The sequence below is a fragment of the Acetobacter malorum genome, from assembly GCF_001580615.1.
GTDB lineage: Bacteria > Pseudomonadota > Alphaproteobacteria > Acetobacterales > Acetobacteraceae > Acetobacter > Acetobacter malorum.
In genome coordinates, this window is sequence record NZ_LHZC01000053.1 from 1 (window position 1) to 197600 (window position 197600).

195 protein-coding genes, 6 tRNA genes and 3 CRISPR repeat arrays are annotated in these 197600 nt (G+C 53.1%); of the genes, 105 read left to right on the plus strand and 96 right to left on the minus strand.

The genetic code is table 11. The features are described from left to right. From AD930_RS10675 to AD930_RS10690, 4 genes are all read right to left on the minus strand, one after another. A partial coding sequence (locus AD930_RS10675) for an autotransporter-associated beta strand repeat-containing protein (RefSeq protein WP_208598602.1) occupies window positions 1–6558 on the minus strand: 6558 nt, incomplete at its 3' end. A gap of 97 nt (window positions 6559–6655) precedes the next feature. Then, window positions 6656–6871, minus strand: coding sequence for a hypothetical protein (locus tag AD930_RS10680; protein WP_061506211.1), 216 nt, complete (start codon window positions 6869–6871; stop codon window positions 6656–6658). A 156-nt stretch (window positions 6872–7027) separates the two neighbouring features. Then, entirely contained in the window at window positions 7028–7804 is a 777-nt protein-coding gene (locus tag AD930_RS10685) for a hypothetical protein (RefSeq protein ID WP_061506212.1), read from the minus strand. 131 nt (window positions 7805–7935) lie between these two features. Next, window positions 7936–9474 carry a DUF2491 family protein gene (locus AD930_RS10690; RefSeq protein ID WP_167375174.1) on the minus strand — a complete coding sequence of 513 codons (1539 nt, stop codon included), beginning with the start codon at window positions 9472–9474 and terminating at the stop codon, window positions 7936–7938. Between the two features lie 1265 nt (window positions 9475–10739). Here AD930_RS10690 and AD930_RS10700 point away from each other — a divergent pair. Continuing rightward, entirely contained in the window at window positions 10740–11147 is a 408-nt protein-coding gene (locus AD930_RS10700; RefSeq protein ID WP_167375175.1) for a metallophosphoesterase family protein, read from the plus strand. 87 nt (window positions 11148–11234) lie between these two features. Here the strand turns inward: AD930_RS10700 and AD930_RS10705 are convergent, their stop codons facing one another. The 10 genes from AD930_RS10705 to AD930_RS10750 form a co-directional block, all read right to left on the minus strand. Next, window positions 11235–11618 carry a hypothetical protein gene (locus AD930_RS10705; protein WP_156476985.1) on the minus strand — a complete coding sequence of 128 codons (384 nt, stop codon included), beginning with the start codon at window positions 11616–11618 and terminating at the stop codon, window positions 11235–11237. Window positions 11619–11631: 13 nt separating this feature from the next. Next, window positions 11632–12060, minus strand: coding sequence for a chemotaxis protein CheD (locus AD930_RS10710; RefSeq protein ID WP_244150568.1), 429 nt, complete (start codon window positions 12058–12060; stop codon window positions 11632–11634). Between the two features lie 134 nt (window positions 12061–12194). Beyond that, the gene (locus AD930_RS10715) at window positions 12195–12602 is read right to left on the minus strand and encodes a response regulator (RefSeq protein ID WP_061506218.1); all 408 of its coding nucleotides are present in this window, start codon (window positions 12600–12602) and stop codon (window positions 12195–12197) included. A 105-nt stretch (window positions 12603–12707) separates the two neighbouring features. Further along, the gene (locus AD930_RS10720) at window positions 12708–13757 is read right to left on the minus strand and encodes a protein-glutamate methylesterase/protein-glutamine glutaminase (RefSeq protein WP_061506219.1); all 1050 of its coding nucleotides are present in this window, start codon (window positions 13755–13757) and stop codon (window positions 12708–12710) included. Between the two features lie 4 nt (window positions 13758–13761). Next, window positions 13762–14589, minus strand: coding sequence for a CheR family methyltransferase (locus tag AD930_RS10725; protein ID WP_061506220.1), 828 nt, complete (start codon window positions 14587–14589; stop codon window positions 13762–13764). Window positions 14590–14598: 9 nt separating this feature from the next. Next, window positions 14599–15147 (minus strand): chemotaxis protein CheW, encoded by a 549-nt coding sequence (locus AD930_RS10730; RefSeq protein WP_157763166.1) that lies wholly within the window; start codon window positions 15145–15147, stop codon window positions 14599–14601. 40 nt (window positions 15148–15187) lie between these two features. Beyond that, window positions 15188–17383, minus strand: coding sequence for a chemotaxis protein CheA (locus tag AD930_RS10735; RefSeq protein ID WP_061506222.1), 2196 nt, complete (start codon window positions 17381–17383; stop codon window positions 15188–15190). 10 nt (window positions 17384–17393) lie between these two features. After that, window positions 17394–17825 carry a response regulator gene (locus AD930_RS10740; protein ID WP_082781839.1) on the minus strand — a complete coding sequence of 144 codons (432 nt, stop codon included), beginning with the start codon at window positions 17823–17825 and terminating at the stop codon, window positions 17394–17396. Between the two features lie 3 nt (window positions 17826–17828). Further along, window positions 17829–18098 carry an STAS domain-containing protein gene (locus AD930_RS10745; protein ID WP_061506224.1) on the minus strand — a complete coding sequence of 90 codons (270 nt, stop codon included), beginning with the start codon at window positions 18096–18098 and terminating at the stop codon, window positions 17829–17831. Continuing rightward, the gene (locus AD930_RS10750) at window positions 18098–19603 is read right to left on the minus strand and encodes a methyl-accepting chemotaxis protein (protein WP_061506225.1); all 1506 of its coding nucleotides are present in this window, start codon (window positions 19601–19603) and stop codon (window positions 18098–18100) included. The genes AD930_RS10745 and AD930_RS10750 overlap by 1 nt, the downstream gene beginning before the upstream one ends. A 158-nt stretch (window positions 19604–19761) precedes the next feature. On the opposite strand from AD930_RS10750, the gene AD930_RS10755 reads away from it, so the two are divergent. Both AD930_RS10755 and AD930_RS10760 read left to right on the plus strand, forming a co-directional pair. Then, a complete protein-coding gene (locus AD930_RS10755; RefSeq protein WP_156476987.1) occupies window positions 19762–20190 on the plus strand; it encodes a hypothetical protein in 429 nt (142 codons plus the stop codon). A gap of 83 nt (window positions 20191–20273) precedes the next feature. Beyond that, on the plus strand, window positions 20274–20843 hold the full coding sequence (locus AD930_RS10760) for a hypothetical protein (protein WP_061506227.1): 570 nt from the start codon (window positions 20274–20276) through the stop codon (window positions 20841–20843). 77 nt (window positions 20844–20920) lie between these two features. Here the strand turns inward: AD930_RS10760 and AD930_RS10765 are convergent, their stop codons facing one another. The 7 genes from AD930_RS10765 to AD930_RS10800 all read right to left on the minus strand — a co-directional run bounded on the left by AD930_RS10765 (window position 20921) and on the right by AD930_RS10800 (window position 26003). Next, a complete protein-coding gene (locus AD930_RS10765) occupies window positions 20921–21901 on the minus strand; it encodes a bifunctional heptose 7-phosphate kinase/heptose 1-phosphate adenyltransferase (protein ID WP_061506228.1) in 981 nt (326 codons plus the stop codon). A gap of 20 nt (window positions 21902–21921) precedes the next feature. Continuing rightward, a complete protein-coding gene (locus AD930_RS10770) occupies window positions 21922–22530 on the minus strand; it encodes a hypothetical protein (protein WP_061506229.1) in 609 nt (202 codons plus the stop codon). Window positions 22531–22857: 327 nt separating this feature from the next. Further along, a complete protein-coding gene (locus AD930_RS10780) occupies window positions 22858–23220 on the minus strand; it encodes a hypothetical protein (protein ID WP_061506231.1) in 363 nt (120 codons plus the stop codon). Further along, window positions 23217–23585 carry a hypothetical protein gene (locus tag AD930_RS10785; RefSeq protein WP_061506232.1) on the minus strand — a complete coding sequence of 123 codons (369 nt, stop codon included), beginning with the start codon at window positions 23583–23585 and terminating at the stop codon, window positions 23217–23219. The genes AD930_RS10780 and AD930_RS10785 overlap by 4 nt, the downstream gene beginning before the upstream one ends. Beyond that, on the minus strand, window positions 23578–23946 hold the full coding sequence (locus tag AD930_RS10790) for a hypothetical protein (RefSeq protein WP_061506233.1): 369 nt from the start codon (window positions 23944–23946) through the stop codon (window positions 23578–23580). The genes AD930_RS10785 and AD930_RS10790 overlap by 8 nt, the downstream gene beginning before the upstream one ends. Window positions 23947–24129: 183 nt before the next feature. Continuing rightward, window positions 24130–24741, minus strand: a complete 612-nt coding sequence (locus AD930_RS10795) for a hypothetical protein (RefSeq protein WP_061506234.1) — start codon at window positions 24739–24741, stop codon at window positions 24130–24132. Window positions 24742–24968: 227 nt separating this feature from the next. Then, entirely contained in the window at window positions 24969–26003 is a 1035-nt protein-coding gene (locus AD930_RS10800) for a DUF7007 domain-containing protein (protein WP_061506235.1), read from the minus strand. A gap of 348 nt (window positions 26004–26351) precedes the next feature. Between AD930_RS10800 and AD930_RS10805 the strand changes: the two genes are divergently transcribed. After that, window positions 26352–26831 carry a hypothetical protein gene (locus tag AD930_RS10805; protein ID WP_061506236.1) on the plus strand — a complete coding sequence of 160 codons (480 nt, stop codon included), beginning with the start codon at window positions 26352–26354 and terminating at the stop codon, window positions 26829–26831. 12 nt (window positions 26832–26843) lie between these two features. Here AD930_RS10805 and AD930_RS10810 read toward each other — a convergent pair whose 3' ends face one another. From AD930_RS10810 to AD930_RS10820, 3 genes are all read right to left on the minus strand, one after another. After that, entirely contained in the window at window positions 26844–27767 is a 924-nt protein-coding gene (locus AD930_RS10810) for a MotE family protein (RefSeq protein ID WP_156476988.1), read from the minus strand. A 62-nt stretch (window positions 27768–27829) separates the two neighbouring features. After that, the gene (locus AD930_RS10815) at window positions 27830–28216 is read right to left on the minus strand and encodes a hypothetical protein (RefSeq protein WP_061506238.1); all 387 of its coding nucleotides are present in this window, start codon (window positions 28214–28216) and stop codon (window positions 27830–27832) included. Window positions 28217–28311: 95 nt separating this feature from the next. Next, window positions 28312–29898 carry a sigma-70 family RNA polymerase sigma factor gene (locus tag AD930_RS10820; protein WP_061506239.1) on the minus strand — a complete coding sequence of 529 codons (1587 nt, stop codon included), beginning with the start codon at window positions 29896–29898 and terminating at the stop codon, window positions 28312–28314. A 318-nt stretch (window positions 29899–30216) separates the two neighbouring features. Between AD930_RS10820 and ssb the strand changes: the two genes are divergently transcribed. From ssb to AD930_RS10915, 16 genes are all read left to right on the plus strand, one after another. After that, complete coding sequence (gene ssb / locus AD930_RS10825) at window positions 30217–30723, plus strand: single-stranded DNA-binding protein (protein ID WP_061506240.1); 507 nt, start codon at window positions 30217–30219, stop codon at window positions 30721–30723. 685 nt (window positions 30724–31408) lie between these two features. After that, window positions 31409–32050, plus strand: a complete 642-nt coding sequence (locus tag AD930_RS10835) for a Spy/CpxP family protein refolding chaperone (protein WP_061506242.1) — start codon at window positions 31409–31411, stop codon at window positions 32048–32050. Window positions 32051–32172: 122 nt separating this feature from the next. Further along, entirely contained in the window at window positions 32173–32745 is a 573-nt protein-coding gene (locus tag AD930_RS10840) for a hypothetical protein (protein WP_061506243.1), read from the plus strand. Window positions 32746–33038: 293 nt separating this feature from the next. Then, on the plus strand, window positions 33039–33956 hold the full coding sequence (locus AD930_RS17855; RefSeq protein WP_061506244.1) for a TcpQ domain-containing protein: 918 nt from the start codon (window positions 33039–33041) through the stop codon (window positions 33954–33956). After that, complete coding sequence (locus AD930_RS10850) at window positions 33956–35746, plus strand: secretin N-terminal domain-containing protein (protein WP_061506245.1); 1791 nt, start codon at window positions 33956–33958, stop codon at window positions 35744–35746. Before AD930_RS17855 ends, AD930_RS10850 begins: the two co-directional genes overlap by 1 nt. A gap of 50 nt (window positions 35747–35796) precedes the next feature. Beyond that, window positions 35797–37326, plus strand: a complete 1530-nt coding sequence (pilO2, locus tag AD930_RS10855) for a type 4b pilus protein PilO2 (protein WP_061506246.1) — start codon at window positions 35797–35799, stop codon at window positions 37324–37326. A gap of 190 nt (window positions 37327–37516) precedes the next feature. Further along, a complete protein-coding gene (locus tag AD930_RS10860; protein ID WP_156476989.1) occupies window positions 37517–38395 on the plus strand; it encodes a hypothetical protein in 879 nt (292 codons plus the stop codon). Between the two features lie 27 nt (window positions 38396–38422). Further along, window positions 38423–40450: a GspE/PulE family protein gene (locus AD930_RS10870; protein WP_156476990.1), complete on the plus strand. Its 2028-nt coding sequence runs from the start codon at window positions 38423–38425 to the stop codon at window positions 40448–40450. Then, window positions 40447–41355 carry an ATPase, T2SS/T4P/T4SS family gene (locus AD930_RS10875; protein ID WP_061506250.1) on the plus strand — a complete coding sequence of 303 codons (909 nt, stop codon included), beginning with the start codon at window positions 40447–40449 and terminating at the stop codon, window positions 41353–41355. The genes AD930_RS10870 and AD930_RS10875 overlap by 4 nt, the downstream gene beginning before the upstream one ends. Before the next feature lie 23 nt (window positions 41356–41378). Next, window positions 41379–42482, plus strand: coding sequence for a type II secretion system F family protein (locus tag AD930_RS10880; RefSeq protein WP_061506251.1), 1104 nt, complete (start codon window positions 41379–41381; stop codon window positions 42480–42482). A gap of 262 nt (window positions 42483–42744) precedes the next feature. After that, window positions 42745–43371 carry a type 4 pilus major pilin gene (locus tag AD930_RS10885; RefSeq protein WP_167375176.1) on the plus strand — a complete coding sequence of 209 codons (627 nt, stop codon included), beginning with the start codon at window positions 42745–42747 and terminating at the stop codon, window positions 43369–43371. Window positions 43372–43428: 57 nt separating this feature from the next. Beyond that, window positions 43429–43932 carry a hypothetical protein gene (locus AD930_RS10890; RefSeq protein WP_156476991.1) on the plus strand — a complete coding sequence of 168 codons (504 nt, stop codon included), beginning with the start codon at window positions 43429–43431 and terminating at the stop codon, window positions 43930–43932. A 107-nt stretch (window positions 43933–44039) separates the two neighbouring features. Beyond that, window positions 44040–45044, plus strand: coding sequence for a hypothetical protein (locus AD930_RS10895; RefSeq protein WP_156476992.1), 1005 nt, complete (start codon window positions 44040–44042; stop codon window positions 45042–45044). 104 nt (window positions 45045–45148) lie between these two features. Beyond that, a CRISPR array of direct repeats spans window positions 45149–45426; the repeat unit is 29 nt; unit sequence GTGTTTCCCGCGTGTGCGGGGATGAACCG. A gap of 214 nt (window positions 45427–45640) precedes the next feature. After that, entirely contained in the window at window positions 45641–46549 is a 909-nt protein-coding gene (locus AD930_RS10900) for a hypothetical protein (RefSeq protein ID WP_156476993.1), read from the plus strand. Window positions 46550–47450: 901 nt separating this feature from the next. Beyond that, window positions 47451–47972, plus strand: coding sequence for a hypothetical protein (locus AD930_RS10905; protein WP_156476994.1), 522 nt, complete (start codon window positions 47451–47453; stop codon window positions 47970–47972). A 778-nt stretch (window positions 47973–48750) separates the two neighbouring features. Beyond that, on the plus strand, window positions 48751–49305 hold the full coding sequence (locus AD930_RS10915; protein WP_061506258.1) for a DUF2726 domain-containing protein: 555 nt from the start codon (window positions 48751–48753) through the stop codon (window positions 49303–49305). A 144-nt stretch (window positions 49306–49449) separates the two neighbouring features. Here AD930_RS10915 and AD930_RS10920 read toward each other — a convergent pair whose 3' ends face one another. The 4 genes from AD930_RS10920 to AD930_RS18110 all read right to left on the minus strand — a co-directional run bounded on the left by AD930_RS10920 (window position 49450) and on the right by AD930_RS18110 (window position 55720). Beyond that, window positions 49450–51873 carry a PilT/PilU family type 4a pilus ATPase gene (locus tag AD930_RS10920; RefSeq protein ID WP_167375177.1) on the minus strand — a complete coding sequence of 808 codons (2424 nt, stop codon included), beginning with the start codon at window positions 51871–51873 and terminating at the stop codon, window positions 49450–49452. 25 nt (window positions 51874–51898) lie between these two features. Then, window positions 51899–52921, minus strand: a complete 1023-nt coding sequence (locus tag AD930_RS10925; RefSeq protein ID WP_061506260.1) for a type IV secretory system conjugative DNA transfer family protein — start codon at window positions 52919–52921, stop codon at window positions 51899–51901. Beyond that, a complete protein-coding gene (locus AD930_RS10930; protein ID WP_061506261.1) occupies window positions 52918–53637 on the minus strand; it encodes a DotD/TraH family lipoprotein in 720 nt (239 codons plus the stop codon). The genes AD930_RS10925 and AD930_RS10930 overlap by 4 nt, the downstream gene beginning before the upstream one ends. Window positions 53638–55450: 1813 nt before the next feature. Beyond that, entirely contained in the window at window positions 55451–55720 is a 270-nt protein-coding gene (locus AD930_RS18110; protein ID WP_167375178.1) for a hypothetical protein, read from the minus strand. A 189-nt stretch (window positions 55721–55909) separates the two neighbouring features. On the opposite strand from AD930_RS18110, the gene AD930_RS10945 reads away from it, so the two are divergent. Both AD930_RS10945 and AD930_RS10950 read left to right on the plus strand, forming a co-directional pair. Beyond that, window positions 55910–57265, plus strand: coding sequence for a hypothetical protein (locus AD930_RS10945; protein WP_156476995.1), 1356 nt, complete (start codon window positions 55910–55912; stop codon window positions 57263–57265). A gap of 400 nt (window positions 57266–57665) precedes the next feature. After that, window positions 57666–58457: a hypothetical protein gene (locus AD930_RS10950; RefSeq protein WP_061506265.1), complete on the plus strand. Its 792-nt coding sequence runs from the start codon at window positions 57666–57668 to the stop codon at window positions 58455–58457. An 11-nt stretch (window positions 58458–58468) separates the two neighbouring features. On the opposite strand, the gene AD930_RS10955 is transcribed toward AD930_RS10950, so the two are convergent. After that, window positions 58469–59224, minus strand: a complete 756-nt coding sequence (locus tag AD930_RS10955; RefSeq protein WP_167375179.1) for a hypothetical protein — start codon at window positions 59222–59224, stop codon at window positions 58469–58471. A 354-nt stretch (window positions 59225–59578) separates the two neighbouring features. Here AD930_RS10955 and AD930_RS17860 point away from each other — a divergent pair, with 354 nt between their 5' ends. Beyond that, on the plus strand, window positions 59579–59824 hold the full coding sequence (locus AD930_RS17860; RefSeq protein ID WP_156476997.1) for a hypothetical protein: 246 nt from the start codon (window positions 59579–59581) through the stop codon (window positions 59822–59824). Between the two features lie 328 nt (window positions 59825–60152). Here AD930_RS17860 and AD930_RS10965 read toward each other — a convergent pair whose 3' ends face one another. Both AD930_RS10965 and AD930_RS10970 read right to left on the minus strand, forming a co-directional pair. Further along, window positions 60153–60581, minus strand: coding sequence for a hypothetical protein (locus tag AD930_RS10965; RefSeq protein WP_156476998.1), 429 nt, complete (start codon window positions 60579–60581; stop codon window positions 60153–60155). Between the two features lie 218 nt (window positions 60582–60799). Beyond that, window positions 60800–61690, minus strand: coding sequence for a nucleotidyl transferase AbiEii/AbiGii toxin family protein (locus AD930_RS10970; RefSeq protein WP_061506269.1), 891 nt, complete (start codon window positions 61688–61690; stop codon window positions 60800–60802). A 330-nt stretch (window positions 61691–62020) separates the two neighbouring features. Here AD930_RS10970 and AD930_RS10975 point away from each other — a divergent pair, with 330 nt between their 5' ends. The 11 genes from AD930_RS10975 (at window position 62021) to ligA (ending at window position 80733) form a co-directional block, all read left to right on the plus strand. Continuing rightward, on the plus strand, window positions 62021–63079 hold the full coding sequence (locus tag AD930_RS10975) for an SEL1-like repeat protein (RefSeq protein WP_156476999.1): 1059 nt from the start codon (window positions 62021–62023) through the stop codon (window positions 63077–63079). 385 nt (window positions 63080–63464) lie between these two features. Continuing rightward, entirely contained in the window at window positions 63465–64742 is a 1278-nt protein-coding gene (locus AD930_RS10985) for a hypothetical protein (RefSeq protein WP_156477000.1), read from the plus strand. Window positions 64743–65133: 391 nt separating this feature from the next. Then, window positions 65134–66324 (plus strand): ATP-grasp domain-containing protein, encoded by a 1191-nt coding sequence (locus AD930_RS10990; RefSeq protein ID WP_208598603.1) that lies wholly within the window; start codon window positions 65134–65136, stop codon window positions 66322–66324. 3 nt (window positions 66325–66327) lie between these two features. Next, window positions 66328–66756: a hypothetical protein gene (locus AD930_RS17865; protein WP_156477001.1), complete on the plus strand. Its 429-nt coding sequence runs from the start codon at window positions 66328–66330 to the stop codon at window positions 66754–66756. Between the two features lie 24 nt (window positions 66757–66780). Then, a complete protein-coding gene (locus AD930_RS10995) occupies window positions 66781–68601 on the plus strand; it encodes a hypothetical protein (RefSeq protein WP_061506274.1) in 1821 nt (606 codons plus the stop codon). 92 nt (window positions 68602–68693) lie between these two features. Continuing rightward, window positions 68694–69251: a hypothetical protein gene (locus AD930_RS11000; RefSeq protein WP_061506275.1), complete on the plus strand. Its 558-nt coding sequence runs from the start codon at window positions 68694–68696 to the stop codon at window positions 69249–69251. A gap of 78 nt (window positions 69252–69329) precedes the next feature. Beyond that, window positions 69330–69800, plus strand: coding sequence for a hypothetical protein (locus tag AD930_RS11005; RefSeq protein WP_061506276.1), 471 nt, complete (start codon window positions 69330–69332; stop codon window positions 69798–69800). 380 nt (window positions 69801–70180) lie between these two features. Next, entirely contained in the window at window positions 70181–72835 is a 2655-nt protein-coding gene (locus tag AD930_RS11010) for an ATP-binding protein (RefSeq protein WP_167375180.1), read from the plus strand. A gap of 989 nt (window positions 72836–73824) precedes the next feature. Beyond that, window positions 73825–76134 (plus strand): glycosyltransferase, encoded by a 2310-nt coding sequence (locus AD930_RS11020; RefSeq protein ID WP_156477002.1) that lies wholly within the window; start codon window positions 73825–73827, stop codon window positions 76132–76134. A gap of 102 nt (window positions 76135–76236) precedes the next feature. Next, window positions 76237–77130, plus strand: coding sequence for a hypothetical protein (locus AD930_RS11025; protein ID WP_061506280.1), 894 nt, complete (start codon window positions 76237–76239; stop codon window positions 77128–77130). 1578 nt (window positions 77131–78708) lie between these two features. Then, a complete protein-coding gene (gene ligA / locus AD930_RS11030; RefSeq protein WP_061506281.1) occupies window positions 78709–80733 on the plus strand; it encodes an NAD-dependent DNA ligase LigA in 2025 nt (674 codons plus the stop codon). Between the two features lie 246 nt (window positions 80734–80979). Further along, window positions 80980–81314: direct repeats of the CRISPR family, unit length 29 nt; unit sequence CGGCACATCCCCACACGCGTGGGAAACAC. Between the two features lie 922 nt (window positions 81315–82236). On the opposite strand, the gene AD930_RS11035 is transcribed toward ligA, so the two are convergent. Continuing rightward, window positions 82237–82620 (minus strand): beta barrel domain-containing protein, encoded by a 384-nt coding sequence (locus AD930_RS11035; protein WP_061506282.1) that lies wholly within the window; start codon window positions 82618–82620, stop codon window positions 82237–82239. A 66-nt stretch (window positions 82621–82686) separates the two neighbouring features. Further along, entirely contained in the window at window positions 82687–83061 is a 375-nt protein-coding gene (locus tag AD930_RS11040; RefSeq protein WP_061506283.1) for a beta barrel domain-containing protein, read from the minus strand. A 363-nt stretch (window positions 83062–83424) separates the two neighbouring features. Between AD930_RS11040 and AD930_RS11045 the strand changes: the two genes are divergently transcribed. The 6 genes from AD930_RS11045 (at window position 83425) to AD930_RS11070 (ending at window position 87840) form a co-directional block, all read left to right on the plus strand. Continuing rightward, window positions 83425–84063 carry a helix-turn-helix domain-containing protein gene (locus tag AD930_RS11045; protein ID WP_061506284.1) on the plus strand — a complete coding sequence of 213 codons (639 nt, stop codon included), beginning with the start codon at window positions 83425–83427 and terminating at the stop codon, window positions 84061–84063. Between the two features lie 95 nt (window positions 84064–84158). Continuing rightward, window positions 84159–84929: a hypothetical protein gene (locus AD930_RS11050; RefSeq protein ID WP_061506285.1), complete on the plus strand. Its 771-nt coding sequence runs from the start codon at window positions 84159–84161 to the stop codon at window positions 84927–84929. Window positions 84930–85038: 109 nt separating this feature from the next. Then, window positions 85039–85470: a hypothetical protein gene (locus tag AD930_RS11055; protein ID WP_061506286.1), complete on the plus strand. Its 432-nt coding sequence runs from the start codon at window positions 85039–85041 to the stop codon at window positions 85468–85470. Window positions 85471–85634: 164 nt separating this feature from the next. Next, complete coding sequence (locus AD930_RS11060) at window positions 85635–86276, plus strand: hypothetical protein (protein ID WP_156477004.1); 642 nt, start codon at window positions 85635–85637, stop codon at window positions 86274–86276. A 161-nt stretch (window positions 86277–86437) separates the two neighbouring features. Then, complete coding sequence (locus AD930_RS11065; protein ID WP_156477005.1) at window positions 86438–86896, plus strand: hypothetical protein; 459 nt, start codon at window positions 86438–86440, stop codon at window positions 86894–86896. Between the two features lie 95 nt (window positions 86897–86991). Continuing rightward, complete coding sequence (locus tag AD930_RS11070) at window positions 86992–87840, plus strand: hypothetical protein (protein WP_061506289.1); 849 nt, start codon at window positions 86992–86994, stop codon at window positions 87838–87840. A gap of 295 nt (window positions 87841–88135) precedes the next feature. Here the strand turns inward: AD930_RS11070 and AD930_RS11075 are convergent, their stop codons facing one another. Genes AD930_RS11075 through AD930_RS11105 form a run of 7 tightly spaced genes read right to left on the minus strand, consistent with a single transcriptional unit; the run spans window position 88136 to window position 91227 of the window. Next, on the minus strand, window positions 88136–88843 hold the full coding sequence (locus AD930_RS11075) for a hypothetical protein (RefSeq protein WP_061506290.1): 708 nt from the start codon (window positions 88841–88843) through the stop codon (window positions 88136–88138). A 6-nt stretch (window positions 88844–88849) separates the two neighbouring features. Beyond that, window positions 88850–89392 carry a hypothetical protein gene (locus tag AD930_RS11080; protein WP_061506291.1) on the minus strand — a complete coding sequence of 181 codons (543 nt, stop codon included), beginning with the start codon at window positions 89390–89392 and terminating at the stop codon, window positions 88850–88852. Further along, window positions 89385–89885 (minus strand): hypothetical protein, encoded by a 501-nt coding sequence (locus tag AD930_RS11085; protein ID WP_061506292.1) that lies wholly within the window; start codon window positions 89883–89885, stop codon window positions 89385–89387. The genes AD930_RS11080 and AD930_RS11085 overlap by 8 nt, the downstream gene beginning before the upstream one ends. Further along, window positions 89882–90364, minus strand: a complete 483-nt coding sequence (locus tag AD930_RS11090; RefSeq protein ID WP_061506293.1) for a hypothetical protein — start codon at window positions 90362–90364, stop codon at window positions 89882–89884. The genes AD930_RS11085 and AD930_RS11090 overlap by 4 nt, the downstream gene beginning before the upstream one ends. Window positions 90365–90407: 43 nt before the next feature. Next, window positions 90408–90698 (minus strand): hypothetical protein, encoded by a 291-nt coding sequence (locus tag AD930_RS11095; protein WP_061506294.1) that lies wholly within the window; start codon window positions 90696–90698, stop codon window positions 90408–90410. Beyond that, the gene (locus tag AD930_RS11100) at window positions 90695–90958 is read right to left on the minus strand and encodes a hypothetical protein (RefSeq protein WP_061506295.1); all 264 of its coding nucleotides are present in this window, start codon (window positions 90956–90958) and stop codon (window positions 90695–90697) included. The genes AD930_RS11095 and AD930_RS11100 overlap by 4 nt, the downstream gene beginning before the upstream one ends. Then, window positions 90955–91227: a hypothetical protein gene (locus AD930_RS11105; protein WP_061506296.1), complete on the minus strand. Its 273-nt coding sequence runs from the start codon at window positions 91225–91227 to the stop codon at window positions 90955–90957. Before AD930_RS11105 ends, AD930_RS11100 begins: the two co-directional genes overlap by 4 nt. A gap of 272 nt (window positions 91228–91499) precedes the next feature. Between AD930_RS11105 and AD930_RS17870 the strand changes: the two genes are divergently transcribed. The 3 genes from AD930_RS17870 to AD930_RS11115 all read left to right on the plus strand — a co-directional run bounded on the left by AD930_RS17870 (window position 91500) and on the right by AD930_RS11115 (window position 93094). Further along, window positions 91500–91679, plus strand: a complete 180-nt coding sequence (locus tag AD930_RS17870) for a hypothetical protein (RefSeq protein WP_156477006.1) — start codon at window positions 91500–91502, stop codon at window positions 91677–91679. A 48-nt stretch (window positions 91680–91727) separates the two neighbouring features. After that, window positions 91728–92606: a Mom family adenine methylcarbamoylation protein gene (locus AD930_RS11110; protein ID WP_156477007.1), complete on the plus strand. Its 879-nt coding sequence runs from the start codon at window positions 91728–91730 to the stop codon at window positions 92604–92606. Window positions 92607–92698: 92 nt separating this feature from the next. Next, window positions 92699–93094 carry a hypothetical protein gene (locus AD930_RS11115; protein WP_061506298.1) on the plus strand — a complete coding sequence of 132 codons (396 nt, stop codon included), beginning with the start codon at window positions 92699–92701 and terminating at the stop codon, window positions 93092–93094. Window positions 93095–93252: 158 nt separating this feature from the next. On the opposite strand, the gene cas6f is transcribed toward AD930_RS11115, so the two are convergent. From cas6f to cas1f, 6 genes are read right to left on the minus strand one after another with little or no spacing between them, the layout of a single operon-like run. After that, window positions 93253–93831 (minus strand): type I-F CRISPR-associated endoribonuclease Cas6/Csy4, encoded by a 579-nt coding sequence (gene cas6f, locus AD930_RS18520; protein ID WP_061506299.1) that lies wholly within the window; start codon window positions 93829–93831, stop codon window positions 93253–93255. Further along, a complete protein-coding gene (gene csy3, locus AD930_RS11125) occupies window positions 93831–94880 on the minus strand; it encodes a type I-F CRISPR-associated protein Csy3 (RefSeq protein WP_061506300.1) in 1050 nt (349 codons plus the stop codon). The genes cas6f and csy3 overlap by 1 nt, the downstream gene beginning before the upstream one ends. 50 nt (window positions 94881–94930) lie before the next feature. Next, on the minus strand, window positions 94931–95905 hold the full coding sequence (csy2, locus tag AD930_RS11130) for a type I-F CRISPR-associated protein Csy2 (protein WP_061506301.1): 975 nt from the start codon (window positions 95903–95905) through the stop codon (window positions 94931–94933). Then, window positions 95902–97191 (minus strand): type I-F CRISPR-associated protein Csy1, encoded by a 1290-nt coding sequence (csy1, locus tag AD930_RS11135; protein WP_061506302.1) that lies wholly within the window; start codon window positions 97189–97191, stop codon window positions 95902–95904. The genes csy2 and csy1 overlap by 4 nt, the downstream gene beginning before the upstream one ends. A 19-nt stretch (window positions 97192–97210) precedes the next feature. After that, window positions 97211–100588, minus strand: a complete 3378-nt coding sequence (gene cas3f, locus AD930_RS11140; RefSeq protein WP_061506303.1) for a type I-F CRISPR-associated helicase Cas3f — start codon at window positions 100586–100588, stop codon at window positions 97211–97213. Continuing rightward, window positions 100585–101565, minus strand: coding sequence for a type I-F CRISPR-associated endonuclease Cas1f (gene cas1f / locus AD930_RS11145; protein WP_061506304.1), 981 nt, complete (start codon window positions 101563–101565; stop codon window positions 100585–100587). The genes cas3f and cas1f overlap by 4 nt, the downstream gene beginning before the upstream one ends. A gap of 201 nt (window positions 101566–101766) precedes the next feature. Beyond that, window positions 101767–103178: a CRISPR direct-repeat array (repeat unit 28 nt; unit sequence CATCACCGCCGCATAGGCGGCTTAGAAA). A 241-nt stretch (window positions 103179–103419) separates the two neighbouring features. Here cas1f and AD930_RS11150 point away from each other — a divergent pair. From AD930_RS11150 to AD930_RS11180, 7 genes are all read left to right on the plus strand, one after another. Further along, window positions 103420–104361 carry a hypothetical protein gene (locus tag AD930_RS11150; RefSeq protein WP_156477008.1) on the plus strand — a complete coding sequence of 314 codons (942 nt, stop codon included), beginning with the start codon at window positions 103420–103422 and terminating at the stop codon, window positions 104359–104361. A gap of 1 nt (window position 104362) precedes the next feature. After that, window positions 104363–104662, plus strand: coding sequence for a hypothetical protein (locus AD930_RS11155; RefSeq protein WP_061506306.1), 300 nt, complete (start codon window positions 104363–104365; stop codon window positions 104660–104662). A 190-nt stretch (window positions 104663–104852) separates the two neighbouring features. After that, on the plus strand, window positions 104853–105434 hold the full coding sequence (locus tag AD930_RS11160) for a hypothetical protein (protein ID WP_156477009.1): 582 nt from the start codon (window positions 104853–104855) through the stop codon (window positions 105432–105434). A gap of 242 nt (window positions 105435–105676) precedes the next feature. Beyond that, complete coding sequence (locus AD930_RS11165; protein ID WP_061506308.1) at window positions 105677–106438, plus strand: hypothetical protein; 762 nt, start codon at window positions 105677–105679, stop codon at window positions 106436–106438. Between the two features lie 46 nt (window positions 106439–106484). After that, the gene (locus AD930_RS11170) at window positions 106485–106718 is read left to right on the plus strand and encodes a hypothetical protein (protein ID WP_061506309.1); all 234 of its coding nucleotides are present in this window, start codon (window positions 106485–106487) and stop codon (window positions 106716–106718) included. Window positions 106719–106721: 3 nt separating this feature from the next. Then, on the plus strand, window positions 106722–106943 hold the full coding sequence (locus tag AD930_RS11175) for a helix-turn-helix domain-containing protein (protein WP_061506310.1): 222 nt from the start codon (window positions 106722–106724) through the stop codon (window positions 106941–106943). Window positions 106944–107014: 71 nt separating this feature from the next. Then, window positions 107015–107962, plus strand: a complete 948-nt coding sequence (locus AD930_RS11180) for a hypothetical protein (protein WP_061506311.1) — start codon at window positions 107015–107017, stop codon at window positions 107960–107962. A gap of 13 nt (window positions 107963–107975) precedes the next feature. On the opposite strand, the gene AD930_RS11185 is transcribed toward AD930_RS11180, so the two are convergent. Beyond that, complete coding sequence (locus tag AD930_RS11185; protein ID WP_156477010.1) at window positions 107976–108521, minus strand: hypothetical protein; 546 nt, start codon at window positions 108519–108521, stop codon at window positions 107976–107978. Between the two features lie 1316 nt (window positions 108522–109837). Here AD930_RS11185 and AD930_RS11200 point away from each other — a divergent pair. The 6 genes from AD930_RS11200 to AD930_RS11230 all read left to right on the plus strand — a co-directional run bounded on the left by AD930_RS11200 (window position 109838) and on the right by AD930_RS11230 (window position 115252). Then, window positions 109838–110404 (plus strand): hypothetical protein, encoded by a 567-nt coding sequence (locus AD930_RS11200; RefSeq protein ID WP_061506315.1) that lies wholly within the window; start codon window positions 109838–109840, stop codon window positions 110402–110404. A 38-nt stretch (window positions 110405–110442) separates the two neighbouring features. Then, window positions 110443–110871, plus strand: coding sequence for a hypothetical protein (locus AD930_RS11205; protein ID WP_061506316.1), 429 nt, complete (start codon window positions 110443–110445; stop codon window positions 110869–110871). 53 nt (window positions 110872–110924) lie between these two features. Next, the gene (locus AD930_RS11210) at window positions 110925–111521 is read left to right on the plus strand and encodes a hypothetical protein (protein WP_061506317.1); all 597 of its coding nucleotides are present in this window, start codon (window positions 110925–110927) and stop codon (window positions 111519–111521) included. 642 nt (window positions 111522–112163) lie between these two features. After that, window positions 112164–113834, plus strand: coding sequence for a class I SAM-dependent methyltransferase (locus AD930_RS11220; RefSeq protein ID WP_061506319.1), 1671 nt, complete (start codon window positions 112164–112166; stop codon window positions 113832–113834). Window positions 113835–113889: 55 nt separating this feature from the next. Next, window positions 113890–114828, plus strand: coding sequence for a hypothetical protein (locus AD930_RS11225; RefSeq protein ID WP_061506320.1), 939 nt, complete (start codon window positions 113890–113892; stop codon window positions 114826–114828). Window positions 114829–114832: 4 nt separating this feature from the next. After that, window positions 114833–115252, plus strand: coding sequence for an ATP-binding protein (locus AD930_RS11230; RefSeq protein ID WP_156477011.1), 420 nt, complete (start codon window positions 114833–114835; stop codon window positions 115250–115252). 734 nt (window positions 115253–115986) lie between these two features. Here the strand turns inward: AD930_RS11230 and acpP are convergent. Then, complete coding sequence (gene acpP / locus AD930_RS11235) at window positions 115987–116226, minus strand: acyl carrier protein (protein ID WP_061506418.1); 240 nt, start codon at window positions 116224–116226, stop codon at window positions 115987–115989. A gap of 232 nt (window positions 116227–116458) precedes the next feature. Between acpP and AD930_RS11240 the strand changes: the two genes are divergently transcribed. Further along, window positions 116459–117100: an NUDIX hydrolase gene (locus AD930_RS11240; protein WP_061506322.1), complete on the plus strand. Its 642-nt coding sequence runs from the start codon at window positions 116459–116461 to the stop codon at window positions 117098–117100. 291 nt (window positions 117101–117391) lie between these two features. Then, window positions 117392–117559 (plus strand): hypothetical protein, encoded by a 168-nt coding sequence (locus AD930_RS17875; RefSeq protein WP_156477012.1) that lies wholly within the window; start codon window positions 117392–117394, stop codon window positions 117557–117559. Between the two features lie 446 nt (window positions 117560–118005). On the opposite strand, the gene AD930_RS11245 is transcribed toward AD930_RS17875, so the two are convergent. From AD930_RS11245 to AD930_RS11255, 3 genes are all read right to left on the minus strand, one after another. Beyond that, window positions 118006–118257: an acyl carrier protein gene (locus tag AD930_RS11245; RefSeq protein WP_061506323.1), complete on the minus strand. Its 252-nt coding sequence runs from the start codon at window positions 118255–118257 to the stop codon at window positions 118006–118008. 943 nt (window positions 118258–119200) lie between these two features. Further along, the gene (locus AD930_RS11250; protein ID WP_167375181.1) at window positions 119201–119974 is read right to left on the minus strand and encodes a dUTP diphosphatase; all 774 of its coding nucleotides are present in this window, start codon (window positions 119972–119974) and stop codon (window positions 119201–119203) included. A gap of 132 nt (window positions 119975–120106) precedes the next feature. After that, complete coding sequence (locus tag AD930_RS11255) at window positions 120107–120817, minus strand: hypothetical protein (protein ID WP_061506325.1); 711 nt, start codon at window positions 120815–120817, stop codon at window positions 120107–120109. Between the two features lie 428 nt (window positions 120818–121245). Here AD930_RS11255 and AD930_RS11260 point away from each other — a divergent pair, with 428 nt between their 5' ends. From AD930_RS11260 to AD930_RS11270, 3 genes are all read left to right on the plus strand, one after another. Further along, window positions 121246–121866, plus strand: coding sequence for a hypothetical protein (locus AD930_RS11260; protein WP_156477013.1), 621 nt, complete (start codon window positions 121246–121248; stop codon window positions 121864–121866). Window positions 121867–122426: 560 nt separating this feature from the next. Then, window positions 122427–123500, plus strand: a complete 1074-nt coding sequence (locus tag AD930_RS11265; RefSeq protein WP_061506327.1) for an ATP-binding protein — start codon at window positions 122427–122429, stop codon at window positions 123498–123500. Beyond that, a complete protein-coding gene (locus AD930_RS11270) occupies window positions 123497–124123 on the plus strand; it encodes a hypothetical protein (protein ID WP_061506328.1) in 627 nt (208 codons plus the stop codon). Before AD930_RS11265 ends, AD930_RS11270 begins: the two co-directional genes overlap by 4 nt. Window positions 124124–124146: 23 nt before the next feature. Here AD930_RS11270 and AD930_RS11275 read toward each other — a convergent pair whose 3' ends face one another. Then, entirely contained in the window at window positions 124147–124557 is a 411-nt protein-coding gene (locus tag AD930_RS11275; protein WP_167375182.1) for a hypothetical protein, read from the minus strand. A 327-nt stretch (window positions 124558–124884) separates the two neighbouring features. Here AD930_RS11275 and AD930_RS11280 point away from each other — a divergent pair, with 327 nt between their 5' ends. From AD930_RS11280 to AD930_RS11295, 3 genes are all read left to right on the plus strand, one after another. Then, window positions 124885–125913 carry a hypothetical protein gene (locus AD930_RS11280; RefSeq protein WP_156477014.1) on the plus strand — a complete coding sequence of 343 codons (1029 nt, stop codon included), beginning with the start codon at window positions 124885–124887 and terminating at the stop codon, window positions 125911–125913. A gap of 45 nt (window positions 125914–125958) precedes the next feature. Next, window positions 125959–126477 (plus strand): ClpXP protease specificity-enhancing factor SspB, encoded by a 519-nt coding sequence (locus tag AD930_RS11285; protein WP_082781847.1) that lies wholly within the window; start codon window positions 125959–125961, stop codon window positions 126475–126477. A gap of 279 nt (window positions 126478–126756) precedes the next feature. Then, a complete protein-coding gene (locus tag AD930_RS11295; protein ID WP_061506333.1) occupies window positions 126757–127041 on the plus strand; it encodes a hypothetical protein in 285 nt (94 codons plus the stop codon). Here AD930_RS11295 and AD930_RS11300 read toward each other — a convergent pair. After that, window positions 127038–127364 (minus strand): hypothetical protein, encoded by a 327-nt coding sequence (locus tag AD930_RS11300; RefSeq protein ID WP_061506334.1) that lies wholly within the window; start codon window positions 127362–127364, stop codon window positions 127038–127040. The genes AD930_RS11295 and AD930_RS11300 overlap by 4 nt on opposite strands. Before the next feature lie 221 nt (window positions 127365–127585). On the opposite strand from AD930_RS11300, the gene AD930_RS18120 reads away from it, so the two are divergent. Together AD930_RS18120 and AD930_RS11310 are read left to right on the plus strand one after the other, a co-directional pair. Next, window positions 127586–128479, plus strand: a complete 894-nt coding sequence (locus AD930_RS18120) for a hypothetical protein (RefSeq protein ID WP_061506335.1) — start codon at window positions 127586–127588, stop codon at window positions 128477–128479. Then, window positions 128451–128891, plus strand: a complete 441-nt coding sequence (locus AD930_RS11310) for a ClpXP protease specificity-enhancing factor SspB (protein WP_167375183.1) — start codon at window positions 128451–128453, stop codon at window positions 128889–128891. The genes AD930_RS18120 and AD930_RS11310 overlap by 29 nt, the downstream gene beginning before the upstream one ends. Window positions 128892–128899: 8 nt before the next feature. Here AD930_RS11310 and AD930_RS11315 read toward each other — a convergent pair whose 3' ends face one another. Together AD930_RS11315 and AD930_RS17880 are read right to left on the minus strand one after the other, a co-directional pair. After that, a complete protein-coding gene (locus tag AD930_RS11315; protein ID WP_061506337.1) occupies window positions 128900–129187 on the minus strand; it encodes a hypothetical protein in 288 nt (95 codons plus the stop codon). A 46-nt stretch (window positions 129188–129233) separates the two neighbouring features. Further along, window positions 129234–129620 (minus strand): hypothetical protein, encoded by a 387-nt coding sequence (locus tag AD930_RS17880; RefSeq protein WP_156477015.1) that lies wholly within the window; start codon window positions 129618–129620, stop codon window positions 129234–129236. A gap of 346 nt (window positions 129621–129966) precedes the next feature. Between AD930_RS17880 and AD930_RS11330 the strand changes: the two genes are divergently transcribed. The 3 genes from AD930_RS11330 (at window position 129967) to AD930_RS11340 (ending at window position 132359) form a co-directional block, all read left to right on the plus strand. Beyond that, entirely contained in the window at window positions 129967–130908 is a 942-nt protein-coding gene (locus AD930_RS11330) for a hypothetical protein (protein WP_061506340.1), read from the plus strand. A 141-nt stretch (window positions 130909–131049) separates the two neighbouring features. Next, window positions 131050–131973, plus strand: coding sequence for a hypothetical protein (locus AD930_RS11335; RefSeq protein WP_061506341.1), 924 nt, complete (start codon window positions 131050–131052; stop codon window positions 131971–131973). Continuing rightward, window positions 131970–132359 (plus strand): hypothetical protein, encoded by a 390-nt coding sequence (locus AD930_RS11340; RefSeq protein WP_061506342.1) that lies wholly within the window; start codon window positions 131970–131972, stop codon window positions 132357–132359. Before AD930_RS11335 ends, AD930_RS11340 begins: the two co-directional genes overlap by 4 nt. Before the next feature lie 310 nt (window positions 132360–132669). Here the strand turns inward: AD930_RS11340 and AD930_RS11345 are convergent, their stop codons facing one another. The 5 genes from AD930_RS11345 to AD930_RS11365 form a co-directional block, all read right to left on the minus strand. Then, a complete protein-coding gene (locus AD930_RS11345) occupies window positions 132670–133041 on the minus strand; it encodes a hypothetical protein (RefSeq protein ID WP_061506343.1) in 372 nt (123 codons plus the stop codon). A 4-nt stretch (window positions 133042–133045) separates the two neighbouring features. Next, entirely contained in the window at window positions 133046–133345 is a 300-nt protein-coding gene (locus AD930_RS11350) for a hypothetical protein (protein WP_061506344.1), read from the minus strand. Between the two features lie 90 nt (window positions 133346–133435). After that, window positions 133436–133708, minus strand: coding sequence for a hypothetical protein (locus AD930_RS11355; protein WP_061506345.1), 273 nt, complete (start codon window positions 133706–133708; stop codon window positions 133436–133438). 122 nt (window positions 133709–133830) lie between these two features. Beyond that, complete coding sequence (locus AD930_RS11360; protein WP_061506346.1) at window positions 133831–134313, minus strand: SPFH domain-containing protein; 483 nt, start codon at window positions 134311–134313, stop codon at window positions 133831–133833. Window positions 134314–134426: 113 nt separating this feature from the next. Beyond that, the gene (locus tag AD930_RS11365) at window positions 134427–134666 is read right to left on the minus strand and encodes a hypothetical protein (protein ID WP_061506347.1); all 240 of its coding nucleotides are present in this window, start codon (window positions 134664–134666) and stop codon (window positions 134427–134429) included. Between the two features lie 470 nt (window positions 134667–135136). On the opposite strand from AD930_RS11365, the gene AD930_RS11370 reads away from it, so the two are divergent. Further along, window positions 135137–135739 carry a hypothetical protein gene (locus AD930_RS11370; protein ID WP_061506348.1) on the plus strand — a complete coding sequence of 201 codons (603 nt, stop codon included), beginning with the start codon at window positions 135137–135139 and terminating at the stop codon, window positions 135737–135739. A 26-nt stretch (window positions 135740–135765) separates the two neighbouring features. Then, window positions 135766–136419 (plus strand): 3'-5' exonuclease, encoded by a 654-nt coding sequence (locus tag AD930_RS11375; RefSeq protein ID WP_061506349.1) that lies wholly within the window; start codon window positions 135766–135768, stop codon window positions 136417–136419. Between the two features lie 136 nt (window positions 136420–136555). Here the strand turns inward: AD930_RS11375 and AD930_RS11380 are convergent, their stop codons facing one another. From AD930_RS11380 to AD930_RS11420, 9 genes are all read right to left on the minus strand, one after another. Further along, a complete protein-coding gene (locus AD930_RS11380; RefSeq protein ID WP_264821036.1) occupies window positions 136556–138184 on the minus strand; it encodes a shufflon system plasmid conjugative transfer pilus tip adhesin PilV in 1629 nt (542 codons plus the stop codon). A gap of 6 nt (window positions 138185–138190) precedes the next feature. Continuing rightward, window positions 138191–138556 carry a hypothetical protein gene (locus AD930_RS11385; RefSeq protein ID WP_156477016.1) on the minus strand — a complete coding sequence of 122 codons (366 nt, stop codon included), beginning with the start codon at window positions 138554–138556 and terminating at the stop codon, window positions 138191–138193. 307 nt (window positions 138557–138863) lie between these two features. Then, window positions 138864–139481, minus strand: coding sequence for a hypothetical protein (locus AD930_RS11390; protein WP_061506352.1), 618 nt, complete (start codon window positions 139479–139481; stop codon window positions 138864–138866). Further along, window positions 139474–139668, minus strand: coding sequence for a hypothetical protein (locus tag AD930_RS11395; protein ID WP_061506353.1), 195 nt, complete (start codon window positions 139666–139668; stop codon window positions 139474–139476). Before AD930_RS11395 ends, AD930_RS11390 begins: the two co-directional genes overlap by 8 nt. After that, window positions 139661–140053, minus strand: coding sequence for a hypothetical protein (locus AD930_RS11400; RefSeq protein WP_061506354.1), 393 nt, complete (start codon window positions 140051–140053; stop codon window positions 139661–139663). Before AD930_RS11400 ends, AD930_RS11395 begins: the two co-directional genes overlap by 8 nt. Before the next feature lie 335 nt (window positions 140054–140388). After that, window positions 140389–140640 (minus strand): hypothetical protein, encoded by a 252-nt coding sequence (locus AD930_RS11405; RefSeq protein WP_061506355.1) that lies wholly within the window; start codon window positions 140638–140640, stop codon window positions 140389–140391. Next, window positions 140637–140822 (minus strand): hypothetical protein, encoded by a 186-nt coding sequence (locus tag AD930_RS11410; RefSeq protein WP_061506356.1) that lies wholly within the window; start codon window positions 140820–140822, stop codon window positions 140637–140639. The genes AD930_RS11405 and AD930_RS11410 overlap by 4 nt, the downstream gene beginning before the upstream one ends. Continuing rightward, window positions 140815–141129 (minus strand): hypothetical protein, encoded by a 315-nt coding sequence (locus AD930_RS11415; protein WP_156477018.1) that lies wholly within the window; start codon window positions 141127–141129, stop codon window positions 140815–140817. The genes AD930_RS11410 and AD930_RS11415 overlap by 8 nt, the downstream gene beginning before the upstream one ends. 22 nt (window positions 141130–141151) lie before the next feature. After that, window positions 141152–141538 (minus strand): hypothetical protein, encoded by a 387-nt coding sequence (locus AD930_RS11420; RefSeq protein ID WP_061506358.1) that lies wholly within the window; start codon window positions 141536–141538, stop codon window positions 141152–141154. A gap of 400 nt (window positions 141539–141938) precedes the next feature. Between AD930_RS11420 and AD930_RS11425 the strand changes: the two genes are divergently transcribed. Further along, on the plus strand, window positions 141939–145262 hold the full coding sequence (locus AD930_RS11425; RefSeq protein WP_061506359.1) for an AAA family ATPase: 3324 nt from the start codon (window positions 141939–141941) through the stop codon (window positions 145260–145262). A gap of 24 nt (window positions 145263–145286) precedes the next feature. On the opposite strand, the gene AD930_RS11430 is transcribed toward AD930_RS11425, so the two are convergent. Beyond that, on the minus strand, window positions 145287–145661 hold the full coding sequence (locus tag AD930_RS11430; protein ID WP_208598604.1) for a ubiquitin family protein: 375 nt from the start codon (window positions 145659–145661) through the stop codon (window positions 145287–145289). Between the two features lie 96 nt (window positions 145662–145757). On the opposite strand from AD930_RS11430, the gene AD930_RS11435 reads away from it, so the two are divergent. The 5 genes from AD930_RS11435 to AD930_RS11460 all read left to right on the plus strand — a co-directional run bounded on the left by AD930_RS11435 (window position 145758) and on the right by AD930_RS11460 (window position 148208). Then, window positions 145758–146042, plus strand: a complete 285-nt coding sequence (locus AD930_RS11435) for a hypothetical protein (RefSeq protein ID WP_061506361.1) — start codon at window positions 145758–145760, stop codon at window positions 146040–146042. 76 nt (window positions 146043–146118) lie between these two features. Continuing rightward, window positions 146119–146195 (plus strand) — tRNA-Met (locus tag AD930_RS11440). Window positions 146196–146367: 172 nt separating this feature from the next. Further along, a tRNA-Gln gene (locus AD930_RS11445) sits at window positions 146368–146443 on the plus strand. An 11-nt stretch (window positions 146444–146454) separates the two neighbouring features. Further along, a tRNA-Met gene (locus AD930_RS11450) sits at window positions 146455–146531 on the plus strand. A 519-nt stretch (window positions 146532–147050) separates the two neighbouring features. Further along, window positions 147051–148208 carry a DNA cytosine methyltransferase gene (locus AD930_RS11460; RefSeq protein WP_061506362.1) on the plus strand — a complete coding sequence of 386 codons (1158 nt, stop codon included), beginning with the start codon at window positions 147051–147053 and terminating at the stop codon, window positions 148206–148208. On the opposite strand, the gene AD930_RS11465 is transcribed toward AD930_RS11460, so the two are convergent. Further along, a complete protein-coding gene (locus AD930_RS11465; RefSeq protein ID WP_061506363.1) occupies window positions 148197–148502 on the minus strand; it encodes a type I restriction-modification system subunit M N-terminal domain-containing protein in 306 nt (101 codons plus the stop codon). The genes AD930_RS11460 and AD930_RS11465 overlap by 12 nt on opposite strands. Before the next feature lie 505 nt (window positions 148503–149007). Here AD930_RS11465 and AD930_RS11470 point away from each other — a divergent pair. The 3 genes from AD930_RS11470 (at window position 149008) to AD930_RS11480 (ending at window position 151422) form a co-directional block, all read left to right on the plus strand. After that, a tRNA-Leu gene (locus AD930_RS11470) sits at window positions 149008–149093 on the plus strand. Between the two features lie 129 nt (window positions 149094–149222). Further along, window positions 149223–150320, plus strand: coding sequence for a DNA cytosine methyltransferase (locus AD930_RS11475; RefSeq protein WP_061506364.1), 1098 nt, complete (start codon window positions 149223–149225; stop codon window positions 150318–150320). 13 nt (window positions 150321–150333) lie between these two features. Then, entirely contained in the window at window positions 150334–151422 is a 1089-nt protein-coding gene (locus AD930_RS11480) for a DNA cytosine methyltransferase (RefSeq protein WP_082781857.1), read from the plus strand. Window positions 151423–151748: 326 nt separating this feature from the next. Here AD930_RS11480 and cas6e read toward each other — a convergent pair whose 3' ends face one another. Genes cas6e through casA form a run of 5 tightly spaced genes read right to left on the minus strand, consistent with a single transcriptional unit; the run spans window position 151749 to window position 156159 of the window. Beyond that, complete coding sequence (cas6e, locus tag AD930_RS11485) at window positions 151749–152411, minus strand: type I-E CRISPR-associated protein Cas6/Cse3/CasE (RefSeq protein ID WP_082781852.1); 663 nt, start codon at window positions 152409–152411, stop codon at window positions 151749–151751. A 1-nt stretch (window position 152412) separates the two neighbouring features. Then, window positions 152413–153081: a type I-E CRISPR-associated protein Cas5/CasD gene (cas5e, locus tag AD930_RS11490; RefSeq protein ID WP_061506366.1), complete on the minus strand. Its 669-nt coding sequence runs from the start codon at window positions 153079–153081 to the stop codon at window positions 152413–152415. Beyond that, window positions 153081–154148 (minus strand): type I-E CRISPR-associated protein Cas7/Cse4/CasC, encoded by a 1068-nt coding sequence (gene cas7e, locus AD930_RS11495; protein WP_061506367.1) that lies wholly within the window; start codon window positions 154146–154148, stop codon window positions 153081–153083. The genes cas5e and cas7e overlap by 1 nt, the downstream gene beginning before the upstream one ends. Window positions 154149–154153: 5 nt before the next feature. Next, entirely contained in the window at window positions 154154–154663 is a 510-nt protein-coding gene (gene casB, locus AD930_RS11500) for a type I-E CRISPR-associated protein Cse2/CasB (protein ID WP_061506368.1), read from the minus strand. Continuing rightward, entirely contained in the window at window positions 154660–156159 is a 1500-nt protein-coding gene (gene casA, locus AD930_RS11505) for a type I-E CRISPR-associated protein Cse1/CasA (protein ID WP_167375184.1), read from the minus strand. The genes casB and casA overlap by 4 nt, the downstream gene beginning before the upstream one ends. 230 nt (window positions 156160–156389) lie before the next feature. Here casA and AD930_RS11510 point away from each other — a divergent pair, with 230 nt between their 5' ends. Genes AD930_RS11510 through AD930_RS11520 form a run of 3 tightly spaced genes read left to right on the plus strand, consistent with a single transcriptional unit; the run spans window position 156390 to window position 158119 of the window. Next, a complete protein-coding gene (locus tag AD930_RS11510; RefSeq protein WP_061506370.1) occupies window positions 156390–156701 on the plus strand; it encodes a hypothetical protein in 312 nt (103 codons plus the stop codon). A 2-nt stretch (window positions 156702–156703) separates the two neighbouring features. After that, a complete protein-coding gene (locus tag AD930_RS11515; RefSeq protein ID WP_061506371.1) occupies window positions 156704–157339 on the plus strand; it encodes a hypothetical protein in 636 nt (211 codons plus the stop codon). A 15-nt stretch (window positions 157340–157354) separates the two neighbouring features. Beyond that, entirely contained in the window at window positions 157355–158119 is a 765-nt protein-coding gene (locus AD930_RS11520; protein WP_061506372.1) for an ATP-grasp domain-containing protein, read from the plus strand. Between the two features lie 6 nt (window positions 158120–158125). On the opposite strand, the gene AD930_RS11525 is transcribed toward AD930_RS11520, so the two are convergent. Beyond that, window positions 158126–158512 (minus strand): hypothetical protein, encoded by a 387-nt coding sequence (locus AD930_RS11525; RefSeq protein WP_061506373.1) that lies wholly within the window; start codon window positions 158510–158512, stop codon window positions 158126–158128. Between the two features lie 108 nt (window positions 158513–158620). On the opposite strand from AD930_RS11525, the gene AD930_RS11530 reads away from it, so the two are divergent. After that, window positions 158621–159673: a hypothetical protein gene (locus AD930_RS11530; protein WP_061506374.1), complete on the plus strand. Its 1053-nt coding sequence runs from the start codon at window positions 158621–158623 to the stop codon at window positions 159671–159673. Window positions 159674–160747: 1074 nt separating this feature from the next. Here the strand turns inward: AD930_RS11530 and AD930_RS11545 are convergent. The 5 genes from AD930_RS11545 to AD930_RS11565 all read right to left on the minus strand — a co-directional run bounded on the left by AD930_RS11545 (window position 160748) and on the right by AD930_RS11565 (window position 164391). Next, window positions 160748–161095, minus strand: coding sequence for a hypothetical protein (locus AD930_RS11545; RefSeq protein WP_156477020.1), 348 nt, complete (start codon window positions 161093–161095; stop codon window positions 160748–160750). Window positions 161096–161399: 304 nt separating this feature from the next. Beyond that, window positions 161400–161576: a hypothetical protein gene (locus tag AD930_RS17885; protein ID WP_156477022.1), complete on the minus strand. Its 177-nt coding sequence runs from the start codon at window positions 161574–161576 to the stop codon at window positions 161400–161402. A gap of 17 nt (window positions 161577–161593) precedes the next feature. Further along, on the minus strand, window positions 161594–162802 hold the full coding sequence (locus tag AD930_RS11555; protein WP_082781854.1) for a site-specific DNA-methyltransferase: 1209 nt from the start codon (window positions 162800–162802) through the stop codon (window positions 161594–161596). A 341-nt stretch (window positions 162803–163143) separates the two neighbouring features. Next, entirely contained in the window at window positions 163144–163752 is a 609-nt protein-coding gene (locus tag AD930_RS11560; RefSeq protein ID WP_061506380.1) for a hypothetical protein, read from the minus strand. Between the two features lie 69 nt (window positions 163753–163821). Continuing rightward, window positions 163822–164391 (minus strand): hypothetical protein, encoded by a 570-nt coding sequence (locus AD930_RS11565; protein ID WP_156477023.1) that lies wholly within the window; start codon window positions 164389–164391, stop codon window positions 163822–163824. Window positions 164392–164561: 170 nt separating this feature from the next. On the opposite strand from AD930_RS11565, the gene AD930_RS11570 reads away from it, so the two are divergent. The 4 genes from AD930_RS11570 to AD930_RS11585 all read left to right on the plus strand — a co-directional run bounded on the left by AD930_RS11570 (window position 164562) and on the right by AD930_RS11585 (window position 166971). After that, a complete protein-coding gene (locus tag AD930_RS11570; protein WP_156477025.1) occupies window positions 164562–165569 on the plus strand; it encodes a hypothetical protein in 1008 nt (335 codons plus the stop codon). Between the two features lie 93 nt (window positions 165570–165662). After that, window positions 165663–165739, plus strand: a tRNA-Arg gene (locus AD930_RS11575). 118 nt (window positions 165740–165857) lie between these two features. After that, window positions 165858–165934: transfer RNA gene (locus AD930_RS11580), tRNA-Arg, on the plus strand. A 299-nt stretch (window positions 165935–166233) separates the two neighbouring features. Then, a complete protein-coding gene (locus AD930_RS11585; RefSeq protein ID WP_156477027.1) occupies window positions 166234–166971 on the plus strand; it encodes a hypothetical protein in 738 nt (245 codons plus the stop codon). 246 nt (window positions 166972–167217) lie between these two features. Here the strand turns inward: AD930_RS11585 and AD930_RS11590 are convergent, their stop codons facing one another. Then, on the minus strand, window positions 167218–167715 hold the full coding sequence (locus tag AD930_RS11590) for a hypothetical protein (RefSeq protein WP_156477029.1): 498 nt from the start codon (window positions 167713–167715) through the stop codon (window positions 167218–167220). A gap of 276 nt (window positions 167716–167991) precedes the next feature. Between AD930_RS11590 and AD930_RS11595 the strand changes: the two genes are divergently transcribed. Next, window positions 167992–168480 carry a hypothetical protein gene (locus tag AD930_RS11595; RefSeq protein WP_156477031.1) on the plus strand — a complete coding sequence of 163 codons (489 nt, stop codon included), beginning with the start codon at window positions 167992–167994 and terminating at the stop codon, window positions 168478–168480. Between the two features lie 792 nt (window positions 168481–169272). On the opposite strand, the gene AD930_RS11610 is transcribed toward AD930_RS11595, so the two are convergent. After that, window positions 169273–169827 (minus strand): hypothetical protein, encoded by a 555-nt coding sequence (locus AD930_RS11610; protein WP_156477033.1) that lies wholly within the window; start codon window positions 169825–169827, stop codon window positions 169273–169275. Between the two features lie 104 nt (window positions 169828–169931). Here AD930_RS11610 and AD930_RS11615 point away from each other — a divergent pair, with 104 nt between their 5' ends. The 3 genes from AD930_RS11615 (at window position 169932) to AD930_RS11625 (ending at window position 172544) form a co-directional block, all read left to right on the plus strand. Next, the gene (locus AD930_RS11615; protein ID WP_061506389.1) at window positions 169932–171092 is read left to right on the plus strand and encodes a hypothetical protein; all 1161 of its coding nucleotides are present in this window, start codon (window positions 169932–169934) and stop codon (window positions 171090–171092) included. Window positions 171093–171222: 130 nt separating this feature from the next. Continuing rightward, window positions 171223–172140 carry a hypothetical protein gene (locus AD930_RS11620; RefSeq protein ID WP_061506390.1) on the plus strand — a complete coding sequence of 306 codons (918 nt, stop codon included), beginning with the start codon at window positions 171223–171225 and terminating at the stop codon, window positions 172138–172140. Window positions 172141–172238: 98 nt separating this feature from the next. Then, complete coding sequence (locus AD930_RS11625; protein WP_061506391.1) at window positions 172239–172544, plus strand: hypothetical protein; 306 nt, start codon at window positions 172239–172241, stop codon at window positions 172542–172544. Window positions 172545–172674: 130 nt separating this feature from the next. Here AD930_RS11625 and AD930_RS11630 read toward each other — a convergent pair whose 3' ends face one another. Further along, window positions 172675–173037 carry a hypothetical protein gene (locus AD930_RS11630; protein ID WP_061506392.1) on the minus strand — a complete coding sequence of 121 codons (363 nt, stop codon included), beginning with the start codon at window positions 173035–173037 and terminating at the stop codon, window positions 172675–172677. A 156-nt stretch (window positions 173038–173193) separates the two neighbouring features. On the opposite strand from AD930_RS11630, the gene AD930_RS11635 reads away from it, so the two are divergent. The 3 genes from AD930_RS11635 (at window position 173194) to AD930_RS17890 (ending at window position 176162) form a co-directional block, all read left to right on the plus strand. Next, the gene (locus tag AD930_RS11635; RefSeq protein WP_061506393.1) at window positions 173194–173880 is read left to right on the plus strand and encodes a hypothetical protein; all 687 of its coding nucleotides are present in this window, start codon (window positions 173194–173196) and stop codon (window positions 173878–173880) included. An 87-nt stretch (window positions 173881–173967) separates the two neighbouring features. Further along, window positions 173968–175248 (plus strand): hypothetical protein, encoded by a 1281-nt coding sequence (locus AD930_RS11640; protein ID WP_061506394.1) that lies wholly within the window; start codon window positions 173968–173970, stop codon window positions 175246–175248. After that, the gene (locus AD930_RS17890) at window positions 175245–176162 is read left to right on the plus strand and encodes a hypothetical protein (RefSeq protein WP_156477036.1); all 918 of its coding nucleotides are present in this window, start codon (window positions 175245–175247) and stop codon (window positions 176160–176162) included. Before AD930_RS11640 ends, AD930_RS17890 begins: the two co-directional genes overlap by 4 nt. A 194-nt stretch (window positions 176163–176356) precedes the next feature. Here the strand turns inward: AD930_RS17890 and AD930_RS11650 are convergent, their stop codons facing one another. Next, window positions 176357–176554, minus strand: coding sequence for a hypothetical protein (locus AD930_RS11650; RefSeq protein ID WP_061506396.1), 198 nt, complete (start codon window positions 176552–176554; stop codon window positions 176357–176359). 107 nt (window positions 176555–176661) lie between these two features. Here AD930_RS11650 and AD930_RS11655 point away from each other — a divergent pair, with 107 nt between their 5' ends. Both AD930_RS11655 and AD930_RS17895 read left to right on the plus strand, forming a co-directional pair. Then, entirely contained in the window at window positions 176662–177024 is a 363-nt protein-coding gene (locus tag AD930_RS11655; RefSeq protein ID WP_061506397.1) for a hypothetical protein, read from the plus strand. A 90-nt stretch (window positions 177025–177114) separates the two neighbouring features. Further along, on the plus strand, window positions 177115–177393 hold the full coding sequence (locus tag AD930_RS17895; RefSeq protein WP_156477038.1) for a hypothetical protein: 279 nt from the start codon (window positions 177115–177117) through the stop codon (window positions 177391–177393). A 29-nt stretch (window positions 177394–177422) separates the two neighbouring features. Here the strand turns inward: AD930_RS17895 and AD930_RS18195 are convergent, their stop codons facing one another. The 3 genes from AD930_RS18195 to AD930_RS11675 form a co-directional block, all read right to left on the minus strand. After that, window positions 177423–177992 carry a hypothetical protein gene (locus AD930_RS18195; RefSeq protein ID WP_061506399.1) on the minus strand — a complete coding sequence of 190 codons (570 nt, stop codon included), beginning with the start codon at window positions 177990–177992 and terminating at the stop codon, window positions 177423–177425. A gap of 124 nt (window positions 177993–178116) precedes the next feature. Then, window positions 178117–178650: a hypothetical protein gene (locus tag AD930_RS11670; RefSeq protein ID WP_156477040.1), complete on the minus strand. Its 534-nt coding sequence runs from the start codon at window positions 178648–178650 to the stop codon at window positions 178117–178119. Then, window positions 178647–179057 (minus strand): hypothetical protein, encoded by a 411-nt coding sequence (locus tag AD930_RS11675; RefSeq protein ID WP_061506401.1) that lies wholly within the window; start codon window positions 179055–179057, stop codon window positions 178647–178649. Before AD930_RS11675 ends, AD930_RS11670 begins: the two co-directional genes overlap by 4 nt. Before the next feature lie 1179 nt (window positions 179058–180236). On the opposite strand from AD930_RS11675, the gene AD930_RS11685 reads away from it, so the two are divergent. Beyond that, window positions 180237–181172 (plus strand): replication protein RepA, encoded by a 936-nt coding sequence (locus AD930_RS11685; protein ID WP_061506403.1) that lies wholly within the window; start codon window positions 180237–180239, stop codon window positions 181170–181172. 382 nt (window positions 181173–181554) lie between these two features. Here the strand turns inward: AD930_RS11685 and AD930_RS11690 are convergent, their stop codons facing one another. From AD930_RS11690 to AD930_RS11705, 4 genes are all read right to left on the minus strand, one after another. Next, window positions 181555–182202, minus strand: a complete 648-nt coding sequence (locus AD930_RS11690) for a hypothetical protein (RefSeq protein ID WP_156477043.1) — start codon at window positions 182200–182202, stop codon at window positions 181555–181557. Window positions 182203–182432: 230 nt separating this feature from the next. Next, entirely contained in the window at window positions 182433–183041 is a 609-nt protein-coding gene (locus AD930_RS11695; protein WP_156477045.1) for a hypothetical protein, read from the minus strand. Window positions 183042–183239: 198 nt separating this feature from the next. Next, window positions 183240–183566 (minus strand): hypothetical protein, encoded by a 327-nt coding sequence (locus tag AD930_RS11700; protein WP_061506406.1) that lies wholly within the window; start codon window positions 183564–183566, stop codon window positions 183240–183242. Between the two features lie 69 nt (window positions 183567–183635). Further along, complete coding sequence (locus AD930_RS11705) at window positions 183636–185558, minus strand: ribonucleoside-diphosphate reductase subunit alpha (RefSeq protein WP_244150569.1); 1923 nt, start codon at window positions 185556–185558, stop codon at window positions 183636–183638. Window positions 185559–185796: 238 nt separating this feature from the next. On the opposite strand from AD930_RS11705, the gene AD930_RS11710 reads away from it, so the two are divergent. After that, complete coding sequence (locus AD930_RS11710) at window positions 185797–186570, plus strand: hypothetical protein (protein ID WP_061506407.1); 774 nt, start codon at window positions 185797–185799, stop codon at window positions 186568–186570. Between the two features lie 705 nt (window positions 186571–187275). Here AD930_RS11710 and icmT read toward each other — a convergent pair. Further along, complete coding sequence (gene icmT / locus AD930_RS11720) at window positions 187276–187680, minus strand: IcmT/TraK family protein (protein ID WP_061506409.1); 405 nt, start codon at window positions 187678–187680, stop codon at window positions 187276–187278. Window positions 187681–187864: 184 nt separating this feature from the next. Here icmT and AD930_RS11725 point away from each other — a divergent pair, with 184 nt between their 5' ends. The 4 genes from AD930_RS11725 to AD930_RS11740 all read left to right on the plus strand — a co-directional run bounded on the left by AD930_RS11725 (window position 187865) and on the right by AD930_RS11740 (window position 193101). Further along, entirely contained in the window at window positions 187865–190348 is a 2484-nt protein-coding gene (locus AD930_RS11725; RefSeq protein WP_061506410.1) for a DNA topoisomerase, read from the plus strand. Between the two features lie 7 nt (window positions 190349–190355). After that, window positions 190356–190619, plus strand: a complete 264-nt coding sequence (locus tag AD930_RS11730; RefSeq protein WP_061506411.1) for a hypothetical protein — start codon at window positions 190356–190358, stop codon at window positions 190617–190619. A 202-nt stretch (window positions 190620–190821) separates the two neighbouring features. Further along, window positions 190822–192684 carry a Hint domain-containing protein gene (locus AD930_RS11735; RefSeq protein ID WP_156477049.1) on the plus strand — a complete coding sequence of 621 codons (1863 nt, stop codon included), beginning with the start codon at window positions 190822–190824 and terminating at the stop codon, window positions 192682–192684. 18 nt (window positions 192685–192702) lie between these two features. Next, on the plus strand, window positions 192703–193101 hold the full coding sequence (locus tag AD930_RS11740; protein WP_156477051.1) for a hypothetical protein: 399 nt from the start codon (window positions 192703–192705) through the stop codon (window positions 193099–193101). An 89-nt stretch (window positions 193102–193190) separates the two neighbouring features. On the opposite strand, the gene AD930_RS11745 is transcribed toward AD930_RS11740, so the two are convergent. Together AD930_RS11745 and AD930_RS11750 are read right to left on the minus strand one after the other, a co-directional pair. Next, complete coding sequence (locus AD930_RS11745; protein WP_156477052.1) at window positions 193191–193535, minus strand: hypothetical protein; 345 nt, start codon at window positions 193533–193535, stop codon at window positions 193191–193193. 45 nt (window positions 193536–193580) lie between these two features. After that, window positions 193581–194285: a hypothetical protein gene (locus tag AD930_RS11750; RefSeq protein ID WP_061506415.1), complete on the minus strand. Its 705-nt coding sequence runs from the start codon at window positions 194283–194285 to the stop codon at window positions 193581–193583. A 187-nt stretch (window positions 194286–194472) separates the two neighbouring features. On the opposite strand from AD930_RS11750, the gene AD930_RS11755 reads away from it, so the two are divergent. After that, window positions 194473–195483, plus strand: coding sequence for a thioredoxin fold domain-containing protein (locus AD930_RS11755; RefSeq protein ID WP_167375185.1), 1011 nt, complete (start codon window positions 194473–194475; stop codon window positions 195481–195483). A 162-nt stretch (window positions 195484–195645) separates the two neighbouring features. Beyond that, window positions 195646–197433, plus strand: coding sequence for a hypothetical protein (locus AD930_RS11760; RefSeq protein WP_061506417.1), 1788 nt, complete (start codon window positions 195646–195648; stop codon window positions 197431–197433). Window positions 197434–197600: the final 167 nt, after the last annotated feature.

The window sequence follows — 197600 nt, forward strand, 5'->3', positions numbered from 1 at the left end:
ATCCTCGGATCCGGACAGGCTCCCGCCGTAGTCGAACAGGCGATACACGCCCGCAGGCAGCGCCGTGCCGGTGGATGGATCAGCCGTGATGTTCAGCGTTCCGCCCAGATGCAGATCGCCACCGATCTCAACCAGATCGTTCTGCGCGCCACCGGTAACCCCCGGCTGGCCAAGATCGTATTGCGTGGTGGCCCCGTCGGCCAGCGTCAGGCTGCCGCCAATGGTCAGCGTGCCCGCCCCGGCATCGCCCGGCGTCAGGGTCGCGCCGGACTGCACCGTCACAGAGCCGCCGACCGTCCCGGTCCCGCCCAGCGCCGCGCCGCCGTCCACTGTCAGCGCCCCGGTGGCCGCACTGCTGTCGCCGTCCACCCGCAGCGTGCCCGCCGCCACCTCGGTTGTCCCCGTGTAGCTGTTCGTGCCCGTCAGGCTCAGTGTGCCTGTGCCCGTCTTGACCAGATCCCCCGGCGTGCCGCCATCGGCAATCGCGCCGCTGACCGTATCGGACTGCGCGCCATCGACCTCGAAGGTCGGATCGCCGTTCAGGATAAACTGGTTCGCCAGGGTCAGACCGTCTGCCGCGAAGGCCACTTCCGTGCCCTCGGCCATCGTCACAGCGCCAGTGCCAAACGCCGTGTCCGTGCCAGCACCCAGCCCGCCCTGATTGATCGTCGTTCCGCCAGAGTAGTCGTTGTCTCCGCTCATCGTAATGAGACCAGAGCCACCTTTAATGACGGCGCCAGCACCAAGTGCGGCATTATTGTCGGTAATTACATTTGATACCGATCCGTCGGAAATCTGCTCCAGATCCAGGGTGGCGCCCGCAAGACCGACAACACCACTCCCCAAACCGCCAGAGTTCGCAACAACTGCGACCCCTTCACCTTCAGCGATAAAAGACATCCCGTAAGGATTATTTTCGCCTGTTAACAGGTTTGGCCCATCAATCTTTCCTGACACACCGAGAAAACCAACCGCTCCATTTCCGTGTAACGAAGCCGATAATGTTGCAAACGTGGGAGATTGATAGCCGTCAATAAGTAACAGCCCGTCATTATGTATGAAGGATTTTTTGTCTGTAAATGCTGTATCTTTTTCCGATATGTCTGAGGAAATCAAAGTCCCCCCAACGGCAATATCCGTCCCACCGGTCCAGCCTTTCGTGCCAACTAGGGTCTGCTGCCCCTCAATCGTCAGAGCGCCGCCTCCGGTCATCCCCCCTTCAAATTCGCCGTTTCCATCTGGCCCTTTCAGGGTCAAAGAGGAGCCTGCAGAAAGCAATACTTTACCATCTCCATACAAGCCATTGCCCGTCACCGCCCCCTCTAAGGTAAGGAGGCCACTGCCCTCAGCTACGATCTGAAGCTGGTCGGACTGGACTCCATCAAGGGTTTCCGCGCCACCAGTAACATCCAGTTCTCCAGGACCATCCACCTTACCTGAAAACGTCCCTGCGGCGTTGCTGAGGACTAAGCCGCTACCGCCAAAATTCACCGTTCCTGCCCCTGATAGGCTCGCAGCCCATACTGGCCTTGATGATATGTCCAGTGTCGCACTATCGGCAACGGCCAGTGACATACCTTCCATCCTAGTATCCACGTCTAGTGCGAGGGTTCCCGTAGCGACTGATATCAATCCTGCGCCTGTTTCTGCCCCGGTCAATGTCACCTTGCCGACGCCAGTCTTGCTGATCATTCCAGTGCCGGAGAAGGAGTTTCCGATAGTCTCATCCCCTGAAACTGCCAGGACTAGAGTCGCATCGTTCTGGACCGCGCCAGTGCCAAGTGCGGCAGGATTTGTCACTTCAAGCGTGCCGGACTGGATATCCGTGCCACCCGTATATGTGTCCGTGCCGGTCAGAATCAGTGTGCCGGCCCCTGCCTTGATCAAATGACCCGGCGTGCCGCCATCGGTAATCGCGCCGCTAACCGTATCTGACTGCGTACCATCAACCTCAAATGTCGGATCGCCGTTGAGAACAAACTGGTTCGCCAGTGTCAGACCATCTTCCGCAAAAGAGACCTTGGTGCCGGCGTCCATGGTCACGGTGCCAGTGCCGAAGGCCGAATTGCTGCCAGCGCCCAGTCCACCCTGACGGATCTCAGTTCCACCGCTGTAGGAATTGGCTCCAGTTAAGGTGGCCAGCCCAGAACCAAGTTTTACCAAATTTCCTGTATCATCAGGATCGCTCTGTGACAGTCCGTCTTCTATTACATTAGATGCGATTGCATCACTATTCTGATTAAGATCAAACTCAGACCCAAGGAGTAGTAATGCTCCAGTTCCCAATCCAGATGCACTAGCGCGTAATTTTCCATAGTCTACTTCTACGGAAACTCCGTTCCCATTTGGATTGTTGTTGCCGGTTAAAGTGTTAGCACCGGAAATTACTGTTTCCCCACCATTTATTAGGAGGATTCCGTCTCCAGAAAGCGGAGCTTCTAATGTGGTTGAAATATTATTTGCATCGAAATCGTTGGAAATAATTAGTTCGCCATCAACATGTACAGAGCTGGTCCCGGACAATGTTGCGGAATGTTCGCCATCATCTTGAACCTCCAAATAAGCATACCTATCAATAGTAGTTTCTCCAGTATAAGTAAGGGGTTGCGACGAGCTTACTCTATTATTTTGGCTCTTTGTGCCTGAGCCTATTTCTATCCCGCCGGGTCCTGCTATGGGGTTGGCGCCGAAGAAAGATGTAAACTGCCCTTTCTCCCCAGAAGATAAGACCAGTTTTCCATTAAGAGTTAGGTCTCCATAAATGCTCATTTTGCCGACAGATGCCCCTAACGGGGAAACTATCAAGTCAGCACCGAATTGGGACCCAAACATTCCCTGCACGGTCGCCCCGTCAAGGGTCTCTTGTCCCGTGTAAACATTGACGAAGCCGGCCCCGGTAACTTTGCCAGAAAATGAGCCTGATGCTGTAACCAGCCAAGCGCCATTCGAGCCGACATTCAGGACACCACCGCCATTCAAGGAATGGATGTAATCAGAGCCACTCGGCACGCTGGAAACGTCAAGTGTCGCCCCCGCGCCCACGTTGACAGACGAACTGTAAGAAACCCTTCCCGTTGACGCTAAAGTTAATGTCCCTGCCTGTATATCTGTGACGCCAGTGTAGGTATTCGCACCTGACAACTGCAGCGTCCCCGTGCCGGTTTTCACCAGATCTCCGGGACTTTCTCCATCTGCAATTATGCCGCTGATAGTATCCGTCTGGGCACCATCAACATCAAAAGTCGGGTCGCCGTTCAGGGTGAAATTGTTTGACAGTGACAGTCCGTCTGCATCGAAGGACACCGCCGTGCCCTCCGCCATCTCAACCGCTCCAGTTCCGAAGGAGGTGTTGTTTCCAACCCCTACATTACCGGCGCTAATTTCTGTGCCCCCTGTATAGGTATTGGCGCCCGACAGGAATAGAGCTCCCCCACCGGTCTTAACGAGTTTACCGGCCCCACTCCCATCCACAATAGCGCCAGCAATGGTATCTGTTACGCCCGACGCAACATCGAAAATGTCACTGCCATTAAGATTGAACCCATTCGACAGTGACAGGCCATCGGTAGCGAAGGACATCTCTGTCCCATCTGCCATGGTGATTGCCCCGGTACCGAAAGCCTGGTTATTTGAAGGGGACAGTCCGCCAGAATTAATGAATGTGCCACCGCCATAGGTATTGGCTGCGGAGAGTGTAATTAGACCAGCACCGTCTTTCTGGACAACACCAGATGCGTCGCCGTTTCCTGCAATCAAATTAGAAATTGTAGCGTCAGAAGTCTGGTTAATATCTAAGATTCCAGATCCGAATAGATCAACTTCACCAGAACCGAGACCCGTAGAAGTCGTTTCTAGCGATATGCCGGCAGAAACCGCAAGTGATACTCCCCCATAATTTGCCCCGGTCAGGGTGTTGGGACCAAATATTTTAGCATTGCCATATACAAGAATTATTTCACCGTCACCGGAGATCGGGGCCGAAATTACCGTTTCATGTGATCTATCCGCGTTATTAAAGAACAGTATACGCCCGTCATTTACAATGTCGGATGTATGTCCCAAATTGGCCGCGTATTCGTCAGAGTCATAAGAACGAAAGAAAACATCTTTCCCAACTAGGGTTTTTCCAGTGTAAGTATTATTTCCACCTAATATAAACCCACCATAGGCCACTGATATGCCGCCACCTCCAGAGATAGAGCTATCTATATATGAAGAAGCACCAGAATAAAGATTGGTCTCTAAATTTCCATTTAATACGAGACGATTTTCATGACCGCCATCTAAATCTTCCACCTGTCCAATCTTCGCGCCATTTGCGCCAATGACCACCTGTGTCGTCACGCCCGAGATATCTACGGAGGACCCAGTTAATTTTGCACCATCAAAAGTTTCAGTTCCTGAGAGTATAGTGAGTTTGGGTGATGTTGACGTGCCGGAAAAGGTTCCGGAAGCATTGGACAGTGACAGTGCGGTTCCAGCTAGATTACCAGCCCCAGAAAGACTCTGGATGGAGTGCCATGTTTCGATATCGAGAGTGGCAGAACTACCGACATTCACATCTGAACTGGCTGCGATAGAGCCCGAGGACCCGCTAATAACCAGCGTTCCGCCTTGAATGTCGGTCTTTCCCGTATAGGTGTTCTCCCCAGTTAGGGTCAGCGTGCCTGTGCCGGTTTTCACCAGATCGCTTGACATGCCGCCGTCTGTAATCGCACCACTGACCGTGTCGGACTGCGCACCGTCGACCTTAAATGTCTGATCACCATTCAGAACGAAATTATTCGCCAGTGTCAGGTTATCAGCAGCGAATGACACCAGAGTGCCATCGGCCATTGTTACTGTGCCCGTGCCAAATGCAGTGTCTGTCCCAGCAGCCAGCCCGCCCTGATTGATTGTTGTGCCGCCAGAATAAGCATTCTCTCCGGTTAACGTAAGAAGGCCGGCTCCATCTTTTATGAGCGCCCCTGCATAGCCGTCAGCATAATCGGAGATGGCATTCGCAACCGATGCATCGGTTGCCTGATTAAGATCGAGTGTAGCCTGCCCAAGCTCTACAGGCCCTTTTCCTAGCCCCTCTGATCCAGTCTTGACTGTTGATAGCACAGCAAGAAGGGATACGCCTCCGGCATTGGCACCCGTTAATGAGTTTGCACTATCGATCACGAATGTGCCGGTTGAAAGAAAAAGAGCCCCCGCCCCGTCTATCGGGGCAGATAAAGTCGAAATATGGGATGAGTTCTCAGAATTGCTGTATATGAGAGTACCGTCATTATGGAGCGCCGAAGTCCCGGATAGATTGGCTGCGTGGTCTGCGGTGTCCTCAATCTGAACGACAGTGTTCGCAGATATAGTTGTTGAGCCACCCCATGAATTGACGCTGCTTAGAAGAACTAGCCCCTGGTTGAAATCAATAGACCCGTCGCCTGAAATATTGCCCGAAAAATTTCCATTGCCTGAAATAGACAGGTTAGATCCGGAAGCCAGAATGATTTTCCCGCTTCCCAGCAACCCACCTGCGGTAACACTTCCCTGGATGTTTAACTGACCATTCTCCTCAGTATCTGCTGAAACCCCGTTCAGGTTGGCTCCATCCAGTGTCTCCTCCCCCTGCTCCACAACCAAGAGGGGCCGTGAAGCTCCGAGCATCGTGCCTGAGAAGGTATCGGAGGCAGAATTCAGAGTGAAGGCATTAGTGCCGATATTAACCATCCCTCCACCACCCAAGCTTCTGATAGCAGTGGGGGCGGCTGTTACATCGAGCGTTGCCCCTGTAGCGACATTCACGGCTGCGTTTGCCGGGTCAGCATTGGAACCGATTTCTAGGACCCCGGCATCAACGGCTATTGTGCCGGTACCGGTATCGGCACCTGTCAGTGAAAGGGTGCCAGAACCGGTTTTATTGATCGTTCCGGAACCAGAAATGTCATTAGAGAACATACTGCCGTCAGGCAGATTCAGGGTCAAGGTGTCATCATTCTGAACAGCACCACTCCCAAGCGCTGTGCTGTTTCTAATCTCAAGCCTTCCAGCCTGGATATCTGTCCCACCAGTATAAGTGTTAGCCGCAGTGAGGAGTAATCTCCCACCGCCCGTTAGAACCAGCTCAGAACCACCAGAGACAAGACTATCGTCGATAATGTTGTCTATCTCAACAACACCTCCATACTGTTGAGTGCTTATCGTTAGTTGACTATTTGAAGCGTAAAGTGGGTCGCCATCGAAATTATAACTGCCGTAACCGGTAATGTCTAAAGTATTAACAGCAACTTCTCCGGGGCCATCATCAATGTGGAGGGTCGCATCATCCCCTCTGTCAAATATAGCATCCCACCCAGCTTCCCATCCATCTGTGCCGAATATCTGCGTATCTGATTTCGACCACAGGGCGTTCGTAGTGCTCCAGGTCGAATTATCTGAAGCAGAGAAAGCATTTGGGTTATAAATACGACTATCCGCTTTTGCCTCTTGAGAAATAACGGGGTAAATGGCGCAACCTACCGACGTGAAAACCGTAAACATCTCCAAGCGGCGACGGAAGGAATTGCGAATACCCAAGATCTTCACTTTCTGGAAAAAATTCTATGAACTTTAAGGAAAAACTAGCCTTGAGCAATGCTTACCGCAAGGTGAGATTGCACACTACACTCCTCACCTATGCATCTTTCAGGCCATTTATTTTTTCAAGCTCCCTTTGCGCATTAATAATCCTAGCAAGAATCATCACGTTATGAATAAGGAGCGAGAGACATTGCTTTTTGGTAAGGCCATTTTTCTCCATATCACCGACCCATATGAGCATTCTTTCTCCTTGCTCATCCAAAAGCTTTTGAGGCGTTTTTCCATCAAACTCCTTCTGAAAGTCCATCATTGCCCGTATGGGGTCTTGCCCCTCCTTAGACCGGGAAAATAGGCACGATCTTACGTCTTGCCATAGCCTTCGCATCATCACACTCCACCAAAAGGCAACGGCGGACATTACTGCCCGCCGTCGTAGTTCCATAAAGATTGCCGCCGTGCGCCAGCCTTACTTGTCGAGCTGAAGGCTGGCGAGACGCTCTGCCATGGTCATTTGTGAACGAGGCTTTTGGCCGCTTGCCTCTGCCATAGCGGCAGCCACATCAGGGTCGGACGTCGCCATGGACGCGGCTGGTCGCAATGCTTCGGCCTTCTCATTTGAGACCTGGGTGCTGATCTCAGCCTTATCGGCTGCTCTGGTGAGGGCGCTCACTCCAAACCCGCTCGTGCCGGAACTCGAACCAAGGGCGATGGCATCAGCCTTTTCGCGGGCGATCTGCTCCTGCTCGCGGGCCAAATCCAGCCGATCCATGGCCTGCCGGCCCTGGGCCTGAATTGTTTTGAATTTATTAAGCGCTTCCGAAACGATGGTTTCGTAGGCGTCCAGGACATCCTTTTTGGCTGTGGTCGTTGCGGCCAGATCCTGCACCCTCGCCTTTTTGGCCGCCAGCTCTGCCTCGAAAAGATCGACCTTATCGGAGAGACGCTTCTTTTCCGTGGGATCAGACGCCTCTTCTGCCTTCTTGCCAAGGACCGCCAGCCCGCTCAGTTCTTTCTCATATGCATCTGTGGCAGCGCTGGACAAGGCTTCGGCATCCCCATAAGCCTTGCGGGCCTGGGCGCACTTTGTCAGAACATTAGTGTAATGGCTCTCTGCAGTCTTGATGTCTGCCTCAGTAGCGCTTTTGGGGTCGAGTGTCGCAAGGAAAGATGCGCCAACATCTACCAGCTTGGTAGCCTGGATAGCTGCGAAGGCGCTTGTGAAGCGTAAAGCGGATTTAGACATGAGTTCTCCGGTAGGTTTTGACATGCACGGCCGCACATCAGGCTGAAATCTGAGAAATCTTGAATCAGATCCCAACCAGAAATGCGGGAGGCAAGGCCTTCTATAAGTGAGAAGGCCTGCCGAGGCGCTGTTTAGGGCAAGTTCAAAGAGGCCACAGAAAGCGGAACGCCACCCAGGATCTGCAGGAACATGATATCTTCACCACCCCCTTCGCCGTCGTGACGGGAACTGGCTCTGATCATCATATATTCGATGGCGGGATAGCCGTCCGAATATCCAGTATTCCTTTCGTAAAGAGTATACCGATGCGTCCATGTCACAAACGATTTCTCCCCCGTTGAAAGCATGGTTTCAATATGTTCACGTTCTTCGACAGGTTCAAGGCGCCGTTCGTCCTGAGGAAGAATTGAGCGCGTCCATTTCTTGTCCCCATGCTCAATATCCGGCTGACCCATCAGGCCATCATCATGGTTCAGCCAAGCGTCCCATTCGGGGGCCGTATTGGTATATTGCGGCGATACCACGGTAAAGAACATGGCATCGACGATCTGACCTTTCGTCTGAGGGTCGAAGCTGATGCGCACGTGATCCGACTGATCATGATTGGTATAGAGGGCCGCCATATCTTCCGACCCGGAGAACACTCCGATCGCGGTGATTGACGTCTGCCCGACTACGTCTGGTTCAAAATCCATCTCAGGCTGATCTGACGCAGGATCACTGGATGTCGCCATGGCCGGGATCGTGATGCCGGCACCGATCAGAATTGTCGGCAAAGACGGGATGGGAGCCTTAGGCCCCTCTGGCGCAGAATTCCCGTTTTCTTCTGACAGCTTGTTCCTGATCGCGCCGGTTACAGAGGAAACGCCCGATTTCCGCTTGATCGCGCGAATAAACATCCATGCGAGGATGCAGATAGCCAAAAACAGTAAAAGAAACAGCCCCCAGTGATGACGCTGAGCTTCGTCTTCCTGATCGCCAGAAGAAGATTCACTCTGAGATTGTAGCGTCGGAGGTGGCGGTGCCTGAATGGAAGAGGATTGATGATTAAGGACTGGAACTGCCGGCTGCTGAGCAGGAGCAGGAGCAGGAGCAGGAGCAGGAGAGCGCGGCGCATCGTCATGATAGTAGGGGTAATCTGGCCGAGGGTGAGACGCAGATTCCATCATAGCACCTGCGGCCATGCCGGAAAAATAGCTGCTGCTGTTATCGTTATGGTCGTGAACGACAACGACCCGATCTCTTCGCTCCGGAACGCTGGAGGCGCCACTATCCCCATGAGTGCCGCCAGATGTCGCTTCCATTGCGGGGGCGGGAGCAGGAATGGGAGCATCATCATAATGCTTTGGTGGTGACGGAGGGGCTGAAGAATGAGCGGAAGCCTCGGATGAAGAGGCGGCCGCTAACCCTCCCCCCATTGCGGCGCCTGCCGCGATTTTTGCCCCATTCGAGCGTGACATGGCGCGGAAGGCCTGCGCCGAAGCCGCTTCATTCATCTTCTGAATGGTGCGGGACGGAGAGGGTTTGGAGATGGTCGGCGTAAACACGCGAGACGACCGCGATGACGAGAATGAAGAGCTTGAAGAGTGACTGCCGCTACTTGACGCACGTGCATGAGCATCATCGTTCAGCACTACAGTCGAGAGGGAAGCAACTCCCGCACACAGCATCAGGGTGCGGAACATCCTGAGGGAATTATTTTTTAGACAGATCACGTCAGCACTCCGGGAGTTCGTAATTCAGGAAACGAGACAATTCCTTGATTTGGGTTTTCCACCCTTCCACTGAGGTCGATGGGATACGCATGACACGTCCCTGAGACGCCTTGCGGAGCCATTCAAAGCACCTTCCTGAGGAACCTGAGGTTCGAGCAGGCGAGATTTTCGCGTCCCGAGACGCAGGAGTGTCGATCCAAAGTGCAATGCAGCGGCCGCTGTCGTAGGGGAAATCCTGATCGAAGCAATAATCGCTCGGAACGGCCACGGCACACCCTCCCAGGCAGGCTGCATTCCCCTTCTCTACTGCTCTGATAAAGCCTGAAGAAAGAAAATCAGACGCCGAGCCGCACGTTGGGAAGCCAAGGCTGAAAAGCTTCGACATCAGACTCTGAATGGCCTCCGGACGCGATCCGCCGACAAGGACAACTGGATCTGCCATGCGCGGCTTGGGGGTTAGTACCGGAGAGGATCGATCAAAGCTCGGACCAGACGAACGCTCTCCCGAATACGACTTTTTCTTCCGGAACGACCGGTCACGATCAGAAGCAGATTTAGCTTCATTACCGAAGAGCTTTCCTCCCTCCACGACGCCATGCATTTGAGCGCCATGCACATCAGATGAATCCGCTCGGGGCTTTGCATCGTAACGCTTCCTGGAGAAGTCTCGCTTCTTTTGAGCGGGTCTGTCGCTCCCCCCACCCATTATATCCTGGAACATACGTTCCTGAGATTCCGCGGAGCTCAGATCCTGAGAGCCTCCACCTTCCCTCCGGTTGCTTTTCCAGCGCGATGGCTTCTTTCTTGTTGGGTGTCGACTTCTCATCATACGGCGCACAAAGGCCTTTCAAAAACTTGGCGTAGATCTTCCCAAACCAGGCGAAAGCGCAGGTGCTTTCGACTGACCAGATTGACGTCCAAGGGAAGAAAATCCCCGAAAATCGATTAATTTTATTTCCTATCAAGGATAAATGCAACGCCAAGGATAGTCCGCATCACAAAAAACACTGCATTCAACTAGCATGCCCTCTGGACGCTCAAGCTCAATCGCGTCAAACTGTGTGGAACGATTTGCACCTTCCCACAGCTTGAGAGTTTCCATGCGATACCTAGCCTCAGCGGATCATCATCTTTTCCATGAACGCATGATAGAACACTCAAGGCGTCCGTTCAAAACCCTCTCGGAAATGCACGAAAAGCTAATCCGGAAATGGAACAATGTGGTCCAAAATGATGACCACGTAATTCATGTGGGGGATCTGATTTTAGGATCAGACGTGTCCATCCTGGCGGAACTGAACGGACATATTCACGTCTGCACTGGAAACCACGATACGCACTCGACGATGAACAAGGCCCTGCGTGCCGGCTATATCGCTTCAGTGCAATCATACATGGGGTGCTATATCTCCGGGAAAATGTATCACTTCCAGCACTTCCCGACTGACGAATGGCCGTATAAAAATAAGGGGGCAATTCTCGTCCACGGCCACATGCACAATCGTCACCCCCCAACAGAGAACAGCATCGATGTTGGGGTTGATACACCATGGGCGAATTTCGCACCCATTTTCGTGGAACGCATTCCATCCCTGCTTCAGAAGTATGGACCTAAAGCCAGCCAGTGACGCACCATCCCCGCCTCAGAGGGGAACGTATCTTAATTTGGCCTATGCGTGGGCACATCCCCGATGCGTCCGGGGGGGGTATCGGCGTCAGAAGAAATCGATGACGCCGTTATGGCGCGGCGGCGCGGCGGAGGGCCTGTCGTAGATCTTCAGGACGACATCCGAAAGCGTAACGCCCGCCACCAGATCTCTCACGGGCATCCGCATCGGGTCGGCCATGGTCAAGGCCGCCCCCATAATGGACTTTACGGCAGCTACCGTTTGAGTGCCGACATCCATCCCCTGCAGGTTTGTGACCGCCTCTTCTGGCAATTCCTGGCTGTAGGAAGAAGAAGCAAAAGCCTCCTGAGCCTTGAGCAACTGGGCATGGGCTTCGGCCAGGATGCCTTCGAGCCGGAGGGATAGCGTCTGGAAGTCAATGACCTCTTCACCCTCATTCTCAGATACGACCGACCCCATTTTTTCGTTCACCTTGATCGCCCTTCTAAAAAAGCTCGACAGACGGAGTATGAGATTTCCAGTTCCGTTCAATCTCGCGCTCTTGCTTTTGATACGCTTCTTCCTGCTTGCCAACTGCAAGCAGACAGTCTGTGACCAAACTCTGCCTGGCATCCCCTGTGCATGGCCAGAACCTGATCCTCCGAGCCTGATTGCCGCCAAAGCTGAAGGATACGCATTCAAGTCCTTCAGTCTTGAGGTAGCGCTTAACGAACGCCACGTTCTCGGCTCCGACGTCAGACATGGATGCCAGCACGGCCGCGCCACCGAATGCTTTGCACTTCAGGTTATGCCTTTTCCCGCCAGCTTTAAGAATGCCGTTCAGAAGCCTTTCCATGGCATTGATCCCAAAACGGAAGGCTGTGTCACCATCCGTTCCGGATTTCTCGCCTCCAGGAAGAAGGAAATGGTTCATTCCTCCAACCCCGACGGCACTATCGAACATGCAAACGGAAATGCAGGACCCAAGGACAGTTCCGAAGACTATCTCCGGGTCCGAGGAAATCGCAACTTCACCCTGTAAGACTGTCGTGATCTTTAGAGACGTTCTCACCTGATGGTACCGAACACCTTTTCAAGGACTTCTCTCAGCTTTGCAACGGTGTACGGCTTAGCGATAAAATTATTCACGCGCGCATCGATGCATTCCTGGACGAGGGAATTGCTTGCCTCACCAGTCAGCATCACAAATGCGGTTTTCTGGGTTCTGGCATCACCTCTGACCGCCTTGAGCAGTTCCAGACCATTCATTTCCGGCATGTTGTAGTCGGAAATAACCAGATGCACTGGCTGCTTGGCTGCGACCTGCTCCTTGAGGTATTCCAACGCCGATTTCCCGTCCGGCCTCTGCGCAATATGTACGAACTTAAGTTCTTGCAAATTGCTGGCCAGAGTCTGACGTATTGATTGCTGATCATCAACGATCAGGGCGCGGATTTGTGACGCTGCTACTGCCATAGTCTTTACCTTTCTGCCTTTCGACAAGGCCTTTCCAAGCCCCGGCTGTAAGTGTAGCTACCCCCCATCACAAGATGAAGGATTACTAGATATTTCTGTTGAGAATTAACGGAGATTCATTGCCACAGAAGGGATTTGGGCCAGACCTACGATATGGTCAGCGGCCCCTATGGCGGCGGCGGCGCGGGGCATCCCGTAGACAACGCAGGAAGCCTGATCCTGCGCGATAGTCCTGCATCCGGTCTGGCGCATTTTGAGTAGTCCCTCAGCACCATCCCTCCCCATCCCCGTCAGAATGATACCGAGGGCATTGCGGCCGACTGAGGACGCCACAGACTCAAACAGAACGTCCACAGATGGAGAGTGCCCACCCACAGGCGGCCCCGACTTCAGATTGGTTATACAGAGCCCCCCTGCGATAGAGACCGTGCAATGCCGCCCACCTCCGGGGGCAATCCTCACCATACCCGGCGCAAGCGTCTCCCCGTCTTTAGCCTCTGCGATAGAAAGTGCGGGTATGGCCGCGTCCAGCCGGGACGCGAAACTGGCGGTGAACAGGGCTGGCATGTGCTGGCAAACGACAATAGGGGGAGAAGTGCCAGGGAGGCTGCTCAGGATACTCTCAAGTGCTTCCACCCCACCTGTGGAGGATCCAATTGCTACTACGCTGAAATTTGTCTGCCATGATGATCCGGACATCTGATGTCTGACCTGATGTGCCGCCGCCGAGGCTGCTACACAGGCCCCGTTGCGACGGCCGGGTGTCGAACGGGCAGCCTCACGAACCAGAGGAGCCAGCCCGGCAAACTGATCTGCACCAAGGGAAGACTGAGGCTTCGGGTAGCAGTCGAAAGCCCCCATCTGCAATGCTTTGATCGCAGTATTCGCCCCCCTGGTGGTAAGGCTTGAAACCATCACGACCGGGATCGGGCGCAGGCGCATGATTTTGTCAAGAAACTGAAGCCCGTTCATGCCGGGCATTTCCACGTCCAGCGTGATAACGTCAGGAGTGTCCTTGATGATAAGGTCACGGGCCTGCAAAGGATCTTCAGCCTCTCCAGTGACTTCCAGGTCAGAGTGCTGTTCCAGCGACCTCCGGATCAGAGCGCGAATGGTTTTGGAATCATCGACGATCAGGACTTTTATACGTCTCATCGGTTCACCTTATTTTCCGGTAAATTGTAGAAGAGACAGGCTCCAGTCCGCAGGACAAAGGATCGCCGATACGCTCCGAATGTCCGACATAGATGAACCCACCCGGATTGAGGCGGCTAGAGAGCCTCTCCCATAGTCGCGCCTTCGTCTTTGCATCGAAGTAAATCACGACGTTCCTGCAAAAAATTGCGTCAAACGCCCCTCTGAACGGCCACTCGCCATTAAGATTCATGGGGTTGAAGGTAGGAAGTGCGCGAATGTCACCTGAAAAAACGAGATGGTCATCAGAAGCAGGGAGGAGCCATTTCTTTTTCAGGGCTTCGGGAATGCCGTCAGTGTCTTGCCGCCTGTAAGAGCCAGACCGGGCGATCTTCACCATATCGGCGTTTATATCGGTCCCAAGGATCTTCACGTCGTATTGTGAAGCATCTAGGATGACATTCATGACCGACATCGCCATGGTCCACCCCTCTTGCCCGGAGGAACAGGCAGATGACCACACCCGGAAACGCTTTCCTTTGCGAATTGCGCCAGCAGCCGGGGCGATGACCTCAGCTTGCAGGTGATCAAAGTGCACCTTTTCCCGGAAAAAATTTGTGACGTTGGTTGTTATTGCGAAGACGAGCTTGGTCAGGATCTCGCTTCCTCCGGGTGACTCTGCGAGATTGAGGAGTTCGGCATAACTCTTACAGCCGTTCTCCCTCACAATCCGAGCAAGTCTGGACTCAACCAGGTCTCTTTTTGTGTCTTGAAGCCAAATGCCCGCCTCACGCATGGCGATATTCTGGACGCGCCGGAAGTCGGCATCCGAGTATAAAAGATTGTCTTCCATCTGAGTTTCTCAGAACTCCATGGATGACAGGCCGGCCGGCTTGCCCTTGACCTGGGCCGCAATGGCAGCCAGGTCAAGGACGCCGATCATTTCAGCTGCAGATTTCCCATCTTCACCCCCGAGCATGACAAGCCCGCTCAGGTCTGATTTGCCACCATCTGCGCTTATCGGCTGTACGGTCCGCGCAGCCATATCGAAGATCCTGACGACCTTATCGATCAACAGGCCAAAGACAATGATTTCCTGAGCATCATTAGGATCTGGGGTTTCCGCAATCACCACGTAACGATGGTCGAGATCCGGAGTAGGCTCAACATCCAGATACGTCCCCAGGTTCACGACAGGAATGATGTTCCCCCGAAGGTTTATGGCCCCCTCTACATAGCGCGGGCTATGCGGGATTGTCGTCGGCCGCTCGTATTCGATGATCGTACTGACCTGGAGGATGGGCACGCAATACTGGGACAGCCCGACTGCAAGGATAATCCCCTGCTCACTCCCGTTGAGAGAAATATCATTATCAGACTGCTCGGGATTAGAAGGGGGCAACTCGCTCATTTTCAGGACCTTATACATTTTATCAGCGCTATGAACGGAATCAGGCCGCGCGCTTTTTAGACGCCGGGTTAGAGCGCGTGTCGAGACGGCGCGTCACAGTCGACACGATCGATGGCACATCAATGATCAAGGCCACACTGCCATCACCAAGGATAGTCGCTGCAGAGACACCGGCCACATCTTTGTAGTTTTTATCGAGGCTCTTGATAACAACCTGTGCCTGCTGGTGAATGCTGTCGACCACGATGGCAGCCTTAGCGCCGGATTCATTCTCCACGACGAGAATATCCTTCCCCAGAAGGTCATAACCGGCCAGGCCTGCCGGATCATGGAGACCCAGTTCATCCCCAAGGACCACAAGAGGGAGGAAATCCCCTCGGAGGGCTACTGCCATCCCGCCGTTTGGTAATCTGTTAATCCGCGTTTCCGGATAGATTTTCATCGTTTCGACTGTCGAGGCCAGCGGGACCACCATGCGGTTACCGCGACATTCAACGAACATGCCATCCATGACCGCCAGGGTCAGTGGAAGGCTAAGATCAAAGGTTGTTCCCACGCCTTCCTCACTCTTAATCGAAACTCTGCCGCCCAGGGCCTGGATCGCCTGCTTCACCACGTCCATCCCCACGCCACGCCCAGAAAGATCAGAAATGGTCGCAGCCGTGGAAAATCCGGGCGCAAAAATAAGCTCGTTGATCTCATCGTCGCTCAGGGCTGCATCCAACGAGACGATGCCCTTCTCTTTGGCAATCTGCAGAACTCTTTGTTTATTGATCCCGCCGCCATCGTCCTTGATCGAAATCACAATGCGGCCAGATCGATGGCCAGCAGAGAGAATGATTTTTCCTTCTTTCGGCTTGCCATTGGCCAGCCTTTTTTCGGTGCTTTCGACGCCATGATCTACAGCGTTACGAAGCATATGCGTCAAGGGATCGGTGAGCTGCTCAACAATGGTGCGATCGACTTCGGTGTTCTCGCCTTCCAACTCCAGAATGATGCTTTTCTTCGCGATCTGGCTGGCCTCGCGAACCACCCGCTGCATTCTCTGGAAAACGCTTTTGACGGGCTGAGCTCTTAACCCCATCACTGAGTCCTGAATATCTCTCGTGAGGCTCTTAATCCCACCGAGGCACTGCTTGACTTCATCCTCTCGCGCCTGCCCATGGGGCATTGAGCACGCCGCTTCCATCGAAGACATGGCGATTACCATCTCTCCTACGAGATCCATCAAGCCATCGATACGTGGGAGATCCACGCGAATAGTAGCGTCCTGAGGTCTGCGCGGCGCGCGAGCCTTCTGCGCCTCCCGGACAGGAATGGGCGTGACTGATGCTGGGGCGGGCGGCGGAGGCGCAGGTTTGGCTGGTTCATTCTGGACTGTAGGCGCTTCCTCAGTCGCAGCACTCTCTTCGCCTGCGGGCGGCGCCCCGCCACCTTCTGGCCCATCACCACCAATACGGGAGATTGTCATCTCGCAGGCATCCCCGGTCCAGTCGAACACCTCCGTTATAGCTTCATCTGTCACGGAGCCTGGCAGAGTTACACTCCAGGAGAGATAAGACTTCTCAACATCAAGATCGGCCAATGGTGGCAGAGCGCTCTTGTCACATTCCACTAGGAAAACTTCATCTTCCGCGTTGAGTGCCTTCAGAGCTGAAAGGATGTTTCTCGGGTCGTCAGCGCGCCGGTACAGATCATCAAGGGGACGAAAACCAACAATGACCAACCCACTACTGTCTGGGGTGAGTTCCAGATCATCCTCTAAGTCGAACCCCTCAAAGGCCATGGGCGTGAAATCAGCCGGAGCAGGACTGGCACCGATCTCTGAGGGGCCGCTTCCACCGCCCATTTCAATGACCGACAACAAGCTCTTCTCATGATTTGCAATACGATCGTCCGGGACATGCTCCCCGCTACCGTCGGCCTCACTCACCAGGTCGCTGAGCACGTCCATGGATTGGATGAAGGTCCGCACGATCTCGGAGGTTGGCTCGACAGTCTTTGAACGAAGACAATCCAGCGCACTCTCAAAAGTATGGGCGAACCGGACCAGACGCTCCAGCCCGAAGGAAGCCGCACCCCCTTTGATGGAATGAACCGCACGGAAAACTGCGTTCACTGTTTCAGGATCATAATCGCCGCTATCAAGACTGGACAGGCCACTCTCAAGAACCGGCAACTGCTCCTGACATTCCTGGAAGAAGATCTGAAGGATTTCGTCGTTGACTGATGCCATGTCAGTTACCTCAAGCGGTCACGCGCCGGATGGCGCCAATCAAAGACTGGGGATTGAATGGCTTCACGATCCACCCAGTCGCGCCCGCCTCTCTGGCTCTTTTCTTCTTTTCCGGATCGACCTCGGTCGTCAGGCAGATCATCGGAATACGCCGGAAACGATCGTCCTTCCTTACGGCTTCAATGAACCCGAAGCCATCCATCCTGGGCATATTGATATCGGTGATAATAGCCGAGGGGATGCTCTTGGTTGCTTCCAGAACATGCAGTCCGTCGACGCCATCTTCCCCCTGGATCACTTCATACCCAGCCGCTTCCAGTGTATTTCGCAGCATCATCTGCATAGTTCTGGAATCGTCCACGGTCAGGACACAAGTCTTCGGAGCGTCGGCTGCTGTCGGCGAGGCAGATACCCCACCTTGAACGGTTGCGCTATCAGGCATCTTTTATGCCTCCCCAGTTGCAGGAGAAGCAGGAGCAAGTATCTCCTGAACTCCAAATAACGATAAGAACTCTTCGGCCTTTGTCGACGGATTGATAATTTTTGCCTTGCTGGCCAATATGACCTGCAGGCAGAGACCACCAAGGGTCTCAACCTCAGAAGCATCGAGAAGGACTTCGCGCCCTCCGACACCCTCTCTCACAATCATGTCTCGCAGGCCGGACGCAGCGTCCCCGACAAGTTGAGCGGGCAATTTAATGGTGCCGCCAGACATCAAAATTCCTTCCATTCCGGGTCATCCTCGGACGTTGTGGGGAGCACTCGCCCGGCCTGTTCAACGACACCGCGATGCTCTGTCATCGTTGCGCGGTCGTTCTTTTTGGCTGGCTGCTCGACCGCTAAACCAGGAATGGCTTTCATGAATTCACGTGGAATGCTGAAGTTGCTCAGTGTCCTGCGGAGTTGCTGAGCAGTTTGGGTTAATTGATGGCTGACTGCCGTTGATTCTTCGACCATTGCAGCATTCTGCTGCGTCATCCCATCCATACCGACGATGGACGAGGACACCGCCTGCAAGCTTTCAGCCTGGCTGTTGGTCGAAGTCGCGACCGTATCGATCCGTCCTGCGACGTCATCTGTGGTCTCACGAACATCACGCAACAGGTCCGCTGTGAGCTTCACTGTATCCACGCCGACCTGGACCTGAATGGAGGAACTTGCCAGCTTCTTCTCAATGTCCCCTGCAGCATCAGAGGACTGCGTTGCCAGGGCCTTAACCTCACGGGCAACAACCGAGAACCCGCGACCCGCATCACCTGCGCGGGCGGCTTCAATGCTGGCGTTGAAGGATAGGAGTTCCGTACGTGCAGCAATATCTTTCACAAGGCTGATAATGCTGGAGATATCCGTCGAAGTGGACTGGATAGCCGTCATGGCTTCCGTGACCCTGTCCATCCCTTCAGAAGCGTCTTTTACCTTTCCAAGAGCACCCTTTGCCCCGGCGCTAACCTTCGTGCAGGACGCGGCCGTCGCCAGAACCCCTTTTGAAACCTCTGTGACGGAAGCGGAGATGCTTGTGAGGCTGCTCGCCTGCTTCTCTGTACGGGAAGCCAGATCGTCAGAAGCCGTAGAGATCTCTCTCGACCCTTCCGCAATCATAGTGGCACTAGCCAGAACCTGCCCAAGAGCTCCCCCCAGCTTGTCCAGGGAAGAATTGAAAGCCACTTGCAGGGGTTTGAACTCATCAGAGAATCTCTGCCCACGTATCCTTATGGAAAGATCCCCAGAAGCAAGCTTCCGCAGGGCATCGCCCACTTCACTGACAGCCTCATGACTTTCGCGGTCCCTTGCCTCCAGCTTCTCCTTGGATTCCTTTTCTCTGAGCGCGGCAGCCGCGGATCTTTTCTCAGCCTCTTTCTGCTCACGGTTGCTGTCAGCAAAGGCCACAAGATTTTTAGCCAGACGGCCCGCGCAATCCTCATTTTCGATATAGGGAACTTCCTCGAAAGTCTCCCCTCGCCTCAGCCTTTCTCCCAGATCAGCAATTTTCTCCAGGGGAGCAACTACCAGCTTGATGATCCCCCACCATGAGAACTGCACAATGATCTGCCCGACCAGCAACGCCGCAATATTGATGGCGAACATGTGACCAATCTTCTCATGAAGAAGGTAACCGGACACCTCAATGACAAGTTGGGCGATAAGGTATATCTGTAGCGTGAGCATGGCCGCTCGGATTTTGGTCCGGGCAGGAGCCACTGTGGTAAGCCAATTAAGCATCTGGAGAAGTATCCTTCTACACCCTGCGGCTGCATATGTTGATCGGACAGGCTGTAAGCCTGAAGCACCACAAGGTTAGTGAACGGATTTCACCTAATGAAGACAAAAGATGTAAGAGGATTTACTACTTAAATTTATCCTTTAAAGTATTGAGGAAAATGGAAAACATCTTTCCATACCCATCACTCGCAAGGAATGTTAAGACATTTTCCGGAGCAGAAGAGACGAGTTTCGGCATGAGAAAAACTATCACAGGCACTTCCTCAAACATCATTTCATCAGAAACGTCCATTGCATTGGGGATCATTAGGCCGATCCCCAATGCAGGGAATCAATGGAAGATGAGTGACGGAAATGGCGTTGTCACAGTTTCATTCGATGACAAGGATAACGGTGACTTTCTCACCTCACTACGCACTTCCTTAGCATCAGGCTGCGCGCCGATTGCCAAGGAGGGAGATATCCTGCTTTGCATAGCCCGACAGACACAGCACATCGATACCGACAAAACCCCGCACACTTTGACCAAAACAATCGCCATCACCAAGGTGACCGCAATCAGCAAGCGCATGATCCTGGGAAAATAAATCTTTACGAAATATTTTGAGAGTCCCTTGCATCATACTGTCCTATTATCCGTTGGTAATATTTCGTCAGAGGACCGTTCAGGATGCCTTCCGCTCCGACCCCAATCGCAGCTTCCTCAGAAGCATTTAAAGACGTGTTTCGCCGCAACGCCGGCATCAGTCTCGATGACCTGATGTCCGCTCATCCGCGAGTGAACCTCATAGCACAACGTGTAGACCGCATTGCGCCTGAGTTGTCCGACGATGTCTTTCAGCAGGTCGCTCAGCAGATCATGTCTATTTCAGGCCTGAAGCCAGACAACAAGCCGCATAATGATTACCGTCTGGCTCTTCTGCAGTATGCCGCAGCGGACCCGCGCTGGCACATAGGGAACGGAGGGGTGATCCTCTCTTCTAACCGCGAGCATGATTTTGAGATGGATGTCATCGCCCATCGGGATGGGTATGCGTTCGCAGCCTCAAGAGACAACCAGCCACTGGAAATGGTGCACGCGATTGACATTGGTGAGGCCGTCAAGGGCGTTCGCACCATTCACCTGCAGCAGAGGCTGGAAATAAAGCCTCACCCCACCGCGCCAGCACTTGAGATTTCTGATGATCCGGAGATGGAAGTGCCGGAGGTTTCTGAGGACTACGACCCCCCGTCCCCCTAAAGGCTTGCCTAGAGGGGTGCAGGGCTTTGGTGACTTGTCGCCTCTCCGCCTGAAGTCGCGTAACCTTCTGAGGGCGCTTACGCCGCGGCCTCTCGTTTGATGATCTCTGCCTCTGTGACAATAGAGGTCCCTGGTTTGCTGACGGCTATTTCCGCCGCAACTTCAGCGTGCCGACAGGCAGCCTCCAGATCCAGGCCTCTGGCCAGCCCTGCTGCGACCGCCGCAACGACCGTATCTCCAGCCCCGGACACATCTGAGACCGACACCGGCCGGGACGTGATGAGCATCGTTTTCAAACCATTCTCTTTGTCACAAAGCAGCATGCCCTTCTCAGATCTCGTCAACAGAACCGAGCATTCGTATCGTTCTGCAACGTCCTGCGCGACAGTGCTCGCCTCTTCATTGCTCCCAACACTTTTTCCTGTGGCCAACTGGATTTCCGCGACATTGGGCGTGATCAACGTCGCCCCTTTATAGGCACGAAAATCCTTACGTTTGGGGTCGACGATGACGGGGATGCCATCTTCACCACAAAACCGGGCGTTTTCAACGGCCTTCCTGACCAGATCCTCTGTCACCACGCCTTTAGCGTAATCAGAAAAAACAACCGCGTCGAAAGGGTGGCCGCCAATACTTTCGGGCCTTAGCATTTTCCGGACCAGTCTTAAAAACGTATGGGCATGATGCTCCCACACATCCGACGCTATTTCCCGATCAACCCGTGCGACCTGATGCGCCCCAGCCATAATCCTCGTTTTTGAAGTCGTTGGTCGCTGCGAGTCAGCCTCGATATTGCTGGTATCAATATGGGGAGAAAGAAGCAAAGACAGCAGGAGCTCCCCCTCCGCATCTTCACCGATCACACCAACCAGCGTCACATCACATCCCATGGCGACAAGGTTAAGAGCGACGTTGGCAGCCCCACCAGGTCGATCCTCATTACTCTGATAAAGTATGACCGGCACGGGCGCCTCCGGAGAAAGCCTTGATGCTGTGCCCGTGATGTATCGATCCAGCATCAGGTCGCCAATGACCAAAACGGAAGGTCTTTTGTCCACGGCTTTGTCCTTCTATGGGGCTACGTCAGAACAGAAGAAAGTGTCATTCGGGCGATCTGAAGGTAGATCGGCCATTCTAGGATTTTTTCCCAATCACTTAGCTCCCAATTCGGACGATTACCAAAGCGGTTTATGCACAATGCAATCGCGGCCTTCTCGACCATCCACTTCCGGTTCGGGTCAACGGGGTTTTGTGACTGAATATCCTTTTCCACCTGTAGGAATATGGTGTTCAGCAAACAAGCAGCCCGGCTACCGTTAAGCATCGATCCCGCGAGATTGATGTCCCCTTGGAGGTTCAGTGCATCGTCCCCTCCAAGTAGATATGCCTCGCATATAGCTTCGCAAATGTCGGCAGAGAACTTGAAATCACGAGCACGGAGCCGGTTTAAACCCGAAGCGTCAAGGCAAGCGCAACGATATGAATAAAGAGAGGCAATTTTATCTGAAGGATAAGCTTCCCCTTTTTGGGACGTCCATATGCAGGAGGCTGCGTCCCAGTGCATTACTTCTGGCTTCTCAGCGCCCACTTCTTTTCTGAAGAGGAGATGTTCACCTGAATCGTCTGGGAAAAGCGGGAAGCCTACCTTCTCCCCGTTCGGCCAGTCCGCCGGGAAAACCTCACTCATCGTTCATCCTCCTCTGGGTTTTTGTGCCCAATGTAGACAATATGACGTACCCAGCCCTTTTTGTAGGTATCCTCAAGGATAGTATCGAGGGTGTGTCCATCCAGCACCTCGAACAAGGCGGTAGACATAGATTGCTCTGCCAGCGTTCGAGCAAGGCTCCTCTTGCAACGAATTAACTGCGAGGCGGAGAGTTTGAAACCCCCGTAACCCGATCTGTCGAAATCGGAGGATGTCGCTTCAACTCTCCCCTCCGGCGAAATAAGCATCACCACGACCCCGCACACGCCAGGCGGCCCCTCGGCATAAGCGGTGGTATCTGCTTTCCGGTTAAACACTCTCACGCCCCTCTGTCTCAAGCTGAACTGAATTTTCCAGGGCATCCACCTCGCTGTCGGCGTCTTCTTCCGTGAGGATCATCACATCAGGAAGGGAGACTATGGCGAGGGTGTTTCCTTCGACATTTTTCCTGAGCTGGCGGAGTGTCCGATAGCGTCTGGCATCGCGCCCGTCTATCGTTTCTGCAACACGCCCTGCGCAAGCCGTCTCAGCCTGAATATGCTCTTCCACGGCTTTGTCGCGGATTTCATCATACAGTCTGGTCGCCGCGGCCCATGCCGCCTCAGGACCTCTTACACCTTTGACCAAAGTTCTCTGAAGTTCAGTTTCGATCTCTTCGCGGGATCTGGTCATGCGACTGCACCATCTGGAAGTCGCTCTGTTCCCGGCAGGAAATATAAGCGATGCATGCAAAAATCTCCTCCATAGTAGCTGGTGCTGTTCACCATGTTTTTCCTTTCCAGCGCGCTCAGACAGGTGCTGACAACCCCGACCGGCTTTGTGCCGTCCAGATGCAGCTTAACGGCCATAGCACTGACTGGCTCACCAGCAGAATGAACCATGCATTTTGTCAGCGCAGAAAGGACCTTGGATTGCAGGTCCGTCGCCCCTCCCTGCGCCTTAGGTTTGCTCTTGCGGGCAGACGCGTGCGCATTGCCAGCGCTCACACCTTCAGGCGCATCGCCACCATGGAAAGGAAGAGAGGGCTGCTCAGGCATCGCCCTTCTCGCTGCTTTCGCCCATCTGCTCCAGAGGCTTCTTCACCTTAGGCGCCAGCAACTCCAGCCTTCGGATTTCGTCATCCTTCATAGCAATGATGGCGAGATGATCCTCATGATAGACAAGCAGGCTTTCCGTCTCCCCGTCCTGCAGCGGGTCGCTACGCTCAAGGGAAGAGAGTCGCACACCATCAGGACCGGTAATTTCCCGTGCTACAGGCGGAGCCTCTTCAGAAAGGGGACCTTGCCGACGGATCTTGGCGTTACCGTCCGGATGTTGTGACAAGACCTCCGCTTGCACCATCAGGCGGCACATAGCTTCCTGATGTTCCGCGAAGCGTCTGTCGTCGATGACACTCATTAGGGAATTCCTTATGAAGTTCAATTTTTGTAAAAAGCTTCTCGGGATTAAAAGACAAATCCTCCCCCGCGAGCTTAAGAGACTGACCAGCTAAACTTCATGGCAAGGTTATGCCGGCGATTGAGCGATCAGAACATACCACGCTATGGATTGGTGTGGCCGTACCTTTTCCCCTGCTGCCATCTATTCGTCGGTTTCTGGTAGAGATTCATACAGCTTTGGCAGCCCGGCGACTTCCTGAGGAAGCACATCCTCAGGCTGAGTATGCCTGCAGGTAAATCCACAATCGTTAATGGCACCATCAATTTCCAGAACCCATTCATTGGTGCTGGGCCGAAAGAAGATTGCTGCATCAACGGGAAAATATTTCTGTTCCAAATCCGGTTTTCGCGGCAAACCGTCACGCACCTTGCGTTGCAGTCTGAGGATCTCGCTGTCCTTCTCAGCAATAGTGGCGCGAAGATCATCTTGTGCGGAGAGAAGACTTAAGGAATCCCATTCCTTGAGAGCGATAATTGCAAGATGATCCTCCTGTCGGACAAGAAGACTCTCACTCTCACCGTCCGCCAGTAGTTCACAATGTTCGAGAGGTGAGCACCGCACGCCTCCAGGCCCGGTGATTTCTCGCGCCACAGGCCGCGCCTGATCGAACTCGACAGGCATCCCGATCTCTTGAACACCCTTCACCAAACCTTCATTAGTGAGAGCCGAAGCCATGATGTGGCGCCTTAAAGTCATGACCGCATCATTCACAAGAGGCCATTTTAAGAAATAACCGGCAATCTTCCCAGACATGGTAAACCTCACTCATATGCGCCTCAAGGCGCATTGATATTCCCCGCCTTGAAGGACGCGGTTTTGTGGCGCATTTGGTGAGGCATAATTCTACTATATGCCAATCAAAATCAAGGATAACGTAGGCTTATGCAAATCTCACAAGATTAATCGTCACCGCCAATGCCCTGACGGGGGCAGAGGCTGGTAAATGCGATGCACCTTTTCACATACGGGATAACAACCCTTCAAGAAGAAGGCGAGACGCCTGTATCCGCGGCTGGCGCTTTAGGAATTTCCTGATATTTGTCGGGATCTACGACAAACGCAGCCATCCTGCGGCCTGAGACTTCATCCACGAAACCCTTTTCGTATTCCTCAGTGGGAATAAGGAAAATTCTGCCTTCCGCATTTGGATTGCCGCCTTCCGTGGCCCCCACTTTCACCATATCCCCGTGCCCGCGAAATGCACAAACTTCAATCAGATCGTTCTTATGTCTGCTGTAGAAGTTTTGTCTGTCTTTGGCCAGAGATTGACCCGGCCGCAACTCGGTCTGATGGAACTCTTCCCATGCGCGAGGAGCAAAATCCCGAATATTTTTCTCAGCTTCGACGACTTTGTTAGGAGGGAATACCGAAGGATAGACGACGGCCACATAAGCCCAATCTTGGATATCGCCATACCCGCCATTAGGAATTTTAAATTCTTCTGGCATCCTGTCCTGGAACTCGCCACGAAGAATATAGCCGCCCCCGTTTATCGTCACCAATCGAACAATTTGCGACTCAGGGTCACTGCCTGAAAGCAATACGGTCGCTTCATTGACACGTCCACCCCAGGGCCATCTTATCGACTTCGCAGTTTTTTTGTCCATGGGAGTGCCGCGCAGTTGCGGGTGAGAAAGGATATAGGACTGGTCGCCCAACCTTTCCCCCATTTCGCGCACCACATTTTCCTGGCTATCATCTACCCACAGGATGTATTCCTGCCCCAGAGGCTTCAGATCACCGTTCGCGTCGGAATGAGCCATAGACTCAATCCGATACTGGCCAATTTCCCCCTTGTGATAAGAAATGACGGCCAGCTTTCGCGTTCCCCGACCATCGAGCAGATCTCCAATGGCGTAGAGAACAGGCGCACCGTCGATGCTTATCCCTGAGTCCTCGACGGTCAAAGGTATGATGAAACCTTCCTTATAAAGGCGAGAGTCTTGCTCAGAAACGAAATCGCTGAAACTGGTTTCGTTGTGAATGTCAGCCACTTCTTCTTGTGCCATCATCATTTATTCTGTCCGTCAAAATCTATCGTTCCCGCCATACTAATTAAATACACTACAATGCACCAGCGGCGATCTTTTCTTCCATTTGCCACACATCTGCACTGCCCCACAAAGTTTTTTTGATCAGCGCCACATCATCTTTCGGGGAAGGATAGATACGTAGATATTATAGCAATGGACCTGACATTTTCCTTGCTAATCGGCAGCAAAGATAGCCAAATATGATCCACCTCCCTGCATATCGCTCCACTTGATCCACAAAGGCCATACGCAAGGTCTACCGGCTGGTCGCGGCGCATGCCGTGAAAGACAATTGTTTGAGAAAGGAAGACGTCCAGGCGTCTTTAACGCATGAATTCTATCTGCAAAAAAGTCCTCACTGAATACGATAAAATTAGCGCCGTGCAACTAGCCGCCGCCCTGTTAATTCCGAGCATTATGGTCACGTATGTAATCGCCGCCCGAGACAGTGATAAAAGACTTCAAGGCTACAACAGCCTTGCGGACGCTATCCTGGGGCAGTCCGAAGGGCTTCCTCCAGACCACGAGTTCCAAACGTCGCTTCCATCGGGAGTTGAGGTGAGAATTTCCAAGGGGAGCGATAGTGCCAAAATCCTGTTCCCGAAGGTCACGAGGAACCAATGCGATGAAGTGGTCGCCATTCAGGATAGGATTGCTCAGAATGCGAATGTCAGGTCCCTGCACTATCCAACCACATGGTCGATAGTCGTTCACTCTGGTGGGTTGCGGCAAGGGAACGTGAGGGAAAAGGAATGTCTCAACGATTTTAATACGGCAGACATTTCCTTTTCCGAGAAACCTCAGAAGTGAGTTCCCCTACCCTCACTGCCTGGAGGCTTTGAGGGTAGCATCATCCCATCCGTTCCCGCCATCCTCGGGTTTTTCGGAGGTTGAGGTGCCTGGATCTGGTTTTGCCGGACCGTTCCCGAGATTTCGATCAGTGGAAATAAGGATCGGAGCTGGCGGAGCGTCTTTTAACGGAGATAGGTGCCTTGTCCCGGCGATATACTGAGATAGGATATTGGCCCGGTCGGGATCCATTCCTCCGATTACCTTGGAGACCTTTAGCGGAGCCATTCGCGAGGCCACAGGAACCATAACGTGCATATCCAGCACGTTGAAGACCGCAGCCGCGTCGCGTGGCGGCATCTGCTCGTAAACTCTGGCCAGGCGATCGTATTCGCCATCCATTGCTTTGCGCTGAGCTTCTTTCTTCGCAGTAAGCTCTGATACACCATCACTCAGGGTCTGTATCTGCTGCCCCAGAGAGTTCTGCTCCTGATCGATAACCTGTCTCGCGGCGTCCATCGCCTTTTGACGAACCCCCATCTGAGACTGGCGATCAGCAATATCCCCCATTAACGACTGCTTTGCAGACATTACACGAGGGTCGATATCGCTGATGCTTTCATCGACCTTAACAGAGCCGAGCGACTTGTAGAGCTTATCATCTGCAGAAGCTGCCGAGGTGTCGGTTGGCTTGGTGTCCGCCCCTTTTTCCTGCCAGCCCTGACTATCGTTCAGTTTCTGCCGGGCCGTTTTATTCTCTATCGCAGCCGCCACAGCCACTGGCGTTGACTTGTCCGATGCGCCGGTGTTGGCCTCAGCGGAGGTCTGGGGACGATCTGGGGCCGGGGTGTCCCCAAATTTAGCAGCAAGTGAGTGCAGGTTCAGAGCAAGCAGAACCGTCATAAGGCTTGAAGATAAATGCACTGCTTTACTCAATGACAGGCCGCTTAACATCACGGTCTAGAACTTCCAGTTTGGGGAGAGACTGATTTTTTGATAACACCCGGCGGCGCACAAGGCTATGCCTTGGTAGCAGATTGTTTTCGGGGTGGCATGGTGAAGGTCACCTTGCCATAGAGCTTGGCAATGGCAGAAATCTTAAGACCCTCTGCATTTGGCACTTCAATTTCGCAATCACTTACTTCGGCGGTGTCAGATATAAAAATCTGATCGGCCTTAACAACGGCTTTCTCAAGAAGGCCTTCAACCACCACCACTGAGGCAGTCAGTGTGCCGGATGCTGCCCCTCCCGGATGGATGTTAATATCTGACGCTTCAATGGTGGAGTTCGTAACAACCCCCTCAATTTTAACGGCAAGAGGAGCTTTCAAGACCATGTCGGGGGTATAAGAGCCTTGACCGATAATGACGCTCGGCTTCTTGGGCTTTTGATCAGTCTGGGACATTAGCGGGTATCCTTCGGATGCAAGGTCAGCGCGGGGCTTATGACAAATGAAGCCAACGATTAATCAAATATCAACCACAAAAGACACAAGGTCTGTCAAAGCAGTTGAGGCATGGCCTTTTTCATGGCTTTCATGCGCCGCGGATGTTTTAATTTTGTGATCGCGGCAACTTCGATCTGCCTTACGCGTTCTCTCGTTACCCCCAGACGCAGCCCGATATCTTCAAGTGTGGCCTCATCGGAACCACCCAGGCCAAAGCGGAGCGTAATCACCAATCGCTCACGTTCGTTTAGAGTGCTGACAGCGGAAAGAACGGCATTCGCCCCCTCCTGCTGCATAAGGCTGTTGATCGGACAGACGGCCTTATCATCCGTGAAATATCTGACGTTGGAGTTGTTGTTATCCGGCGTCCTTTTTTCAGGGTCAAGATCATCGATGCTTTCGTAACACTCCACCGCTGACAACGCATCTTTCACGCGCATTTCTGAGAACCCGGTGAGCTCAGAAAGTTCAGATTCTGTCGGATCTCGATCCATCCCTGCCCTGAAATCTGCAGCAGCCCTAAGAAGCGTTCTTTTCACTTCCTGAATATGCGACGGTATCCGGATTGTCTTTCCCAGCTCGGCGGTTCCTCGCGAGATACCCTGCCTTATCCACCAAATAGCATATGTGCAGAACGCATATCCGAGCCTGTAGTCAAATTTTTCTACAGCCCTCATCAGTCCAATATTGCCCTCCTGGATCAGATCCGAAAGACTCATTCCGCTTGAAGCGCGTCTGCGAGCTATTTTAACGACAAGGAGGAGATTGGCCTGGATCATCCTGTCACGCATTTCCGTATAACGGATCATGCTCAGGGAAATGTCTCTGTGGGCTTTTAGGAGATTTCTTGGAGAGAGAGAGGCGGAGGTCGCCGCCTTTTTCATGGCAGCCTGCGTTTGCCTTAACTGGGACAGGGGGAAGGACTCAACGTCCTCAGGTTTGACCCCCACGGCCATTAGCATTTCTGGCCTGGACCAGTTATCTGCGCACTCCCTTCCTCTCCAATGAGGCTTTAGAGCAACTCCGGAAATTCCGGCCTTTCTCATAATGGCAAGAAATTTTCGCTCTTCATCCCTGAACCATCGCTCAGCATGGGCGATGAGATCAGCAAAACGCTCAAAGAGAGACCAGGCGATCTGGAGTTCGATTATTACATTCTCGATCTCTTCCGGCTTGATTTTTGAGCGCCTGCTTTTCTGGCCATCCAGCCAGGCCGAAAATAGCCTTAAGGCGCACATTCCAGCATATGATTGGTCTGAATCGCCGGATGTTCTGGCGCGTAGGTCCGGGATGGTGGACTTGGCTTTCTTAATGATTTTCTGGGCGTGGAAGGCTGGGAGATTGACGTCAACTAGATTACGTATGTGGGTCGTGCCTGCCTCGACTTCTGCGACAAGGCTATTCACGAACCCCTGCAGTGTCGGTAATCGACAAGAAGCCGTCATTACTTCAAGCCTGCTTTCAGCCATTTTTTTGCCGACTTCGCTTTCTTCCTCGCGCGTCAGGCGTTTGTGCTTCCTGACGTCAGCAAAATAGCCATCCAGAACATCCGGACTTACAGGAGATTTGATATTCGCATTACCGACTGATCGGGATATATTCGCATTGAAGAATGCACCTGAGCTCGAATTCCCCGTCATCACGCAAGAAACCTCTAAAACACAGTCGTTTTTAGGTTATAAGACGCCCAGAAAATATTCCTTGCAAAGACACGGTCAGCAAAGACTATTTACAAGGCAACTCATCAGTTCGTGAAAGGCTTTAACAATTTATTTCAGTGAAGACCATACAAAGCGTGTTGCAAAAAAGCCACATTCTATTCATAATTAAATCCAGTTCAATTAATCCTTAATATATCAATTACATTCTTTAACTTCCGTTTGACATTTTTTTTGCTTCAGTCCAAAATAACCATACATTCCAACAAAGACTAAACGTCCTAGGGCAAGGAAAAATCTATGGCCGGCAGCGTCAACAAAGTCATTCTGGTCGGCAATCTGGGGAAAGACCCAGAGGTTCGGACCAGTCAGAGCGGACAGAAGATTGTATCGTTTTCTGTTGCGACCAGCGACACATGGAATGACCGGGCCAGTGGGGAGCGTCGTGAGCGCACCGAATGGCACCGCGTCGTTATCTTCAATGACAGACTAGCTGATGTCGCCGAACGCTTCTTGCGTAAAGGGCGTAAGGTCTATCTGGAGGGAGCACTTCAGACGCGTAAATGGACCGACCAGTCCGGGCAGGAACGCTACACAACCGAAGTGATCGTCGAACGGTTCCGCGGCGAGCTGGTTCTCCTTGATGCCCGTGGCAACCAGGAAGGTGGCGAAGCCCCTTCAGGCGACGGCTCTCGCAGTGATTCCTACGCTGGCGGCGGAGGCTACGGCGGTGCGCCCGCTGGTGGAAATGCCGGAGGGTGGGATTCCCCCGGAAACAGCGATGTTGACGACGAGATCCCTTTTTGAGTGCCGTCCTAAATTTGCTCTAACATGTGTGGTGGATGTCCTTTGGCGTCCACCACAACTGTTTTCTCATAATCACTTTTAGAGCGTCTTTGCGGGTGGCCTCAAAAACCAAAACGAATGTAGTGCAGAGCGTGGAGGAGCCTTCTCAGGACTCCCCCCTACCCATCCCGCATGCGATACAGTCACTGCTTCATGTAGAGATTGGCCAGATAGAGGGACGCTATACGATTGATCCTTGCTGCGGGGATGGCGACATTCCTATGGAGCTACACAATCACGGCCTGAAGAGCGTTCACGGATCGGACGAGCAGAGCACCTGGCCAGATGTTCTTTCCATCTCCGATTACCGCTCCACCATTTCCATGTGGAAGCCGTCCCTCATTATAAGCGCGCCCTCGGCAGGAATAGACTTTGCCGATCTGATTTCATGCGCCTGGGATGCGAATGTTGAGGCTCTCTACCTCCTTCTCCCCCTTTCCTGCCTAAGCGCGCGGCGCTGCTTTAACGCACTGAGATTGTCTCGCCTATGGCTATTCAGGCCTGTAGCGCAAGACGACCCAGCCAGAAACGACAGTAACCATCCACCCATCGATTATGGATGGTTTGTCTTTGAAAGGGATTATAACGCACAGACATGGTCTTGCGGATATCTTCCCTTCCCTGAAAACCCAAAGAGAAAGACAATATGCAGAAACTCCTGAAAATCGCATGCGCAACCGTCGTCATCACTGCAGCGCATGCGCTTTCTCCCATGTCTGCGGCCCTCGCCTCAGCACCGGCTCCTACCCATGACATCCCTGCCCTCTCAGCCAAAATTGGCCACAAGGCCACGCCACGCGCAGCCCAGTCAGATCAGACGGGTTCCAATGCGACGGCACAGCCGGAGGTTGTTAAAATCCCGATGCTTGAGGGCATCACGCTCACACAAGACCAGAAAGACGCAGTCCGCAACATTGTAACGGACCTGCGCGGCCGCATGGTTGGAGTAAACGAGCGTAGCGACAAGCTTCGCAAAGAACTCAATGCGACTGTTAATTCATCCGGCAAGATTGACGTTGACCGCCTGATGACCCTGATGAAGCAGGAGCAGGAACTGCGGAGCACCGTCGAGCTTGCGCAGGCCAAGACCATGGCACAGATCCACAATCTGCTTTCGCCTGCTCAGATCACCCAGGGGATCAAAACGCGTCAGGAAATCGCCAAACTGTCTGCACAGATCAGGGCGCTGGAGAATGGACAGCAGCCTTCCACTGCTACAAATGATGTCACACCTTCACCTTCGCAGACAGTTCCGGGCGTCGGAACTGTCGAAACCCATAAGCCCTGACCACTAACGCGGCTGCCAGCCCCCATGCTGGCAGCCATGTTATGCAAAAATTCCTATTCCAAATAACTAAAAAAAGTGCGAAGATATTCCTTGTAATTAGTTTTCTAGGGATATCAATTTCAATGAAATTCGCTACCATTTTTGCTACCGCAGGCATTACGCTTTGCACTATCGCTTCTGGCCCGGCCTTCGCTGGAACAGACCCATTTGCGGCTCCTGCCCCCGTAAGCAAGTCTGGCCCGGTCTTCGCCTCGACAGTCAAAACCCGCTTCGGCCTGGTTCAGACCAGCGACTACGGCTCCTCAACGCCACCGAACCGCCTTTTCCTGAACGGCAAGGAAAGCTCCCCCTCCGCAGTCGGAAACAATCATCTGATTGCAATCTCAGCTTTCGAGAATGGCGACCATGACGACGTGGTCCTGAAATCTGTGGGCGGCTCCGGTTGTCCGACCCTGTATTCTGTGGCGACCGTTGATTCCTCAGGAGCGCATCCGACCGCATTCTTCGGATCTTGCGCCGATGCGAGCCATATCTCTCTTTCTGCAGCCGCTCACAAGATCGTCCTGAAAATGCCGGTCTTCAAAAACGGTCAGAACCTGAAATCATCCACCACTTTTGAGGTGGGTGACGGCAAAATCCTCCGTGACGGCAAACCCGTTAACGCAGCCTGCCCCGGAAACGTCTGCGCTGGCTGATCCTTTGCGACGCCCGCCAATAGGGCGTCGCTTTCCCCGCTATGGAGCGGGAAGATATCCTTTCAACAGGATAGACTGGGTCTTGCACCCCACAGGCTTTGTTCCTGAAATGCACGTTTTCTCTCCAGATCTGGCCACTCTTTCTCGGAAAATAGCCTTGCCGGGAAATTGATATTTCGCTCTGCCTTGTTTTGTCCTTGATTTTGGTCTTCCGGAACGGAATCTTTCCTAAAAGTCATCGGCTCTAAAAACAGGCAAGGCGGACGTCTCGAATGGGGATAAGAAAAAGGGTTTTGGCGACCAGATTCCTGGCGGGGGTCGCTATTGTGCCGGGCATTTTTCTTGTGCCACCCCACGCCTATGCCGGTGGCATTGTAATCGTTCAGAAAAGCGCTGAGACAGTCAAAGCTGGCAAGTCCGTGCCGATCTATAACGCAATCAAAGAAATCGCTCCTCCCGAATACAGCGTCGTTATGGGCGAGGGGATTAGTCCGGACGAAAAAGTCTCTTGGCCTGCAGGCGGCGACTGGATGGAAACCCTCAATAAGCTGCACGCTGACAGCGGCGCGACATACGGTGTGACACCCCATGGGCATGATCTGCTGCTCCGCAACCTAGATGTTGCGGCAGATACTCCCGCAGGATCGTCTCAGCCAGGCGGCGGTCCGATTGTTATCGGCTCCCGGTCTCCCGTCACTTCTCCGGGCGTCACATTCCTGACCGCTCCCCGGCCGGCTCCCCCGTCGCCTCCAATTCCGTCCCCTCCTCCGATTGCCGCTCCCGCTACCCCGCCGGCTCCATCTACCCCTGCCCCTCCTCCTGCCAATACGACACTCCCTTCCGCTGCAAATCGGGGGGCGCCACCTCCGTCCGTCCGTCTACCAAACCAGGCCACGACCCCAATCAACGAAGATATGGAAGAAGCCTCCTCTGGTCAGGTGTGGCACGCTACCGGTGGGAAATACCTCTCAGATATTATCGAAGACTGGGCGGAAAAAGCCGGGTGGCAGGTCGTTTATGACACCCGCATGCTCTACGAGGTCAGCGCAGACAGTGATTTCGAGGGAAGCTTCCCGCACGCTGCATGGACGATGATCCACCAGATGCAGCAGCAGATAAAGATGGCCGGGGCGGAAAAACCATTCCCCGACATCTATTTCTGGAAGAACAGAACCGCCGTGATCGTCACGCACAGAGGGCTTCAGGACTAATGCTTTCACGCCATAAAAAGAACCCGGTTTCCCTGGCCGTCCTGCTGTGCTGCGCCACACTCCTTCAGGGTTGCTCAGGGGTGACGACTGTCGAGCAAGGCAACCGCGCTTCGACCGCCATGCTCAAAGACGGTACTGGCATCATCCAGAACGCCCTCCGGGGGGCAGATGACGATTCCGAGGCATCTCACTTTATGCAGGGGGCCTATGTAGGAACAAAGGTTGTCCGGTCAGAGCACGGCGTGCCTCTGCCACGGCGGTGGATGAAGCCCGACGCCCTGAAGATCAACCATCCCGCCCCGATGCCTCTCTATCAGATTGGCGCCTTGATTACAGAGAAGACGCATATCCCTGTATCGTTTGCCCCCGAAATTATGGACATGGCGCAGGGGGTCGTCGGCAAAGGCGGCAGCGGCTCCAGTGGTGGCGGCGGTAGTGGCACTAGCATGTCCCCTCCCTCAAGCGGCGGTGACATGAACTCTATGCTCCAGGGCATGAACATGAGCGGAGGGGCTGATTTCATCAGTGAGCCTCGGCCCTCCCCCGTGACGGAGGCGATCCACAACTATGTGGGCGACCTGAACAATTTTCTGAACGCACGGGCGTCACACTTCGCAGTCTCGTGGGAATACGATGAAGGTCAGATCCGGTTTTATCGGATGGTCACCCGCACCTTCACCGTCCACGCTTTGCCTGATGCGACGGACCTAACCAACAGCATGAACGCGGGCGGCTCATCGTCTTCCGGTGGCTCTACAGGCGGATCGAACAGCACAACATCCGGCACTTTAACTTCCAAAGCGTCTCTGGCTGTCTGGAAGGAAATCACGGACACCCTGAATTCCATCGTAACTTCTTACGGCCGCGTCTCCCCGACGGTAAGCACGGGGACGATTACAGTCTCAGCGCCGCCCTCAGTCATGACGCAGGTAGAGACTTATCTGGAGGGGCAGAATGCTCGCTTGAGTAAGCAGGTCGGCGTGGCCCTCGAAATGATGACGCTGACATTCACGGACTCTGACGACACCAACTTCAACCTCAAAGGCATCCTCAACAAGGCCTCTGAATATGGCCTGACTTATGCCTCACCTACGTCTGCTATGGTGCAGGGCATCAGCTCTTTCACTGTGGCGATGAAAAATCCGAACTCTCAGTTCAGCGCCAGCGAAGCTATAGCCTCTGCCGTACGGTCATCTGCACGCGTCCGGACCAGCACCCTCGGGACTGTTCTCACACTCAATGGCATGGCGGCACCACTTCAGGTGGCTCATACACAGGGCTATGTGAAAGACACACAAGTTTCTGACAGCACAACGTCTTCCAACGACCTTAGTGGCACGCAGCGCACCCAGGTGAACGTTGATGAACTGACAACCGGCTTCTCGATGATGGTTCTGCCCCGCATCACGGGCGACGGCGACCATGTTTTACTACAGTTCTCGACGAACGTGTCAGAGCGCACGGGTTCCGACAACTACGGCTTCGATGACTACACCACGGCAGACAAGACGGTTTCGCTGATGTTGAAAGATGTGGATTACAAAGACAGCGTCAACCAGGTCCGCATCCCCTCCGGTAACACTGAGGTCATGGCCGGCTTCATGCAGGATAGTAACAACACATCCTCCAGCGGCGTTGGCAGTTCCAACTTCCTCGGACTGGGTGGCAGCCAGGTCGGCAAGCATACGAAGACACTGTATCTGGTTCTGATCACGCCGGTCATCTTTTCGGATGCCCCAAAGACAATCTCGTCCGATGACCGTGGTGAGGCATCCTCGATTACAAACTGACACCGCCCCCTATTAGCATAATCGGAGGGGTAGCAAAGTAAGGCGGGCAAATGGCTGACCACTACAGTATGGGCGACGGACATCTTGATATCGGAGGGCGAGAGTTCGCCATCGGCCTCACATGGGGACTCATACAGAGGGCCCGTGCCAAAGAGACAGCCCGCAAAATGGCTCAGGACAGTGGACACGACCTGTTCTGCCTAAACACATCGCTTGAAGATGGAGCTTCAGCGCAATGTGGCTTGGGGTCTACGGGAAATGGACAGAAATCCAAGATGCCTCCTCTGGCTACATCCATCCTTCAGAAAGTAGGCTCCCTAAACCTTCTTGTCTGCATTCGCACCGACCGCAACGATGACGAATTCTATCTCGTTGCCATTCAGGGTGGCGCGATCCTCTCGGGCTATGACGGTATTGTTGAAGGTCAACAGGCGGCACGTAAAACGCTGGACAATCTGCTGTCAGCCGACAGCGTGTGGGACGACGTTTTCATTTCCGATGAGTTCGACGACGGGTCTGTTAACACGCTCACCCATGGCGAGGAAACGGAGATAACCGTAACTACGCTTATTGACCTTATTAGTGGAGAAAAGCGGTTCCGGATCACCTTGCAGGGAGCCAATGGGTCCGGTGTTCAAAACTACATTCTTCTAGGTCTGATAGGCTGCGTCATCTTGGGCGCCATCTACAGCGTTTATCACCGGCACGTTGAAGCGGAGAGGAAAGCGCGAGAACTGCAGGAAATGCGCAACCGGCAAAAACTTCATAAGAAGGTCGGCATTATCATCCCCCTCCCCGTATTTCCATGGGAAGGTATTGTGCATGGTATTTACCCAATTGATGCATGCATTCAGGCTATAAAGCAGACACCGATAATCCTTGCTGGCTGGGAGACAAAAAATGTCACCTGTCAGCCCGTAGAAAATAGTGATCCTACAGACAATAAATGGGAAATCGCATCCACCATTTCGAGAACATACGGGAAAATTTCGTGGCTGAGCTATCAGTTTAATCGGACTGGAGTGCACTTTTCGATCCATGAGTCCGGCAAGAACATTGTGGCAAGCAGGCCAGTCTCGTTCCAGTTCCCCAAGGCCAATGTAATGGGTCATAACGTGGCGACGTCTGATACCGTCTCAGTTAGGCGCTACCTCATAGAGAATGTACAGGAGAAGGGTGTAGGCTTAACGCAGGACACCATCGTAGGAACAACATTCAGGAAACCGGGCCTTCACGGGAAAGCTGACAAGTTCAGTATCGAGAAGCATGTCTCTTTTTCCTTCAATACTGCTCTTGATCCGGTAACATTATATCCATACTTGGCAGCCCTACCCGCCCTCAGGGCAGAAGAGGTTATCTTTGACCCTGAAAAGTGGGAATGGCGCGTCTCAGGTACGGCTTATGAAAGGCTACCCATCCCGACTGTTGTGGGGGTGACATTCCGTCAGGAAACCCTGGCAGAGCATAAGGCTAAGTTTGCTGCTGAAGTGCAGCCGGAAGACGAGAAAAACAAGCAAGGCGCGAGGACCCCTCCCGCGCCTATGGGAAATAAGGCGCGCGAGGCACGTGATGCACCATAAGAGATCTGCTCCGGTTCGGAAGGCTTCACTGGCTATCCTCGTGACGGGAGTCCTTGGTGTCCTAGGCTCCCACTCCGCCGTTGCCATACCCGCGGCAGTGGCTCCACAGGGGCCTGTCTCAGGCGGCCAGATTTCTGAGGCAGTTCCTTTTGCCACAGCGCGCCCTAACGCTGGCGTGCCTTTCGGAAGCATGATGACGGCCGAGGGCAAGAACGGCCGCACAGTCGCGGCCCCACCCCCGGATTTGCCACTGGCCAGCGAGCCGATGTCGCAGGAAGATGGCCGGGTTCAGGCGACTTTCGACCGGATGAACGATCAGATCTCGGATCGGCTTAAAGGGCTCGCAATAGGCAACGGTAATCTCAAGCCTGCCAAGATCACCAACAAGGAGGCCGGGATAGTCGACCAGCTTTCTGACGAAGAGGTGCAGATCAAGCTTCTCGATGCGCGCAACCGCCACCTGGCTGCCGCCATCAAGGCATGGTCAACTGCTTATGATCCTCACAAAGAGCAGATCGCGGCCAATGAAAAAATCGAGCAGAAAGGCAAAGACGGCACTAAATCCGCCACCGGAAATTCATCAGGAGCGACGGAACGCGGAACCTCCAACTCTGAAATGGAGCAGTTGCGTGAAGAAATTGAAAGCATGAAGGCTCAATCCCAGAAGGCTGACCCGCCACAAAAGCCGCCGCAGGATCCATATCCGGTCGTGACCGAAACCAGTGCGGACTTCAATGGGCGAATGACTGCCGACATCCTAGTGCCCTACGAAGGAGCGCTGGACAACGTCGGCGTCGGGGACGTGGTCCAGGAAGGCGTGACTATCGCCAGCATCAGCGAAAAGGTCGTTACAGTGAAAGACGCACGCACCGGGCATATTGTCCCACTGAGTTGGGGTAATCAGGTCCCAAAAACTCGCCCCAAAGTGGAAGACGAGAAACCTGCCTCAAAAGATGGTCGTTCGACCGGCAACCAGCAAAGCAGTGCGCGCCGAGCAGGTCCGGTTTTTAACTTTACCCCTCCGAAAATGCCCCCACCCCCGGTGTCAGCTCCTGCGCTCCAACGCTGATGGGACCTATCCAAAGGTAGCTCTCACGTGGCTGTCAAAAAGCATAAGAAGAAAACGAATGCGAGCGGAGGAGGTCTACTTAAGTGGCTGACCACTGACACCTCCGTCTCCAAGAAGAATAGCCCCAGACCAGTCCCAAGCTCCAGGAAGGATGGGAGACGGAAATCATCTTCGCTGAGCTTTGCCAAGATAATTGCCTGGCTGACGACAGACACGAAGCACCAGGCCAAAAACGCCAAAAATCCATTATCCCGCGACATGCGTCCTTTGGGGGCAGGCTCCTCCAGCATGCCCGCTCGTACAGGCGAGAAACTTCTTCTTCAGAAGTTTGAAAGTCAAAGAGACGTCGACTCTTTTGTCGATGAAATCAAGGAAGAGGCGCGGATAGTTGTTACCGGCCTGGGATCGCCAATACCGGGATTGAATGAGAAGCACCGTGAAATGGCTGCTTTCGTCCTTTTGTCAGGAGAAGAGGATAGAGAGGGAGCGCCGGGGCAATTTGTCCACCCGGAGAAGAAGCGCCTGGACCCGGTGGTGGCCGAGGCCAAAGACCTGATCCAAAAGGCTGGCTATATAGTCAACGGAGACGTCTCAGTCCCGCTCAAGGCGATCCCAGAGATTAACAATCTTGGCACCTCATATTTTCTGGGCCAATCCGGCGGTCAGAATATGACCGGCGAGGAAGTCAACAGCATCCAGAAGAAGTTGTTTTCGATCTATACGAGTGCAGCCCGAGCCGGTGCGTCTGATATCCATATTGATACACTCCCAGAAGGGTGCGCGATCAATTTTAGGATCTATGGACAGATCAGAAACTATTCACACGAGACCTTTGCTGTAGGGCAGCAATTATGTCACGTCGCAGCGATACTCGCGACGGAGGGAGACCCACATTATGAGCCAGGTAAGTTTCAAGACAAGAACATGCGCCCTGGGGAGTATACGCTCCCCCACGGCATACAAAGCCTGCGCCTTCATTGGAACCCCGGCTCCAATGGCGCGAGGCAATGCGTAATACGTCTGAATAAAGAACCTCGCCGCATTCGTCCCGAAGACAAGCCTTTCCTGAAGGCCGGCTTCACTCCTGATCATGACGACGCATTCGCGCGCTTCCGGCAAAAGAAATCTGGCCTGCTGATCCTGTCCGGTCCCACGGGGAGTGGCAAAACCACCACTCTCACGATGAATGCGACGATCCTGTATTTCGAGAGAGAGACCAGGATCGCAATCAACACGCTCGAAGATCCCGTTGAGCAGCCGATCCTCGGTGCGTTCCAGACATCTGTTCCCAGCTCGGAATACAGAGTTGGTCTTAAAGCAATGGTGCGCTCGGATCCCGACGTGATTATCGTTTCCGAAATGCGCGATCAGGAATCCTCTGATCAGGCTATCCACGCATCGCGTACAGGGCATCTCATGATGTCCACCACACACTGTGACCATGCAATCACCATACCCTCTCGAATCATGGATATGGGCGTCGACAAAATGAACGCTCTGGACGCATCCATCATGAAGATGTGGGTCTCACAGAGGCTTGTTGGCGTGCTCTGCCCTCATTGCAGCATTCCTTACACGGAGGGCGTCAAGAAAGGCTTGCGGTCACAGTTTGAATGCGAAAGCGTTCAGAACATTATCCCAGAGGAGTATTTTCCCAACCTCCGCATGATCAACCCGGTTATGTCCGAGAAAATGCTCGGGTGCGGGAAAAAGGGGTGTCGCTACGGCCAGTCCGGGGCCACGATTATCGCTGAAGTCATCGAGCCAGATAAAACCTTCATCAAATATCTGCGCGACATGGAGACTGAAAAAGCGGAGCAGTATTGGCTAGATGAACTCGGGGGCATGCTTCTTGAGGAACATGCCATGCTTAAAACGGCCTTTGGGATCATAGATCCTCAAGAACTTCTCGGCGTTTCAGAAAATCCCGGCGCGCTGAAAAAGGATAGGATACTTACCCTACTCAAAGACAAAGGTGAGAAATGGTTTGGATCTGTAATTTCAAAGGATAAACTTGAGGAAGGATCTACCAGAGAGAAAGCCTCCAAATCATGACGGCCACCAACAATACAGCAATTGTCACTTCTTCTGACGAAATAGCCATCCCTCCATATGCTGCTGTCGGATCTTTTCCGGGCCACCATCCATTGATCCAAGCAGGCTTCACTCAGGATCAGGTCAAGGAGTTCTATGCCTGGCGGCAAGAGGGCAGAAAGAGCCTTCTCATTGTGTCAGGGCCGACAGGGAATGGCCTGACAACGACATTGAGAATGACCTCCGACATAATCCTGGCTTACAACTCGGTCGTGATTTCTGAAATTCGCGACAAAAAGAGTGCTGAACTAGCGATTAGCGCTGCAGCCGATTTCAAGACTATGGGCGCAATGCATGGCGAAAATGCAATGAGCATTCCGGGGCGTCTTGCGGGAATGGGGATCGATAGAAGGGATGCCCTTAGCCCCCACGTCATGGGTCTTTGGGTCTCTCAAAGAGTGGCTACCAAACTCTGCCCTCACTGCAGCATTTCTTACGAAGAGGCCGTAAAAACAGGGAAGCGGTCTGAAACCGAATACAAAATAATAGAAAATATTATCCCTGAAGAGTACCTCCATCGCATCCGCATCCTCAATTCAGGCTCTACCCTTTCCCAAAACGGCTGCGGCAATGACGGGTGCCGTTACGGAGCGACAGGAAGAGACCTTATCGCGGAGGTGATAAAGCCTGACGGCAGGTTCCTAAGCCTTCTGCGCGATAATGAGACAAAGGGAGCAACGACTTACTGGCTAAATCAGCTTGGCGGCATGCTCATTGCGGAACATGCGGCGCTGAAAGTAGCATTCGGGATTATTGACCCGCGGGATCTTCTGGGAGTGCTGGAGAATTCGCGCCCCCTGCAGAAAGAGCGCATCCTCCATCTTCTCAAAACCAAAGGTGAGAAATGGTTTGGATCTGATGCCTGACAATCAGGAAAAGAACAAACATTATGAGCTTTAGCGACATCCTTGCGCTGGCCGGCATTGACCCTCAGAGATTGCTTTTGCAGGTCAATAAACTGAGGTTCACTGCCACCAATCGGATTAAGATGTATGACATGCTGGAAAACCTTGCCGATCAGGGGGATTCTATCAGTGACGCATTAAAGCTGATTTATGAGGTCGCCTCAGAAGATGGTAAGAAGCCAAATGCTTTACTGGCATACATTGCCAGGGACTGGCGCGACAAAGTCGAAAAAACAATCCCATTATCTGATGCCGTTGCTGAGTGGGTTCCTGCACGCGAACGCATGGCAATCGCCGCCAGCGGCAAAACCGGGCAAATAGCTCAATCTCTTCGTGATGTAATTTTCGTTATGGATGGGGAAATCCAGATCAAAACCGCTATCAAAGAAGCAGCAAAAGAGCCAATTATTTCAGTGATTATGTCGCTAGGTCTTTATTACGTATTTTCTTCAAGGGTTATCCCCCAGTTCGCACTAATCCTTCCTCCGGATAAATGGTCTGGTGTCCCCTATGCGGCCCTGTGGATGAGTCAGAACCTGATTGCCACATTAGTGCCCATTATATCGGTAGTCATCGGAGGTATAATTGCCATTGCCTATTCCATACCGAGATGGACCGGTCGCACTAGAGTGTTTTTTGACAGATTACCCCCATGGTCAGTTTACCGAATTCTGATGGGGGGAAGTTTTCTACTGACAATCTCCTCTCTGCGTCGTTCCGGGATGCCTGAAAAACAAATCCTTCAAATGATGACAAAGGGGGCGTCTCCGTGGCTTATTGAACGCCTTCTAGCCACCCGACACATACTTGGATCAGGTGGTAAAACCATGGGGGACGCTCTCTATGAAACAGGGCTGGAGTTCCCATCTAAAGAGACAACTATCATATTGAGGGCTTACTCAAAAAATCCTTCAACATTCGATAAAAAACTGGAAATCGTAGGCCGGAAATGGCTGATATCAGGCGTCGGCAGGACAAAGCAAATCATTGCCACCGTTAACGTCATCACCCAAATCATGTTCTATGGTGTTCTTGTATTCTTCGGCAGCGCCCTTTCCTTGCTTGAGATGCAACTAGCGGGTAAATAATCTTTGTATATTAACGACACATTAACGACGGCAGCTTTAATAGCCTGTCGATTACTTTTTTATTGGAAACTGCCCCTTTCGCTTTCTAACCTTGTGTTCACAGGAGAGTAGAGGCCCCCAGCAGTCCGCGATAATTGGCCCCAGCAATCCTAATTCCATCTCGCCCTCAGACTAAGAGGCAGTTATCCATACCGAGGATTGAAATATGCCGACATCGCAGCCACATTCCCTCCATTGCCATCTGGAGGCACCAGCCGGAGCCGTGACGCTTCCGAAGGAGGTGGGGAAACCCTCCGCGCACATGAACTTACCGTGGGTGGCGAGAATAACTCCCAAGAGGAAAAAAGACGAAGCTGGCTTTACGCCACTTCAGATCTCTGCCGGCCTGATTGTTCTGGCAATCTTGGTGGCACTCGCTGTCAACCAGATCAACAACATGTTTACGCGCCAGAAAGTGGATTCAACGCTCACGCTGCTGGCGGAAATCAACCAGAGTGCGGCTGACCTTTGCCCCAATGGCAACTACGGCGGCAGCGGGAATGGTTGTGATATCGATATCGGGGCAATTGCCAAGGACGGTATCGCTCCTGCTTATACCAACCAGGACAAGACCGAGATCATCGATCCGTTCAACGGCCAGGTTACGATTGCTGCGGCAACGACAGAGCAATCCAACGATTCCCTGAGCATCACTATGCCTGGTGTTTCACAGAGCGCATGTGAATCCCTTGCCACCAAGCCTGTCGGCGATGGAACAATCTCTGTTACTGTCAACGGCACCGCAGGCGCGCAGGCGCAGATGACAGCTCAAGAGGCGGAGGCCGCTTGCGCCTCGACCGGTGGTGCTCAAAGCTACAACTTCATCTACATCACCAAGCCCGGCAACTAAGCCGGGCACCCCCTCGCCTGATCCCGTCTTATGTATATCGTCTTCATCATTCTCTTTATGACGTTGCTGACATACAATGCCATGCCGATGCATGGTTCTGACGCAGAGGAGCAGGCGAGGCAAAGGGCGGCCGTTGTCGCCCTCCAGATGGAGCACTATCACAGCCTGGCTCTCCAGAAATGCTGGCCCACTGGAACCGACGCACATCCCATAGCCAACAAATGTGCCGTAGGGATAGTCACTCCCGATCCGATTGAGATGGGCCAGACAATCAGCTACGAGACGACCTTCACCAGCGTAACAGATGGCCAGTGGATGGTGACCTACTGGACGCCCGACCAGATCGACATGGATTATCCTGTGAATATGGCAGGCCTCGTCGCCAATGACATAAAAAACAACACATGGGATACAGTCCACGCTGGCATCTATAATGCCGAAACCCAAAGGTTCGGAAGCGTTCCAGGCGCGCAGCCCCTCCCACTTGCGGCCAACTTCGGCGGGATAGAAATTCCGGACGGGTCTGTGGTGCAGGAAACGGAAATTGATTATCGCTATTAATCCTTAATCACTGCTCGGCATTTATCCTTCAGAGTGAAATTTCCGCCCTAGAAATCATTCCTTTTTGGATTATAAGAATTCAAAACGAAGCAAAGGCACCTATGACTATGGACACATTTTCTAAATTGAGCCTTCGCAAGGCCATTGCGGGGACGCGAGATTTGGAAAATGACTGGCGGCTTTGGACACACAAGAACGGTCGGGCTTTCGCGATAGAATGGAGTGGAATACCCGATCTCTATTACGTCACAGAAAGCACGCCACTTTCTCGCATAGCTATCGAAACCAGATCTAAAGACGGGACGATTATCGTCCATTTCGTCGAAGACCCATCCCTTCATGCTCGCTTCATTTCAGCCCCCAACGATCTATCGGCGATCATTCGCAAGGTGCATGGCGAAGGTGCAGATGCAGTCAGACATCCACCGGCAACCGACCTGAGGCGCCTGCGCGCATTATCGGAAGTCGAGGCGGTTGAAGCCATCTCTGATTGCATCGCTGTAAACCAGCGCTTCATTCCCCCTCTTCTCATGCTTGACCTGAGCCATCAGCGCATGAGCGCGCTCGCGCAGGAAGAGAACAACTCGACAACGAAATGCGACGGAAGCGACTCAATGTCGGGCCAGTCCCAGTCCGTCCCATGGCTGTTTCGGGGGCTTGGCGATAAGAATGGTCCACTTCAGAAGCCCGTCCGTGATCTCATACTGGCCCATCTTAATGCGCCGTCAGAAGAAACATGGGACGCTGTCGCTCGCCAGACTATCTCAAGGACGATACGTTTCCACTCACCCTGGTCCACATGGACACAAATAAGACCTGAAGAGGCACAGCGCTGCCTTGTGGAAGATTCCGGCTGGGAGAAATATCCTGACAAAGACACCTTCCTTGCCATCCTGGATCACGCAAGAGCCGCTGAAGCCTCGTTCGAGAGATCCTGCTCCACCACTCCTGAAGATGTGCTCCGGTCAACTATCCGCCGAGAGAACCTCATAAGGGGCCAGATCGGAATGCCTGAGCTTCAGCCGGACGAAATCGAAGCCGCCATGGGAGATCCCTCCGCGTGGCTGGCAGGCGATCAGAAAGAGAATGAGTTTCCAAGGAAAATCTGCTGAGGCCCGATCTATTCAGACTGGACATCACCTCAAGAATCCCTTAAAAATCTGGTAGTTTCTTTGACATCAAAAAAAACATTTTGAAACAATAGTTTCCAGAAAGAGTGTTTCCCGCGTGTGCGGGGATGAACCGTCGGTCTGCTAGCCACCTCAGAGCCTCAGGGTGTGTTTCCCGCGTGTGCGGGGATGAACCGCTAGCCTAGGAATCGTAACAAAAGCGGCTGAAGTGTTTCCCGCGTGTGCGGGGATGAACCGAGCCGCTCCGACAGAATGCGGCCCAACCGGTCGTGTTTCCCGCGTGTGCGGGGATGAACCGCCAGCCTTGGGAAGATATGCTGCGAGGCTCGGGTGTTGTGTTTCCCGCGTGTGCGGGGATGAACCCGAAATCAAACTGAATTTCGCATCTCTTCTTAATTTGTGGTTCTCAAATCCTATCGGTTCCGAACATTTATTGACATTGAGAAGAGCGGACGGCATTCCTTGGATAAAGGGGCCTCCTGAACCTGTCGCCGGGTTAAACAGGCATATCGAAACCTAATCCTCTCCAAGCGTCATTCCATGATGCGTGTAATCGGCGATCGCAATGAATGGGCTTGATGATTGTGAGATCTTTCTCCTCGCATGACGTGTCCGATGCCATTCGTGGCATTCGTAACGACTTCAGCACGCTCATTAAGCAGCAATATCCTGATCGCTCTGTGAAGCTGTGTCATATCGCTGAAGCGGTCGCGGCGTCCTTCGGGTTCAACACCTATCAGGGGTTGAAAACAGCAGTTGCATCAGGCGCATGGCCCAAACCTAAAACATGCCTTTTGGTTGATCCGTATGCTGCGCCAGTTCGGTTCGCTACCCGTTTGAAGGCATTGCAGCCGGATGGGTGTGACGACCCGGAGGTCCTCATGCGTCTGTATTCCCGTGCGACTTGCTGGTTGTCAGATGACCGACTGATCCTGAATGGCTTGCCGGCCGCGTCGCGCATGAGGGAAGAAAGAGACTATATCGTCCGGACCATCGCCAACCTGGCCGATCTTGACGATCAGATGTGGCGCGGCCGGGGTGTAACCTTGCTTAATGCGATCGTGTCCGGGTTGTTGTGGATCGCGATCTATCGTTATGACCCCATCACCCCGGAAAAACTCGAACGAGCTTTGACATGGGAGGGAGCCACCGCCCTTCTTCGTGCCCTGCGCGATCCTCTCCAATCCGCGAGGTTAGGAGGTTCCACAGCAGTGCTTGCACAGGAATTGCAGATGGCCCTGGTAGCCGAAAAGCATTCTTTCCGCGTCTGGCGCAAATGCTTTGATATGGCCATAATGCGTCTGCGCGTGATGGGATGGGAGGCTGTTGTGTTCGCGTCGCCTGCGAAGGATATCGCTTTCTGGACGAATGAATTCGCCAAGGTATGTGGCTCTAGCCTTTACCCTTCTGCATATAGCATTTTCCTTGAGGAACGTTACACGCGCCTAGATAAATTTGAGAGCACTCATTCTCGGGGGGATGGCTAATCGGCTTTCGTTGGATATAAACCAAATCAAGACTATCCCGACGTCTGGTCAGAAAGAATGTTCCCCGCGTGTGCGGGGATGGGCCACTTGAATTTGTTGCCGCGATAGTGTCTATCACGTGTTCCCCGCACGTACGGGGGTGAACCGGTTATTCGCCGAGATTTGAGATCTGTGTTCCCCGCGTATGCGGGGATCAACCATGGCGTAAGGAAGTCTGTAAGGGCACTAACCAGCGTTCCCCGCGCATAGGGGGGATGGGCCTAAAGGCTTTGTAGGAGCACATTTAGCTAAAGTGCGTTCCCCCGCGCGGGGATCAACCATGGAGTGAGGAAGTCTGTAAGGGCACTAATCAGTGTTCCCCACGTGTGCGGGGATGAGCCAAAAATCAAACTGACTTTATCCCCGGTTTTAATGGGGATGGGCCAGTGGTGCGTCCTATACGTTCCCCGTGCGGTCGGGGCGCAGAGCAAGCATTGTTTCCTCACTTACGCATTTGAGCGCACATGGGGATGATCCGGCCGCAGGGCGTAATTCTTTTTCTTCCCCGTGTGTGCGGGGATGGACCGTTAGCCAAAAGTCGCCTAATGGTTCCGAAACGCCCTCTTGGCATTGTTTTCCCCGTTTATCCGGGGATCAACCGCTGGCACGATACTGATGTTCGCCTCTTCGGAGGGGATGCCTCCATGGCAGGTCCATTCAAGAAAGATCTCCCTTCACCGGGGATGGCCGCAAAGGTCTGCTACCAAGGATTATTTCCCCTCTTATGGCGTTGAGGCCGTTGGGGATTTGCCTCAAGAATACGTGCTGGCTATACGTTATACGTTCCTCATGATTTGGGGATCAGTGAGAAAATTTCGCCCCTTCCCGAGTAAATGCCATCATATGAAAACAGGAATTTAAAATGGCTCGTAAACGGAAAAGAATGTGGGCTTCTCCCGCGCCCGCCAATCCTGCAGTGCTGGAGAAGACCAGCCCGGATGCCTCGGCAGAAGAATTTTCTCTTCGCACTGGGGAAAAGGTGTCTTTATTTTGGCGCCATCGTAAATCGCCCAAAGGTCTGGACGAAAGCATCATCACTTACAGTGCTTCCGGGCAAAACAAGGCGCTGCGCCTGGCGCATCACTCAGTCTCCAAGGCAACCAGACAGATTTTTTCCCTTGAGTTCCCCCCACAATCTACAGGGCTTAACAGATCTATCAGCATGCGCATCGCCTATCAGGAGACCTCGGCCGATCACGCGCAAATTCAGGCTGGCCCATATACGATTGCGCTGAACCCCTCGGAGGGCACAGTACTGCACGTGAAGAATGCCAATGCACATTCACGCCTGGCCACGCCTGATATCAATCCTCCTGATGGAGAAGGAGGCCTCCTGGCTGCCATCTGCAAGGCCGTGTTAGCGCGCCCCCACTCATTCTTCTGAGGCAGGCGTGCCCTCTCTGACACTGTTCGCTATCCCCCTGAGAGTTGTTCCTTATGCGATTACTGCTCACAGGCCAGACCTGGTTCTGTCCGTCATGCCCAGGGATGAGACTGAGGAGCCTTTTCCACAGCTTCCGCCGCTTACCAGACATCATTGGTGCGAAATCCACGACTGCCACTTTGCTGAAGCTGACCTATCACCCTTAGCGCGCCGCCGTACCGTATCGGCCTTTAGGGATGAGTATGGCTCAAGCACCCCTCACCTGATCACCGGGCGAAAGACCTGGCTACTCCTTAGGGAGATAGACCGTCTGATTGAAGAGGGGCAGCAGTCGTCTAAAACCCTGATTGCGCACTGTCACGGAGGGGTCAGCAGGTCCCAGGCCGCTGCCTACCTAACGCTATGCAAAATCTTGGGGCCGGGGCAGGAAGAGAGAGCCATTGATGCTCTGATGTCCGCAAACCATTACGCTCTACCCAACCCCATGCTTGTCTGGCAGGCGGATCGTTTGATGAAACGCGGAGGAGCAATGGTCGCCGCCCTGCAAAGGAGCAAAGATTACCCCAGCAGATCTCAAGCTGCAGGCCTGACAATAGATCTGAAATCGCAATCAATATCGGTAGACGACTTTTTCATCTGAATTTATCCGCGCCCTCAACTATGCTTTTTCAACCAAAGTAATTTACTCTTCACTTTGACGCCTCCTGATCGTTAGCCTTGTTGCCGAGACAGCAAATATCTGTTTACCTACGGCGCAAGGTTAAAACGCAGAACGTCTATGCCTGGTTTTATACCCACCATCATTGGCACAGCGCATAATCTATCCCCCTTCCTGATCCTGCTCGCCTGCATTCTCGTCGTCGGGCTGCTTGTCCTAAAGACGTCGGGAAAGACTGGGCTCCTCACTCCGCATGCGAAGAAAAAGAAGAGACCTTTAGGAGTAGACGGTCTTATTTATGACGCGACCCCGCTAATGACGGACTGGGAGGTCAATTTCTTCCGTGAAGTCAAAGCCGTTTTATCAAGAGACCTTGAGTGCTTCACACAGGTCCGGTACGCAGATTTCATTCAGGTATCCGAGGACTACGACAGATACACTCGCTATAATGCGAATAAAAAGATTTTCGGGAAAAGTGCTGATTTCGTCATATACAACTCTCGAAAGCGCGCTGTAGTTCTCGTCTATGAACTCAATGACTCCACACACAACCGCCCGGACAGAATGGAAAGGGATGCTCTTATTTCATCTATCCTTGCCTCAGCGAATATTCCATTGATCCAGGTAAAGCCTTTTGAGGAGAGAGATATACGCAAAGACCTCCGCATGCGGTGAAACGAAACGCAATCGCCGCAAATTTTGCGGACTTCCGAGGCCCGTGTCTGCCGCAAGGTAGTTTAATTGAAGATAGCTTGAGATCTCTACTGCCGATAGGCAGCTCAAAAGCCGATAGAGGAAGGCAGATCCTTGTCTTAGCACCTACTGCCGAACAGGTAGTGCCTTATCGACCAGCTCCTGGACTTCCTCCGGCCAGTCGCTCTCCAGCATGGCCTCTGTAAGTGATATGACATCTGCAATCACCAGATCCGCCAGGGACTGCTCCATCGTCCACATTCCGGGGCTTTCTCGCATTGCGTCTCGGATCAGGTGGGTTTTCCCCTCTCTGATCAGATCCGTAATTTTCCCCTTGTTCAACATCAGCTCTGTTGCAAGCACGCGGCCTTCCCCATCCTTCCGTTTGACAAGCCTCTGGCTCAGCACACCTTTAAGATTGAGGGAGAGAGACAGGAGGACCATTTCCCGCTCCTGGTATGGGTACATGGCCACGATACGATTGATCGTCACATAGGCAGAGTTCGCATGCAGCGTTCCATAAACCGGATGACCGGTGTCCGACGCGACCAGCGCCTGCCTCATCACCATAATTTCCCGAATTTCACCAATCAGCAGGGCATCTGGGTTTTGCCGGAGGGCCGCGATCACTGCTGCTTCAAATGATTGCGTATCCCTCCCCACCTCCCTTTGGGTGATGATGCATTTGATAGGGTCGTGAACATATTCGATTGGGTTTTCTATGGTGATGATGTGTTCGCCATCAGCATGCCGGTTGCGCCAGTTTATCATGGCAGCAAGGGTGGTTGATTTCCCTGAGCCTGTTTCGCCGGTTACGAGGAAAATTCCACGACGCAACAAGGACATCACCTTCAGAATCTCTGGAAGTCGGTGGGATTCAAACGTCGGCATTTCAGCGTTGATCCGACGTATTGCCATCCCCGTGTGACCACGCTGCACGAACAGGTTAACGCGGAAGCGACCAATCCCTTCCAATTCCAAAGAACGACTAAACTCTTTCGTCTTAATAAAGCTGGCAAGGTCTTCCGCCAGCAATAGACCGCCCGCAATCCGGTCCATCGAGGCATCTGTCAGAATATGCCTGGACGCATTGTGTGTCCCCTTGTCTCCTTTGATCTTAGCCGGGAGGCCAACATTCATCAGGAGGTCGTCACCCTTTTCGACCTGCAGAGTTGCCAGAAAGCGGATCATGTCGGCATCGCCTAGTGTCCGACCGAGCTTCTTCTCACTTTCTATCTGACTTTCTATCTGAGCGGCGCGTTCAAGCCTCTCTAGAATGTCGGGAGCCGAAGCAAGCCTGACGATAGAAGTCTCATCACTGGTCCGCGCAGAAACAGCCTCGCATGTGTCCCAGGAGATTACTCCGGCAGCCATAGCCCTTCTGGCATCTTGCGCCATTGTCTGCCCAATGACACGTCCGCTCTTGAGCATTTCGCGGATGATCTGTGTCCATTCAGAGTAATCGGATGCGCATAAAATAGTTTTCACCCTGTCGTCGAAAACCATGTATTCGCGCACGGCGGTTACACCTCCACCGATCATGGGAACAAGCAACTGGCACGCAACGAGGTTGAGAGCTGCAAGAAGATCCAGCGCAATGCTGCGGCGACTTTCTTCGGGGAATTCCATCACGATACGACCGATCGTCTCGGAGACGCCAATAGTATGTACCGTAGATAGAACCAAGTGCCCGGTCTGCGCACCACGAAGCATGGCTTCCATAGTTACCCGGCCGCGGGCCTCAGTCACGTAGATCATAGATGGACCACGGCGGAGGGTATTGCCTACGGCTGAAGCCCAGATTTCGGCAGGGTCCGGGCGAGGACCATGCAGCGTAATATGCTTCCCAACTTCAGACTGGAAAACGTGGCTGTCTGGATATTCATTATCGGGATATACGGTCTCGATGGGCTGCGCGAGTTCTATGACTTTCTCATAAGCTCCTTCCTGTCGGCATCTCCAATCTATCAAGGAGGACGCCAGAACAGATTTGCCGGACCCCGTGGGACCGCAGATCAGGTTCAGCCCCTGCTGTGCCCGGAAATAGTCCTTCATTTCCTGCGGGACGTTTAACAGATCAAGCGGGATAGGCTTATCGGATATCACCCGGAGTGTGATCTGAAGGCCTGTGCCACCGGATCTTACATCCAGTCCGGCTGTCGCGTTGATCCTGAGATTAATGCGGGCTTTGCGATTGGGGCCGACCTTAATATTGTAGCCGAAATCGGTTGGAGAACCACCAGCCACCATACCGGCAGCGTTCTCCGCCTTATAGAAATAATTCAGTATCCCTGAGACCTCATCATGGCTCAGAATACGATCAGAGATAACCTGCCGTCGACCACCGACAAGCACCCACAAGCGCTTACCCGTCTCAATGTTTATGTCTTTAACTTTGTTCTGTATGCACCAGCTCAGCAGGTTATCAACAGCGTCCTGGATGAGGACATGAGGCATGTCAGGATATTGGCCGATATCCTCACCGCGGGAGAAGAAAGAGTTGGCAGTCTCCTCTTGTTTGACCGTCTCTAAATCCTTCTCCTCCGCCATGTCATCTAATCCTATACATCCAGTTTCACTGGGGCATGGCATCCGGCCATGCGTCTTTAGTCTGGTCAGGCAGGTTTTCCATGCTGACACGGCCGGGTGGCATGGCCGCAGCTTCTGGCGGTTCGGAAGACGGAATGGCCCTGTCCTGATCAGGGTGTCGAACATTCAGAAGTGAGGGAGAGGTGATCCGGTATGTGCGATCATTTTCACGCATATCCATCCCCGTGCCGGTAACGCCAAGGTCTCCCGTAGCCACCATAGGGGCGCTAACTTTGTTCTCTTCCAGTAGGACTTTGTATCGGACCATGCCCTTATAGTCGCGCTCAAGACGCGCCAGACTGACCTTGTAATTGACGAAGGCTAGATGCTGGCCATCGTCCCACCCTTGGTGGACATAGTCTTTCCAGAGAGAGCGCTCGGAATCATTCTTCGGGAGCAATTCGTCTGACGGTAACGTGGGTGCTTTTGTGGGAACATGCTGCCGAAGATAGCTCTCCCAGGTCGGAGATATTTTTGCCAGCCTGGCCGGTGAGAGTATCCTGTAATACCGGTCCGCCACACGTACTGAATTACCAGCATCCGCCTGTTCGAATGTGTCCTGGCTTTCGGAAATGACCGGTGGAAGAATGGCTACGCCGCCGGGCTGAATGACCACGAGTTTGTTGAAATCAAAAATGACAGACAGGCGGCCGGACTGGGAATCAAGCATCGCATTAATCTGCTGTGCCCCCCAGGTCTTCCCTATCCTTGAGCCGTAGGATATAGCCGCGTCTCGCATCGCTCCCATATGGAGTTGCTCTTTCTGTGTCATCTTGTCGGACGACCCGGCCCGCATGTTTTCGAGGTCTTTCAGGCTGGGTAATTGCAGAGGACGTTGATTGAGTTGTCCGGCCCGATAGGTGGGATTTACAGGGAGCGGCTCACCTGTCCTGTCAACACTAAGTATGTCTTCCGGATGATCTTGATCCTGTGCAAAGGCTTCGCTTGCAAGGACGCCAAACAGGCTAACCCCGCACGCCAAGGCAGAGATAAAATTCATCCGTTTCATTCAGATGCTCCAGTCGCTGAAACGAACCCCGCGGGAAGATTCCCGACGCTTACGGAAGCCGATTTTGTGCAATGGCAATTCGCATCCCGGAAACGGGCGACAGGCTTCTTTGCCGGCTTAGACACTCTCTTCGGAGCGCGCGCCGGATGAGATTTCTGATCAGAAATTTTCGCCGGAGAGGATCGCTCTGAGCGACGAATCGACTCATTCCGATACTCAATTCTTCTCTGAGTTGGATCCACAATCAGGGTCGCATACTGCTGAACCTGCAGCCCGACATCTTCGAGAACTTTGGCCACTGACATGTCCTGCATCTGAACCGTCACGATACCCGGAGCTTTCGCATCGCCTCCGGTTTCGATGAACCCATAACCGATGCTTTCAGCCAGCCTCTTAGCCACCTCAACACCGGGGCCCGTGAAATCAATCGTGGTTTTGGCCTGAAGTTCCGGAGGGAGGCCACTCTCGTCTATTGCAGAGGCCGGAGGGGGTGTTCTAGCGGCAGCGACCATGGCCATTTTTGTCTGCGCATCTTTCACGCGCATCGCCGCCTGAGCGAGCATTTGGTCAGCCTCTTCCCGTATTTCCGGAGAATAAGGAACGTCTATCGGGGAAGGTGCTCTATAGCTCTCATAGTGATCTCCGCAAGCCGATAGAGTCAGTGCCCCCGATACCAGCGCGCACATGGAGAAGAAGCGTTGCCGATAAAGCACCATAGGTTTTTCCTGATCAGAAATTCAGATTATTACCACAATCAAACAGGCCAGAACGTGGAAGTTCAAGGCTTAAATACCCAAGGGGTAATCTTTCCTTGAAGGACTTGCTGGCCTTCAAGGTTTAAGAAGTCTGATAATGGGCGATTTCGAGCAGTTTGCTCCTACATGTCACATTGTAAGACATACGCACTCACACCTCTGCAGGGGGAGAGAATTCAAGCTGTAGGCCCTCATTCAGTCCACGCCAGTCACCCGGCGCCCCCATCCGAGGCCCCAAGCACTGTACGACTTTGTACTACTTAGCGTCCGCCATGCGGGCGCAGATCAGATGGATGAAATAGTACGCATCAGAAGGAAGGAATGACCGCTTTACTACTCATACGAGCATAACTTTCCTTGCACCTTTGTACCACACGGTACGATATCGTCACAGCAAACACACCATTGCACGTTGGCGGTTTGTGGTGGGGCGCAGGGAGGGATCGACACGCTTCGCGCTGAGAAAATGGCATCTGGATGCTTGTCGTACAGTACCGCGTTGTACTCCATTCGACCCGAGGTGTTGGCACAACATCACAGACAACGAGGTAATGAGGCAACTACGGAACACAGTGCGACCAGGCACTGTCCCACTCTATTCGCTCCGCCAATGAAGGATCTGAGATCTCTCGTACTGTACGACTTTATACTGCCGTTGATGGTGAGCCATCACAAATGGGCGTATTTTGCCGAGTAGCCGTGATTTATCGCCAGTTTGGTGAAGCGACGAAGAAAACAGCGCAAAATGGGCGATTATCGACCCACGAGACCGGGAATGACGTCCCTCCCCGTTTCAAGGCGTTTCCAAATTCCGGGAAACGTTTCCAAAACGTGGATAAGTTATTGTTTCGGCTGTCTTTTTCTGGAAAATTTCCGACATTTCGGCGTGCATATATAGCGGCGGTTACAACCCCTCTGTCGATTGTCTAGTATTTCTGCCGAACTCTCCTCACGCAAACCAGAACACCCCTCCTGATATTCAGACCATGCGTTCCCGGAATTCAGCACATCCGTTTCCATTTGTCGGTAGTTATGGGGGGACAGACGTCCCCCCATACGGTGCCACACATATCTAGAAGCCAGAATGGCGACGTTCGTAGCCACACATAACTTCGGCAACACAGGTAAAATCCGGGGTCAAACAGGCCGGCCTCACCCACAGGGCGAGGGCGTCTGGTAACGCAGAAGAATCTGGAAACAGAGACAAACTTCGGTGACGAACGGCGCGCGCCACGGCTTACAGCCGGGGAAGAGCACGGCGAGACACCACCACCCCACACACAGTCGAGCCGGACAGGGAACACAGACAAATCCGGAACCAGAAAAAGATCCGGCTACAAACTCAAAATCGGCAACAAAACCAGGCCTCAGGCCTCAGACACCAAATCCCGCTCGACACCAGAAACATATGCGGCACCTGACGGCCCGCATCAGAGACGCAGAATGCGGCTCGCGGGCGGCCCGTCCCGCGCAGCGGGTCGCGGCCCTCAGGACCCACTCCTTAACTACGGCCAACCGACCGCGCCGGATACCGCGCGGCAACGCCGGAACCACAAGGGAGGCACCCCTGTACCATGGAGAGCCAGAGGAGCGTCACACAAGTCCCGAACCAAGCACGGGAGTATCCCACGGTCACAACCGAAAGAAAGCGCCCCCGCAACCTCACTAAAGTCCGGCACCAGAAAACAGCTCCGGAGACAAAAACAATCTTCGGGTCCAGAATCAGAACTTCGGCACCACTCCCCTCCCGTCCCGCGCAGCGGGCGGCCACTCCTCAATCCAGGCCAGCACGGCACGAAGTGTCGCGCGCCGAATATACCGCCCAACCCAACCAGCCGCGCAGCAAACGTGGGGGGGGCGGCCCCCACTCCTTAATCCGCCACCACACAGAGTGTGGCCCCAGAGAGAACTCTGGCAGCAAAACGCCCAATCCGGCGCCGAAGGATGCCTGTGGCAACAGAAAGTGGGTTTGTTTGTTTTTTGGTTTTTTTGGTTTTTTTATTTTTTCTTTTTTTGGTTTTTTTTGTTTTTTGAAATGGGCCACTCCTTAATAGTCGTGGTGGGGTGGCGGACTGCATCAATTCCGCCCCTACCACTCATAAGAGCATCTGTACAGGAAAAGATTTCTGCCCTACCTACCCTATTTCATGGATAATATTCCTTGGTAGGCGTTCCATGACAAAGATAATTGTCATACTATCTATCGGTTAACTCGTGAGCAGAAAGCCTTTTTATGATCATCGACCTTACTACCGCGTACGGCATCGCAAGACGCTATTCGCAGCGCGTAAGCGAAAGCTATCGTGACTGCCGAAGTCGCATTTTTTATTCCTCTCAATCGGCATTCCTTGAATCCTGTAACCTCTCGAAAGGCACGACAAGGAAACTGCCGGTTGGGATGATGAATGCACGCATCTCAAAACTGTTCACGAGCCTCCCAGATGATCCTTCCATCGAGAAGAAAACCGCTTTCAGGAAGAGTGGTATGTCCTCGACTAATTTCTCCGGGCTCTCCACCTGCGGTTTCTTAAGACGGGAGATTTTCCACATGGATTCTCCCGAGGTTTACAAGAGATCTACGCCACTCGTAATGGCGGCCGACCTGTTCCGCCACACCGGAGGCAATGCCTCTTATCGATCCATGAACAGTCACATCGTGATCGATCAGTATAGCCTTGCCAGATGGTTTTCCAGGCGCAGAAATGACGTCAAGGACATCGACTTCTGTCAGGCCGTACACCATGCCGCTCCACTGCTTTACGCGCTGCAGTCTGTCGCATTCAACGACCCCCTGCGTGGGCCGGATGGGGAGGTTATCCCCCGCCACGGTGAGGCGCAGCCTGAAGAAACCTGCAAACGAATGATCAGGCCCTGCGACTTCATCATCCCGGTACCGGGCGGAGTTCTTGCTGGTGGTTCAGAGATCGTCGCGACGACAGAAATTGGCGGTGAACTGGAGTGGGATATCCGACCAAAGAGAGATGTAAACGCATCCATGTCAATCTCACCGCGGGAGCCTTCTGTGCTCGCCCCGGCTATGCGCATAAGAACGTTTTTGTCCGAGGACATGCTCCCAGATCATCTGGTTGAGCTATGCCACAAGATTATCCCGTGGATGCACGGGATTGATGACGAAAAAACCAATCAGATCAGATCAGGCGACACGACAGTGGAGGTCGGAGGCCACTCCATCGCCGACCTCTACAATGAGATGAACAGCGAACTAAAGATCTGGCGCAGGCGCCTTCTTCAGAAGGGTCACTACAACATAAATTTTCTTGAAACGCAGGACAACTGGCAGCGCTATGTGGCCAAGAAAGAGGTTACGGATGAAAAAAGAATTGCCCGTCTGATCGGTATCCCGGAAGGGGATGTGAAGCTGCCGGAACTATTCCGACATGGGAAAGGGGCCAGCACTACGGACACCCCGGCCCTGTCTTACAGCTACGCACCTTTGGACGACATTCGGCACATCAGCGATGTTCACGCAGCAGATGAAATGGCAAGCGAGGCGTACAACGATCCGACCAATGCCCAACCGGATGAAGAGGTGCTTACCTCAGGAATCATTGCCCCTGTCATGGCATAGAATGAGTGCACGCAACTTCTGAAACAGTCGCAAGCTTCTTTTAGTCTGGATTTGCCACAAAAACTCCTTTAAACGGACCACGACTTCCAGACAGGAGTCGACTTTTTCAGAACGGATTCTGCATTTTGATATGGAGTCGTGAAGCTAAATTGGCAGTAAGGCAGCGACATTATGCCAACACCTTCCCTAGCCTCACTTTCTCCATTTTGGGAAAAAGTTACGCTGTACTTAAGGCGGAATTACGCGTAAATTCTCTCTCATAACAAGGCCATGTGGCCCACTACAGTAAGCTGAAGTTCCACATCTTCTGCGGTGGTCGCGACATTAAGCCATTCTGAAAAAAAAACCTTGATCGGAAAATCTCCGTTCAGACGTTCGTATGTAAAAAAGAAAGTGGAACATGATTATATTTTTGTGTGGGCAGAGCCGTAAAGCTTATGCACTCAGGGCTATGGAGGCCCCGGTAAAAACACGAGAGTTCGCACAGGCCTATGTCGAGGCCACCTCTTTGATTGGACTCGACCTGAGAATGGTTCTTGTGGTCGTAACCGGGTCGTGGATTTTCCCACATGCCGGAAGTCCGGGTCAGGAAAAACGATGCCTTATTACGGAGGATGATGGCGCAGGACGCAACGAATTGTATAGCGAATGCATTTCACGCCTCCCCCCTTCTCCGTCCGCCGCATCTGAGACAGTTGTCGTCCTGATCTCAGAGGCAAGTATCAACGATCTGCCAGGAGAAGACGTTAAACCAGCGGCTATGCTGAGCGCATGTTTTGACGTGGCTTCATGGTTCGTAGACACATTGCCACACGCAGAAGTTCCGAGTGAAACGGGCCTTACAAAACACCAGTATATGGCTTTCACCCTTGGTGTTTTCGCGGCCGTTCTGTCTTTCGGCCTGTCTCAGTATGGCATGTCAACCGCTGCAGACGCACGGCGGATGGAGGCCGCGATCACCGGCATCACCATCGAGAAGGTGGCCGAAATCTGGGCACATGAACAGAACCTGAGAGAACTTGCTCAGACCGAGATAATGAACGCCTACATGCAAAACAAACCAAATATGATCCGCCAGCTTTCAGGCGCCATACGGTCTGTCTCGGATCTACCTGAAGCCCATTCAAGTAAAGAGCCAGAAGGCGTCCTACTTCACGCCCTAACGCACTGCACAAGGCTGCTGCTGTTGTGATCTGACCCCTTTCAGATTTCGATCCCCATTACCTTAGCCAGCATCACCGGGTCGACGGCGTTAGCATTCCCTGATGGAATGCGACCATCGACCCGACATGAGCTTTTCTGGTTCTTTAGTGAGGGGGCCTTGCCTGAATTCACGCCTCTCCCCCTCACAATCCCTACAGGCAAAGCCGCAGCAGACATGGTGCGCGGGTTCGGGAAGGTCATACTCCAGGCGATGTCTCCGGGCTTGTTAAAGCGCAGCCAGAAATTCAGTCCCCTTGCGACGTTCTTCCACTGGGCCCTGACTGTTCCGGTCTTGTCCGATAACAGTTCTGGCGGCCTAAGGGTGCCGTTGACCTCAAAATATGTGATCACCGCGAGGGCGCTGGAATTGTTCGGGGGGATCTCTCCGGGCTTCAACCCTTTCCCATTGGCTAGGCTCTGGAGAGACCGTTTCACAGCATCGATGCAGGCGATGTCAGGCCGCCTGGTTTCCTCGGACTGTAGTGGCCTGGCGATGCCGGCAGTTGCCTCTGGGCAGGCAGAAATGATGGCTTGAAGGGCCTCAGCAGTTGTCGTCGCATGGGATACATCTGCGGTCAGCATCTTCTTCTCTTTGGTAGTGTTTCTGATCCTCCTGCCACTACCATCCATATCTCCCCAGATCAGATCAGCAATCACCATGTCACCATCAAAGGCTGTAACTGCGATTCTGAATGATCGAGTTTGCCCGGAGACTACCAGAGGCCTGGTTAATGTGGCGGCCTCGCCCCTGCGCATGCTTAGAGCTTTAAAATATTGCGAAACAATAGGAGGGCATCCCATCCCATTCTCTCCTTGCTTGTCGATTAATCCATATCAAAATGATTTCTCCTTGCCTCGTGTGGCAGTCAAAGAGAAGGGTCGACTCAGTTCATTGTTAAGCATACCCAACAAAAAATTAGTTCCAAATTATTTCTGAAAAAAGTGATCCGGCCCAATCGCCTTGAAATGGTTTTTCGAATTTTACACTAAGATTAATGAAAAAATGCCTTAGAGGAGCATCGGCTTATATGCCGCGTTTGCCATTTCGATTTGCTGGCTATATAATAAGGAATAAATCATAATTATCAGATAATTGGAGAGGAAAGAAAAATGACAGACCAGATTAAGAAGGCCCCACTGGCCAGCCTCACCGACACGCAGAGACTTGTTTATCATTGGGCAAAGCGCCTCAATTACCCCGGAACTCCTGAACTCATCAGGGAATCCCGGTATTTGTCAGAGCCTGCCTTGACCATGTCACGAGTAAGATCAACCTTGAATTCGCTTTCCAAAAAAGGTTTGGTTAAGGTAGTCCCTCAAAGCGATGATGTTGAACGCTGGCAAATTTGTCCTTAAAAGAGCCTCACGCCACTAAAGACTGAATGGATCTTCATACAAACAATGCGCGATAAGATAGCAAACGCTAAAAACGACGCCGTGATAATGGCTTCTGTCCCAGGGAGCGTAGGTCAACTGACTGAAGCTCTCAAGAACGCGCGTGTTGCTGAGAACATCCCTGAAGGGGATTATGTCAGAGACGCATACAATGCCATTCAAAGGCTGAAACGCGCTCGGAAAATCCGGTTCCATCATGGGAATGGTATCTGGCGGGAATATTTGAAAGGTTGATATTCTCCCCGCCCTGAAGGGCGGGGCTTTACGGCGCATCCGGTAAGCCCTCCTTTTATGGGGCCGGTGTGTCCAGCTCCCAATTTTCTGCCAGTTCGCACGCCTGAGAAAATTCCAAATCGAAATCTACGGACAACACACCACAGGCGTGACGTAAGTCCGACCACTCTTCTTGTGACAGGTTATCCCAGTCCAGATCGTCTGCATCCAAGCCACATCCGCCCCACCCTTCTCTTTTGACCATATCGGCCAAAGCCCAGGCCGGACGGAGCGCAGGCATCATGCCCCTCTCCGGGGGGATGGAAAGGCCCTCGCTAACCTCTCGCATCCATACTGCCGGCATGGGGAAAACATTATAAGGCGCAATCTTGTAGTGCGGACGCCGTTGGTGAACAGCAATGTCCGGGCGCTGCTGGATCTGCGTTGTCCATCCAGCCATCCTGAGAGGTTCGATCCCGATACAGATCGCCGTCGGCATCGCCATAAGCGTAGCCCGCCTCCAATCGACATGAGGATAGAAGAGGGTGTTTGCATAGACGTCGCTATGCCCCCCCAGCCCTTCGATTAGCCCCCGGCTTTTCCAGGCATGCAGATATTGAGACGCCAGCCTAGAGTCCCAGCCAAATCGCATAGTTAGATCGGAGCCTCGGAAAAAAGGAGGGAGCTGCTTCAACCGTTCGGTCGCTGATACGGTCTTCCTGCTCATAGGGATGGTCCATCATATTGATTTGCTTCCCTATCCAGGCGGCACGTGCGTTCCCGTACTAATTCCTGCATTACGTTGATCCCGTCTGACAGCGCCAACCGGGATTCTTCAATCATCTCGGCCGCAATCTCTTTCGACAAGGGCCAGGATCGAGGGAGCCATCTTTGAAGATCCCGGTAAATTGCATCCACATCTCCAGGCATTGAAGCAAAGCGACTTGAAGCCTTCTCCAGCCAATTTTCTGGGTCTTCAGACGGGTAGATATCTAATCTTGTTTCAAGGCTATCTTCTGAGACTTGTGAGGCCTGCCCTTGCTTCCTGATCCAGTACAAGTCGAAAACATCCCTCGCCTTCAAATGTCCCCTTGCGGCTACAGCAAAGACCTTATCAGCATAAATTTCATTGATGGACGCAACATTAACCTGCGCAGTAAGCCCCGCTGAAGGTCCATAACCAAGGCGAACTGGGGTGATTAGAGCATCAATATTTTCTAACGAACTCGAAGGGGCTTTCCATAGCTCCACCTTGACCTGTACGGTGCCCATCACGTCTGGCCGGCCAAGGTTAACAAGGAATGATAATGGATTTTTTTCGGTTTTAATCTTGGAAATTGTAAGGTCCATGTCTCGGGGCAATGCTCCGGAAACACTGAGACGCGACTTAACAGAAGATGCGATAGAATTCAGATTAAGATCTTCGTTGACCATGAAGTCTAGATCTTCACTGAACCGCGGGGATCCATAGGCTAGGTGGAGACTTGTTCCGCCCTGAAAAATCAGATCGCCCGGCCTCCAGCGGCGAGAAGAAACAAGAGCTTCCAGCGTCGCGACATGTAGTGTCTGCCTGAAGTTGAAGGCGTCCGTCGCACTCAGAACCGTTTTTGCCATGGGTATTCTCTCAGTTTTTTGCGCAAAGTTTATTAGCTTTTTTATAGAGAAACTTGACGCATATGAGAAGAGGCCGCCTTACATTGTGATGGCAAGAATGCAAAGTTTATTACCTGAAAAGCTAATAAACTTTACGCCGATCTCTGGGTAAGCTCATATATTTCAGTAACTTACCAAATCGGTCCATGGTGCCATTCATTCTCTGTCTATGCTGTGAGGGGGCATGCTTTTCATAGCACTTGAAGATCAGCTTTATCCTATTGATACCGCTGTCACGTGGCTAAGATTTACGAGAGGACATCTCATGTCAAAAACCGGACGGAGGGGCACGTGGGGAAAATACTCGACTTCTTATTTAAGTCTTCTCAAGCGCACACGGACCACGACTTTTCGTCGATTAGTGCTTCGGAGGCTTATAATGCGGGCCTCATGGGGGCTGCTGCCCGTCAAGCCACACGGGGGGATGCTCATGCAGCCGAGAAGCTCGGGCTTATTTTCCTTATGTCCGACGAGTTTCACTCCGCAGACTTCTGGCTTGATCGCGCCTCAAGAATGGGCCTCCCCTCCGCCCTCCGAAGGAGAGCAGAACTGCATCTGATGTTTTGCTCTCGCCCTGTGGAGCCAAATTTTATGGCCCGTGGCATGCCTTCCCTTGATATTGCTCTCTCTCTGGCTGATCAGGCGATACGGTCTGGCGTTGAAAAGAGCCTCACCCTCAAAGCTCGCATATTACAGGCCAGATCAGACCCGGCAGCCTTATCGGATAATGCTGAGTTCCTGGCCGCCTGCTTTGCAGCGGCCGCTGAGGAGAAGGATGATTGGGCGCGCATGATCATGATGATCGGATCTATGTCCGGCAATGTTATCTGCTTGCAAGGCAAAGATAAGCACGCGGCGGTCATGGGTTGGCTTGAGCATGGGGAACGTGGGCAGTTAACCAGCACCTATGCAGCAAAACTCTTTATGGGGAAATTCCTGGAGGGGGATTACATGGAATTGCTGCGTTTCTCGGCTTCGGAGGGCAATAGCGACGGTCTTTATCTTCTGGGAAAGCACCAGATGATCATCGAAAAAAACTGCGACGAGGGCGAGACGATGGTAAGGCGGTCCATACGTAAGGGAAATGTCGAGGCCATGGCCTTCCTGGCTGATTATAAAGCCTCCCACCCTGACATGGCCTCTCAGATGGAAGCCGACATCCTCTACAGAGACGCCTCCGAGAGAGGACACCTTGGCGCAAGAGCGATTATGGCAATCCGCGGACTTCAGGATCAAGCGCGAGGAATGTCCAAGGATCGTTGCCTAGAAATACTGAAGGATTGTTTCCTTAAGAATGTGCCTGCCGCCAGGTTGTTTGCTCAAAGGCACAAACTCTTTTTGCCCGCTTAATCATCCCTCATGATATTGCCAACGATGGGGGACAGGAGGAAGCAAAAAGACACGGCCAGGCTTAGGATCGACAAAGCCGTCTCAACAAACCTACCCTCCGCGACCTGATGAAACACGAAAGAGACAAGAAAGAGGGCCGCCGAAGCGTAAAAAATGGCGATCCCATTGTCGTCTAGCCAAGGCGCATATTTATTCTTGATGACGTCCGCGCAAGCTTCCTTCTGGTATTTCATAACTTCTGTCTGCGCGGCCTTCGCCTCCGCTGCCTCCGTGTCGATATATATTGAAGTATCAATCGCCTAGACGATATTATATTCATGATATTGATCGGACTGCCCCGTTCGCAAGGCCTGTTGTCACGACGTTCTGCTTTTTGGAGTTTTTTATGTCAGAAGAGGGAGTGAAGCTCAGTCACAAGTTCCACACACTTGGAGCCGAGATAGAGGATACAGCCTCAGCCCGATACCATGCGAAAGACGCCCTTCTTTCCTTGCCTGGCGCGATACGCCCAACGGAAGGATCGGTTCCGGCCCTCTCCTCCGACGCTTATGAACGGGCGACGGGCAAGAAGAAGTCCATAAATCCAGACACACTGGCCGACTATCGCCGTCGTATCCTGTCGAAGCTCGAAACCTACAAGCTAAACAGGGGCATATCGATCCATACCCCGCAGGAAGATCTTGATCCTGTCGATTTTACCTTGTGGCTCATGGCGGGAAAGAAAGAGATCGTCAGTGCTACGTGGCGCGTTTATCGCTGCGCTCTGCAATATTATCTGCAGGAATGGCACCACGAAAACACTGAAAAAGCCCAGCAGATTATTATGGGTGACATTCACAATCGTCTCCATGGCCGAACTGAAGGAACCAAAACGCGCAGCCGGAGAGACGGTGTCTCGAAAACATCGGCCAAATCACCCAAGAGGCTGCCTTTCAGGGATTATGAGGCCCTCATCAACTACCTGCGTAAGAGAAGCCGCTCTTACCTGGCTGCGTATACTGCCGACTTCCTCTCCGCTTCCTTACTGACCGCCCTCCGCCCCGATGAGTGGAAGATGACTGAGGTCTGTTTCACTCAGCCCCAACATGGGCAGGGCATGATAGAAAACAGATCAGGGCGTCCGGGCAAAGTCTGGCTTCTCGTGATGAATGCGAAAGCCACCAACAATCGTGCCAATGGGATCGTGAGAACCCTTGATCTGTCATCTTTCTCTGACGCGCAGATCGATCTGATCCACCGTGTTTCGAGTAAGGGCCGGGAGCAGCAGGAAAGAGGGCTTTTCACCGATTTCAAGAAGCGTCTGGCCAATACACTTGAATATGCTGTCAAAGTGCTGTGGACAAAGAGTGCTCAGGATACGGCCAGAAAGAGCGGGAAGAACTACAGCCTCTATTGCGCCCGACATCAGGCGATAGCTAACTGGAAGGTCTCAGGCCTCACCGAAACCGAGATTTCTGCTATGGCCGGCCATGGCAATACGGAGACTGCAGAGAGCAACTACGGGCGCCGTGCGGTTGGTTGGTCTGGTGGTAAACGCTACCCGCTCCCCAAGGGAGTGCCGGAAGAGATCGCGCTGGTCGAGAAGCGCATCAGCTACTATCAGGCAATGGAGATAAGCCGGAAGAGGAAGCATTCCCCCATTGCCCCGGCTCCCGGCATTTAGATTGCCCGGTCCCCGCCTAAGCGGGGAACCCATCACTATGAACGCTTCAGGCTAGGTCCATCCCCTCTCAGAGGGGAACCTATTCGCGGACGAAGGTTCGACAACGCGAATAACCGCACTTTTTTGGCTCTCTGGACCTAATGGCAAGAACTGCCTGATTTGTCCATGCTCTCCGACCACCGGCCAATTATAAGGCTGACAATCCTTTAGATTATGATAGGATAATCAAAGGAAAAAATCGCACACCGAGCTTGAGTTGATGACACAATCATTGCCCGCCACACATCCACGGTCAAATGAGGAAGGGAAGTTAATCCCTTGCTTCTTCAGACCGCGCTTTCCCCCGTCATGCGTTCCGGAAGTCCCAGAAGATCTTCCTCTGGACGTGATTGTGCGCTTTGAGGAGATGTTGAGGCGCTGGAAGGCGATCTTCACCGGCAAGCCTCAGGATTATGAGGCCTTTTCCTTCTCATATCCGGGTGATGAGCCGGCCGACTTTGAAGACTGGTGTGAGAACGCGGCCCTTCTGCTTGGCTTGCTTGACCTTGGCAGACCCGTACTTGTCGTGTCCTCCGCGCATGTCGAGATCAAAACCCTGCCATGGGGCGCAAGCCTCCCCATCTCAAGCCAGAGAAACAATATAGGTCAGCCTATCCTTGCCCTGAACGGGGCATCTGATGACATCCCGGATATCGATATCAACGGGACTTCATCACCAGGGCCGTCCATCATACTTGGTATGGGGATGAAGGCTGACGGTTCACTGATCCCCGGAGCCTGGCCCAAATCTCTGCCGGGCAAAGAGATCTTCACTCACAATGCCGAAACGGACCCAGCATCCAATTACTGGCGAAACCCGGCTTTTAAACGCCTTGCCGGGCGGGAGTTCGATATCGGAGCACCTGAGGATCAGGAGACCAATGAATACCCGGATGTGAAGCAGATCATCCGGAGCATGACCGACAAGCATGATCGTTACGTCACTAAGATCCTTACCTCGCACAAGCACTGGCCTCTCTGGTTCTCTCCGGCCATCCCGGCTGGCCAAAGGACTGAGAAGCAGATCGAGCATGAAATGTACGAGGCGTTCGATTACGAACTGGAACACCATGATCCGTTCGTTCTCGTTTCTGAGTATGTCGAAATGTTCTATGAATACCGGATCTTCTTTGTGGCCGGGAAAGTGGTTTGCGGCGCAGGATGTATCGAGAGCTTTTCACCACCGTGGAATGACGGCGAGGCTTTTGATCTGAAGGTGGAAAAGCATCGGAATGGCTCGGAGGTCGTCAAGCGTCCGGCCCTGATCAAGCGCTATGTGGACTTCGCGCAGAAGGCTATTGATGAATTCGGACGGCATGATCCCGCTTTCCTGCACGGTGTCATCGACCTTGCTCTGATGCGCCATACGGATAACGCCAGCACTAGCGCCAGACCACGGGTCGAAATCGGTGTCATCGAAGTCAACTCGGCGCGGTCAGCCGGGCAGTATGCCCTCCGGACAGACCTCTTTGTTAAGGCGCTCGCAGAGGCGATGGATGCTGAGGTTAATGGTGCTAAGTTTCCAGGCGAAAGGTCTGTATAAACCGTGATTGAAGCAATAAAAAAACCAGCAGATTCTCTTCTGAACCTACCGTTCCGCAAAAAGGCTGCAATATCTATTACTCTTTTACCTCTTTTCGCGATATTGGCTACATCCTTAGTGAAGATCACTGATTTTTCACTGAGTAATGCAAAGATAATTGAAGCAGTTTCAGAAACACATGCCGGAGAAGAAAAAAGGATAACTTTATTCCAGGACGGCAGCTTGCCCGTCTCTATAACTAAAAGAGGTGACGTCGTAAAAATAAACTTCCCAGATTTCACTAAAGAGTCCTGCTCAAGGGTCCGTTTCGCAGTCAGTCATTTAGTGGGAAAAACCCAAGTCATTTCTTCGTCAGTCCCTGATGACGAACAATGCAAAGGAAACTCTGCATTAAGCGCTTTTTTGGAGTTTCATCCTAACTCACCCTCCTGAAAATCGCTGTTTGAAAGCAAGTTCATGTCAGAAGAAAAAGATTCCGGCCCACCGGAGAATGCAGATAAGAGCCAAGAGGTCTCCGGCATTTACATCCCCTTCCCCGTTACAGATGAACAGGCGGCGCGCATGTACGGCGCATACTGCGCGTCAGAATTGGCATCTCGGGGCGAGGCGACGGAAGCCGCGCTTCGTGTAGCAGGGATCGAGATCACCCCTCCGCCCGAAGATCTCAAGACCGTAGCCTATGTCAATGCTCAGCGTCTGCGGTGGAAGCTCTCCACAGGCTCAAGCGTATGCCTGACGTTCAGCGCCGAACCCTGGCATGGCGGCGGGTCACAGGATCTCATTGACGGCATCGTTTTCTCCAAAGACCAAGAATCTGTTGTCCGGCATCTGAACGTCTGCCTGTCCGAGCAGGAGCGCGCCATCCTTGGTCTGACAGATCAGATCGCAGAAAAGGACCGGCGCATCGCAGAGTTGGAGGGGGAGATTGATCTCGCTCGGCAAAGCCCTGCCCCACCCCTTGAGACAGAGAGCGGAGAGCATGATGGAGATGGGGCCACATCAGCCCTGTCCGATACTCTCCGCGCCGCAGCAGGCAAGGCTGCTAATGACATCCGGCACGTCCAGTTCGTTACCAATGACGAACGCGGCCCGCGCCTGGATACGATCAAGCCTTCTTACTTTCGGTTTTCAGACCACCTAATCATGAGGGAGATCTGTGAAGATCTGGTGAGGTTTTCCTACTCATTGTCCAGGACTGCCGGCATGAGCGCCGAGGATGTCGTAAGGCTCACAGTCGGGCGGGTGTTCGACGGAGCCGAGGCAAAAATGGTCGAGGCAATTACTAAGGATGAGCCACGGCAAGTGGCCGCCAGGGATTTTCTATCTGCAAAAGAGATTCGTGAGATCGAATTCCTAAATGGGCTGAAGGACATCATCAAATCTGCCGTTCTTGCTGAAATGGACCATGATCAAATAACGGCAGAGCAAATCGCCGAGAAGCTGGGTTATGATCCTGAAAGACTATCAGAAATCCTGAACCCAGATCTCCACATCTCTTCTTTCGACTTGTTCGACGTCATGGACAGGCTTTCTTTGGTATGGGTTTTTTCTTCCCGACCAATGAAGGATGCTGATCGTCCCGGCGAGATCGCACTTTCGCAAATAGCGGATGAAAACCGAGCCATTGATCCGGCGCCTCCATCCGTGAACGTCAAGCGCCCCCTACAGAGCCGGGACGAACAAATCGAACAGCTCGCCAAGGCCATCCGGAGAATGTGGAGAAGCTCGGACACCTCAGCGAAAGACCTCGCCGCACAGCACATCGCCGAGGCGGAGCAACGCGTGGTCGAAGCCATCTCCGCAAAGATCGCAACAATCCCCGCAAAGCCGATGGGCGAGCACCAGGCGCTGGCCATCGCTATGGATTTGGCCACCACTCACATTCTCGAAGCAGAGGACCGCGGCCGGGAAGAGCGGAGCCTTTACCCTCACGCGCCTTTGATAAAAAAAACAGCCAGCGGGGATGGTGCGGAATGCAATCCCCGCGTGCTGGCGGCTGCGAAAGCCATGTGCCTCGCCTGTTACGGGGAGGATCTATGGGCGCGCATCCCAAATCAGGATGAATGGATACTCCGGGCGGCACTTGCCGTATCCGCAGCCGACGATGTCGAGTGGCAGCCTATCGAGATAGCGCCTGAAGAGGAATTCTGGGCACGGAATGGGAAGATCGTTTCTCTCGTAAAAAAGCACGCTACCCCGGAAGGAGTAGTCTTGGCCGGGTGGGGTCACAAACACCCGCCTACCGAATGGAGGGATGTGCCCCCACCCCGCTTCTAAACTCTCTCCCCGGCCCTTCCTGGGAGAGAGACGTAAGGCCTCTCTCCCAGGAAGTGGCCATTCATAAAAATCGAGACAAAAATGGAGCTGATGTGACTGAGACCTACCAGAGCATTCTCGCAAAGAAGATGGATGCAAAAGACATCGCCGAGATGCAAGATATAATCAGAAAAATCAAATTAAGATCAAACTTGCTTTTGACATTAGGGCTTATCTTTCTCGGGGCGTATGTTTTTACAATACTTCCTAATAAGCACCTCGTCATGATGGTGCCAGATCCTCTCGTTCCGGTTGTCCTGTTGGGAGGCCTACTTCCGTCATCACTCGTGATTGTTGCTGGAATGAATGGTATTCGAGATCCAGATAGTCTGAGAAAAAAAAGTGATCCGGATCTGACCCGGCGCTTTCGCTCAGCAGTGGAAACAGAGATCAAAGCAAAATCTATTGAGGCCTATACGCTTTTCATCCAATACCAAGTCCGAATGTCTCGGGAGCAAATGGCTTTAGAAAACTATTGTGTCATGGTTCTTCTTGCTAAGGAGATAATCCATGAAATTGAAGAGGACGCCCCGTTCGATCTTGTGAACTCAAACAATACGCCGCCCTACCTGATCCTCGAAAATTTCATGGCACACCACCCGACGAACTAGGGGCAGACCACCCTCGCCAGAAACCTTGTCGCAGCACGCGCGATGGCTCGATACAACTGACTACGAAAGGACTAGAACATGCTTTACCACCTCCACAGGACAAACCTGTCCGGAACGATCAAAGTCATGACGACGGCAATCGCCCAAAGCAACCCGTCTTTGCTGGCTGAGCTCATTCTTGCTGGACTTCCCGCCTCAGTCCGTCGCGCGCTAGGCAGATACAGCGCGGATGAAAACAAAATGCCCCAGGTGAGTGAATTCCAACTGAGCGAAGACAAGTCGAGTAATCCTGCGCGTGGAAGGATTTCGCCGGAGGTAGAGACCTACATCCGCGCCCGGTTAGAGCCAGACCTGGGTGCTGAAGGTGACCCCACAATCCATCTGAGCGTAGAAGGCATAATTGTCGCAAGCGTATGCGACGGCGACGTTTCAGCTATTATTCTTGTGCCTGCCGGATCGAGCTATGTTGTCCTGACAAACACGGACTCCAAAAAGGATACGACCTGGCATCACCAAAGTGACCAGACGATTTCCTGCCCACTCTACTGATCCTCCTGCTCTATTTGCGTCACAACAACATGCTGAAGACAATCCCCACACGTGTGAGGAACACTCTTGCACGTGCATTCCTGATGCCTTTCGTGCCGGATCATCCCCACATGCGTCGGGAAATATGCCTCTCAGCCTGAACCGTCGTTTCATCCCCTGCACACGGGGAACAATCGCGACAGGGTGTATCTGACTGTATACGGGCGGTTAATCCCATGCCTGGGGGAAATGCTCTTTAGGGCTAAGGTGCCATTTCCCATTCCAATGACCAGACCCAAACTTTATATTTTTATTGTCATTCAAAAGGACAGATGGGTCAACCTTCGTGCGCAATCAAAAAGCGGAGACGTGAGGTCTACTGCAAACAGAGGAATGTGACTTTGGGTAAGAAAACATCCACATCAGAAGAATTGCTCGAATTCACAGTGGATCCGGCAATCATCATGCATATCATTTACAACCAGGGAGGCAATGAGGCCAAAGCGCTCCTTGAGTTGGTGATGAACGGCATAGACGCTGGCGCCACGTCCATCCGCATAGATTTCACAGAACAAGGTTTTACCTGTCAGGACAATGGAAAAGGCTTTGTCACCCGCGAAGAAATAGAACTGCACTTCCAGAGGTTCGGCACTCCCCACATAGAGGGAGATGCGCGGTATGGTCGGTATCGCCTGGGCCGAGGGCAGATCATGGCGTTCGCCAGGACAAAATGGCTCACTCAGGATTGGGTTATGGAGGTGGATATTCCTCAGACTGGCCTGCTGTTTTCACTTTCTCAGACAAAGGACAAGTTCCCAGGCTGCCATATTACAGGCCACTGGTACGCCCGCAAAGAGGAATGGGAAAGAAACGAAATCCTTCGGGAACTCAAAAAACAACTTCGCTACCTCGATATGGAAATCGAGATTAACGGCGAAAAAGTCGGCAGAGAACAGTTCCAGGAACAATGGGACCATGAAGATGATCTGGCATACTACCGGATCGCTGATCGCTCCGGGGCGATGGATATCTTCAACATGGGCGTTTTCGTCAAGCATGACCCGTCAAGATTATGGGGTGCTGGCGGTGTCATACTGAGCAAGAAGGCCATCGCACTCAACACTTCGCGGACTGAGGTCATGCGCGAGCTTTGCCCAGTCTGGACGTCCATCTCGGAAATAATGGAAGGCCTGATCGAAAAGGACGAGAAAACCCGACGTAAGAATGTCTGGACCCTCGAACGGAAAGAACGCACCCTCACCAAAATCCTGGACGGGCATCCCGATGCGTTGCGACTATTCCGGGAAGCTCCCCTGATAACTCTTGTCGGAAACTCAAAAGCAATAAGTCTCGGCCACCTTCTATTTGGGAGGAAATTCCTCCCAATGACCCATAACATTCAATACAAATACCAGAAAATCACCATATGCCCATCAAGGTCGAGCATTCCTGACGCGGAGATGATAGCGTCAATGTTCCCAGATATGGCGGTGATCCACCCAACAACATTCTCAGAAGTGTTTGACTGCCATTCGACGGGTGACTTCCTAAGGACGATAGAATCTGCACAGACGGCAGTATGGCCAGACGGTTCCCTGATAGGTGACCTCTTCCATGAAAAATCCTACGCACTGAGACTAAGAAGCGATTATGCCGTCTACCCTCGACTGTTTGACGCGGGGGATCTCGCCCCGGCAGACTTTTCGACGCTGACCCAAGCCATCGATCGAAGAACACAGATATTAAAATCGAGCGATTGCCTCAAAGGCGAAGAGATGCGCGTCTGGGGCGCTTTCAAGCAGCATATCAAAAAATTCGCCCTCGCCGTCCGGCAGATGATGAACCCGGACAACGAAGATGATGTGGAAATCTTTTTGGGGCGCTCCCAAACGGCTGAAGCATGGACAGATGGTGGAAAGAGCATCTGCCTTTCCGTGGATCTCGTTAAAAAAATGTGCTCCAACCCAGTGCAGCATGCACAAAGACTGTTTCAGATCGTTGAGCATGAGTTAGTTCATAGTCATGGGGGCGTTGACCCCAGCCTGAACGCTGAGCACGATTTCAACTTCTACAAGCGTTTTCACGACACAACCATTGCAGCGGCTTCCCTCCGCCAAACGATGATCCGTAAGGGGCTTAAGGCCTACCGTTACACCCTGAATATGCGAAGGGAGAAGTTGGCGGACGATGGATGGTACAGGCGGACGTGCAGGTATAGGACAAAGCCAAAGACCTGCGACCGGGAAGTGGCCCTGTTCTACGACATCCTGGTCATGCGTATGGCCCTGATCGGGGATTATGATCTACCTCTGAACAAAGACGCACTGCGCGCAGATGAAGATATTGTCAGTATTATTGAGCAGCGCATCAGATCTGAAACACCCTCCGCCGCAGCTCCTAAATCCGCCGATGAAGTTCTTACAGAGGCTCTCCTTATTGCAGGAGTAAAATCCGGGGAAAACGCGAAGCGATATGAGGAGCGACAAAGAGCGGAGGCTCAAGATGAAGAAAGGATGCAAGAATATTACGAGAGCCTGGGGGTAGAAGAAGACCAGAGCAACAACGGGCTGATTGAAGACTGGGGGTATGCCAGAGAAGCGTTGAGATCGGTTTTCGATAAGCTTCTGAAAAAGCGGTGCCTCTCTTGGCTCGGCCAGGAGGTTATAACTGATCCCAAGGTAATGGCATTATGTGAATCAGCCGTATCACGTTGGCATGCGGAAGATTTAGCGGAAATGCGTAATCAGTATGGGAAGAATCTGACAGCGCAGCAAATGACCGAGCGACTATCGTTCTGGGCGGAGGTAACCCCAACTGTCGATAAAATCGCGCCTACAGATGATTTGACCTTGTGGGTCTTTGACCGGGATAAATATGAGGATGATCTCGAAAATTCCCTCTGTATCTTACGTGAAGAGTTCGGGCCGATACCCCCCTCCCTCTCGGCCGTGACCCGCGAAGCGCAAAGGATTATCGAGGCAGAGGATATCCCAGGGATCATGCAGCGGTATCTGCTCAGGATGGCCTCAGAGAAAGACCCCGGCTCAGATTTCTAGTATTCAGAAGTGAGTGAAACACGCCAATATTTCGCGAGTTTCACTCTGCTTGCCTAATCCCCATGCAGGTGGGGAACAATTCCCTTTGATCCGCAAATTCGCGGAGCGTTACAGTCCATCCCCACCGGTGCGGGGAATGCCCATTCGTAACATCGCGCCATGCTGTAACAGCCGGTTAATCCCCGTTTAGGCGGGAAACTCCCTAAAGAAGCGTTCTGAGAACTTCTAGACCAGGAAATCACCACTTAGTGGGGAGCGTGTTCTTGCAACCGTCATCCTGTTAGACGAGATCCACCCAAGTTTGGGAAGGACCGGCATGCAAAAACCAACGTGAGCGCCTCGACAGAGACGCCACTGCTCATGTAAAGGCAACACGCGGAGACGGAGACGCCGACCCTGCATTATGCAAGGTCGGCAGACCCTCACCATCGTCCTCTAAGAATATCCCCGCTTAGCGTCGGGGAAGGAAAGAGGTCGAGACTGCCAGTCCACATTTTCCAGGGGGCCCATCCCCGAGCCAGCGGGGAACATCTTTCACATCCGTATATGGTGGTGATCCATCCCCTCTGTTTAAGAACAAGAGAGGAAACTAAGGGCCATCGGAGAAGGTAGATCCCCCATCTCTGAGGGAGAGCGAATGCCGCAAAAGCCAGCCCATAGAAGTTCTCTTCCGCATGCGCTGGGCGCCAGGGAGGCCAGGAAAGAACCCCGCATGAGATAGCCTTCTTAATCGTTTTCGGACGAAACGGCTCGCTTTTAATCATTATTGAGCAGAAAACATTGTTTTTTCTCAAAACGAGCTGTTTTTAACAGCCTGAAAACCCTCCAGCAGCCCCCATACTGTCAAAGAACCATCAGCACGGATATTTCGCCGGGCCTCGTGAGGCTTTAGCACGAAGAACAAATTCAGCCAACATGTTATAGTTTTATCCTTGGCAGAAATTTTCCCAATGATATTATGGAGAAAATCGTTCTAAGGGGTCGTAAACGTGAAAGAAGGTTTCCCATTGTCTTTGATATGGAAAAGTGATGACATTGGCCTTAGCAATTTGCCTGCGTGGAGCTTTGAGACCCCTCCCCTTTCAATTCATTTGATCCCAAGCCTGAATCTTGGTGGCGCTGAAAAGATTGTTCTTGATCTCACAGCGCATCGAAGTCTGGCAGGCGGCCGCATCCACGTTTTTGTTCTGGATACGCGGAATTCGGACACTCATGAATTTGTTCCTGGCACGGGCGCGCAAGTCACCGTTTTTACTCAAAAAAGCTGGAATGAACGACTGAAGGAAGTAGCCCGGCTGGCAATAGCGCAGAATGTCCCCATCTATTGCCACCTGACATCCGCCTCGAACATGCTTTTCCTTCAAAGCCTCGGGGCAAAGACTATTCCCGTGATACACAATGAAGCCAAAGGGTGGCGGACAGATTACCGCCCAGTGCTCTGCTCTCCACTTACCCCATTCATCGCTGCGTGCTCGGCCCGTGTTGCTGAAGCGGTGCAAGCGGTCGGAACAACCCGGCCGGTCCGCATCATGCGCCACCTTCCCCTCATCCATGGCATGCTGAACCGGGAGGAGGCCAGAACTGCACTGAAGATCTCCCCGCACGTGCCGGCAATAGGGATGATCGGGCGACTGGATGCTCAGAAAAACTACATCCGGGCTGTAAGCATCCTTGCAGACCTCAGGAAAGAGACGCCTGACTGCATTCTCGTTATTATAGGCCCATGGAGCTTTGGAGATGGACCAAAGTGCAAGGATGCCATCACACGAACAGCTAAGAGGCTCGGATTGGAGGTCGGTATAGACATACTCCTCCTGGGTGGCCTCCCTAACGCATCGCGGTATCTGCCGGCTTTCGACGCGTTCCTCAACACGTCATTATGGGAAGGTCTCTCCATGGCCTGTATGGAGGCTGTAGTAGCGAAGGTTCCATGCATCGCGTCCCTCGTCGGCGGGCAGAAGGAACTGGGAAAAGACGTTACGCTGATCGACATTGCAGAGCCGAACAGGACCTGGGTTAGCGCGATCAAAAAGGTGCTTCCCACCTCAGAAGAAACTGGCACCCAGAAATCCAGAAATCTTCTCGGATACATCGGTGATGGATTGGCAGTTCAATGGCCGTGGGCATCTCATTTTTCTGCCATTGATGAATGCTCGCTGCGGAAAGATAAGGTGCTCTTCGTCACTCTGGATTTGAACGTCGGGGGCGCACAAAAATCTCTCTGCAACCTTATGCGGGAACTCCCACGGACAGGAATCTCTCCGATCCTGGCCGTCAACGGCAAAATCGGCGTGCCCTCTTACCTTTCAGGCCTCGATGATATCCCGGTCGTTCACCTTGCCGGCAGTGACGACAGCGGCCTGCGAGGAAGGATCAGCCGGATATGTTCTCTCCTTGATCGCTACAAGTGCGGCTCCCTGTGCTTCTGGAACGTCGACGCTTTGACCAAGTCAATGATCGCTAACATTCTGGCGCCTTCGCCCATTCGCGTGATCGATGTCAGTCCCGGCCCCATGCTCTATTCTGAATTGTCGGAAGAGTTCACAGGGGGAGACAATGGTACCAGCCTGTCCGCGTCATACTATCTGAATTCTCTGGACGCTATCGTGAACAAATATCACGTAGAGTCACCGGTCCAGATAAAAGGCCAAACATGGTCCATTCCAAACGGCGTGTATGTGCCAGATTGTCTGCGGCCGCCAGCGAAAATACAGACCAATCCCTTCAAGATCGCTGTTTGCGGCCGTCTGTCTCCGTCAAAATATCCCGAGCTTCTCCCAGACATCGCCCGCGAGCTTCAGACATTGGCCGGAGAGGGGCAGAAAGCACCCGAAATTCATGTTTATGGCGGTTTCCACAAGCATCACCCTCATTTGGCCCGGCGCTTCATCAGTGATGTGCTGGACGGCCAGAGCGTACCGGAAAATCTGTTCTTCCACGGCCCCACAGACTTTCCTCAGTTGGCTATCTCTGATGCTGGCTGCCTTCTCATGCTATCCAAGGATCAGGGCTGCCCGAACGCCTCTCTTGAGGCTCTGTCGTTGGGCATACCGGTAGTCGCCAATGCAACGGGTGGTGTGGGCGAACAGGTTATCACTGATGTGACAGGCACTCTTTTCCCTGAGGCTCCCCCTCCGCCAAAAGACATTGCGGCCGCGCTGTATCGCATTTGCACTGACAGCGAATTCAGATCCCGGCTGTCTGAGAACGCCATTCTCCTCACCAGGCAAAAGTTCTCTATGGAGAGCATGGCAACGAACTACGCCAATCTTTTCCTTTCGCTACAAGGATTATACTGAATATCTATCCTTGTTAGCTGACAAACCTTGCTGCTACACGGTTTCGCTACGCCTTTCTTTTGCGAAGCGGAACGCAAACAGATTATCGAAACAGGACACCCTATGATCAAAAGATTCTTTGACAAAATACTCGGAAGAACAGGGAAATCTGAGGCGCTCTTGCGCGTCACATCGCTTTCACTTTTTATCCCTGAGACGATGGACTGTGGAACCATCAAGATCCAGTCCGAGCTTGTTTCCGGTACTTTCCCGGCAAAGATTTCCTTCCATCCCGCCAAAATGGCAGCAATTCTTGCTGGCCATAAAAAGCCATCGATACTTTCTGGTATTTATGAAATCCGCAGCCTTGGCGATAATCCTGTTAACACGGGGCTTTTCCTATTCCCTCTTTCTGGACCCGCGGCTGTCTCAGCCAATACAACCGACACCCAGATCATGCTTATGCCCAAAGGGAATACCGAGCTTGCTGAGTATATCTCTGCTGTTTCGATCGAAATCCCAAATGTGCAGTTTTCCAGGATTGTCGAAAGCCTGGACACAACCTCCACGATTGAGGTCGTATCTGAGCTTAAAGAGAACTGCGAGCAAGACGCGCCCATCTCTTCCGCTGACACCATGGAGCAGAAAGAGGTGCCGGGTATTGCCATGGGGGCCAAGAAACAGGGAGACGACCGCAACAGCGCCCCTCCGCGCGCCGCTGTGAGGTCTGACGATGACTACACCCCAAACTCCCTGAATGATCCTCTCAATCCTTTGAATATGCTTAGTCCTCTCAGCCCATTCAGTCCTCTGAACCCGGCTAATCAAGCTATGGCAGACGATAGCTCGGACGGGGGATCTACCTATTCAGAAGGTGGCAACAGCGATTCAGGTGGATCATGCGGTGCCGATCAGTATGGCTCAGATCCTCTTGACGCTGGCAACCAGAGCGACAGCGGCTCATGCACGGGCAGCGGAACGGACTCCTGGGCACCCTCTGGCGGGGCTTACAACTGACCTCCACCCCCCTTCCTTTTGCTGGAAGGGGGGTATCCAGCTCTCCCGCCAGGAACATCCCCGCGCAAGCAGGGAACAAATGTTGACGTTCAGAACTGGTGTCATTGAAGGAGGTTCATCCCCACACATATGGGGAACACCGGTTTTAGTCCACGCATGTCCCGGTAGCAGTTCGGCTCATCCCCACACATAATATGGGGAGCGTTGGAAGAATTGCGCTATCTCAAGGTTCATCCCCACGCACATGGGGAACAAGAAAAGCAATTAAAACCCAAGGTATGTTGGTCAGTTCATCCCCACCCAACGGGGATCTGGCTCTTCCCTAAGAATGGTTAATCCCTGCGCTGCAGGGAACAATACGAGCGAGTGAAGCCTGTCTTGTGCCCGAGCAGCTTACAAGATGTTTGCCGCCTCCGCTAATTTCCCGCAGTCCGCGCCGCTACGCCCGCATTTGGGGCAATACACGTCTGAATCGTCGCAGCTCGCAGTGGGCTGATCTGTCCCGCATTCTTGAGAAGACCCAACCCATCCGCACCCATCGCATGAGGCAAGATAGTATGGCTCCTTGATTCTGAATGTCCGGCCATCCGACAAACGATAGCGATCCATGCTTTCCTCCCACCTCGTTCTGCCCTTCTATCGCAGGGAAACACCAATTTATCCGTCTGGATGATCCCGAATCTACCGGGAACTGAAAGTCGAAATCGTGACCAGTGGACGGTTTTTCAGTTCATCTCCTCAAGTGTGGAGAACGTAGTGCAACTTCACTCCGCTTTGCTTCTCAATGCGGATCATCCCCACGCATGGGAGGTAGTCGTAGCAAGGCAGAATTCTGGTCGGCTCATCCCCGCATGTAAGGGGACCTCTAACTTTTCGTGGACGTTCACAGATCGCAAACGGCTCATTCCAACATGCATGGAAAACACTGGTTTAAATTCGATATTATCTTCAATCTATGTGGTCCATCCCCACACCCGTGGGGAACACATGAAGACATTTCCATTGCTAAGAAGATTTTGCGGTTCATCCCCATTGCGGGGAACATGGCCCGGTTTATCCCTGTAGATTATCTAACGGCGGCTCATCCCCACACACGCGGGGAATACCGTGCCACCACGTCCCACAGCGTTCCAAAATCCGGCTCATCCCCACGCACGCGGGGAACACGAAGATTAATGAGGCCATATTTTTTTCATTTATGGTTCACCCCCACGCACGCGGGGAACACATGTCAATCACCTGTGGGTGTTTCCCATGCTCCGGTTCACCCCCACGCACGCGGGGAACACTCTTCTCGGAAGCCCTTGTTCTACATTGGTTATTCGGATTTCAAAGATGCTACCGATTTGATGGTCCGCTTTTTGTCGATCAAACGGCACGCTTAGTCAACCTCGACGCAAGGCGTATCTGAGAAATACATTGTCCCAACATGGTTTATTTGTCGTTACCACTGTTTTTAATGGATTGTATGTGATACATTATCTCTACAATATGAATTAGATAAAAGTCATATTCAGGCGTTATCCTTGCCCAGATTAACGGAGCAGATAGCCTGAGTTTTTTTGGAAGGTTAGCCCTATGAACTCTGATGCTCAGTCCCAGCTTTTCGATATCCCCGGCTCAGCCCCGGCAACGCGCGAAGAGATCGAGAGCGCCTATTACAACACCGGGCACCCCCTTCTGACAGACGAAGAATACGAACGCCTTCCGCCAGCCGAAACCGTCGGGCATGCACCGCCAGAAGGTCGTAAGACCGGTACGCACAAGGTGCCTATGCTTAGCCTTGAGAAGATCCACACTCGGGAAGAACTCGGTAAATTCATCCGCACCTGCATGACTGAAATGGAGGCGTCGGACGTCCCTCACCTCGACACTGATCTCAAGCAGGATGGACTGTCCTGTTCCATCACCTTTCGTGACGGGAAATTCTCGCATGCGATCACGCGCGGCGACGGAACTACGGGTGAAGATATCAGCGCCGCCGTGATCCGCCTCCCCTCCGTTCCCAAGCAAATCCCCGTATCGGGGGAGCGCACCATCAATGGCGAAATCTCTCTGGCACGGTCTCAGTTCGACAAGGTGAACGAAGAGCAGACAGCGGCAGGTGAGAAAACGTATTCCAATCCCCGCAATGCGGCCGCAGGAATTATTCGCGATTCCGACCATGGGCGCGCGGCGAGGTCCGGCGTGGAATTTATTGCCTGGGGTGTCCCAGATACGCAGGATTGGACAGCACCCACGCACTCCGCCGTTATGCGTGATGTCGCTTCCTACGGCTTCAAGACAGTCTCCGCGTCCCTCGACCTTCCTCACGCTGAATCTGTCGAAGAAGCAGTCGAGAAGATTTTTGGCTTTTTTGAATCGGTTCTGGCCAGACGCTCCACCCTTGACCATGAAATTGACGGGCTGGTCATTAAGCTGGCGCGGGCTGTTGATCGTGATGTCTTAGGCAGCCGCTCGCGCAGCCCCAAGTGGGCCGTATCTCTGAAGCCTGATGCTGAACGCGCCACGACAACACTTCTCGACATCAAGATCCAGGTTGGCTCCACCGGCGCACTCACCCCGGTCGCTTCTCTGGCGCCCGTCACCATCGGAGGGGTGACTATCACCAGCGCCTCTCTGCACAACGAAGACAAGATCGTCGCATTTGATCTGAGAATTGGCGACACGGTCATTGTTGAGCGCGCGAACGATGTCATCCCGAAGGTGGTCGGCCGTTCAGGGGATCATCCAGCATCCGCATCGACCCCTTACCTGTTCCCTAAAACCTGCCCCGCATGCGGAGCGCCAGCCATTCGGGATGCTGATGGCAAGGAGGCCGCTCATTTCTGCAGCGCTACTCTGACGTGCAGTGGCACGCGCAAGGCCCGCTTCACCCGCCTTGTTGGTCGGGATATTTTCGACATCGACACTCTTGGTGGTGGGACAATCACTCAGATCTGCGATCTCGATATGGTCAGCGTGCCAGCCGATCTCTTCACCCTCCCCCTCCGGATCTCCGATGCCGAAGGCATTTCCGGCTGGGGGCCGGGCAAACAGAAGAACCTGGAAGCCGCGATTGAGAAGAGCCGGAATGTTCCGCTTGATCGGTTTTTCGCCAGCCTGCTTATCCGCATGGTGGGTCGCACTGCCTCAAAGCATCTTGCGAACCACTATCGCAGCATCAAGGCCTTCCTTGACGATATCGAGAATATCGCCAGCAAAAACCCTGAGACCATCGACCAGCTTAAAGCACTTCCGGAATTTGGGGACACTCTTACCGGAAACATGAGCACATGGCTTTCCACACCTGACAATGTCAGCGCCATGCACAAGCTGCTGGAGCAGATCACGGTCCAGGACTTGCCGGAGGAGGTTGAAGGCAAACTGACAGGGGAAACCGTCGTTTTCACTGGGAAGCTGGTCAGCGGTTCCCGCCCGGATCTCCGCAAAAAAGCTGAGGCTCTGGGAGCAAAAACCTCAGACAGTCTGTCAAAGGCTACGACAATCCTTGTCTGTGGAGAAAATGCCGGCAGCAAAAAAGGGCAGGTCGAAAAATATATCAAGCAAGGGGTTGCCATCCGGATCATGAGCGAGGCGGATTGGGAGGTCTTCGCCTCCTAGTTGGACTGAGGCGTTTAATCCCCGCAAAAGCGGGGAACGTCAGCCGAGCTTCGCTAAGTCTGAGAGGCATCCCCACGCCCGTGGGGAACGCTACCAGACCTCCGGCTGAGTCTACTACCCAATACGGTTCATCCCCGCACGCGTGGGAAACACCCCAAAGCTGACCTGAAGCATATCGAAGACGGCGGTTCATCCCCACGCACGTGAGGAACACGAAATGCGAGAAGACGCTAGTTAAGCGGTTGCCGGTACATCCCCACTCGCGTGGGGAACACTGACAGACCGTCGTCTTGTTCGATAAGAAAACCGGCACATCCCCACACGCGTGGGAAACACGCCATCAAAGCGAATGACAGCAAGATCCAATTCGGCACATCCCCACACGCGTGGGAAACACTTCTTTTCCTAAACCGCGTAAGCCTCAAGTCGCGGCACATCCCCACACGCGTGGGAAACACAGTGTGGCCACCGCCGCCCCTCGTTTTTCCTCCGGCACATCCCCACACGCGTGGGAAACACCTATCCCAGAGTAACGATGAATAAACTCGCCCCGGCACATCCCCACACGCGTGGGAAACACTCTTCTCGGAAGTCGTTGTTCTACAATGATTATTCAAATTTCAAAGATTCTACCAAATTTTTCTATCGTTTTTGTCCTTTAAAATTCTAGGAACGTCAACCTCTGCACACGTGGGGAACGCATCGCTATCGGATGGAAATCAAGGGCTGCGCTCGGGCAATCCCCGCACAAGCAAGGAACTCACTGAAGCCCAATGCGCTTTCCATGGAGCATCCCCGCTTGAGCGGGGCGCAGACCTCCGAATGTCCAGCCCAGACGGCTCATCCTCACATACCTGAGGAACTGCGATTTCAGAGCTTCTGCGCCCGAATCATCACCACGCACGTGGGGAACACTTTTGAAGATCTTTTGTGGACCTTTTGAACGCCGGTTCATCCCCACGCACGTGGGGAACACTAAAGTTATCGTCCAAAAAATGAGATCCAATACGGTTCATCCCCACGCACGTGGGGAACACTCTTCGCGGAAGTCTCTGTTCTACAATGATTATTCAGATTTCAAAGATTCTACCAAATTGATCTATCGTTTTTGTCCTTCAAAATTCTGGCGACGTCAACCTCCGCACACACGGGGGAGCACATCGCGAGCAGCAAACACCCTGTGGCTCCAAGATCTGTCACAGAGAGGAAGGAGTGGAATATTCTTTGTGAGCCTCCCTGCTCTTCCAGACACGGGTCTGTCTTTCAGGAGGAAGGCTTTCGTGTCCATCCAAAACGCCAGTGGATGCGTCGGAGCGTAAATTGCGCCCATCATCCGGGTTGCGAAGCTTCAACCACTTGCGCCCGTTAGAGACGACACACATCGTGCCACCACGACCGCCGCGCCCCCTCAAATTGCTGACATATACCGTATCTCCCGCATTGAGAGACGACACGAAGTCACGATCAGGGCCAATCATATGAAGCTCTTTCACCGGACCGCAATCAGACGCTTTTGCGCTCAAGGCCAAGCGTCTTGGTCACAGATTTAATGTCAGACAAAGAAAAATTGGCAGGCGGCTCACGATGATCAATCAGAATCTGCCGCAACTCTTCCCAAGCCTTGGCTCGCTCAACATGAGCCATCCAAGTAGCTTCGTTTTCCCACAGTTGATCACTGTAACCGCAGTCACAATTCTCTTCTCCGGTTTCAACACAAAACTTGGAACCGCGCGAATTGTTGGGGACCGTCACTGTGATCCACTTCGGCCCGCGCGCGATGACGCGGCCAACCTGCCCAGACTTCCGACCTTGTGAGCCAGTGGTCACAACGAAAACCTCGTCTTCTTTTTTCAGCCGGCGAAGAAATTCGGTGTTCATGTTCGACATGGTCATAATCCTTGTTACTTAATATTCCATTATAATATCACGAACAAATTGAAATTAGAATATGTTTTATCCCCTACTTCCAAAAAGCTCGGCCATTTTTTCGATATTTTCCACAGAGAGACCTTCAGGATAATGAAAATGCGCATTCACTGCGTCTCGAAAGTCGCTCCAGACCTTCCTTTTGTGAACATCTGCCTGCCAGGCGGCCTCGTTTTCCCACAATTCGCGGCGATACCCACTGTCCACCTCCCCACATCCAGTGTGAATATCGAACCGCTCTTTGTGAGCATTTTGTGAGGTTGAGATTGTCAACCATTTAGGCCCACGCGAAACCACGAAGGCGGGTTTCCCGGATTTACGCCCCTTATAATCGGCCGAGACAAGGTAAACCTCATCTCCCTTTTTAAGATCGTTCAAAAAGGATACATTCCTGGTGGTCATTAGGCTTTCCTAGAAGAGAAATAGATTTGACCTTATTATAGATGGCACAAATCGAAATGGATAGAGTCTTTCTCACAATTCCTGGATATACACAGGGCGGCCCGCAAGGAAAGGCGCTTTTATCCCCTTTATATCATGAATAAGGAGTTAAGCCGCCCGAGATCACCTTTAAAACCGCCAGACGACAATGAAATCCGGCTCTTTTTTTTATACCCCTTTTGTTAAGAGTCTGAGCGATTTCCTCGAAGGCATTCTGCATGTCCTCTAGGACCCGCCCCCTCCCCCGGTTCCCAAGACCAATGAAAAGGTGCATGGATTAGAGCTACGTGAGATAAATAACGAGGCGCTGGAAAGGATATAATTATGCACAAGCCAAGTTCACTTTCCGCCTTTCGGTCCAGACTATCGTCCGCCATAGAGGCAAAGGACTGGCAGGGCGTAAATCGCGTTCGCCTCGCCATGAAGGGACGCGTGCTCGGGATGGTGCGCAACGGATGCGAAGAGGGGGAACTGCGCGCCTTCCAGAAAACTTTTACGGAAGCTTCCGAACGGATCGGGCTTGGATATCACCTGTCTCTCGAAGACGGACCTTTGCTTTGCGCACTGAAAATCGCGGTCGCGGCGGAGGATGCCGGAATGGCCAGTGAAGCGGCCTCACTCCCGCCAGTAACGCTGCGCGCCGCCAAGGGCGAAGTTATGGGCATCCTGAGCAGTGGCGTGCGTGATTGCTCTACAACAAGCCTTGCCAGGCTTACTGGACTGACCCTCCAGACGGTAGCAAGAGCCTTGGGCGCGCTGAGGGCAGAAGGCAAAATCGTGAGTAATCGCTTAGGCCGCCACGTCTACCACCGCGAAGTCGTTATAAGTGGCGCGACCTCCCTCTCCGCTCTCTTTAAAATGGACAAGTCGCGTCCTGAAGATTGGGGTGCGCGGCAATCTTTGTCAGATCTTCTGCCCCCTACCTGCTCACGGCTCGGCCATTTTAACCTTGCCGCCCAATAAATTACATTTCTTTTATATTTAGTCTGATTGTGATTTATGCCAAAAGGTGTATAGTTTTTTCATAATTTAATATATAACCTTCAAGGATTATCATCGTGGCCGCGAAAGCTAAAAAGACATATTTTTTCGTCCAGTGGGTTTCTCCGGAAAAGCTCGGAAAGCCTTCCGGGTCCATGTTTTCTACCCCGGCCACATTTGATTCTTCTCTTGAAGATGCCGAAGAACGCTTGAAGTTCGCTGCCTCCAAGAGCCTTGTTCCTGTTGACGGGTTCATCTACGAAGTGGCTCACCGGCGCGGCCTGAAAGTGACACCCCCAGGAGAGATTGGGAAGGTGGACAACAACGTGCTCGAATCTCTCCTTTATGAAGCGACCGCACACCTTCCGCGCACAGAATTGCCTCGCTACTCGGGCGAAAAACACACCATCACATCGAAGCCTGTAGCGGGCCTCTTGCTCTATATCGACATTGAGACCCCCCAGGCCTCCGTCGAAAATGACATCTTTGTTGTGCCTGCCCGCCTAGCGATGCAGGAGCCGGATAGTGTGTTCAACGCCTATGATGCCCTTGACACTTTACTCACAGCCCTCCCGGACAGTGCGAAAATCCGGGGCGACAAGGCCTATGAGGTCTTGATCATCAACCCCGAAGTCGAGAAACGGAATACATGGAAACGTGAAGGGGATCACCAAACCCCCTTCGTTTCCCTCAAGGATATGGTTGTCAATCCGTTCAATCGCACCGCCCGTTACGAGGCTCTTGATGAGTTTGTTGCGCTGACTGGCAAAAGCTTTGACATGCCCCCCACGGGGCGCTTTCTGGCTTATCAGGAGAAGGTGGCAGCTCTCCGGAAAAACGCAGCCTAATGGATGCCCCCGCATGTGCATGAGGCCCCAGCCCTGCCACCCGTATCTGGCAGGGCGATCCTCGCTTAAAGCAACTGACGCTACCATTTCACCATAGCGAAATCGCCCCATGAAAAATCTGGATTTCCACAGATTAATTCTCAACGCCGCCTTAGGATCTTCCCGCAAAGACGCTCAGATCGACACCTGCACAGTCTTCAGCGCAGCGTTGTATGACGTCCTGAGGGCTGCACGGTTACGGCCGGAGGTATACGACGCAACTCTCTATCAGGTGACGACCTACGGCAAGGGTGGAAGCCAGACGAACACGAAAACACTGTTCGTTCACTCTGTTCTGAGAATTCGCGGGAAATACTACGACAGCCTCGGTCTTTTTAACGAAGAGATCGTGAGAGGACGGATGAAAGTGCATAAAAACGTCCAGTCGCGATTAGATTTCCAGAAGTCTGTTCGCGACTACGATGAAATGGATTATTCGGAACTGCACGCCTTTCTGAGAAAGGCCTTGCAAAAGCAATTGTCCATCGAACTTGATAGATAATCAAAGCCGCCATAAGAATAAAATTGATCGTTCGACCGGTCCACACCCATCGATTTGAAACGAGCATATTCATGCGCAAAAGCACCGCAATTTTTACGGCACTCACCCTGATTTCTTCCGGAACAGTCATGGCGTTGGCATGCATGCCTCAGAGAGACGTACTGATGACGGTGCGCATCCATCTGACAGACGCGCAAAGGGCTGCGCGCATTCATCAGATAGCCGGGGGAGACGTCTCTCCTACGCTCTCAGACTACGTCCTGATGGAACAGGATGTTGATCGTGCCCGCGCAAAATACCCCAACGTTTCTACGAATAACTTGTTGTATTCAACGAATATCTACGTCGATGAGAGCAACCGTATCCCTTGTAACCTGAACTCCTCAGGAAACAGCTCGTGTGTGGAAATTCGTGGGAAATACTATCTGTCCGGCCTCCAGTCCGAATGGTTCGTCAAAGGAAAATTCCCCATGCGCGCCACATCCTGGGAAACACGCACTTTCCTCAAAAATGAGCAGGAGAAGAAGCGGATCTCGGGCAGCACCCGCCCATCTATCTTCTGGGGAATGTCTTCCACAAATTATGCGCTAAGTGTTGACTGCTCGTCTCCGACCTGCACGGTTCGGGAATCTCTCCCCACTTCTTCCGATACCGTCGCCTACAGCTTTCCTTACGTGCCGGCCGAATGGGGTGATGACCCGAGCACGATGAAGGAGATCCGCGCGCTCCCATCTTTCGCAAAAGCCGTTGCCAAAGCGGAGAAGGGAAACGGGAAGGCCAGATTCATCAGCAAAGAAGGCAATTAATCATGACGGACGTAAGGCGCAAAACCAAGCGGTCCAGCCTTTTCGGCCCTATCCATCTGGTACAGGACCGAGGATACAAAGATTCTTGCTGCTTTTGTGGGACGCAGACGGATAAGTGGAACACTGCACGAGACGTCCCCTGCTGCCCGGATTGCGCGGAAATGCATACAGCGGATCAGCTCCCTTCCAGGGTCGAGTGGCTTGACGAAAACACGTGGGACAAACTGGTGAACGGAGTGGAAGGTTCAGAGAATTTCGCCTTCTACCGCTTCAGGAACCGTAAGACCTTCTCGGAACTGCAGAAGGATAGAATTGACCTGCCGCCATACCAATACTCTCCCCGCTGGCAGGCACATCGGTTCTATCTGGAATGGCTGCGGGATCTGTCTGCCGGAGACCAGTTTTTTGCTCACTACGGGCTGAACGGGGAAAACTGTGCCATCTTCGAGATCTCTCGCACATCTACCAATCAGATCGTCGTAGGCAAAAAGAAGTGGAGCCGGAAGACAGGGCTTCTTATCGGGAACAATCATCCAATGTTCCGTATTCAGGAGATCACTGCTCAGAATCTCCGGAAGATCGCAGAGCAAAAGCTGCGAGAGACGGGGGCGTCAGACTGACTCTCCCGGAAGATCGGAAGTCACATCATCCCACGCGGGATGATCCTCAGACCTTTCATGGCTTCTGCCATGGGTGAATTGCAGTGGGATCGCTGATGAATAGTAGCATCACAAAGAAATATGAACTGACCGACGAAACCGTCACGACAGGCAACGGACGCACACTCCACCGGATCCGGGCGCTCATAGCGATGCCTGCAATCGGGGTCTCGGTCGGCGATCTTGGTGGGTTCGTCCAGCATGAGAAAAACCTCAGCCACGCCCGCAGCGCCTGGGTCTTTGATGATGCCCAGGTATTCGACAATGCCAGAGTATCTGGTAACGCCCAAATATTGGGGCATGCCAAAATTTGGGGTGACGCGCAGGTTTACCAGGGCGCCCATATTTGGGAGCAGGCGCGAATTTTCGGGAATGCTCATGTTTTCGGAAAGGCTCGCATTTCCGGATGGGCCGAGGTGTTCGGGCATGCTCAGATATACGAGAACGCCTGGCTGTATGGGCATGCTCAGGTGTTCGGAAAAGCCCTGGTGCTTGGATTTGCGAATGTCGTGGATGACGCAAGGGTGTTCGGCCACGCATGTGTATCAGACTATGCCAAGGTATCTGGGAGAGCAGTGACATCCGGTTATTCCAGATTGATCGGGCACACTCACATCACAGACAACGCGCGGGCCTTCTCTGCGACACACACCGGCTGTATCTCGGAATTACGTCCTGATATCGGACCTCTTTCCTATTCCCGGCAGGAAAACGGAAGAGCATCCGTCCATACCTACCTGTTTTCTGGCGATCTTGACAGTTTTGAAACGGAGGTGAAGCGGCTATACCAGGACAATCAGACGGGAAAAGAATTCTCCGCCCTGATCCACTTCATCCGCTTGCGCGCAGCGGGGTGGGATGCGGATCTGGTGAGGCAGAATGAGGCGTGGGCCGGCCATGTTTGACTGCCGATTCCCGGCAGATTAGAAAAGACGCCCGCCCGGAGCGAGTTTTCACTGCCTTGTGTGCAGTTTATCATAGACCTCATCCTGATGCTCCAGAACTGCCGGTCAGGCAGTTTCAGCAAGATATACAGCCACCTGAAGGAAACTGCCGGAAGGCAGCTCAGACGCCCATCAATTCCCACGGAATGACTGCCGCGCAGGCAGATACATCTTCCCGAACGGGAAGGCTCTTCCACCTAAAGCCCCGCAAATGAGGATTTCTTCCCGCTCGGGAAGAAGCTTCTGCCCACCAATGTCAGATCACGTGGGTGATAAGAGCCTTCACAGCATAGAAGATCCCCTTCCCAACCAGTGTCTCGACCTGTGTCGCGTCGCCCTGTCCGCCGTCTCCCGTAACATGGTAAAGCGGCAACCCCTGGTCGTGGACGAATGCAGAGATCCCTTCGGAGGGAAACGCACTCCGGTCAATGCGATAGACTACAGGCGACCCGGAAAAGCCGACATAGGCAACCTGTGGCGTATTGTCCCTTCCGTTCGTCACCCAGAGCGGCGCGTCGTGAGGATATTGCCTGACCTTGGCTTCATATCCTTTGAGCGTGATGTCCTCAGTGTCCGGCCCCACCACAGCGCGATTAAGATAGCAAAAATTGTTCTGATCCTTCAGGCAGATCTGAAGATCACCCATAGAGGCGGACAGAACCGTTTTCTCGACCCGATCGCCATTGCCCGGCGCGATATAAAACGACAACGATTTTGTCGCCACAGATCCCATCGACTCTTCGCCCGCGCCCTCGTGAGCCCTCCGATCATGCTCACCAATAATCAGCGCGTATTTTGAGAGGTCCGGAACAGGCCTTGCCGTGTGCGCGGACAGATGATTCATCACCAGCACCCCTGAGAGGAGTAAGCCAAGGGATAGGCCCACAAGAACCCGGCGATGACTGTATGCCGGGTCGAACACGCGCATTTCGCCATTTTTGTCTTTGTCGTCCATATTATCCATCAATATCTATCCTCTTAATCCTTTGGCGGGGGCATAGGACTTTTCATCGACCTCGGCGTTCGTGCATAAAACTGGAGAGGTCTGCCAATATCCGTTCTCAGACCGAGTGACCGTAACGGAGCAGTGCAAGGCTTTCCCGACGGTGGCCTGGAAGCGCTCCCCTCCGGATGTCCTTACGCGACCATCGATATGGATCAGGCTGTCTAAAGGCCCGTAAACTGTATTATCCGAAAGGGGGTTGTCATGATCCAGAAGAAGGTATCCAGACTGGTCCCCGAAGGAATACCAGTAAGTACGCCTTCCGCTTAAATCCCGCCCTTCGTCTGAGATAGTGAAGACTCTTTTCCCGATGACTGACAGGGCTATCTTCCCATATGCTTCATCATCAGAAGCCGGGCAATGGTAAGAATTGATTATTTTCATTGCCACACCTGGCAAGACGCAAGCGGAAACGGGGAGTAATGTGGCGCCAAGAACCAGCAGGTAGCCCCCCAAGCCTATCCTGGCCATCAGCGTTTCTTTCTGCCCTCCGGCCTGTCTATCACTCATAAGCCTTGGCCTTTTGCACAGCCTGCGGGTTCTCTATGTCCTTCCCTATTTGCGCGCATGATGGCGGCATATTCTGCCAGTAACCATGCTTCGTGCGCGAAACCGAGACCGTACAGCGCAGGCCCTTCCCTACGGCCAGTTTGTAGATGTCATCAGTCCCGGTTTTTTCATGGGAAATGACATGGATAAACCGGCCGGCAAGCTCTTGCCGCTCAGCATCGACGGCAGAAGCAGGGGGCGTGCTGAGGAAGGGGATGATATATCCGGTCTCTCCCCCAACATCGTAGCGACAAATTTTGTGACCATCAGGGATGCGCGCGTCACACTCTATGCTGACAAGGTCATGCCCCACGGCCATTGTCGCGAATTCGTCAGGCGAAAGATGTGAGTTCCCCATATAAACGGCCCAAAGGCACCCCCCTCCGAAAGCAATCCCCACTGCGGCCAGCAGGTAATGGATGCCCAACAGAAGGCAAAAATTCCCCCGCTTCATTTCTGACCTCCTTTGGGGACTGCTCCATCGCCCTTATCGGAGGCATTCTCGTCAGAGCATGGATCGAAAGACACAAGCCAAAACTCTGAATGAGTCTGGGGAATCAGCACGCGACAGTGAAGCGAGTTTCCCACTTTCATCACCAGTCTCTCTGCCCCTTCTTCCTGCTTTTGTTCTTCCAGAACAATCAGCCGCCTGGACAGGACATCTCGGATGCTCTCAGCGGAATCACGCCCAACCGTGAACACACCTTCCGTGCCAGCAACGACATACCCGTAATTTTCCTTGCCATCGGATGCCGGACCTTCATCCCTGATTTTCAGAAACCGCTCAGCGAGCGCAGAACGGGCGGCCGTCTCCGGAGTGAGGTTAGGGCTGGTGCAATAGGCGACAAAGGGGAACGAATAGACCCCGGATATGATCAGCGCCAAACCCGCAGCGGAATACTGGATTACGTTTCTCCGGCAATTTCCCATCATACCGCGCTCCTGTTCCAGTGCTGGCAGAGAAAAGAGGGCTGGGTCATTTATCAGTCCCCACCCACGCCTCTTCAACACCAGGGGGGAGGTCCCGGCCTCCCTCCTGCAGCCGCAAACCAGGCGGCATCTTCGCACGCACCTCTTCCCTGCTCTGCCCATGGATCAGGCAGTCTGTCGGAACAGGATGGGGGTGAGTAAGGACCATCCTGGCGCTCCACCGGCCAGCATTGTTCGGGTGGTAGACTTCCCAGACCGGCTTGCGGGCGGCCATAGCCTTCTGGTGCTTTACGTGATGTTCATTCGCAGCAATTTCTCGCGTTTGATGCTCTGTCATGATCTGGATGTGCCCACCGTCATTTTGTGCTTTTCAATCAGCATCGCGTCAGGGAGATCATAGTCGCCATCATGAGGCTTAATCTCGACGCATCGCTGCACCCAATCCCGGTGCTGGGTGTTGGGCAGACTTTCAAGGGCATGAATAAGAGTTTTTCCCGGCACAACAGATGCGGGCCGCCCACTGAGCCAATACAGAACGAACCGGCTTGGAGAAGCTGTTTTTGTCAGGCGGTCATTACGACATAATGCTTCACTCACGCCCAGGCCTCCTCAACATCTATCGGATCGCTGGGATAGCGCATGAGCTTGGTCAGACCTGAAGGGAGCTGCCTTCTCACTTCCTCCCGGCACCCTCCGTGAACGACGACATCTGTCGGTGCGGGTTCGGGATAGCGGAGGGAAAGCTTTGCGCGCCAGCCCTCGGTTTCGCTTGGCCTGTAGACCGTCCAAAGGGGCAAATAGTCTCGTAGATTGCGGTGGGCTTTACCGGCCTGGTCGCGCACATCAGCGTCCAGCGTATCTGACATCCATCTCCTCCGGAAGCTGGCGAGGGGCTGCCTCAACATGAAGCAAGCCAAAAAGGCGAAAGGATTATCAATAGTAAAAACCTTGCTGCATCAAGATTATTCTTGATGCTTGGCTAGGTTTTCCTTGCGAGGACAGACACGCGAATATCACCGCACAAGGCGGATATGCGTCAGTGCCATTATCTTTTTAAGTGTGCCCGATAACCGCAATGTGCTACATTAAGCGGATAAGGATACCGTTTTACAACTCATTGCCATCAAGGTCTTCTTTAATGAAACGTTCATGGAAGCCCCTTCCAAAATCATTAAAAAAAATAGCCCTGCTGGCTGCAATCTATGCAGTGCTTGGCACCATCCTGGCCATCGGCGTATCCGCCTCAGAGCGACATCAGATGTGTCCAAGTCAGGCCAAGGGGACGCTGGCCTGCCTCAATTATCTCCATTCCCCCTGAAACTATCTTTGCCTCTCTCATCAACCTCTCCTCCATGGCTCTTTCTCTATGCTCCAGTTGAACTTAAATCTTGTCACACAACGCCAGACGAACCGGAGGTCTTCCTACCTACCAATCCGTCCCTTCTTTGATCCTGAGCGCTACCACGTTGCGCAGATCCACAATGAGCGTATCGCCCGGCCCTTCATCCTTCAGCATCATTACTCGGGCACATTCCCGGCTGCCATCGCATCATTTGGCCTGTTCGAGACCAGAGAGGGCCGCCCAGCCGTGCTGGTGGGGGTAGTAGTGTTCGGCGTGCCTATGAGAACCCGGACTGACGTGGCCGGCCTGCTGCGCGACGGCGAGGCTCCGTGTGAGCTTGCCCGGCTCGTTTTGACAGACGCTGTGCTGAGCAATGCAGAGACGTTTTTCGTTAAGAGAGCGCTCCGGCTCCTCAATGACGCGAAGAAAACCGCAAATGGTGGCCCACGCCACCCGATCATCACAGCTTTCTCGGACCCGGTGCCCCGACAGGACGCTGCAGGCAATTCCTGCTTTCTGGGACACTACGGCTGCATCTATCAGGCATCGAACAGCTTCTACATGGGGCGTGGGAGTGCGCGTACGCTCTGGCTGGCGCCGAATGGGCAGAGTGTCGTCGCGCGTTCAATCAGCAAGATCGTCAATGGAGAGAGCGGTGCCGCTGGCGCGTATCAGCAGATCCTGAAGCTCGGTGCCCCAATGAAAACGGCCAACGAAAATCACAGGTCATGGATTGCCCGTCTGAAAGAGGATCGCTTCCTGCGTCCGCTCCGGCATCGCGGCAATCACCTCTACCTGTTCGGAAGCACAAAAGCCCATCGTCGGCATATTTCACAGAACGCTCAACTCGTGGACGCTCGCCCTAAGATGACCGATACTGCCGATTGCAAGGCAATCCGGTAAAAAGACGGCACCAAAAGGCTCTGGACAATCAACAAACCTTTCGGCTTAGTGACAGCCATCAAGAAGCTAAAAGCCAAAACTGAGCAAGAAGAATGAACAATTCACATCAAGGACAAAACACCCATCTGGTTAATCCGGTGGATTTGTCTCTTTCAAAATTCATCATGAACCGTGGGCGGGCGGTCGCTCTTTTCTCTGGCACTCCTTCACAGAAAACCATCGCTCTTGCGTTCCGCGGTGAAGAACTGCTCGACCCCCAGACGCACCAGCCCATGGCTGAAGCTCTGGAGTCCGGATTTTACGCGCTGGCAGAAGTGTTTGACACCCTCTCCTCACAGACAACGCGCGAGCACCGCTGGCTCTTCGCCGGACAAGTCGCCGACTATCCCGACATCATCCGGGAAGGCCTTGCTGCATTGCCGGAAGAGAAGCGCGAAACACAGCGAGAAAGTCTGCGATTTATTTTCTTTGATCGGCGGAAAGGCTAACCACCCGCCCTGAATGGCGGCGGGTGGCGCATCTGATAAAGGCAAGAATATCCGCCTATTCGGCGGTTGCGGTTCGGGTAACCCGCACCATAATATTTTCTAAGCCACTTCCCAGCGTCTCTCCCCATGTATCGCACGATTTCCGTGCCATCAAGGGGTCAGAACCATGGGACCGTAGCTTCCGAACTCAGTCCGTACCCAGAAAACGCGGCAGACACCGGAGCATCCAGAAGCGGGCCGTGTTTAATAAAAATCGGGTAAGACCTCGTGGATGTGCCCTTGCTACACACCGAGATCGACGGAAGTTTCAGACGCTTTTCGACACTATCAGGGATTAGCCGTTCCGCCTCCTGATCCGAAAGGCCATGTCTGCGCATCAGGCGTTTGCGCAGGCGTGGTGCACTTGATTTCGCGCGCCCCCGGCTCACGCATCGGTATTTAACCTGTTCTGGCACTGGCATAAGCCCAGATGAAAGCGTGTAGTCCTCCATCCGGAATAGCCATCCTCCATCAAGTAACCGACCGAGTGCATCCTTAGAGCCGTGGACGCGCAAGACATCGCCAACCGACATTAAGGTGTGATTTGGAAAACTCACCCCGACCTCAGAAGTCTGAAGACTAGCGATGGCGCCATGCAGCCGGTAGAAAGCACGCGACATGATGTCAGACACAGTGATTTCCTGATCCGGTGATAAACACCGGACCTGAATGAAGTGGCTCAACATGGAAGTGCTCATCAATCCGTGCTGCCGAATACGCCGCCTCGAATGATGCAGGCCATGACATAATGCTGGTCGCCTTCTGAGGGCACCTTGCCCTTAAGCATCCACCCGTCAAGGAGATTATAGAAATCACGCTTCAGTCGGGGCTGGCGAAAAGCCTTGCTCATGGTAGTCACTGCCCCGTACATCTCAGCCGCAATCGGCATGCCATCAGTATCGGGATACCACGTATCGACGGTGCGCAGCGCATTGCCAACTTTCTGCGAATGGAGTGCTGCGACAGCCCCTGATTTCGTCTCGACCGAATAGAGGGTCCGACCCTTGCTATTGCGTGTGCGCTCCATAATGAGTTCCTGGGATGGGAAAACCTCCAGCCCAGGTGCCATCCGCGCTTTGGAGACGACTTCAAGCAATGCAAGGCTTTTACCGGCAAGAGCGTCGGCGATGACCGCACCCAGGTCCATAATATCCTTGTTGCCACTCACACCCGACTCATTGAGGCGCAAGGAGAAGCTGTCGAACGTCCACGTCTTGACGGCCTTCCCGTCTTCGAGAAGGCGCACCGTTGTCTCAATGGCTTGCGCACTCAGGCGATTACGCCACAGAGCACGGGCGTTTGCGATATTCTCGGCGTATCGCAGGCCCAGGGTCCGGAAACCATCGCGAGCGATGTAATCAGCAACGACGCTCTGCACGCGCTCCCGATAAGCCGGTTCATTGCAGGCACACGGAACCCCCACATTCCCAATCACGCGCACACTGAAAGTAACCACCAGCGTATCGGCCCCCTCACCGTCGACTGGAAGCGTCGCCACATCAACAGTCTGGAGGTTCGGAGACTCAATCGCAGCGTCCAATTTCGCCGGATCCTCGTCCTTCTGCTTTTTGATGCGGTTGGAAATTGTGCCGCGCACGGCTTTTTCCCGCAGAAAAATCGGATCGCCATTGCCGGATGTGAACAGGGCATCTGACGGGTCAATCTTGCGCTCGAATGCGAGAACGGAGGGGTTGGTAATGGCGCTTTCTGGCTTGGCTTTATCGGTCGGCGGTGAGATTTGAGTCATCTGTCATGATCCTTTTGCAATAAAGTATATTGAGGAAATGAGCGGCGTCTCTAGGCCGCATTATTACGGCAGCGGTAGATCCCCGTTTCCGGGTCGTTCTCCACATGCCACAACAAACTGGAGGGAGATGACAGTCTGTGAGGACCAATCCATTCCCCTGTCGAGTAGAGCGCCTCAGCAAACTGGAATGGCACATCTGCCTGCCTTGCGCCCTCAACAGTTCCCGCGGGACTAACTGGGGTAAGACCGGCATAGCCGACTGTGATAGGCACCAGCCAGCCAGGAGATATCTCGCTCTCCCATTTGCCTTTTTCTGGATCGCCATCATGTTTGTCTGGCTGGTCTGGCGTCCATTTCCATTCACGACGACACACTGAAAGCCAGGCGTCCATCAGAGTGGCATCTGGTGAAGTGGTTCGGAGACGCTCCAGACGGGACGTCAGAACATCCTGCCGGTCGATCAGGGCAAACCCCGGCATAAGCCGATACCGCAGCCGCTGATAAGCAGGATCGTCCTCGTCGACCGGTGCATCGAATATCCAGGGCATGGGAGCGACTGCGTGGGTACCGTGAGGTGCCATAATGGAACCGCCAGCACAACGCATCTGACCAACAAGATCCCTGATTGTCTTTAGATCTTTGCTGAATGTCTCTGCATTTCCCGTACGCCAGCGTTGACATGTGACGCCGAAGACCAGAGAGATGTCGAGATGGATGCGCCCTTCCTCAATGATTGGGGCGGTGGAGCCATTTTTTGTGAGAGGGTTCCGGGTTAATCCGAAGACCTTCCGAAACCCTGATCCTCCAACCATCTCCTGATGATCGTGACACACCACACCGACTGACTCGAAGAAAACGTCCTCGATACCCGCCTGACACAATTTGCGCCCAAGCGCCCACATAAATCCCATGAACGCTGTGATCGATGGAAAGCCATGTGTCATCGGACTGGAAATGGCGTTGGCGTTCTGCACTCGCAGGCGAGGCAGAACCAGACAATGAGTAAATGACGGAGCCGTGCTCATGCCATACCTCCTGAAGCCAGACTGGGGATCTGCCATGAACTTTCTCGCAACAAAATCCGGCACCAATGGGCGAATTCTGTATCGCCCAGACCTAAAACACCGTACTGCTGCAGCGCCGCACTCAGCGCATTCGCAATGCGAGCACTCACCGCATCTTCCCACTGGCCGAGACGGCCAGCCTCAGAAGCATTCGCGCAAGCCATCGGATCAAGCCATGCCTTCTCTTCCATCGGCAGGCGACAATCAGCCGCTTCAGTCCATCCCGGCTTTTCGTAGGACCGAACCGATTCAGTAAACTCAGCGAGAGCCTGACACAGATCACCTTCAAAGACTGCGCGCTGCTTGCGCGTCTCAACCGTTGGCGGTGGATTTGTTTTCAGAAACTCTGCCAGTTCCTTGATGATATAATAGGTTCGCCGATGTTTGATGAAAGCCGGAATTGCGCTATCGCGTCGACGCAAATCGGGAACAGAGCGCCCGGCCCATTTGGGTGGCAATGACGAAAGGAGGTAACTAACGCCACGGCGGGCCGAATTGAGTGGAGAGACGTTCTGAGGGTTGGCCCCGCCTACGTGCCATTCGATGACGTCACGGTAAGAGATGCACGAATGCTCAGAGGGCCTGCCCTCCCGGCGAGCCTTCCTGGCCTCTTTGCTTTCCTCCGAAAAATTTGCTGATTGCACGGACGTATACAGTTCGTGCATCAGCGAACTGCATGCCAACGGCGCAATTACGATGAAGTCCTGGTCTTCTGCCGGATCATCCCCCTGTAGCCAGAAAACCTGTTTTATGAGGGCATCGACCCGAGGCGATTTGGGAGGCGACACAACGGACGAAAACCGCATCATCATTTCGTCGCCCGCCGCACTGGACGGCGCCAGCGCTTCCCTCAGGGCCGGATCATTCGCCAGGACGTAATCCAGCAGGCGCTTCCCATCTACACGAAGATTGAGGAAAGCGATTACATACAGAGCGGATGCATTTTTCGCTGAAGCATCCTCAGGAAAATCTGCCCCCATCGCGTTGCGCGCCACAACGTCACAGTGCGGCAGAGTGTCAGGCGGCGCGTAGAAGCTGTCGCACTGTGAGGATGAATGAGTAATCCGGGCGACGTGAGTTGCGAACTGGATTGCCTGAGCATCCTCGGCCGCTTTCTCAATCCACGCTTGATAGGCGTATCGCGGATCGCCCTCCGGAAGTTTTTTTGCCTCGCGTCGAGCTTCGATAAATTTCTTTATGGCCGCCCTGAATATCGCTGTTCTCTCAGATTGCGAGTACGTATTCATTTCACAATCAGCCCCCTTTTCATTCGCTCCTATACACGGTGAATCCGAGAATAGGTTGGTAGCGCCAGCCAAAATCAGAATTCGGAACACGGACTGACGTGAGCGCCACCTTTGCGGGGGAAACTATTCCAGAATTAATCTTGTGGTCAAGGCCATATAGTGGTGAGGGTTTCCAAGGATAAAGTCCGTCAATTTTCACATCGTGTCGAAGGCTCTTTTCCACAGGCACATACAAACTCTTACCCTTTTCCCCATCTTCTCGATAAAGGCGAAGAACCCCATCTTCATCGGGCAACAGAACGAGCGTCACCTCTTTCCCTGAGGACGCTCGAAAGGGCTGTTGCTGCGGAAGAACCCCCGTCAGAAGCGACTGCGGGAACTTCCACACGAGATAAGACATGAAGTTTGCCGGTCTGAATGCAGATGCAGACTGGTATCTCTGACGCCGAGATCTCGATGCGACTGGTTCTCTCACTTCCTCTGGAAGCATATTGCGCACCAGTGCAGATTGCTCCAGATCCGCAAGGCTTGTTGCGGAGCGCCATTCAGAGCGAGGTGGTGGATTAATCCTTGGGCGCGCGTCGATGTGCTTTAGAAAATCACTCTTCAGAAGATCTTGTGCATGATGGGTCGCAAGACGAAAATCGCCATGTTTCCCCTCAAAACCTGGACGGCAGTAGGCCGCTTCAGAGGGCTTTAGGATTGCTCGGATTGGCATATCCAGGATCGCTATGTTCGCCTCACTCGGAACCTGACGGCGGTGGCGCTGAATACGCCCAGCCAACTGAATTATCGAACGAACAGATGAAGGCTCCACAACCGCCCAATCAGCATCCCAGTCGCGGCCAACCTCACACACCGGCGATGCCAGCACGATAAAGAGATGACCTTTATCCGGATCAATGTCGATTGCATTGCGGATCTCTGGCTCTGAAAGAGCAGTATCCGGGTTCTTGCGGGTGAACGACCGGTCCAGCATATTCTCAATCGCAGCCCGGTGAGCCAATGGGAAACCCCCATGGTAAACGCAAAGATGAACGCGCACGCCAGGAAGTTGCTCAGCGCGAAACAGGATCTGAGCCACGTCAAAAATAGGCTCTACGTTGGCCATGCGCACCAGGCCGAAGCTCACCCGCTGTCCAGTGACAGGATCGACACCAGCGTGTCGCTCATGCATCGTTTGACAGGAAGCCAGGATCGTCTTTGCATAAGCATCCAACACGTCCTGGCGTTCGCCTCCCTCCGGAATGATCACCGGTACAGTTTCAGCGACCCGAAGAGCCGGTTGCTGTGCAAGCTCGGACGCTCGCGCAGCTACAAAAGCCCCATGCTGATCCCGAAAGGATGCAACGTCAGGCGGGGTATCCGATATACAAGAAAACTCGTCCACCCACAGGCACGTGACCCCTACCCCGCCATCTTCACCTAGCCCATGGTTTTCGTCATAACACCGTCTCCCTGTCCGGTATGCCTCGTACATCCCCTCGACCATTGCCGGAGGAAGTGTGGCAGAGGAAAGGATTACGCGCGCGCCAAGCAGTCCTGCGAGATGCATCATGCGCGTTAGCGCTGGCATATCATTGAGATCGTAATCATCTACTTCATCGAACACGATATCAGACGTCATTAGACGCAGGCTGGGGACGATGTGGCCTCCCCCACGTCGAGATTCCGTGGCAGGCGCAATATGGTCAACTGTGCAAACGACCACAGGCGTTGCCAGAAGTTTCTCGATCTTTCTGTCCCCGACAAGTCGACTGACAACCGGATGAGAGCCATCAACGCCTCCCTCCACAACATAACCGTCATCCAGGAGCGACTGCGTTGATTCAGATCCCGAAGCCGCCGCCTGGTCCGCGTAATGCTCGAACAGCGTCCTGCTGGCTACGCCACCAACAAGAATGGCGATATCATTCGGGCTAAGACCAACATCTCTGCGATAAACTTCACCTGTCTGCAATGTGAGTGCTCGCAGGCCCAGGGCGTAGGTCAATCTTAATCCGTCACGCTCGCTGGAAAGGGCGTTCATGATTTTGGCGTTTGCTATTGTTTTTCCGCAGCCAGTAGACGCCATGCACACAATGAAGGCCCCGCCTTTTTCCGCTCTGTCACGAAGAGTGCGCGCCTTGTCCACTGCAGCATCCTGCCATCTGAAGCTGTCTTCAGGCGAACGTCGCTGCAAGGCACGATGACGTTTAATGCTGGGGAGGAACTGCTTGACGGAAGGCAGTGCGTAGGCCACCTGTCCTGCCGCACGCGCGACACCAAGCAAATGATCAACAAGCGGCTCTTTCAGGCGCCCTTTACTATCTGTGTTGGCAAACAGGATAGCCTTCGATGCCTTTGCCACCTTTCCGGTGCGAGGCAGGCTGGAATGATGATGATCGGCCAGCATCAGACTAAGGCGCGCGAGATGCATTACATAAGCGTCCTGCGACACCCCCGCGCCGCTACCACCCGAGGCGCAATCCCGATCCAACAACTCCATCGCTTTGTGAGCAAGACGCCGTGCTGCAGCACTCCATTTTTTATCACAGACCGGCTGCGCCTCAGACAACCCGGCCATACTCCAGCATGCTTGTATGTCTTCCTGAGTGTCGCCATCGAATTCCTGGCTGTTCCAGGACGCTGTAATCTCAGAAAGCGGGTCTGCAAGGAAATCCAAAGGAAATGATGGAGATTTCTTCCCAAGCCACTCCTGCTTTCCATCGTTCATTACCGGGATCAGAGGTATTCTGTGATGTGATACCACAAGCCATGCCACTGCAGCAGCAAGCGGAGGGAGATGTGGGAACGGCATGGACCTTCCACTGTCAATGCCATCGCGCACAAAGAATTCCGGATCTGTCCATCGTCCGGTATGAGGCAGAGAATCCGCAAGACGTTCGAGCCAAATCCGGTCATTGTCTGCATCCCCTACAAACGCCGAGAGCATACGAACAGATACCCACTCATGACGATAAGGGCTCCTCTTGGGCACACTGGATCTCAGTTTTTCCTGGAACCCCACGCTCCCCTTGCCAAGATCGTGAAACAGTGCGGCCATTTGCGCCAAAAGAACGACTAAATCCTTAGATCGCCACATGGTTTCATCATCCGCTCTCAGAATATCGCGGACTGTTGTATTCGTCGGGACGTTTCCGGCCTCATCAAAGCGACTGCGATCGCCAACGAACCAAAGAACATCGGCGCCGCTTGCCCCCGTTAAATTATGACAAGCAACAGCAGTATTGCGTCTCGCTGATCTGCGAAGAAGGCCATGAAGAGTTTCCAAGCCCTGCTTGGTTATCCGCGTTTGCCACGTGCGGTCCCCTTTTCTCTGAGCGAACTGATCTAATATGCGTCGCGTTTCAGTGAGTGCACGCTTGTCACATTGGGAAATGAAAAGGACGTTCATGGATTTTGGATCGTAACCTTAAATTCCGATGATATGGCCTTGACGGCATCAATCATAAAGTCGAGAGCCTGATTTTTTATGAGGGTATCTGTGCAGGCGTTGCGGAACGCAGTTTCATCGTCTCCGCGCATGGCCGATATGAAGGCCTGCGGCATAATCAGAGCATCTTTTACAAGATCCGCCACATCGAACACCAGCCCACCTCGCCTTGTCTTGCCGTGAAGAACGGCGAAGCCATGTGGTATACCTAGAACCCACAATGCCGTTGCGCCAAGTCCGTAAGCTAAATAATTTCCATGGTCTAGGAATCTGTTCGCAGGATCACTCGCATCGCCATCGCGTGACCGGATAAAATTCCCATAACTAACTGCAGAAGCTGCCATGCGAAAAAGAGCCTTCGTTATCCTTGCTTCTTCTGTAAGCAAGGATTGAGTATCTGGCATAGCCTGAACTGCTCTTTTACTTTCACGAAGAAGTCCATCAAGAGCATCGCGATCTGGCCTGAAGCCGACCTTCTGCAAGCCTGGCGCTCTCCACGTCATGGCTATTTTATCATAACGCATAACCTGGAACGCTTTCGCCGCTTGCAAGCGGCGAACATCGTCAAACCAAAAAGACATCCACCCCTGAACATACTCAGTAGGACGGTATTCACTTTGTGGAGATAGCCAGTAGAAATCAGCCACACCAGACGTCCCGGCGAAAAGCGGCGTCCCACCACCGGCGCAGAACCCGATCATTACCCCTGCCTTCGCGAGTTCTCGAACGGCGGCTTGCGTTATCGAGGTTCCTGGCCCGAGGAGCAATGTTGTTGTGTTTGCAATCGGCACATTCCAATACAATCTTTTCTTGCCTGCATCCGTTACATACTCGACGCGACCGCCGTTCACGAGAAGACGGCAATATTCCAAATAATAAATGTTGGCGCGCTTAGAATGCAGGATGGTCTTGAGAGAAGAAGGAGAAATTTCATCCATGAGCTAAATATCCTACAAAGCCACTTAACCTTGGTGCTTACACGCTTTCGCGGCAAATCGTCTCGATTAAGATCTTTTTTTTTGACCCTAAAAAATATACAGTTAAAACAATAGGATATTAAACCTCTCCGAAAAAGGGTATGGAACAAGAAAAGAAGAAACTTTGGCGGATTTCAGCCACATCTGGCTAAAATCTCTCTACATCACCGCCGCATAGGCGGCTTAGAAAAGAACAGAAGCCGCAACAAAAGAGGCGGCGGACATCACCGCCGCATAGGCGGCTTAGAAAGGAGATGTCCGACTGATTCCCGCATCCGTCCGACATCACCGCCGCATAGGCGGCTTAGAAATTGCAGCGCTCATCGGAGAAAAGCTTCTGGCCCATCACCGCCGCATAGGCGGCTTAGAAAATACCTTCGGACACAACCACCACGGCACGGTTCATCACCGCCGCATAGGCGGCTTAGAAAGCTCAGCGTCTGTCCGTGGCCGATTTTGGTCTCATCACCGCCGCATAGGCGGCTTAGAAACTGACGTAGTCGAGACCCACTGCGACGAATTTCATCACCGCCGCATAGGCGGCTTAGAAATTTTAATCTCGGCCTGATAGGCTTTTTCCCCTGCATCACCGCCGCATAGGCGGCTTAGAAATCTGCCCACCACAGTCATACCGCCGTTCTCACCATCACCGCCGCATAGGCGGCTTAGAAACGTGGCGGAAGCGGTCATAAAAGCCGGCATTTCATCACCGCCGCATAGGCGGCTTAGAAAAGCCGAGAGGAAACGAGCGCAGCGTTCACGCCCATCACCGCCGCATAGGCGGCTTAGAAAAGCGACAACCGTTTAACCTCGGCATCGTAGGCCATCACCGCCGCATAGGCGGCTTAGAAAAGTTCTAACTATCCGCATGATCGAAACTATCGCATCACCGCCGCATAGGCGGCTTAGAAAAAGCGCAGCGGCATGGGCGTGGGTGAATGGCTCATCACCGCCGCATAGGCGGCTTAGAAACCATTCGTTATCCTTCTCTCAAGCCCCCATGGCATCACCGCCGCATAGGCGGCTTAGAAAAGCGAGAAGTTTTTCTCCGATTAGCGCAGCGACATCACCGCCGCATAGGCGGCTTAGAAAGGGATACATTCTCCAAAAACAGGAACACCCACCATCACCGCCGCATAGGCGACTTAGAAACAGAGTAGCCCACTAGACGGCTCTGTTGTGCGCATCACCGCCGCATAGGCGGCTTAGAAAAGCGCGGCTGGAGTTCTCGCTGCGCTTCAAGCCATCACCGCCGCATAGGCGGCTTAGAAACCTTATTTCTTGACGCTTACCCCTAAATCACACATCACCGCCGCGCAGGCGGCTTAGAAAAGCATGCTCTCTCCCGCACAGGCTAGAGCGTACATCACCGCCGCATAGGCGGCTTAGAAACAGCATTGGCCGGCTGGAAAGAAGCTCACCCAGCAGCACCGTCGCACAGGCGGCTTAGAAATTATTGATTTGGCAAACCAAGGAAAAGGTCTTCCATCACCGTCGCACAGGCGGATTAGAAATGCTCCTGCAGCGTCTCAAGGCGCTGACGTATCATCACCGCCGCATAGGCGGCTTAGAAAGAAAAGGCCAGTTTCCAGAGAAAGCGCGTCGCTACGCCGAAGAAAACCTTCCTACGGCATAGACAGATACAAACGAACAACATGTGCTTTCTGAATTTTTATTCTTGTATATCCCAGAAAATCAAAGACAGTCCGGTCAGCGGAGCAAAGCCTTATATCCCCTCTGTGAAAGACAGGCTTTTGCTGCGCATCCGATAATAATAAAATATAAGACATTTAATCATGACTATGGGTTTTGGTCGTGATAAGATCACCCAAGAAAAATCAATTTTCACTCGGATTAGAAATGACAATTTCATTTTCAGGCCAGTTTACTGCGCCGCCAGGGCCTTCAGGAGATAATCTCAAAACACTCGTGTGTGTGACCGTCGCACGCGCCTCTACCGCGTGGGCGCACAAAAGACTGGATCTCAGCCGCCTCTTCGGACGTCCAGCGAAGTGGCTCATTGAGAACTGCGAACCCCTGAAACACCGCTATCTTTCCGAATGGTCTAAGGGATATTTCTTTCCTATTGGAACTGCCCCATACGAAATCGCGGCCGCCACCCTCTCTGCTCTCCGCCCATCCGGCAAAGCGCAGGAAACAAAAGAAGGCACAGTCATCCACCCAGACGGTAATCTGTCTTTGACTAAAAATGGCGATGGGCACATCTGGATACCTTCCACTGGAGAATTAGAAGGGGAATGGGTGCGCATCTACTCGACCGAGAAAGCGACCCGGAACAGAACCCTTCTTAACAAATACGCAAACGGCAATCTGGTTCGGATCGGGGATTGCATCAAGCTGAAGCAGACCGCTGGCTGGCTCAACACTCTTGTAGCTCGCCCTCTCCGGGGGCAGATTATCCATGCAGCGAATGGCTCAGCTCTGATCCAGTGGGAGGGAGAAGAAAAGCAGCATTACCTGCTGGCCAGCATTTTCCCTTGTGAAGAACTTCTGCCTTTTGATGTCGTGGACACAAGCTTGCTCTCGCCAGCGCAGGTTCGGGTGTATGAAGGCATCGTCAGTGGAGAGTATTCGTTCGAGAAGCGCTGGCATAAAGAACGCCAGCTCATCATTCACGGTAAGACTGTGCCTCTCTCAATCCTTAATGCCCTCATGCACAAAAAACTTTTGCCGGATGACTTTGTCACGGAGGTATTCCGCTTCCCTGCGTCCGACGCAGCCAAGAGCGGAGCATGAAATGCATCGCGACATACCTCAGCACAAAACCGGTCCGGGCTTCATTTTGGAGGAAATCCTGATCGGGGCAGGTGCTCTCATGACCATTTTCGGCACACTGGGGGCTGCGCCGGTCTGCGCTATGGAAGCGACCTCCGTCGTCACCTCCCTGAACATCACGCCTCTGGATCCGCCCGAAACTCTGTTCCTATATGCCGGCCTCTTTCTTATCGTGGCGGGCGCCTTAATATCCGGAGCCGGATTTGTGATGACCTACCTTCCCACTGCGCTCGGCCCCAGACTGATTAGAGAACTGGATTGATAATGACACTGGATAATAAAAAACCTTTTGAGCCATCACCACTCCCCTTGGAAATGTTCATTCTGGCGGTCAAGGATATGGGCGTGGAACCCAGTTCGCAGACATCGCCCCCGATTGCATGCGGCACTTTACGCGGGTCAACTCCGACTTCAACATGCGCCGCATCGTGTGGTGGAGGGTGGGGATGCTGATGAATAAGCCAGAAGCAAAATCCGCACGACTGGACAAGAAGGCTGCTGTGGCGGAAATGAAGGCCAGCGCACCTGCTGTAGGCAGTGTTTGGAAGGCAGGTGACGGCCGCTTTTTGCGGGTAATCTCCGCCAAACTCTCCCCTTTCGCCAAGGGATACGGTCGTGCGCATATGCGCGTTCTTCCTCCTTTACGGCCAAGGCAGCGCACAGAAGCAAATATGGCCTTCTCACGTTTTGGATCATTCCTGACCCCCATTCCCTATGACAAGCTGGTCGAGCACGATCCCGGTCTCGGCGTTTATGATGCGATGCTTTTTCCCTTTATTTTCCGCTTCCTGAAAGGACGAAACCAAAAGGAAATGGCAGAAGAAGCCCAGAAAATGGGGGTCATTCTGCACTTCCATGCTGTTGGCGCTCCGGATGACGGCTCATATATCGGCAATACTGAACTTCGTGCGCTCACCCAAGAAGCTGAAGAGCCAGAGTGGAAGGAAGGCGGGATGTCTTGGATCGGTGCCTGGATGAACGAGGACAATGAAGTGACCAGTATCTACGCGCGGCCTGCTTCTCCGCTTGACTAAAAATCTATGCGAACACCGCCTTGCATTCGGACGCAGCTATCTTTGCGCCAGCCCTCCGTCTTACCCAATAAGCCCTAATCGCCCAGCCTTAATGGCGTCGAGTATTTCTGTTCCTGACTGGCGTGCGGACTAAGATTTCTATCCAGAAACGAAAAATGCTCAAGCATACAATTTCGAGTCTTTACATAATTACGCAATTTGCGTATAAACTATAGAAGGAAACGCGATTAAGAGATTTTGTGATGAAAACACCCACCCCAGATTTCAAGGCCAATTCCGTTGTCACCGTTAACTTCGACGGCGGGTCCAGCCTGACACTTATTGTCACTCAGGTTTCAAAGACCTCGGAGGGCGCAAGATTTTCCGGTTACGACCCCGTAAACGGCCATGACTATAAAAACATCGCTTACAACGCTGGGACAGCCAAGCACATCATAGTCAATCTTAAGGCTCAGGAAGCACTCCCCAAGCCCGGCACGTATGTCACCATAAATCAAGACGGCAAAACCATTCGCGGCGTGATCAAATCATTCCGTCGCGGAAAGTTTGACGTCCTTTATGAAGGCTTGGGGGCAACAGTCCCGGAGAAACGCGGACACATCACTGTTGCAGAGCACCCGTTCGATGACACTTCTGACAAAAACTCTGTCATGGCTGCATGGTCTGTGTCCAGCTATCGCGAGTTCTCCAGTCGCAGCAAAGAAACAGCGTGCTTCAACGCGAAGGTTGGCCGCGGTGGTAAGGTACTCCTTCATGTTGAAAATGACGGGAACGGGGGCTGCGACATGGTCACCCCCACGGGTCAAGGCACCCGCGCCGATATGGATCAGTTCCTTGAATCCTGCGCGCAATGGGCAGCAGACTACGGGGGCGAATATACGGCGCTGGAGCCTTACTCTCATTGGCTCGGATGGGAGCAGCTATATCGGCCATTCGGGCGCTCTGAAGCGGATTACTTCACAGAACTGAAAGAGTACGACGACGCGCTGCGCGCGGGCCTCTGATCTCATAACCCCGAACCCTTCTCCGCAGACAGCAAAGGATGCGAGCATGCCGGTATCAATCAAATCTCTGAACCCCGGTGAAGTTGTTTACAGCGTTACCAGACAGAAAATGGGGAATACCACGATCAGTCAAACTGTCGTGCACTCGGTGGTTATTGAGGCCGTCGATCTTCAGAAGGGCAAGGTCGTGGCCCGGTGGAACGGCAACCCGGCTAAATCCTTTTTCGCCCAGGACGGTAAGCTGCCGTGGCGGCGATCCAAGCCCAAGGAGAAGAAATAAGCCATGTCTCCGCAGAGACTTGCAATCTGCCTTGAGATCATGGGCTGGACGCTTCGCGTTCTGGCCCGAATGCTGAGGAAGAGCGAGGGCACAATTCGGCAGTGGAAGAATGGGTCTCTTCCTGTGCCGGAGGATGTGGCGGTATGGCTGGAAGGGCTGGTTGCATACATGGAAGCGAACCCTCCCCCTTCAACTGCAGATCTGAGGCGTAGAGCGACGTCCTGACTTCGGTGGGCGGACACTACGTACCATTCGTTCCGCCCATCCTGCCAGCCCGACTTTTAAACGAGGCCTGAATGCCTGATCCTGTCCCCGGCCTTCCACAATCTGCCCTGGCCGCTGAATTGGCGTTCGTGCCGGTATCATTCAACAGGACATCGGACAGGCATCCTACGCCCGGAGACCGCATCTCCCCCGATAGGTGGCTTAGGATCGCTCAGAAATATGGAGACAAGAGCCTCCACCGCCTGCCCCTCCGGATCGTGGGCAGGACCAGTTTCGAGCGCCTGTGCCGTGTGAAGGCATCATCAGTCTACATGATGGCCCCTGACGTCGAGAGGCTCTTCGAGAGTTCTCCCCCTCACCGGCTGATCGCCAAGATCATAAACAGCATCTGGCGGTGCTCTTACAGGTATCCGTCATGGAACGATATCGTTCACACATGGAATGGCCTGAGATCGTTCTCAATGGGGCTACGGGATTTCACGGTCACTGTTGACCACACGACCTCTTGCACCCCCCATGGGTGGGCCACCTATAGTGACACATATCTGGACGGGTGTCTGGCGTTCCTGATCCACTACAAGGGCCAGCACGTGCTGACTGTCAGCTTCTCGATTGCCAGCGGCCGCCGTCTTCTTCTCCGGCAGGTGCAGGCATGCTCTCCGTCTGGGAACCGTTGGCTCTACAAGCTCCCCTCCGGACATCTCGATTTCATCATCCAACGTATGCGTCAGGCATTCCCGAAGCTGACATTGCATATCGTCAGCGGGGAGGATCTGGTCAACAGAAGCCTCGCAAACTACCTGACCTCGCTAGAAAGAGAATCTCAGGCCCGGAAGCGTCATTATAGGGAAGAGTCTTTTGCCGCGATGCTGCGCGCATCAGAGAAGATCAAAACACTTAACAGGGACAAAGACAGGGTCGTCAGGTTCTATGGTACGGCGGCCAAAAGTGCTTCATCCGGCCGACCGGTGAAGATCCAGGGCCTGCGACACTACAGGCTTGAACACTCCCCTCCCTAAAGGCATACCTCTGCTAAATCTTGCCGTCACAGCCCAGAGACACACCATCTTCCCAAACATTCAAGCCGTTGATTAAGGTCTCACCTGTATTGACATGCGTAATCGCAATACGGTCCCCTACATGCAAATTTTTGAAGATGTCAGCCGGGATGTCAGTGCTACCATGTGAGCCATTCTTATTTGTGTAGTCCACATAACTTCTTTCAGTCATCTTTTGTTTATTAGGCCAGAAGTCATTTCTCTCGTCTGATTTCACCGCCCACAGCTTCGCCACATAAACGCATTCCGAAGATGGCCTTTGTTTTTGCTCGGCATTAAACGCCAGCACTTCTTTTTCAATTTTGGCACGATAGTGGTTAGGGTAAATAGTCCACACTAACGGTGCATAAATAGAAAGCATGGCCCAACCAAGGAGAAACAGTTTTCCTTTAGGCAATCTCGCAAGGGCGGTGCGCGGGACCAACCAATCATAAAGAACTGTGACCAAGAAAAGGAAGACGGCGATAATCATAAAATCATGATATCCACTTAGACTTCCATCGTGAGTGATCTTGAGCATTTCGTCAGTCCTGGGGGGCGTATCCTGGATGGCGGGCACATGCTCCAAGCGTGAAGATTGTGCCATTTCGCTGATGGTTTTCTGGAATATTTCGCCTCGGCACACTAGCCGCGTTTATGGAGACGATCCAGATCAAAAAGATAATCCTTATGATAGACCATTAACTCGTTGATATATCATGATTTAGTAACTGCAGCCTCAGATATTGCCGGTCAGGAACTAAATCCTTCTATTACAGACACTTAGATACAATCCGGGCATGGCGGCCGTACCGTGTCGAGTAACAGCGCTCTGAAATGTGCCGATTATACTGGTTTTTCACCTTGCCCCCTGTAACTCCGACGTGGATGGAGATATGATCATCCCATTGTATTAACCTCGCTGGGACAATCCATGTTTACCATTGTGGCTGTGTTATTTGGGCTTTTGGGAATTGGCCATCTTTTCATGGCAATTGTTTTTAAAAGACCCAGATACCTTTTGCGGGCAGCTTTTTTCCTTGCCGGGGCATTTTTTTCAATCTGGGCCTATGTTAATCCAGAATCCTTTCTTGCTTTTGTATCATCAATCACGAATTGGATTGATAAACATTAATGAGTTGTCTGTATGGAATTCTTGCCTGCAATGGGTCTTAATGGTTCGTCCAGAATACCTTTTCAATTGCCGGCGCAAGGTTAAAGCAAAACCCCGTCTCTCTTGTTCAACCGCCTTTAATGAGCAAATCTATGCATCCGATTATGACCTGTATTTCTGGAGCCTTGGGACTAAGTGGGGTTGCCTTTGGCACCTTTTCCATCATGCGCAAGGAGGAGGTTGATCCAATTCCTGTGGTATTCACCTTTCTCGGCGGATGTATCTATTTAGTGGTATTCTTTCGTGGCATTGGTGCTATTTAATCCAAAGCCAGGTTGATTTTTAAATCACTCATCATGATCTGGATTGATGGCCATTAATCTATCTTTTCCATCGGCTGGCAGATCATCTTGCTCAAAGCAGTGAGTCCCATGAGAATTAGAATAGGACGCCCCCATGGGTAAACGCTCCCGTCGCCGATCACATCACGTGAAATTCCCCCGGAGAAAGGTCCGAAGGAAAGCCATGCTGTTCTGCGAAAGGGCCGTGGAGGAATTCACGGAAGCGCATAATGTGCAGGCCTCAATCATGGTTCCATCGTGGGTCACTGATTTTCGCAGGACAGTCCCTCTTTGGATTTTTCGGAGACATATGCGCGTTTTTCGTCGCGGCGATCTTTATTGAGGTGTAAACTCTTTTGCAGTCACAGAGAGACTTTAATCCTAAAATTTTGAGAGAGACTCATGGCTAAAAATTTCGCTGTCGGAGACCTTGTTTCCTGGGTAAGCAGCGGCATCCGAAAAGAAGGCTTTGTCCTTCACGTCCTGCCGCCCGGCGCATTGCCGTCTGAATTTGGAGACTTCCCTTCAATCGAGAGCGCCAGCCCGCGGGATCACGAGACTTACATCGTTGCCGCAAAGAAAGGCTCGGAGACTGGGAAGCGAAAAGCCACGAACTACTGGCCTCGCACGTCCCTCCTGCAGCCCCTTGAGAAGCTCTCCGTCCGCCTTTGGGGAGTTGATCGCCCCACAATCGCAACCGACCCTGAAAGCGCCCCTGCGGAGTTTGGGCAGGGGCAACTTGTGAAGTGGGTGAGTAGTTACACCCCCAAGAAAGGCACCATCGTGAAGATTGTGCCGGCAGGCACGCTTCCTCACGAAATCGATCCTGCCTACTCCTGCGTTGAAAGCTCCGGAGGGCAGGCCCTGGCACGCGATCATCAAAGCTATGTGGTCCTCGGGGCCAGAACGGACGGAAAAGGCAAAGAGAAGCTTTATTGGCCGAGAACGGCCCTTCTGCGTTCCGCCTGAACACGCAAGCCGACCACACCACCCGGAGAGTAACACCCTTGAAGAACACTTACGCAGCTATCATCGCCGCCGCCGCCACCGTATGCTCCTGGGCCTGCGTGTCTGTGGCCATCACCAATTTCCAAATGAATGGCCGGCTTGGCAGTATGCAAACGGAACTGGAGCAGATCCACCAGGACATCAGCGAACTGGAAAGGCAGAAGCGTGATGCAGTGGAGCTCTCTTCCTTGGCAGGCCCCTCCTCTATCGATGTGGGTGCCAGCAACCACGCACTCCCCCCTAATGCAGAGGGGAATGAAGATCCTGTGAAGTCCTTTCTCATTCGCAAGAATGATCCTTCCCGCCACGAAACCGGTCTGATGCATACAGATCTCAGCGTTGAGGGGGTGCCTCCTGCTAAGCCAGGCGCAGGAGACAAGACCTCCGGGTGCGGGATCAACACGCCAATAAGCTGCAGGCAATGGTAGCCTTTCCCGACCCTTCGCGGCACGCGAACTAACTTGTGAGTGACCACCACACAATGACCGAAGAACATTTCCTGCAAGAAAAAGGCCGGGACAAAGAACTGGTTCTGCTTTCTGACGCACCGGCAGACAACAGTGCGGAAAGAGCATCAGGCATTCGCGACCATCTTGTTCTGATCCAGTCCCAGCATGAGGACTTCCCCGCTGCTGCTCGGGCGCTGGCCAATGCAAATGTGAAGGTGAGTGTCATCTTCGTTGGAAGGACGCCGGCCGAAGACCTGATTTACACCGACATACTCGCCCGGCCGCCGTCCTCACACGAAGGCGTTCTTTACGGGGATCTTCCGGATGATGCCCCTCTCAAAAGAAATCTCCAGAGCAGCGATCTGGAACGCTATAGACAGCAGCGCTCAGCCATCGATCAGTTTGATCCGGCCAGCGCAGAAATGTCCCTATTGCGACGAGCGGCCCTGCAGGAGTTTAAGCAAAGGGGAAGAGTGGTCGCGTTCGATGAGGAAACGCTCTCGGGCTGCATCCCTCCGTATGCTCCGCTTATCGTATCACCTGAACTGAGGACCCAGAGGAATTACACTCTCCCCTGGGAAAAGAAATCTGGTGGCAGCCGGGCACGCAAGCGCAAGAGACGATCTTAATCTGTCCAGCAGACAGCAGACGTGAGGGCGAAAGACCTTGACGATGAAGGGATGAAATGGTGCGCAATAAATTTTTCATGAATTGCAGGAAAACGGCGTACGAAATAGCTCTGTTTTCCATGGTTTCCTTCATTTTCTTCTTCGTGGAATTCAATCTTTTCGGCTTATTGCCATACTGGTTCCGGATTTGTTTGCAGCCCCTGTCTGTCGTATTGCTGGCGGCGACCTTGTTTCTTGTCTTCGCTTACTTCGGAGCCGATGACGCAGATTAGGAATATAGGAATAGCGCATCCCAATACCTGTCTGGTGAGGAGACGATCTGGCCGAAAGCATGATTTTGACATTCCATGATCAATAAAAATTGGAACGGGGAGCGCAAAGCTACCTCGACCCGTGGTGATTCCATGTTGCCTCAGAGAACCCTTCAGTTGGATGATTGCCGACTGGAGGGTTTTTTGCTGCCCGCAGTCCATCGCCATTTTCTGGCAAAGCCTCTCGTTCTTCCGAAGTATGACCCCACAGCCAATTTGCCTTGGATCACATCATGGATAAATGTAAATTACTAAAAAGTTATATTGCGCGTTTTTGTCCTTGGTGGTAGATTAGTCCTTAGAAATTACATTGATATTTCAGGGACAAATCATGTCAGGCTCAACAGGCGTTGCTCTTCCTCCAAACCTTTATGCTCTCCTTGAAGAGCGTAATAATTATCTTGCCCGGATGGAGGCCATGGCGTCAGAAATGACTGAGTCTGAAAACAGCTTCCTTTTCTCCATTTTTTCAGAAGGTGGCATCAAAAAAAATCAAGGGCGCTATGCCGTAAATGCTGCAGATTTCTTTGATGTTCCGGATGCCGCGAAGCGCCTTGACGCACGCATGTGGAAGCGTGCTGTCGATTTGTCACAGGTCATGGAATACATGCCGCTGGCAGAGCGGCGTAAGTGGAGCAGTGATATCCACGAATGCAAGACGCCGGAATTCACGGAAGAGCACGTTATTCCGACCCTGAAGGACTACATTGCGCGACGTTATGAAATGATTGCTCAGATGGTTGACGGCATCTTCAGCGGCCTTTCAGACGAGCATCTGACGAATGTGCCGCAAGGTTTCGGTCGGCGCATGATTTTGTCCGGCATTCAGGACCATAGCCTTGTGGGCAATGCAGGCCACATCCATGACCTTCGCCGGGTTATCGCAATGCTGTCAGAGCGCCCGGCGCCTTCTGAGCAAAGCTCCTTCACGACCCTGTCCAGAATTCCAAGGGATGGGAAATGGCATGATATGGATGGTCGGGCAATTCAAATTCGCCGGTATCTTAAAGGAACTGCGCACCTGCAGATCCATCCAGACATGGCCTGGCAACTCAATAAAATTCTGGCCACCCTTCATCCGAGCGCAATCCCGGCCAAATTCCGCACACAGTCAAAATCCAATACATCCGCCAAGACGAAAAAGGCTCCCACGCTGATTTTGCGCCCGATCCCGTTCGAGGTTCTGCAAATTCTCGCCAACTTACGTGACGTCAGAACGACACCATTCATCGCCAACTACGGCGAACGCATCATCCAGCCGGTCACGACCAACCGTAACAGCGTCGAACTGGAATCCTATTACACCAAAGATAGCGGCGTGACGGCAGAGGCCTGCTCCATCCTTGAGCGTATCGGTGGGACACGCAACCAAAAATCCCGCACAGTTTATGAGTTCAACTACCCTCCTAAGGACGTCATTAACGAAATCGTAATTTCAGGCGTTCTCCCTGATGAAAAGTCTCACCAGTTTTGCCCGACAGGAAAAGACATCGCAGAGAAAGCAGCCTCTCTGCTGGACGTTCATCCGGGTATGACGGTTCTTGAACCCTCCGCGGGCACAGGCAATCTGGTCGATGCGCTGGGCGGCTATCTTGACGATCTGAGCGCCGTCCAGTGTGTCGAGGTGAGCGAGTTGCATGGGAAGGTTCTGGAGAGCAAGGGCCTGAAGGCGGAGGTTGCAGACTTCATGAGCTGGGCGTCAAAGGCCCGGAACGCTCAGCGCACCTTCGACCGGGTAATCATGAACCCTCCGTTCTGCAATCGTCAGTGGCGTGATCATCTTGTCGAAGCCGCAACCCTTGTCGCGCCGGGCGGCCGCCTCGTGGCCATCCTGCCCAGTTCCGTAGAAAATGGGTGGGAGCGGATTAAGGAACTGAGCGGATGGAAGGTTTCCTTCTACCGGCAGGAAATGGCTGACTTCGGGTATGCCAACGTCTACACCACGATCATCACCCTCGACCATCCTGTTGCGGCTCCCATGCAGACGCCGATGGCTGCCTGATCCTCAAACGACGCTCGCCCCGGTCGTACGGGGGCGATAAATGAAAGACCACACTATGACCCAAAAACTTTTCCCGGAGATGGATCTGGAAACGCCCGGCGCAGTGGTTGCCCTGCATATCCTGGCCGGAATCGTCAAAAAATACCGGGATGAAGTGGATTATCAGCAGCGTGACAAGCTGGGGCTTATTCTTGTGAATGGACGGCCAGTTCCGAGCCTGTTCATTGAGCGGGTGTCCGGTGGCGTAGAGGGGCATTGCGCACGTGATTATCTGACCGAAATCGAAGCAGAACCTCCGTCCAGGCCTCGCGCTGTCTTCGACTTCCTTAAGCTTGTGGCTCCGGAGACAAGCTTCATCGCTTACGACGACATCCTCTCGTCCTACCAGACGACCTCGCGGGTAAAAGACGGATTTTATGGGAGCCGCACGGAATATGAGATCCTCTACCTTCCCCTGTCGATCTTTCTGGCAAAACTGGCCAAACATAACGTCGACGCCCTGAGTGCGTATGAGGTCATGTGCGCGCGCGGACAGATCAAATACAGCGGGCCAGCCATTGGACTTGACGATTTCACCGGTATTGTTCGCAATGCACTGGGAGAACTGAAGGCGAGAAGCCCTGCGGAATGGAGCAAGGACCGCAAAGGCCCTCCCGGCGCCGAGATCCAAGCCTGGAGTAATGCAGAATGGGTTGGTCGCGCGACTACGGAAACGGAGGGCGTCGCTTTCCTCAGAGGCCAGATTGCTGGCATTCTCTTTCCGACAGACAAGATATCCGAGATGCCGCTTGGCGATCTTTTCTGCGAGATTTTGAAGAAAACCCAGCCGACGCGGGATTACTCCGTCGATGGCGTTTCTGCGTTTGCGAAGCCAATGAACACGGTTCAGCCCTCCAAAGGCGGGGACATCAAGCAAGACTATCTTGATATCCAGACGCTGTATGTCGCGTTCTTGGGTCGGGATTGGGTGCCGGTTCCCACCCTGGAGTTTTAACCCGGTGAGTAATCTCCCGCAGCCCACAATTCATGTGGTTGTCGGGTTGCCGGGCAGCGGCAAGTCGGCCATGGCCCAGTCTATGGTTGAAGATCCGAAGCGAAAGCGTCCGGCCATCCTCGTGAACGAGCCAAAATTCACAGACGATATCCCGGCAGACTGGCCGGATGATATCGTTCTGGCAGACTCTCGGCTTTGCTGCCCCCTCTACCGGGCCAGCATGACCTCTTTCCTGGCAAGGGAGTTGCCTAAGCATGAAGTGCGGTGGATCTGGTTCAGGAATGAGCCGAACGCCTGTCGCGCGAACCTTGCTCTTCGCAACGCATCGGAGGCGGTCGTTAGGGACATCGACACCCTCAAGTGGGAATATGAGGTTCCTGAAGGCGTCGATGCTTTGCCAGTATGGAGACCAGACCAGCCTTGACACCATCTCCCGGACGGATGGGACCTTGCGGCGCATCTGGGTCGGCGTGTTTTCTGCACAATGTTTTTCGAGGATCTTGCTGCTTTTCCTCGCTGGACACTATCTCAGGAAGAGCCTAAAAATATGGTAGGATCTTTGAAATTAAAAAAGCATTTTGAAACGATCGTTTCCCGAAAGAGTGTTCCCCACGTGTGCGGGGATTAACCGGGACGAAAACAAGGGGCGGCAGCGGCTACACTGTGTTCCCCACGTGTGCGGGGATCAACCGGTGGAACGCAGGCCATGTACGGTCACGACCTTGCGCTACCCGCGTGTGCGGGGATGAACCGTTCAAAGTGCAAAACTTGCGGATAATATACCGGTGTACCCCACGGGAGTGGGGATGAACCGTCAGTCAGGCAAATCAACCGCACTCTATGCTGGTGTTCCCCGTCCGTCAGGCCGGGGATGAGCCGCAAATGCAAAAGCCGCAACGCTTTTGTTTGTGCTTCCCCTGCGTATTCGGTAATAAGCCGCATTCGCAGGAGGTAGTTGTCTAGGTTTAGACGTGTTCCCCGCGCGTGCGGGGATTAGCCGAGGCTGGATGGTTCCGGACCGGCTTACGCGCACTGTTCCCCGTGCGTCAGGTCGGGGATAAGCTCAAAGCGTGTTTGATGGAAAATCTCGACAAAAAAAGCCGCCCTCAAAGGGGGCGACTTTCGCTTGCGCAGGTCATGAATTTCGGAAGGAAGGCCTCAGGAGTTCCGGCGCGTTTCGATGTAGTCGATGACATTCTGAACGGTGGTCATTTTTTCGGCTGCGTCTTCAGGGATTTCGATGTTGAACGCCTCCTCAAACGCCATGACCATTTCGACGATGTCCAGGCTGTCAGCGTTCAGGTCTTCAACAAACCGGGATTCTGGCTTGACCTTATCCGTGTCAAAGCCAAGGTTCTCGCCTACAATTTTCCGAATTTTATCAGCAGTTTCGCTCATCATTACATCCAAACAGGTCTGAACGCCAATGGCGCCGACACTTGATAAGAAAAAAGCCCAAGGAGAGTTTATCGCCGCTCTCCCTACAGGAACCGGCTTTCGTTAGCATGGGGAAGACGAAGATGCCAAGGATAAGAAAGAAATTCGAATAAAAAGAAGGTTTCCGGCATGGATTTTACGCTTCTAACATCCTAATATTTTATGACAATCCATACGCCGACAGGCGCGAACGATGAGAGACGTGATGTATCCACATAAGTCCTTGCCTTGGCTTAAACTGCCCCATGAAGTCACCCTAATCATGTCGAGTAAGGAAACCTCCCCTCCTGAGCTCACGACGAGCTGCTTCGCATTGGTTTTTGATCGGAAAAGGCGTGGCATTTGGTTAGCTCAGAACCGCCGCCGCGGGCTAGAAATTCCCGGAGGGCACGTCGAGGCGGGAGAAACGCCTGAGAAAGCCGTCAGGAGGGAGAATTTTGAGGAATGTGGGATCACGATCAAAAACGTCGTTCCTGTAGCCCACCAGAAGATTACTTTGCTGGCGCCGCCTCCGGGAGAATGGAAGTACCCTGCTCCAGTCAGCTATATGCAGTTTTTCGTTGCCGAAATTGACTCGCAAATCCCCTTCAATGAGACAGATGAATGTCTGCCCCCGGTGTTCATGCCCTTCCCGCAGCATCCAGAGGGGAAAACATCAATTTTCCGCCGCGCATTCGAGCGTAAAGAGCAGAAGCTTTTGCGACAGTGGATCGAGAAGAAACATCGGGAAGGCAGCACTGACTGGTTTATTCTGAATCAAATCACAGACAATCTTGCCTTAGTGCCCGACTCAAACTCTATTTCCCTGAAACACGAAGAACACAGGGAAGTTTAATAATGGTCATCATACTCGTTCAAGGCCTCACGTGGGGAACCTCTGCTTTGTCCTTGTTCATGCTGAGTTTCTTTATGGCTCCCGCAGGGCAATATATTTTGACGCCCAGCTACAAGAGAAATGTAAAGTTAGTATGTGGGTTAGCTATCGCTCTAACCAGCGTCTGTTTGTACCACTACTGCACTCACAGGCTAGATGCCTATCCAAATCTTTCAGGTTCTCCTTCTCACGATCCTCGTGGATAGCGATACCTGCGCGCAGCGGTGGCAAATAAAGAAAAGGTAAGAAAATATGACTGTGATTGAGTTTTGGGTGGTGTTTGTGGCTTTGGCGTTAATCGCCGTAGCCATCTCCATCAGATTCAGGAAACACAAATATGCCGGACTGGCCGTTGCCGTGCTGTTAATCGCAGATCTTTGGCTTGTCATCGTGCAGGCCCCCCCAGTATTCCATGGGTGAATTCAAGCTTTACCCGCGGGAGGATAGGAATGCTCACCCCCCCATAGAGGCAGAAAGGCCTATATAATGGGAGAAGGATTATCAGCAATCTATAATATTGGCTCTGTCGATCTACTAATATCCGCGCTTCTACTTCCTCTTATGATGTATATAATCGCATCTGGCAAAGACGCTTACGGCTATCTGTTGATTGCAGCACTTCTTGCAGCAAATTATGTTCATTTTTCTACGAAAACCCCGGAGCATGCAGGACCACCTTCCTACGACCTCTGCCTCGAAGGTGACGCTTGTTCTGGTCCATGAATCTGCGACCAATTCACTAAAGCCGCTCCCACCTGAACATTGACATTCTCCCCGCCCTGAAGGACGGGGCATTACGGCACATCAGGTAAAATCCTGAGCTGCTACACGGCCGGCACGTCGGAACTTGCAGGCCCGAATGCGGGTTAGGGAGCCGTTTTTTGAACTATCAAGTCGATGACGTCCTGAACGGTTGACAGAGCAATGAGGACGCGCGCCGAATCAGCCAGGGTAATATCAATCCCAAAATGATCCTCCAGTGAGAATCCCAGATCGAGCAGCGCGTCGCTGTTCATGCCGAGATCATTTGAAAGCGATGATTCCCGAGAAATACTCTCTTCTTTTCTTGATGTTTCTTCGGCGATAATGCGCATAACCTGGCGGGCTACATCAATCATAATAAACAGTCCTTAGTCATATCATTCTCATGGATAGTTTACCTTTTCCACGGCTAGAGGAAAGGTCTAATGCTTATTGTTAATCGCAGATCTGCCTGATCGGCAGTGCATGATATCCTGAATTTTCTCGGATAAACCACCATTGCGGCGGTGACAGAGATTTGAACCATTCTCTACGTTAATCGGCCTGAGCGGCCGTCTGACCTGTCGCAAGAGCATCAGGTCCTGATATGGGGGATTGTCCATCGACTAATCTACCTGAGGCCCCAAAGCCTTCGGCAGTTACAGCGGAACGATCTCGCGTTCTTCCCTCTCTTTCCTTAGCCTTTCCAGAAGCGTCCTTTCAGCTTTATTGGCCGGCATTTGCAGAACGCAGCTTTTGAGCTCCTGCTCCAGCAAAAACCGGACAGACACTCTCTCCTCATTTTTCGGCATTGGCGCTCCAATCACTCAAGATACATAAAACCATTTCTGAATTTTGCGAAGTCACAAACATGGACTAATCATTCATTGCGCTCTAAAAGGTCAGCCACACGCTGAGAGCGTGCAAACACTGCCTCGCACGCAGATCAGACAATGTCCTTACCAATCGTCCTTAGCTCCACTGCCATCATCGCAGATTACCAAATATCGAACTTCACCTGAAACTGCCGGACAGGCAGCTCTAAAAAGCATGCGGCGTAAAATTTCTCACTGCCTTATCGACAGATAATCAAGTGTCGGGTTTCATTTTGCAAACTGCCCAAGGCAGTGGATGGCAACCAGCGAGTTCATAATACAAACTGCCTGACCGGCAGGAAGTAGCAAGCTACAGCGTGAGAAATCTTAAAAGCTGCCCATGGCAGTGGCGGATACCTATCACGGCGACAGAAAATAGCAACCAGGAGGCAGCCCCCCCGAAACTGGAGGGGGATGACATCATCCCCCTCCCCAAGCCTGCGCCTCAGGCCTTCCGTGTGTCGATCAGAACCTTGGACTGAGAGTCCCGCCACTTGCTGACGCCTGCACCGCCCTTAATCTCCGAATATTTTTCGGCCAGCGCATTATAGAACCCCTCCGTGGTATGCTCACATCCTGCGCCCAGGATCAGCTTTTCAAGGAAGTCGTTATCCTCTTCCCCCGGCGCCCATTCCTTGATGTAGCCACCATCCTTCACCTTGTAGCCATTATCATAACGGAAGAGGTTGAGAGAGGACTTGCCAGCATACCAGGCGTACAGGTCCGCATTAGTCTTGCCGCAAAGAACCGCCAGCTCCTGAATCACCACGCCCATATCCAGGAGATTCTGCTCGACACGGTAGTCACCAGTGGAGCGGCAGGCCATTTCCACGGAATTTTTGGCGGCAATCTCGATCAGAAGATCGATCATGTTGTTGATCAGATCTTTCCCAGAGCTATTCTTCTTGAGCCGCTGGATACTGTGCCCGGTCACTTCCGTCGCGGAGGCCCCGTCTTCCCAGCCCTTCTTGCCGGTCTGGAGGATCGCGCTCAGCCAGAAATGCTGAATATCGACAAGCTCCATAAAGGCGCGATTGATAAACGCTTCGTTGTTCCGCCACCACGTCCAGCCAACATGGTTCTGCATTTCTGCAGCTTCCTGGAAAATGGCGCGAGACCAGTTGTTATGGTTTTCGCGCCAGTCGACCCCATCATTCTTGTTGGCGCGTGCATTAAGCACGTCCTGAATTGGCGCGAAGGTTTGGAAATTGTGCGTCAAAAAGGCTTTTGCTTCCTGGAGCATTCTTGCAACCCTCAATGTTTGTTTGGGCGCCAACAATGCGACAAGTCGGAATTTTGGTAAACAAAAAAAGCGGATTATTCCTTGTGAATTCTACCTCGCCCTACCGGTTCATGGGCAAGGACAGTCATGCGGCGAAGGCGATGAGATGATTTCATACTCGTCCGGATAAAAGATCACCCCCGCCTTATCCATCCGATCAACAAGCTCCTGAGGGATCTGAATGCCATTGCACCCCTTAAGGTAGATCATATCGGCTTGTAACGAAGCGGGGAGTGCCTTCACATTGGTACACCCCTGCATGTAGAGGTAGCCTGCCTTTAAGTTCTCTGGCAGCTCGGTCAGCCCCGTGCACCCGTCGATTGCCAGTTTCCCATCCACTTCAAGGCCATCTGGAAGCGATCTCAGGGCGGTGCAATTCTCCAGAAACAAACTCCCCCCGCCTTTCAGGCGCATCCCTCCTGGCAGACCTTCAAGAGAGGTGCAGTTATTGAGATAAAGAACCCCTTCAAATGAGGCATAGGCGGGGTCTATGCTTTTGAGACTGGTGCAGTCCTCAGCCTCAACCTGAAAGATCATATCCCTGCTGGCCGGCAGATGCTCAAGACGGCTGCAACCGCTGACTGTCAGGCTCCCCGCGGCGCGCAGAACGGATGGTAAGCTGACAATCGTTCTTCGATCCTTGAGATTAAGGGATCCATTTCTGGGAAACGCCTTAGGAAAGGCTTTCTTAAGCTGCTCCATAGTCTCAAAGTGGATCTGGACGGACTTAGCAAGCCCCCTCGTGCGGGCGCTGGTTCGGGATGCCGTTTTCGTTTGCATGGCCACGTTGATCTCTCCGAGAGTATGTTTGTCTGTGATCGACTATCAGCCGGACATGCAAAGCACTAAGGAGAATTCGGTTTCATCCCCTCCGCATGAGGGGAACGCCCTTTAGAAGCCCCATACGCACGGACCATCCCCGCCTGGGCAGGGAATGCGCCTTTTCGCCTTGTCAGACAGCGCATATCTATCGGAACACCTTGCCTCCGGGGACTTGCGTCATCAGCAGGCATACGTCGAAAATCCCATGAAACAGGGAGCTTTTCCACCTCTAAGAGACACTACCGACGCCGTCAAACAAAAGATCCCGAGATTTCGCAATTTTATCCTTCTCCTGTCACCCGCATTTGCAGGAGAGCCGGAAATTTCTCCTTCTTCCTTGCAACAGTCCATCTTACAAACAACCCAACAATCAAAGGGACCCCACGATGACCCAACCAAATCTCACAGAGACCGCATCCCAGGCTTTAGGCTATTTGTGGGGATATCGTTTCGACACGCTAGACGCGTGGAAAGCCAAAAATGAAGGCGTGAAATTTGCACCGGCTGCTGTCAGAGACTGTTTGTCTCCGTCAGCCACAGGCAATTGTATCATGTGGAGCGCCCCTGAACTGATGCATGAAGTGTTCCGCGGGGAATCTCCCAAGGAGTGCGTCGAAGCGGCTATAACCAAAGGGATCTTGTCCTCCGAGGCCATCCCAATGATCCTTGGGATTGAGAGTGCTGCAGGCCAGAATGGCTTTGAGGCGCCAAACCCTCGCGCTCTGGCTGTGGCCACAAGACTTCTGAACAGCATCACCATTAACGATCACAATGAAGCTCTTCCTGAGGTTCAGGAACTCATTGACGAATTGGTTCTCGACAATGCTTCATCAGCCGGCATGTCAAGCGAGCAGGCATCTGTCCTGAACAACCAGGGCCTTCTTGCTCAGATCTCTTTTTTGGCGTCAATGGATCTTCGCGCCGACATGGCAAAGACCCGCAGTGTAGCCCGAGATATGGTTGCCGAAGCTCCTCCTTTGGAAGAGGAGTATCCCCTCTCCTGTTAAGTGCGCCTGTCATCCTCAGGATGCGTTAAACAGGGGGGGGGCGGCAAAAGTGGACAGAAGATTCCCTGCCCTCTATGGTCTATCGGGTTCTTTGAGGACAAGGCATACTTTGCAGCGCGGATACGTTCCCTGCATGTGCAGGGATTGACCGCTCCTTTCCGAATTGAGTTTCCATTCTTAAGAAGCGTTCCCCACCAACGTGGGGATTGACCGCCGCCAAGGTCGTGAATGCGCGGCAGACACAGGCTCCCTGCGCGTATGCGGGGATCGCCCGAGAATGGTGGTGGGGCTGGGGCCTTCCGCTTTCAGAATATTGCGAACGGAGAGAGTGCTTCGGCATCTACAGTGCCGTTGCACTCGCCCAATCGTTCCTATGTGATATCGTAGGCGGGAAATCCCCGCGTATCGGGGAACTTCAGACGGTCTAAACCTCACTATTGAGATCGTCAACTACAACTCAAATCGAGCGGCAGCCGAGGGTAGATCATGCGCGGATTTTCAAGAGTGAAAGTGTAATTTGTCCATGCTATAATCTAATCATTGTTTTCCAAGGATTAGTTATGCGCCTTTTACTGCGGGAAGATCTTGGCGGTACCCTCGCCAGGCTCAAACATTTGGCTGGCCTCGCCGATATCAAAATAACAAAGCCCCTCGTGTTTTTCAAAGGCCCCAATGGCTGTGGCAAAAGCGCTATTCTGGAGGGCATGCGCACTGCGACGCACCGGTTTGGCGTCCATTTCGGGGACGTCGTCAGATCTGCCGTGGAGCTGGGGGAGCCTCTGACGACAGCGTGGCATCAGGAAGGCTGGGACAAGGTGGATCTGGCCAAGCATGCGCTTCTTCGCAATTCATCCCGTTGGCCCAAACCTACTGAAATCCAGATTGATGACAGCGCTCCGGGTGCATTCGACACGCGCGCGCTGCAGTGGCGTGGGCAGGAGACCTTCTATTTCACATCGCGGCATGAATACGGAGCCGACAGCTTTGACCTGCCGCGCAGGCGCCAGATGAACGAAGACAATATGCGTTCACACGGTGAGAAGATGGCCGGCGAACTGAATTACGCCCTAGCCTGGGGCCTTGGTCTCATTGATACGCCTGAGCCAGAAAAGCGCTACGAGGGTGGCGATATTGCGACCGCCAAAAAGAATATTGCGGACTATCTTAAGGGAGCGCCGCAGACAAAGGAGCGATGGCTCTTTCTGGACGAGCCGGAAACCGGCGTGGACGATGCCCGGCTGGCAAACATTTTCTCTCTGCTGGCAGAGAATTGTAAGACCGGCCGTCTCCGGGCCTTCTGCGCCACACATTCTCCCATGATTGATGCTCTGGCCTCTCACCCCAAGGTGCAGATTATCGATATCAGAGATCTCATGGATAATCATTCTGCGCCCCCGGACCTCGCCGCCCCCGGCTTTACCAAGAAGCATGCCCGGCTGGCCCTCTCTGAAATCGAAGCGGACATGCAGGTCGCCCTCAAAACTCCTGAACACCATGGCCAGGGCCGGTTCACCATTCACCAACGGAGGTCCATCCCCCCTCGCCATACCGACATGGAGCCTTATGGCGGGAATAGTCGCAGCGGGAAGCGCGCATATACACCTCCCGCCAAAGCCGGGAGAAGCAAGCGTTGACTGCCCGCGAGCTCTGTGCGCTTGCCATCAACTGGCTCAAAGAGCGGTATCCGGACGCGATCATCGTCCCTGAGCTTTCCGTAGATGACTGGGGCGGCGCCAAGCTGGATCTGGGCGCAATCACTGGTGATCGCATCGTGGGCGTCGAGATTAAGGGCGAAGGCGACAGTGCGCGCCGCCTGCCCCTGCAGGGGGCTATTTATCCCAGGGTGGCAACGGAGATGTGGCTCCTGCCCGATCAAAGCCTCATGAGCGCCTGCCTCAAGGCGAGGCCTCCGGGCTGGGGGGTCTTACGCTTCGATGTCGAAACCCAGACTCTGTCTGAAGTCGAAGTCCATTCCGGCTCTCAGCGCATCCTGAACTACCTCTGCCCGGCCGCCCTTTGCGGTACGCTGTGGAGAGAGGAACTGATCCAGATCGTGAAGGCAGAAGAACTTGAGGTGAAGCATTTGCGCGTTCTGGACATGACGCGGGCCATTCTCGAAAATCTGCCCGTCACCAGAATTCATGCCCGGACGATTGAGTGCCTCCGGGGGCGGAAGTGGCGGCACGGTAAAACGGTCCACCTACCAGCGTCTGTCGCGCCGGCAAATTCAGGCGCCCCTCATTCTTCGGCAGGGTAGAGCCGAAAAATGAGGGAGTGTCCTCAATGCACTGCGGCGGAGGGCTGCGTGCCTTTGGAGATGACAATATCCAGCTTGGCTTCCTTGTCGCCCAATGGGGTGCAGGTGTAGGACAGGCCACCTTCCTTAGCCTGATGGCCCCAGGCTTTGTCCAGGTAGGAGGTGATAACGGCGCACGGCATCAGGGCTTTGCCAGAAAATCTGGTCTGATCCCCGCCCTCTACGACGCTCATCGTCTCTTGCAGAGGTGATGCGAATGAAACCAGATCCTCTTTCTGATCCGGCCCCGTATGAGTCAGGATTGCGAGAGGGTAAAACAGATGATCGGAAACGGCTGCCTTCATCTTTTCACCCGTGCTCATGCCTGGATGCTGATAGCTTTCCATCTGGAGTGCCGTTGAGATGCTGTACGCAAGTTCGACAGTGCGAGACACCTGTATATGTTTTATTGCGCCATCAACACGTGCCATGAAGTGCTCTGACGACTTCCTGACGAGGTGCGTCATACCGCCAAAGAGCGCGATAAGGACGCACGCAGTTACTACTGACGCATTGAAGGGTGACCTGAAAAAGTTTTTCAGCATGAATTTTAACCTTGGTTATGGCAAAAATCTCGGGATTTGAGACTTAAGCAAGGTATACTGATAGGCTATTTTTTAGTAAAATCGCAAGAGTCTGCAAAGATAGTTCCCGAACGGTGCAATTCCAAGGCGAATTTCCACATAGTTAGATATTGAATGGAAAGAGAAGATAATCAGATCATGAATTACGAACAGCGACTAGGCCTTGACGCTTCAACCATCACCAGCGCTCTAACCTTGGGAATGCAGCAGAGCCATTCCTCAGAGCTTCTGTCTGAATATCGGTCTGCTCAAAAAAGTCTCGCCGATTATCTGACGAAGCGCCCTCCGGTCGATCAGGAGGCCAAGGTCCGGTCGATGGCCGACCGCAGCAGGACCTTTCTCAAGGAACTCACGTCGTCTGACTTCATTGTTCCATGGCTTCTGATGCACACCACCTGCCGGCTTGTCACAGTCTCTGGGAAAACTACGGAATCCACAGTTGAAATTCCGTCTTGCGACATGAGCGTTGACAGCCTGAAGATTGTGACTATCGGCGGGATGAATGATGAGCGATTACGCCCCTCTTGCCGATCCCCCCGTATCTACGAAGGGCAAAGCGCAACCACCTCTACGTTCATTGAATGCAGCGCCTGGGGCGGGCGCCGCACTTACAGTGTACGTGGAGAATTCACCCATCTCATTAATTCAAATCTCATCCTTAACCATCGCAGCCATAATATGTTGGGCGGTTCTTTCCGAAAATACCACACCATGCTCTTGCCCGTGCATGGCGATCATCTGAGCTATCATCCCAAGGTCAAACGTATTGTTGATAGCTATCTGCAGGATGTCCCGTCTGAATTAATGCTCGAACTTGCCACCAACGACGAGCGTCGCCAAAAAGTTGAAAATCTTCAGGCAAGCCTGACGGCCAAACAAGATGCCATCTCTTGCCGGCTGGCTGGTTGCTGCGATTTTCTTGAGATCATGGAGACGCATCAGAGCCTCAGTAATATCTACAAGGAAGAGAAGGAAGCGATCCATTTTTTTCTTGGACGGCGTCTGAGTAATTTCGATCGCATCCCTCCTAAATACAGGCCGATCATCGAAACATTTTTCGATCTGTTGAACGGCGTGTTGGATGACGACGACAGGGCTTTGGTGTGGATTGGGATTTCACGGGGGATGTGGGAGATCCCCACGTCTCTTATTCGTCAGCAATGTTGAGAGCCTAGAGAACCGCCTTGCCGCTATTAAATAGGAGACCATGACATGACTACTAGCCTCCCGTTTCCAAAATGGGCACGAGAACAGCTTCTTTCCATCGTAAGGAAAGCTGTTGCACAAATGCAATCATCCCATCATAAGAATCTTATATTCATTACATTCAAGTCAGATTATCCCGGCGTACTAATTCCACAGTCATTAAGAGAGAAGGCATATGGATCTTGGCGTCTCAACTCAATATTTCTTTATGTAGGTAAACAAAAAAACGTCACAATAGACCCGGAACTCGATGCGATCACAGCAGAGATTAAAGTTCAGGCTGACTTTGTTGCAACCAAAATCATAATACCATTCAAGGCTATGACAGAATTTACTGACCACCGACAAAATATCAAAGTCGAACTCGGATATCCAGTAATAGAAGGTGCGGAAAGACATTATTTTAGAGGGGGATCACCATCAACGATAACCATTCCATTCTATAAAATGGTTATGAGTTTACCACATGAGCGAGAAGATATATCCCCACGTAACATTGTTCCATTCAACAATGCTACGACCTGATCACTGCATGTGGACATATTCTTAAGTTGACGCGAATCCCAATGGACAACCTCTCCTCCTCCAGTCACTCTGTGGCACAGCTAGACGACAGTGATGACAGCGCCAACCACCTAACCCGTGAGGTATTCCTTGATCTTGGCAAGGAGGTAGCTCACCGCATTAAAATGGACTTCCCCGAGGCGGTCGACGCCTGTTCGAGCACCTTTCTTCTGAGTGTCCGGAATAGTCTCTTCAACGAACTGATTTCGACACTCAAGCAGGCTGGGGAGGGGGTTGATAGTGTATATTAACATCCAGTATCCGGACGCCATCCGGATCGGAGGGGAAAGGCTCACCTCCGTTGAAGAGCAGGCGATCATGGAACAAGTCCAGGCTCTCGCAGGGCTAAATATTTTTGATCATGAAGCAACAGAGGCTTACTTGAAAAACCGGGTCAAAGCGCGCCGGAAGCGGCGCGTGCCAAAGGAAGCGTGGGTTGATCAGTATCTTAAAAGAAGAACCCTTGAGCGCAAAAGGAATGCAAAAGCCTCTAAACGCAAAAGCGTCTCAGGCGGACTGCGCTAGGTAGCAGGTTGGCCTCCCTCGATCCCTTCCCACATTTTTCTGATCGACTCTTCACTCCAGGCTCTCCAGAAAGAACAGCTTTCCTTGCGGTCGATACGGCCGGCATACACACAGTTTTCCCGAAGTCCATCGTCAATGACGCATCCGTCCGGCTTAGAGCCGGGTTGCATCGTTTCAATCTCGCAGAAGCACCCGAACTGCTGTCCCTGTGGAGGTGGGGGCGTGACCTTCCACCCGGCCGCCTCAAGGATATTCCGGGCTTCCCTGATTTTGGCTGGCAGATCTTCAGGTCCACTTTCCGTTGCTTTGGCGGGTTGCGTCATGACAAAGGCCTTCCAGACTGATCCTGAAGCCTCTTTTACAGCGTTTCCTCAGCCTGGACAGCACATTTCCGGACGCAAGGCCGCCCAATGTTAAGGGTGGGAAACGATCTTGCCGTTGTAGACAAGAACGATTGTCTTTGAACACGACCAATCCGATGGGTATTCATGGTGGAGATCGACCACCTCCGATCAGTGAGTGACCCAGCCAGCAGGAGAAGCAGATGGCATATGCGACTGATGCCACAGAAACATCAGCGGCGCCCACCAATTCCCTCCCGTGGCAGAGGAAGCTATCTGAAATTCTCAGAAATCTGACCCGCCTGCCAGCGCGCTGGGATGGATACGACGGGAAGCCCGTCACAGATCTTGCAGCGTCCCGTGCTCGGGAAATACTGGATACGGCACTGTGTGGTGTTCCCTCGCCACACTGTCCTTCCATCGTCCCGATGAGTGACGGCAGTGTGCAGCTCGAATGGCACAGAAACGGCTTAGACCTCGAACTAATCATTTACGGGGATTCTGGCTCTTTGGAGCTATGGCTCCGCTCTACCGAATGCTATCTGGAGGTTCCCTTTCCCCATCGTGGGGGTGTTCTTTATGGTGCTATCGCCAGAGAGATGTTCGTGAAGCTGGCAGCCATTGCCGCTGGGCAGGATATCACCTTGGACATCCCACAAGATCCCCCTCCCCGCCAGGCATGGCGTGAAACAATAAATTCCGCACTTCAAGACCTGACCTCCGCGGAGGTTGCGATAGATGGACAGCCGATGGATCCGGCTACGTCTCTTGCGGCCGAACGTGGTCGGGAGTTGCTGGAGAAGTCCCTGACGAACGTGCCATCACCTGTCTGCCCGGATATCGCCCTTCTGGCGCGCGGCGGCGTGCTGATTGAATGGCATCGGAATCATGTGGATCTGGAATTACGGATAGATGGCCCATCCGGCGCTCTCCGACTGGAGTTGCGAGCAGTCCAGTTTTACGGAGACGAAAGAGGCGGCGGATACCACAACCGAAGAGACGTGTGCGCCGGGACTCAGGCAGAAAAGACTTTCGTGGAATTTGCCCGGATTGCTGCAGGCCCACTCATTGCGTGCAACCAGCGACATGACGCTTAAGCTGACCGCTCCGACGGGGCTTCTTCCTTATCGGGATTGGGTGCGCAAAGAACTGCTTGATATCGCACGGAAAGCAATGGTGTCGATGCAGTCCTCTGGCAGTAGCCACCTGGTGTATGTGACCTTTGTGCCTGATTATCCCGGTGTGATCGTCCCCGAGTGCGTCAGAGAGGACTATCCGAGATCTGCGACGATCTTTCTCCGCATCGGCCGGAAAGAGAGGGTTTCTATCGACCTGCGCCATGACGCGCTCACTGCGGAGGTCATCTTCAAGGGTGGGCAGCCCTCGACGATAACCATCCCATTCAAGGCCATGACCGTATTCCTCGACCGCCAGCGGAATGTCAAAATCGACCTTGGCCAGCCGCCACAAGTCAAAAGAGGCAATGTCATCCCGCTCAGGAAGTGGTGAAAACGGAGCTACTGGCCCCTGTAACCCTCTACAATGACATTCAGTTCATGGGCGGACACGGACCAGGCCCGCAAGGTTGGGATCAGAGCCACATCGACGCAACAGGTGAAACGCCTGGCATTGCCGACCCTCTCCCCTGGGTCTTTGCGCATTGCCTCTACGGCCTTCACGCACTGATCAAGGCTATATGGGCGAAGGTCCGGGATGCCCCCATCCATAAGCCCGGCCTTAATCAGATAGGCATCGTTGAGCAGGTCATTGATGATCCGGTCTTCCGGAGAGGCCGGGGGCGTCACTTCCCTACTCCAATCGCACCGCGTCCGGTTCCAGCAGACGAAATCATTAGAGGCGCTTCCCTGTCATCGGATCAAAATTCCTTGGGCTCAGGGCCATAATCTCTTCGTCTGCCGGCACAACCGTTTCAACTGCGTAGGCCACAAGCACATCTGCCGCCCCCTCCGCTACGCGGGTGTAGAACCGAAACTTCCCGTCCTTCCAGTTCCAGTCATGCACCTTGTCCTCCAAAAAGACCGTTTGATTGTGAACCAGCAAATGCCCGCTCCCGACCAGACGGTCCTCATTGATGATAGTGCAAACCCGAACCGGGCATCGGGCCAGAGGGGTAGAAACCCGACCATTGACGGGAACATCCTTCAAAATCTCATAATCAATGGCGCGGAGGAATTTCCGGGCATTTAATGGCGCAGGCGAATGCGAAGAAGCGGTCATGTCAATTCCTTGAATTGGATTTATTTCTGTTATTACTTAGTGTTTTTATTATAAACCAGAATGCGCGCGATGGAAAGCGGAACAAACCGCGCCGAGGATGGTCCGCGTCAATATTTCGGCCCCCGGAAAGTGGTGCCCTCCGCCTCTCCTCCGACATGTCAGAAATCACGGGCCGACCCATACTCCATGAGGCGGGCTTGCTGGCGCAGTCCAAGGCCAAAGAACAAAGAAGCAGGAATTTTCGGATTTCATAATGGTTTGAGCATGGACTAATTACTCATATGTGCTACATTGGAAGGATAGAAAGACAGCTTACGCGGTTATTAGCGAAAGGATAAAACGCGATATGGTTCATCCGAAGAAGCCACTCCCCTCCGATCTTACGGCGAATGAAATCCTGGTCCTGATGGCCGTCTCGATGATCCTGCGCCATCGCTCATCAAGCGCGAAGACGGACGAAATTGCCTCCATGATTGAGGATAATTCGTCGTGGGTTCGCCGCCATGGGAAACGCCTGAACGACACATATCTTGTCCTGTCACCGAACGGTCACTGCTTTCCACTGTGGCAAGAGGCGAATACGCATCAAATGGTCGCATCTATCCTTGCGGACTACGAACCCCGTGAAGGCGATGATGCGCGATACAGCCACAATATCGCGGGTAAGCATCCACGCGGCAATATCCTTCTTCTGAAAAACGGTGACGTAAGAGTATGGTGTCCGCCGAGCCTTACCGAACGCTCTGCAGGCGGAGAGAAGATCCCTGCGCCATTCCAGGACCCTGATGCCAAGAAGAAGCCTCAGCACAATGGAAAATGGCTCCGCATCGGAAAGCGCACGCCCCTTTCATACGCCGTCCAGGACCCGTCTCTCTATGCAAACGGGAAAAAGCCCGCAGCCGGTGACGTCGTCAAACTGATCAAGTCCGCTTCGTGGCCTTACGCCTCGACAATTTGTCCGCGCCCCAAGCAAGGCAAGGTGATTGCCGCAGAAGCCGGAATGGTAATGATCGATTGGGATGAGGGAGCGAACCCTTTGACACTGCCATTTTCGGCGGTTGAAGCGCCATACCTTGTGCCCGAGGCAGATGCAGATACCAGTCTTTTGAGCGATCCTCAGCTTAAGGTGTTCAAGGCAATTCAGGAGGGTCGTTATGACATTCTGGAGCGGGGTGGCGCACGGAGGGTTGTTGTCGATGGAAGATCTGTCAACACAAGGACTCTTCAGGCAGTAGGGGAGGTCGGACAACTTCCCGGCGATATCCAATCCTTGCATATTAATGGCTAAGCCATGTAAGACGCATTCCGTCGGCCGTAGACAGAGCTTGCAGATGGAAAATTACGCTTATATAACTTACATAAATCGATACGAAGATGTATGGGTGCCTTTATTCACCCAAAGGCACCTTTAGATAAGAAGGCAGGACACATGGCTTACGCTTATTCTATTAGAAATATGATTTATTTTAATACCAACGAATATGAAACAGTCCTTATTATAGATGCCATCAGAGCCGTTTTGCAGAAGGATCCCCCTGAAAATACATGGATTGCTTTTCTGCGGCGCTATGTCGAACAGGGTGACGGACTTTCCGGCCTAGCCCTGGTGCACATGAATAATTTCCTTGCAAAAGATGGATGCAAAGGCAAGCAGGTCACTCTTCGTCCAACAAAAGTCCCCTACTGCGGACCTGACGCAAAAGGACGGCTTGCAGCCGATAGGCGTTTGATCTTCAAAACACTAACCGGGATGGAGATTAAGAAAAAATCCCTCTTTCTTCAAGAACAGAGGCGCGGAATGGGCGCGGAACCAGAGACGCCGGAATTCGATCCGACTTTCGACGATCAGGAGGCCCTGTTTAAAGAATATGCCGAACTGGTTAAGAGATTGTCTGGCCCAAAACCTATAACCCCTGCGGCAGTACGCGCTCCGCTGTCGACAACGTCTCCGCGGCAGCCGACTCTCTCTCTTTCCACTTCCAAGGCCTCCGCTCTACGGCTTCCAGATCCACTGGATCAACCCGAGATAAGCAGTGGGGGAGAGGCCACCCCTTTCGCTATCAAGCCTTCACCAGCAGAAAGCGTAGCCGAGGCCGCCTTCCCGCATCAGCCTGGCCACATCGAACAGGCGCAACCCTTCATTCCCGATGGAATGGGCTGGCCCACTTATGAAGAAGCAATTCCTCAGCCGGACTTTTCTGCTCCCAAAACCGCATCAGCCGACGCAAACCACTCCAATCTCTCTGCGGCTATCAGTTGGATGGAGAGCATCGCCAGCATGATCGGTAACAACGGACCCGTCCGAACTCATATCGATAACATGAAGCTCCTTCAAAAAAGTCTGGCAGCATGAGTCAACCTTTGCACTTGTTCGCGAATGAAATCGCCAAGGCCACTCCGGTACATCCGACACCTGCCGGTTACGCATTCCACTTCGACACTCCGGCCGATCCGAGAGATGAGACCGAAGTTCACCTGACGTTCAAGAACGCTGCCCCCTCTTTTCAGGACGATGGATTGCTCTGGGCAGACCTTCAGGCGATGAGTCCAGAAGGCGCGTCACTGGCTCCTTCTGACATCCCCAGTATCAGAGCCATCATGGCTGAGAATGGCATCAGCTTTGATGGTTGCTTCTCAGCATCTGTACACAACCCAGAGCATGCTGTGGCTCAGGCGGCGGCATTCCAAGCTGCCCTCCGGTGCATCAGGGCCATCCAGCGCAACGCCCTGCCCTCTTAAAACCTTGCCTTATGCCGTGGCCAGTGCGTAGGCCATCTGCAGCGAACCTGGCTTCAGGATCGCTGCAGCGAGGGTTCTAGTGCCGCGACCAAAAGAAAGCGCGTCAATTACCGTCAGTTCCAGTATTCTTTGTGAAAGCCTGTTCCTGAGCAAAAAGAATTTCGGTCGGAGATGTGTCCGCTTCCTTAAGATCCGAGATCATAGCCAGTAAGTCAGAATGTGACATTGAAGTTCCATTCACTAAATGATCGGTGATGCGGGCGATTTGATCTGGCCGGGTCTTGAACCCTGCAATATCCAGCCCGAAGCATTATTCGTCATTGGGAATACGCCCCTCTTTTTGCGCCTGCGCTTTGCAAGCATCTGAGCAGGTCTTGAGGACCTCATTCCCGTTGTCGATGTCCTGATAGCTTCCGTACCAGCCCCATCCGTCTTTCCATGGGCCTGCCTTGCTGCAAACAGAGCAGATGTGCTGCTTCGCCCGACCGTGTGTAACGACTTGACCGGGCAGCTTCGCAATCTCGCGCTGAAAGGCACCCGCATCGTTTTCAGGGACTTCAATCAGGCTCTCATCTTCAGTCTTTGAGAACCCCCGTCCTGCCTTTTTCCGCCATATGACGCGGTACCAGATCGTGGCAACGTGCGGTTGGGCGGCAGAAGAAGGGGCTTCGGCTCCGCTCATTGTCCTACTTGTCCAGCCAAGCGGCGTGAGCTTTTCGCCGGCCCAGAGCAAAGATCTCACGAGCCTGCTGCTCAAGCTTTCTTACATGCTCATTCCGCTCTTCGCGTGTGGTATATTTCTGACCCGCCCGACGACGGTTCGCCGCATTTGTGTAGGTCATCGCCAGCCCCAGCCCTTCGGGCGTCAGGGGGAACGCAGCTATTGAATTTGCACAGGAAACACCATCCACGGTGCAGGTGAATGCATTATCATCCCAAATGATTCCGAAAGGACCATCCTCCCAGATATAACGGCTCTCACTCACAAATTATCCAATCGGATCCTGAATTACAAAGATAGGGCAAAGGTTAAGGCTGAAGCTCATGAGAAGCTCCAGCCCTTTTCCAGCACGATATTAGCGAGAGACCGGACCAGTTGCGTTGCCAATAAATGGCAAAGGAGCCCCGCTGCTCAGATAGGTCGGCATGCTGCCGTCCCACTGCTCCAGAGCCTTTTCTTCAAGAAGTGCAGGCGTCAGAGAAGATGAAACGAGGGCATTGGCCTTGGCTTCGGCCTCAGCCATCATCAGCTTGGAGGCAGAACGTCCTTTTGCGTCTGCTACAGCCGCCTCTGCTTCGGCTGACGCCCGCACGACTTTCTGCTGTTCATTGATCTTGGTCTGCTGCAAGACGTATTCAGCCTGCAGAGAGGCCTGCTGCTGAACCTGCTTGTCTTCGATCGCGTGGCTGTAGGCCGGCGAGAACTGGAAATTCGAGGTGTTGATTGCTTCAATCGTGATCCGGTAGGGCTTCAGAGACGCAATGATAAGATCCTTGATCTTTTCATCGACCTCGTCACCAGTTCTTCGGCGTTGTAGTGGGCAGTGACTGCCTTCACATCGTTGGAAATCGCTGGTGCGATAACACGCTCTGTCAGCCGAGTGGCATTCCTGAACTTGGAGTAAAAGAACGGCACATCGGAAGGGTCAATGTGATAGGTCACGGCAACAGAAGTGTTAACGTCCTGAAGGTCGTGAGTGGCAGCCTTTTCATGCGTGACAGACGTCTGAGGCTGCGTCGAAACCCGTGACATGCTCTGGTAAAACGGAATAATGAAATGCAGCTTGCCAGGCTCAAGGGTCGTTTGCTGGACTGCGCCCCAATCCATCAGAACGCCTTCGTAGCCGGACTCTACGGTCTTCAGAGGCGATGCCCCCACCAGAGCCGCTAAAGCGACAACAGCAACCCCAGCAAAAGCGATGGTTTTGGGCGAAAAAGCACCAATTTTGATCATGCGTTCTCTCTTCGATTAAACCTTGGTCTTTCAATCTAAAAAATCAAAAGCCATTGCCAGTCTTACCTTCGAAACTGGCCTTATCAAAGATAAATTAACCTTGCGTATATCGCTTATTTTGCATTGGACGCATTGCGAAGCGCCTCCGCCCTCTTCGCAATGTATCGCTCGATTGCGTCCCAGCTCAGCCATAAGTGGTTCAACACCATTTCGGGATCGCGCTCGCCATACCCAGGACCATCTCTTTTCCTGGCTATCTCTTCCGGCAAAACCTGGCGGCCTTCCACGCTCATAATCTCAGCATAGAACGCCTCAAATCTCTGCCGTCTCCCAGGCCTCTTCTTCTCGGACAATGATGCCTCCGCAACACATCTATTGGCTTATGATTAATCATGGATTATTAAGGACACCAGTCAAAACACAACATTCGTCAGGAGGCGGGCATGTAGGTACGCCCGGAAATCAATCCGTGCGTCATGGAGAATATTCCCATGTCCCGCACCCATCATCACAGTGGAAAGTTTGGTAAACCTCGTGGCCTGCGCGTCTTTCCCGCAGGCAAGGATTTCAGAACTCCACATTGGCATACTCACCTTCATATCATTCGACCTGGAAGACGCTGCGACAAGGTTGTCGCCAGGATGATCGTTAAAGGTGAAGTTGGTCCTGAAGAAGCAATATTTCCTTACACCGGAACTAAGCGCCCTCACGATTACTTAGACTGATAAATCCTGGGGAATTTAAACGGTCGGCTATCCTGCCCCCTCTTAGGGCAGGATAAATCGGAACCATCAACCACCCACCTTCCGAAATTGGATACACCATGAAATTCAAAGATCTCGATCAAAATTTGCAGTCTCTTGCCCGCAAGATAAAGCGTGATTATTCCTGGCTTACTATCAATCAGTGCGCTGAAGTTATTGCCAGGACTGCTCTCGACGCTGATCCCGTGTCTATTTGCCTCCAGATCGGACCGAAAAACGGTCTGGCCGTTTGCGGCAAGAAGCATGATATCGACCCAGCAACTTATGAGAGCGAAAAGGAAGAACTTATTTCCGCGCTTGACGAGGTCGCTGAAACCCTCGTTGCGTCAGGGGTGTTCCGCGCGGATGCCGATATTCACACTCAACGCTTATTCCTCTTTTGCCGCAATTTTTTCGACTGGCAAACCGAGGCGCATGCCGCAATCGAAGAAATTGGAACCGGGGACAATGTGGTCCATATCCGGAAAGGAAATTATTGGCAGGCGCCTCAGAATGCCTTCAAGATTATCTCCGAACTGTACGCCTTATCCGTGGACAAGCCGGACATGAATGGGGATTCCATTTCCCAGAGGTTCAATATCCTGACGCTTTCGTTCATCGAAAAAAATCCGGATGAAGGATTCTTCCCAGTTTTTTTGGCGGTCGGCGATAAAATATCCTGATCGACGCCCACAGAAGAGGTTGTAACATGGACTCTCCACTCACGAGCCTGACCATGCCCATTAATCGCTGCGACCTGGTCCTAAAGGTCGCAAGGCCAAGTCGCACCCGCGATATCATTTTAGACATTGAAACTTTGGGCGATGTCGCAGAAAGCGTCGTCCTATCCATAGGGGCTGCATCTATCGATGTGATCGACGGTCGCTATGAGGTCTATTCGACATTCTACAGTGTTCTTCCGTTCGCTGAGCAATTCTCATTGGGCCGAGTGTCCACACCCGACACTATGAAAAAATTCTGGCCCACAGTCACAGATCGGCGGGCCTCCGAAGTTTTTATCGATTCAGCTCAAACACCCTTTGAATGCAGAGAAGTTCTCACATCCCTGTCTGAATGGATTCTTCAGGTGGCAGGAGAAGAGGCTATCGTACACGGATGTGGGCCATCATTCGACAATGCAATCATTCGCAACCTGTGCGACAACCTCAAAATGCCGTTGCCGTGGAAATTCCGAAATGAGGGGTGCCTGCGCACGGCACTGCGTAGTGTAGCAGGGGTCGAGCGTATCAAGTCCAAGATCCCCCACCACGCGCTGGAAGATGCAATAGCTGAAGCTCAGACGCTGTGTCTCATTCAGCATTCTCTCGGGCCAAATCCACCTGTCCGGTTCATTACGATTTGACGCAGTATTGATCTTGCTTGTTTGACATAATCCCCACCCTGAAGGACGAGGCTTAACGACGCGGCCGGTAATGACATTACCCGCTATTTAAAGGCATGGATTGTCCTGCGTAATTGAGAACAGAGGCGATTTTCGTCTAGTCGTCGTTAAGTCCTTTCATAATCAGGTCATGCCACTTCCCATCACCTGCGCAAAATGTAAGTTTACTTGAGACCGTGACACCTAGCGTTCCGATACCTGTGCTTTCTCCATATGCACTGCAGCTCACGCCAGTCAATCCGTCAGGTAGGGCATGGAGAGTTAGGCCATCAACATTGCCTTGACCCGCTACAAAAACAACATTACCAGTTCCATACAGATTGCCGTACAAATGGATATCCGCTCCCCTGCCATCGCTATCGGAATAATGCCCCAGTTCTCCGCTTGGCGCCCGACCCACCGTTAAGCCTCCTTGATACCACCCAGCACCACCCAAATGATCAGATCCCGGACCTTCAGATACTGCAGTGTTGCCATCATTGACCCAAATATCCCCATTTTGAAGAGAAAGTGTCGCTCGCGTCGAGGCGCCTGCAAAAGTACCAATGTTTACTGAATGATCAAGTTGACTGGTGCCCGCAGCATACAAGTTCCCTGTACTGCCACTTAAGGAGGCCGCTACATTCCCATTCGTGCCTGTAGCTAGTGTCCCGTTCTCTGCATAAACATCCGTTGTATGGACGCCACCTGCGTAGCCATCGGGATACCCTGTGTCTGGATCCATTCCATTGGTGCCTACGCGCCCAGAAAACTGAGCTGAGGCGAGTTGGGATCGCCCAGAAGGATGCAGATAGTAGTTCGTATTGTCTGTGTCATACACATACCTGGTCGTGACATTCCCGTCGAAATACGCCATCGCATCCACAGTAAGAGGTCTGCCCATGATATGGAGCTGATAGCCTCTGCCATACGGGGAAGTGTCTCCTACCACCGCCAGTCCTGGGGCAGCCTGGGACCAGGTAATAGGTCCGCCAGAAATCAGATCAAGCCCTGTCTGAGCAGTAATCTGCCCGATAAGATTAGAACCCCCGTCCACCTGAAAATTATCGCCTGGCCCCTCGATATGCAGCCCCCCGCCACTGACCCCGCCCCAGTAGCCGATCCAGCTCCCATTGTGATAGAACCCGCCTGTGTTGGCTATCGTAATCCCGCATCCGGGGACTGAGTAATTATCGTCATTACAGATCTGGGTTCCTCCAGAAATATAGAGATTATGGTCAGAGGGTACGGCGCGATTGTAACCCATTACAGCGGATCCGATCTGAAGTGGCCCGTTACTCACACCTGTTGTCGGATTGACATTGTCTATCTCATTGACCGCCCGCAGATTGTTCTGCGTCATATCAATGTCAGTGTGCATCGTATTGGCCTCATGCACCCCGATATCATTTCGATAGAGGAAATCTGCCAGTCCACCGGAGATTGTAAACTGGCCAGACGCCGCGACATGGCCAGGAGTTGGCGTCGCGTAATCCCCGGCAAGATCGCTGGCTGGGTAAGACCAGCCGCCTCCCACTCCACTGATAGTACCCGCCGGACGCGCTGAAGAGGCTCGGGAATAATACCCGCCGCCTGCTGCGCTCAGTTTCTGGCCTATGCGCCCAATATCGGCATCTTTAATTTTCGCGCCACCCGTGGTGTACACCATCATGTTGTAGCCTGATGGGTTACTCTCGTCTGCCCATACAGTCATTACGCTGTGCTGCCCATAGGGGTTTGTGTCCACAAAGCCCTATGGGATAAAGCCTTGGCCCTGGAGACTATCCTCTGGAATATCATCTCCGCTGGTAAGGCGAGCTGCTGGTATCTGATAAACGCCACCGGCATCCTGCACCAGATTCGCTAGGTTCTGAGTATTGCCTTTAACCCAGTTTTGAGCAGCCACGTAAATCTCGTTTAATTGGTCGGCCGCAGCATTGTCTTTCGACTTCTTGATCTGGAGGTTAACCTCTCCTCCAAGGGCGCCTGCCATTAAAGCCATAACAATTAAAGAAGCAGACACCTGCAATGGCGTGTAGCCAGCCTCATCCTTGAATGGAAAGCGTCTCTCGGACTGTCTTATTATTGAGAATAAACTCTGTTTTATGGTAAAAAGCACGGAGAGCACCACGCAGACAATAGGGTATTAATGAATAATACAGATCGCTCTTCCTATAATGAAGGAAATTAACGCACGCCATCTGTGAACCTACGGAATACGAGGTCTTTTTGTCTGTTAAGGGGGCTAATATCCCGCCTAAAATAGAGGAATAAGCTATCCATGCATCATGGGTAGATGCCCCTGTTACCGCAAGGTTTCTAAAGACCGTTCCGGGCGTTTTGAATCACCGTGAGACCAGAGCGCAGCAAATTAACCTTAACAATGGTCATCACGGTTAATTATGCATTCCCGCCTACCGTTGCCCTCAAAAAACATTCTTATCGTAAACTCGAACAACATAGTGAACCGCACCTTCTGCAAGGCATGATTGGCTCACGAGATTATCCTTGCCAGTCGCTTCCTGCACTTTAGCTTTCAGGACTTTCTCAACCGCCAAACGCTCGTCCGGGCTGGCGTCCTCAATGCTGAGAATGCCATTGCACTTGGTATCCAGAGCTGAAAGCTTCTGCTCGATCTGCTCGAAGCTGACGTTTGTGTCACTTTCGCTGCTGAGAGCGAGTTCCATGATATCTGACAGAACGTCCACTCCGCCATCGCCAGAAGACCGAGCGAAGTTCGAATACGCTTTACCACCTATATCGATGGCATATGTCCACCAGCACATGTCGCGCCCATAGCTGCGATAGGATAGGGCCTTCTTGTCCAGGAACGCTTCTGCAGCCTGCTGGAAGGCATGCGAGGGCATATCTAGCGTGCAGTCATCGCCGATCAGACTGCAATAGCTGCCCCCTCCGGGCATCCCCACCTTTCCTTCGGACATATCGCCTATGAAATCCCGGACCCGAATAAGGGTTCCGAAGGGGTCAAGAGGGACAATCCTATGGATGATCAGACTATTTTCATTCTCTGTTGTATCAGGCATTGCCCAGTCCTTTCTGAAGAATATCGTGCAAAAGAGTAGTCTTCCCGAGCGGAGGGGAAATCCTCCGTGGGTAGATCACACCAGACGGGCTGGTGAAGGTGACAATCGGATCTCCTTTTCTGCGTTTAATAATGCGAATGCTCCATGGCTCCCCCACCGGGAAATGCTGGGATTGTGAATCAGACATCTTCCTTGTCACCCTTCATGGCTTTTAAAGTTTCTTCACGCAGCTTCGCTTTCCGAGACAACTCGAATTGAAGTGAATCATAGATTTCGATACCAGGTTTTTGAGATGGGAAGCACTCAATCTGACCGAAAGCGGGGAACGCAAGAGCAAGGCCATTAGCTTCAAGAAATTCTCTGCGACGGTGTTCAGACCCAATATCGAACCCCTCACACGGGATCACCCATGACCATCCACCTCCTCCTGAGACACCCTCGACAGCACAAACTTCAGGCATGATCGCGGAAATCTCTGGGCATGATACCAGAAGATCGATGATCTTTGCAGCGGCACTTGATTGACGGTGCTTGTGGCGCGCAATTGGATTGCACTCCCGCTCAGACATCATTCTTCCTCATTGCCCGCGAATGTCGGGCTAACTCGCTTCTCAGGGACCAATCGACCTGAATGCCGGGCGTAGGCAACGGACTGCACTCAATCTGACCAAAAGCCGGGGATGATAGTGCCATTCCCACGCCCTCTCCGAAGTGACGGCGTGGATGATCAGAGCCAATGTCATAGTCCTCGCACTTAATCAGCCATGACCAGCCATCACCTCTTGAAGCACCTTCAACAGCACAAACTTCAGGCATGATCGCGGAAATCTCTGGGCATGAAGTCAGCAGTTCGACAATCTTCGCGGAAGCGCTTGATCGGCGGTGTCTGTGCCGAATGACTGGATCACTACTCTTCTCCACCATCATCGTCCTCGCTTTCACTTGCCGCCATCGTCACAAACCACGCCTTGTGAACTGCCGACGGCATCCGGTAGGTGTCGCCAGATTTTTCGATTAGCCCGGCGCTCATTAAAGCGTCACGAGTGGCGTCTTCCATCTCAGGCACATCCTCACCATAGCCGATGGCATCCAGGACATCCTGCTGCTCCCTCGGAAGACCATGGATGCGTCCTGGATGGCCGTCTTCTGCGTGGGTCATAACTCTCTCACGCAGTTATTGAGGGTCTGAGCCAGATATGCTGCGTCCCCGGCATTCATCACGTATTCTGGCCCACTGGCGCTAATTTGCACGCCGATGGCACCATCCCGTAGCCGTCGGACGCGCATTTCGGGGTAATCCGATGGTGCGGATTGGTCATCAACCTGATGCAGATCACGCATGTTCATCTTTCCGGCCGGAATAGTCATTCCCAGCATCAGAGCGCTGAATGAAATTTTGACCGAGTGAACCCTTCTCAACAAATTCAAGAATATAAAGCGGGGCGAAAACCATTGCTGCTATCGCTAGTAACGCAAGGGAGATGATTGTAATGAAATACGAAGCCTCATATTCCCACATCAGGTTACTTCTGTGATAGAGTAAATTCACATTAACAGCTCCCGCGATGCTGATCGCGCAGAGTCCAATCAAAATGATCTCTTTTGACCTACTTTTCTTCCCCTTGGAAACTGCAGGACCTACACTCATGACGGGCTCTCCTCTGCTCATGTCACTGCTTTGACATGAAAGTTTTCCATCTTTGATCGGGAATGTGGCCCCGTTCATTTTCCCAGATTTCTGCATCGAAAGTCCTTGTAACGAGCTTGGCATTCACCTGGATCTTGAACCATGGCCCACTGGCGCTCGTGCCCTGCTGAACAATCATGTAATTGCGGTGGCGCTGCACTTTGAGTTTCTGCGGCGCCCCGAAGTTTACGATCATGCCTGGGTGCAAAAGTGAGAAACCGTTCCCGGAATTATCTTTCTTCACCTCCTGCTGACCATCTGCCTGCAATGAAGGAAGAGTCACGACAGTAATCTTGCCTCCAGAGCGCTCAATGGCATCCCTGATGTCGATATCATTTGTCATCATATTTCCCATTGTTTGTTGGGACATTCTACCGCATCCCGCCGAGATTGTCTTTGCTGCATCCTGACTTTCTTGCGAAAACTTGCCTGATAGCCTTGCACGATTTATCCTTGCCTTGAGCATGGCTGGAAAACAGTGCGGGTCGCCCGCGAGAAGCGCCGACCAGGCGTCGATCCATCAACCTCCTGGGGCTATACCGGTGAGGAGACCGCGACCAACTCTAGGAACGCGGGCGAGCGGTGGAAACCCGCTCTACAATCCCCCGCAAAATCAAAGCATTGCGCCTGTCCCTTGCATGGTTATCCTGTATCTTGGAAGACCAAGGATAAAACCCGCCTGGCCAGAGGCATTTGCTTTGAAAGTCGTCGTCAAAAAGATCCTGTTTCCGAAGCTTGACGGACCTCCCACAGGAAAGCCTGAGAACTATATGTTCCTTGCTGACTACGTGGATGAGGCAGGATCAGTCGCGACCGCAAAGATTATGGTCCGTTCCGTGCCAGAGGTTGTTGTTGGCGGCTGCTATCAGCTCGATGGCGACTGGAAGCGCGGGCCGCGGGGGGATGAGTTCAACGCATGGTGCATGATCCCATGGGTTCCTGAGACCTATGCTTTAGGACAGATATTCCTTTCATCCCTCCTCCCTCCGGAACAGTGCGGCACATCCAATCTCACGCGGAGGTTCGGCGCACTCTGCCGGCAATATGGACAGGACGTTCTCTTACGCGCTCTGGCCACTCCCACGATCCTGCGTAGCCTCAGTGATGACCCGGACAGGTTCCAGGCCAATATCCTTCGGTTCTGGGAAAGTGCGACACGCGAAAGCCATATGGCGATCACCATGCACCGGGCTGGGTTTACAATCGGCGACCTGGATATGGTCTTCCGTGGCTGCGGCTATAAGGTGTCAGATCGTGTCGGCGGGGATCCTTACCAGCTCGTTTCAATTCCCGGCGTGGACGTGGCCAAGGCCGACATGCTGTTCAGACAGACTGGCGGCCACCCCTACGATCCTCGCCGCATCGCTGGCATCATCAGACGTTCTCTGATGGCGAGTGAGGGGCTGAGCGCATCGAATGAGGAAGGGGAGAAAACCGGCTTCATTCCGCACGTCGAATTTCCTGGGTCAACTGCTGTCGACGTAACCGACATTCTGACGTCTGGCATCCCACAGCCTCAGCGTGACGATCTGGTTAGTGGCATTGACCCCAAACTTGGCGTACGCCTTGACGCACTGCGCGATTTCCTGGCCAAACCGGAAGAGGCCCTGAAATATGGACTTCGCGTGAGGAAATCGAAAGACGGCCGAACCCTGGTCTCCCGCGAGGCCGTCTATCAGGTCGAGAACCGCCTGGCCCGAAATATCGGCCGCCTGCTTAACGCACCTCCGCTCCGTGACGAAGAGACGGTAAAGCGCACGTGTGCCGCGCTGTTCCAGCAGCCGGAGTTCCAGAGATTTGACCCGGTTCAGAGAACCGCCGTCGAAATGGCCTGTCATGAGCGCATCTCCATCATCACAGGCGGCCCTGGGACCGGGAAATCTACAATCCTCGAAGCGATCATTGCTGCGCGCGTTGCCATGGGAGCAGAGAAGCGGTCATTCCTCCTGGCCGCGCCGACGGCGACTGCCGCGCTGCGCATGACCGAAACCACCGGAATGGATGCAGCGACGATCCAGGCACTGCTGAAATACCGCGGGGACAGCGCGGATGGCATTCCGTGGTTCACGTTTAACCGATCGAACCCCCTGCCCTCCGGGTGCAACGTCTACATGGATGAAGGCTCCATGGCGGACGTCTTCATCGCCGACAGTCTCGTCGACGCCATCCCCTCCGATGCGTCTCTCCTAATTCTGGGAGATGACGGTCAGCTTCAGTCTGTCGGGGCGGGTGCGTTTCTGGAGAACTGCCTGAACACCAGGTCTGCAACGTATGGGTCGCGCGTGATCCCGGCCATCTGCCTGGAAAACACCTACCGCTCCAATCCGAACAGCAATCTGGCCCTGCAGGCGAAAGAAATCCGCCACGGGGGCGTTCCTGCGCTGACATCAAACGCATCTGGCGGCACCTCAATGCATGAGGTGACCTCCGAAAAGATTGCGCCGTTCGTGGTGCACGCCATGACGAAAGTCATGCCGTCCCTGGGGAATAAAGACCCCCTGATGGATGTCGCTATCCTCGGGCCACAAAACCCTGGTCTCGGTGGTCTTTGGGAAATCAACAAGGCAATGTCTACGGCCTTCAACCGCAACGGTGCGCCCATTCCCGGCTTGTCACTGCCCCGCTATGCAAGGGATATGCCCCTTCCGCGTATCGGTGATCGGGTCATGCGCCGCAAAAACGTCAAAGGGGACAAGCTGTGCGTAAACGGCAGCCGTGGGTTCATCACGCGTTACAACCCGGCTGAAAACGGTGAGGGGAAGTCCAAGGCGTCCGTCACGATCCGCTTTGACAACGGCGAAGAACGGGATGAGCCAATCAACTGGGACTGGGTGAAGCGGTTCGAGGTCGCTTATGCAATCACAATTCACAAGTCGCAGGGCCAGCAGTACCGCTACGTTCTTCTCATAACCACTCCTGAGCATTCAAACATGCTGGATAACTCGCTGGTCTACACAGGCTGGACGCGAGGGAAAGAAGGCGTGGCTGTTGTCGGGAGTTTCGACGCCTTTGCGAATGCCGTGCAACGCAGCAGAATAAACACGCGCCTGACCATGCTTCCAGATCTTCTGGCTGACATCATGCTTCCGAAGCACGATAAAGAGTTTCGGAATAGATGGTTCCACCGCCCTGATAGCGACAATCTTCCGAAGCCAGGCGGCCGGGAGCGGTGGTTCCAGACAAAATACGGGAACACGCGTGGTCATAACCTGAAAGACATTCCCGGACTGGCTGCCCAGGCATCTCAACCGCCCCTCCAGTCGCCGCCAGCCCGGTCGGCTCCTGGCAGCTATCCTGGCTATCGCCCCGGCGCACCCGCCACGGAAGGATATGCTCCACAGCCACCAGCGCAACAGTCTCCCCAGGCGCAGCCCGGTGGCTATGGCCGGGGTGCCCCGTCCGGCAATGCACCGGTAGCCCAGCCACCTGCGCAGGGTGCTCCCGCTCGGCCCGCTTACGGATACGGAGGGTATAAACCCGGTGCAGCACCGGCCGTGCGAGGCGCACAACCTTCGGCCAGCACCCCTCCTGCTGGATACAGGCCGACCGGCGAGACTTCACGCGCTCCGGAACCCGACCCAAGGAGTGCGGCGGCACCACGGCCTGCATTCGGTTACGGCGGCTACCGCCCTGGGGCGGCGCAGGCGGCTCCTGCGGTCCGTCCTGCACCTCCGCAACCCGCGAGCTCCGCGGCTCCGGCCCCTGTCAATCCCGGCCCCGCCGCGCAGCCAGCGCCATCATTCTCCTATGGAGGATATCGCCCCGGCGTCGGAGGGGCGCAGCAAACACCCGCACCCCCCGCGCCGGAGAGCGCTCCTGCTGCGCCTGCCAGACAGCCGTGTCTGTCGCCTGCGGGAGGCAATATGCGTCCATCGTTCGGCTACAGACCTGGGGCGGCAACCGCACGCGCAACACCCCCTGCCCCTCCGCCCCCTTCTCAGCCACAGAGGCCGCCTGGGGGTGGCTATAGTCCGTTTGGTGGGTGGAGACCTTCGGTGCCTTCTCCCGGAAATGGCTACCCGCAAACTGAAGCGGGCGCACAGGCTAATTACGAGCCAGCACCCGAGCCTGAAGAAGATTGCCCCTCCCCTTGATCTCCCTGCCGTCTACTTCAGGGTTCAGGGCAGGAGGACCTCATACTCAAAGGTGGAGCGGTCAGAGCAATCATCTTTCGCGTGGCAGGCTTTCTCGTCGTGATAGATCACCGTCCAGTCCGGCATTTCAGCCTTAAGGGCCTTCGCAATTTCCAGCCCCTCTCTCGCAAAACCTTCCAGATCAAATGCGGTGGCCGCCCGCATATTTTCAGGCAAGTAAAATTGAGAATGCTCGTAGGACTCAGTCCATTTCTTAAGCCTCTCTTTCAGCATATGAGATATGGGGAGGGCATCTTCGTCACCCTCACAACCATCTTTCTCCCACACACCTGAGGATGAATAATCGGCCATAACGCGGACCCACCTTTCGGTCCAACTTGCTTGATCCTGATCCACCAAGCCCAATCCTTCTCTCTGCTTTTGCTTTTTCAGTTGTACCAGCCCGCCGCTTCGGTTACAATGAAAGCAGAAAATACAAACTGGGATAATGGATAAATGAAAACACCAGAGCAGGCATATGAGGGTGAATGGGACTTCAACGGGAGCTGCGCTCCAGCCGAAGGCTCAGCCGGAATTTATGGCAAATTCCTTGGCCAGCAGACCTTCACTCTGGGCTGTTTCCAGTGGATCAAACGCAGTCGTGGCAATAAACTGAAGCAGGGGAAGGTCCAGAAGCGTATTAAAGGTTTCACCTCGAACCCGGATGAGGCTTACGAAAAGGCCCGGCAGTTTTGCGCCACAATGAATTCCGAGCAGATGGCAAAAAAAACGACGGAGTAGGATCAATCCTCTCTTGCCATCATTCGTCGCAAGGATTACACAGCGTCAAGCAAGGCCATTAAAACCTTGCGCGTGATGTGGGATGGAGCAGCCCGGTAGCTCGTTAGGCTCATAACCTAAAGGTCGCAGGTTCAAATCCTGCTCCCGCAACCAATGCGAAGTGCGTGTATGGAGTGATCTCCCAGAGCTCTCCTCCCTAACCACCAAGCATGCCGAGGACGGAAGGCGTATGCCGTGACTGTCGGGAGAGACGACACGGGGCCGTTGCGGAGTGTTGCGTCATGGGCGCAAACCGCAACGGCCTCATTTTTATTGGTTCGATTGGTGGGGTATAGCCAAGTTGGTAAGGCAGCGGATTTTGATTCCGCCATGCGGAGGTTCGAGTCCTCCTACCCCAGCCATTCTTGAAGATGCGCTGGTAGCTCAGTTGGTTAGAGCGGACCGCTCATAACGGTTTGGTCGTGGGTTCAAGTCCCTCCCGGCGCACCATCTTCCCCTCCCCCACAAAATCACTCCTTCGCCGCCCAGCATTTGACAAGGATTAAATGCTGTGACTTTATCCTTGTAGATCAGAGGCCAGAGCCTCGTTCTTTTTGGTTAAGCGAGCTTGGCGGAAAGGTAGACGCCGGAGACTTAAAATCTCCTGCCCGTAAGGGCGTGCTGGTTCGAGTCCCGCAGTACGCGCCGCCATAACTCATTGTTTTCGTTCATTATTCTGGATTTTCAGAAACACAGACCCCGCAAACTCTTACACAAGGTCTTACACAGGCTTTGGCGGGGGACGATGAACAAGGCAGAAACATGCTCCAATGCCGGGCAACAGGTTTCTATTTCAGAACGCGGGTTCCATCATACCTCATATGCCGGATAGCCACTATTTTATCCTTGTTCCATCAGCCCCGTTTGCAGGAGAGCCGTTCTTTCTTTGCCTCTATGCATGATTGCCGGTAAATGTGTAGGATTCATAGGGACTAATACCCTCATATAAGACCGGGATGAAGTGACGCTATGCGTGGGACAGTAATTGATCTCTTTTGTGGAGCCGGGGGGCTAAGTGAAGGCTTCCGACAGGCGGGCTTTAGGGTGCTTGCTGGCCAAGATATCGACATAAAGGCCGGAGAGACATTTGTCCGGACACATCCTGAAGCTATTTTTCTGGGCGGTCCGATCCAAGATGTAAGTGCAGAGACTCTACTCTTCCGCACAGGCCTGCGCCCCGTTGAACTTGATGTTCTGGTGGGAGGTCCTCCCTGCCAAGGATATTCCGTCTATAACCATCAAAGGGGAGTCCACGATCCCAGAGCCGGTCTATTTCGGGAATATCTGCGAATTGTTGCTGGTCTAAAACCTAAGTGGTTGGTGATGGAGAATGTATCCGGCATCACCAGTATCGCAAACGGTGCCATTGTCGAAGAAATACGACGTGGGATGGGTAAACTTGGTTATCGGGTAGAGATGCAAGTGCTTAAAGCGGAGTACTATGGGGTTCCGCAAGCACGCCGTCGAATGGTGTTTATAGCCACCCGGACGGATCAGCCAATTCGATTTCCTAAGCCAACACATGGTCCAGACCTATTGCCGTATGTAACCATATGGGATGCGATTTCTGATCTTCCTGTCCTCGAAAATGGCGAATCCGCCGACGGTCTCCGCTATCGGAGTAAACCGAAAAATATCTACCAGAGCACTCTGAGAGGAAAAGTTGTGCGGGTGGCCAATCATTCCGCTCCAAGACTGTCGGCTGTTAATGTACAACGGATGATGCACATTCCTGAAGGCGGATCATGGAGAGATATTCCGTTTGAACTACAGCCAGCCGGAATGAAAAGAGCGAAGAGAAGCGATCATACGAAACGGTATGGACGCCCAAGGAAGGATGATCTTTCCTGCACCATTTTGACCAAATGCGATCTTCATTGGGGTGCCTACATTCATCCTGAGCAGAACCGTAGTTTCACCGTAAGGGAGGCCTCCAGACTGCAATCATTCCCGGATACATTTGTATTTAGTGGAAACCGGACGGAGCAATTTGTTCAGGTAGGAAACGCGGTTCCTCCATTGATGGGGAAAGCAATCGCTGAAGCACTCCCCTTCGAAGCTACAACGAAACGCATCACAAAAACCAAAAAACCAGAAAAGTTTCCGGAGTTACGTTTATTTGCGTAAGCTGGCATTGATCGCCACATTGGCGAACAGATGGCTAGGGTAGATGAAATAGCCCTTGGTCTTGATAGCGTCTTCCTTGATGTCATCAGTGATGACATCATCGGATAGAGCCGCATAGTCATTGCTCTCGTCATCCGCCTCGATATATGCGGCGAAATTCTCGCTGATGAACCTATAGAAAAGCGTGCCAAGGACATACTGTTTGAAGTCCCATCCATCGACCGAGCCGCGCACATCGTTCGCGATGTCCCAGATTTTCCGTTGTAGCGCTGCTCGTTGTTCTTGGCCGGTCATCTCTTTTTGTCCTTCTTCGGACTGGCTTCACGCTCGATCCAGCCCTCAATATCCATGCGCCGAAACCGCTAGGTGTCACCACCCAGGAAGCCCGGTAGCTTGCTGTCGACCGCAAAGCGACAAGCGGTTTTTCTGTTGATACTGAGATAGTGGGCAACTTCATCAATTCTCATGATGTATGCTCCCATACAAAATACTTTCCCAAGATTATCATTTTTGGATTTTCTATGGAAAATTGCGCATTCCTACAAGACAGGAATGCCAAGCAAATTCAGAGTTCTGATGAGATCCCGATGACTTTATGCGGTCTGGGCAGTTGTATGTCCGACATGGGGTCGGAACAGGCAGCCCCTCACCGTTTTAAACGCTTTGGAAAGCCTCTTGTCGAGAAGTGACTTCTTCTCCCCCACATAATCGCTCCTAGCCGTCCAGCATTTGACAAGGATTAAACACTGTGACTTTATCCTTGCTGATCAAAGGCCAGAGCCTTGTTCTTTTTGGTTCAGCGAGCTTGGCGGAATGGTAGACGCCGGAGACTTAAAATCTCCTGCCCGTAAGGGCGTGCGGGTTCAAGTCCCGCAGTTCGCACCAAGGCAACTATTCTGAGAGGATAAAAAAATCCTTCCCATAGAAGGCGAATACGTTTCCCCTGCCCTGCGAACAGGCTTGAGAGAATACGGCTTCCAGCTTCCGCTCGACTTTGACTGGCGGGCTTAGGCTATGCTGATGCCAGTCATTGACCTGTTCGCGGGCGCAGGCGGCCTCAGCATCGGCGCAACCGATGCTGGTTGCGAGATGCGCGCCTGCGTCGAGATCGACGCTTCCGCCTGCCGGACGCTGCGTGCCAACGAGGCCTATCATAGAGCAGTGCTTGAGACCGATGTCGCGGCCATCACAGGGCTCGATCTGCGCCAGGCCGCCCACCTTGGCCCAAGAGATCCGCTAATTGTCGTGGGCGGTGCCCCCTGTCAGCCTTTTTCCAAGGCCGCCTATTGGATCGAGGACGGGGAAGAGTCGCGCTATCGCCGGGCGCGCGCGGCTGGCATCGCTATGGAGCGCCCGCCTGCCCCGACTGATGCACGTGCTGATGCGCGCAGAACGCTCGTCGAGGAATTCTGGCGGCTGATCTTTGAGACCAATGCCGACGGCTTCGTGTTCGAGAACGTCCCAAGCATCAAGCACCCGCGCAACTTGCCAGTGCTTGATGGCTTCCGCCGTGCGGCCGAGGCAGCCGGATACCAAGTTACACAGGTGACAGCGAACGCGGCAGAATATGGCGTAGCTCAGACGCGCGAGCGCGTGTTCCTGCTTGGTGCCAAGCGCGGCAGTCCAGTGGCCCCAGAGCCTAGCCACACGCTTAAGGGCGTGATTGGCCGCAAGCCGGCGATCACAGCGGGCGAGGCGCTTGAGGGCTTCGATCGCCCAGAGTTCTTCGAGCCGGAGGAACTCGTGACGGGCCGCTGGGCCGAGCATCTACGCACAGTGCCGCCCGGATGGAACTACAAGGCGCACACGGCTTGGGCCGGGCACCCCAATCCCAGCTTCGTGACCGAGACACGCTTCTGGAACTTCCTGCTCAAACTCTCCCCGGATCGCCCATCTTGGACAATCGCAGCTTCGCCCGGCCCCTGGACCGGACCTTTCCATTGGTCGAGCCGTCGGCTGCGCACTGTCGAAATGGCTGCGCTTCAAGGCTTTCCGCAAGGATACCGGCTGATCGGCAGCCGACGGGACAAGGTTCGCCAGATCGGCAATGCGGTGCCGCCGCCGCTTGCTCGGCGTATGGTCGAAGCAGTGCTCGCTACCGTCGACCGCTAGGATTGGGATCGACATGCGTAGCATCAGTTTGTTCAGCGGCTGCGGGGGTTTAGATATCGGGCTGCACGAAGCCGGGTTCCGCACAGCCCTTGCCTGCGATCTGGAGAGGCTCTGCGCAGAGACATGGCGGCGCAACATGCCGGGCACACCCTTCCTTGGCGGGCGGATCGGCACTTGGACACGCGCTGACGTCGTCGAGGCGATGGGCGGCAAGATCGGTGAGATCGACCTGATCGCAGGAGGGCCACCCTGCCCGCCTTTCTCGAAAAGCCGCTTCTACCGCACGGACAAGCCGCGCGCGCTCGATGATCCTAATGGCTGGGAAACGGTCGACGGTTACCTTCGCATGCTCGAATGGGTGCGCCCGCGAGGCTTCATCCTTGAGAATGTGAAGGGGCTCGCGTACAGGGTGCATTCCGACGCGCTCAAGACAATCATCGAGCGGGCGGAGAAGATCGGCTATAAGGTTTCGACCGGTGTACTCAATGCCGCAGACTTCGGCGTGCCGCAGATCCGCGAGCGCTGCTTTGTCGTGGGGGCGCTAGATAGACAGATTATACTGCCTACGCCAACCCATTCGCGCGATCCCAATACAGGCAGGCTTCCATGGGTCACAGCCGGCGAGGCGCTTGCTGATCTCGACACTGAAGAGAATGCCTGTGACGAAGGGCATTTCGCTGGCGGGCAGCATCATGACCTGCTTCGCCAGGTACCTCCGGGCGATAATTATCTCTACTTCACCGAAAAGCGCGGCCACCCCGCCCCTCAGTTCAAGTGGCGCGGTCGCTATTGGTCGTTCCTACTCAAGTTGAGTCCGGACATGCCATCGTGGACGATACAGGCGCGGCGATCAAACAACATGGGGCCGTTCCACTGGCGCAGCCGCATTCTCCGGATCAGCGAGATCAAGCGGCTGCAGACCTTCCCCGATGCGTTCGACCTTGCCGGTACGATCGAACAGCAATGGCGCCAAATTGGGAATGCAGTGCCGCCTATGCTTGCGGCAGCGGTGGGGCGGAGTGTCGCCGACGCTATCGGATGCCGCTCAGGTAAGTGTCACCATAATTCCGACTTCCTAATAAATTCGCCTCACGAGCTCTGATCTTCTATTGGCTTCTCGCCTCGTATGGGCTTAAAGCCTTTTGACGACAATTCGGGTCATCCCTGCTTGTGCGGGGAACATTTTGAGGACACTCCCCGATGTTTTCCTGTTGCGGCCCACCAACAAGGTCAACGGGGAACACGTGAGAGTAAACAGATCTTGGTTTTCTGTCGTCGGTCCATCCCCGCCTGCACGGGGAACATAAGGCCCTTTGTTTGCCGGTTTTGTTGGCCAGCGGTTCATCCCCCTAGCACGGCGGGAACACCATATGGATCAAAGGCCGTCAGCAAGCCCCCCCCGCATGCGGAAACGCTCTTCCTGAGAGGCTATTTCCTTATAAGCATGAGACCGCACCCGAAAGACTTGGCGCGACCAAATCCAAATGACACCTTCTGAATAAACTTTTCAGGGTCTGTGATTTTCAAACCACCTGAAAGATCAAGAATCCCAAATTTGGGAGCGTTCTTGGCCCGAACGGAGAACCTCTGCACGGTCTCTGCAGTATAAGCGTCCACACTGCACCCAAGCACCTCGAAACCGTGCCCCTCCCCCTGCCGCTTCAGCCAGGCTTCACCCTCTGCCTGAGCGATATCCATGCGACACAATGCCCGGTCTTCTTTAGGGATTGCGTATAGTGCATCCATAACAACGTCGGCGCGAATACGTCCGTTATCCCTGGACCGCGTAGCATTCGCCCGAAGCTTGAACATTATGCTGCTACCAGCCTGTAGCTTCGGAGAAAAAGGCTTGATCTTATGAGGCTCGAAAAGGTCGTTCTGCTGTGGGGGCCGATGGGACAGGACGGTGAATGCGCCTTCGCTCTCTTCACGCCAGATGAAGTCGCGTTCTCGGTCTTTGGTATCAGCAAACACCGACCACAGCAGATTATGCTGTGCGGATTTACGCTGACCGGCATTGGGGGATTGCCAAAACCCGGCCAGAGCACGCGCTGATGGTGAGGTCGAAAGTGTAAGACGACTGATAAACATTTCAGACCCCCACTGCGATGTTAACGTTGCGAAGGCCGACTTCGCGCGATGAAAAATGCCAGCGCTGGCGATCTACCGGGACATCATTGACGAACTCACCGCGCCCACCCTCTTCAACCAGGGTCCGTGCGAAAGCCGGAGTGCGCCATGCCGGAGCGGTTATCAGAGCAATAGCGTCTTCGGAGCTTTCCGCCACAACAACCTTGGCTCCTGGCGGTGCTGAAAGAGGGCAGCATTTCCGACCAAAATAAAGGGTGAAGAAAGGCTTGTTCAGTGCATTGGCAATTTCGTCCAGATTCTCGCCCCGCACAGCGACCCCATAAAAAACCCCGCCCCGGTAATCCCGAAGAGTGATCATCGTATTGAGGTTTCCTTCAGCTTCAATAAGAGCTTCCGGCCGGGAATTGGGGGCTTTCGACGCGACTGTCGGCACCGTCTGAACGGTATGAAAATCCCGCAGGGGAGATCCGGAGTCGAAAATAGCAACATCGATTTTGAGAGCGTCAAGGATGGAGAAATCTCCATCCCGACGAATTCCCAGGGCCGCCCCCATCATGCCGATAAGCCCGGAGCGTGTAGGGAACAAAAGTGTTCCCCGGCGCTCATGCCCAGCCAGTTCGCCCATGGATGCGAGTGAGGCGGCCAGACTGAATACGAGGAACTGTTCCATTAGCCCCCCCGAACAGCGGAGCCGACGAAGGCAACGATATCTTCGAGAGTGCCGCTCTGACCAACATGGAGAACGCAGGACTTGTCGCAGGATTTGCCATAGGCGGCTTCAATGTCCTCACGAGTTTTCTCAAGGGCCAGGACGGATTTCTCCATCAGGGGCTTTGCAGTTACTGCATCGAAGAATGCACCTGACAGGTCACGCGGCGCCTGCTCGCCGCATTCAGCCAGGATGTAGTGGGCGCGGGGATGGTTGGCAAAGGAGTTCTGCTTACCTGACGGAGTAACCTGAGACAGACCGCGGACCAGGGCTTCAATCCCTCGGGCGGCCAATTCTTTGTTGCCGTCCAGGTTTTTCTCAAGCAGGTCGAGGTTAACGCAAACATATTCATAGTAGACGCCGGAACCGAATTCAGCTTCCCCGATATGGCCGGCACCGGTCTCTCCAGCTTCCTGATTAAGATCGTCGACAGCGGAGAAATAGTCCTCTTCCGACTGCGCGCGATGCGTCGTGATAGCATGAGAGACCTGTACGGCGGCCTCGCGGTTATAGCCAGAATCATCTGCCAGCATACGACCAAACATAGCGATATCGATGGCACCATCTGCCCGGCGAAGAACAGTTTTCTTGAGTTCTTTGTCCGTCGGAAGAGGATCACCATTAGCCACTGCTTCAGCGAGTTGGGTTGCATAAGCCCACTCGTCCGGAGAAATAAACGCCAGCGTCGTAAGCACTTTGCCATCCCCGGAGCGGGGGGTGGATTCCAGCTTCCCGAAGACAGAAGCAACCTTTTCCGCTACCTGGCGGGCTTTTTCCTCGGTGGCACCCTGGGCCACAAGGTGTGCGGTCAGTTTTTCGGGCAGCCGTTTCGTACGGGTGCCCATATGTTCCGCCAGATCGAGCGCAAAGCGTGAGCAACCACGAAGAGCACGCTTAATGGACTGAGAGGACATACGCAGACGGGGGGCACCCCCGACCATAGCCTGTTTCGGGCGACCCTGATCGTCACGGTTTGGGTTGGACGGGCCAAAGCTGGTGAGGAGGTGGAACTGAACGAATTTTGTCATGACAATTAGCTTTCGATGTCTTTGGATGTGTCTGTTTCAGAGGTCGCATTGGAATGGCCGAAATAATCGAAGCACCAACGCGATTTTGTTTGCTCATTCCAATAAAGGATGTCGCCCGCAAGCTGGCGAACATTGCAGCGTCTCCCGGACGCAATGATCGCACGACGAATGTAATCAATGGCCGTGTCATCATCCGCTCGCATAAGGCGCTCGAACCGTGCGGGAGAAAGCTTTTTGTCTCCGGCACCAATGATGCTGGCAAGAGATCGTCCGTCATTCTCGCGAACTTCGGCCAGAATGGTCACCAGCCGATAGATAAGGTCCGAGCGGTACGGACCAAATCGGAGAGATTTGGCCAGGTCGTGCACTTCAGGCTCACACAGGACTTTCGTCTGTGAACCGCGACGCAAGCGTGCCCCAAGAGCACGGGCGCGAGATTTGGTGTCGCGCGGGTGGATGTTAGCCTTCCACCACTCAAGCGCGATTTCGGCCTTTGGTTTTTCATCTTTGCTCACGCTTTTGACGCCTTCTTTGACTTTTTGGTGACGGGTTCAGAAAGCCCCAGAGCTGAGAAAATCGCCTTCCCCGGCTTGCTGTAACCATTCAGCGCCATACTAAGGAAGCGGCGGGCAGTAACCACCGCCTCAACCCTGCCGGCCCTCCTGAGGCTGACGCCGGGCAGCCCAACCGCATCGAATTGCTTCAGGGCCTGCGCGCGAAGCACTTTCAGCCAGGATTCTTCGATATTGACGGGGTATGGAGTGTTCTGGGAACGGCTTCGATCAAGGATAAGAGCGAAGGACTCACGAAAACGAGCCTCTGTCTCAAGGTAGAATTCTGACTTCTGAACTGCTCTTGCCTCACCCGCGCCAAGAACGGGGCGCAAAGATGAAATCAGGGCATCAGCAACACCTCCCGCTGCGCTAACCAACGCAGTGAGGTCGCCAATTTCCTTATCCGAATAAGCGCTGAGCCTCTGCTGAGAAAAAACAAAATCCAGCGGCTTAGCATTATCTACAGCCCATCCGCCCACAATGACAGAACCACCGCCACCCCGCTCTGCCAGCCACACACGCAGGTTTAGTGCCAGCTCAGTCAGATCATTGTCTGTGCGACGGACAATCACACCCAGCCAGTTACGGTAGCCAAAGCGCCCGACAGTCGGGTGCTTGGGACGCCATTCCTCGTCTACCTTGAGACGATAATACGGACTCAAAGGGTGCTTCCACCCAGAATACTTTGTCCCGTAGTTCTTCTGAATGACGCCAATAACATGGGCACCATTGGAAACGAGGCGCAAACGCCTCGGCATTCCAAAAAACGCTTCCACGTCAAAATCCCGCCCCTTAGGCGGCAGACGAACCTGCCCCTTCTCTGACGTCTCGGTCGGGCGCATCCACGGAAGAGCTTCAATATCTGAAGGCTCTCCGCAAGGCACATTGGCCCACACAAGATCCCAGAGTTCACGCTCAGGATTCACGAGCGTGATAAGCGGGCCACCGCCACGCATTGACGTCCGGTTCCCCGCGCCACCAGAGGCAGCCTGAGACTGCAAGGTGTAGATCCCCATCGCCGCTTCAGCAAAAGGAAGGCGGTCATAGCGAAAGCGATGAACCATGACATCCGCATTATTGCGGATGGTCTGCGCACCTGCGCTATCAAGGAACAGAATATCCGGCGCCTTCTGATCTCCATCCAAAGGTTCAAGATCCTGCAAAAAGCGAGGCCCGTCCCCAAAGAGATTAAAAGCGCCCGCATAAGCCTCCAGCTTCGCACGCAATCGCTTGGGATCTGCAGCTCTCCGGGCATACCAGTCGGTTGCGTCGCGGGGAGGATCAGCGAGGAAAATCAGACCAATCAGAAACTCGTAGCAGGCAAGATTAAGGTCAGCACGAGGCCAATCAGGGCTCACAACACCCTTCTCGGCCATCTGCCATGGAGCGATAACCCGCCGCTCACCAGAGGCGCAGCGCACAGGTATCCATGGCGTTGTTATCAGGTTGAAGTTCAAAAGGCTTTCCCTCGGATGAACCGAAAAGTCGAGTGGAGTGTCATTCGATTTTCTTGTTGTTATTCCTTGCCATATATCGGCGAGAAGAATTAACGTCAACGCAGAAGATTGATTTTTCCAGGGTTAAATTTAAGTTTTATCCTTTAGACCAAATTAACCTTGTTCGCGAAAGGAAGCCTGTTACCCGTCTACTCGCATAAGCCTTCACCAACCGCGACAGAGCGAGCCAAATGCCTAAAAAGAACAAACGGAAAAATGCGAGCGTCCGAATAAATCGACAAAGGGCGCTAAAGCTGCTGGACATCGTTGACACGAGTATTCGATGGGCATCAGTTTCTATGGTCGATAAGGATCGCTATTACGCAGCAGGGAATGCTATGTGGTCATTAGCCTATATGATTTCCGGAGACCGATCACAGGCGGATCGTCTTGAGCGCAAAGCCCAGGAACACTATGCGCAGTATGTCAGCAGGCTCGAAGCCAACCACAAAGAGGAAGCGGATCAGCTTGCCTCAAGACAGAAAAACAACGAAGAGAAATAAAAGTGTCTGATGTGAAATTTGATTACTGTGAAGTAAAATTTTCGCCCCCCCCCGATTCCAATTTAGATTTATCGGGGAAGCATTCTCCTGATTCGATTAACGTCCGCCTCACTGAACACAGTTCCGCCGCCCTTGCTCGTTATGTCTCCCTTATGGATCACAGGCATATAGATGCTGAGGCAAGTATGTTAGAGATTTCTGGCCTAACGACAGGCAGCGTTCTTGCTGCATTGCCTGCCTCCGGAATTAAGATCGAACTCCTTCAGAAGTTGTCTTTAGATATCTCGCACGCCGCGCGATCCGGCCTGTTAATCGCACGCTTGATCCACGATAAGCCTAAAAAAGATTTCCGGATTTGTTTGAATCCTCGGCCCTTTGGACCACTAATCTTCACTTGCAGCCCCAGAAAAATTGACTTGCAGGCATTCCTGGGAATTGATCCAGAAATACCAGAATATGAATTCACTCTTCCTGCAGAGGATATTATTAGTCGGGTAGCCGCCGTACCTCTGAAATCGATGCAAGAAGCTCCGCGCTCTGCCCGACAAATGCTCGTGGCAGCCCTAGACGCGGCTTTCAGGTCCACTTACAGCACTGTCCATGGCGCACCGGCCTTAAAGATCGACATAACATCCTGAAGTGGAGCCTCAAACATGGATTTTGCTGTCCTATGGCAAGACTGTGTTGCCAAAGCACCTGAAACAGATTTTTTGACCCTTTGCCTGGATGAAGTGCCTCTGGAAAGCGCCGCCTTCCAAGACTTTCTCCCCATCCTCAGAAGGATGAGGCTAATCTTCCACGTATCGCTGCAGATGCGCCGCAAACTTGAAAATCTTGGCCTGCACCCAGAGATATCAGACTCACCATACCACTTCGATTTCAGCTTCCTCATGCAAGCCATGGCAAGCGTCGGACTGCCTCATAAACTACTAAATCAAAACGCGATCATTCTGCCCGCAGGCTGCATAACCTCGCATCCTTACGTGCCTGAGCGGCTCTTCATTAGACCTAATTCAGGCATGAAATCCTTCCCCGGACAAGTCATAAACAAGGCAGAATTTGCTGTTTTTCAGAACACTTATCGGGTCGACAACGCTGAGAACTGTGTGATCGCGCCCACAGCGCCCCTCCATAGCGAAACACGATGCTTTGCCATGCCAGGCGCCCGGAACCCGCTGCTGGGTCTTTCGCCTTACCAGCATGAAGATACCCCCGACCCGTCGGCGCAGCCTATTACAGATTCCGAAGCATCCGAGGCGATTAAGGCCATTTCTTCTTATCAGTTTTGGCCGGATGCCATTGTCGTTGATTTATGTCGGTCTGAAGGGAGTGTTCGTATTGTCGAGGTCAACTCAGTATCGACATCAGGAACATATCTTTGTGGAGGCATTACTAAAGAGATAGCTCGGAATTTATAGTGTAGATCACCGCGTTGACTTGGTCATGATCCCCCCTTCAAATTTAATCTCCTCAAGTTCTGAGTGAGACATTATGTCGATTATGAAGGCAGGAGAAGATGCCTTATGAGACGTCAAATTCGCTTTTGCAATCTCCCTCGTTTTATACCCGCGCCGCAACACTTTAACCCACGGGATACCGGGCGTATCAGGAACCAGAGCAGAGACTTCGCAAATAGCAAATTCTTCAAACTCCCCACAATTCGCGCCCAAGCGGATGCTCTCACCTTGCCCCACCCAGACGCGATCAAGAGAAAACGGGGCCTCTTGGAGAGAAGGGTCATGCCCATGGGTCATGTGTTTTAGATAATCGGCAATACCATGCTTCGGAATCACGTGTACCGTTGCAACCATCCAGACTGTTCCTTAAACACCATAAGATCGACTTTGCTCGTGATTACATCAGCTATTCAAGCAAGGCTACTTTGGCTTTTATGAAAACCTTGTAAGGAATGTTTTTCCTTGTCATTAAAGATTAACAATGGATTCAAGGTTAATTGCCATTCTCTGGATGACGTGGCGGATCTTTCCAACGACCTCCGAGAGCAAGCGGCGGCCGCGGCCCGGCTCGTCATCGCCAAAGAAGTGCTGCAACGCGCCGTAAGACTTGTCGATCAAAAAGTCCTTGCGCGCTGCCAACCCTATCCTACGCTAACATCTAAGGTGAGCGACGATGTCACCACTCTCGCAAAAGCTGCGCAGAACTGCCGACAGACACTTGCCCTCGTGGAGCAGGCGAGAAGCACGGCTCGCATCGATATGCCCTTTCAACTCACAGCTCTTCCTCAGATGCTCGATGATCTGATTGGCATTGCCTCAGGTCTCGTTATCGACACCCCCCTAAACGGAGCGGAATCATCACCTCTGAGGCATGCGATTTGCTCCACGAGCTCAGATATACTGGAAGCCTCCAGATCTCGACACAGGCTACCGGCACTGGATGTGGAAGCCGAACTGTGGGTCTTCAGGGAGGTCTGTCCAGCAGGCTGCAAATATTACGCCATCCTGCATGCCGACAATAGCGACCTTTTCAGTGCTCTTTCGAGCCACCCATCCCTAATCCCGATGCCCTACTGGAGCGGCTCTGACGCCCCAGACAATATCACCCGCGAGGATTGGCTTTCCAGAGGTGAACTCTGGAAGCGTCTGCTGGGACAAGCGGGAATCCCTGCTCAGAATTGCACTTCCTTCCAGATCTGCGGGGACTACGGCCTTTCTCTTTTTTCTGAGAATGGTGCCCTGTCAGAACCTGCGATACTCTCTTATCTTCCCGAGGTGGATGTGTCTGTGGAGGCGCGGGCCGAGTATTGGGCACGCCGGCAATGGAGTGATAGACGTTTCCGTGTTCTCACTGAGAACACGGACGCACAAACCCCGTTTTCTCTGGTTTCCCAGATAATAGACGAAGCCAAGAAGGCGGATGTATCTCTGGAAAAGAGTCAAATAGCTGCAGTGCTGCCAAAGATCACGGCAGATAGTTTGGCATCTTTGCCCCTTAAACCCACAACTCGCTAGGGTGTCATGCCCAAGTGGATAGCTTCTTCTGGCCCATTCGCTGCGGGATGTAGCTCAGCCAGAATATACTCCAGGGCGATAATATCGTCAGGCTCTCTCTCCATGTGCCTGATAATAGCTGCGGATCTTAATTCTATGTCGCTGATTTGCTTTCCGGTTCGAGGTTGGCTCATAGGGAGCCACGCCTCATCCCCGGTGGCCTCTCGCATTAGCCTGCAATAACGGTCGTAATCAGGTCGTTCTCCAACCCTTAAAACCGAGTTATCCGTCGCTATCCGTATCTCCTCAAATTCCTGAACTTCATTCGCTGAAAGATGGCGCTTCGCACGCAACTCATTTGCGCGATCCATTAGTTCTTGCGCCTCCAACGGCATTGTGGACAGGAATCCCTTCAGCTCCTCTCCCCATCCCCATTGCGGAGCCTCAAAGATGGCTTTTGGAGTTTCGCCCTTTGGAATAGCCTCGCATGGCGAGGGGTAAACAGTGTAGCAGTCACCCCCCCCTGAATGTGAATGCCTCCCCCCTCACCATTTTAGGGGCAGCCAAGGGAGAGGATGAAGACAGTAGACCGAAGATCAGGAATGTTTCATTGCCCGGCGCACATGGCATGGCGCATCTTTCGGCTATTACCTGGCCCACAAGAACACCCGACGGGATGTCTGATGCGTTCACAGGTCCGCGCCATACGGGTCTTAGCATCCATTGATGTATGTCTATGTTGCTTGTTTCCCCTTTGATAGAGGGGATCTTTCGGGTGATTTCCTCCGCGCTCCCAAACCGAACGAGACCCGCGTCATAATGATAGACAACATCAAATTGACTACGGTTCTCCATTTGCCCGGCCGGCTGCTGCAGAACCCCACAGGCAACGCTAAACCTTGCGTCCCTATCCACCGAGCCGCCCCTGTGAGATGCGTGCCTCTGTGTTGTTTGGTGCCCTGTCCAGTCTTGAACAAATAATTGCAGCCTCTTCATAGCGCTCTCCTTCGACAGCACACTGTAGGAGTTGAGCTTGCAAGTGACCATGGATTTCCAGAAGCGCCGAAACCACCACTCTTCAGTGCGGGCAGAAGGTCAAGAATCAACTATGCCGCACAACAAACGACCATCCAACCCTCTCTTTTCAATCTCATGCTGCGCATTTTGAAGGAAGTTCTGCCACCCTGGAAGCGCCGAGCGGGCGGGATAAAGGGTCCGCGATACGGTCACTATAGCATCTTCGCCCATTCGCGAAAAATCGAGTGATCCGAGAGCACGATCAATTCCGGGGAAGTCGCCTCCTGAAAGATGATCTCCCAAATCGATTATGAGGACCTTGATCTGGGAGAGATCGAGAGACCCGACCCCGCTTTCTGCTATGGCTTTCCATTCAGGCATCAAATCAACATTCTCATTCGCTTGCTGCTTTACAAAAAGAGGCATCAGGCATCTTCCACTCCGTTGGCTGAATGGAAGGCTGGCCATCCTCATTTTGATCCCAGCACAACCCATCACTCCAGCACGAGGGTTCCCTGTCGCCTGCAACATAGTGCCAGCCGCTTGTGTCCTCGCCATTCGCCGTCAGCAGTCCCCCGCGCCATAAGACCAGGTTCTTTTCGCCATACCCCGGTATCCTGACCTGGATTTTGGTTCCATCGCATGGCGCGGTCCCAATCGGCCTCCACCCATCGCTCATCCAGTCATCCCTTTGCATGCCCCTCAGACAGACGCTGTGCATGCACACCCCTCATGAATCAGAGGCGGAAGCAATCATCTTAAGGATCATGGACTTCATCATCCCTCCAGATGCGCTCCCGAATTGAGACATGGGAGGTAGGGCTTCAATCTCTTTGCGTAGGCGGGTGCGCTCGGCTTCGATCGCCGCTTTGATTTCAGATGCCGTATCTTGTTGATCTGATGCCATGTGTTCAAAAACTCCAGTTAACGGTTAAGAAAAACATCGAGCAGATCTTCATTCTCCTCTCTGTCGGGGAACTTATGGCGCGCTCCCGCCAGATATGAGAGAGAACTGTCGATACAGGCCCAATCCCGGTCCAAAGCTTCACAAGCTGCGGCCGTCGTCAATGACCCGGCCATAGGGTCCACCACAAAATCCCCCGGATCGGTCGCCAGTTTAACGCAATGCCGAGCCAAGGCCTCTGGCATAATTGCCGGATGTTGAGGAAGTCCCTCCGCCTTGAGCGCTTTACGGTAAGCTTTCGGCCCGGCACTGCCACCAGCAGAGAACAGCACCGGCGCGATAGACCCTCCGTTGTCGCGCGAAAAACCGGTCGCTGACATCCGATGGCCACCGGGCCGCAGCCCTCCTTTGTGATAAGTTTCTGTGGGCGGCTTTTTATAATCCTGAAGCACGTTGCGATTGTTCGCTTTGGCAAAAGGATTTTCCGAAATCCAGAGCACCGGCTCTACGGAGGGCTTAAGCCTGATGCGCTGCTGCGCAACCCACCGGAACGGCGAGGCAAGCCGCGACGTATTGTGCCAGTAGAGAGTATCGAGAACTCGGAAACGTGTCTCTGTCACAAGGCGCATGCGTAATTTGGTGAGATGCTCCTGCTTTACCGGCAGTCCGGGCGCGTATGTCTCTGCGACATTGAGCATCATCGATCCGGTCTCGGTCATCTTCGGCGCGAAACCATTGATCATGTCCATCATGAAGGCGACCCAGTTTTCTTCGTCCAGATCGCCATTCACATACTTCTTCATCGCTCCGGGATACGGAGGGCTGGTAAAAAGCAGATCAATCGCCCTGTCTTCAAAATGCCCGACAGCAGTTTCCAGCTTCCCCCAAAGTGCGTGGCCGTGAGGGGTTTCAAAGATCGTGACAAGAAGCCCCTCAGAGGCATTATTCAGACGGTCATGACCGATATCGGTCAGAGTCCACAGGCCGCGCTCCGGGGAGGAAATTAACCCTTTGCGGGTAGCCGTCTGACGCATCCATCGCACGTTACGCTCAAACACATTGTGCTGCTTACCTGTTCGATCAGCCTTCGTCTTCTGATTCCGTTCAGCATCGGTCAGTCCAAGTTCCCGTGCAATGTCATCATATACAATGGAAGGCCTTCCCTCCCCTCCGGCCTTAGCCAATGCGGAAATCAATGGGAGAAGAAGCTGTTTTCTTGTTACGGGCATAATAAACCATAAAATTCAGAATTATCTTTGCGGATTATAGGATAAATTGAACGGAAAGGATAGTTTTGAAACGGGTTATCTTTTTATCAATTCCGCTGGAAAGGCTGCCCCCACCGATCCCTTCATGAAATTTTCTCTTCAGACTTGCATGCGCTTGAGGCTAAAAACTTGCAGGCGTGGACGATCATCAGGGTCCAAGGCAGAGACACAGTCCCCTCTTCTTTGAACGCAGCCAGCCTGCAAGGCTAAGGGCCGAGGCGGCCAGAACTCGACCACCCCCCCTGATCAGGACGTTTCCCCTTAGGCTCCCTCTCAGGGCGGAGGTGTTGCCCTGAGCCTCGTTACGGTGCAGGGGATTCCGGTTCTGCCGATGGGGCCTTCTCAGGATCTTCTATCATATCTTCGAGGTCCCCAGGCTCAATCGTGTCGTCCTCACAGGACCACCCGCCACGAAACCAGCTCAGCACGTACCATTTGGTGCCATCACCTGGAACGGGTCGATCCAGTTGCACAGTGCGGTCATCAAATGTCTTAAAAACCTGGCCGCATTCAAGCTCATTCCGGCGCTCATACCAGTCCGGTCGGGGCGTTCCATTTCCCATTCCGTTCTGATCGAAAGACCAGACATCAGCTACGTCAGAAGTATCCGGCCGGAAGCGGATGCCGAAAGAGCCTTTCACTGTATCGCCATCGCCGTTGGGTAGGAACACCGTCCTGCCAAACTCATTGCCTCCGCTTTCCCATCCTGATGCACCTTCAGGGGCGACACCGAAGCGAAAATTATCGTACACCCAGTCTGCCGCGTCTTTCCTATCATCATCGAGATCAGGCAACACACCAATAGCAACGTAAGCATCCAGTGCTTCCTGAGTGTGCAGGCTTGAGGTTTTGCGCACGGCCTTCTCAATTTGCTCTTTGGTCATTGGCTTATGACCACCGCTATCGCTCATAACGAACCTCTCCTGTGTCTGGTTGTGCCGGGAATGATAGCGTGTTCGCGTGCAAGCCACCTCGGTCCTTCAGGCTTCAGACTTGCGCGTCGTATCCAAAACAGGAACAGACGTCGCAGGAAATCTCCCCACCAGCATCCTCAATATCATGTCCGGCATGCTATCCCCCTTTACGGTGCCAGCAGATCCTGTCGTGACAAGGATTACCTTGTAGCCATTCTTGATTAGGTCGATAGCCGCATCGGCCTGTTCGTGTGAATCAATATCATCAAGAATGAACAGATCTGGATCAGCTCTCTGGGAGATTTTGGCCGCCCTGGCCCACTCATCGGGGGAATTGGTCATTTGGAGAACAAGAGCCCAGTCCTCGCCTCCTTTCTCAGCCGCCTGAGCCAGTTCCTCCAGAATGTCTTTTCTGGAAACACTTGAAACCACATTGACGCTTATCCTGCGTTTGCGCGGCTTTCCCTTTTTGTTAGACACAGCCCACAACTCCGCCAGGCAAAATGCCATTGGCAGGCGGCCAGAGCCTTTCCTGCCCGTCACAATAAGAGGAGTTCCGACAGAGTTGAACGCTTGCGAAGCTTTCACAAAAGCCCTGTCAGCGCGCGTAAATGAAATGCCTGGCTTCTCTTCCACGATATGCCCTTCAGACCAGAAAGGGAGAACCTCTTCTAACCCTCTCACGGCGCTGCTAGTGAACCCGCCACAAGGGTAACAATCGAATATCCAAATTTTTAGGGTTTTTGTTGTTTGCAACGGAAAGCGCTATTGTTAGCCGCAGTCAAATCCAGTTTAAGGCCCGTCAAGTGGACAGTTTTTCTCGCCGGTCATTACATAAGACTATCTCTTTCGCCCAGAGCAGTGGCGAACTGTCCGAGATATGGCAGCACGCGAACTGCCGCTCGTTTGAAATCATGCCCGATGATGAGCGCCCTGGGATGGTCTATATCACCGAGATGCCTCCATACGACCGGTATGGCATCATTCTGACAACCGCAGCCGGTGAAAAGGATGACTATCGTGACCTCCCGGATGAAATCAGAGGGGCTTGGAAAGCCGATCCCAATGGCTACGAGCAGATCATCAGGAACAGGCTCTCAGACGCCGCATACAGCCTGAGAGCGTCGCACCCATTTCGCCACTATCTTTCAACACGTAGCCGCCCAATGACGCCAGAAGAGGCTGTCGACGCCATTTCAGAGGCATTCGACACGAACAGGGTGTATCAGCCTGCTATCATGCCGCTGAAGCTCAATTACGAAGATCTCCAGGCCGTGGCTGCGAAACGCAATGCCGCTTCAAAAGATCATGCAGAACAAACAATCTCTGAATATCAGGCATCCATATCTGAAGACATTCCCGCTCTTTTCCGAGGTCTCCGAAACCCTCTTGGACCACTTCCCAAGGACTGCAGGGATAAACTGCTTTCCTTCTACAACTCTCCGTCTTTGGAGAATTGGGATAATGTCGCACGCCTGATCATTTCCAGTGGGCGGCACAACACTCCCTGGGGCATCTGGACTTCTGTTGACCCTGCAGCGCCGCGCAGCCTCAACATGAATGGTGACTGGCCCAGAACGCCGGATCGGGACACGTTCATCAAAATCCTCGAAGTGGCGTCTACGGACCCCAAGCTGTCTGCCGCGGTAAAAACAGTCAGCGCTGACGACATCCTCAAGGAAAAACTGGCAGCCGAAAACGCATTGCGGAGCAACATGGGGCTTCCCGTTCTGACTGAGGTAGAGGTCGAGGAGGCGTTCGCAGAAACCGATCATGAGCCGGCCCCGGAAAACGATAGCGCCCCAACGCCTTAATTCCGAAAGCCAGTAATTACCAATACACAGATTTATCCTTGTTTTTTGTTTACGCGGAACGCGTCATGGATTATATGAATTGCGGTGCATTCACTGCCCTTAGCTCAGTTGGATAGAGCAACAGCCTTCTAAGCTGTGGGTCGCTGGTTCAAGTCCAGCAGGGCAGGCCACCTCTCACATTTGACGACCGGCACATTAAGATGCCCGAAAGATCAATTTTGCGGTTTACGGCCATTCGTTTTCTTTGTAGGTTTTGGTATTCCTTTGCATAGCAAAGGATAATCACCACTGCTCTTAGCTCAGCAGGATAGAGCAACGGCTTCCTAAGCCGTGGGTCACAGGTTCGAATCCTGTAGAGCAGGCCAACTTTCACAGCGTTTTGGGTTATGACGCATTTTGTCAGAAATGATTTGATCGCATAATGCAGAGACAGTCCTATGTCCCACCCCTCTTTTATGGAACAACGCCAGAACTCCTCTCTAATCAGATAAGAGAAGCATTAGCTGGCGGATCTCCAGACCAAAAACGAACGGACTTCAATGAGTTTCGGCGGCGGATGATGGAGGAAGTCTGCTCCTTCCCACCCACCAAAATGCCGTTACCAAAGCCATCCTCTGAACGAACGAGAGCGTCATTCTCAGCCATGACCAGGTGGATGGGAAAGATGATCAAGGCTGATACCGACAAGTGTAAGTTTTTGGACTTCATGATCGCAAAAGCGGTCGAAAAATGCGGGAATAAGCTTTTCTATCACAACTATCAACACATGATGGATGTGGTGATTAATTCCACCATTCTCACATGCATGTGGATCTCAGAGGGGCGACTGGGAGACTATGGCGCCAACGCCTCAGATGTCTTGCTCTCAATGGCTCTGGCCGCAGCCTTCCATGATACCGTCATGGAACACAGGTCCGCACCAGGACAATCAGAAGAACTGTCCGCACAATTCCTGAGAGAGACATACTCACTGTACCTGTGCCTGCGCCCCGATCTTGCCGCAAATAGGTTCTGCGCCGATCCGGTCGAAGTCGCTTACGGCCTGATCTCTTACACAGTCCCTAATATCCGGACTGAATTGCGCTCGCGCCTGGACGCCTTCCCGCTCCCCGTTTCGGATCAGGACAGTCGCCATCGACTTTCCTTGCAACTCGGAGCCATCCTCGCTGACGCTGACGTCATGGAATCCCTCTGCTTACCTTTTAAGAACGCCGTGGGGATCACCCGTAGGGTCAAAAAGGAGCTTTGGGACCATAATATTGACGCTGAACTGACGCTGAGGGGCTTCTACTCCAGCGTCACCCCGGAAGGGTTTATCTCTGAGCCGGGGCAGCACCTTCAGGAAATCTTCCGATACAACAGAGATCTATGCGTGAAACGCGATCTCATGCCCTATTCCTGACGGCCGCCCCCTGGCAATCGGGCCGAGCCAGGCCCGGTGTTCGCCCAATATGTGTTGCGCCGTATTCTGATAGATTTCAACTTGCCAGCATCTCGCAAGTCACACAGATGCTGGTGGATGATAAAATCCGCGTCATTTCCGGTAATTCCTAGAGATCTACCGAGTTCGGCAATATATTTTTCTGTAACTGGGAGTTTTTCTTCAAACTCCTTGAAGAGGCGACCCTCGAACTCTTTTCTGAGTTTCTCATTGTTTTTTAGAACTGATAACAATTTGAAGCATTCCACCGAACGATGTTGGTTTGTCTTTGAAAAAGTCTAGGTCTGGGCTTTCTTTTCTGAGAGTGCGCTCTAGAGAGTCCCAGTTCCTGGCCAGTTCTGGCCACGGGTCCGGAGCCTTGGCCATACGTAATTCCAGCTTATCCCTCCACTCAGGAATAAGGTCGAGGAGAAGGACGCAGCGCCTGAAATCAGAAGCGTCGGATGGGACAGCCAGACGGATATCCGGGATCTCCGACAGCATGTTGAAGAGGAATTTAGAAGAGCTTCCCTTCTCGCCAAACTCAAGCCACCAGTTTTTGCGCGATGTGAGGCCGGGCTCTCTTTCCCCCTGGAAATATGCGTCTCGGTCGGCTCGATCCTCCGAGAGAGTCCTCCCCTCGCCTAGCAGCACATTGTTCGTCTTGCATTTAGGGCACCGAATGGCCTTCATTCGGTCAAGTGCCACGCTAATCTCAACGTGCATTATACTCCATGCCTGGAACCTTACGTGACACTGTTCACGGCCGCATCGGAAATTATCGATCTGGATGCGCGGCACATCTGCTGGCTCCAAGCGGATTAAAGCCTTGGCAGATCCAGACGAAAAATTAGCAGTTCCCCGCGCCATGAAGTTCTCAGACCTTAATTGAAATTGGCTAATGAGCAGATGAGAGGTTATCTTTCTGCATCATGAATTGTTTTGGCGAGGCACACAACCATGCATAGGGCATGCATATTTATCCTTGCGAGCATCTTTGCGATGGTGCCAGTCACCGCCCTTGCGGCTACTCAACAAGAAGAACAGGCTCGCGCAGTCTACGCTGAACAGCAGTCTGTAAAAAATCTTCTTCAGATCGTAGCTCTCTCGGGCTATCTGGCGGGTGCGGAATCTCACTGCAATCTCCGACGATCCCTAACCATCAAAGCCTGCATGTCTCTGGTAGCCTCGCGCTGGTCCGATATTAGCGGCCCGCGCCTGACACACCCTGAAGATGCCACTGACCTCGCCAAAACTGCATGGGAAAAATCTTTGGATGATGGGCAGCGCACTATAACCAGTCAGAAAGCCTGTCCTGATATTGAGGAAAATGCAAATAAGCTGGAAATTCTCTCGCTGTGCAAATCAGTGCGCCAGCAAGCCGGGGAGCAACAGCAAACCACTCCACCAACTTCACAGCTCCCACACCAAGAGGAGGACACATCAGACCAGGGCAATCACGTCATAAATGAGGAGATGTCCATCCAATAGTCTTCCAACTGACTACTTTCGGAGTTTCTTCTCGTTTGGGTCAAACCCGAACTGACGGCACAACAGACTGGCCACCGTAGACCCGCAACAGATCCTGTCCTCAACGATTGACCCTCTTGCCCTCCGGCTTGTCGGCCGCGCAGATGCCACCACACCCCACAGAAGGCTCTCCGCTGTTTTATAGAATTTCACACCATCTGCTGCTACTGCGTCGACAGTGAGCTGCGTGTACGTCTCACGGCCTGACATCTGAAGCCAGTCCTGCAATTCCACACTCAAAACTACTGATACGTATGAAAATCTGGCAGCACAGTCCTCGGGTGAAGAGGTCTCCATAAGCCAGTGCCTTTTTTTACCAGACCAACGCCTCTGCACCAGAGCGCCTGTCAGCCGGTCATGGAGAATATGCGCTTCATCACGATCTGAGAAAGACGGCAAACCCGGAGCGCCAGCATGCGGCCATGAGACATCTGCGTCACAGTGCATGCTGGTGTTCATTTACAAGCATTCCAGGCATCAATAGCTTCCTGTCGGGTTTCCCTGACTGGACCCTCGGCCATGCACTTCTCGTTCAAACACATTACGAACAACCACGTCGCGTCTGTTGACACCGCCGTGTGATTTCCACGGGAGAAAGGACATGAGGCATCGATAGTGCCGCCCTTCTCGACAGCGTCCGCCTTGATAACACGCTCTTTGGCGGTCCCTCTGCGTTTCCGATTGCTGGTCATTTGAAATGCCTTAAATGAATTTATCCTTTGTATATAAAGAATATAATCACAACTTACAATGCTACCTTCCTCTTGACAGTCTTCTGGAAGCCCAACTCCGTTTCCTGCCGCATCTGTCATATTCTTCAGATAGCGAACTGAGGCCTACCCCCTTCCGCTTTGTTTGTTTTGGCCCTTGCTGCTCATCAATATCCTGATGCCCCCCATCGATATCCACAGTCACAGCTTCAAGGACTGGCCAGGCGCAGAAAATTGCGGACACGACTGTTTGTGCGTCTCTGCTGACCCCGGAGGTCGCGGGAAACTCGCCCGAAAGAGACTCAGACCCTCCGTAAACCTCAGGCTTTGTCCCAAGACAACCAATAAAGCCGGCACTGTTGAGTTCATAGACGTGATTTTGCCTTGCAATCGTGGCGTGAACGTCAGCAGATGAGAGCATGAGAAGCCTTATGATCGGCGTTTCCGCCTCATCATCATCGTCTTCAACACTGCGCCCCATAACAAATTTGACAGGCCCACAGGCACGTTCTTCTGCCCTGAACCAGGCCTCGCAGTCCGGATATTCACTTTGATTGCTCAGCCTGCGGGACAGACATACTTTTATCCTAACCTTCATTGTTCCCCTCTATTCCTTGTCCATGGCAGGTGGCATTTTACATCACAAGGTTAGTTTAGACAGTTTCTATTGAGAAGGACTTTCCTGATCGTTACTCTTTGACCATGAGCATAGAGACCAAAGAAACCAACGGTTCTCGCAGATTCACCATCTACCTGGACCAGAACAACCAGATCGACAGCGCCATCATACGGTGCATAGAAAAACTCGGCGAAGATATTGGCGTTCAGTCAATCTTACGCCGGGCGCTTATCGTTGGGATTGAAGCTCTCTCTGTCGGGGATGCTCCCATCCTTGCCAGTGACATCATGGCAGAAGCGGCTCAGACGATCAGCGATATGCACCGTAGCCTCGGCCTAGGCGAAAGGTCGGCACGGAAAAACCGCAGGCGGCGCAGCGTATCGGATGTCATTGCTGGCGCGCGGAGCCATGCGTTGGTTTCCCCGGAAACTCCGCCACAAGCTCCCTCATTCCCCTCCCCTGATCATGGCGAACAGGACTTGCTTCCCTCCGCCACAGACGAAGATGCCGGTATAAGCGGTGATACTGCTCCTTTACCCGCCGCTAATGGAGTGGATACGCATCATACGGCAATCTCTCGCCCCCATACCACTGGCGATAAAGAGGGACCGGTGGCACAGCCTGCCGCTCCCCCTCAGGAGCCTGACCTGGACAACGCAGAGCCTACCCCTCCCGTGACCGGAGTGGCAGCCTTAGAAGCTTCTGATCACGGAGAGGGTGCAGAAGAGGTTGGGCCTGATCCTGTAGTCGAACAGTCCGCCCCCACAGAAGCTCAGGCCTTCCAGGAGCCTGACACCAGCAATCCCTTTGAAGAGGATGAAGAAGGCGAGGCCGCGGCGCGCCAGTCTCTGGATGAGATAAAGCAAGCCGGAGGCGAAGGCACCCCGCTGAACGAGGAACCCCGACCCGAAACCGAGGCCCTGAGAGAAGAGGTGGCGGAGAGCATTACCCCCATGCCCGTGGACCAGCCCCACTCTCAGCGTGATGACGCCTCACAGCCCTCAGAAGCTACTGGCGAAGAGGACGAAGAGGGGCGCGAAGAAACCTCTGCAGTCTCCGAAGCCCATACGCCCACTCAGAGCGGGACGCCAACGCTCGCGCCTGGGATCGAGGCAATTCTGAGAAGGCATAACCCTCAGAGAAATCCCCCCTCCGAGCCAGAGCAGGAAGAGGAAGATATGGGCGCTCCGCCTGGGGACCGCACGACCATTCACTCAATCCAGACGCCCACTGATCAGGAGTGAGTAGCAGCCCCGACGTAGAGGACCGCTCCGCAGAAACGAAACGAGAACCACCATGACTGCAGCACGCTTACCACTTCGGCTAATAAGGCCTTCCTGGCATAATATAGCACTTCTCCCTGCGGCCCTGTTCATGGCTGCCATCGTGACTGCACTACCTGCTTTCGCGGACGAAAGCACTATGGGTGGCGCAATCGGTCATTTCGCTGGGAATGTCAACGGCCCTGGCTGGAAGCTCCTTATGGCCTTGTGCCTGGTATCAGGACTTGCCTGCATCTACAAGGGACTGAAACTGATCATCATGGTGGGTGATGGGCGCTCCCACCACGTCATCAGCTACGCACCTCCTGCCGCGATGCTTGTGGTCGGCGCGCTCTTGGCGGCCTTCCCCGATACAGTCAATTCCGGTATTGGCTCTCTTTTCGGCGCTTATACTGGCTATCACGGGGCAACATTTGGCAGCTTTGGCGAGCCTTCAGATTGTCTTGATACGAGTAGTGCACTCACCTGCGTAGCCAAGAACGTCAAAGAAAATCTTGTCCCTGTCTTTATTCAGGCTTCAGGCGTCATCGGATGCCTGCTTGGGGGGTTCTATCTCTACACAACATTGATGGGCGTGGCACATGAAGTTGGGGCGGGCCGCCCCATGTCACGCGGCGTTGCCACGAAAGTTATCGTCTCCATCATGATGATAAATATTCCCCTCCTCATGCTCTTCAGCGCCAGAACCTTAGGCCTCAGCGATAGCGTCATGGGTGAGAACGGTTTCAATGGCGGTTCCGACATGCTGTCCTATACAGGATCCAGCAATATTTCTGTCGTGCAGAGCTATTCAGAACTGATCACCTATATTTTCGCAATCCTTGCCATGTTTGGTGTTGCGGCGTTCTGGAAGGGTCTGTTCCTGCTAAAAGACGTCGCGGACGAGCGGGCGCGGACCGGAATTGGAACGGCCTTTACTCATATGATCGGCGGGATATGCCTGGCCAACATGAAATGGCTCGGTGGAATCGCCACGCTGACGTTCCTCGGTAAAAACCTATTCAGGTGAATAGATATCTCCCTTGAGATTTAACGGAGGCGTTCGTTAAACTTCTATAGCGCATGCCTACGCAACCATAGGAAAATTCAAGAGGGGGGAGACAGAAAATGTCCGAGTTACTGAAGCTTAAGGAAGAACTGGCGGAGAATGAGCGCCAGAGACGAGCTACTCTGGAAAAGATTGCCGCGGTCGAAAGAGAGAGGGCCTGCACCCTCGGAGAGGCGCTCATTTCATTGTCGGAGAAAGGCGATCCGCGATGGAAAATTCTCATTGGGGAGATCGCATCCTCCCCCGCTATGAGAAAGCGTCGATCCGAAGCTTTCAAAGACGAAATGCTTGCCTTTGAAAAATCAAAAAGTGCGGCGACAGAGGGCAATGTCACTCCCACTGAATCAGAGCTCGCTCCCCATTAATAAGGGGGTTGTGGTTTGATACTGTCGCCGAGCCAAAAGCTCCGCTTAGCCCCGCCCCTCTGAGCAAGGGGGGGCGGTCCACAGAATGACGGCCCCCTCCGTGACACTATCAACGAAGGGGACGCAAGACTCATTCTTTGGTATCAGCCTTGATACGGCCACCCATCGAAATGCCCATCTGGCAATCACGATTGAGATTGTTGCCAATTACGCGATCAGCAAGCAGGCATAGGAAAATCGTAAACGCGAGCGGCCCGACAAAGCCCTTTAGCGCCACGAATAACCCCAGAAATACATCTTCGTGAGCACCAGCCAGATAAACGTGATCCAGAAACATTGCCGATATCATAACTGCGATAACGAATGTACAGATCATTACAATAAGTCGGCCACAAAATCTCGCCAGATCCAGGCCAGCAAGTCCGACGTTTTTGGCTATTGCTGCAGCCAGTTCGCGCGACGAACTCGTAGGGGACAGAGGTGATTGATCCATCACTGAGTGTATCCTTGGTATTTTGATTACTAACCTTACCATAACGGACACAAGCCAAGACTGCCAAATTAATCAGAAAAGCTGCATGGTCCTTTGCGTATTCCATGGATAAAGTGACCATTGAATTATCAATGCCGGCGAGCAAGGAATAGCTACATGACACACAGCGGCATCTTTGAAACAACAGAACAGCTTAAGGCTGCGTATCCTCTTTCTTTCAGGGGATATGGAGACACTGTCACTCCGGATGGTAAGATAATCCCGGAAGGACATGTTCAGCCCCTGGCTCCTGGGGATCCGAAGCCGCTTTACTGGAGAATGTCATTCATTCTTCCCGACAATACGGAAATCAACTCGCTTCCGTCCCAAATGGATGTCGACGGGTATATGGATCTGAACGGATGCACTTCTCTGAAGAAGTTACCGGATGAGCTGAAGGTCGGCATAGACCTATACCTCTCTGGCTGCAAATCGCTCACTGCACTCCCCCCTCGCTTGATCGTTGACCGTAATCTCGATTTGTCTGGATGCTCGTCCTTGCGGGCACTTACGGACACACTTTCTCTATGCGGCTACCTTGACCTCTCAGGTTGCCGTTCACTGTCTTCTCTACCTGCCTTGCTGCTAGTAAGAGAGGACCTTGGCCTTCAAGATTGTTCGGCCCTCAAAGAGTTGCCACGTGATCTGTTCGTCGGGGGGCAACTGATCCTGACCGGGTGTGAAGGAATCAAGATCCCTCAGGAAGTTATCGAAAGGATGGATGGTCGGATCGTGTATCCCTCCACCTATGATGTCATCCCCAAGAAAGAACCAGTTTCCCTTGAACCAGGTCCTAACGCCTGAAACAAATCCACATCCCCATAGAACCGTAATTCTTTGCTCCAGTCATTCTGGAGCAGTGAGAAATTCTCCTTCAAGGGATAAATGCGCATGCAATCAATCGACGCCGAGATCCATAAGGAAGGCCATAGTCACTCCGAACCTCTCTTTTTTTTACAGGGGAGTCACGCTTATCCACGGGACAGAGGTATCAGCGAAATTGCCGATAACACCTCTATTATCTCTTCGGCTTCTCTGCGCATTTCCAATCTGAGCAAACTCTCACGTATCGGGAATAACCTTAGGATCGATGGTGGAGGACTATTCGCTGTCAACTGCCCAAACCTCCGCACTGTCGGCTCGAATTTACACGTCGAAGGTAATGTTAACTTCGCCCGTTGCTCTTCCCTTCAAAGTTTGTCCGGGAATATCTTTGTCGGGCAGGAGTTAGACCTAAGCAGATGCATAAGTCTGTCTGATCTGGGAACAAAATTACGCGTAGGAGGAAACCTATTCCTTGTTGAATGTGCGGCCCTGCCATCCCTGCCGCCCTTCACGCATGTCGCATCATCACTGTATCTGGATGACTGCACGAGCCTCACCGAGTTGCCCCAGAACCTTCAGATCGAAGGTTCTCTACATGCAAGCAACTGCCGGATGCTCAAAGCGCTCCCATCGGGCATGCAGATTGCAAATTCGATATATATTAATGAATGCAGTGTCCTCGCTGAAATTCCAGAAGGCTTAGTCGTTCACGGCGCTTTATCTGCCCGCTGGTGCGCTTCTTTGGGATCAGTCGGAGAGGGATTCCGATGCGCCGATTATGCAGATTTTACCGGGTGTGAGCAGCTCGCGACCCTGCCTTCAATGATGGAAATCGGAGGGGACTTAGACGTCTCGAACTGTAGTAGCCTGGAGAGCCTGCCGGCTGGCGTCAAAATCGGTGGCGACCTTCGCATGCGTGAATGTGAGAGCCTATCGGGCCTGCCTGACGACATATCTGTCGCGAGATCAGTGGATCTTACGGATTGTGTTGGGATCGCGCGCTTGCCTAAACCCTTTTCTAGCGTGCACGGATCTCTCGTGCTTGAGGGAATGACCGGGCTTGAGGTGCTCCCAGAAGGACTAACTGTAGGGAAAGATCAGTTTAATCGCGGGCTGAGCATGTCTGGTTGCTGTGGCGTCAGAGAGATACCCCGAGGCGTCACAGTCGCCGGGAGAATGGATCTGTCAGGCTGTGTTGGCATCCGCGAACTCCCGGATGATCTCGACGTAGCACAGTCTCTTAACATCAGGGACTGTGATGACATTCGCATCCCACGCACTCTTCTCAACAGAATGGGTGAACGCATCCAGCTCCCCTGCATCTATGAAGTGATTGACCCGTCATGATCACCCTGAAAAGTCAGACACGGAAATTCCGTTCTCTCTCCGATTTCCGGAAATATGCGCGATCATCCTTCAAACCCGATGGTAGCATAGTCCATCCCGATGATATTGAACTGGAGCAGCTCCCTCCTTATCTTGCGGCCGGAGGGGATGTCATTCTGGACGGCTCCGTGAACCTGGCTATCACCCCAGAAGGTCTTAATGCCCGTGGAGATCTATATCTGAGGGAATGCACCAAGCTGACGCGCGTTGCTCCCAACACCACAGTGACCGGCTCAGTCTATCTTGATCGATGCCCCAGTCTGCTGAGAATATCAGGACCACTCTCTGTCGGAAAAAACCTGTCGGCCCCATCGTGCGTAAGCTTAAGAGAACTTCCTGATGGGCTGCGCGTCCCAGGGTGGGCAAACCTGAGTGGATGCCAATCTCTCCAGAGCCTACCTAATGGTATGCGCGTTGGACAGTGGATGGACCTCACTGATTGCTCACAACTGCGTATCCTTCCGGAACATCTTTACGTGCGCGGGTGGCTGAGTTTGGCGAACTGCTCGCAACTCAAAGCCATCCCTCCCGGCGTATCTGCCGCGTGGACTATCGACCTCTCTGGATGCACCTCTCTGGAACACCTTTCTGATGACATGATCGTGGGCGAGAGTCTGATCATGCACGGCTGTACCAGCTTGAAATCCCTGCCAGCAGGCCTGATCGTCCGAAAGACCCTCGACCTGTCCGAGTGTACCGAGCTGGGCGCCCTTCCTGCAGATCTTCTGGTTGCTGACAACATCAAGCTGAAGGGATGCAATGGCATCCGCATCCCGAAGGCGCTTATTGAAAAAATGGGCGACAGGATCGAATATCCCGACAACTACGAGATTGTGGATCAGCCATCTCTAAGTTCAGCGCCAGAGGCGGCCTGATCGCTCATCTTCCAGTGAAAAATCTATTTGGGAGAAGCCCAACTACCACGCCGACAATCCCAATGAAGCCGTAGACAATATCCAGGTATCGCAGTCCCATTGCGACCAGAAAAAAAGAGAATACCAGGATCGCCGCTGTGCTATCAGTCTCGTGTGTCTGGCTCATGTAAATCCTTGGCGTGCTTTGAGGTTTCTCAGCCCCCGTTATTGACGCGGCGGATAGCTCTGTCCAGTGCAATCCGCGGTGAGCGCGGATCTTGCGCGATATTCTCCCCGTCCCCATTCACCACAACATATCGACTCTCAAAAGAGCCTCCGACCTTGGCTACGCTGTGCTTCTGCACGGCCCAGCCGTTTGTGATCATAGCGTCCAGTCGCCGGCTGTCATTCATCCTTTGACCTTTCTTAATCCCAGCATCAGTGGGTGGAAGCCGTTCTGTTTTTGGTTCCAGGCATGGTTATGAGGTAACGCTTTATGCCGCAAGAAAGGCAAAACGTCATGACAAAATACACCTACATGCTGGCTGATGAAGTGATCGAAGCGTTCAATGAACGCAGTCGTCGCGATAGCCTGGGGATAGAGGCGCGACTGGAAGAGTCCGATGACTGCACCACAGATGATCAGATCGGCTTTACGGAAAACGAAACAGGCCTCGAACTGCCTCTCCATATCCAGATTGATTCTCGGGAGCTAATCGTCGTCAACGAACACTATAATTCGGCAGGTTCTTTCGAGGCTATCAGCTACGAAAAAACATTTGGACCCTCTACACCTCCAGGCGTCGTTTCAGACCACCTTGTGACCAAGCTACAGGGGCTTGAACCTGTTCGGCGGCCGGACACACCCTCAAACGAACCCTGATCTTGCTGTTCTTTAACATTTCCCCCGCCCTGATGGACGGGGGGCAAGGCGGGCTGGTCGAAATTAATCCATCAGGGAATTAAGATGAGAATGGCGGGCATCCATCTTTGCGCCATGCATTTCCGCCTTAACTTCTTGCGGGATATCTGGCAGGGCATAAGACTTTCGGGTTTCAAGGAACGACGCTTTAGCGTCTTCATCCGTCCGCCTCCCCTTCCCGACAAATCTCGTGCGAATGTCCGCTCTGAAATTTTCCTGGATTTCGACAAGGATCGGATTGCCTGTCACGTCGTAACGACAACCAAACCCATGGCAACTCGGGCACGTGAAGAACTCGACTTGCGACTTCCCCTTTTGGAAACAGGCTAAGTTCCCAGATCCTCCACAAAGGGTGCAGATCATTTGACGTTTTTCCTCATGTTGGAAGAGGGTGCGTTGAACGGTGGAGGTGGTGCGAAATACGAGAAATGCGTCGGAACCCATGAAGCGCCGAAAACCACCCACTCTCCGCGCGCTGTGGACCACCCCCCTGCCTTAACCGGTGGCGGCCGGCGCGGCCCGATAAGAGGCCAATTCATGCAACAGACCGCCAGCACTTTGTTATTGCGAGGAGCCAGTTCTATAGGCTGCCAAGCGGCATAATCGGCAGCCATCAAAGCTACTTCGGCCAGACGATCTGTATTCAGAACGCGCCCATCGCCAAGGAAGAACTCCCGCATGAGGGCCTGGCGGACAGCTTCTTTTCTGGGGTCAACACCCGAAGCCAGGTCTACAAGCTCCGCATCGCATTCCGGAACTTCTTCAAACCTACCGTCAAAAAACTCAGATTTGAGCCTTGTCCAGACAGATCCGTCGTGAACATCTTCGTAAGTCACGCATTCTGACATATCGCAGTCCCCCGCAATCTGCAGGCGACCTATGGTGATGATGCGATAGAGTGTCCCGCGCTTTTTGTGTCGGTAAAGCATATCAACAAGTCTCCCCTATACCGATCTCGCCACAGACAGGAATTCTTCCGACCCACAAGAGACTCTTGGCCAATTCTTCATCGGATGTGGGTTGAGGGATTGCGTCCATATCTCTCAAAATCCTTCAAACGTGAGATAGATGGGCAAGAGCCTGCCTGGAAAGCTCGGCGATACTACTTCCAAGAACCTGATCGGCATACGCTGCATATTCTTTGATCTGGCTTACCAGTATTCCCTGAAGCTCTTCAGCGCTTTTGTCGCGCCCATAGGTAACTGCCACGTTCTTCTCGAACTGAGCCTTGTTGGCCCTGATTTTTAACATATGGGCCAGAATACGTGCTTCCGGCAGGTCATTGTCACCTTCATAGCCAAAAATCAGCAGACAACACCCCAAACCTGTCCCAAGGAAATCCCCGATAAACGGTTTGGTTTGAGGGTGATCTGAAACATACGCCGCTTCCAGAAGAATGGCTCCACAGACAATATGTCCGTCACGCATTGTCTGGAGAGGGCAGTTGGTCACTTTGCGATCAATTCCTAGCGCAAAGGCCATGGCGCACAAGGATACCCTGCAGCACACTCCACAGCCGTTACAGGCATCACCGTATGATGGTTTTGGCAGGACACCAACATCACTAGGCCTCACAATTTTGGTCATGTGCCTGCCAGTTCAGAAGTGCCGAGACAATTGTCGATCTCTTCCTGAGCAGTGCCGATCATTCCTTCCATTTCGGAAACTGTAAGTGATGACCACTCACAACCATGATCTCGCATAGCGATAGCCTTCGCCAAAGCTTTCGTGGCCGCATCAAGGCTTTCTATGAGGCTATCTTCACGCTCAGTCGATGCTTCTATTAAGCCTTCGAGGCCAGCAATAGTCTTTTCGGCCTCCGACTTGGCGACAACCTCTTCAATCCGATCCCCTTTGACCTGATAATGTGGGACATCATCAATCTCTACAGGAACCCATTTCGGACAATTACTGTTCCGCGCTTCTCGCATAACCCCTAAAATGATCAGCCCCGAACCATGGGGTTCAATTCCCGAAGGCTTATTTTCAGCCACGTTATTAATCCTTACTTCACTTTATCCTTGATTATAGCATCGTTATTTTTTTGTCGCCAGAAACCTTTCACCCATAATTACGCGTCATCTCATTGTTTCTGGCACTAGCCTCGTACACCCTGGGAGCTCCTTATTCGCCACTTTCACTTTTAAACAGGCACTCACAGGAAGAGCCTGATCAGAAAAGCGACGGTTCTGCGGACGGCGAACGTTAAGGAGTCAACCTGCGCTACCCGTATTGAGTTGCATGCGGATTGAGATCCCATTGCTGAACCAGCGAGTAACAAGACCTGCACACTGACAATCCCCCATTCCCGGCCTCACGCCATCCGATGAGGAGAAGGGAACCTGATTTGTGCGCTCGCTTAGCCCACTGGGGCAGTGGCCGAGCCTGTCTTACCAGTGGGCGATTGGCATAGACATCAGGCCTGAAGTATCCCGCCCTCAATTCGCATGGTCGTGTGCCAGGTGCGTGCATTAATCTGCTGTGACGGGTTTCGCCCGAACGATGCCACCTTGCTTCCCGGCATCACCTTTAATCAGTCCGGCGAACACCTCAATAGCGACCTCGTTATCGATCTTCAGTCGCGGGTTTTGAGCCGAAGCAGGGCTGCTGCAGGTCACTCGTAAGTGTTGGATACCATGCTCTGCGGTTCGCAGTGCAGAATTCCTCCCTGGCACCAGCACATCATTGGACAACGAATGGACCCCATTACCCCAGTGCTTCATATCAGAACCACCGGACTGGTCTTTATGGCGCATTTGGCAGGCGGAACGACAGGCTTCGAAAAGCGATAAATCAGACGGGCGCGCTGCTTCAAAAGTGCACGCCAAGCGCTCTGCCCACTCTCTATGCTTCAAAAGTGCACACTAACGGTGCCGAGGGATTCGCCAGGCGAACAGAATCGAACCTGGCTCACGCACTCCGCCGTGCCCGGTGCTCTTCTCCACACTGCCAGCGTGATATTTAGCAGCACAAGCCGTGACCTTTTGAAGCGGACCGAAATAAGAAAGTGACGGAAACCTTAGATTTTTCAGCTTTTTCCCGTGATATCTTGCAGCACAAACTAATATATATATTTCAAATATCTTCCCTAGTATCTTCCTGCTTCAAAAGTGCACGGCGACGAACCTAGGATTGTTTGCTAACTCCATATTCACTGGTTGTAGGGAAGTTGAATGGGACTGATACACGACATCCTGGAGGAAAAGGGGCGACAGGCTGCTCTGAACCTTGATTTCCCCCGGCAAGAGATTGAAGCGGCATCCTCCTATATGTCTGACGAAGATCAGAGGATAGGCTTTCTCTATTCTGGCTGGTGTCAGGCTGCACTGCCTCACAGAAGGCTTGCTGACGATTCAAAGGGCTGGCAAATAGACAGCGATCACGTCTGTCTTATTATTCAGCCAGGGATGAGACGTGGCCCAACAGGCAATCCAATCCATGTGGGCGTCCCTTATGGCAGTAGGGCGCGTCTGATACTGCTTTATATGCAATCAGAAGCGATCCGCACCAATTGCAGGGATATCGAACTGGGAAAGAGCCTGCGCTCTTGGATGAAGCGTATGAGCATACCCATTGGTGGAAAAAATCTCGAATCTGTAAGAGAACAAGCTGAGAGGCTGTCCAGATGCCAGCTTTCATTTGAAGTTGTGAATGGCCGAACTCGCGGCATTACCAGCCAAAAAATAATGGAAAGCTCGCTTTTCCTAGAGCCAGATCCAAATATTGATACGGTCAACGACGTCTTCATGTTGAGAGCTCGCCTTTCGACGGAATTTTTTGAAGGGCTTAAGAAGCATCCGGTTCCGTTCAGGGAGGCAGCCATCCGGGCGTTGAGCAATAACAGCATGGCGTTGGATATTTATAGCTGGCTGGCTTACAGACTTCACTCACTCGACAAGCCCACTCCGATCACATGGAAGGCCCTGAAATCGCAGTTTGGCACGGCTTATAGCCAAATGAACAATTTCAGAGGTCGCTTTCTGCCCAATCTGAAGCTGGCCCTGGCGGCGTATCCTGAAGCGCACGTTACAGAAACCGATGGCAAGGTAGGAATGACGCTCCATCCGTCCCCTCCGCCTGTGCGTCGTCAGATCTATGCTCTGAAATGACTAAGCAGATGCTGCATAACATCACACCTTTTGCCGATCCGGACCCTTGAAAATACTCTTTTACTTCAATGGAATAGGCCTTTTTTTGGCCGAAAGCTGCCGATCTTGTTTGCCGATGTCGCTTTCCGCTTAGACATACGGCACAGTTGCGTGCACTTTTGAAGCAACCCAACACAGACGGGCGCCAAATGGCTGCAATGCTTCAAAAGTTCACGCTTCATTAACGGGGCCTCAGGCCTCATTGAAAGATTTTGGCACTCAGCGTGCACTTTTGCAGCGATGACAGTAATTGCTTCAAAAGTGCATACTCCCAATCAAACCGCCTCTAGGTAAGCGCTTCAGACTGCTTCAAAAGTTCACGGTCGCCGACGATGGAGGCATCTTAATGCACTGCCCGCTTGCCATCTATTGACGGCATCTGAGGATTGGCAGGCCTCAAAGCTTCAATTGCCTCAAAAATGAGATCTTTTGAAGCACCAAAACTTTCGGCGAGGGAAAACGGAAGTTCATCCTCATGTGCGCGAACAAACTCTACACCTTCTGATACAAATTTTAGCACGTCACTGAGCGTCTCCATGTCTATGGGATCAACAATTTCATCTGAAGGAGGCTTCTGACCGGTGTAAATGAGATGCTGCGACTTAGCTGAGAAGATCTGCGTTATGAACAGGATCGACATTTCACTGTCATGGAGCAATTCGTCCATTTTGCCCTGAGTGCTTTCAGACATCCTAGAGTGCGCCTGTACAAGCATCTGTTCGCTTTTAAGCAGGCTCAGCGCGAAGGCCGCCATTGTTGGCGATGGGAACCTCACAGCGGTGGAGAACCTAAATTCAAGATCATCCAGGACGTCGTTGACTGTCTTGGCTAACTGCTCACCTGAAGGTCGCACGGATCCCTTGTCGATAATCACCCGGCAGCCTGAAAGATCGCTAATTCTGCTCCTCAATCGAACCTGTTCCGGACCGTCCTCAGAGCCTAAATCCAGAGGCAATCTCTCAAATTCAGGGATAGAAGGCTTTCCTGACATTTCTTTTTTCGCCTTTGAGAACTGTTAAATCATTCACTCACCCGATAGAGAAGAAAGGATAGCGAGATAATCGTCTCACAGGATAACGTCGGTCTATCCGCCCCCTGTGTTCGAAGCCCCTCATTTCACCTTACCCCTCTGCATGGCCCTTCTAAAACAATTAAGCCTTGTTTGCTTAAACGCCCTGTATCGAAGGAGTGCTTCAAAAGTGCACACTCAGGCCAGCACTCTTAGTGACAGTCCAGCCGTTCAATGAGTTGAGGAATGCTGGGGTTTTTCGCTCTTGCTTTCTCAATTATGGCCACGAGGATAGCCTTTGTTTCATCGACTTTTTCTACAAATTCATCCGGCCACTTGATTGAAAACTTTCGCGTAAGCGACACGCAGCAGGCAACGTATTTCAGCATATCGACCAACCTATCCATACTGACTGGATCTACATCCTCATCTGATGGAATGGAGAACTTGCTGAGGAAAACCGATAGAGACTTTCCTTTAAAGAGACGCGCCACTGACAGGGACTCTTTCAAAGTGTCGGCCAGAAGAGAATCCATTCCGCCCTTCAAGCGCTCTGACCTTACACTCCCTCTCATATTCCTGAGCATCTGCTTTATTGCATCCAGATTGAGATAGAACTCAAGAAGATCGGAGGGGGGCATGCGGACCACAGCATTGGATTTCTGTAGAGCCTGATCATTCTGCGCTTTCTTAACGGACTTCAAAAAGAGATCATCAGGTATCTCTGGCAGTCTTGCCATATCTGGGATAGCCCTTGCCGGCGAACCCACATTAATCGCTGAGATTGCCCCGTGCTGACGCTTCTGGGATTCCTTTTCCAATGTCATTATGCCTTACACTCGCTCCAAAAAATATCGCCGGTCTGGTATCTTTAAAACCATAAGAACATTCCCTGTCGAACAGGCAGGGAATGCGAGGCCCCCCTGCCGCTCAGTGCCTTGCAGGGTCAACATTGATAAGGTGAATCACCAACCGACTCTTAATCCTTCCAAGAGCACGCGGTCATGGATAATTCAAGCCTATTCGTAGCTTTCCCCGCGCGCCTTACGGTAAGCTGCTTCCGCCCACCTCATGCAGTGTTGCGCGTTGACCACCTCGATGCTCTGCAGCGCTCTTCCGTCACGGCCCACTCTCTCCTGGAGAGTGGCATCCAGGCACATCGTGATGGCTTGCGCCATGAGGTCTGCGCACAAAAGAACATTGCCACCTGCTCTTTCGCATCTTTCCTGGAACTCATTACGCGCGGCGAGGACCTCCGGAATGGCGGTGAGCCGTTCGCGCATTGTCCTTTTCCCAACTAGCGATTTCTCTGGAGGCTCTTCATTAAACAGGGTGACCTTCTTCACTCCACTCCCCTTCCATAAAAAACGGCCCTTTCGGGCCGCCGTGTTCTGTTGGTTGTTTGGTGTGCCAGATCACTGGCAGGACAGGCACTCTTCATAGTCTGTAGCTGCCGGGGGTGGGGCGGCTCTCGGACTGCCTCCTGACAGATCCATTTCCACCTTCTGCGCCAGATTGCTTACTGCGTCAGCTCTCTGGATGGAGAGGGAGCGGCAATAATAAAGCGATTTCAGCCCCTTTTTCCATGCCATGTGATGGATCTGATGCAGGTCACGCTTATGGACATCGGCAGGGAGAAACAGGTTCACTGACTGAGCCTGGCACACGAGTTCAGCGCGATCTGCGGCATGTTCCACTACCCATCTCTGATCAAGCTCAAAGGCCGTCTTGAAGACATCCTTCTCGTGTTGAGTCAGGAAGTCCAGATCCTGAACACTCCCTTTGTTCAGGGTGATATGAGACCACACCTCGTCAGTATCCTTCCCCCGCTCCTGAAGAAGCTTATGCAGGTGCCGGTTACGGACTGTGAAGGAGCCGGAGAGTGTCTTCTGGAGGAAGACGTTCGCACTTATAGGCTCGATACCGGGGCTGGCATTGCCAGCAATGATGGAGATGGAGGCTGTAGGTGCGATGGCCATTTTATGCGAAAAGCGTTCATGGAAGCCAAAATCAGCCGCATCAGGGCATGGTCCACGCAAATCAGCCAGCTTGCGGGAAGCTTCATCGGCCTGCTGTCGGATATGCTTGAAAATCTTGCGGTTCCAGACTTTCGCCATCACCCCTTCAAAAGGAATTTTGTTGGCCTGCAAGAAGCTGTGGAAGCCCATTACGCCAAGTCCCACCGAGCGCTCGCGGGAGGCAGCGTAGGCTGCTTTGCTCATTTCCGGCGGCGCTCTGTCGATAAAGTCCTGCAGAACATTATCCAGGAACAGCATAACGTCTTCAATGAACTGCGGGTTGTCTTTCCATTGCTCCCAGGTCTCAAGGTTCAGAGAAGAGAGGCAACAAACTGCTGTGCGGTCTTTCCCGTGGTGGTCAATTCCGGTCGGCAGCGTGATCTCGGCGCACAGGTTCGAGGTTTTTACCTCAAGTCCTGCCATTTTATGATGCTCTGGCCGTGCGTTGTTCACATGATCCGAATATACAATGTAAGGCTCACCCTGCTCCATCCGTGCCGTGAGAATACGTATCCAGAGACTTCTGGCGGAAACCTTGCGCACAATGGTCTTATCTTTAGGGGAAAGCAGCGCCCATTCTTCATCCTTCTCCACTGCTCTCATGAACGCGTCAGACACGAGGACGCCATGGTGCAAATTCAGGGCCTTGCGGTTTGGGTCGCCTCCTGTTGGGCGGCGCAACTCACAAAACTCTTCGACTTCTGGATGCCACACCGGCAGATACACTGCCGCTGATCCACGGCGCAGGGACCCTTGGCTAATCGCGAGGGTCAGGCTGTCCATCACACGAATGAAGGGGATAACGCCGGAGGTCTTGCCGTTCCGGCCAATATTCTCACCGATTGAACGGAGGTTGCCCCAGTATGATCCGATCCCGCCCCCCTTGCTGGCCAGCCAGACATTCTCGTTCCACAGACCAACAATCCCCTCAAGACTGTCTTCGGCTTCGTTAAGGAAGCAGGAAATAGGCAGACCGCGGGTCGTGCCGCCGTTGGAAAGAATAGGCGTTGCAGGCATGAACCAGTGCTGGCTCATATAGTCATAGATACGTTGCGCGTGTCCGGCATCTGCCCCGTAATAAGAGGCTACGCGCCCAAAGAGGTCCTGATAGGATTCATCTGGCAGCAGGTAGCGATGATCGAGAGTGCTTTTACCGAATGGCGTAAGAAGACTATCCCTGCCCCTGTCCACTTCGACAGCATGGTGTCCTGGCACCTGAACAATATCACGAGAAATAGGGTCCGACTCGACAAGGAAAGATCCGCCCTCCGGGGCATTGTCGACGCCGTTCTGATCCGTTCCGCTCTCTGAAAGGCTCACGGTTTCCATCCTTTTTTCATCCGGTCTCTCCATCTCGACAGAGCGCAAAAACCCGCTTCGACTTGCATCGAAGTTTTCAATAAAGCGCGGCAATGTCTTGTTATTCGTGGAGAAGGATACCCTATAGGCATGCAAGGGAAAGGTTAAAATTGCGCATCAAGGAATTTATTTTTGCTGTCGTATGCATGAACAGTTCGGTATCACAAGATTAAAGTGTTTCTGTACAAGGTGTTACGTGATGGCTCGGACTGGATGGCACGACGGTCTTTCAATTTCTAAGGACTTTTTCACTCGTACGGGTGCTGAAGGGGTCACTCTTGATAAGAGCGCCCTAATCCTCGGATTGGATAATGAAGACCCCCAGAAGATGCGGCGACTGGCTTTGTGGCGATCCCTTGCGGATAATGGCGTCACCTTCGATATCCCGGAGATGGTCGCCAGGAGAATGCAGGAATACGTTGAATCTCCTGTTCCCGACCACGCTGCAGAGCGGCGTATGGACCCGCAGTCCGCCCTGTTTACCGTTTTCGTCGAAGCCTGCATGGAACGCGAGATGGATCTCGCCGAAATGAGGATCGCCGCGGGCTTACCAGACCCAGCTCGTTTCCGCAGATGGATGAAGCAGGTGTCTGAAGGCGTCACGTTGCGCATCCCAGAAGAGACGCGCGTGGCCATGTCAGAATGGATTGTCGCGAAAAACATCCATGCTCCGGAAGGCGTTTTGGTTCGGAAAGAAATGGTCGGGATGCATGAAATGCTGGCCGCCACCGGCTCAGTTCCTAAAGTGCAACCCGTTGCAGTTCCCGTCCCGGATATCGCGCCAGGCCCCATGCCCTCCGATGCGCCAGACCTCTCTTCATCGGACCTTCAGGCGTCAAGCCATATATCAGACAACCCTTCTCTTGAAGCTGAGGAGGTCACTCCCTCACCGATCTTTTTGACTGCTGCCGAACTGCAGGAACCACCCTCTCCAGACGAAGGGTCTCAGTTCCAACTAACTCTTGGCTTTTAACAGGCAGGTCTACTCAGCGTTGAACTCAATCGCATCAGGTGGCCGTAGCACATAAGACGGCTTTATGGGTGTCATTTGAGATAGATCTTCGTTCTGTCTCTGTATTGTGTCAGTGGCGTCCGGCAGTCCCATTTTGGTTCTGAACCATTTTTCTGCCATGGAAAGAGCGTCTTCCATGTGATTTGTAACCCCACTTCTGATTAAAGAATCAGGAGATGAGAGTCTTTCTGCCATTTTCAGAGAAACAAACACCAGCACAGACAGGATAATTAAGAACCTAAAGACCCCGATACCACCCTGCTTGTTCGCGCGCTTATGGCCGCCCGAGTGTCGGTTTCTTTTAGTGTTCACTCTGGCGGTCATTTATCGCCCCGTCTCAATACGTGATCTCAGCATCAATGGCGTCTTCATTGAAAATTCCAGTTACTTGAGGACACATACCATCACGAACGAGACGTTCGTGCGTAGAAGAGACCACTCCCTCCGGAGCAAGCTTTATATCTTTTGGAACAGCGATATCAGAGTGTGCTTCTGACACTTTGCGTTTGGGTTCTGTGATTTGGGTGATTGGCCTGCGCACCTCTTTCCGTGAAGATAGGATGCTGCTAACCACCACGCCTTCAAACGATGGGACGGGCGCCTGTTGAGGCCGTGCCCCTTGGTAAGGCTCTTCCCACCCCCTTACCGGATGACTGAAGTAACGTCTCATTTCGAGCGCTCTCCAGTCTTACGGGTGTGGATACCCGCATCAACCCCCACTGCTTTCAGCGCTCTGGTGAATACATTTCTGTTGATCTCGCGCACTTCATCCCGCTGTTTAGCGGCATATGCCACTTCAGCCTCATGCAAATCGACCAGTGCATAGGTCCGGCCAGTCGGGCGGCGTACCCGGCCTGCCATCTTAGCCCTGACATAGCGAATGGCAGACGGAAAGCTCATCCCGTATCGGACCTCAACAATGTAGAGCGTCACGAGTGCGCCAACCATTAACAGAGAGGTCTCCAGTCGAAAGATTGGCATTAAAGGAGGAAGAAGGAAAAAAGATACACGCGCGTCAAGCTTCCACACGCGCGGGCTTCTGAACGTCTCCCTCCATAGGGGCATAGCCATTACTCCAAAAAAAACATGATCGCTCTGAGAGACGAAGTGGGCCAAGATTATCAATCAAAGCACTGCATCACAAGGACAACACCTAAAGCGAGGGAGAAAGAGGCCACATTAGCCTTAAACAAGTGCCGTCCCGTCACTATCATTGCACTGAGTTGGCAAGGATTATGCTTTGGGGGACAGATGAATGTCTCAGATAGACCGCGTCTTTATCGCTGAAAAGCCCAATATGGCGGCGGACATCGCTTCTGCTATCGGGGTCCTGACGGGCCACACCCCGAAGAAAAGCAGCGCCGAGGGTTGCTGGCTAGTCGGTGAAGACAGGGTGGCATGGCTTTATGGCCACTGCTACGACTCAGCTCCTCCCGAGCAATATAATCCCATCTGGAAGAACCGGGGACTGGAAAACCTCCCCATAGTCGTGAAGATGGCCGAGTGGCAGATTAATATAAATCGCCCGCCGCCGCCCAAGGATGGACGGCCACCGCTCAACTATGAAGCTACAGTCAGAAAGGTTGCTAGTTTGTGCCGACAGGCACGGACTATAGTCGGGGCTGGTGATGCCGAGCGCGAAGGTCAACTGCTCGTCGACGAACTGCTCAAGAAGCAAGGCTTTGATCCCTGGGGGTCAAATGTACTCAGGTTGTGGTGTTCATCCCTATCCCAAAAAGATCTCATTTCATCACTCCAGTCGATGAAGCCCAACAAAGATTACTATCTCATCTACCTTGAAGCGCTGTGCAGGCAGATTGCTGACTGGTTATACGGCCTTAACGAGTCACGCCTCTATACAGATCTGGCTAAGCGACAGGGATTTGACATCAATATCCGCAATGGTCGCGTGATGACACCTATCCTTGGCCTGGTGGTAAGGAGGGATATTGAGAGGGCAAATTTCAGACCGATAAGGTATTTTGGAGTCACCGCCAGATTTCAGCACCAAAATGGCCAATTCACCGTAAAATGGCTTCCATCAAAAGCATCACCTTATCTGGCCGAGAGCGGGCGCGTTCTTGATGCGAAGATCCCCCAGCAGATCCTTGAAAAAATATCGGGTCGTGAGGGAAAGATCGCCACGTATCAGAAGGTTCGAAAGAAGACACCTCAGCCCCTGCCATTTAGCCTCGCTAAATTGCAAATTCTCTGCTCCAGGCGCTTTCAAATGTCTGCTGATGAGACGCTTTCGGTTGCAATAAAACTTTATGACAATCTAAAAATTGCTACATACCCAAGGTCATCCAGCCAGCACTTCAGGCATGCCATGGCGGCCGATGTGGTGCCTGAAGCGCTCACAGCCCTCCGTGGCCTCACAGCATTCAAGGGGGCAGCAGACAGTGCAGATTTCGCCATAAGATCCCCTGCCTGGAATGACGCCAAGGTCAGCGATCACCATGGTATCATTCCAACCGGGAATATTACGAATGAGATTTACAATTCTCTGGCCCCAGACGAGAAAAAGGTTTTCGATGTCATAGCCCAACGGTTTCTCTGCCAGTTTTACCCTCCCGCAGAGCATGATGCCACCTCGCTCACAGTTCTCTGTGAAGGAGAGACATTCTCCGGGAATGGGTCTGTGCCAGTCTCCCCTGGGTGGAAGGTCCTGGCAGGGGCGGAAGATGATGCAGATGAGGATGAGGATGGAGGAGATAAGGATACGAGTATTTTCCCACCTATGACCTCAGGGGACGTCGTAACTGGAGTATCTGGCACCCCCACATCTGGTGAAACAAAAAAGCCCGCAGAATTCACAGACGCCACCCTTCTGGAGGCATGCCTCTCCCCTCACCTTCACGAGCCTGATGCGGCCCTCAAAAAGAAGCTGAAAGACGGAGGTTACATCATTGGCACAGAAGCTACACGAGCTGCAATTTTCCTCAAGTTATTGGGCATGGTTAAGGTCGGGGATAAAACCAAAGTCGTGGATGAAAACCCCTATATGCAGCGAAGCGCAAAGGGAAAGATAACATCCACAGAGCTTGGCCGATCTCTGATCTGCTCTTACCCTCAGGAAGAATACAGCCTCGGCATGACCGCTTTATGGGAAGCGGCTCTCGGAGCCATTCGCAAAGGTCAAATCCAGCCCCAAGTCTTCCTAGACAAGCTGATGGAGACTATCAGGAAGCGCATTTCCGAAGCCCCCAACATCAGGATGAACCTTAAGGGCCTGCATGTTATTCAGCCACTTCCTGGGGCAGGTGAAAAATGTCCCGAATGTCACTCGGGAACGCTGATAACCCGCGAGTATGTCCCAACAGGGAAACGCACCCCAGAGCGCTATCTGACATGCAGCCTTCGGAAAAAAGAGGGGGGATGTAATTTTGTAAAATGGCCCGATAAGCCCAAGACGGCCCCCATCGCGGGCGACGGCGAAAAATGTCCCAAGTGTAAGCAAGGTCATCTTGTGACGTGCGAAATTCATAAAGCCGGACCTAATAAGGGCAAGAATTTCCTCGCATGCTCTGTGAGAGAATGTGACTTTACGCGCTGGCCCGAAATACCTCCGCTTCCAGGTACGGGCCAACCGTGCCCGGTATGCAAAAAGGGTCTGGTCGTCACACGTGAAAGAAAACGGAGAGAAGGGGAGCGCACTTCTGCCGACCGTCGCTTCCAATGCTGCTCAATCAGAGAGTGCAAATTCGTCAAGTCCCAGGACAAACCCGGAAGGAAATGAGAAACACATGCCTTACAAGCGACATCTTCCCATCACTCCCACTCAACTCGCAACTTTCTTGGCCTTAAAGCGCTCTCAATCTACCAAGGCTGAGGGCGAAGGCGTCACCGTTCAGGAGATCAGAGGGCGTCTTTTAGCCCCGAAACCCCCATACGCGTATACCCTTGCCGCTCTTAGAGGGCTGGAGAAAAAATCACTTGCTATGAATGAAGAGGATGAAGAAACCGGCCTCAGTTTATGGTTCTCATGGTCTATTCCTGACGCCGTTTAAACCTTGAGCCTTTCGAACTCGACCCGCTGCTATCCATATTTTTATCTTTGCTATTTCAATTTTGTCGTTCTAAAACCCTGCCATCAACAATCTAGGTTAACATTAATCCTTCGCTTAGAATGCCCTCGGCGCTCTCTGCCGCACGTTAGATAATGGGGACGGCGATTGGATGAAGAAAAAATAAGGCTTGGAAGCTCTCAGCATGACTAATGCATGGATTAAAGAAAACGGCGGCAATTGGAACAATTCTAGCAACTGGGGTGCATCTGTAACTCCCGACACCCAGCCATGGATTGACGTTTACATTGGTGGCAGCGTGAACAGCGTTGTCAATGTCATCAAAGATGCCCCTTCGTCGACCGTCATTCAGAGCCTGACCGTTGGCGATTGTGCGGATCTTTCAGTTTCCGCAGTTTCGGGAGATTCGTCAGTCGCGTTCTCGGTTAACGCATTGACTGTTGCCAATGCCGGAGCGATGACAATCGCCACATCCTCCCCGGTTTCCCTCGGATCAAATCCCACAATCAATGGGGAACTTACCATCTCGGGGAACAACCTCATCTTCATCAATTCGCACTCCATCAACGGAACAGGCGAATTGATCCTTGACGATGCGACAATCGGCACCCCCTCCAACATGTTCACCATGGGCGATGATCTCACAACTATCCTGAAGAACGGTGCCGCTCTTTACGTGAACAATCAGAAGGCTGGGAAAGAAATTCGGTTCGCAGGGTCTGATAACGGGAAGGACAACCTGCTGGTATTCTCTGGCTACAACCAGACTGTGTCTACTCAGGTTACAGGGTTCGACTCTTCATCTGTAGTACATGTTAACGGAGGGGGTTCGACGCCAATCTCTGCGGCCTTCAATCCTAATGGCGATGGCACCTATACCCTTAAGATCGATTTCGACCAGTGGGGTAACGGAATTTCTCTGACGAATGTGACGCCTGCAACCGGCTTTTCACCCGGCGCGGCATCGATTGTGCCTACTTCGGACGGCGGCTGGAATGTCGTGACGGATATCGCATGTTTCCTTCAGGGCTGCCTGATCAGAACGACTGAGGGCTACGTCCCTGTTGAAAGCATCAAGCCGGGCGATAAGGTGCTGACTTTGGAGCAAGGTGAGCAAGAAGTTGTGTGGTGTGGTCGTGGGTTCACTGCGATTGCGAGCCACACAGACCTTCCTGATGATATCGCCGGCTATCCCGTCCGCATTAAGGCGGGGGCCATCTCTCAGGGCGTGCCTTTCGACGATATGCTGGTCACTTCTGAGCATTGCCTCTACCTGGACGATGTTTTTGTTCCCGTCCGAATGCTCGTGAATGGCGATACGATCGCCTACGACCGCACCATCACATCATACAATTACTTCCATGTGGCGACCTCCGCTCATTCCATCATCCTGAGCAACGGCGTAGCGACCGAGAGCTATCTGCGGTCATCCAACCGGAAAAGCTTTAATGCAATGTATGCTTTGCCGAGCGGGAATAATGTGGGCGAACTGACATGGGAAAAGGACTCGGCGGCCCCTCTGATTGCAAGCGTAGAGAAGGCGCGGCAAATCTTTAACACCCTCGCAGATCGTGCGAACAAAGAGATCGTGAGTCGACGCCCAGAGCTTACCACTGACTCTGACCTTCATCTCAGGACTAACGCGGGAGCTTACGTTCGCCTCGTCAGTTGCAAGGATGGTCGCTACTCCTTCATGGTGCCGGTCGGGACAAAGAGTGTGACGATTTTCAGCCGGTCAAGCCGCCCGTGTGATACGGTCGGGCCTTACCTGGATGATCGCCGGGATCTTGGCGTTCTGGTCGGAAGCATCACGTATGTGGATGGGCTTGCACGGCGTGGGGTGAATAGCATCACAAGCCATCTCGACAGTGACAGTCTGGACGGCTGGTTGCCCAAAGAAACCCCTGACAGCCGGTGGACGAATGGCCATGCACTGATCGATCTGGAAGAGGCCGCAGCTAAGACTGCCATCATGCTCTCAATTCAGATCTTGTCTGCGGGGCCATACTTACTGTCTTCTTCGCCGCATGACGCCTGCGCCGCTTGACAAGAAAGGTTGAAATCCGTGCTGAACATTCGCTTTGAAACCGGATTTGCTTTCTATGCGATGCACGGTTCTCGCAAGGTGGAGTTGAAAGGCCATCTCGACATCAATCTCGTGCCTAGCAGTGAAACGGATCAGTCCAGTTCTCTGGCGGTTCGTTTTATCGATGAGTCTGAGAATGAGGTTGCCTCTCTTTCCGTCATAAGCGAGGGGCTGGACAATGACATCAGATCAATTTGCTCTGATGTCTGCTGGGACTACAGCGAGCAGGACTGCTCTAAATCCGCACGGAAATTGTTAAAGGCCTGTGCGGAATCTCCTCATCGGATCAGAACCGAGGCAGAATTTTCCGTTAATGATGGTGAGATCAGTATTGCCTGCACAGGTCTCGTGACAGTGTTTTGCGACTGCCACGATTGACATTCTCCCCGCCCTGAAGGACGGGGCTTTACGGCGCATCCGGTAATCTCTGCGCTATGTGGCTGCTATTTTGGCAGCCACAATCGACGTCACGGCTCCGGGCAGAAAGATGGCGCCTCCCGCGGTTCCCAGTCTCCTTCCGGATCGATCATGCTCAGAGCCTCTGGAATAGGGTCTTCGGAGGTCCGAGGATAAACGGCAACCGTGGCCCCCAAAAAACCATTGCTGTAAGAATTCACGTCAATGCACATATCGGGCGGACTGCAATCAACGCCCAGGGCGCGCTCCAGAAGATCACCAGCCATCGACATGGTGCTATCCATGGCGGAAAAAATATTCGCAATCTCCTTTTTGATTTCTGGTGAGACTGACTGATCACGTGAGAGTTCGTCCAGTGCGCCTAGCATATCTGATGGCGTTAAAACCTTAGACACCTTCTTCATCCTTAAGAGTTAAGAAATGGTGGGTAACGAGCAAGCTCAGGAGGGTTCAGGCCCTCCTGCTTGTGGCTCTGTCACGCTATAATTCTCAGGGAAGTAAATCCTGTCACCATAGCGATCAAGAATGGTTTGTGGGATCTTGATCCCTTCACAACCGCTGAGATTGATGCTGCCGGTAACCTCAAGGTCCTCTGGCAGTGACACCAAGGCGGTGCAGTAACGCAAATCGAGGTCGCCCATGACGTTAAGCCCACGAGGTAAAACCTCCAGCGATTTACAGCCACCTAAGGTCAGGTTCCCCTTCACCACAAAGTCCTCAGGAATGATCTTCAGACTTGTGCACTGCTGCAACCCAATCGACCCATTGGACTGAAATCCGCTTTCGATCTCAACCAATGCTGTGCAGCCATAGGCGTGAAGATCTTTGCCCACAACAATGCTGGACGGGATCGTTTGGATTGACTTGCAATGCCATATGTCCAAGCTTCTGCCGACCTTTAAGTCCCGCGCCAGCTTGGTCCATGTATAGTTGTCGCTCGCCCCAAAATCACCCGACACTGTTAAGCCGGATGGGCACTCACGAAAGGCCTTACAGTCACGCATTTCCGCAAAGCCCACGACCGTTACATTCCGCGGGAACTCCTTTATCGGGCCGTCATAGTCCGTTAAGAAAACAGATCCGACGACCTGACCTTCAGCAATATCCTTTGGGTCCGTGATCTTCTCTTCTGAGTGATTAAGCATCTTACAATCCCGCAAGTGAATTCACTCACCACGTTAGTCTCTTAGAATGCAAGGGACACGCGCTCCCCTAACAGTTGTTCTTTGAATCAAGGAAAAAATCCGTATAATCCTTGTATTGACGGCTGACCGCTTAGACAGTCTTCCGCGAGAAATGTCTTCGACCTTCCCACTGACAGGAACGCTCATCTTGACCCGACACTCGAAAGCCTTCTTTGCCGCAGCAATCCTTGCGACGGCACTGTCGTCAGCTTCGTCCTTTGCAGCTCAATTATCTCCGCCGCACGCTGCGCCTGCTGAACCAGCGCCTCCTGCCCTGTCTCAGAGGCTGGTTTCAGAGGACCCGTCAAAAACTCCGGACTTCCTGAAATATCTCATCACCCATGGGATGTATGTGACAGCTCTTCCCCCGGTTATCTCGGGATCTCCAGGCTATGCTGTCGAAGATAAGTCGGGTCGGGATGTGATCATGTATCTCACACCTGACGGCAAGAGCGCGATTGTCGGCGTCATGCTTAGTGTAGGCAATGGCCTGACGGCCGGTCAGCCGGAGAACATCACGGCGTTGCAGCTCGCCTCGCTGAGAGCGCGCCTTGTCGCTGCTAAAAAGGAGGGGGCGACAAACACCCTCACCCCTGCCCTGCAGAAAGCACTGGAACATCCCGCAGACGCAATCACGGCGGTTCCGGAATCGGACCCATCTCTGGCAAAACCATTCGCTACAGCACGGAAGTCCAACGACTTCCTGTCTGAAATGAACCAGACCAAATACATGTCCATCGGCTACGAGGGGAAACCGACGGTCTGGTTCGTGGCAGACCCACAATGCCCCTTTTGCCATAGAGCCTGGGGAAAACTTAGCCAGCTCGTTATGACCGGCAAGATTGCTGTTAACGTGGTGATGGTCTCAACGCTCGCTGGGTCCGCGCCAATAGCGCGCGACATTCTTAGCCGTCCTGACCCCGGCGAGGCGTGGATGTCTGGCGCCGGTAGTTCGGATGATGGCTACCACCCCCCAGAACATCAGGCTTCAGCCGAGGCGCTGGCAAAAGCTGATAACTATCTTTCCTCCAACATGACCTTTGTGAAGAAAGAAGGTCTGAAGATCACTCCATGGCTTGGGTATGTCGGCAAAGATGGTAAGACCGTTTATACTCACGAGGGGGCAGACCAGATCGAAGCGTTCCTCTCTGCTCTTTAATCCCCTCAGTGGCCGGACGCATTGAAGCGTCCGGCTTCTTCTATGGAGCCTAACAAAAAAAGTTCTGGTCTCTTGCATGACCGTCAGCGATCTTTGTTGCAAAGATTTTGAATGAGTTTAGGCCGCGCTTGCGGTCTGCATGCAAAGACAGGACCAACAATCATGAGCAATGGCCCAGATCGTTTCCGTGCCAGAGGTGTGGGCGGCTCCCACATCCGCAAAGGCGGCGGTGGAGCCTCGCCAGGCAACGGGCTAAACATCCTCGTTGGCATCGATAGCTATCATAACCTCGATGACCAGCGTGAAGAAAACCGCTACGTGATCGCCTCTCTCCTGCATGACGTCCCGGAGTGGGGCATGAAAGCGGAATTCGATCCAAACGGGATGCCTACGACCAAAATCGAGGTAAACATGCCTCCAAATGGTGTATCCGAAAGACGTGGCATCCGTGATCTCAACCGGCCGGTCGGCGGAGGCATGCCAATTGACGAGGGCGGTATCGTTGCCTTCGAGAAGTGCAATTTCACCCAGGCAACACAGGGTAGGCTCCCTCACGTTTCTGCGGGGTTTTCGCGAGGCCTAGCCACCTCTGCTGACCTGCATAGCGGCCGTAAGATCCCGATGTTCGAGACCATGACGGCTGTGCTTCCCGAGAAAAAGCGCCGTCTTGCGGACGGCTCTGTCGTGCCGTCCAGAGATCAGTCAGTCGTGAGCTTGATGCCAGATCATGCCATACGGATAACATCCCCGAACGATCTCGGTAATTTCCTGATGAACCTCATCCGGGAAGACCCATCTCGCCCCGGTCATCCTGGCGTGGCGGTCATCGCCAACAGGACCTTGCCTGCTGACCCGTCTCAGGCGGCGCAAATGGCTGCGAACCCCCAAACCAGATACGGGAAGCTGATGACCGTCTTCCCGCAAAACGTATCTCCCCAAGGGGCACCTCCGAAATACGCGCTGCCGAATGTTCAGAGTGTCATGGACAAGCTTGCTGAGGATGCCGGACTTTTCTCGGCTGTCGGCAGCCCGGAATGGGAAGTGTATGCTGTGCCGGTGGTGCACAACCGCCTGCCCAAGTCGCTTGTTTTCTCTCAGCAGGCAGGTCGGAATGTCAGGGATCTTTCCGATCCATACAGCATCTACACCAGAACGACCCCTGAAAGTGTAAGGCCTGGCAGCGAATTTTATCTGGACGGCAATAATCAGGCCATAACCAAGCAGGAAACCGGGTTTTCCATGACCCAGAGCATGGTCGCATACATGAGCGTCGACCCGACTAACCGCGGGCCTGCAATGAGGACTTACGCTCGCCCGATGCGTCAGACGGGCGTGGGTTACGCTACACCTGACCTGGTGTCTATCCATGACATCGTAACGCCCTTTACTCATGAGGCCCACCGGGCGGCGGTTGATGCGGTCAAGGAGAAGACCTTTGAGATAGGTCGCTCATTTACCCAAATGCGGTCCAAAGCCCGCAAAGGTCAAAGCTATGGCCAGCCTCAGCAGTCGCAGCCTCCAGCTCCTCAGCAGAATGGCTGGGGTCCGGGTGGAGGCGCACAGCCTCAGTATGGCCAGCAACCCCCTCAGGCGGGCGGATGGGGTGGTCAGCCCCAGCAGGCACAGCCTCCAGCTCCTCAGCAGAATGGCTGGGGTCCGGGTGGAGGCGCACAGCCTCAGCATAGCCAGCCGCAAGCTCAGGGGGGCGGTTGGGGGGGGCAACCCCAGCAGGCACAGCCTCCAGCTCCTCAGCAGAATGGCTGGGGTCCGGGAGGAGGTGCGCAGCCACACCATACCCAGCCGCAAGCTCAGGGGGGCGGCTGGGGCGGACAGCCCCAGCAGGCACAGCCTCCAGCTCCACAGCATGGTGGGTGGGACGCTCCGCCTTCCCAGGGTGATGGTGGATGGGAGCCGAGTGATCCCGGATGGGGCGGTGAGCCTATACTCTAATCAAACGAGGGCGAAGGTATCCATCCTTTCGCCCTTTTTTGATGGCGGAAAAGCATCTACACTAAAGGGAATAATTGAATTGTTGTGAGATTTTATGGCTTTGCAAGAGAGATATTTTCACCGCATCAGGCAGTTCCTGGAAAACATCGGAATTTCCGTTTCGATTG

Excerpts from the sequence above, each read along its gene's own strand:
- AD930_RS10680 (WP_061506211.1), bottom strand. The coding sequence starts at position 6,871 with ATGATGGACTTTCAGAAGGAGTTTGATGGAAAAACGCCTCAAAAGCTT.
- AD930_RS10685 (WP_061506212.1), bottom strand. The coding sequence starts at position 7,804 with ATGTCTAAATCCGCTTTACGCTTCACAAGCGCCTTCGCAGCTATCCAG.
- AD930_RS10690 (WP_167375174.1), bottom strand. The coding sequence starts at position 9,474 with ATGCTGTGTGCGGGAGTTGCTTCCCTCTCGACTGTAGTGCTGAACGAT.
- AD930_RS10710 (WP_244150568.1), bottom strand. The coding sequence starts at position 12,060 with ATGAACCATTTCCTTCTTCCTGGAGGCGAGAAATCCGGAACGGATGGT.
- AD930_RS10715 (WP_061506218.1), bottom strand. The coding sequence starts at position 12,602 with ATGGCAGTAGCAGCGTCACAAATCCGCGCCCTGATCGTTGATGATCAG.
- AD930_RS10720 (WP_061506219.1), bottom strand. The coding sequence starts at position 13,757 with ATGAGACGTATAAAAGTCCTGATCGTCGATGATTCCAAAACCATTCGC.
- AD930_RS10725 (WP_061506220.1), bottom strand. The coding sequence starts at position 14,589 with ATGGAAGACAATCTTTTATACTCGGATGCCGACTTCCGGCGCGTCCAG.
- AD930_RS10730 (WP_157763166.1), bottom strand. The coding sequence starts at position 15,147 with ATGAGCGAGTTGCCCCCTTCTAATCCCGAGCAGTCTGATAATGATATT.
- AD930_RS10735 (WP_061506222.1), bottom strand. The coding sequence starts at position 17,383 with ATGGCATCAGTCAACGACGAAATCCTTCAGATCTTCTTCCAGGAATGT.
- AD930_RS10740 (WP_082781839.1), bottom strand. The coding sequence starts at position 17,825 with ATGCCTGATAGCGCAACCGTTCAAGGTGGGGTATCTGCCTCGCCGACA.
- AD930_RS10745 (WP_061506224.1), bottom strand. The coding sequence starts at position 18,098 with ATGTCTGGCGGCACCATTAAATTGCCCGCTCAACTTGTCGGGGACGCT.
- AD930_RS10750 (WP_061506225.1), bottom strand. The coding sequence starts at position 19,603 with ATGCTTAATTGGCTTACCACAGTGGCTCCTGCCCGGACCAAAATCCGA.
- AD930_RS10755 (WP_156476987.1), top strand. The coding sequence starts at position 19,762 with ATGGAAAACATCTTTCCATACCCATCACTCGCAAGGAATGTTAAGACA.
- AD930_RS10760 (WP_061506227.1), top strand. The coding sequence starts at position 20,274 with ATGCCTTCCGCTCCGACCCCAATCGCAGCTTCCTCAGAAGCATTTAAA.
- AD930_RS10770 (WP_061506229.1), bottom strand. The coding sequence starts at position 22,530 with ATGAGTGAGGTTTTCCCGGCGGACTGGCCGAACGGGGAGAAGGTAGGC.
- AD930_RS10780 (WP_061506231.1), bottom strand. The coding sequence starts at position 23,220 with ATGACCAGATCCCGCGAAGAGATCGAAACTGAACTTCAGAGAACTTTG.
- AD930_RS10785 (WP_061506232.1), bottom strand. The coding sequence starts at position 23,585 with ATGCCTGAGCAGCCCTCTCTTCCTTTCCATGGTGGCGATGCGCCTGAA.
- AD930_RS10790 (WP_061506233.1), bottom strand. The coding sequence starts at position 23,946 with ATGAGTGTCATCGACGACAGACGCTTCGCGGAACATCAGGAAGCTATG.
- AD930_RS10795 (WP_061506234.1), bottom strand. The coding sequence starts at position 24,741 with ATGTCTGGGAAGATTGCCGGTTATTTCTTAAAATGGCCTCTTGTGAAT.
- AD930_RS10800 (WP_061506235.1), bottom strand. The coding sequence starts at position 26,003 with ATGATGATGGCACAAGAAGAAGTGGCTGACATTCACAACGAAACCAGT.
- AD930_RS10805 (WP_061506236.1), top strand. The coding sequence starts at position 26,352 with ATGAATTCTATCTGCAAAAAAGTCCTCACTGAATACGATAAAATTAGC.
- AD930_RS10815 (WP_061506238.1), bottom strand. The coding sequence starts at position 28,216 with ATGTCCCAGACTGATCAAAAGCCCAAGAAGCCGAGCGTCATTATCGGT.
- AD930_RS10820 (WP_061506239.1), bottom strand. The coding sequence starts at position 29,898 with ATGACGGGGAATTCGAGCTCAGGTGCATTCTTCAATGCGAATATATCC.
- ssb (WP_061506240.1), top strand. The coding sequence starts at position 30,217 with ATGGCCGGCAGCGTCAACAAAGTCATTCTGGTCGGCAATCTGGGGAAA.
- AD930_RS10835 (WP_061506242.1), top strand. The coding sequence starts at position 31,409 with ATGCAGAAACTCCTGAAAATCGCATGCGCAACCGTCGTCATCACTGCA.
- AD930_RS10840 (WP_061506243.1), top strand. The coding sequence starts at position 32,173 with ATGAAATTCGCTACCATTTTTGCTACCGCAGGCATTACGCTTTGCACT.
- AD930_RS10850 (WP_061506245.1), top strand. The coding sequence starts at position 33,956 with ATGCTTTCACGCCATAAAAAGAACCCGGTTTCCCTGGCCGTCCTGCTG.
- pilO2 (WP_061506246.1), top strand. The coding sequence starts at position 35,797 with ATGGCTGACCACTACAGTATGGGCGACGGACATCTTGATATCGGAGGG.
- AD930_RS10860 (WP_156476989.1), top strand. The coding sequence starts at position 37,517 with ATGATGACGGCCGAGGGCAAGAACGGCCGCACAGTCGCGGCCCCACCC.
- AD930_RS10875 (WP_061506250.1), top strand. The coding sequence starts at position 40,447 with ATGACGGCCACCAACAATACAGCAATTGTCACTTCTTCTGACGAAATA.
- AD930_RS10880 (WP_061506251.1), top strand. The coding sequence starts at position 41,379 with ATGAGCTTTAGCGACATCCTTGCGCTGGCCGGCATTGACCCTCAGAGA.
- AD930_RS10890 (WP_156476991.1), top strand. The coding sequence starts at position 43,429 with ATGACGTTGCTGACATACAATGCCATGCCGATGCATGGTTCTGACGCA.
- AD930_RS10895 (WP_156476992.1), top strand. The coding sequence starts at position 44,040 with ATGGACACATTTTCTAAATTGAGCCTTCGCAAGGCCATTGCGGGGACG.
- AD930_RS10900 (WP_156476993.1), top strand. The coding sequence starts at position 45,641 with ATGATTGTGAGATCTTTCTCCTCGCATGACGTGTCCGATGCCATTCGT.
- AD930_RS10905 (WP_156476994.1), top strand. The coding sequence starts at position 47,451 with ATGGCTCGTAAACGGAAAAGAATGTGGGCTTCTCCCGCGCCCGCCAAT.
- AD930_RS10915 (WP_061506258.1), top strand. The coding sequence starts at position 48,751 with ATGCCTGGTTTTATACCCACCATCATTGGCACAGCGCATAATCTATCC.
- AD930_RS10920 (WP_167375177.1), bottom strand. The coding sequence starts at position 51,873 with ATGGCGGAGGAGAAGGATTTAGAGACGGTCAAACAAGAGGAGACTGCC.
- AD930_RS10925 (WP_061506260.1), bottom strand. The coding sequence starts at position 52,921 with ATGAAACGGATGAATTTTATCTCTGCCTTGGCGTGCGGGGTTAGCCTG.
- AD930_RS10930 (WP_061506261.1), bottom strand. The coding sequence starts at position 53,637 with ATGGTGCTTTATCGGCAACGCTTCTTCTCCATGTGCGCGCTGGTATCG.
- AD930_RS10945 (WP_156476995.1), top strand. The coding sequence starts at position 55,910 with ATGATCATCGACCTTACTACCGCGTACGGCATCGCAAGACGCTATTCG.
- AD930_RS10950 (WP_061506265.1), top strand. The coding sequence starts at position 57,666 with ATGATTATATTTTTGTGTGGGCAGAGCCGTAAAGCTTATGCACTCAGG.
- AD930_RS10955 (WP_167375179.1), bottom strand. The coding sequence starts at position 59,224 with ATGCGCAGGGGCGAGGCCGCCACATTAACCAGGCCTCTGGTAGTCTCC.
- AD930_RS17860 (WP_156476997.1), top strand. The coding sequence starts at position 59,579 with ATGACAGACCAGATTAAGAAGGCCCCACTGGCCAGCCTCACCGACACG.
- AD930_RS10965 (WP_156476998.1), bottom strand. The coding sequence starts at position 60,581 with ATGGCGATGCCGACGGCGATCTGTATCGGGATCGAACCTCTCAGGATG.
- AD930_RS10970 (WP_061506269.1), bottom strand. The coding sequence starts at position 61,690 with ATGGCAAAAACGGTTCTGAGTGCGACGGACGCCTTCAACTTCAGGCAG.
- AD930_RS10985 (WP_156477000.1), top strand. The coding sequence starts at position 63,465 with ATGTCAGAAGAGGGAGTGAAGCTCAGTCACAAGTTCCACACACTTGGA.
- AD930_RS10995 (WP_061506274.1), top strand. The coding sequence starts at position 66,781 with ATGTCAGAAGAAAAAGATTCCGGCCCACCGGAGAATGCAGATAAGAGC.
- AD930_RS11005 (WP_061506276.1), top strand. The coding sequence starts at position 69,330 with ATGCTTTACCACCTCCACAGGACAAACCTGTCCGGAACGATCAAAGTC.
- AD930_RS11025 (WP_061506280.1), top strand. The coding sequence starts at position 76,237 with ATGATCAAAAGATTCTTTGACAAAATACTCGGAAGAACAGGGAAATCT.
- ligA (WP_061506281.1), top strand. The coding sequence starts at position 78,709 with ATGAACTCTGATGCTCAGTCCCAGCTTTTCGATATCCCCGGCTCAGCC.
- AD930_RS11035 (WP_061506282.1), bottom strand. The coding sequence starts at position 82,620 with ATGTCGAACATGAACACCGAATTTCTTCGCCGGCTGAAAAAAGAAGAC.
- AD930_RS11040 (WP_061506283.1), bottom strand. The coding sequence starts at position 83,061 with ATGACCACCAGGAATGTATCCTTTTTGAACGATCTTAAAAAGGGAGAT.
- AD930_RS11045 (WP_061506284.1), top strand. The coding sequence starts at position 83,425 with ATGCACAAGCCAAGTTCACTTTCCGCCTTTCGGTCCAGACTATCGTCC.
- AD930_RS11055 (WP_061506286.1), top strand. The coding sequence starts at position 85,039 with ATGAAAAATCTGGATTTCCACAGATTAATTCTCAACGCCGCCTTAGGA.
- AD930_RS11060 (WP_156477004.1), top strand. The coding sequence starts at position 85,635 with ATGACGGTGCGCATCCATCTGACAGACGCGCAAAGGGCTGCGCGCATT.
- AD930_RS11065 (WP_156477005.1), top strand. The coding sequence starts at position 86,438 with ATGCATACAGCGGATCAGCTCCCTTCCAGGGTCGAGTGGCTTGACGAA.
- AD930_RS11070 (WP_061506289.1), top strand. The coding sequence starts at position 86,992 with ATGAATAGTAGCATCACAAAGAAATATGAACTGACCGACGAAACCGTC.
- AD930_RS11075 (WP_061506290.1), bottom strand. The coding sequence starts at position 88,843 with ATGGATAATATGGACGACAAAGACAAAAATGGCGAAATGCGCGTGTTC.
- AD930_RS11080 (WP_061506291.1), bottom strand. The coding sequence starts at position 89,392 with ATGAGTGATAGACAGGCCGGAGGGCAGAAAGAAACGCTGATGGCCAGG.
- AD930_RS11085 (WP_061506292.1), bottom strand. The coding sequence starts at position 89,885 with ATGAAGCGGGGGAATTTTTGCCTTCTGTTGGGCATCCATTACCTGCTG.
- AD930_RS11090 (WP_061506293.1), bottom strand. The coding sequence starts at position 90,364 with ATGATGGGAAATTGCCGGAGAAACGTAATCCAGTATTCCGCTGCGGGT.
- AD930_RS11095 (WP_061506294.1), bottom strand. The coding sequence starts at position 90,698 with ATGACAGAGCATCAAACGCGAGAAATTGCTGCGAATGAACATCACGTA.
- AD930_RS11105 (WP_061506296.1), bottom strand. The coding sequence starts at position 91,227 with ATGTCAGATACGCTGGACGCTGATGTGCGCGACCAGGCCGGTAAAGCC.
- AD930_RS17870 (WP_156477006.1), top strand. The coding sequence starts at position 91,500 with ATGAAACGTTCATGGAAGCCCCTTCCAAAATCATTAAAAAAAATAGCC.
- AD930_RS11110 (WP_156477007.1), top strand. The coding sequence starts at position 91,728 with ATGCTCCAGTTGAACTTAAATCTTGTCACACAACGCCAGACGAACCGG.
- AD930_RS11115 (WP_061506298.1), top strand. The coding sequence starts at position 92,699 with ATGAACAATTCACATCAAGGACAAAACACCCATCTGGTTAATCCGGTG.
- cas6f (WP_061506299.1), bottom strand. The coding sequence starts at position 93,831 with ATGAGCACTTCCATGTTGAGCCACTTCATTCAGGTCCGGTGTTTATCA.
- csy3 (WP_061506300.1), bottom strand. The coding sequence starts at position 94,880 with ATGACTCAAATCTCACCGCCGACCGATAAAGCCAAGCCAGAAAGCGCC.
- csy2 (WP_061506301.1), bottom strand. The coding sequence starts at position 95,905 with ATGAGCACGGCTCCGTCATTTACTCATTGTCTGGTTCTGCCTCGCCTG.
- csy1 (WP_061506302.1), bottom strand. The coding sequence starts at position 97,191 with ATGAATACGTACTCGCAATCTGAGAGAACAGCGATATTCAGGGCGGCC.
- cas3f (WP_061506303.1), bottom strand. The coding sequence starts at position 100,588 with ATGAACGTCCTTTTCATTTCCCAATGTGACAAGCGTGCACTCACTGAA.
- cas1f (WP_061506304.1), bottom strand. The coding sequence starts at position 101,565 with ATGGATGAAATTTCTCCTTCTTCTCTCAAGACCATCCTGCATTCTAAG.
- AD930_RS11155 (WP_061506306.1), top strand. The coding sequence starts at position 104,363 with ATGCATCGCGACATACCTCAGCACAAAACCGGTCCGGGCTTCATTTTG.
- AD930_RS11160 (WP_156477009.1), top strand. The coding sequence starts at position 104,853 with ATGAATAAGCCAGAAGCAAAATCCGCACGACTGGACAAGAAGGCTGCT.
- AD930_RS11165 (WP_061506308.1), top strand. The coding sequence starts at position 105,677 with ATGAAAACACCCACCCCAGATTTCAAGGCCAATTCCGTTGTCACCGTT.
- AD930_RS11170 (WP_061506309.1), top strand. The coding sequence starts at position 106,485 with ATGCCGGTATCAATCAAATCTCTGAACCCCGGTGAAGTTGTTTACAGC.
- AD930_RS11175 (WP_061506310.1), top strand. The coding sequence starts at position 106,722 with ATGTCTCCGCAGAGACTTGCAATCTGCCTTGAGATCATGGGCTGGACG.
- AD930_RS11180 (WP_061506311.1), top strand. The coding sequence starts at position 107,015 with ATGCCTGATCCTGTCCCCGGCCTTCCACAATCTGCCCTGGCCGCTGAA.
- AD930_RS11185 (WP_156477010.1), bottom strand. The coding sequence starts at position 108,521 with ATGCTCAAGATCACTCACGATGGAAGTCTAAGTGGATATCATGATTTT.
- AD930_RS11200 (WP_061506315.1), top strand. The coding sequence starts at position 109,838 with ATGGCTAAAAATTTCGCTGTCGGAGACCTTGTTTCCTGGGTAAGCAGC.
- AD930_RS11210 (WP_061506317.1), top strand. The coding sequence starts at position 110,925 with ATGACCGAAGAACATTTCCTGCAAGAAAAAGGCCGGGACAAAGAACTG.
- AD930_RS11220 (WP_061506319.1), top strand. The coding sequence starts at position 112,164 with ATGTCAGGCTCAACAGGCGTTGCTCTTCCTCCAAACCTTTATGCTCTC.
- AD930_RS11225 (WP_061506320.1), top strand. The coding sequence starts at position 113,890 with ATGACCCAAAAACTTTTCCCGGAGATGGATCTGGAAACGCCCGGCGCA.
- acpP (WP_061506418.1), bottom strand. The coding sequence starts at position 116,226 with ATGAGCGAAACTGCTGATAAAATTCGGAAAATTGTAGGCGAGAACCTT.
- AD930_RS11240 (WP_061506322.1), top strand. The coding sequence starts at position 116,459 with ATGAGAGACGTGATGTATCCACATAAGTCCTTGCCTTGGCTTAAACTG.
- AD930_RS17875 (WP_156477012.1), top strand. The coding sequence starts at position 117,392 with ATGACTGTGATTGAGTTTTGGGTGGTGTTTGTGGCTTTGGCGTTAATC.
- AD930_RS11245 (WP_061506323.1), bottom strand. The coding sequence starts at position 118,257 with ATGATTGATGTAGCCCGCCAGGTTATGCGCATTATCGCCGAAGAAACA.
- AD930_RS11255 (WP_061506325.1), bottom strand. The coding sequence starts at position 120,817 with ATGCAAACGAAAACGGCATCCCGAACCAGCGCCCGCACGAGGGGGCTT.
- AD930_RS11260 (WP_156477013.1), top strand. The coding sequence starts at position 121,246 with ATGACCCAACCAAATCTCACAGAGACCGCATCCCAGGCTTTAGGCTAT.
- AD930_RS11265 (WP_061506327.1), top strand. The coding sequence starts at position 122,427 with ATGCGCCTTTTACTGCGGGAAGATCTTGGCGGTACCCTCGCCAGGCTC.
- AD930_RS11280 (WP_156477014.1), top strand. The coding sequence starts at position 124,885 with ATGAATTACGAACAGCGACTAGGCCTTGACGCTTCAACCATCACCAGC.
- AD930_RS11285 (WP_082781847.1), top strand. The coding sequence starts at position 125,959 with ATGACTACTAGCCTCCCGTTTCCAAAATGGGCACGAGAACAGCTTCTT.
- AD930_RS11300 (WP_061506334.1), bottom strand. The coding sequence starts at position 127,364 with ATGACGCAACCCGCCAAAGCAACGGAAAGTGGACCTGAAGATCTGCCA.
- AD930_RS18120 (WP_061506335.1), top strand. The coding sequence starts at position 127,586 with ATGGCATATGCGACTGATGCCACAGAAACATCAGCGGCGCCCACCAAT.
- AD930_RS17880 (WP_156477015.1), bottom strand. The coding sequence starts at position 129,620 with ATGACCGCTTCTTCGCATTCGCCTGCGCCATTAAATGCCCGGAAATTC.
- AD930_RS11330 (WP_061506340.1), top strand. The coding sequence starts at position 129,967 with ATGGTTCATCCGAAGAAGCCACTCCCCTCCGATCTTACGGCGAATGAA.
- AD930_RS11335 (WP_061506341.1), top strand. The coding sequence starts at position 131,050 with ATGGCTTACGCTTATTCTATTAGAAATATGATTTATTTTAATACCAAC.
- AD930_RS11340 (WP_061506342.1), top strand. The coding sequence starts at position 131,970 with ATGAGTCAACCTTTGCACTTGTTCGCGAATGAAATCGCCAAGGCCACT.
- AD930_RS11345 (WP_061506343.1), bottom strand. The coding sequence starts at position 133,041 with ATGAGCGGAGCCGAAGCCCCTTCTTCTGCCGCCCAACCGCACGTTGCC.
- AD930_RS11360 (WP_061506346.1), bottom strand. The coding sequence starts at position 134,313 with ATGATCAAAATTGGTGCTTTTTCGCCCAAAACCATCGCTTTTGCTGGG.
- AD930_RS11370 (WP_061506348.1), top strand. The coding sequence starts at position 135,137 with ATGAAATTCAAAGATCTCGATCAAAATTTGCAGTCTCTTGCCCGCAAG.
- AD930_RS11375 (WP_061506349.1), top strand. The coding sequence starts at position 135,766 with ATGGACTCTCCACTCACGAGCCTGACCATGCCCATTAATCGCTGCGAC.
- AD930_RS11390 (WP_061506352.1), bottom strand. The coding sequence starts at position 139,481 with ATGCCTGATACAACAGAGAATGAAAATAGTCTGATCATCCATAGGATT.
- AD930_RS11395 (WP_061506353.1), bottom strand. The coding sequence starts at position 139,668 with ATGTCTGATTCACAATCCCAGCATTTCCCGGTGGGGGAGCCATGGAGC.
- AD930_RS11400 (WP_061506354.1), bottom strand. The coding sequence starts at position 140,053 with ATGATGTCTGAGCGGGAGTGCAATCCAATTGCGCGCCACAAGCACCGT.
- AD930_RS11405 (WP_061506355.1), bottom strand. The coding sequence starts at position 140,640 with ATGACCCACGCAGAAGACGGCCATCCAGGACGCATCCATGGTCTTCCG.
- AD930_RS11410 (WP_061506356.1), bottom strand. The coding sequence starts at position 140,822 with ATGCGTGATCTGCATCAGGTTGATGACCAATCCGCACCATCGGATTAC.
- AD930_RS11415 (WP_156477018.1), bottom strand. The coding sequence starts at position 141,129 with ATGAGTGTAGGTCCTGCAGTTTCCAAGGGGAAGAAAAGTAGGTCAAAA.
- AD930_RS11420 (WP_061506358.1), bottom strand. The coding sequence starts at position 141,538 with ATGTCCCAACAAACAATGGGAAATATGATGACAAATGATATCGACATC.
- AD930_RS11425 (WP_061506359.1), top strand. The coding sequence starts at position 141,939 with ATGTTCCTTGCTGACTACGTGGATGAGGCAGGATCAGTCGCGACCGCA.
- AD930_RS11435 (WP_061506361.1), top strand. The coding sequence starts at position 145,758 with ATGAAAACACCAGAGCAGGCATATGAGGGTGAATGGGACTTCAACGGG.
- AD930_RS11460 (WP_061506362.1), top strand. The coding sequence starts at position 147,051 with ATGCGTGGGACAGTAATTGATCTCTTTTGTGGAGCCGGGGGGCTAAGT.
- AD930_RS11465 (WP_061506363.1), bottom strand. The coding sequence starts at position 148,502 with ATGACCGGCCAAGAACAACGAGCAGCGCTACAACGGAAAATCTGGGAC.
- AD930_RS11475 (WP_061506364.1), top strand. The coding sequence starts at position 149,223 with ATGCTGATGCCAGTCATTGACCTGTTCGCGGGCGCAGGCGGCCTCAGC.
- AD930_RS11480 (WP_082781857.1), top strand. The coding sequence starts at position 150,334 with ATGCGTAGCATCAGTTTGTTCAGCGGCTGCGGGGGTTTAGATATCGGG.
- cas6e (WP_082781852.1), bottom strand. The coding sequence starts at position 152,411 with ATGTTTATCAGTCGTCTTACACTTTCGACCTCACCATCAGCGCGTGCT.
- cas5e (WP_061506366.1), bottom strand. The coding sequence starts at position 153,081 with ATGGAACAGTTCCTCGTATTCAGTCTGGCCGCCTCACTCGCATCCATG.
- cas7e (WP_061506367.1), bottom strand. The coding sequence starts at position 154,148 with ATGACAAAATTCGTTCAGTTCCACCTCCTCACCAGCTTTGGCCCGTCC.
- AD930_RS11510 (WP_061506370.1), top strand. The coding sequence starts at position 156,390 with ATGCCTAAAAAGAACAAACGGAAAAATGCGAGCGTCCGAATAAATCGA.
- AD930_RS11520 (WP_061506372.1), top strand. The coding sequence starts at position 157,355 with ATGGATTTTGCTGTCCTATGGCAAGACTGTGTTGCCAAAGCACCTGAA.
- AD930_RS11525 (WP_061506373.1), bottom strand. The coding sequence starts at position 158,512 with ATGGTTGCAACGGTACACGTGATTCCGAAGCATGGTATTGCCGATTAT.
- AD930_RS11545 (WP_156477020.1), bottom strand. The coding sequence starts at position 161,095 with ATGCCTCTTTTTGTAAAGCAGCAAGCGAATGAGAATGTTGATTTGATG.
- AD930_RS17885 (WP_156477022.1), bottom strand. The coding sequence starts at position 161,576 with ATGGCATCAGATCAACAAGATACGGCATCTGAAATCAAAGCGGCGATC.
- AD930_RS11555 (WP_082781854.1), bottom strand. The coding sequence starts at position 162,802 with ATGCCCGTAACAAGAAAACAGCTTCTTCTCCCATTGATTTCCGCATTG.
- AD930_RS11560 (WP_061506380.1), bottom strand. The coding sequence starts at position 163,752 with ATGAGCGATAGCGGTGGTCATAAGCCAATGACCAAAGAGCAAATTGAG.
- AD930_RS11585 (WP_156477027.1), top strand. The coding sequence starts at position 166,234 with ATGATCAAGGCTGATACCGACAAGTGTAAGTTTTTGGACTTCATGATC.
- AD930_RS11590 (WP_156477029.1), bottom strand. The coding sequence starts at position 167,715 with ATGCACGTTGAGATTAGCGTGGCACTTGACCGAATGAAGGCCATTCGG.
- AD930_RS11595 (WP_156477031.1), top strand. The coding sequence starts at position 167,992 with ATGGTGCCAGTCACCGCCCTTGCGGCTACTCAACAAGAAGAACAGGCT.
- AD930_RS11610 (WP_156477033.1), bottom strand. The coding sequence starts at position 169,827 with ATGAAGGTTAGGATAAAAGTATGTCTGTCCCGCAGGCTGAGCAATCAA.
- AD930_RS11615 (WP_061506389.1), top strand. The coding sequence starts at position 169,932 with ATGAGCATAGAGACCAAAGAAACCAACGGTTCTCGCAGATTCACCATC.
- AD930_RS11620 (WP_061506390.1), top strand. The coding sequence starts at position 171,223 with ATGGCTGCCATCGTGACTGCACTACCTGCTTTCGCGGACGAAAGCACT.
- AD930_RS11625 (WP_061506391.1), top strand. The coding sequence starts at position 172,239 with ATGTCCGAGTTACTGAAGCTTAAGGAAGAACTGGCGGAGAATGAGCGC.
- AD930_RS11630 (WP_061506392.1), bottom strand. The coding sequence starts at position 173,037 with ATGGATCAATCACCTCTGTCCCCTACGAGTTCGTCGCGCGAACTGGCT.
- AD930_RS11635 (WP_061506393.1), top strand. The coding sequence starts at position 173,194 with ATGACACACAGCGGCATCTTTGAAACAACAGAACAGCTTAAGGCTGCG.
- AD930_RS11640 (WP_061506394.1), top strand. The coding sequence starts at position 173,968 with ATGCAATCAATCGACGCCGAGATCCATAAGGAAGGCCATAGTCACTCC.
- AD930_RS17890 (WP_156477036.1), top strand. The coding sequence starts at position 175,245 with ATGATCACCCTGAAAAGTCAGACACGGAAATTCCGTTCTCTCTCCGAT.
- AD930_RS11650 (WP_061506396.1), bottom strand. The coding sequence starts at position 176,554 with ATGAATGACAGCCGGCGACTGGACGCTATGATCACAAACGGCTGGGCC.
- AD930_RS11655 (WP_061506397.1), top strand. The coding sequence starts at position 176,662 with ATGACAAAATACACCTACATGCTGGCTGATGAAGTGATCGAAGCGTTC.
- AD930_RS17895 (WP_156477038.1), top strand. The coding sequence starts at position 177,115 with ATGGCGGGCATCCATCTTTGCGCCATGCATTTCCGCCTTAACTTCTTG.
- AD930_RS18195 (WP_061506399.1), bottom strand. The coding sequence starts at position 177,992 with ATGCTTTACCGACACAAAAAGCGCGGGACACTCTATCGCATCATCACC.
- AD930_RS11670 (WP_156477040.1), bottom strand. The coding sequence starts at position 178,650 with ATGACCAAAATTGTGAGGCCTAGTGATGTTGGTGTCCTGCCAAAACCA.
- AD930_RS11685 (WP_061506403.1), top strand. The coding sequence starts at position 180,237 with ATGGGACTGATACACGACATCCTGGAGGAAAAGGGGCGACAGGCTGCT.
- AD930_RS11690 (WP_156477043.1), bottom strand. The coding sequence starts at position 182,202 with ATGTCAGGAAAGCCTTCTATCCCTGAATTTGAGAGATTGCCTCTGGAT.
- AD930_RS11710 (WP_061506407.1), top strand. The coding sequence starts at position 185,797 with ATGGCTCGGACTGGATGGCACGACGGTCTTTCAATTTCTAAGGACTTT.
- icmT (WP_061506409.1), bottom strand. The coding sequence starts at position 187,680 with ATGGCTATGCCCCTATGGAGGGAGACGTTCAGAAGCCCGCGCGTGTGG.
- AD930_RS11725 (WP_061506410.1), top strand. The coding sequence starts at position 187,865 with ATGTCTCAGATAGACCGCGTCTTTATCGCTGAAAAGCCCAATATGGCG.
- AD930_RS11730 (WP_061506411.1), top strand. The coding sequence starts at position 190,356 with ATGCCTTACAAGCGACATCTTCCCATCACTCCCACTCAACTCGCAACT.
- AD930_RS11735 (WP_156477049.1), top strand. The coding sequence starts at position 190,822 with ATGACTAATGCATGGATTAAAGAAAACGGCGGCAATTGGAACAATTCT.
- AD930_RS11750 (WP_061506415.1), bottom strand. The coding sequence starts at position 194,285 with ATGCTTAATCACTCAGAAGAGAAGATCACGGACCCAAAGGATATTGCT.
- AD930_RS11760 (WP_061506417.1), top strand. The coding sequence starts at position 195,646 with ATGAGCAATGGCCCAGATCGTTTCCGTGCCAGAGGTGTGGGCGGCTCC.